At 41.4% G+C, this 230,686-nt stretch carries 199 protein-coding genes, 1 tRNA gene, 1 other RNA gene, 2 pseudogenes and 2 riboswitches (1 of these 205 cut by a window edge); of the genes and pseudogenes, 82 read left to right on the top strand and 121 right to left on the bottom strand.

Translation table 11 applies throughout. The annotated features are described in order from the left end of the window. The 9 genes from Q0465_RS12710 to Q0465_RS12670 form a co-directional block, all read right to left on the bottom strand. A protein-coding gene (locus Q0465_RS12710; RefSeq protein WP_298616740.1) for a S41 family peptidase crosses the window boundary here: on the bottom strand, positions 1-344 show its start. Its footprint begins 2,857 nt before the window's first position; only the first 344 of its 3,201 coding nucleotides appear in the window; it begins with the start codon at positions 342-344; its stop codon lies off the left edge, out of view. Positions 345-486: 142 nt separating this feature from the next. Further along, positions 487-957: a nucleoside deaminase gene (locus Q0465_RS12705; RefSeq protein ID WP_298616739.1), complete on the bottom strand. Its 471-nt coding sequence runs from the start codon at positions 955-957 to the stop codon at positions 487-489. Positions 958-983: 26 nt separating this feature from the next. Then, positions 984-1,898, bottom strand: coding sequence for a prolipoprotein diacylglyceryl transferase (gene lgt, locus Q0465_RS12700; protein WP_298616738.1), 915 nt, complete (start codon positions 1,896-1,898; stop codon positions 984-986). Positions 1,899-2,054: 156 nt separating this feature from the next. After that, entirely contained in the window at positions 2,055-5,342 is a 3,288-nt protein-coding gene (secA, locus tag Q0465_RS12695; RefSeq protein WP_298616737.1) for a preprotein translocase subunit SecA, read from the bottom strand. 94 nt (positions 5,343-5,436) lie between these two features. Beyond that, positions 5,437-5,760, bottom strand: a complete 324-nt coding sequence (locus Q0465_RS12690) for a hypothetical protein (protein WP_298616736.1) — start codon at positions 5,758-5,760, stop codon at positions 5,437-5,439. 359 nt (positions 5,761-6,119) lie between these two features. Then, on the bottom strand, positions 6,120-6,752 hold the full coding sequence (locus Q0465_RS12685; protein WP_298616735.1) for a hypothetical protein: 633 nt from the start codon (positions 6,750-6,752) through the stop codon (positions 6,120-6,122). A 166-nt stretch (positions 6,753-6,918) separates the two neighbouring features. After that, the gene (locus Q0465_RS12680) at positions 6,919-7,554 is read right to left on the bottom strand and encodes a hypothetical protein (protein WP_298616734.1); all 636 of its coding nucleotides are present in this window, start codon (positions 7,552-7,554) and stop codon (positions 6,919-6,921) included. Positions 7,555-7,563: 9 nt separating this feature from the next. Further along, complete coding sequence (locus Q0465_RS12675) at positions 7,564-11,745, bottom strand: DUF6443 domain-containing protein (protein ID WP_298616733.1); 4,182 nt, start codon at positions 11,743-11,745, stop codon at positions 7,564-7,566. A 64-nt stretch (positions 11,746-11,809) separates the two neighbouring features. Next, positions 11,810-14,923, bottom strand: coding sequence for a hypothetical protein (locus tag Q0465_RS12670; RefSeq protein WP_298616732.1), 3,114 nt, complete (start codon positions 14,921-14,923; stop codon positions 11,810-11,812). Between the two features lie 464 nt (positions 14,924-15,387). On the opposite strand from Q0465_RS12670, the gene Q0465_RS12665 reads away from it, so the two are divergent. The 3 genes from Q0465_RS12665 to Q0465_RS12655 are packed head-to-tail and all read left to right on the top strand — an operon-like array spanning position 15,388 to position 17,506. Continuing rightward, positions 15,388-15,939 carry an RNA polymerase sigma factor gene (locus tag Q0465_RS12665; RefSeq protein WP_298616731.1) on the top strand — a complete coding sequence of 184 codons (552 nt, stop codon included), beginning with the start codon at positions 15,388-15,390 and terminating at the stop codon, positions 15,937-15,939. After that, on the top strand, positions 15,920-16,435 hold the full coding sequence (locus Q0465_RS12660) for a hypothetical protein (protein WP_298616730.1): 516 nt from the start codon (positions 15,920-15,922) through the stop codon (positions 16,433-16,435). The genes Q0465_RS12665 and Q0465_RS12660 overlap by 20 nt, the downstream gene beginning before the upstream one ends. A 3-nt stretch (positions 16,436-16,438) precedes the next feature. Then, complete coding sequence (locus Q0465_RS12655) at positions 16,439-17,506, top strand: hypothetical protein (RefSeq protein ID WP_298616729.1); 1,068 nt, start codon at positions 16,439-16,441, stop codon at positions 17,504-17,506. A 122-nt stretch (positions 17,507-17,628) separates the two neighbouring features. Here the strand turns inward: Q0465_RS12655 and Q0465_RS12650 are convergent, their stop codons facing one another. From Q0465_RS12650 to Q0465_RS12630, 5 genes are all read right to left on the bottom strand, one after another. Beyond that, positions 17,629-19,551, bottom strand: coding sequence for a dihydrofolate reductase (locus Q0465_RS12650; RefSeq protein WP_298616728.1), 1,923 nt, complete (start codon positions 19,549-19,551; stop codon positions 17,629-17,631). Positions 19,552-19,647: 96 nt separating this feature from the next. Then, positions 19,648-20,337 carry an RNA methyltransferase gene (locus Q0465_RS12645; RefSeq protein WP_298616727.1) on the bottom strand — a complete coding sequence of 230 codons (690 nt, stop codon included), beginning with the start codon at positions 20,335-20,337 and terminating at the stop codon, positions 19,648-19,650. Beyond that, a complete protein-coding gene (locus Q0465_RS12640) occupies positions 20,285-20,896 on the bottom strand; it encodes an NUDIX hydrolase (protein ID WP_298616726.1) in 612 nt (203 codons plus the stop codon). The genes Q0465_RS12645 and Q0465_RS12640 overlap by 53 nt, the downstream gene beginning before the upstream one ends. Positions 20,897-21,045: 149 nt before the next feature. After that, positions 21,046-21,315, bottom strand: coding sequence for an HU family DNA-binding protein (locus Q0465_RS12635; RefSeq protein ID WP_298616725.1), 270 nt, complete (start codon positions 21,313-21,315; stop codon positions 21,046-21,048). 116 nt (positions 21,316-21,431) lie between these two features. Then, complete coding sequence (locus tag Q0465_RS12630; RefSeq protein WP_298616724.1) at positions 21,432-22,976, bottom strand: NAD(P)/FAD-dependent oxidoreductase; 1,545 nt, start codon at positions 22,974-22,976, stop codon at positions 21,432-21,434. A gap of 267 nt (positions 22,977-23,243) precedes the next feature. Between Q0465_RS12630 and Q0465_RS12625 the strand changes: the two genes are divergently transcribed. Further along, positions 23,244-24,002, top strand: coding sequence for an SDR family NAD(P)-dependent oxidoreductase (locus Q0465_RS12625; protein ID WP_298616723.1), 759 nt, complete (start codon positions 23,244-23,246; stop codon positions 24,000-24,002). A 56-nt stretch (positions 24,003-24,058) separates the two neighbouring features. Here Q0465_RS12625 and Q0465_RS12620 read toward each other — a convergent pair whose 3' ends face one another. The 16 genes and pseudogenes from Q0465_RS12620 to cmk all read right to left on the bottom strand — a co-directional run bounded on the left by Q0465_RS12620 (position 24,059) and on the right by cmk (position 41,282). After that, positions 24,059-24,643: a hypothetical protein gene (locus tag Q0465_RS12620; protein WP_298616722.1), complete on the bottom strand. Its 585-nt coding sequence runs from the start codon at positions 24,641-24,643 to the stop codon at positions 24,059-24,061. Between the two features lie 26 nt (positions 24,644-24,669). Beyond that, positions 24,670-25,773, bottom strand: a pseudogene (locus Q0465_RS12615) (DNA polymerase III subunit gamma/tau); the annotation flags it as partial. 153 nt (positions 25,774-25,926) lie between these two features. After that, complete coding sequence (locus Q0465_RS12610; protein ID WP_298616721.1) at positions 25,927-26,682, bottom strand: tetratricopeptide repeat protein; 756 nt, start codon at positions 26,680-26,682, stop codon at positions 25,927-25,929. Between the two features lie 45 nt (positions 26,683-26,727). Beyond that, complete coding sequence (locus Q0465_RS12605) at positions 26,728-28,554, bottom strand: BatD family protein (RefSeq protein ID WP_298616720.1); 1,827 nt, start codon at positions 28,552-28,554, stop codon at positions 26,728-26,730. Positions 28,555-28,599: 45 nt separating this feature from the next. After that, on the bottom strand, positions 28,600-29,418 hold the full coding sequence (locus Q0465_RS12600; protein WP_298616719.1) for a tetratricopeptide repeat protein: 819 nt from the start codon (positions 29,416-29,418) through the stop codon (positions 28,600-28,602). A 71-nt stretch (positions 29,419-29,489) separates the two neighbouring features. Further along, on the bottom strand, positions 29,490-30,536 hold the full coding sequence (locus Q0465_RS12595) for a VWA domain-containing protein (RefSeq protein WP_298616718.1): 1,047 nt from the start codon (positions 30,534-30,536) through the stop codon (positions 29,490-29,492). 93 nt (positions 30,537-30,629) lie between these two features. Beyond that, entirely contained in the window at positions 30,630-31,622 is a 993-nt protein-coding gene (locus Q0465_RS12590) for a VWA domain-containing protein (protein WP_298616717.1), read from the bottom strand. A gap of 50 nt (positions 31,623-31,672) precedes the next feature. Continuing rightward, entirely contained in the window at positions 31,673-32,674 is a 1,002-nt protein-coding gene (locus Q0465_RS12585; RefSeq protein WP_298616716.1) for an LPXTG cell wall anchor domain-containing protein, read from the bottom strand. A gap of 71 nt (positions 32,675-32,745) precedes the next feature. Continuing rightward, positions 32,746-33,615, bottom strand: a complete 870-nt coding sequence (locus Q0465_RS12580) for a DUF58 domain-containing protein (protein ID WP_298616715.1) — start codon at positions 33,613-33,615, stop codon at positions 32,746-32,748. A gap of 74 nt (positions 33,616-33,689) precedes the next feature. Next, positions 33,690-34,685, bottom strand: a complete 996-nt coding sequence (locus Q0465_RS12575) for a MoxR family ATPase (RefSeq protein WP_298616714.1) — start codon at positions 34,683-34,685, stop codon at positions 33,690-33,692. 200 nt (positions 34,686-34,885) lie between these two features. Further along, positions 34,886-35,290: a hypothetical protein gene (locus Q0465_RS12570; RefSeq protein WP_298616713.1), complete on the bottom strand. Its 405-nt coding sequence runs from the start codon at positions 35,288-35,290 to the stop codon at positions 34,886-34,888. A gap of 44 nt (positions 35,291-35,334) precedes the next feature. After that, on the bottom strand, positions 35,335-35,553 hold the full coding sequence (locus tag Q0465_RS12565; protein WP_298616712.1) for a hypothetical protein: 219 nt from the start codon (positions 35,551-35,553) through the stop codon (positions 35,335-35,337). 352 nt (positions 35,554-35,905) lie between these two features. Continuing rightward, complete coding sequence (priA, locus tag Q0465_RS12560) at positions 35,906-38,338, bottom strand: primosomal protein N' (RefSeq protein ID WP_298616711.1); 2,433 nt, start codon at positions 38,336-38,338, stop codon at positions 35,906-35,908. 304 nt (positions 38,339-38,642) lie between these two features. After that, complete coding sequence (gene pfkA / locus Q0465_RS12555; protein WP_298616710.1) at positions 38,643-39,626, bottom strand: 6-phosphofructokinase; 984 nt, start codon at positions 39,624-39,626, stop codon at positions 38,643-38,645. 48 nt (positions 39,627-39,674) lie between these two features. After that, a complete protein-coding gene (locus tag Q0465_RS12550) occupies positions 39,675-40,535 on the bottom strand; it encodes a 4-hydroxy-3-methylbut-2-enyl diphosphate reductase (protein WP_298616709.1) in 861 nt (286 codons plus the stop codon). Between the two features lie 30 nt (positions 40,536-40,565). Beyond that, a complete protein-coding gene (gene cmk / locus Q0465_RS12545) occupies positions 40,566-41,282 on the bottom strand; it encodes a (d)CMP kinase (protein ID WP_298616708.1) in 717 nt (238 codons plus the stop codon). 230 nt (positions 41,283-41,512) lie between these two features. Here cmk and Q0465_RS12540 point away from each other — a divergent pair, with 230 nt between their 5' ends. Continuing rightward, positions 41,513-43,585 carry a M3 family metallopeptidase gene (locus tag Q0465_RS12540; protein WP_298616707.1) on the top strand — a complete coding sequence of 691 codons (2,073 nt, stop codon included), beginning with the start codon at positions 41,513-41,515 and terminating at the stop codon, positions 43,583-43,585. Between the two features lie 81 nt (positions 43,586-43,666). On the opposite strand, the gene Q0465_RS12535 is transcribed toward Q0465_RS12540, so the two are convergent. Then, on the bottom strand, positions 43,667-44,446 hold the full coding sequence (locus Q0465_RS12535; RefSeq protein WP_298616706.1) for a 4Fe-4S binding protein: 780 nt from the start codon (positions 44,444-44,446) through the stop codon (positions 43,667-43,669). Positions 44,447-44,545: 99 nt separating this feature from the next. On the opposite strand from Q0465_RS12535, the gene Q0465_RS12530 reads away from it, so the two are divergent. Further along, positions 44,546-45,871: an MATE family efflux transporter gene (locus Q0465_RS12530; protein WP_298616705.1), complete on the top strand. Its 1,326-nt coding sequence runs from the start codon at positions 44,546-44,548 to the stop codon at positions 45,869-45,871. Here Q0465_RS12530 and Q0465_RS12525 read toward each other — a convergent pair. Together Q0465_RS12525 and Q0465_RS12520 are read right to left on the bottom strand one after the other, a co-directional pair. Beyond that, on the bottom strand, positions 45,855-47,084 hold the full coding sequence (locus Q0465_RS12525; protein WP_298616704.1) for an MFS transporter: 1,230 nt from the start codon (positions 47,082-47,084) through the stop codon (positions 45,855-45,857). The two genes, Q0465_RS12530 and Q0465_RS12525, sit on opposite strands and share 17 nt — an antisense overlap. 407 nt (positions 47,085-47,491) lie before the next feature. Further along, positions 47,492-48,094, bottom strand: a complete 603-nt coding sequence (locus Q0465_RS12520; protein ID WP_298616703.1) for a nitroreductase family protein — start codon at positions 48,092-48,094, stop codon at positions 47,492-47,494. A gap of 267 nt (positions 48,095-48,361) precedes the next feature. On the opposite strand from Q0465_RS12520, the gene Q0465_RS12515 reads away from it, so the two are divergent. After that, positions 48,362-49,093 (top strand): transposase, encoded by a 732-nt coding sequence (locus Q0465_RS12515; RefSeq protein ID WP_298616702.1) that lies wholly within the window; start codon positions 48,362-48,364, stop codon positions 49,091-49,093. 75 nt (positions 49,094-49,168) lie between these two features. Beyond that, complete coding sequence (locus Q0465_RS12510; RefSeq protein WP_298616701.1) at positions 49,169-50,017, top strand: bile acid:sodium symporter family protein; 849 nt, start codon at positions 49,169-49,171, stop codon at positions 50,015-50,017. Positions 50,018-50,042: 25 nt separating this feature from the next. Here Q0465_RS12510 and Q0465_RS12505 read toward each other — a convergent pair whose 3' ends face one another. Further along, the gene (locus Q0465_RS12505; protein ID WP_298616700.1) at positions 50,043-50,924 is read right to left on the bottom strand and encodes a pirin family protein; all 882 of its coding nucleotides are present in this window, start codon (positions 50,922-50,924) and stop codon (positions 50,043-50,045) included. Between the two features lie 172 nt (positions 50,925-51,096). On the opposite strand from Q0465_RS12505, the gene Q0465_RS12500 reads away from it, so the two are divergent. Beyond that, positions 51,097-51,606, top strand: a complete 510-nt coding sequence (locus tag Q0465_RS12500) for a nitroreductase family protein (RefSeq protein ID WP_298616699.1) — start codon at positions 51,097-51,099, stop codon at positions 51,604-51,606. Between the two features lie 198 nt (positions 51,607-51,804). Here Q0465_RS12500 and Q0465_RS12495 read toward each other — a convergent pair whose 3' ends face one another. The 3 genes from Q0465_RS12495 to Q0465_RS12485 are packed head-to-tail and all read right to left on the bottom strand — an operon-like array spanning position 51,805 to position 53,904. Next, positions 51,805-52,818 carry a DUF1848 domain-containing protein gene (locus Q0465_RS12495; RefSeq protein ID WP_298616698.1) on the bottom strand — a complete coding sequence of 338 codons (1,014 nt, stop codon included), beginning with the start codon at positions 52,816-52,818 and terminating at the stop codon, positions 51,805-51,807. A 3-nt stretch (positions 52,819-52,821) separates the two neighbouring features. Next, positions 52,822-53,361: an NUDIX hydrolase gene (locus Q0465_RS12490; RefSeq protein ID WP_298616697.1), complete on the bottom strand. Its 540-nt coding sequence runs from the start codon at positions 53,359-53,361 to the stop codon at positions 52,822-52,824. A 27-nt stretch (positions 53,362-53,388) separates the two neighbouring features. After that, positions 53,389-53,904, bottom strand: coding sequence for an O-acetyl-ADP-ribose deacetylase (locus tag Q0465_RS12485; protein ID WP_298616696.1), 516 nt, complete (start codon positions 53,902-53,904; stop codon positions 53,389-53,391). A 435-nt stretch (positions 53,905-54,339) separates the two neighbouring features. On the opposite strand from Q0465_RS12485, the gene Q0465_RS12480 reads away from it, so the two are divergent. The 11 genes from Q0465_RS12480 (at position 54,340) to Q0465_RS12430 (ending at position 61,903) form a co-directional block, all read left to right on the top strand. Then, positions 54,340-55,014 carry a hypothetical protein gene (locus Q0465_RS12480; RefSeq protein ID WP_298616695.1) on the top strand — a complete coding sequence of 225 codons (675 nt, stop codon included), beginning with the start codon at positions 54,340-54,342 and terminating at the stop codon, positions 55,012-55,014. Between the two features lie 88 nt (positions 55,015-55,102). Then, a complete protein-coding gene (locus tag Q0465_RS12475; protein ID WP_298616694.1) occupies positions 55,103-55,645 on the top strand; it encodes a hypothetical protein in 543 nt (180 codons plus the stop codon). A 425-nt stretch (positions 55,646-56,070) separates the two neighbouring features. Further along, a complete protein-coding gene (locus Q0465_RS12470) occupies positions 56,071-56,553 on the top strand; it encodes a LytTR family DNA-binding domain-containing protein (protein ID WP_298616693.1) in 483 nt (160 codons plus the stop codon). Positions 56,554-56,694: 141 nt separating this feature from the next. Beyond that, the gene (locus Q0465_RS12465; RefSeq protein WP_298616692.1) at positions 56,695-57,732 is read left to right on the top strand and encodes a DUF2589 domain-containing protein; all 1,038 of its coding nucleotides are present in this window, start codon (positions 56,695-56,697) and stop codon (positions 57,730-57,732) included. A 46-nt stretch (positions 57,733-57,778) separates the two neighbouring features. Beyond that, a complete protein-coding gene (locus Q0465_RS12460; protein WP_298616691.1) occupies positions 57,779-58,555 on the top strand; it encodes a hypothetical protein in 777 nt (258 codons plus the stop codon). Between the two features lie 31 nt (positions 58,556-58,586). Further along, entirely contained in the window at positions 58,587-59,276 is a 690-nt protein-coding gene (locus Q0465_RS12455) for a DUF2589 domain-containing protein (protein WP_298616690.1), read from the top strand. A gap of 11 nt (positions 59,277-59,287) precedes the next feature. Next, a complete protein-coding gene (locus Q0465_RS12450; RefSeq protein ID WP_298616689.1) occupies positions 59,288-59,506 on the top strand; it encodes a hypothetical protein in 219 nt (72 codons plus the stop codon). Positions 59,507-59,517: 11 nt separating this feature from the next. Further along, complete coding sequence (locus Q0465_RS12445; RefSeq protein WP_298616688.1) at positions 59,518-59,976, top strand: hypothetical protein; 459 nt, start codon at positions 59,518-59,520, stop codon at positions 59,974-59,976. Further along, positions 59,954-60,433, top strand: a complete 480-nt coding sequence (locus Q0465_RS12440) for a hypothetical protein (protein WP_298616687.1) — start codon at positions 59,954-59,956, stop codon at positions 60,431-60,433. The genes Q0465_RS12445 and Q0465_RS12440 overlap by 23 nt, the downstream gene beginning before the upstream one ends. 100 nt (positions 60,434-60,533) lie before the next feature. Next, positions 60,534-61,055 (top strand): glycosyl hydrolase 108 family protein, encoded by a 522-nt coding sequence (locus tag Q0465_RS12435; RefSeq protein WP_298616686.1) that lies wholly within the window; start codon positions 60,534-60,536, stop codon positions 61,053-61,055. A gap of 101 nt (positions 61,056-61,156) precedes the next feature. After that, positions 61,157-61,903, top strand: coding sequence for a hypothetical protein (locus tag Q0465_RS12430; RefSeq protein WP_298616685.1), 747 nt, complete (start codon positions 61,157-61,159; stop codon positions 61,901-61,903). A gap of 281 nt (positions 61,904-62,184) precedes the next feature. Here the strand turns inward: Q0465_RS12430 and Q0465_RS12425 are convergent, their stop codons facing one another. From Q0465_RS12425 to fumC, 3 genes are all read right to left on the bottom strand, one after another. After that, the gene (locus tag Q0465_RS12425) at positions 62,185-63,540 is read right to left on the bottom strand and encodes a FimB/Mfa2 family fimbrial subunit (RefSeq protein ID WP_298616684.1); all 1,356 of its coding nucleotides are present in this window, start codon (positions 63,538-63,540) and stop codon (positions 62,185-62,187) included. A gap of 158 nt (positions 63,541-63,698) precedes the next feature. Beyond that, positions 63,699-65,051: an MATE family efflux transporter gene (locus Q0465_RS12420; protein WP_298616683.1), complete on the bottom strand. Its 1,353-nt coding sequence runs from the start codon at positions 65,049-65,051 to the stop codon at positions 63,699-63,701. A 103-nt stretch (positions 65,052-65,154) separates the two neighbouring features. After that, positions 65,155-66,555, bottom strand: a complete 1,401-nt coding sequence (gene fumC, locus Q0465_RS12415; protein ID WP_298616682.1) for a class II fumarate hydratase — start codon at positions 66,553-66,555, stop codon at positions 65,155-65,157. A gap of 420 nt (positions 66,556-66,975) precedes the next feature. On the opposite strand from fumC, the gene Q0465_RS12410 reads away from it, so the two are divergent. Next, positions 66,976-67,446, top strand: a complete 471-nt coding sequence (locus Q0465_RS12410; RefSeq protein WP_298616681.1) for a response regulator — start codon at positions 66,976-66,978, stop codon at positions 67,444-67,446. A 65-nt stretch (positions 67,447-67,511) separates the two neighbouring features. Here the strand turns inward: Q0465_RS12410 and Q0465_RS12405 are convergent, their stop codons facing one another. From Q0465_RS12405 to Q0465_RS12375, 7 genes are all read right to left on the bottom strand, one after another. Then, a complete protein-coding gene (locus tag Q0465_RS12405) occupies positions 67,512-69,704 on the bottom strand; it encodes an alpha-galactosidase (protein ID WP_298616680.1) in 2,193 nt (730 codons plus the stop codon). A gap of 134 nt (positions 69,705-69,838) precedes the next feature. Next, positions 69,839-70,522 carry a thiamine diphosphokinase gene (locus Q0465_RS12400; RefSeq protein WP_298616759.1) on the bottom strand — a complete coding sequence of 228 codons (684 nt, stop codon included), beginning with the start codon at positions 70,520-70,522 and terminating at the stop codon, positions 69,839-69,841. Positions 70,523-70,539: 17 nt separating this feature from the next. Further along, positions 70,540-71,097, bottom strand: coding sequence for a nicotinamide riboside transporter PnuC (gene pnuC / locus Q0465_RS12395; protein ID WP_298616679.1), 558 nt, complete (start codon positions 71,095-71,097; stop codon positions 70,540-70,542). Between the two features lie 46 nt (positions 71,098-71,143). Continuing rightward, positions 71,144-73,432, bottom strand: a complete 2,289-nt coding sequence (locus tag Q0465_RS12390; RefSeq protein WP_298616678.1) for a TonB-dependent receptor — start codon at positions 73,430-73,432, stop codon at positions 71,144-71,146. Positions 73,433-73,458: 26 nt separating this feature from the next. Beyond that, positions 73,459-73,556: riboswitch (TPP riboswitch) on the bottom strand. A 162-nt stretch (positions 73,557-73,718) separates the two neighbouring features. After that, positions 73,719-74,021, bottom strand: coding sequence for a hypothetical protein (locus tag Q0465_RS12385; RefSeq protein ID WP_298616677.1), 303 nt, complete (start codon positions 74,019-74,021; stop codon positions 73,719-73,721). Positions 74,022-74,200: 179 nt separating this feature from the next. Next, on the bottom strand, positions 74,201-77,740 hold the full coding sequence (gene nifJ / locus Q0465_RS12380) for a pyruvate:ferredoxin (flavodoxin) oxidoreductase (RefSeq protein WP_298616676.1): 3,540 nt from the start codon (positions 77,738-77,740) through the stop codon (positions 74,201-74,203). A gap of 127 nt (positions 77,741-77,867) precedes the next feature. Continuing rightward, a complete protein-coding gene (locus Q0465_RS12375) occupies positions 77,868-79,046 on the bottom strand; it encodes an AAA family ATPase (protein WP_298616675.1) in 1,179 nt (392 codons plus the stop codon). A 348-nt stretch (positions 79,047-79,394) separates the two neighbouring features. Between Q0465_RS12375 and Q0465_RS12370 the strand changes: the two genes are divergently transcribed. After that, positions 79,395-80,588 carry a C1 family peptidase gene (locus Q0465_RS12370; protein WP_298616674.1) on the top strand — a complete coding sequence of 398 codons (1,194 nt, stop codon included), beginning with the start codon at positions 79,395-79,397 and terminating at the stop codon, positions 80,586-80,588. 355 nt (positions 80,589-80,943) lie between these two features. Here the strand turns inward: Q0465_RS12370 and rho are convergent, their stop codons facing one another. The 5 genes from rho to Q0465_RS12345 form a co-directional block, all read right to left on the bottom strand. Beyond that, positions 80,944-82,761, bottom strand: coding sequence for a transcription termination factor Rho (gene rho / locus Q0465_RS12365; RefSeq protein WP_298616673.1), 1,818 nt, complete (start codon positions 82,759-82,761; stop codon positions 80,944-80,946). 317 nt (positions 82,762-83,078) lie between these two features. Beyond that, a complete protein-coding gene (locus tag Q0465_RS12360; RefSeq protein WP_298616672.1) occupies positions 83,079-84,545 on the bottom strand; it encodes a glycoside hydrolase family 125 protein in 1,467 nt (488 codons plus the stop codon). A 71-nt stretch (positions 84,546-84,616) separates the two neighbouring features. Next, positions 84,617-86,893 (bottom strand): GH92 family glycosyl hydrolase, encoded by a 2,277-nt coding sequence (locus Q0465_RS12355; protein WP_298616671.1) that lies wholly within the window; start codon positions 86,891-86,893, stop codon positions 84,617-84,619. A gap of 279 nt (positions 86,894-87,172) precedes the next feature. Then, entirely contained in the window at positions 87,173-87,808 is a 636-nt protein-coding gene (gene rsmG, locus Q0465_RS12350; RefSeq protein WP_298616670.1) for a 16S rRNA (guanine(527)-N(7))-methyltransferase RsmG, read from the bottom strand. 35 nt (positions 87,809-87,843) lie between these two features. Next, a complete protein-coding gene (locus Q0465_RS12345) occupies positions 87,844-88,851 on the bottom strand; it encodes a lysylphosphatidylglycerol synthase transmembrane domain-containing protein (RefSeq protein WP_298616669.1) in 1,008 nt (335 codons plus the stop codon). Positions 88,852-89,012: 161 nt separating this feature from the next. Between Q0465_RS12345 and rsmA the strand changes: the two genes are divergently transcribed. The 6 genes from rsmA (at position 89,013) to menA (ending at position 95,490) form a co-directional block, all read left to right on the top strand. Beyond that, positions 89,013-89,795 carry a 16S rRNA (adenine(1518)-N(6)/adenine(1519)-N(6))-dimethyltransferase RsmA gene (rsmA, locus tag Q0465_RS12340; protein ID WP_298616668.1) on the top strand — a complete coding sequence of 261 codons (783 nt, stop codon included), beginning with the start codon at positions 89,013-89,015 and terminating at the stop codon, positions 89,793-89,795. Positions 89,796-89,813: 18 nt separating this feature from the next. Beyond that, positions 89,814-91,178, top strand: coding sequence for a magnesium transporter (mgtE, locus tag Q0465_RS12335; protein WP_298616667.1), 1,365 nt, complete (start codon positions 89,814-89,816; stop codon positions 91,176-91,178). A gap of 207 nt (positions 91,179-91,385) precedes the next feature. After that, positions 91,386-92,123 (top strand): AraC family transcriptional regulator, encoded by a 738-nt coding sequence (locus Q0465_RS12330; RefSeq protein ID WP_298616666.1) that lies wholly within the window; start codon positions 91,386-91,388, stop codon positions 92,121-92,123. Positions 92,124-92,152: 29 nt separating this feature from the next. Then, positions 92,153-92,932: a hypothetical protein gene (locus tag Q0465_RS12325; protein WP_298616665.1), complete on the top strand. Its 780-nt coding sequence runs from the start codon at positions 92,153-92,155 to the stop codon at positions 92,930-92,932. Between the two features lie 318 nt (positions 92,933-93,250). Then, the gene (locus Q0465_RS12320) at positions 93,251-94,540 is read left to right on the top strand and encodes an arginine deiminase family protein (RefSeq protein ID WP_298616664.1); all 1,290 of its coding nucleotides are present in this window, start codon (positions 93,251-93,253) and stop codon (positions 94,538-94,540) included. 53 nt (positions 94,541-94,593) lie between these two features. Continuing rightward, complete coding sequence (gene menA, locus Q0465_RS12315) at positions 94,594-95,490, top strand: 1,4-dihydroxy-2-naphthoate octaprenyltransferase (RefSeq protein WP_298616663.1); 897 nt, start codon at positions 94,594-94,596, stop codon at positions 95,488-95,490. A gap of 97 nt (positions 95,491-95,587) precedes the next feature. Here menA and ubiE read toward each other — a convergent pair whose 3' ends face one another. Continuing rightward, a complete protein-coding gene (gene ubiE / locus Q0465_RS12310) occupies positions 95,588-96,280 on the bottom strand; it encodes a bifunctional demethylmenaquinone methyltransferase/2-methoxy-6-polyprenyl-1,4-benzoquinol methylase UbiE (protein ID WP_298616662.1) in 693 nt (230 codons plus the stop codon). 59 nt (positions 96,281-96,339) lie between these two features. Next, positions 96,340-96,636 (bottom strand): DUF3276 family protein, encoded by a 297-nt coding sequence (locus Q0465_RS12305; protein WP_298616661.1) that lies wholly within the window; start codon positions 96,634-96,636, stop codon positions 96,340-96,342. A 259-nt stretch (positions 96,637-96,895) separates the two neighbouring features. Here Q0465_RS12305 and Q0465_RS12300 point away from each other — a divergent pair, with 259 nt between their 5' ends. Then, complete coding sequence (locus Q0465_RS12300) at positions 96,896-97,111, top strand: hypothetical protein (RefSeq protein WP_298616660.1); 216 nt, start codon at positions 96,896-96,898, stop codon at positions 97,109-97,111. Positions 97,112-97,216: 105 nt separating this feature from the next. On the opposite strand, the gene Q0465_RS12295 is transcribed toward Q0465_RS12300, so the two are convergent. From Q0465_RS12295 to trpS, 6 genes are all read right to left on the bottom strand, one after another. Beyond that, positions 97,217-98,608 carry a DUF5723 family protein gene (locus Q0465_RS12295; protein ID WP_298616659.1) on the bottom strand — a complete coding sequence of 464 codons (1,392 nt, stop codon included), beginning with the start codon at positions 98,606-98,608 and terminating at the stop codon, positions 97,217-97,219. 85 nt (positions 98,609-98,693) lie between these two features. Next, positions 98,694-99,173: an S-ribosylhomocysteine lyase gene (locus tag Q0465_RS12290; RefSeq protein WP_298616658.1), complete on the bottom strand. Its 480-nt coding sequence runs from the start codon at positions 99,171-99,173 to the stop codon at positions 98,694-98,696. A gap of 64 nt (positions 99,174-99,237) precedes the next feature. Then, positions 99,238-99,921, bottom strand: a complete 684-nt coding sequence (locus Q0465_RS12285; RefSeq protein ID WP_298616657.1) for a 5'-methylthioadenosine/adenosylhomocysteine nucleosidase — start codon at positions 99,919-99,921, stop codon at positions 99,238-99,240. A 75-nt stretch (positions 99,922-99,996) separates the two neighbouring features. Beyond that, positions 99,997-100,632 (bottom strand): MBL fold metallo-hydrolase, encoded by a 636-nt coding sequence (locus tag Q0465_RS12280; protein ID WP_298616656.1) that lies wholly within the window; start codon positions 100,630-100,632, stop codon positions 99,997-99,999. Positions 100,633-100,703: 71 nt separating this feature from the next. After that, positions 100,704-101,282 carry a Holliday junction branch migration protein RuvA gene (ruvA, locus tag Q0465_RS12275; protein WP_298616655.1) on the bottom strand — a complete coding sequence of 193 codons (579 nt, stop codon included), beginning with the start codon at positions 101,280-101,282 and terminating at the stop codon, positions 100,704-100,706. Between the two features lie 75 nt (positions 101,283-101,357). Then, a complete protein-coding gene (trpS, locus tag Q0465_RS12270; protein ID WP_298616654.1) occupies positions 101,358-102,341 on the bottom strand; it encodes a tryptophan--tRNA ligase in 984 nt (327 codons plus the stop codon). Positions 102,342-102,625: 284 nt separating this feature from the next. Between trpS and Q0465_RS12265 the strand changes: the two genes are divergently transcribed. Then, the gene (locus tag Q0465_RS12265; protein WP_298616653.1) at positions 102,626-102,970 is read left to right on the top strand and encodes a DUF3276 family protein; all 345 of its coding nucleotides are present in this window, start codon (positions 102,626-102,628) and stop codon (positions 102,968-102,970) included. A 35-nt stretch (positions 102,971-103,005) separates the two neighbouring features. On the opposite strand, the gene Q0465_RS12260 is transcribed toward Q0465_RS12265, so the two are convergent. The 3 genes from Q0465_RS12260 to Q0465_RS12250 form a co-directional block, all read right to left on the bottom strand. Beyond that, positions 103,006-103,740 (bottom strand): tRNA threonylcarbamoyladenosine dehydratase, encoded by a 735-nt coding sequence (locus Q0465_RS12260; RefSeq protein WP_298616652.1) that lies wholly within the window; start codon positions 103,738-103,740, stop codon positions 103,006-103,008. A gap of 66 nt (positions 103,741-103,806) precedes the next feature. Continuing rightward, positions 103,807-104,466: a TatD family hydrolase gene (locus Q0465_RS12255; protein ID WP_298616651.1), complete on the bottom strand. Its 660-nt coding sequence runs from the start codon at positions 104,464-104,466 to the stop codon at positions 103,807-103,809. Position 104,467: 1 nt separating this feature from the next. Continuing rightward, the gene (locus tag Q0465_RS12250) at positions 104,468-105,841 is read right to left on the bottom strand and encodes a serine dehydratase subunit alpha family protein (protein WP_298616650.1); all 1,374 of its coding nucleotides are present in this window, start codon (positions 105,839-105,841) and stop codon (positions 104,468-104,470) included. A 319-nt stretch (positions 105,842-106,160) separates the two neighbouring features. On the opposite strand from Q0465_RS12250, the gene Q0465_RS12245 reads away from it, so the two are divergent. Continuing rightward, entirely contained in the window at positions 106,161-107,459 is a 1,299-nt protein-coding gene (locus Q0465_RS12245) for a histidine-type phosphatase (protein ID WP_298616649.1), read from the top strand. A 204-nt stretch (positions 107,460-107,663) separates the two neighbouring features. On the opposite strand, the gene Q0465_RS12240 is transcribed toward Q0465_RS12245, so the two are convergent. The 3 genes from Q0465_RS12240 to Q0465_RS12230 are packed head-to-tail and all read right to left on the bottom strand — an operon-like array spanning position 107,664 to position 114,714. Continuing rightward, positions 107,664-109,346 (bottom strand): RagB/SusD family nutrient uptake outer membrane protein, encoded by a 1,683-nt coding sequence (locus tag Q0465_RS12240; RefSeq protein ID WP_298616648.1) that lies wholly within the window; start codon positions 109,344-109,346, stop codon positions 107,664-107,666. A gap of 10 nt (positions 109,347-109,356) precedes the next feature. Continuing rightward, positions 109,357-112,341 (bottom strand): TonB-dependent receptor, encoded by a 2,985-nt coding sequence (locus Q0465_RS12235; RefSeq protein ID WP_298616647.1) that lies wholly within the window; start codon positions 112,339-112,341, stop codon positions 109,357-109,359. Positions 112,342-112,395: 54 nt separating this feature from the next. Further along, positions 112,396-114,714 (bottom strand): HAMP domain-containing sensor histidine kinase, encoded by a 2,319-nt coding sequence (locus Q0465_RS12230; RefSeq protein WP_298616646.1) that lies wholly within the window; start codon positions 114,712-114,714, stop codon positions 112,396-112,398. Positions 114,715-115,610: 896 nt separating this feature from the next. Between Q0465_RS12230 and Q0465_RS12225 the strand changes: the two genes are divergently transcribed. Then, positions 115,611-116,168 (top strand): hypothetical protein, encoded by a 558-nt coding sequence (locus tag Q0465_RS12225; RefSeq protein ID WP_298616645.1) that lies wholly within the window; start codon positions 115,611-115,613, stop codon positions 116,166-116,168. On the opposite strand, the gene Q0465_RS12220 is transcribed toward Q0465_RS12225, so the two are convergent. Both Q0465_RS12220 and Q0465_RS12215 read right to left on the bottom strand, forming a co-directional pair. Further along, the gene (locus tag Q0465_RS12220) at positions 116,105-117,097 is read right to left on the bottom strand and encodes a GSCFA domain-containing protein (RefSeq protein WP_298616644.1); all 993 of its coding nucleotides are present in this window, start codon (positions 117,095-117,097) and stop codon (positions 116,105-116,107) included. The two genes, Q0465_RS12225 and Q0465_RS12220, sit on opposite strands and share 64 nt — an antisense overlap. Before the next feature lie 92 nt (positions 117,098-117,189). Continuing rightward, on the bottom strand, positions 117,190-118,680 hold the full coding sequence (locus Q0465_RS12215; protein WP_298616643.1) for an arylsulfatase: 1,491 nt from the start codon (positions 118,678-118,680) through the stop codon (positions 117,190-117,192). A 294-nt stretch (positions 118,681-118,974) separates the two neighbouring features. Here Q0465_RS12215 and Q0465_RS12210 point away from each other — a divergent pair, with 294 nt between their 5' ends. After that, the gene (locus tag Q0465_RS12210) at positions 118,975-119,529 is read left to right on the top strand and encodes a manganese efflux pump MntP family protein (protein ID WP_298616642.1); all 555 of its coding nucleotides are present in this window, start codon (positions 118,975-118,977) and stop codon (positions 119,527-119,529) included. An 8-nt stretch (positions 119,530-119,537) separates the two neighbouring features. On the opposite strand, the gene Q0465_RS12205 is transcribed toward Q0465_RS12210, so the two are convergent. Genes Q0465_RS12205 through Q0465_RS12190 form a run of 4 tightly spaced genes read right to left on the bottom strand, consistent with a single transcriptional unit; the run spans position 119,538 to position 123,167 of the window. Beyond that, a complete protein-coding gene (locus Q0465_RS12205) occupies positions 119,538-120,371 on the bottom strand; it encodes an SDR family oxidoreductase (protein ID WP_298616641.1) in 834 nt (277 codons plus the stop codon). Positions 120,372-120,377: 6 nt separating this feature from the next. Beyond that, positions 120,378-121,175 (bottom strand): SDR family oxidoreductase, encoded by a 798-nt coding sequence (locus tag Q0465_RS12200; RefSeq protein WP_298616640.1) that lies wholly within the window; start codon positions 121,173-121,175, stop codon positions 120,378-120,380. Positions 121,176-121,180: 5 nt separating this feature from the next. Next, positions 121,181-122,386, bottom strand: coding sequence for an NADH:flavin oxidoreductase (locus Q0465_RS12195; RefSeq protein ID WP_298616639.1), 1,206 nt, complete (start codon positions 122,384-122,386; stop codon positions 121,181-121,183). A gap of 19 nt (positions 122,387-122,405) precedes the next feature. Beyond that, positions 122,406-123,167: a DUF1295 domain-containing protein gene (locus Q0465_RS12190; protein WP_298616638.1), complete on the bottom strand. Its 762-nt coding sequence runs from the start codon at positions 123,165-123,167 to the stop codon at positions 122,406-122,408. Between the two features lie 141 nt (positions 123,168-123,308). Here Q0465_RS12190 and ssrA point away from each other — a divergent pair. Further along, positions 123,309-123,706: a transfer-messenger RNA gene (gene ssrA / locus Q0465_RS12185) on the top strand. A gap of 522 nt (positions 123,707-124,228) precedes the next feature. On the opposite strand, the gene Q0465_RS12180 is transcribed toward ssrA, so the two are convergent. After that, a complete protein-coding gene (locus tag Q0465_RS12180; RefSeq protein ID WP_298616637.1) occupies positions 124,229-124,525 on the bottom strand; it encodes a hypothetical protein in 297 nt (98 codons plus the stop codon). 337 nt (positions 124,526-124,862) lie between these two features. On the opposite strand from Q0465_RS12180, the gene Q0465_RS12175 reads away from it, so the two are divergent. The 9 genes from Q0465_RS12175 (at position 124,863) to gpmA (ending at position 133,157) form a co-directional block, all read left to right on the top strand. Then, positions 124,863-125,069, top strand: coding sequence for a helix-turn-helix transcriptional regulator (locus Q0465_RS12175; protein WP_298616636.1), 207 nt, complete (start codon positions 124,863-124,865; stop codon positions 125,067-125,069). A gap of 4 nt (positions 125,070-125,073) precedes the next feature. Then, positions 125,074-125,838, top strand: a complete 765-nt coding sequence (locus Q0465_RS12170) for a DUF2971 domain-containing protein (protein WP_298616635.1) — start codon at positions 125,074-125,076, stop codon at positions 125,836-125,838. A 4-nt stretch (positions 125,839-125,842) separates the two neighbouring features. Continuing rightward, positions 125,843-127,432, top strand: coding sequence for an N-6 DNA methylase (locus Q0465_RS12165; RefSeq protein ID WP_298616634.1), 1,590 nt, complete (start codon positions 125,843-125,845; stop codon positions 127,430-127,432). Then, positions 127,419-128,465, top strand: a complete 1,047-nt coding sequence (locus Q0465_RS12160) for a PDDEXK nuclease domain-containing protein (protein ID WP_298616633.1) — start codon at positions 127,419-127,421, stop codon at positions 128,463-128,465. The genes Q0465_RS12165 and Q0465_RS12160 overlap by 14 nt, the downstream gene beginning before the upstream one ends. A 1-nt stretch (position 128,466) precedes the next feature. Further along, the gene (locus Q0465_RS12155; RefSeq protein WP_298616632.1) at positions 128,467-129,249 is read left to right on the top strand and encodes a restriction endonuclease subunit S; all 783 of its coding nucleotides are present in this window, start codon (positions 128,467-128,469) and stop codon (positions 129,247-129,249) included. Positions 129,250-129,524: 275 nt separating this feature from the next. Next, complete coding sequence (locus Q0465_RS12150; protein ID WP_298616631.1) at positions 129,525-130,595, top strand: metallophosphoesterase; 1,071 nt, start codon at positions 129,525-129,527, stop codon at positions 130,593-130,595. Positions 130,596-130,632: 37 nt separating this feature from the next. Then, a complete protein-coding gene (locus tag Q0465_RS12145; protein WP_298616630.1) occupies positions 130,633-131,022 on the top strand; it encodes a VOC family protein in 390 nt (129 codons plus the stop codon). A 275-nt stretch (positions 131,023-131,297) separates the two neighbouring features. After that, entirely contained in the window at positions 131,298-132,125 is an 828-nt protein-coding gene (locus Q0465_RS12140; RefSeq protein ID WP_298616629.1) for an alpha/beta hydrolase family protein, read from the top strand. Between the two features lie 285 nt (positions 132,126-132,410). Further along, positions 132,411-133,157, top strand: coding sequence for a 2,3-diphosphoglycerate-dependent phosphoglycerate mutase (gene gpmA / locus Q0465_RS12135; protein ID WP_298616628.1), 747 nt, complete (start codon positions 132,411-132,413; stop codon positions 133,155-133,157). A 94-nt stretch (positions 133,158-133,251) separates the two neighbouring features. On the opposite strand, the gene Q0465_RS12130 is transcribed toward gpmA, so the two are convergent. Next, positions 133,252-134,304: a class I fructose-bisphosphate aldolase gene (locus Q0465_RS12130; protein WP_298616627.1), complete on the bottom strand. Its 1,053-nt coding sequence runs from the start codon at positions 134,302-134,304 to the stop codon at positions 133,252-133,254. A gap of 86 nt (positions 134,305-134,390) precedes the next feature. After that, the gene (locus Q0465_RS12125; protein ID WP_298616626.1) at positions 134,391-135,170 is read right to left on the bottom strand and encodes an SDR family oxidoreductase; all 780 of its coding nucleotides are present in this window, start codon (positions 135,168-135,170) and stop codon (positions 134,391-134,393) included. A 390-nt stretch (positions 135,171-135,560) separates the two neighbouring features. On the opposite strand from Q0465_RS12125, the pseudogene Q0465_RS12120 reads away from it, so the two are divergent. Continuing rightward, a pseudogene (locus tag Q0465_RS12120) lies at positions 135,561-135,647 on the top strand (nitroreductase family protein); the annotation flags it as partial. Between the two features lie 181 nt (positions 135,648-135,828). Here the strand turns inward: Q0465_RS12120 and Q0465_RS12115 are convergent. The 3 genes from Q0465_RS12115 to Q0465_RS12105 form a co-directional block, all read right to left on the bottom strand. Continuing rightward, the gene (locus tag Q0465_RS12115; protein ID WP_298616625.1) at positions 135,829-136,668 is read right to left on the bottom strand and encodes an AraC family transcriptional regulator; all 840 of its coding nucleotides are present in this window, start codon (positions 136,666-136,668) and stop codon (positions 135,829-135,831) included. Positions 136,669-136,861: 193 nt separating this feature from the next. Next, positions 136,862-137,791, bottom strand: a complete 930-nt coding sequence (locus tag Q0465_RS12110; RefSeq protein ID WP_298616624.1) for an alpha/beta hydrolase — start codon at positions 137,789-137,791, stop codon at positions 136,862-136,864. Between the two features lie 989 nt (positions 137,792-138,780). Next, complete coding sequence (locus tag Q0465_RS12105; protein ID WP_298616623.1) at positions 138,781-139,548, bottom strand: sulfide-dependent adenosine diphosphate thiazole synthase; 768 nt, start codon at positions 139,546-139,548, stop codon at positions 138,781-138,783. Positions 139,549-139,604: 56 nt separating this feature from the next. Then, positions 139,605-139,703: riboswitch (TPP riboswitch) on the bottom strand. Between the two features lie 160 nt (positions 139,704-139,863). Between Q0465_RS12105 and Q0465_RS12100 the strand changes: the two genes are divergently transcribed. Genes Q0465_RS12100 through Q0465_RS12090 form a run of 3 tightly spaced genes read left to right on the top strand, consistent with a single transcriptional unit; the run spans position 139,864 to position 140,923 of the window. Further along, positions 139,864-140,178: a YtxH domain-containing protein gene (locus Q0465_RS12100; protein WP_298616622.1), complete on the top strand. Its 315-nt coding sequence runs from the start codon at positions 139,864-139,866 to the stop codon at positions 140,176-140,178. Between the two features lie 6 nt (positions 140,179-140,184). Continuing rightward, positions 140,185-140,637, top strand: a complete 453-nt coding sequence (locus Q0465_RS12095; protein WP_298616621.1) for a phage holin family protein — start codon at positions 140,185-140,187, stop codon at positions 140,635-140,637. Further along, positions 140,546-140,923 (top strand): hypothetical protein, encoded by a 378-nt coding sequence (locus tag Q0465_RS12090; RefSeq protein ID WP_298616620.1) that lies wholly within the window; start codon positions 140,546-140,548, stop codon positions 140,921-140,923. The genes Q0465_RS12095 and Q0465_RS12090 overlap by 92 nt, the downstream gene beginning before the upstream one ends. 10 nt (positions 140,924-140,933) lie before the next feature. Here Q0465_RS12090 and Q0465_RS12085 read toward each other — a convergent pair whose 3' ends face one another. The 11 genes from Q0465_RS12085 to Q0465_RS12035 form a co-directional block, all read right to left on the bottom strand. Then, positions 140,934-142,355, bottom strand: a complete 1,422-nt coding sequence (locus tag Q0465_RS12085) for an NADH-quinone oxidoreductase subunit N (protein ID WP_298616619.1) — start codon at positions 142,353-142,355, stop codon at positions 140,934-140,936. A gap of 61 nt (positions 142,356-142,416) precedes the next feature. Continuing rightward, on the bottom strand, positions 142,417-143,910 hold the full coding sequence (locus Q0465_RS12080) for a NuoM family protein (RefSeq protein WP_298616618.1): 1,494 nt from the start codon (positions 143,908-143,910) through the stop codon (positions 142,417-142,419). Between the two features lie 59 nt (positions 143,911-143,969). Further along, positions 143,970-145,865: an NADH-quinone oxidoreductase subunit L gene (nuoL, locus tag Q0465_RS12075; protein WP_298616617.1), complete on the bottom strand. Its 1,896-nt coding sequence runs from the start codon at positions 145,863-145,865 to the stop codon at positions 143,970-143,972. A 25-nt stretch (positions 145,866-145,890) separates the two neighbouring features. After that, the gene (gene nuoK / locus Q0465_RS12070; protein ID WP_009136487.1) at positions 145,891-146,199 is read right to left on the bottom strand and encodes an NADH-quinone oxidoreductase subunit NuoK; all 309 of its coding nucleotides are present in this window, start codon (positions 146,197-146,199) and stop codon (positions 145,891-145,893) included. A gap of 22 nt (positions 146,200-146,221) precedes the next feature. Beyond that, on the bottom strand, positions 146,222-146,725 hold the full coding sequence (locus tag Q0465_RS12065) for an NADH-quinone oxidoreductase subunit J (RefSeq protein ID WP_298616616.1): 504 nt from the start codon (positions 146,723-146,725) through the stop codon (positions 146,222-146,224). A 44-nt stretch (positions 146,726-146,769) separates the two neighbouring features. Continuing rightward, positions 146,770-147,243: a 4Fe-4S binding protein gene (locus tag Q0465_RS12060; RefSeq protein WP_298616615.1), complete on the bottom strand. Its 474-nt coding sequence runs from the start codon at positions 147,241-147,243 to the stop codon at positions 146,770-146,772. Between the two features lies 1 nt (position 147,244). Then, positions 147,245-148,321 carry an NADH-quinone oxidoreductase subunit NuoH gene (gene nuoH / locus Q0465_RS12055; RefSeq protein ID WP_298616614.1) on the bottom strand — a complete coding sequence of 359 codons (1,077 nt, stop codon included), beginning with the start codon at positions 148,319-148,321 and terminating at the stop codon, positions 147,245-147,247. 64 nt (positions 148,322-148,385) lie between these two features. Further along, a complete protein-coding gene (locus Q0465_RS12050) occupies positions 148,386-150,008 on the bottom strand; it encodes an NADH-quinone oxidoreductase subunit D (RefSeq protein WP_298616613.1) in 1,623 nt (540 codons plus the stop codon). 54 nt (positions 150,009-150,062) lie between these two features. Next, positions 150,063-150,620, bottom strand: a complete 558-nt coding sequence (locus Q0465_RS12045; RefSeq protein ID WP_298616612.1) for an NADH-quinone oxidoreductase subunit B — start codon at positions 150,618-150,620, stop codon at positions 150,063-150,065. Next, complete coding sequence (locus Q0465_RS12040) at positions 150,611-150,961, bottom strand: NADH-quinone oxidoreductase subunit A (RefSeq protein WP_298616611.1); 351 nt, start codon at positions 150,959-150,961, stop codon at positions 150,611-150,613. The genes Q0465_RS12045 and Q0465_RS12040 overlap by 10 nt, the downstream gene beginning before the upstream one ends. Before the next feature lie 81 nt (positions 150,962-151,042). Then, the gene (locus Q0465_RS12035) at positions 151,043-151,402 is read right to left on the bottom strand and encodes a hypothetical protein (protein WP_298616610.1); all 360 of its coding nucleotides are present in this window, start codon (positions 151,400-151,402) and stop codon (positions 151,043-151,045) included. Between the two features lie 202 nt (positions 151,403-151,604). Here Q0465_RS12035 and fldA point away from each other — a divergent pair, with 202 nt between their 5' ends. Next, positions 151,605-152,114 carry a flavodoxin FldA gene (gene fldA, locus Q0465_RS12030; RefSeq protein ID WP_298616609.1) on the top strand — a complete coding sequence of 170 codons (510 nt, stop codon included), beginning with the start codon at positions 151,605-151,607 and terminating at the stop codon, positions 152,112-152,114. A gap of 75 nt (positions 152,115-152,189) precedes the next feature. Continuing rightward, positions 152,190-152,552 carry a DUF2023 family protein gene (locus Q0465_RS12025; RefSeq protein WP_298616608.1) on the top strand — a complete coding sequence of 121 codons (363 nt, stop codon included), beginning with the start codon at positions 152,190-152,192 and terminating at the stop codon, positions 152,550-152,552. Between the two features lie 452 nt (positions 152,553-153,004). Here the strand turns inward: Q0465_RS12025 and Q0465_RS12020 are convergent, their stop codons facing one another. The 24 genes from Q0465_RS12020 to Q0465_RS11905 all read right to left on the bottom strand — a co-directional run bounded on the left by Q0465_RS12020 (position 153,005) and on the right by Q0465_RS11905 (position 179,341). Then, complete coding sequence (locus Q0465_RS12020; protein ID WP_298616607.1) at positions 153,005-153,475, bottom strand: hypothetical protein; 471 nt, start codon at positions 153,473-153,475, stop codon at positions 153,005-153,007. A gap of 19 nt (positions 153,476-153,494) precedes the next feature. Further along, positions 153,495-153,707, bottom strand: a complete 213-nt coding sequence (locus Q0465_RS12015) for a hypothetical protein (protein WP_298616606.1) — start codon at positions 153,705-153,707, stop codon at positions 153,495-153,497. 408 nt (positions 153,708-154,115) lie between these two features. Beyond that, positions 154,116-155,333 (bottom strand): peptidase T, encoded by a 1,218-nt coding sequence (gene pepT / locus Q0465_RS12010; protein WP_298616605.1) that lies wholly within the window; start codon positions 155,331-155,333, stop codon positions 154,116-154,118. A gap of 157 nt (positions 155,334-155,490) precedes the next feature. Continuing rightward, positions 155,491-157,455: an OPT family oligopeptide transporter gene (locus tag Q0465_RS12005; RefSeq protein WP_298616604.1), complete on the bottom strand. Its 1,965-nt coding sequence runs from the start codon at positions 157,453-157,455 to the stop codon at positions 155,491-155,493. A 406-nt stretch (positions 157,456-157,861) separates the two neighbouring features. Then, a complete protein-coding gene (locus Q0465_RS12000) occupies positions 157,862-158,572 on the bottom strand; it encodes a LytTR family DNA-binding domain-containing protein (RefSeq protein WP_298616603.1) in 711 nt (236 codons plus the stop codon). A gap of 14 nt (positions 158,573-158,586) precedes the next feature. Continuing rightward, on the bottom strand, positions 158,587-159,627 hold the full coding sequence (locus Q0465_RS11995; protein WP_298616602.1) for a sensor histidine kinase: 1,041 nt from the start codon (positions 159,625-159,627) through the stop codon (positions 158,587-158,589). A 22-nt stretch (positions 159,628-159,649) separates the two neighbouring features. Beyond that, positions 159,650-160,870 carry an ABC transporter permease gene (locus Q0465_RS11990; RefSeq protein WP_298616601.1) on the bottom strand — a complete coding sequence of 407 codons (1,221 nt, stop codon included), beginning with the start codon at positions 160,868-160,870 and terminating at the stop codon, positions 159,650-159,652. A 50-nt stretch (positions 160,871-160,920) separates the two neighbouring features. Continuing rightward, a complete protein-coding gene (locus Q0465_RS11985; protein ID WP_298616600.1) occupies positions 160,921-161,661 on the bottom strand; it encodes an ABC transporter ATP-binding protein in 741 nt (246 codons plus the stop codon). A gap of 27 nt (positions 161,662-161,688) precedes the next feature. Beyond that, positions 161,689-162,900 (bottom strand): efflux RND transporter periplasmic adaptor subunit, encoded by a 1,212-nt coding sequence (locus Q0465_RS11980; protein ID WP_298616599.1) that lies wholly within the window; start codon positions 162,898-162,900, stop codon positions 161,689-161,691. Positions 162,901-162,911: 11 nt separating this feature from the next. Then, positions 162,912-164,249 (bottom strand): TolC family protein, encoded by a 1,338-nt coding sequence (locus Q0465_RS11975; RefSeq protein ID WP_298616598.1) that lies wholly within the window; start codon positions 164,247-164,249, stop codon positions 162,912-162,914. Between the two features lie 702 nt (positions 164,250-164,951). After that, entirely contained in the window at positions 164,952-165,836 is an 885-nt protein-coding gene (gene atpG / locus Q0465_RS11970) for an ATP synthase F1 subunit gamma (protein ID WP_298616597.1), read from the bottom strand. A 121-nt stretch (positions 165,837-165,957) separates the two neighbouring features. Beyond that, positions 165,958-167,535 carry a F0F1 ATP synthase subunit alpha gene (gene atpA / locus Q0465_RS11965; protein WP_298616596.1) on the bottom strand — a complete coding sequence of 526 codons (1,578 nt, stop codon included), beginning with the start codon at positions 167,533-167,535 and terminating at the stop codon, positions 165,958-165,960. 69 nt (positions 167,536-167,604) lie between these two features. Then, the gene (locus Q0465_RS11960) at positions 167,605-168,144 is read right to left on the bottom strand and encodes a F0F1 ATP synthase subunit delta (protein WP_298616595.1); all 540 of its coding nucleotides are present in this window, start codon (positions 168,142-168,144) and stop codon (positions 167,605-167,607) included. A gap of 76 nt (positions 168,145-168,220) precedes the next feature. Then, on the bottom strand, positions 168,221-168,718 hold the full coding sequence (atpF, locus tag Q0465_RS11955) for a F0F1 ATP synthase subunit B (RefSeq protein WP_298616594.1): 498 nt from the start codon (positions 168,716-168,718) through the stop codon (positions 168,221-168,223). Between the two features lie 54 nt (positions 168,719-168,772). After that, complete coding sequence (gene atpE, locus Q0465_RS11950) at positions 168,773-169,027, bottom strand: ATP synthase F0 subunit C (RefSeq protein WP_298616593.1); 255 nt, start codon at positions 169,025-169,027, stop codon at positions 168,773-168,775. Between the two features lie 54 nt (positions 169,028-169,081). After that, positions 169,082-170,137, bottom strand: a complete 1,056-nt coding sequence (atpB, locus tag Q0465_RS11945) for a F0F1 ATP synthase subunit A (RefSeq protein WP_298616592.1) — start codon at positions 170,135-170,137, stop codon at positions 169,082-169,084. A gap of 68 nt (positions 170,138-170,205) precedes the next feature. Next, complete coding sequence (locus tag Q0465_RS11940) at positions 170,206-170,439, bottom strand: F0F1 ATP synthase subunit epsilon (protein ID WP_298616591.1); 234 nt, start codon at positions 170,437-170,439, stop codon at positions 170,206-170,208. Positions 170,440-170,457: 18 nt separating this feature from the next. Continuing rightward, on the bottom strand, positions 170,458-171,963 hold the full coding sequence (atpD, locus tag Q0465_RS11935; protein ID WP_298616590.1) for a F0F1 ATP synthase subunit beta: 1,506 nt from the start codon (positions 171,961-171,963) through the stop codon (positions 170,458-170,460). A 210-nt stretch (positions 171,964-172,173) separates the two neighbouring features. Then, positions 172,174-172,551, bottom strand: a complete 378-nt coding sequence (locus Q0465_RS11930; protein WP_298616589.1) for a hypothetical protein — start codon at positions 172,549-172,551, stop codon at positions 172,174-172,176. Positions 172,552-172,832: 281 nt separating this feature from the next. After that, on the bottom strand, positions 172,833-173,561 hold the full coding sequence (locus Q0465_RS11925) for a nitroreductase family protein (RefSeq protein ID WP_298616588.1): 729 nt from the start codon (positions 173,559-173,561) through the stop codon (positions 172,833-172,835). 8 nt (positions 173,562-173,569) lie between these two features. Beyond that, a complete protein-coding gene (locus Q0465_RS11920; RefSeq protein ID WP_298616587.1) occupies positions 173,570-174,262 on the bottom strand; it encodes a type 1 glutamine amidotransferase domain-containing protein in 693 nt (230 codons plus the stop codon). A 231-nt stretch (positions 174,263-174,493) separates the two neighbouring features. After that, positions 174,494-174,784 (bottom strand): hypothetical protein, encoded by a 291-nt coding sequence (locus tag Q0465_RS11915; protein WP_298616586.1) that lies wholly within the window; start codon positions 174,782-174,784, stop codon positions 174,494-174,496. Between the two features lie 263 nt (positions 174,785-175,047). After that, positions 175,048-176,718 (bottom strand): putative transporter, encoded by a 1,671-nt coding sequence (locus Q0465_RS11910; protein ID WP_298616584.1) that lies wholly within the window; start codon positions 176,716-176,718, stop codon positions 175,048-175,050. A gap of 340 nt (positions 176,719-177,058) precedes the next feature. Further along, positions 177,059-179,341, bottom strand: a complete 2,283-nt coding sequence (locus Q0465_RS11905) for an FtsX-like permease family protein (RefSeq protein WP_298616582.1) — start codon at positions 179,339-179,341, stop codon at positions 177,059-177,061. Positions 179,342-179,823: 482 nt separating this feature from the next. Here Q0465_RS11905 and Q0465_RS11900 point away from each other — a divergent pair, with 482 nt between their 5' ends. The 10 genes from Q0465_RS11900 (at position 179,824) to pgl (ending at position 195,927) form a co-directional block, all read left to right on the top strand. Beyond that, entirely contained in the window at positions 179,824-181,206 is a 1,383-nt protein-coding gene (locus Q0465_RS11900; protein WP_298616580.1) for an aminopeptidase P family protein, read from the top strand. A 31-nt stretch (positions 181,207-181,237) separates the two neighbouring features. Beyond that, the gene (locus tag Q0465_RS11895) at positions 181,238-182,869 is read left to right on the top strand and encodes a C69 family dipeptidase (RefSeq protein WP_298616578.1); all 1,632 of its coding nucleotides are present in this window, start codon (positions 181,238-181,240) and stop codon (positions 182,867-182,869) included. A gap of 473 nt (positions 182,870-183,342) precedes the next feature. Further along, complete coding sequence (locus tag Q0465_RS11890; protein WP_298616576.1) at positions 183,343-186,321, top strand: ATP-binding protein; 2,979 nt, start codon at positions 183,343-183,345, stop codon at positions 186,319-186,321. 11 nt (positions 186,322-186,332) lie between these two features. Beyond that, entirely contained in the window at positions 186,333-189,176 is a 2,844-nt protein-coding gene (locus Q0465_RS11885) for a HAMP domain-containing sensor histidine kinase (protein ID WP_298616574.1), read from the top strand. 51 nt (positions 189,177-189,227) lie between these two features. Then, positions 189,228-189,887, top strand: coding sequence for a helix-turn-helix domain-containing protein (locus tag Q0465_RS11880; protein WP_298616572.1), 660 nt, complete (start codon positions 189,228-189,230; stop codon positions 189,885-189,887). Positions 189,888-190,135: 248 nt separating this feature from the next. Further along, positions 190,136-190,438, top strand: coding sequence for a Dabb family protein (locus Q0465_RS11875; RefSeq protein WP_298616570.1), 303 nt, complete (start codon positions 190,136-190,138; stop codon positions 190,436-190,438). A 178-nt stretch (positions 190,439-190,616) separates the two neighbouring features. Next, the gene (locus tag Q0465_RS11870) at positions 190,617-191,756 is read left to right on the top strand and encodes an aldose epimerase family protein (protein ID WP_298616568.1); all 1,140 of its coding nucleotides are present in this window, start codon (positions 190,617-190,619) and stop codon (positions 191,754-191,756) included. 412 nt (positions 191,757-192,168) lie between these two features. Further along, positions 192,169-193,629: an NADP-dependent phosphogluconate dehydrogenase gene (gndA, locus tag Q0465_RS11865; protein ID WP_298616566.1), complete on the top strand. Its 1,461-nt coding sequence runs from the start codon at positions 192,169-192,171 to the stop codon at positions 193,627-193,629. Between the two features lie 58 nt (positions 193,630-193,687). Further along, positions 193,688-195,211, top strand: coding sequence for a glucose-6-phosphate dehydrogenase (gene zwf, locus Q0465_RS11860; protein WP_298616758.1), 1,524 nt, complete (start codon positions 193,688-193,690; stop codon positions 195,209-195,211). Continuing rightward, positions 195,208-195,927 carry a 6-phosphogluconolactonase gene (gene pgl / locus Q0465_RS11855; RefSeq protein ID WP_298616564.1) on the top strand — a complete coding sequence of 240 codons (720 nt, stop codon included), beginning with the start codon at positions 195,208-195,210 and terminating at the stop codon, positions 195,925-195,927. Before zwf ends, pgl begins: the two co-directional genes overlap by 4 nt. A gap of 216 nt (positions 195,928-196,143) precedes the next feature. Here pgl and fbp read toward each other — a convergent pair whose 3' ends face one another. Together fbp and Q0465_RS11845 are read right to left on the bottom strand one after the other, a co-directional pair. After that, positions 196,144-197,151, bottom strand: coding sequence for a class 1 fructose-bisphosphatase (gene fbp, locus Q0465_RS11850; protein WP_298616561.1), 1,008 nt, complete (start codon positions 197,149-197,151; stop codon positions 196,144-196,146). A gap of 193 nt (positions 197,152-197,344) precedes the next feature. After that, positions 197,345-199,084, bottom strand: a complete 1,740-nt coding sequence (locus tag Q0465_RS11845; protein WP_298616559.1) for a thiamine pyrophosphate-dependent enzyme — start codon at positions 199,082-199,084, stop codon at positions 197,345-197,347. Between the two features lie 142 nt (positions 199,085-199,226). On the opposite strand from Q0465_RS11845, the gene Q0465_RS11840 reads away from it, so the two are divergent. Continuing rightward, positions 199,227-199,298: transfer RNA gene (locus Q0465_RS11840), tRNA-Glu, on the top strand. Between the two features lie 234 nt (positions 199,299-199,532). Here Q0465_RS11840 and Q0465_RS11835 read toward each other — a convergent pair. From Q0465_RS11835 to Q0465_RS11820, 4 genes are all read right to left on the bottom strand, one after another. Continuing rightward, positions 199,533-201,086: a lytic transglycosylase domain-containing protein gene (locus tag Q0465_RS11835; protein WP_298616557.1), complete on the bottom strand. Its 1,554-nt coding sequence runs from the start codon at positions 201,084-201,086 to the stop codon at positions 199,533-199,535. Positions 201,087-201,097: 11 nt separating this feature from the next. Further along, positions 201,098-201,763: a DUF5683 domain-containing protein gene (locus tag Q0465_RS11830; RefSeq protein ID WP_298616555.1), complete on the bottom strand. Its 666-nt coding sequence runs from the start codon at positions 201,761-201,763 to the stop codon at positions 201,098-201,100. Between the two features lie 9 nt (positions 201,764-201,772). After that, a complete protein-coding gene (locus Q0465_RS11825) occupies positions 201,773-202,663 on the bottom strand; it encodes a ParB/RepB/Spo0J family partition protein (protein ID WP_298616553.1) in 891 nt (296 codons plus the stop codon). 89 nt (positions 202,664-202,752) lie between these two features. Next, positions 202,753-203,526: a ParA family protein gene (locus tag Q0465_RS11820; protein WP_298616552.1), complete on the bottom strand. Its 774-nt coding sequence runs from the start codon at positions 203,524-203,526 to the stop codon at positions 202,753-202,755. A 271-nt stretch (positions 203,527-203,797) separates the two neighbouring features. Between Q0465_RS11820 and Q0465_RS11815 the strand changes: the two genes are divergently transcribed. The 6 genes from Q0465_RS11815 (at position 203,798) to meaB (ending at position 213,456) form a co-directional block, all read left to right on the top strand. Then, entirely contained in the window at positions 203,798-204,559 is a 762-nt protein-coding gene (locus Q0465_RS11815; protein ID WP_298616550.1) for a DNA alkylation repair protein, read from the top strand. A gap of 101 nt (positions 204,560-204,660) precedes the next feature. Beyond that, positions 204,661-206,538, top strand: coding sequence for an ABC-F family ATP-binding cassette domain-containing protein (locus Q0465_RS11810; protein WP_298616548.1), 1,878 nt, complete (start codon positions 204,661-204,663; stop codon positions 206,536-206,538). 46 nt (positions 206,539-206,584) lie between these two features. Beyond that, positions 206,585-207,910 (top strand): tRNA lysidine(34) synthetase TilS, encoded by a 1,326-nt coding sequence (gene tilS / locus Q0465_RS11805; RefSeq protein WP_298616546.1) that lies wholly within the window; start codon positions 206,585-206,587, stop codon positions 207,908-207,910. Between the two features lie 401 nt (positions 207,911-208,311). Then, a complete protein-coding gene (locus Q0465_RS11800) occupies positions 208,312-210,348 on the top strand; it encodes a DUF4954 family protein (protein ID WP_298616544.1) in 2,037 nt (678 codons plus the stop codon). Between the two features lie 325 nt (positions 210,349-210,673). Further along, positions 210,674-212,161 (top strand): IMP dehydrogenase, encoded by a 1,488-nt coding sequence (locus Q0465_RS11795; RefSeq protein WP_298616542.1) that lies wholly within the window; start codon positions 210,674-210,676, stop codon positions 212,159-212,161. Between the two features lie 197 nt (positions 212,162-212,358). Further along, a complete protein-coding gene (gene meaB / locus Q0465_RS11790) occupies positions 212,359-213,456 on the top strand; it encodes a methylmalonyl Co-A mutase-associated GTPase MeaB (RefSeq protein ID WP_298616757.1) in 1,098 nt (365 codons plus the stop codon). Positions 213,457-213,633: 177 nt separating this feature from the next. On the opposite strand, the gene Q0465_RS11785 is transcribed toward meaB, so the two are convergent. Then, positions 213,634-214,071 carry a type I restriction enzyme HsdR N-terminal domain-containing protein gene (locus Q0465_RS11785; protein ID WP_298616540.1) on the bottom strand — a complete coding sequence of 146 codons (438 nt, stop codon included), beginning with the start codon at positions 214,069-214,071 and terminating at the stop codon, positions 213,634-213,636. A 13-nt stretch (positions 214,072-214,084) separates the two neighbouring features. After that, positions 214,085-215,317, bottom strand: coding sequence for an S-adenosylmethionine:tRNA ribosyltransferase-isomerase (locus tag Q0465_RS11780; protein WP_298616539.1), 1,233 nt, complete (start codon positions 215,315-215,317; stop codon positions 214,085-214,087). A gap of 314 nt (positions 215,318-215,631) precedes the next feature. Between Q0465_RS11780 and Q0465_RS11775 the strand changes: the two genes are divergently transcribed. From Q0465_RS11775 to Q0465_RS11700, 16 genes are all read left to right on the top strand, one after another. Beyond that, positions 215,632-216,402, top strand: coding sequence for an AMP nucleosidase (locus Q0465_RS11775; RefSeq protein ID WP_298616536.1), 771 nt, complete (start codon positions 215,632-215,634; stop codon positions 216,400-216,402). Between the two features lie 12 nt (positions 216,403-216,414). Next, positions 216,415-216,873, top strand: coding sequence for a DUF1573 domain-containing protein (locus Q0465_RS11770; protein ID WP_298616534.1), 459 nt, complete (start codon positions 216,415-216,417; stop codon positions 216,871-216,873). Positions 216,874-217,006: 133 nt separating this feature from the next. After that, positions 217,007-217,309: a preprotein translocase subunit YajC gene (gene yajC / locus Q0465_RS11765; RefSeq protein ID WP_298616531.1), complete on the top strand. Its 303-nt coding sequence runs from the start codon at positions 217,007-217,009 to the stop codon at positions 217,307-217,309. A gap of 94 nt (positions 217,310-217,403) precedes the next feature. Beyond that, positions 217,404-218,390 carry a YbbR-like domain-containing protein gene (locus tag Q0465_RS11760; protein WP_298616529.1) on the top strand — a complete coding sequence of 329 codons (987 nt, stop codon included), beginning with the start codon at positions 217,404-217,406 and terminating at the stop codon, positions 218,388-218,390. Between the two features lie 26 nt (positions 218,391-218,416). Beyond that, positions 218,417-219,022, top strand: a complete 606-nt coding sequence (gene coaE / locus Q0465_RS11755) for a dephospho-CoA kinase (protein WP_298616526.1) — start codon at positions 218,417-218,419, stop codon at positions 219,020-219,022. 34 nt (positions 219,023-219,056) lie between these two features. Continuing rightward, positions 219,057-219,788, top strand: a complete 732-nt coding sequence (locus Q0465_RS11750) for a TerB family tellurite resistance protein (RefSeq protein ID WP_298616523.1) — start codon at positions 219,057-219,059, stop codon at positions 219,786-219,788. A gap of 149 nt (positions 219,789-219,937) precedes the next feature. Then, a complete protein-coding gene (locus Q0465_RS11745; RefSeq protein WP_298616756.1) occupies positions 219,938-220,342 on the top strand; it encodes a DUF5606 domain-containing protein in 405 nt (134 codons plus the stop codon). Positions 220,343-220,659: 317 nt separating this feature from the next. Further along, complete coding sequence (locus tag Q0465_RS11740) at positions 220,660-221,364, top strand: methyltransferase (protein WP_298616520.1); 705 nt, start codon at positions 220,660-220,662, stop codon at positions 221,362-221,364. Between the two features lie 298 nt (positions 221,365-221,662). Further along, the gene (locus tag Q0465_RS11735; RefSeq protein WP_298616517.1) at positions 221,663-222,625 is read left to right on the top strand and encodes an ROK family protein; all 963 of its coding nucleotides are present in this window, start codon (positions 221,663-221,665) and stop codon (positions 222,623-222,625) included. Between the two features lie 141 nt (positions 222,626-222,766). Continuing rightward, a complete protein-coding gene (locus Q0465_RS11730; RefSeq protein WP_298616514.1) occupies positions 222,767-224,986 on the top strand; it encodes a GH92 family glycosyl hydrolase in 2,220 nt (739 codons plus the stop codon). 69 nt (positions 224,987-225,055) lie between these two features. Continuing rightward, entirely contained in the window at positions 225,056-225,760 is a 705-nt protein-coding gene (ispD, locus tag Q0465_RS11725) for a 2-C-methyl-D-erythritol 4-phosphate cytidylyltransferase (protein ID WP_298616510.1), read from the top strand. 13 nt (positions 225,761-225,773) lie between these two features. Continuing rightward, positions 225,774-227,186: a capsule assembly Wzi family protein gene (locus Q0465_RS11720; protein WP_298616509.1), complete on the top strand. Its 1,413-nt coding sequence runs from the start codon at positions 225,774-225,776 to the stop codon at positions 227,184-227,186. Positions 227,187-227,372: 186 nt separating this feature from the next. Further along, positions 227,373-228,422: a histidinol-phosphate transaminase gene (locus Q0465_RS11715; RefSeq protein ID WP_298616507.1), complete on the top strand. Its 1,050-nt coding sequence runs from the start codon at positions 227,373-227,375 to the stop codon at positions 228,420-228,422. Beyond that, positions 228,419-229,150: a phosphocholine cytidylyltransferase family protein gene (locus Q0465_RS11710; RefSeq protein WP_298616504.1), complete on the top strand. Its 732-nt coding sequence runs from the start codon at positions 228,419-228,421 to the stop codon at positions 229,148-229,150. The genes Q0465_RS11715 and Q0465_RS11710 overlap by 4 nt, the downstream gene beginning before the upstream one ends. 2 nt (positions 229,151-229,152) lie before the next feature. Beyond that, the gene (locus Q0465_RS11705; protein ID WP_298616501.1) at positions 229,153-229,959 is read left to right on the top strand and encodes a phosphorylcholine transferase LicD; all 807 of its coding nucleotides are present in this window, start codon (positions 229,153-229,155) and stop codon (positions 229,957-229,959) included. Positions 229,960-230,033: 74 nt separating this feature from the next. Further along, a partial coding sequence (locus Q0465_RS11700; RefSeq protein WP_298616498.1) for a glycosyltransferase family 1 protein occupies positions 230,034-230,686 on the top strand: 653 nt, incomplete at its 3' end.

Raw genomic sequence — 230,686 nt, 5'->3', positions numbered from 1 at the left:
GGAGTAAAGGCATAAGGTATCTCTTTACCGGAATACGTAGTCAAACGTTTCGGTTCTCCCCCCTCTGCCGGCATTAGGAAAACATCGAAATTTCCGTTACGCGCACTCGCAAAAGCAATCTGACGGCTATCGGGCGACCATACCGGAGCAAAATCATAAGCCGGATGACTCGTAAGCCGTTTCGCCAGTCCCCCAGCTGATGATACTTTATAAATATCCCCCTTATAAGCAAAAGCTATTTCCTTCCCATCGGGAGAGATTACCGGATAACGCATCCATAACGGAACAGCAAACGCAGATACCCCTGCCAACATACTCCATAACAAAATGAAAATCGTCTTCATTCAGATTAAAATTAGATGATTAATGAATTTTCGCACACCTCTACAATTGGTTTATAAAAAAAGCGGTAGTTAAGTATTTATCAAACACAAATTACCGCAAATCAGGAAATAAATGATAAAATAGCCCGTTTTTAATTTTCTCTTAGTATTCGGTTTTCTCTTCAGTTTCTTGCCACAACCGGAATTCCTCCCCGGCCAAATTTTCCCGCCGGTTGAGAAAAGGAATGCTCCGTTCCGCTTCCGGCAAAGCAATCTCTTTATATATAAAGGAATCGTCAAAACCCGCTTTCGCAGCATCTTCTTGGGTACAAGCATAGTATACTTTCTCCGGACGGGCCCAATAAATAGCCCCCAAACACATCGGACAAGGCTCACAACTGCAATAGATTTCACAATCTTTCAACTGAAAAGTACCCAATTGCCGGCAAGCCAAACGGATGACATTTACTTCAGCATGAGCTGTCGGATCATTATCCGGAGTGACCGTATTTCCGCAAGCCGCTATTATCCGGCCCTCTTTTACAACAACAGCTCCGAAAGGTCCCCCCTTTCCCTGTTCTACATTCTCTACCGCCAAACGGATAGCCTCTTCCATAAATTTCTTTTCGTACATACCTTTATGCTTAAATTCCGGATTGCTTATCCTTTTACCTTCACCCCCTGCTGTATATCTTTGTTCTTTTTTATCACTGTCTTCTCCCTCCCCGAAGCCGGTTTTACCTCCACTTTATGCGTTCTGCTGTAAATCACCATAATAATACCTATTATCACAAAAGGTATACTCAGCCACTGACCCATATTCAATGCCATACCTGCCTCCCAGGCCTCCTGCGGTTCTTTGAGGAATTCGATAAAAAAACGGGCCGTAAAAATCAGAATCAAGAACATTCCGAAAAGAAAACCCAGGTGTTCTTTTGCCTTGGTCCTCCAATAGAAATACATCAGTAATCCGAAACTAATTAAATAGCAAATGGCTTCATACAACTGAGCTGGATGACGGGGAGTAAGCGGATCACTCAGTCCGGAAGCATGGATAAACCGGAATCCCCAAGGCAAATCCGTCACCTTCCCGACGATTTCCGAATTCATCAGATTGCCCATGCGGATAAAAAATCCCGCCAAAGCTATCGGAATAACAGCCCGGTCCAGTATCCAGAATACCGACCGTTTACTTACTTTTTTCGAATAATACCACAACCCTACAATGATTCCCACCGCAGCTCCGTGACTGGCCAATCCCTGGTATCCCGTAAATTTAAAAGCAGGATCCCAACGGAAAGGCAGGACAATCTCCAGAGGATGCTGGCTATAATAAGCCCAATCGTAAAATAAACAATGTCCCAACCGGGCTCCGATTACCGTCGTAATGGCAACATAAATCCATAATTTATCCAACCAGACCATACTCAGTCCCTCTGATTTAAACATTTTTTCTTCGATTTTGTAACCGAATACAAAAGCCAATGCAAAAAGCAAACCGTAATACCGGATAGAAATTCCACCCAGGTTAAAAATCTCGGGACTGACATCCCAGTTGATAAATAATGATAACATATTTTCCGTTTTAGTTTTCCGAAAACAGCTTTTCTACTCAGGAAGTTTCTTCCTTTCCGTTTCCCCCTTTTATATTGGAGTCATCCGGCCGCCAGGACAGATTTCTTTATCCATCCCTCCGGCCAGACGATACATTGATATCTACTGTTCCTGTCTTTACGCATTTTTTCCGTGACAGTTTTTATACTTCAACCCGCTTCCACAAGGACAGGGATCGTTCCGGCCCACCTTCGGTCCTACTTTCACCGGTTCAGGTTTCGGTTGCTGCTGATTCGGAGCTGCGACCGGCGCTTCTGAACGCCCCTCTTTCAAACGACTGAGGTCCGTACGCCTTTCCCGGGCTTCCCGCACTTCTTCCGGCTCTTGCATCGGAATCTGTCCCTTCATCAATGTCGAAACAATTCCCCGGTTAATCTTTTCAACCATCGCCTTAAACAGGTTGTACGATTCGAATTTATAAATCAATAAGGGATCCTTCTGCTCATAAGCCGCATTCTGCACGGACTGTTTCAGTTCATCCATTTCCCTCAACTGCTCTTTCCAGGCATCGTCAATCTGAGCCAGGATAATGGCTTTCTCGTAAGAACGCATTAAATCTTCCCCCTGCGAACGATATGCCTTCTCCAGATTGGTCACCACACTGTACATCCGCTGTCCGTCAGTAAAAGGCACTACAATATTTTTAAATACATCCCCCCGGTTTTCAAATACATTTTTGATGACCGGATAAGCCTGCTGAGCAATATGTTCAACTTTACGGGTATATACTTCCCTCACTTTTCCGTACAATTGCTCGGTTAGCTCTTCAGGCTTCAGTTTCTGGAATTCTTCCGGATCTACAGAGAAATCAATAGTCAATATCCGTAGTATTTCCATTCTAAAGCCTTCCAGGTCATTCTCCGGCTGATACTCATTGACAATGGCCTCGCAGACATCGTACATATCATTGGCTACAGCCACCCCGATACGCTCTCCCAATAAAGCATTTTTACGCTGTTTATAAATCACCGTACGCTGGGAATTCATGACATCGTCGTATTCCAGCAAACGCTTCCGGATCCCGAAGTTGTTCTCTTCCACTTTTTTCTGAGCCCGCTCAATGGAATGGGTAATCATAGAATGCTGAATCACATCCCCTTCTTTATGCCCCAAACGGTCCATCACCCGGATAATCCGGTCAGAACTAAACAAACGCATCAGATCATCTTCGAGCGAAACAAAAAACTGGGATGAACCCGGATCCCCCTGACGTCCGGCACGCCCCCTCAACTGACGATCCACCCGTCGGGAATCGTGACGCTCTGTACCGATAATCGCCAAACCTCCGGCATTCCTTACTTCCGGGCTCAGTTTGATGTCGGTACCACGACCGGCCATATTGGTAGCAATGGTCACAGTTTTCGATTTACCAGCCTCTGCCACAATATCAGCCTCTTTATGATGCAATTTCGCATTTAATACGTTATGAGGAATGTTCCGTAACTTTAACATACGGCTCAATAGTTCGGATACTTCCACAGAAGTCGTACCGACCAATACCGGACGTCCCAAACCGACCAAACGCGTAATTTCCTCGATTACCGCATTGTATTTTTCCCGCTTGGTTTTATATACGTAGTCATTGGCATCTATACGGATGACCGGACGATTGGTCGGAATCACAACAACATCCAGTTTATAGATATCCCAGAACTCTCCCGCTTCCGTCTCTGCGGTACCGGTCATACCGGCCAGCTTGTGGTACATGCGGAAATAATTCTGCAAGGTAATCGTCGCAAAGGTCTGGGTAGCCGCCTCTACTTTCACGCTTTCCTTCGCCTCAATCGCCTGATGCAAACCGTCAGAATAACGCCTTCCCTCCATAATACGTCCCGTTTGTTCATCTACAATTTTCACTTTGTTGTCAATCACCACATATTCTACATCCTTCTCAAACAGCGTATAAGCTTTCAATAGCTGATTCACCGTATGTACCCGCTCTGATTTTATAGCGTACCCTTGTATCAGTTCATCTTTTTTCGCCAGTTTTTCTTTTTCATCTGCTACGGTTTTTTCAATCTCTGCAATCTCTTCTCCGATATTGGGTAATATAAAAAACCGGGGATCTTCTCCGGCTGCAGTAATAGTATCGTGTCCTTTATCTGTCAAATCAATGGAATTCAGCTTCTCATCAATTACAAAATATAAAGGATCAGTGATTTCCGGCATCCTCCGATTATTCTCCTGCATGTATTCGTTCTCCGTTTTGATCAGCATAGCCTTATTGCCTTGCTCACTCAAAAATTTGATAAGCGGCTTGTATTTAGGTAACCCTTTATGAGCCCTTAGTAATAATACTCCCCCCTCTTTCCTTTTTTTCGAGTCATCGCTATTCAACAACTCTTTCGCTTCGTTGAAAATTTTAGTTATCAATTCCCGCTGCATCCGAACTAATCTTTCCACCCGGGGCTTATATTCATCAAACATCTGATCGTCTCCCTTTGGTACAGGACCGGAAATAATCAAAGGCGTACGGGCATCATCTATTAACACAGAATCGACCTCGTCGACAATAGCATAATTGTGCTTGCGCTGCACCAAATCCTCCGGATTGATCGCCATATTGTCCCTCAGGTAATCAAAACCAAATTCATTATTTGTTCCAAAAGTAATATCCGCCTGATAAGCTTTCCGCCTTTCCGGAGAATTCGGCTGATGTTTATCAATGCAGTCTACCGAAAGACCATGGAACATATACAAAGGTCCCATCCATTCGGAGTCTCGCTTTGCCAGGTAGTCGTTCACCGTCACCATATGTACTCCACGTCCGGTCAACGCATTCAGAAATACCGGTAAAGTAGCTACCAAAGTTTTTCCTTCACCCGTCGCCATTTCAGCAATTTTTCCCTGATGAAGTACAGCTCCACCAATCAACTGTACATCGTAGTGCACCATATCCCAAGTCACCTCATTTCCACCGGCAATCCAGGAATTAAACCAAATGGCTTTATCTCCCTCTATTTCTACAAAATCGTGATTTACTGCCAGATCCCGGTCAAACTGTGTAGCCGTTACGACCATTTCCTCATTTTCTTTAAACCGGCGGGCTGTGTCCTTCATAACAGCAAAAGCCACCGGTAAAAGATCATTCAAAATATCCTCTACCTTTTTGTCAATTTCTTCCTCCAGTTTATCAATCCGGTTGTAGATCTCCTCCCTTTCCTCAATCGTCGGCTTCTCTTCTTCTATTTTCCGTTTTAAATCAGTAATTTCCGATTCTTCCTCCCGGATATGTTCTTTGATTTTAACTTTTAATCCATTAGCAATCTCACGCAACTCATCGTTACTGAGATTTTTTATTTTATCCCATTCGGTATTAATTTTTCCGACAATCGGCACTAATTCTTTCATATCCCGGTCAGATTTATTTCCGAACAGTTTTTTTAATACATCATTAAATCCCATTTTATAACTGATATTATATTTAAAATAAATAAAAGGCTCCTTTTTCTTGTTCTAATAAAAAATCCACACCTTCTTCCCCATAATTCACTATAATTTAATTTTTCCCGGGAGCCCTGATTTTATGAGAAGTATAAGAAGGAAATTGTATCTGTTCTTCAATTGAATATGCTGAAGAAAAACAAATATGATCTGCAGCAATATCCGGTAACCGGAAATATTCAGGCGATACCTCCCAACCAATAGACTCTTCTTCCTGATCCGTCACATATTGGGATACCACTTTTACTGTTGCTGTAATTACCAGCCTGCATCTTTCCCCTCTCAAAGGCTCAGGACTTCCCTGCACCTTTAAGGGAACCGCCACAACACAACCGGCCATGACGTATAATGCCGCTATCAGATATCTGTTCATTTCCACAAGCAACAAAGTTAGCTAAAAAGTAAAAACTAAAAAACGAAAAGCAAAAAAAGATAGGAAAGTCCTTTAGGAATAAAATTAATTTATAAATCCCCTGGGTTATTAAAAAGATATATTGTTATGGAATTTATAGCCGAATAAACAAGGAATCAGTATAAATAAAATCAGTAGCTTTATAATGATTTATATTATTATGATATAATTTTTCGAACAGTTCGATTTCACTATACAATCCCATTTAAAATCCCGGGCAACTCTGTTGTGTAAATAGAACAAAAACCTCCCATATACTTCTTTAGGATCAAATAAATTGAATAGTGACAAAAGAACCGTCCCTTTGTCACCACTATCTGTTAGAATTACAATTCATAAAAAGTATTTAACCTATCTTCAAAATATTCTTCCGGAGTTTGAAAATTTTTCTCTATCCTTAATGTCGGCATATAGTTAAAATATAACAATTTATTATTCTGAATGATTAATATTCGAGTTAACATTGCTCTATTTTTAATATTGACATTATAATACTTAACGTAATATACATTCTTATACTTAAAATAATCCAAATAATGAAAACGGAAAAAACGATTCTCATACCCTTTGAGAATTTTTTCTATCGCATATCGTTCCATAGCCGGATCTCTTTGAAAGCCGTCGTAAACTAATATTCGCCAAATATTGTCTCCGGGCTTGCAATTTACAAAATAAGCCATAGTGTCACGGAATTCACTATCTTTAATTTTACCATTTGTAATGACGGAATTTAAATATTGGGCAAAAGTATCCGCATAACAAGTTGTATCAGCTAATAAAAAATCACTCATTACGGCTCTTTTACAATTCAGCTGATCATCCAAATCTATTAATTCTTTTATGATATCACAACTGATAAAAGAATCGGATGGGTTCTCTTCGTTTACAGGGGAAGAACTCTTAAAATTCTTACATCCCAGTATAAAAGAAAATAGGATGAATAATATTAATAATTTCATGCTCTACTATTTAAAAAGGTTTCCGAATCATTTTCTACCTAAAAATATATCGGTTTAAATCCTTTAGACATATTGGCTAATGTATAATTATAACAATAATATATTGAAAACAGTGAGTTTAAAGGTGACAAAGGAACCGTCCCTTTGTCACCACTATCTGTTAGAATTACAATTCATAAAAAGTATTTAACCTATCTTCAAAATATTCTTCCGGAGTTTGAAAATTTTTCTCTATCCTTAATGTCGGCATATAGTTAAAATATAATAACTTATTATTCTGAATGATTAATATTTGAGTTAACATTGATCCAGTTTTATTATAAACGTTATAATATTTTACGTAGTATACATTTTTATATTTAAAATAATCCAAATAATGAAAACGAAAATAACGTTGATTATACCCTTTGAGAATTTTTTCTATCGCATATCGTTCCATATCCGGATCTCTTTGAAAACCGTCGTAAACTAATATTCGCCAAGTATTGTCTCCGGGCTTGTAATTTACAAAATAAGCCATAGTGTCACGGAATTCACTATCTTTAATTTTACCATTTGTAATGACGGAATTTAAATATTGGGCAAAAGTATCCGCATAACAAGTTGTATCAGCTAATAAAAAATCACTCATTACGGCTCTTTTACAATTCAGCTGATCATCCAAATCTATTAATTCTTTTATGATATCACAACTGATAAAAGAATCGGACGGGTTCTCTTCGTTTATAGGGGAAGAACTCTTAAAATTCTTACATCCCAGTATAAAAGAAATTGATATTAACAAGAAGAATATTTTCATCATAAATGTATATTAATTAAACAAACAGTTAAAAGGAAGCCTGTAAGCAGGATGTATTCCTTTAAAATACCCAGATGTTATCTGTATTATAAATGTATTATAAGCATTTTCTATATCTCCGGCATTTAAATATGTATTAAAAGTAAAATCATAAGCTGCAGATTCACTTAAAACTTCATTAAAACTATTTCCTAAATGGAGATAATGATAGGCATGTACTAATTCATGACCGGTTGCAGCAACAAATTTTGTTAAGTTATCTGTGTTGACTATTCCTGTAGGAATATGTACAAAAATCTTCCCGCTAGATGTTCTCATCGTAGCTCCCTCAACGAAAGCGCCGGTCTTATACTTATAATAGACTCCCTCTCTCATCAGCAATCCATAGTTCTTATTCGGAGTTGTAGTTCTAAACGTAACCTTACTTCTTAATTCATTATTAAAACCGGAATCATTTAAACGATCACTTAATAACATCATATCTTTTTTTATCCTAGGTTTATCTTTACTATAAAGTTCCGCTCCCTTTTTTGCATCTTCTGTCCTTGAAACAATTGATTTCCCCTTATTAAATTCCACAACTTCCCCATGTCCATTCCAGAATTTAAAGTCCTTTTCTTTCGCCGCCAAACCGGATGTCACTCCACCGATTATACCTCCCATAAGCATTCCTTTTCCTCCGTCAAACAGGCCTTGACGAAATCCATCTCCCACATTACCGCCATTTAACATAGTATTTCCAAATCCCCCCAACAATCCGCTACTAGCACCCTCTGCTGCTCCGCTTATCGCTCCGTTGGCAAATCCCCCCGTCAAAGCTTCAACCGATTCAAGTGCTTTTGCGACGCTGCTTCCTATTGCACTACTAATACCGCCGACAATACCGCCGACAATTCCAGCCGACAAAAAGCTTTTAAAATCCGTTATCTTACCTGAACCCATCTGAGAAAGGATATTGGTAACTGCTCCTATAAATATACTCGACAATGTAATAGCAAACTTCCCATCCGGATCTACATTCACGATTGGATTATTTCCACAAAAGCCATAAGGTGAGGCTAACTGAAGAGCGGGATCGATGTTAAACCAACGACCGATTTCAGGATCATAAAAACGAGCTCCGAAATCGTACATCGATAATATACGGCCTCCTAAAGATACATCCTGAAATTCTTTACCACTGTATAGGCATTTGTTCCGGTTCAAGTTATTATTTTCAAAAGAAAGACCGAAAGGATAATAATCTGTTACCTGAACAGCCTTTAAACTATCTTCCACCGCTTCCAGCAATACCCGGGTACTTCCCAAATGATCCTTTAAAAAGTAATTATAGGTATAATACGGACCATCTTTACGGATAAGCCCCTCCGAATGTTTGATATAGGAAAGTGTATTTCCGGCATAAATCATCACTCCCCGATAATATATGTAAGAACTTCCTATCCGCTGCGCCAGTTTTTCCCCACCTGCTGTGTAAATATAGGAAATATTTTCTGGTCCCTGACTAATTGTATCAGGTAAATTTAATGAATTATATGAAATGTTAATATTCCTCCGTCCGTCATATACCATATTTCCTAAATTATCGTAACGATATAAGGAAGAACTTACTCCATTATCCGTAATCTGCGACAAAGCATTCCGATTAGAAGGATGAGAATAATGGTAGGTAAAATCATTTTTTACTGTACCATCCCCACCAAAACGTTTCAAACTCTTTAAATTACCATTGCCATCGTAAGATAAACCGGAAACATTGTATTTCCCTGAAGAATTGTTCCAAAACAACCCGTTGTTTTCTTTAAAAAAAGCCGAAGTTAAACGTCCGAAAGGATCATATTTATATAAATAAGCCCTTTCGAACCCGTTCCCGTATTTCCAACGCATAGTATTGATATTTCCATTATAACAGGCTATATTATCTATCATTTTTGTATTTTCATATTCCAGGTGATAAGAAAAATGAGGAGAAGAAACAGAAGACAACATACCCGCAATATGATAATCGTAATGAATTTTTTCTTTTTCATTGTGTAAACAGGATGAAACCAAACGTCCTAAGTCATCATATTCATTTTTGACAAGCAAAACTTCATTATTCAGGCTGTCTCCTGAAATTTTTTGACGAATCTTTACTAAACGTCCTTCCGTATCGTAATCGAAATATTTCATATATTCCGTCACCTGACCCTTTATAAGCTGTTTTACTTTAGCTGCAATTATTCCACCTCCAAAGCTATGTTTATTGGAAGTCACTTCTGTACCGGAAGGATACAATTGACTTACCATTTGAAGTAATAAATAACGGGAGTCATAATAATTGGCTTTCAGTAGCCATTGCGACAAAGAATCTCCCAATACCCGTGTTTTTGTACCGGTAATTTGCCCGATAACCCGGTCTGAATATTCTGTATCCAAAGCATCGGCAGCTGACCAGGCCACTGTTTCCTGACCAGGCCATAAATAATCATCATAATAGGTGATTTCCAGACAATCATCGGGAGAAATGTCTGTCGGACAAACTCGGTTGGTATACCCGTGTATAGCTGTTCCCCTTTTTTCATTCTGAAATTCCTGAACCATTAAAGCCTGCCGGAATTCAGCCTCCGTACCCGAACAAATTCCACTTATTAATGGCCGGTCGAAAGCATCGTATTTGGTAAAACTCCATTTACCGTTTTCCCGCTGAAGGGTGTTCTGCGAAAATGCCAGTCTACCACGGGCATCATATAAACTGATTGTATATCCCGAACCGGGAATGTATTGTTTATATATTCTTCCGTATTTATCATATTCCAGATAATAGCAATCGGACTGCAATTCTGACAATTCTTTCACTCCCATATGAAAAGAACTGTTCCGGGAAGGAGGTAAAATATATCGTTTGCGGCCTAAATCATCATATACATAATAGGTAAACAAACTTTCCCCTTCTCCCCTCGCCTCCCCGGCAATCAATCTACCATCTATATCCGTATAACTTAAAGATATATGACCATCCGGGTCGATCTTTTCTACTACGTTTAAAATCCCTTCTTCGTAAAAACCGGTACATGCTACTGAATTACCCCATAACTCATAGCGGGTTATATAATCATCACCTCTATTTTTCCGATAATTTGTCCTGGTGGTATGTTCTCCGTCTATTTTCCAGGCTTTTCCGGGAATATTACTGCGAATAACCTGTCCCTCAGCATCAAAACAGGCTTCGTTGTATGCAAAGGGATTTGTTCCGTAAAGAGTTGTATAATAGGATTCCTGTTGTTCAAAGGCATTTTCCTGAAATTTTCCCTTTCCTTTCACTGCAAACGGTAAATAATTCCGGGAATTCCGGCCAATCGAATCGTAATATACAGGAGTGACAACATCTTTTCCTTCCGGCGTAAGCGCAATATCAATTGATTGTTCTTCCCGGCCTAGCCCGTCGTAATAAGTAATGGCCATCAGATAACCACTGTTATCAGAAGTACGGCTTTTTTCCAAAACATAATTCCGGTTTGTTAAACGATAATTAACATTTAATTGTCGGTTAAATTCAGCGGTGTCATACCCGATCGTGATACGAACATGATAATGAATACGTAATGTCCCTTCTATCTCCCTATACCCTACATTTTCTTTAATAGTAAGAGTACAAAACAAAGTTCCGGGTTCTGAAGTAAATTGTACTATCTGACTTTCCGTATCCATATAATGTTCCAGGGTATATTCTACCCACATCGCCTCCATAGGCGGTTCAACCGGAGGTTCTATAGGCTGGTCCGGCTGACTGTATTCCGGATCTTCTTCCGTTAAAAGCATAATTCCTTCTTCTGATTTTTCTCCCTGATAACTTTTTCCAATGGTTCGCCAGGAAGTACTATCCGGAGTTTCCTCCGGAACATACTCTCCTCCGGTTTTTATCCATTGGATGATGCCGGGTAAATTGTCTGCCATAAAGCCCTCGGCAGTCGGAATAATTTCTAATCTAAAAGAATATTGACGCTGGCCAGCAAGTATGAGGAGTAAATTGTTGTCTTTTACTTTCAGGCATTGAGGCGGTTCAACAGGAGCCGGTGGTACAACAATTATATCCGGCATAAAATTATATGGAAGCACCCCCCTGTTTAATGTATTCATTTTTCCCGGATTCCCGCAATAAGCTGTTATACAAAATAACAACAAACTGATAATAAGAGATATAGTATTTTTCATGATTTATACTTTAAATGATCCACACTTTTGTTTATTATTTTTATTCTTTTAAACCCAAAGTATTTCAAGGGGCAATATAATATTCATATTCTTTTAAAATGACCCCGTCCCCGTTCAGCACCCGAATTATACGTCCGAAATCATCATAATCGTAATAATAAGTCAATCCATTGTGATCCGTTTCCGAAACTTTCCCTACACCTGGAATATAGTTGGCAGTCACAATTAAAGACTCTTCCGGTATAATTTGCAATTCATCAATCCATTCGCTACTGTTTCCGACAGTAATGCACGTAGAAAACGATTCAATTAAATCTGACAGATCATTGAGTTCAGAGAAAGTATTTACGCTGCTTTCCGATTCTGAAGAAGGACGCGATAGTTCCAGCGATTCATATTTTCGCGTCCAAGTCTGTCCGTTATCGGAACTGCATAAATAGGAAACTCGGTATTTACCCGGTTTTAACTGACCTATGCTGAGGACAAAACCTCCCTGTTTTACTTTTTGACGTCTCGAATCGTGCGGACATTCTATAGCAGTAGCATCATTCTCGAAATTGGAATAATAAACCTGATTTTTCCTGGCATTTTCCACGATTGCTATAATGGAATTATTTTGGTAACCATACACAATTGTCCGGTAATTCCCTTTTTCCGAATGACTGCATAACAAATTTCCCTTTGGATCATAATGGTCGTAATAGATTTCTGTATGATAGTCCGGATCACAAACAGGAGACAAATTAAAAAAATGATAAGGCTGAAAATTGTTTTTTGCGGCAGTAAGTAATAAACTTTTATTACATGCCGACACAATATGAAAATGATTTATATCCTGTTCTAGGACTTTATATTCACTTATACTTCCCTGAATGGCTTTTTTATTTTTATATACCACCACTTCTACGGGAAAACTGATCATTCCTTTTTCGTTCATACATCTTAGAGCATAGGCAGTACTGTTATCCGGACCGGCATTTGCAACCTCTGTTCTATAATTAAAAGGATAGCGATATACGACAGAATCAGTTTCATTTGTAATTTGAGTTTTGGTCACTGTAGTTAAAGGCAATAAATATTCCGGATCGTAAGTGTAGGACAGCATTTGTTTCGGCTGACTTTTACTCCAGGAAATACTTTCTTTTAACAGCACCGGTTCCGAAACCCATTCATATTTCCAGAGTAAGTTTATATTGACGACTTCATTATCTTTAAAATTATATCCCAGTTCTATACCCGGAACATATCCTTTTATCACCCGTCGTACTCCCGGATTAAATATATAAGAATGCTGTACGCAATTCAAAGTATCTCCGTTCCCATCGTACAAAATCTGAGCATTCAGTAAACCACGCTTCCAAAAACGGGAGCTATTGGGCATGGCATCAAAACGATTAGGCATCGGATCATGACCTGGCTCGTCTACCTCATACACCATAGAAGGCCTATCCTGATCGGAAGAAGAACTATACATATAATGCATCTCCTGAGAAGAACCGTCTGGCCGGTATTCCGTTACTACCCGATAATGCATAGGAGCCCCGTCTACGTCAAAAATACGACCTGCACAACGGGAAGTACACATAACCGGTAAAATAGTAACAACCGGATTCCTATCGTAATAATAAAGCAATTGTCCTGTCATAATTCCGCTCGTCCGGCCATTCCACGGAAGTGTATAACGATACCGCGTAACAATAGGAACAGCCCCGCTATGGGTATATTGTGAGATGGATTTTATACGCATCCCTCCCCCTTCTATGGAATCTGTTACGCCATCCTTTTCGTATATTCCTTTATTTAATTCATACTCATATTCCGTATATCCTCCCGTAGAAGTATAAACCCGTTTCAATATGCCCGACTGAGCATGCAGAAAATTCGCTTCCCGGTCTGCTCCGGGCAAACGCACGGATCTATATCTTCCTTTTACAAAGTTACTTTTATTATTTGCCCCGTTATAGTATCCCCAATGGTCGAAATCCAAGGTTTCCATATCCGGTATATGCCAGGCTGCATAATCAAAACGACTGATTGGCACCGTCTTCCCTTTGGAAAATTCGTAAACCTTATCGAGTTTCAATCTCTTACAGACGTTACCAAAATAAGAATAATCAAATTTTATAGATTTTAAATACCGTTCTTCCGTACCGTAAATTTTGATTTCTGACAAACGACGATTGGTTAATGTATTTGTAGGATCGTCACTGGATTCAAACTCCATCTTTTCGCCATTTGTTGTCACAATTCTCCGTAAAAATTTTGGTTTTACCTTCGTCTCTGTATAATATATCGAAGAATCTCTCGATTCATATTCCCACCCATAAGTATATTTCAAATAAACTGTTCCGTTCATTTGTTTATCTACAATATTCTGTTCCTGACCGGGAATATATTCAAAATGGATGGCGTTTTTATGGCTATCAATCATTCGGTTGAGATACCAGGTAGAAACAAAAGAAAAAGACTCACGGGCCGGATTTTTACTGTCGTAAGTGGTTACTGAAGACATTTCCTGATCCTCATCTCCAAAAATATATTCATATCCTTTTTCATCCGTTATAATAAAGTATGTTTTATCAACCCACCGGATATTCAATTTAGTATAAGGAATCGGATAAGCCTGTCCATCATAATCTACGATAAACATCCCGGCACGACCAGCGAATTCATAGTAAAATAAATCGGGTTCCCCATCAAAGTTATCGGCCTTATCTTTATCTAAATTAATTTCTTTCCATGTAGCTAAAAAAGAAGCTTGGTAACCGTCACAATTAAGGGTATCTACATTTTTACAATAGCCGTCTTCATCCGGTCGCTTCCGCACCATACGGGTAATCCTTCCTCCAGCAGATAAATTCCAACCCAACCCTGTCCAACTGGCGACATCTTTTACTTTTATTCCACTGGCCTGATAGGACAAGGAAATCGGCACACTCAGCTTTCCGCAAGCAATATTGTATAAAGGTATTTGGATTCCTACCACTCCCGTCCCGTAATTGACCGGATTACTGATACTGCGTATCAAACCACTGCTCCCAGGAGTAGGAGGAATCGTCTGAGCCCCACCCCGATAAGTTAAGCATAAAAACAAACTCAAAATAAAACAATACAATCTTACATTCTTTTTTTCGCTTCCAAAGGAAAAAACATTTATACAAAATTTTTTCTTTTTCATGTCTCACAATTTTTTAGTTTTCACTTGACTGTAAACTGCATGAGATAATGAATAAACATAGAATACCCAGGACGGAAAATACCGTCTGTCGCAATTCCTATGTTTAAAAACAATCAGCACATACAGATTACAATCTTTTCTGTTTTTTCATCCGTACTTACCGAATTCCCGGGCAGGTAAGAAGATTTCTCTATTAAAATTAAAGGGTATTTTTGGAATTTTTTTCAAAACCTGAAAAAAAAAATCTGAACAAGCCATTTTTAGGCCTTTATTTAACATTTTTTAACGTCATATTTTTGAAAAAACGGATGCATATTTTTGAGTAAAATATTGTTTTAAAAAATTAGCTGAAAGAAATAGTTTTAGGACAGAAAAACCTAATAACTAAATAATTTTTGTAAAAAACCGTTTTTTTATGCAGCAAATTTATTTCTTTTACGTCATATAGGCAGAAAGCAAAAAGAATGAGCGATTATAAAACGATATTACGACAATGCCGCAAGAGAGACAGGCGGGCTCAACTCGAATTTTATATGTTGTTTTATAAAAGCGTATACAACAGTGCCTACCGTATTCTCGGAAATTCCCAGGAAGCCGAAGAAGTGATGCAGGAAACTTTTTTAAAAGTGTTCGACCGGATAGAGGATTACAACGGAGAAGCCAGTAATATGGAGAGGATTCTGAAACGGATTGCCATAAATCAGGCTATCGACCTTTGCCGAAAAAGAAAAGTTCAGTTTCTCAGTTTGGAAGAAAATGTATATGCAATGGCAGAAGAAAATTCCGAAGACGAGACCGATATACAGTTGCAATTGATTGCTGAAAAACTGAAGCAGTTGCCGGAAGGCTACCGCTTAATGATCAACCTGCACCTGATAGAAGGACTGAAATACGAAGAAATTGCACAAATGTTGCAACTCTCCCCTTCGACCGTCCGTTCTCAGTTTGCACGGGCCAGAAATAAATTAATCCGATTAATTAAAGCACATTCGACTTATGAATCACTTAGTAGATGAAAAAATAAAAAATCAGACAGAAATTTTTGATACCGCTCTGCCTCCTTTCGGACATTTTGAACGATTCGAACAACGTCTGGAACACCATGAAAAAAGGAAGAACAGACACGCCCGCCGTTGGGTTGCGGTTACTTCAATCGCTGCGGCCCTGGCCCTGATTCTGATGTTCCAGTATTTCTATCCCTTCCGTATGCCTGCAAATGCAGCCGACTCTATTACAGAAGTAACAGCCTATTATAACCGGCAATTACAACAACAAATAATCAGTATCGAACAGAATATCAATCTGGTAAATGAACCCGAGCGGGACGAGATTTTAAAAGATATTACCGATATGGAAAAGGAATCGCGGCAACTGGACCGGAGAGTACCGGGAATTACAGAAGAAGAAGCCATCGCTTATATTATTTCCCGCTACAATACACAACTGGAATCCCTTGCCCACATCCAATCGATTTTAAAAAGATTACCAACTTCTAAAAAACAAAACTTATAAATTATGAAACACAAATCTCTTTTTTTATTAGGCAGCTTTTTACTGCTCTTCGCTACTTCCCTTTGGGCTGTGCCCACAGAAGTAAAACGGATCGTCAATAAAAATTTCAAAGTAGGCCAGAATTGCGAATTACAGGTGAATAATAAATACGGTTATATCGTCATTCAGCAATGGGATAAAAACGAAATCGATTTCTCTATTGAAATCATCGGAAAAGGAGAAAATCCCAAAGTGGCCCAGCGAATGGCCGATCAAATTTCCATCGATTTTCACAATATGAATAAATTGGTACAAGCGACCACCCTAATCGAGAGACAACGCAATAATAACTGTAGAAATTGTGGCTTTACGATCAATTATACAATAAATGTACCGGCTTCCGTTAAATTGAATCTGACCAATAAATACGGCAATATTCAGCTGGATGAAACCACACAACCTTTCCGGGCGGATATCAAATACGGAAATCTGTATGCCAGTAGCCTGAAAGGAACAAATAACGAGATCACAATCAAATACGGAAATATTGAATTATCTGAATCGGAAAAGCTTTTACTGAACATCGGATATGGCAATGTTCATCTGGACAAGATCACCCAACTGAATCTGAACAGTACTTATTCAAAATTCGATCTCGGCACAGTAGGTTCTCTGGAAATGACCTCCAAATACGACAGGTTTATAATTAAATCGATCGATTCTTTTATCATCCTGAGCTCTGCTTATACAGACTTTACGATCGATTATCTGGGAAAACGCTTTGATGCTTCCAGCCTTAGGTATTGTAAAGTAAAAATTACTGAGGTGGCCCAGAATTTCAACTCTATTTTAATAGAAGCGGGCTATACGACTATCCGGATCGGACTGGATAATCACTACAATTTTATGGCTGATTTGTATAATCGTTACGGCTCTATACGCCTCAATGGTATTAAATTATCAGACGTAACCCTGGACGACAACGACAACCGCTATTCCAAGACCATACGGGGACGGGTGGGAAACCAGACAGACCCCCAGGCAAAAGTAAAAATATCCAATTCTTATGCCGATATTATTTTTAGTAAATAAATAATCATTGGATGAAGGCCTGATATCTGATAAATATTTATCCGGAAACACGCTGATTAACGAAATAGCAAAAAGTATTTTTACTTTTTAATCCCAACCGGAGTTTCGTTAATCAGCTTTTATCAAAAGCCTTCGTCCAAGGTCCATTCCTCCCCGTATTTCAGCATCTGTTCCAAAAAATTATCCGGATAATGTACCGAAACAGCTGTTATTTTCTCTCCTTGTTTTATCAAAGCATATTCCGGATTTATGAACCCGGCATAAGGGGGAACATTCAATTTCCGGTATCTTTCCAATACTTCTTTCTGCAAAGTTGTATCTACTTTAACGCCGTAGGTCTCAACTAAATCCCGGGCAGCCGGATAATCGCCCTCCGATTTTATTCGCTGCACTTCTGCCAGGAGTTTTCCGAATAACATTCTTAAAGCCGGATAATCGCGTATAACAAAATAAGTTTTCCCTTCTCCCTGAAGTTTCTCTATAATCTTTGCCTCTTTCCCCTGTTCATATACCCAGGAAGCAATCAACTGCCGGTTACGCATATGAGCTTCTTCCAGACAATCGCCCGGTTTAATGCGGGTTAATTGTATCAGCAATGCATTCCGGATATAAGCGTCATATTCACATTCTGCCACCTCCGGACAGGAAATGATCCCCAGCTCCAACAATTTGGGATCCATAATATAATACAGGGCAAACAGATCCGCCCGGGCTTCTTCCAGAGTGGAATAGTAATTTTTCAAAGCCTCAGTAGTCACTCCCGACAACATTTTTCCCGAACCATGTCCCAGGCATTCGTGCAGGTCCGTATGTACATTTCCACCTTCATACCCATACAAATGCGCTTTCCGTTTCTCTTCTTCCGAATAAGCAAACTCACCGATAACCCCGGTCCCCTGAGAAGCCCGGTGATAAGCATAGGTTATATTATCCAATGTCACCGATTTACTTCCATAACGTTCCCGTATCCATTCGGCATTCGGTAAATTGATACCGATAGGGGTAGCCGGATGGCAATCTCCCCCCAACATCGCCACTTGCATCACACGGGCAATGATTCCCGAAACTTCTGTCTTTTTAAAACGCTCCTCAATAGGGGCATTTTTTTCAAACCACAAAGCATTTTCAGCCAGTTTTTGCGTACGCTCACAAGCCTCAGCATCTACAATTTCTACCACAGATTCCCAACTGGCCTTATAAGCCAACGGATCTCCGTATACTTCAATAAAACCGTTGATAAAATCAACGAGCGCCTCTTGCTCCTGCAACCAGGCTATCGAATAAGCGTCGAAAATAGCCAAATCTCCGCTTTTATAATATTGAATCAGCAAACGGATCACCTTTTGTTGTTGTTCCGTCAAAGCATATTTTTCCGCCTTTTCCAATGCTTTTACAATATTCCCGATCTCTTTACTGTACTTCCCTCCGATTTTCCATACCTCTTCGACCAATTTTCCATCCTTTTTCACCAAGGTAGAATTCAATCCCCGGGATACGGTCTCCCCTTCCCCTGCTGACGGCTGTTTGTAAAAATCTTCTACTTCCTGCTGGGTAACGCCGGAATAATAATTATTGGCAGAAGCTTTTATCAGATCCTTTGCCCCGTCCAGTACAACCCGCTTTGCCATATAATTCCGGTCGAACAGTATCCGTTTCAAACCGTCAAATTCCTCCCCGCTCCCGACAGCCACCAAAAGTAAACGGAAATATTCTTCCGGAAAAGCAGGAATAAATTTATCCATAGAATAATGGTGATGGATCCCGTTTGCAAAAAATACTTTTTTAGTATATAAAAGAAAAGCTTTAAATTCTTCCGCTTCCCGGTCTCCCGTATATTCCCGCAATATTTTCTCCAATAGCCGGCGGATACGCAAGTTATATTTATTATTCTGATCCCATAAAATATCCCGCCCGGCTAAAGCCGCCCGGCTTAAATAATAAATAAAAATCTTTTCCTTTAAAGACAATTCTTCAAAGGCAGGTACTTGATAACGCAATATGCGGATATCGTCGAATTGTTCTGCAATATAATTTTCAAAGTCCATTTTCTCTTTACTAAAATGTTCGTACTGATCTCAGGTTTTCTCCCTTTTTCTCTTTTCACCGTCCTTTTATCATACGTCTTCTTTTCTTCTCCGGTTTCAAATGTTTTTCCCTCTTTCCGCTTCCTCAAACCGCTCTAAAATTTCTCCCGAGGCTTTCACTGCGTGTTTGTACCATTTAAAAGCGACTTTTACTTCCTCTTCCGGCGACAAATGCCAGTCGATATCACTGACCCGCAACCGCTGCATAACACTGTACATGACCAAAGCCGCACATACGCTGACATTCAGGCTTTCCGTAAAACCGTACATCGGCACTTTCACAAATTCGTCCGCTTCCCGGATAACCTCCTCCGACAATCCGGTCAATTCCGTTCCGAAAAAAAAGGCCATCTTCCCTTTTTTTAAATCCAGATCGTCAATGTATATATCGCGGGTATGAGGGGTAGTAGCAATTATACGGTATCCCTGCTGACGAAGCCGGCATATAGCAGCCGGCGTATTGTTCTCTTCCCCCCGGTAACGGTGAAGACTAAGCCATTCCCGCGCCCCCTGGGATACAGTTGAAGTGGTATCGTATTTGTTCCGGTTTTCTATAATATGCACACTCTGCACCCCCATACAGTCGGCTGTCCGCATGATAGCACTCTGGTTATGAGACTGGTACAAATCCTCCAATACCAGAGTGATATATTCCGTTCTCTCCCGGATCAAACGGGTAAAGAGCGCATTTTTTTCATCTGTTACAAAATTTTTCAGATATTCCACTTTTTCCTGTTCCGTCTTCATAAATCCTGGTTTTCTCGTAAAAATATTTCCACAAAGCCGCTACGTGCATCGCCTGCATAATCCGGTTCTCCCTCAATAATTGCATCACTTCCTCCGGCTCCAGCAATTCGACTGCAATATCCTCCGTTACTTCCGGATGAGGCTCCCCTACCTTTTCCAAATCAGTAGCTAAAAAACAATACGTCAAATTGGTATGAGTGCCCGGATTGGCCGAAAATACCATATATTCTTCCCAATGTCCCTTTCCATAACCCGTTTCCTCCCACAATTCCCGCCGGGCCGCTTCTTTATAAGAAATATCCGAATCCTCTGCCACGCCTGCACACAACTCATAGGCAACCTGCCCCAAACCATGCCGATACTGCCTTTCCATCAATAACTTTCCCTCCCGTGTTACCCCAAGGACACAAATCCACGCAGGGTATTCCAATACATAATAAGAAGGAATTACACTCCCGTTCGGTAGTTCTACCTTATCCCTTCTGACAGTAAACCAGGGTTCTTTAAAAAGATACTCCGACTGCAATATTTTCCAGGGTTTAATTTGTTTTTCTTCCATTTTTTCACCAGTAAATCCGTATAAGATAAAGAGAAATATCCATTTAAAGCTAAACCGATACAGATCTCTGTACAAGATCTTGAGGCATAAAAAAAGGGGCCCTTAAAAATTACTTTTCAGGCGGCCCCTTTTCTTATCTTGTTTTGCTTTTAGCATTTTTCTGCCAATTCAGCCCCAGCTTTAAATTTAACCACTTTCTTAGCAGGAATTGTGATAGCTTTACCCGTCTGAGGATTTCTACCGCTTCTTGCGCTTCTTTCAGATACAGAGAAAGAACCGAATCCGATCAATGCAACTTTATCACCGCTCTTCAGTGCATCACCTACTGTTTCAATAAAAGCTTCTAAAGCTTTTTTGGAGTCTGCCTTTGTCAAACCTGCTTTTTCAGCAATAGCGTCAATCAATTGTGCTTTATTCATAATATAATTTTTTAGGGTTAGAATTTTTATAACCTTTCTCTCTAGGCAAATGTATATATTTTATCCAGGATGTCAAAGTTTTCAAAAAAAAAATCGTTTTTTTTTTAATTTTTTCACTATATAATACCCTCTGCACATTTCTCCCCATCCATAGCTGCTGAAATTATTCCCCCAGCGTATCCGGCCCCTTCTCCACAAGGATAGAGCCCTTCAATTTCCACATGCCTCAAACGGTCGGACATTCTCACAATTTTCAAAGGGGCAGAAGTCCGGGTTTCTATCCCCAATAATACAGCTTCCGAAGTCAGAAAACCTCTTGCCTTTGCTCCGAAAGAAAGAAGCCCTGCCCTCAATCGGCTGGAAATCAGTTCCGGTAACCACTCGTGTAAGGGAGAGCTGTTCACTGCCGGTTTGTACGATACCCGGGGCAAATGATTGCTGTATTTACCCGCCAAAAAATCCGTCAGAACCTGTGCCGGTGCCTGCAAGTTTCCTCCACCCTGCCGCCAAGCTTCTTTCTCTAAAGTTTCCTGCAACTCCATACCCCCAAACAATCCCGAATAATGCATTTGTTCCAGCTCTTCCCGTCCAATAGCCGTGACCATAGCCGAATTTGCCCAGGGGGTATTCCGGGCAGAAGACGACATTCCATTCACCACCTGCTGTTCCGGACCCGTAGCAGCCGGAACAATAACTCCGCCGGGACACATACAAAAAGAATATACACCCCTGCCGGCAATATTGGTGACAAAATTGTATTCCGCTGCCGGTAACCATTGTCCCCTTCCCTCATTCCGGTGATATTGTATGCGATCGATAAGCTGCTGCGGATGCTCCAACCGCAGTCCTACAGCAAAATCCTTAGGCTCCATATAGACGGAACGGGCCTGCAACATACGGTATACATCCCGGGCAGAATGCCCGGTAGCCAGTATTACCTGACCGGCATAAATCTCTTCCTGCCCGGCCCTAACTCCTTTTATCCGTTTACCTTCCAGAACAATATCCGTCACACGGGTTTGAAAACGCACCTCCCCCCCGCAGGCCTCTATCGTCTTCCGGATGTTTACAATTACTCCGGGAAGCTTATCTGTTCCGATATGGGGATGAGAATCGATCAGTATTGCAGGATCAGCCCCATGATATACCAATATTTCCAAAGCCCTTTGCACATCTCCCCTCTTTTTGGAACGGGTATATAGTTTACCATCTGAAAAAGTACCGGCTCCTCCCTCTCCAAAGCCAAAATTAGAATCCGGATTCACCTGCCCGGTTTTATAAAGTTGCCCCAAATCCCGCCGGCGTTCTTCTACCTTTTTTCCCCTTTCCAGCACCAACGGACGGTATCCCCTTTCTATCAAACGCAAAGCGGCAAACAAACCGGCCGGTCCTGCTCCTACGACAATCACCGGTCTGGCCAAAGAAACGTCCCGGTAAGCCGGTTTAAAAACCTTTTCCCGCTCTTCCATTCTGTCGATATGTACTCCCAACCCCATTTGAAACACCACCTGACGCTGCCGGGCATCCACTGCCCTCTTCAAAATATCGATATGCCGGATACGTTCCACAGCTATTCCCGCTTCCCTGGCCACACATTTCCGCAGGGTCTCTCCATCCGCCGCTTCTTCCGGTTTTATCCTGATTTGTATCTCCCTGTACATTATTACTCTATGTTTATAAATTCCACCTGTCTTTCCGGCTTACGGATGATTTATACTTTAAATTCCCTCTTTTTCTGTGTTTCCGTTTCACGACCGATAAGATTCAGCTAAAATATATATTTTAAACGGAACACCCCGCCTTTTTAACTCCTTTTAATCCGGAAGACCGGAAATCAATCCGGCAAATTTAATTTCACACAATTTTTCTTATTTTCATGAAAACCCCTAACTTCGTAACCGTTAAAACCGATTTAAAAATCAAATAACATGAAAAAAATAGCCTTAATTACCGGAGCGACTTCCGGAATCGGACAAGCGACAGCCTTGAAAGCCGCCAAAGCCGGATTTGATATCATCATCACCGGCCGCCGCGACGACCGTTTACAGCATCTGGCCGAAGCAATCCGGAAGAAAGGAAGTGAAGTTCTCACCCTTTGTTTCGATGTACGCAATGCGGAAGCTGTTAAAAAAGCCATTAATAGCCTGGAAGACAAGTGGAAAAACATAGACGTACTGGTAAATAATGCAGGACTGGCCGTAGGAGTGAGCCCCATTCAGGAAGGGATATTAGACGACTGGGAAAGGATGATTGACACCAATGTCAAAGGTTTGCTCTATATCACCCGGGCTGTAGCCCCTTTTATGATTCAAAAAAACAGCGGACACATTGTCAACATTGCTTCTATAGCAGGCAAGGAAGTATATCCCGGAGGAAATGTATATTGCGCGACCAAACACGCCGTAGACGCTCTATCCCGGGCTATGCGTACCGATATGCTGAAACATAATATCAAAGTGACAAACATCGCTCCCGGGATGGTAGAAACAGAATTTTCCCTGGTACGTTATAAGGGAGACGCCGAAGCAGCCAAAAATGTTTATAAGGGCATGATTCCTCTGAGCAACGAAGATATTGCCGATACAATTCTCTTTGCCATTACCCGCCCTGCACATGTATGCCTGAATGATATCGTCATTATGCCGACAGCGCAAGCCAATTCGAGGGATGTAAAAAGAGAAGGATAAATGATATGTTCTGCAAGACTGCCCGAAAGCTGTTTCCGGCAGTCTTCTTCCCACCCTTATTCCAGTTCCAGGCCGAACAGTTTACTCATTTCCGCTACGACAGGATTCTCCTTAATAAAATAAGCCAATTTATCCTGAGCCGTAATCAGACGACGCTCTTCCTCTCCGGAAGCATTCTCAAAAATCCGGATTTCCAAAATAACAGAACCGTTATTTAATTCCCGCATCAACATATTCTGCAAACTATGCCGGATGGCTTCCAGTTTTTCGATTTGCAACTGATTGTCTGCCCGGATAATAATCCGGTCCCCTTCTATTTCGGGACTGTGGGAGGTCAATGCAATACTCACGCTGGTTTCAGGCCGCTCCTGACGGATAAACAAATCAAATACGGCCTTCACTTTCACTTCGTCAAAAGCATCGTGAGCAGACAGCGGTACAGAAATATCCGACGTGGTTTCAGGCTTTTTCACTTCATATTGCTGAGCGGATTCAGCAAAAGCTTTTTTCAGTTTAAAAGAAGCGGTAGGTTTATTTTTTTCTTCTTCCCTTACAGCATTTTCCGGAAGAGAAGATACCGCGGGAGAACCGGCAGTTGCCGGAGTTCCGAATTTACCGTCAAAATTTTTTATTTTCAGCAAGCTACTACCTTCAGCAAAGCTCAGACTTTTTTTTTTAACTCATTTATCTGACACAGCCTGATCAGGGTAATTTCCACACAGAGCCGTTTTTCCATCCGGATTTTGTACTGCATTTCACACTGTTCGATAACCTTCAGTGCTTCAAACAAAAAATCGACTTCACAAACAGCCGCCTGTTTTAAATAACGCTCCCGTATACGGGCACTTACCTCTAACAGTTGTACCGTTGCCGGATCTTTTGCCACCAATACGTTCCGGAAATGTTTTCCTAATCCCGCCACTAAATTAGCCGCATCAAATCCTTTTTCCATAATCTCGTTAAAGAGCAAAAAAGCTCCGGATACATTTCCTTCGTTGCATAAATCCGTCAAACGGAAATAATAATCATAATCCAGTACATTCAGGTTTTCGATCACTCCGGTATAAGTCAGGTTTTTTCCGCAAAAATTCACCACCTGATCGAAAATCGAAAGGGCATCCCTCATTGCTCCGTCAGCCTTCTGGGCAATGATATCCAAGGCTTCTTCTTCCGCTTTCACCCCCTCTTTATCGGCAATATATTGCAGATGACAAACCGTGTCCTCTACCTTCATCCGGTTAAAGTCGTATATCTGACAACGGGAAAGAATGGTAGGCAGTATCTTGTGCTTTTCGGTAGTCGCCAAAATAAAAACAGCATGAGCAGGCGGTTCCTCCAAAGTCTTCAGGAAAGCATTGAAAGCGGAAGTACTCAGCATATGGACTTCGTCGATGATATAAACGCTGTATCTTCCTACCTGAGGAAGAATACGTACCTGATCCACCAATCCCCGGATGTCATCCACACTATTGTTGGATGCCGCATCCAGCTCGTGAATATTTAACGATCGCCCTGCATTAAAGGCTTTACAGGATTCACATTCATTACAGGGCTCGGCATTGGGTTGCAAATGCTGGCAATTGATGGTCTTTGCAAAAATACGGGCACAGGTCGTTTTCCCCACCCCCCGCGGTCCGCAAAACAAATATGCCTGTGCCAGCTGATGGTTTACAATTGCATTCCGTAAAGTAGAGGTGATAGAAAGTTGGCCGACTACGGTATCAAAACTGGCCGGCCTGTATTTCCGGGCTGAAACTATAAAATTGTCCATGTAATGAATTCATTGAAAGTGAAGAATAACGTATAAAACATACTTTTGTTCTCCTCCGGCATTCTTTATTGGGGTAAAGTTAATAACCTTTTGGGTCTTTACAAAACCTGTTTTTATTTTTTAAACGGAAAAAACGGCAGGACTTCCCCGGATTTATATTTTCTCTATATCTTTTTTAGCCACCCAACCTTCATTCCCATCTTCCAGACGGATATTTACCCAATCTCCCAGTGATTCGATTACTCTTACTTTTAATCCCTCATGAATCACAAACAGACTGGTACCGCTATCGTCAGGGGCTCCCTTTACAGTAACGCTGGGCGTCAGGACAATCGCATCATCCCGTTCGGTAATCCGCCTGTATTGCTTCACTGTAAAAACAACAGAACATACGGTAAAAAACAACATGAGAATACCCAGTGTAAAACCGGTTTTTTTCCATCCAGCCGATGTAGAATAAAAAAACAAAGCAACCATTCCCAGAAAAAGGATAAACAAGGCTACTGAAATATAAGCCCACTGATCGGCAGAAAAATAACTTATAAAAGATTTATACCACCTTACTATGAAAATTTCAGGTAAAACTTCTATTTTATCCACGACCTGACTTTGGGCCATCTGCAAATTATAACGGGCATCCTTATCCCCGGGATCCAATAACAAAGCCCTTTCATAATTTAAAATGGCCTGCGTATTTTCACCCAGTTTATAATAACAATTTCCCAGATTATAATACAATTGAGCCGATTCCTCTCCGCCGGCCAATATTTTTTTATACGTATCTGCCGCTTCCAGATATTTTCCTTGACGGTATTCCTGTTCTGCCTGCTGAGTCAAATCTTCACCGGCAGCAGCCAAGGTCCCGAAAGTCCACATTATAAACGGCAATATCCATACTATTCTTTTCATATCTCCTTGATCTAAATCGTCCGAATTTTTTCAGGGTTCTTCCCTTTATTTTATCGCCTTATCCAATTTGGTAATGATTGCAATTCCATTTTCGTATACCTGATCCATTTCCTGACTGGGGTTGGCTGCCGGAGCATAACGGGCAAACTCGCAGGTATCCAATACGGTGATAAAATCCTGAATCAATGTACTGTCGACGGATTTCCGTTGTAAAATATCGCTGATATTATCCCGGTTCAATTCAGCCATATCAATATTCAGTTTATAGCTTACATATCCCCACAAAGCTTTCAACACTTCTTCATAGAATTGCTCGGTATTCCGGTTTTTCATTGCTGCAGCAGCCGATTTCATTCTTTTCCGGGCCATTTTGTTAGCTGTTTTATTTTTCACTCTTACCAGATCCGCATTGGCCTCAATCCGTCTCCGGTTCAAGATGGCTCCGATAACGAAAAGCAGGAAAGGAATGATAAAGGCCAGCCAATAAATTGTTGTCCCGAAGAAATTCCCTCCTTTAGGCCGCAGTTGCAGATCGCCCGTACGGATAAAACGGATATCCTGTCCCAACTGTCGTACATCTTCCTTTTTAAAGGATTGTACAGCAGTGGTGTTGTCCCCGGAAGTATTCACATTTCCTTTCAGTACATGTATATCATAACTTTCCCCGGAAATGCTCCTGTAGGAATGGGCTGCCGGATCAAAGTAAGAGAATGTTACGGCCGGAATTCTATACTCTCCGGCATAACGCGGTATCAGTACATATTCATAAGTGACAGTCCCGCTCATACCATTTTCTCCCGTTTTAATATCTTTAGTTACCTTGGGTTCATAACTTTCAAAATCCGTCGGGAAATTTACGACAGGGGCCGAAAGCAGTTTCAGATTGCCGACCCCACTGAATGTCACTTTATACGTCAAAGCATCGTTTGCCCGTATCGTATCGGCCGACAAAGAAGTCCGCACAGAAATATTCCCAACCGTTCCGCTAAATCCGGCAGGCCTTCCTGCTACGGGTAATTCCCGCACATTAATCTTCACAGGCCGGCTTAAACGCAACGCCTTTATATCCCGGTAATTCCCGAAAAAATCATCGAAAAAACTACGGGAACTGGCCAATTGCTGACGGACAATACATTCTACTTCAAACGGTTCAATCGTTATCTCCCCGGTATGCTGGGGAAACAACAACACTTTCCGCAGTACGCCTACTTTGTATATTTCTCCGTTGTATGTTTCCCTTACTAGCTCTATTTGCTGGGGAGTAGGGATATCTTCCGCCAAAAATCCGTCGAAAGAAGGGAATTTCGTTCTTCCAAAACTGACCAGATTGACCTTTGAATAAACTTTTATCGTAGCCACCAAACTTTCACCTATATACAAATTCCGCCGGCTGACATCCACCTTTACAAACAGATTATTTTCATTGACGGCCACATTCCCTTCCGCCTGCTCTGTCGGTTCCCCTCTCCTGCCGAAACGATTTGCATTATTTCCGCTTCCTTTCACTACTTCTACCGACAGGGTATTTGAACGGTATTCTTTTCCCTCTACAGTTACCGTGGCCGGAGGAATCTGGAAAGTTCCTTCCTTTGTTCCCTCCAAAACATAAGTATAGGTATAGGATACACTCTGCGTTACCTTACCGTTAATACTGGAAAAAGAAGAAGAAGAACCCGTACTCGGTCCCATCAATAAATTGAATCCTTCCAAAGTCGGGACCTGCAGGTTCGTTCCTTTCCGATTCAGAGAATAAGTTAACCTGAATTGTTCCCCGACTTCCACAACCGAAGGTGCTGAAGCTTCAAATTCTACACCTTGACCCCAGACGGTCAGACTCGTAAAAAACAACAATATGAAACCCAATAATCTCATCTTTATCCGTTTTAAGTCCATTGACTTATATTTTAAGGCACAAAATTACCAATCTTTTTCGATTTTCTGTTTTTTAGCCTTTTGTTGTTGTACTTTTTCTTTCTGTACTTTTTCCTGAACCTTTTTCTCGTCATTCTGTAAAGCCTCTAATAAACGCTGGGCATCTTCCTTTGAGATTTTCCCAGGTTGTTGCTGAGGCTGCTGATCCTGCTGCTGCCGGTCCTTATTCTGCTGATTTTTATCCTGATCTTTCCGGTCTTTGTCCTGCTGATCTTTATTCTGGTCTTTTTGATCCTGATTTTGATCTTTCTGATCCTGGTTCTGATCTTTGTCTTTCCCTTTATTCTGATCCTGGTTCTGATCTTTATTCTGATCTTTATTCTGGTTTTTGTCCTGTTGATCTTTATTCTGATCCTGGTTTTGGTTCTGTTGCTGTTGCTGCCTCCGGCGGGCATATTCCAGATTATATTTGGTTTCCGGAGAATCCGGACGGTTTCTCAACGATTCTTTATACGCTTCAATGCTCTCTTCGGTTTTCTGCATGGATAATAAAGTGTTTCCAATATTGTGATACAACTCTCCCAACCTTTGTTTATCCGTCTCCTCCTTTGCCAAATCAGAAAACTGTTGCAAAGCTTCATCGAATTTTTTCTGCTTGAATAAAGCATCTCCCAAATTAAAGGCAGCTTCGTAAGAATCGGTCTTCTTATCCAAAGCCTTCCGGTATTCAACTTCTGCCTTTTCAAAATCCTGTTTACCATAGAGATCATTTCCTTCCCGGACAAACTTCCGTTCTTTCTGTGCACTTGCATTAAAAGCAAAACCGATCAGAAACAATATTAAAGTTACTCTTTTCATCATCATACGAACTAAATCTAAATCCAAAACAACATCAACAATTCACAATTCTCTGCACCATTACATATTCTTTTTCTTTACATATCTTTTTTCTTTTGTTCCGGATTGAAAATATGAATTTTCATGAAGTGCCGGTTCTTTCTGCCTAAAATCATAAATTCGACAAAGACAAAAAATAAACCGATCAATAAGAAATATTGATATTTTTCAGCATAATCACTATACACCCGTTCTTCCAGTATCGTTTTTTCCATGCGGTTCACTTCCTCCAAAAGGGTGTTCAACCCCACATCTGTATTACTGGCCCTTACATACAATCCTTCTCCTGCCTTTGCTATCTTTCTCAAAGTCTCCTCATCCAGTTTAGATACCACGACATTTCCCTGTCCGTCTTTCATAAACTGTCCCGGATTGCCCTTTTGGGGGATAGGTGCTCCCTGTTCCAGCCCCATTCCGATCGTATGTACGTATATTCCCTTTTTGCGGGCCTCTTTCGCGGCAGCTACAGCATCGTCCTGATGATTTTCCCCGTCGGTAATGACAATGATTGCTTTGGAGGTCTGGGTCTCCGGAGTAAAAGATTTGGCGGCCAAATCGATAGCAGTCCCGATAGCAGTCCCTTGTACAGGCACGATATCCGTATTGATACCGGATAAAAATAAGCGGGCAGAAGAATAATCCGTTGTAATGGGTAATTGCACATAGGCATCTCCGGCAAATACGATCAATCCGACCTTGTCGTCAGACAATTTTTCGATCATCCGGGAAATAGCCAGCTTGGCTTTTTCCAGACGACTGGGTTTAATATCCTGCGCCATCATGGAATTGGAAACATCCAGGACAAGCATCAGCTCCACCCCTTTCTTTTTCACCTGCTGCAATTTGGAACCGAACTGCGGACCAGCTACTCCTACAATTACAAAAAGCAAAGCCAGCAAAATCATTGTAAATTTCCAGGCTCCCCGCCTGAATGAAAGCAAAGGCATCAGAGGAGCCAATAATTCAGGATTTCCGAATTCAGCAATCGCCTTCTTTTTCCGGCTTCTCATCACCACGTAAAATACAATCAATAAAGGGATGACAAGCAAAAGATATAATAATTCCGGATGTGCAAATCTAAACATAATCTCTTTTTTTTATTGCTCTGCAACGTTCTGTTTTTCCGACTTTTTCCAAAGTCATTTTTCTATCTCATCCAATTTTCACTCAAATTACCTTTAAGGAATCTTTCTCAGCAAAGTATACCTCAATAAGGCTTCCGACAGCAGTAATAACATTCCGACTAAACCGAACCAGAAATATTGTTCTTCCCGTTTACTGAAATGCTTTACTTCCACTTTACTCTTTTCCAGCTGGTCGATTTCATTGTATATCTGTTGTAACTTATCATTATCCGTAGCCCGGAAATATTGTCCTCCCGTTACGCTGGCAATCTGTTTCAGCACCGCTTCATCAATCTCTACGGGGATATTCTGCAATTGGGTACCGAAAGGAGTCTGCACCGGGTAAGGAGCTTCTCCATAGGTCCCGACTCCAATCGTATACACCCGTATTCCATAAGTTTTAGCCAATTCGGCAGCCGTCACCGGCGCGATGCTCCCCCGGTTGTTTACTCCGTCAGTAAGCAGAATAACCACTTTTGATTTTGCCGGACTGTCTTTCAGGCGGTTAACGGCATTTGCCAATCCCAATCCGATAGCCGTTCCGTCTTCTATCATTCCGCTCTGCACCTCCCGCAACAGGTTGACTAAAACAGCCTGATCCGTAGTCAATGGACATTGCGTAAAGCTTTCTCCGGCAAATACGACCAAACCAATCCGGTCCTGGGGACGTTCCAGAATAAATTTAGTGGCCACTTCTTTGGCCGCCTCCAAACGGTCGGGCGTAAAATCCCGGGCCAGCATACTGGTAGAAATATCCAAACCCAATACAATATCAATCCCTTCACTGGAATAGGTCTGCCAACTGTTACTCGACTGCGGACGGGCTAATGCTATTATTAAAAATACAATCGCCAATACCTTGCAGGCAAAAAGCAAATGGCGTAACCATACTCTTCCTGCATGCCGGATTCCCCGGAAAGCACGTAAAGAAGAGAACTGTAAGTCCGCATGCGATTGTTTCTCTTTAAAAACATACCACAAAATCACCGGTATCAACAATACCAGTAGCCAAAAATATTTCGGGTTGGCAAATTCAAATCCAAACATAATTCGATTTTTTAAGACAATCTCATTTCTAAATCCGTTTTTCCAATTCCTTAAAGAGTACCTATTGTCTCCTGCTGCTCTTCCTCCAATTCCTCCAGTTGTTGCAACTCTTCCTTCTGCTGCAGTTCCTTCACATTCTGATTGGTGTGCTGGATAAATTCATAAGCGATATTCAAGTTCCGGGTATTCTCATCCGGCAGGGGAGTCGCCTTGGCAAATTTTACAAAATCGGCCGTCTGAAGCAAGTCCGCCAGTTTTTCCCGGTCCTCAGCATTGACCCGGGCACAATCCTTCAACGCCATCAAAGTTTCCAGAGAAGTCTGTTCCATTGCTCCTATTCCCAGCTCCCCATCCAGATACTCCCGTACGGTATCGGTCAAGCGGGTATAATACTCTTTCACTTTTCCGCTCTGCCACAATTTTTCAGTTTTCAACCCGTCCAACGCCTGAATTGCTTTCACATAGGGAGGAATAACAGGCTCTTCCCGCCGGAACAAAGGCTTTTCTTTTCTCCGGCGAACGATCAGCCAAAGGATCAGAGCCAGCACAACCAACCCCAACAGTACCAATAAAACCGAAGGCAATACTTCTAAAAAAGTAACAGGCATCGGATAAGGGGACACGATATCGTTAATTCCCTGCTGTTCATCTATTTTATAGGTATTAACAATAAAAGCAATCGGATCTGTCCGAAGCACATTATTGTAATTTTCGTCCTCTACAGTGATGGGCAGGGAAGGGATCACATATACCCCCGTATCGAAAGCCGTTATGACATACTTCTCTTCAATCAGCCATTTCCCGTCTTTTTCTTTCAGGGAATCTCTTACAGGTCCTGAGATGATCTCGACTCCTGCTGTGACCGTATCTTTTAATTGCGGAAAGACAATCCGGACAGGTGTGGCACTCTTTACCCTGAAAGTAAGGTGCTGCTGATCACCGATCAGCATATAATTGGTATCCACCCCCACCCCGTATTCGAGATTCTGGCCTTTTACCAAACCGGCTCCCGCAATCAGGGAGATTATAAATATCAGTAATTTCAATCTCATATCCCTTAATTTATCTAAAAGCTTTTGCCTTTCGGAAAAGTTCTTTTCCCGGAAGACAAGCCTTCTGTCTTCTAAGCTCTTTTCTTAAACAATGTTATCAATGCTCTCACATAATCTTCATCCGAACGGATATTCGCTACATCTACCCCCGAACGTTTGAAAGAATTAATCAGCCGCTGTTCTTCTTCCCAGGCAAATTTACGGTAATGTTCCCGTAAAGCTTTATCGGAAGTATCTACCCACATCGTTTCTCCGGTCTCTGCGTCTTTCAGATACATCAACCCGACAGCCGGCAATTCATTCTCCCTCCTATCGTATACCCTTAACGCTACTACATCGTGCTTGCGGTTAGCGATAGAAAGAGCATGTTCGAAATTGTGGGAATCAATGAAATCCGACAATACAAAGCAAGTACAACGTTTTTTAATCGAATTCGTCAGGTATTCCAAAGCAGCTGCGATATTGGTCTGTCTGTCCTCCGGATAGAAATCAATCAGTTCCCGGATAATGTGCAGGATATGAGTACGCCCTTTTTTAGGAGGAATAAATTTTTCAATCTTATCGGAAAAAAAGATCACACCGATTTTATCATTATTCTGGATAGCTGAAAAAGCAATCACTGCTGCAATTTCAGTGATCTGGTTTTTCTTCAGCTTGGACACGGTCCCGAAATTCCGGGACCCGCTCACATCGATCAGCAACATTACCGTCAACTCTCTTTCTTCTTCGAATACCTTTACATAAGGCCGGTTGTGACGTGCCGTCACGTTCCAGTCAATATTCCGGATATCATCCCCATACTGGTATTCCCGCACTTCACTAAAGGTCATACCTCTCCCTTTAAAAGCCGAATGATATTCTCCTGCAAAAATATTACTGGACAATCCCCGGGTTTTGATCTCAATCTTCCTGACTCGCTTTAATAATTCTGATGTTTCCATATTCCAAACCGAAAGGTTCAACAAGTTGAAAAATTCCGTATAGGAAAGCTTCTCTGCCTTCCGCCCTTTTTCTGCTAAGGCACCTCTACTGTATTCAACACTTCGTTTACAATATCCTCGCTTGTAATGTTATTGGCCTCAGCCTCATACGTCAAACCAATACGATGCCGCAATACGTCCGGACATACAGCCCGTACATCTTCCGGAATGACATATCCCCTGCGTTTGATGAAAGCAAAAGCTTTAGAAGCCTTTGCCAGACTGATACTGGCTCGCGGGGAACCTCCATAAGCAATCATATCTTTAAATTTTTCCAGACCGTTATCCTTTGGGGAACGGGTAGCGAATACAATATCTATAATATACTTTTCTATCTTCTCGTCCATATAGACATCTTTTACCACTTCACGGGCCTTGATAATGTCAGCGGGTTTTAAGATGGTGTTCGCCTGCGGAAAGTTCTTCTCCAGATTCTGCTGTACAATCAATTTTTCCTCTTCTTTTTTCGGATAGTCAATCACTACTTTCAGCATAAAACGGTCCACTTGTGCTTCCGGAAGCGGATAAGTACCTTCCTGCTCAATCGGGTTCTGGGTAGCCATTACAAGGAAAGGTTCAGGCAAAGGATAGGTCATATCGCCAATAGTCACCTGACGTTCCTGCATTGCTTCCAATAAAGCGGACTGTACTTTAGCCGGAGCCCGGTTGATTTCATCCGCCAAGATAAAATTTGCAAAAATAGGACCGTGCTTTACAACAAATTCTTCCCGTTTCTGAGAGTAAATCATCGTTCCGATTACATCGGCAGGCAAGAGATCGGGTGTAAACTGGATACGGCTGAATTTTGCATCTATAGTCGTAGCCAACGTATTAATAGCTAAAGTCTTTGCTAAGCCCGGAACCCCTTCCAGCAAAATATGACCGTCCGACAATAATCCGATCAAAAGTCCTTCCACCAAATGTTTCTGGCCTACGATCACCTTGTTCATTTCCATACCGATCATGTCCACGAACGAACTTTCCTGCTGTATACGATCATTCAACGCTTTAATATCAACAGTATTCATCATAAATTATTTTTATTATTAATTATAAACCTACAATTCCGATTTCTTTCCCCCTTCTCCCCCTCCCCATTTTATTTCGCTATCAAAATTACTTATATTTAAAGCAAATGTTAAATTCCTTGCCGTTAAAAAAAGTTAAGCCTTCGTTTAGATTTTTGTAAAAAAAATCAGAGGTAAACTTACCTCTGATTCAAGATTTTCCGTTATTCTTCCCGTTCTTCCTTCTTTTTCCGCTTAAAAGCTTTCAAATAGCCTAAAATAAATATGTAAATTGTGAATACAAAAATCAAACAACGTAAAAAAAAGTTAGGTACATCCATTCCCTGAGGAAGCATGAGATCCCGTACCAAAGAAGGAGCCATATAGACCATTAAGGCAAATAAAACAAATAACTGGGCAATGGTAAAAAAACGAACCCGTTTTTCCCGGCGGATACGCCGCGCCTTCACCTCCGGAGGTTCGCCCGAAGCTGCCATTTTAGGACGCTGGTTTTTATTAACCTTTCTTTCCGGAGTTTTATTCCGGTTGTTCCATCGCTGCCGGATTCGCATCCCGACCATGAGCATAAACACACAAAACGCAATAAATATATAAATATCCCAATTCATAATAGCTGATTAACGGCCACAAAGATAATAAAAGTGTTATAAAATCAGCACAATCTGCCCCGAGATGACAAAGCCCGGGTGACCGACAGATTGTCTTTTACAGCATCCGCCATCGCCTGCGCTTCCGTTTTTACAATTTCTTTCCTGAGCGGAAGAACAGCAGTTATCTTTTCCGCACGAACCGCCAGTTTCTCTAATTGCAGCTTTAAATCTCCATCATTTTTCATCATTTTTAAATTTTCTGCTTCAATTTTCTGCATCATAACATTCTAAGAATCTTCTAAAGCTTTATACTCATAAGCCATCTAAATATCAGCCTGAGCATTTTTAGCATTTTCTATGGCCGCTTTAGTAGCCTAGATACTTTCCTGCGGCATTCTACCATAAGCAGATACCAGAATTCCCATCGTCATAATGGCAAAAACCAGCAATGATCTGTCTTTCATTTTTTCTTTTAAACTTTATTTTTAAATGAATTACTTTCCTGTTAAAGATACCGGGTCCCCTCCGGTACGGTTAAGAAAAATAACGTACTTCTTTTCTTCAATAGCTGTTTACAGAAAAAGAAAAAATATATAGAAATCAGTAAAATCCCGGCTCAATGGTTTTCTCTCTTTATCCGGGATCCACATCACAGATCATCCGAAGTCCCCCACAGCCTTTTTCCTTCCGTAAACTTCCCAGTTCTTGTTTTAAAAATGCTTTGATCTTCGAATAAGAAGCACCCTGCTCAATTTTTACAATGATCTGCAAACGGTACATTCCTCCGATACGCCCCACTTCCGGTACTGCCGGTCCGCAAATCCGCCTGCCCAGTTGTTCCCTTAACCGGACAGCCAGAAGATTAGCCGCATTCCGCAAAATTATTACTTCTTTGTGCCGCATTTCTACCAAAATCAAACGATAGAACGGAGGATAAGCAAAAGCCTGCCTTTCTGCCAGTAACTCGGTATAGAAAGCAGCATAATCCTGAACGGATAACATTCCGTAAATGCGGTTCTGTAAATCAGCCGTCTGAATAATCACCTTTCCCCTCTCTCCTTTCCGTCCGCTGCGTCCGCTCACCTGCATTAGCATTTCATATGCCCGCTCTTCTGCTCGGAAATCCGGAAAGTTTACCATACTATCGGCATCCATTACCCCCACTAATTTGACATTTTCGAAATCCAGGCCCTTGGATACCATCTGAGTGCCGACCAATACATCCGTTTTCCCCTGCTCGAAGTCGTCAATGACCGACCGGTATTTTGTCCGGCTATTCATAGCTTCCATATCCATACGGGCAATCCGGATTCCCGGAAATAACCGGCCCACTTCTTCTTCTATTTTCTCCGTCCCCGGGGTGCGCAACCGATAATGCCCTCTTCCGCAATCTTTACAAAGCTCTTCTGTCTTTTTTATACTACCACAATACCGGCAACTCAGAAGATCCCTTTGTTTGTAATATGTCATACTCACATCACAATGATCACATTTCAGCGTCGCTCCACAAACATCACACTGCAGGTATGCAGAATATCCCCTTCTGTTCTGAAATAAAATCACCTGTTTCCCTTTTTCCAGCACCTTTTTCATCTCCTGGTACAAAAGCGGCGTAAAAGTCCCTTTCATCAACTTTTTTCTCCGGTATTCAGCCACATCAGCAAATTGTATTTCAGGCATTAATATATTCCCGTAACGGGAAGTAAGGGATACATGACCGTATTTCCCTGTCTTTACATTGAAATAGGTCTCAAAAGAAGGAGTTGCAGATCCCAGTAATACCCTAGCGTTGTGCAACTTCGCCAGCATAATGGCAGCATCCCGTCCCTGATAACGGGGAGAGGGTTCTTTCTGCTTATACGAGCCGTCGTGTTCCTCATCCACAATTATCAATCCTAAATGCTGAAAAGGCAAAAATACGGAAGAACGTACACCCAAAACAACTGGATAAGGATCAGGACCACACTGCTTTTTCCACAATTCAGCTCTCGCCTGATCGGGCATACCCGAATGGTAAATCCCGATCGTATTCCCGAATACACGCCTTAACCGTTTAATGATCTGCACCGTCAGCGCAATCTCGGGTAACATATATAATACCTGCTTTCCCCCTGCAATATATTCCTGTATTAAATGAATGTATACCTCCGTTTTTCCGGAAGAAGTAACCCCCTGCAACAAAACACACTCTTTTTCCCGGAAATAATGCTGTATTTGCTGTAAAGCTTCCTGCTGACTGACCGATAAGGTATGGCATTCTTGTTTTTCCTGAGGACCGGTGTCCAACCGGCTGACAATTTTTTCTTCCTGAACCAATATATTTTTTTCACACAAAGCTTTTATGATAGCCGCAGATCCTCCGAATTCCTTCAAAAAACGCTGTTTTTCCATCCTCTCTTCCCCCGCTTCTATCCATTTGCATATTAGTTGATATTGAACCCGGGACCGCTTTAAACCATCCAGGATTGCATTCAACTCCGATTCATTAAAAGCCCGGGCCCATCTGATCCATTTCTCTGTTTTATTCTTAAAAACATCATCAATACTTTCCCTTATCTGCAGATATCCCTTATTCAGCAAGGTTTTTACCAATCGCCATCCATTTTTAACCTTCAGGTATTTTTCCGCCTCCCGGAGAGACGTATACTCTCCCTTCTTCAGAAAGGAGACCAAAGCCCGCTCATTTTCTGTCAGACCGGCAAAATCAATGTCACTTTCTGTTAAAGTGATATCGGTAAAACTTTCCAAACGGAAAATAACAGGTAAAGCAGCCTTCAATACCTCTCCAGGCAAAGCCATATAATATTCGGAAATCCACCATAAAAAATGCAAATGAGCAGGAGAAAAAGAAATGTCCTCTTCTGCCAGATCTTCTATTATCTTTATCCGATGTCCAATAGGTTCCTCCGTATGTATCCGGCATACGACACCCGTGTATTTTTTATTTCCTACAAAAGGAATAACGACAAGCATCCCCTCCCTGAGCTTTTCCTCTAAAACTTCAGGTACAGCATAAGTAAATACTCCTTCTACGGCCAAAGGTATAATGATGTCTGCAAACTTCACAATTATTTTTTTTGATTTTCCTCAGAGATAATTTCCACAATGCTGTACAAAGCCGTAAGTATTCAGCTTTGATACAGCTTATTTTCTGTAAAAATAAGGATTTTTCCCGATATCTGAAAGTGAAGATTCCGATAAACACAACTTTCTTTCTCCAAAATCCGGAATTATTGACCCTCCCGTAAATACGGTTATACCTTAAAATAAAAACAGCCTGAATGCCCCGACTCTTTCCTTCTCCGGTAAGAGGAATACGGAAACAGTTCAGTTCACTTCAGGCAGCTTCGTCTGTCCAAAAAGAATTTAACTAACGGTTTGAGAGGATCTTTACTAAATTCAATAACTCAGGATTTAATCCTTTCGAATTTTTAATCGTCTTATTGAACGGAACATGTACAATCTCTTTATTCATAATCCCCACCATAATACTTTTCTGATCGTCCATCAAAGCATCTACTGCAGCTACTCCCAATTGACTGGCCAATACGCGGTCGAAAGCGGAAGGAGACCCTCCTCTCTGCATATGGCCCAATACAGATACCCGGATATCATATTCCGGATGAGTTTCCCCTACTTTCTGAGCGACACTATACGCACCTCCGGCTTTATCTCCCTCAGCCACAATTACGATGCCACTGGAATGTTTCGGATCATAATCCTTTTCAAGGAAATGTTCCAGATCGGTAATATCGGTATCTATTTCCGGTACCAATACAGCTTCTGCCCCGGTAGCTATCGCCACCCGCAGAGCAATAAAGCCGGCATCCCTTCCCATTACTTCCACAAAGAAAAGACGGTTATGAGCACTGGCCGTATCTTTTATTTTATCCACAGCCTCTACCGCCGTATTCACTGCCGTATCATACCCAATGGTAGAATCGGTTCCATACAGATCATTATCTATTGTCCCCGGAATACCAACTACCGGAATATCATGCTCCTGTATCAATAAACGAGCTCCCGAAAACGAACCATCCCCCCCGATCACTACCAACGCATCGATCTTGTACTCAGCTAATTTTTCAGCAGCTCTTACTCTTCCTTCCTCAGTCCTGAATTCTGCACTACGCGCCGATTTCAAAATAGTCCCCCCCCGCTGAATGATGTTACTTACATCCTGAGATCTCAAACGTTTAATATCTCCGTTAATCAACCCCTGATACCCTCCGTATATACCGTAAGCTTCACAACCATAATATATGGCCGAGCGCACCACTGCCCGTATAGCAGCATTCATTCCCGGAGCATCTCCTCCTGACGTAAGTACTCCAATTCTTTTAATTTTTCCCATAATATAAAATTTATTGCTTTTTCTTTATCGTAATATCTTCCAGATATCCTATCCCTTTTTATTTTTCCCTAAAATCCGGTCCCGGATTTCTTCCGTCACCCACAAAGGAGTCGACGTAGCTCCACTGATACCCACACTGTCAGCCCCTTCAAACATTTCTTCGGACAATTCTTCCGCACTTTCGACAAAATATGTCCTGGGATTAACTGCTTTACATACGGTATACAACTGCTTTCCGTTCGAACTCTTTTTCCCGCTTACAAAAATAATAACATCGTGCATTTTCGCAAAATTCCTCAATTGCGGAATCCGATTCGCTACTTTACGGCAAATCGTATCATATACAGTCACATTCTTTCTCCCCCTTTGCTGAATCAGTGCAGAAATAGCCCGGAACCCGTCCAGACTCTTTGTCGTCTGAGAAAAAACAACTACCGGCTTTGTAAAATCAATCTGCTTTACATCCTCCTCTGTCTCTACTACCAAAGCTTTTCCTTCTGTCTGCCCGACCAATCCAATTACTTCAGCATGCCCACGCTTTCCGTATATTACAATTTGCCCTCCCTCTCCTTTCACCGCCTCGTAAGCCTCCCGAATCCGGCGCTGTAAATGTAACACAACAGGACAGGAAGCATCTATAATCTCTACCTTATTTCTGCACGCAATCTCATAAGAAGAAGGAGGCTCCCCATGAGCCCGGAAAAGTACCCGGCAATTTGTTAATTCCGCAAATTCCGCATGTTCTATTGTCTGCAAACCCTTTTTCTGCAAACGCTCCATTTCCAGGTTATTGTGCACAATATCACCGATACAATAAAGATCCCCCTTCAGCAGTTCTTCCTCCGCCTTACGTATGGCATTTACGACACCCGTACAAAAACCTGAATTTTTATCAATCTCTACTTGCATACAAAACGATACGGATATGAAAATAATATTTCATGCTCCTCTGCCTTCCTCTCCCCTCTTTTTTTCCTCTATTTTCGATAACATCATCTGAATTTCTTCCTCAACTGTCATCTCACTGTTATCAATCAATACAGCATCTGCAGTCTTTACCAAAGGCCCTTCCGTACGATGTTCATCCAGATTATCCCGCCTTCTAACATTCTCTTCAACTTCGGCATAATTTACTTTTTCTCCCTTCTCCAAAAGCTCTTTATATCTGCGCATAGCCCTGACTTCAGGAGAAGCCGTCATAAAGAATTTCACTTCCGCAGCCGGAAATACCACACTACCAATATCCCGCCCATCCATTACAACTCCTCCCTTTCTTCCCATTTCCCGCTGCTGCTCTACCAAAAATTTACGTACAAACCCAATCCGGGCTATCAAACTCACTTTTTCCGATACCTGCATTGTCCGGATAAAAGGCTCAATGTATTCCCCGTTTAAATAGGTCTCATAACACCCGTTTTCCAGATTATATTTAAAATAGATATGCATTTCCGGAAGACAATCCTTCAACCGCTCTTCATCCACCTGTTCCCCTTCTATCAACCCCTTTCTCATTGCTGCAAGAGTGACAGCCCTGTACATGGCTCCCGTATCAATATAAATATAACCCAAACGCGAAGCAAGCAATTTTGCTACGGTACTTTTCCCCGTAGACGAATGACCGTCCACTGCGATAATCAATGCCTTAGATTTTTCCATAATCTCTGCAAAGATATAATATTTTTATATAAGTCGTTTCTCCTCATTTAGGATTAGGTTTAAAATTCATGCAAACGTTTTTCAGATAATTTTATACCTGAATTGTCGAAAAATATCTCCGTATGGAAAAATTCTTCTTTTTCTTTCTCGCACTAAAATGTTAAATTCGCAACCGCAGGAAATCATTTCCGTTTATTTAGAAGATTACTCAACAGGAATAGAATATTATTATGACAACACCTATATTACCCAATTTATCCGTCCCCCAACAGGAAAAGAATCCACTACTGGAAAATTTCAATACACCACACTCGACCCCACCTTTCGGCCGGATTCAGACAAAAGACTATCTCCCGGCCTTCGACCAGGCGATTGCCAGGGCACAGCAGGAAATCCGGCTTATTGCAGAATCTTCCGGCAAACCGGATTTTGAAAATACAATTGCGGCCCTGGATGCTACAGGCGAAAGATTGAACACGGTCAGTGCAATTTTCTTTAATCTCAACTCTGCCAATACGAATCCGGAAATGCAAAAGATAGCACAGGAAATCTCCCCAAAACTGACAGCATTCGGAAACAGTATTTATATGAACCCCCGACTCTTTGAACGGGTAAAACAAATATATGAGAAGCGGTCTGAACTCTCTCTGCCGGCAGAACAATCAACTTTATTGGATAAAACCTGGAAGTCCTTTATCAACGGAGGAGCCAATCTGAAAGGGGAAGCGAAAGAGCGGTTTAAAGAAATCACAATTGAACTCTCCAAATTAGGATTACAATTTGAAGAAAACTTATTGGCAGAAACCAATAACTTCGAACTCTTACTCACCGAAGAAAGGGATTTATCCGGTTTACCGGAGGGAGTCGTAGAAGCCGCCGCTTTAGCCGCTAAGGAAAAAGAGAAAACAGGCTGGCTTTTTACTTTGCATGCCCCTAGTTACGGACCGTTTATGAAATACGCCGATAACAGAGAACTGAGGGAAAAAATGTACCGTGCTTATAATTCCAGGAGTAATCATCCGAATGCTCATGATAACCGGGAAATCATCCGCCGTATCACAGCTCTCCGGCTAGAAAAAGCTCAAATCATGGGATATCCGACTTTTGCTGATTATGTACTCACAAACCGCATGGCCGAATCTCCTGAAGAAGTCAGCCATTTTCTGACCCAATTGTTTACGGCTTCTCACCCCTTCACTTTACAAGAGAAAAAAGAAGTGGAAGAGTTTGCCCGTTCCTTGGGTTTTAATGACGAATTACAACGCTGGGACTGGAGTTATTACTCCAATAAACTGAAACAAAAAAAATATGACCTGGACGACGAGATGCTCAAACCTTACTTTAAATTGGAAAATGTACAGAAAGGGATTTTCGATCTGGCAAATACCCTCTACGGCTTGCAATTTGAAGAAGTAAACAATATTCCCAAATATCATCCGGATATCAAAACTTTCGAAGTTTATGATCAGGATCGCTCGTTTCTGGCCGTACTCTATGTCGATTTTTTCCCCCGTGCCAGTAAAAGCGGCGGAGCATGGATGACCGAATTCCAAAATCAACATATTCAAAATGGGCAAGATATACGTCCGCAAGTTTCCCTGGTAATGAATTTTACCCGCCCGACGGAAAGCAAACCGTCCTTGCTCACATTCGATGAAGTCACTACTTTCCTGCATGAATTCGGTCATTCCCTACACGGCATGTTATCGCGGAATACTTATAATGCAACCGCCGGTACAAGTGTTTACCGGGATTTTGTAGAACTTCCCTCCCAAATCATGGAGAATTGGGCCCTGGAAAAAGAATGGCTGGACAAATGGGCCGTTCACTATGAAACCGGAGAAAAGATTCCAACCGAATATATTGAAAAAATACGACAGGCCGCTAATTTCCAGAGCGGGTACTTAACAGACCGCCAGCTAAGCTTCGGGATGGTGGACATGGCCTGGCACAGTATCACCCAGGCAGTAACAGGTTCCATCACAGATTTTGAAAGAAAAGCAATGCAAGCCACCGAAATTTTTCCACCTGTCGAAGGGACTTGTTTTTCCACTACTTTTGCACATATTTTCGGAGGAGGATACGCAGCCGGTTATTATAGTTATAAATGGGCGGAAGTACTGGATGCCGATGCTTTCTCTGTCTTCCAGGAAAACGGCATTTTCGACCCGGTAACCGCCAAATCCTTCCGGGAAAATATCCTTGAAAAAGGAGGCTCTGAACACCCGGTGACCCTATACATCCGTTTTCGCGGCCATAAGCCTACTGTAGATGCTTTACTCAAAAGAAACGGACTGCAATGAGAGAGATTCCCGGGACCGGCATAAAGCGGCGTCCCGGCTTTTGGTATATTTTGTATGTTTTTACAAAATATATCGGATTTATTAAATCCATATTTCCGGTTCCCGGCGGACACTGAATTTTTCGAATAACATAGCCGTATAAGGCGTATCAAAAACACGGGCTTCCACCGGGCATTCTTTTACGCAAGCACAACACTTGATACATAATTCCGCTTTACTCCGGGGGAGCTCTCCTTCAATGGCCGCCGTCGGACATACTTTCACACATATACCGCAACGGATGCAAAGTTCTTCCCGGGTGACGGGAGCCTGAAGGGTAGCGGCACCTTTTTCCTTGTAAGGGAAATTCCCCGGTAATTTTACTGTTTCTGCCTCTTCCAGCCGATTAATACGTTCCAATTTTTCTTTTATCCGCTTTCCAAATGCCAAAGCTTTCGATTTATCCGTTACATCCGGACGTCCGGCTGCCACAGGCATTTTCCTCCGGCTATACGAATGTTCACCGATAAAAGCCGCTCCTGCAACGGAAACGAAACCGGCTTTCAGCATATAATCGGATAATTCCCGTAAAGCATCTTCAAAATCCCGGTTTCCATATACCACAACCGGAACAACAGCCGACGTTTCCCCCTTGATATGCCTCAACCGCTCGACTGCTGTCTCCGCTACCCGCCCACCGTATACCGGTACCCCGATAATCACCAAAGCCTCCTTTATTTGAACCGGCTTCTCCGGAATTGAATAGGTCAGGTCGATCTCCTCTGTCACTTCAGCCCCGTACCCTTCGGCAATAGCCCGAACTACCTTTTTGGAAGTATGGGTAGGCGAAAAATAAACCGTATATATTTTCCGATATTTCATTTTTAATTCTGTTTATTCCTGTGAAATTATAAACAAAAGTAAATAAAAAACAATAAAATTTGTAAATTTGTCACATATTAGATTACCTGAAACAAGAGTATGCATAAAAAAGCCGGCCTTAAATTACTGTTATCCTATTCTGTTCCAGCAGCAATCAGCATGATGGTAGCCGCTTTTTGCAATATCACGGACCGATGGTTTATCGGCGAAAACGAAGGTATTTCTGCACTGGCAGGTTTGTCCTTAACCTTGCCCCTGATGGTGCTCCTTACTGCCATCGGCTCTATTGTAGGAACAGGTGGCGCCATTTTATTGGCAGGATGCCTTCGGAGAAAAGAGAGGCAGGTTGCCGAAAAAATATTGGGTAATACATTTTCCCTTACTTTATTGATTTCATTGTTGATCATTTTTATATTATCCGGTTTTCAAAAAGAAATTATCTTTCTGTTTGGGGGCCGTACTGAAACTCTCCCCTATGCTATCCGTTACCTGAATATCATTATTCCCGGAAGTATATTTTTAAACCTGACGGCAGGTCTTACCAATTGTATGCGGGTTTGCGGATTTGCCCGGAAAGCCACCCGTATCATTTTTTCCGGTATACTGCTCAACATTATTTTCGATTATTATTTTATCTCTGTTCTGCAGATGGGCATCGAAGGAAGCGCCATAGCTACCGTTTTATCAATGGGAATCTGCGCTATACTTATTTTCATCCATTTTCTTACCCCATCCAATCCGGTCGCTTTACGAAAAATATATTTCAAACCGGAAGGACGGCAAACCCTTAAAATCATACTGACCGGTATGACTCCATTTTTTATGAATCTGACAATCTGCACCGTCAGTATTATTATGAATAATTATCTTGTGATTTACGGAGGCACAATCGCTATCGCCGCTTACGGTATTATCAGCAGTTATACAATATTAATTATGATGACGATCTCCGGCATTTGCCAAGGAATGCAGATTCTGATCCGCAATTATTCAGGAATCGACAAAGTCCGGTTATTCCGGCTGGCCGTATATACAGGAGCCGGCATTAGCTGTACAGGCTTTATTTTCGGCGAATTTTTTACAGATCATTTTATCACTCCTTTTACTTTATCTCCAGGACTTATCCATATCACTAAAACCGGACTGCATATCGTATTCTGTACTCTTCCTATTCTGGGTTTCCAGTTGATTGTCGCCAGTTTTTTCCAATCCATCGACAAAACCCGCAAGGCTTTGTTTATCAATATGTCCCGTCAATTTGTCTTCCTGATCCCTTCCCTTTTTATTTTCTCCGGACTTTGGGGATTAAACGGGATCTGGATAGCTGTGCCTTTTTCCGACCTGCTTTCCACCTTCATTACCACTTTATTTATGAAACGGGAAAAAAATCACTTCAGCAGGGTAGAAGCTATTCCGAATTCCTGAACTTCCTTCTTCTTTCTAGTTGCATAATAGAAGGTATAAAAAACGATATTATTCCTAAACCTAAAATCAAAACTCCTCCGAGTATAAAAGACCGGCTTATCCCTATACTGTCGGCAATAAAACCCGTGGCCAGCAAACCCAACATAGAAGGTAATAAACTCAGACTTCCGAAAAGAGAAAATACTCTTCCTAAAGCAGAAGAAGGAATATGCGTCTGTAAAAGGGCCGTAAAAGGACTGTTATAAAAAGGAGCAGATATTCCCCCTATAGCCGTCAAAATTACAAATACGGCAAAATCTTCCGGCGGTAAGCATCCCGATAACAGCATATAAAGTCCCAACACCAGGTAAGAAATATTGATTAGAATCACTTTACGGGTTTTTATTTTCCAAATGCCTAATATTACTCCTCCGAGCAGCATCCCGCTCCCCCAAACAATTTCGACTAAACTCATCTGATAGGTATTCCCTCCGAAATGATTCACAGTCATCAAAGGGAAAAGGGTGGCAACGGGCATTAAGATAAAAGTAACCATAACGGATATCCCCATTAGTTCTCCTAATCCTTTATGCTGCCTCACCTCCTGTACGCCTGCCTTCATCTCCCGCAACACACTTTTTTTGACAATTTTATCCGTGACAACAGGATCCGGAATGACTACAAATAATAAAGCGGTACAGGCAATCAAAGCCCCTGCTACATCCAGTAACATCACGACTGTCATGTTGAAAGAAGTAATAAATAAAGCTCCCAAAGCCGGACCGGCAATACTACACACAGATTGTATCGCTTGATTTACTCCGGAAATACGCATCAATTCCGTCTCCGGAGCCAACAAAGGGATAGCAGCCTGCATAGCCGGGGAATGGAAAGCACTTCCCACACTTCTCAAGGCCAACAATAAATAAATATACCCTAACTCTGCCTTTCCCGCATAAAACAGTATTCCTAAAATCAAAGAACACAATGCCACAAACATATCTGCAGCTATCATGGTACGTTTACGCTTCCAACGGTCCACATATACCCCCGCAACAGGCCCTAATATTGCCTGAGGCAATAAAGTCGCCATGACAGCCAAAGACAAGACTTCTGCACTCCGGGTCTCCACACTGATCCAGAACACAACCGCATACCCGACAATGGCACTACTCAAAATAGAAAACAATTGTCCCGACCAAATGATAGCAAATTTTCTCTTCCAATTCTCCATAGTAAAAACAATCTGATCAGAGGATTCAAACGAACCCTTCAGCTTAATATATTCCTTCTGTACTTAAAAACAATACGAAAAATTTTCGGATAGTATTTCTGAAAAGACACAAAACTTCCTCCCTCAATGATTCAAATCAATCTTTTTTCAAAAAAACCGATTCATTCCAGGCAAGTATTATTCGATTATTCTCATCCTCTTCTCGTGCTCGGAAGGCAAAATTATAAAAATTCCGGAGATTTGGTAATTTTTTAATCAATAATACCCGGAAAACCATAAGGATAAGTAACAATAATTTATAAATATACATATTTCCTCCTCCGGAAGACTGAGGAAAGAAAGCATTAAAAAACCAGTTAACGGATTTCTCTTCCATTAACTGATTTTAGCAGTTTGTTTTTATATTTTTATTTAAAAATCCGCATCCGGTCTTCTAATGGCCGATTATCTTTTTTGCCGGGGACAATAAGGGGAGTTCCAAAAGGCATCTGAGCGATTAACCGCCAATGCTCCGGGAGTTTCCATTCAGCCTGTACAGCTCTGTCTATTAATGGATTGTAATGTTGTAAAGAAGCCCCGAACCCGGCATCTTCCAATAAAGCCCATACCGACAATTGATGCATAGCGGAAGTATGCTCCGACCATTCCGGAAATTTATCCTGATACAAAGGAAATGCTTTCTGTAAACTTTCCACAACAGTTTGGTCTTCATAAAAAAGTATGGTTCCGTAACCGGCTAAAAAAGATTTATTGATCTTCATTTCTGTGGCTTCAAAAGCCGCTTCTGAGATAATTTTTTTAAGCGTTTCCTTTACCAGATTCCAAAATTTCCGATGCTGTTCTCCCAATAATAAAACCAATCGAGAAGATTGTGAATTAAAAGCCGAAGGCGTATGGGCAACAGTAAACCGGACAATTTCTTCTATTTGTTCGTCTGGAATAGGCGACTGATTACTGAGGGCATAATAACTTCTTCTATGCTTCAGAGCCTCTTTTAAATTTCTTTCCATATATTATTGTTTTAGCTTGTCTGTTTTTTACTTTCCATTCCCTCTTACAACCATTTCATTTTAAAGTACGCATTCTGCCGATCCTGCCGGCTTTATAAATGTTTTCTATTTATTCCCCAAAGATATTATTTATATACGTCTTTAAAAAAAAGAAGTTAACCCCGGGGACGGGGGAAGGTGCTATATCCTCCTCCCATCTCAACCCGACACCACTTGAAATTTAAATTTATTTTTCATAAATTTGATATGTGTCTAAATTTCATCTACATGTCCAGGCAAGCCCGTCAACTGTCAATTACTGCTATCTACCATGTTATTCTGCGTGGTATAGACCGGATGATGATTTTTCACGAGGAAGATGACTATCAGATGTTCCTGAACCTGCTAAGATTGGAGATCTGTAAAACCTTCGAAATATACTGCTATTGCCTGATGAGTAATCATGTACATCTGATTGTAAAAAGTGACACACTTAGTGTACATATACGTCACATTGCTTCGATTTATGCTATGTGGTTTAACCATAAACACAAACGATGTGGTTATCTTTTTCAAGATCGTTTCCGAAGCGAACCCGTCGAGGAGGAAGGATATTTATTACGATGTTTCCGGTATATTCTGAAAAATCCGGTTAAAGCAGGATTATGTAAAAAAGCCATTAGCTATAAATGGAGCAGTTATAAAATGTATTTTAATAAGGATAATTCTTTTGTCTCTACAAGTTTCCTGTCCCTCTTTTTCGATACAGAAAAAGATTTTCAAGTTTATATAGAGGAAGAAGATGAAGAAGAATATATGGATATCTATCAAAATGAGCAATTATCCGATAATGAAGTACGGGAATTATTAATGAAACTATTACGAGGGAAAAAATTGACGGATTTTTCTCAACCGGAACAAAAACAAATACTTAAAGAAATTAAACAAAATGCCGGTATCAGAAAGAAACAACTTGCCCGGATAACGGGAATAGGCCTGAATATTATCCGGCGGTTGTGAAATAGCACCTTCCCCCGTCCCCGGGTGTTAAATTAATATTTATCTTTGCCTTGTGTTTCACAAAAGAGCAAGGAGATGAATCTGATTTTTATCGTATTACCGATCCTGACTTTACTGATGTTTGAGCTCGGTTTGGAGCTCAATATTCAGGATTTTACTTTATTCCGCCATCGTCCCCGTCCGGTAATTGCGGGACTTATCGGACAGATTGTACTTTTACCTCTCCTGGCCATTTTACTGGGTTTGCTTTTTCAACTGAATGCTCTCTTTTTTATCGGGCTTGTTCTTATAGCTTGCTCTCCCGGCGGGAGTTCATCTAATATTTTTTCCCTGCTTGCTAAAGGAGATGTTGCCCTTTCCGTCAGTCTGACAGCTCTTAGCAGTATTATCACCCTCTTTACCATTCCCCTTATTTTAAGTTGGACAACACAATTAACCGACGCCCGGGCCGATATTTTGATAAAACTTCCCCTAGGTGCTTTGATTATACAGAATCTAATCCTAACATTGCTGCCGATTGCTTTAGGCCTATTATTTAAAGCTAAATTTCCGGAAAAAGCAGAAAGAATAAAGCAGAAATTGCACAAAATTTCCTTTCCTGCTCTTCTGCTGTTAGCAGCTATCTTTTTCATTCAACATCACAAAACGATCGCTGCTCACATCGGTCAATTGGGAATCTGTATTTTTATGTTGATTGTATTAGCTATGTTTTCAGGAGTCCTTCTATCCCGCTTTCTGCATTTACAAGGAAAGGAAAAACGAACCATAGTGATTGAAATCGGGATGCAAAATGCAGCCCAAGGGATAGCTATTGCCAGTAGTCCTTTAATTTTTAACAACAGTATTATTGCTATTCCCTCTATTGTTTATGCCCTTTTTATGAATCTGATTTTGCTAACCTATATTAAAACCATAAGGAAATAAAAATTGTATTGAAAAAATCCAGGGGTCATTCCTCTTCTAAATAACCGAACTTCCCCGCACTCCAATCTTGATAAGCCTGTACAATTTCTTCTTTCGTATTCATCAAAAAAGGTCCATAAGCCATAATCGGTTCCCGGATCGGTTCACCACTCAGTAACAATAATAAGCAATCCTCCCGGGCTTCTAATGCAATTTCTACCCCTTTATTTCTGAACAATACAAACCGGTCGGTTTCTGCGGTTTGTTCTCCGTTTATGCAGACTTCTCCTTCCAAAACAAGTAAGCCGGTATTGTAGTGTTCCGGTAAACTCAATACAAGTGTTGTTCCGGAAACAAGCCGGATATTATACATTTCGATGGGGGTAAAAGTATGGGCAATCCCTTTCACACCTTCAAACTCACCGGCAATTACCTCGATACGTCCTTGTCCTTCAGGCAAACTGTAAACGGGTATCTGATCGTGAGAAATACTCTGGTAACCGGGAGGACTCATTTTATCTTTTGCCGGTAAATTAACCCAAAGTTGCACGACCTGGAAAGTACCGCCTTGACGGCTGAATTTTTTTTCATGGTATTCTTTATGCAATACGCCGGCTCCTGCTGTCATCCATTGTATATCTCCGGCTCCGATCACCCCTTTGTGCCCATAACTATCCTGATGAGCCACTTTTCCCTGGTAAACCAAAGTCACGGTTTCGAATCCCCGATGCGGATGCACGCCTACTCCCCGGGGATCTTTACGGGGGCTGAATTCTATTTTTGCATTATAATCCAGCAAATAAAAAGGACTCATCCGGTTAGGAGCCAGATGATAACCGGAAGGAAAAAAATTGTGCACCCGGAACCCGTCTCCCACCATATGAGAGGGAGGAGGCAGCAATATCTGTTGTATCTCTTTTGTCTTCATTTTCTTACTTTTCTACATTAACGTCCAGACCTTTAAAAGGTTTTGTACTACAAGAAATTTGTTCAGATACATACTGTTCCGATTAACGATTTCTAAACATTTGAACTTTTAATTAGCAGAATAAATCTCCACAATTCTTATCTTTGTATATAAACCCATAAAGTACAGATCTATGAACTTTTTAGAACTCGTTAAAACAAGACATTCGGTAAGAGCTTATAAAGACCGGCCGATCGAAAAAGAAAAAGTAGAGTATATTTTGGAATGTGCCCGTCTAGCTCCGTCAGCTGTGAATTTCCAGCCCTGGCAGTTATTATTGGTCAAAAGCGCTACAGGGAAAAAGGATCTCCAGCAATGCTATTCCCGGGAATGGCTAAGCACAGCTCCCCTTTGTATCCTTGTCTGTACCGATCTTTCCCAATCCTGGAAGCGTTCGGCTGACGGTAAAGATCACGGAGATATTGATGCGGCCATCCTTGCGGAACACATCTGTCTGGCAGCAACGGAACAAGGATTAGGGAGTTGCTGGGTATGCAATTTCGACGTAAATAAATGCAAAAAGTTATTCGGTTTACCGGATTCTTTGCAACCAGTCGTCATTCTTCCTCTTGGTTATTCCGATTCCGGAAATATCCCCGGAACTTCCCGGAAAAATTTAAGGGAAATTATACGGGAAGTCTGATCCCAAAGAGATCTTTCCGGAATGGATTGGAAAACTTCCGTTTCCTTTTCTCTCCTCAGCCGGCCGGCATGGCTGATGGATGGAACAAAAGCCTGAGAATCCCTTTCTGCCGCTATAACTTCCATTCATCAGCACACAATAGATAAATACGGTCCCATTTCACAAATACAATCCTTCTGTATACAGTCATTTCTTCCCTTATATCAAACTTTCAGCCGTAGGATTTTCCAGGTGATGCCGATAATTTTCCATTACCTTGTCCGGATGGCGGTTTGCATAACAATATTTACATAAATGAGGGCATGTATTATACTCTCCAACCGACTGGGCAGGGATACAGTAACAGAGGGGACGTTGTCCCTTGTCCCGCAGGGCAGTTCCTGAAATCGCAGGTGTAAAATCACCGAACAAGCCGGATGGCTGCTGCCCTCCTCCTATAACCTTCATCAATTGCTTATCTTCCGGAAAAATCCGGCGGATCAATCCATCATCTATACACTTATTCGGTACTATTCCGTAGGATTCTAAATGGATGGCCTCCGCACAAGTTGCTAACTCATATCCCCACGACCGGTTTAAAGATTGCAAACCCGCAGCCCATTCTATCATTTCCGGTTCGGAAAATTCCCGGAAAGCGATTCCGCTACGAAGTAAACGGGCGGAAACATGACGGTAGCGGGCAATATCGGCATAACTGAAAACCATTTTCCGGGTATATTCATTCAATTGATTTCCGATATACTCCGCCCTTTTCAATAAATCGTCAACATCCAGTTGATCCGTTAAAAACAGAGGATCATACCGCCAGATTATTCTTTCTTTTCCCAAACGGGCAGAAAGAGAACGAAAACTTTGGATTCGTTTTTCCAAAACGTCCAGGTGAGGCTCTAAGGCCTCCTTTTCATAATCATTTAAAGTAAAATGAAGGTAACAATGAATTCCCTCTTCTTCCAGAAAATCCAACCACGGCAAAAGTGGTACCGGATTTTTAGAAAAGAAAACAATCAGCCGCACCGCTTCAAAAGAGATATAAGATTTATGACGATTATAGGGATTATACCACACAAAATACCCTTCCTGTAACCGGTTAAAAAACCAATCAGCATAAAAAGCCGGAATATCTGTCGACCGGCTGACAGATAAAATAACCGGAGCCAAAGCCTTTACCCATTCCCCTTCTTTTGTCCGGAGAAGTACTTCTCTGTGTTTCATTTTCTACCGTCCGTTTCCCACAGCTTCATAAAGGCGTTGCAATTCCGGTACAGAAAAAGAAGTAGCAGGTTGAATTTGATCGTTTGCGATCTGTTTCAGGCGTTCTTTTAATTTGCTGAGGGCAAACTGCAATATTTTATTGTGATCAAAAGCCAAAGGAGGCAATTCGTCTATTCTGAACCAGCTTACGACAGCGGCGTCATCAGCAGCTTCCGGAGAGAAATCCTGTATTTTCACCAAAGAATAAAAAGCGACGGTAACGACTCTTCCGCGGGGATCCCGGTCTACCGCTGAAAACGTACGGATTTGATCCATAAAAGACGGCAGAATGCCTGTCTCCTCCCTTAATTCCCGGAATGCACACTCTTCAATTGTCTCCTCCATCTCCATAAATCCGCCCGGAAAAGCCCAGTATCCTTTAAAAGGATCATTTTTCCTCTGTATCAATAACAGACTCAGGTCGGCACCATCAAAACCAAATACCACACAATCTGCTGTCAATGCAGGACGCGGATATTTATAACAATACTGCTTCTCTATCATTTCACGTCATTTTTAAAATTGAAACTTTTATCCTTTTTCTTCCTCAAGTAAACCCCGATAAAGACGTTCATCTTCCCTTCCAAAACAAGCCACAATTACTTTTTCAAACCCCGGATTTGAATCCAGAAAAGTCCTGATCTCCTTCAAAGCAATCCGTGCAGCAGCCTCTTTCGGATAACCGTATACCCCTGTACTAATACAAGGAAAAGCTATCGTCTTCAGCCCATACTCTACAGCCAAACGCAAACTATTCCGATAACAGGAAGCCAATAATTCCGGTTCCCCTTGTCTTCCATTCCGATATACAGGACCTACCGTATGAATCACATAAGAGGCCGGTAGACGATACCCTTTTGTAATCTTCGCTTCCCCCGTATTACAACCGTGCAATTTCCGGCATTCTTCCAGCAATTCCGGTCCGGCAGCCCTGTGAATAGCTCCGTCTACACCGCCTCCGCCAAGCAGCGTTTTATTGGCAGCATTTACGATGGCATCGGCTTTTATCGTTGTAATATCTTTTTGAATAACTTCTAAACGTCCCATACATTTTACTTTTTAAGAAATGAACCGATGGAATTTCTACAAATATAAGAAACTCATTTTAGGAAACCAACGGAAAAGGAAGTTCTTTCTTTGTAAAGAAAAACAAACAAATCCTTCGGCAAGCACCTGCAGAAGTCAGGTAATTCTTCCGTTTTCCCTCTCTGTTCAACCCTTACTACCTGCCCAGTCTCAAAAATCTAAAAAACCGATCTTTGTCAACTTATTCATTTAACAAAAGACAAAAACTTCTCCGGGACAAACAAATTAAAATGTTAACTACAATTTTTGTTATTCAAAAAACATTTCTTCCGTTTGGAAAACAGATGCTGCCCTATAAATCAGACACTTTAATTTAGCCGTGTAGATCTACAAAAACAAATACGGGCAGTCTCCGAAAAGCCTTAGAAAGAGTAGGAAAATTAATAAATACAAATTATGTATCAGATCAAATCCAGTCTACAGGACCCAACTAAAGTAAAAGTATTGATGAGTTTTGGAGCCGTTAACGGAGGTTTCGAACTTGCATGGGACATTCACAATGAAATAGAAAAAAAATTAGGAAAAAATTCTGTTTATTTAGATGCAATCTCTCTGAAAGACACGGCCGGAACTGAATACAATTGGGATAGTAACCTGGGCATATACAAAATGTCTAATCCCGATTGGCATACATTTTACGAAAAAGCGATGAAAAATTCCGTTTGCATGATTTTTTTAATCACAAATGTCTGGTTGAAATCCTTTTATTGTTGGCATGAATACGAAATGTTAAAAAAACAAATTATAGATCCCATCCGGCCCATTATCAAACCTATTTTTATTTTATTTCCGGAAGCTATTGAAACCATTAATACAAAAGAAATTATAACAGTCCGCAATCCGGATAAATCATCCGAAAGAATAATCAAGGTCGACGAATACTGTGAAGATTTGGGAAAATTTTTCAACTTCTATGATAACAAGGATCATTTTGAAGTCGTCAATTCTCGTCTTTCTGCCCCCGGGCGTGTCACTGTAGAAAGGGAAACATACAGTTATAATTACCAATACACTCTGACCGAAAGCGAAATGGACCGTCTGAAAATTGCAGTCGTTTCCAGCACCCGGTGACGGAAGTAAGGGTTTATTTGAACAAAAAAACAGAATTCATTCCCAGGGAATTAAAAAGGAAAAAATTAACCATTAAATTAGAATAAAAATGATTTTATCCATACAACATGGGGAAGTAGATCTGAGAAACCCCGAAAAGGAATGTCACGAAACAGTTTTTGACTACTGTGTAAGCAGGTATAAAAAACTAGGCCAGACTATCCCACGGGCGGAAAATCACGACGAACGGGTAAATATACTTTGGAAAGCAGTAGCGGGCCAAAACAGATTGACCCCTCAAAATTTAAACACTGTGCAACCCGGGTATATTATCGGTTTTTTTAAAGCGGACGGAAACTGCTATCATTCCATGATCGCCCTGGACCAGGATATCTGGGTCGGTACCAATAATTACCAAACGTTTGATATCGATCAATTGGCCGTTGTCTTTTACGACATACCGGATTTTACAGAAAAAGGACAAAGACGTGTATCTCTTTCCAACGACTCAAAAATTAAAAATATATATTGCGGAGCGCATTGGGATAAAGACAAAAATACATGGAAAAGTCCTTATGAAGAATATATCGTAAGGTATCGGGATATTATCACTATGCCAATTACCAATTGCGATATTTGTTCTTATAAATAACTTATTACTGACAACAATCTATAAAAAATAATACTCCCCAAAACGGATTATTCTTTTTCAGAAAGTTGTTACCGGAGAAGTGAAACGGCCAAGACAAGGAAATCCACTTGTCGTTGCCGGGAATACTTCTCCGGTTTTATTGCTTTATCCTATTTACTTTTCTTATTATAATCGTTATAAATGGGCAGCTAGTATTTCCTCAAATCCGGAATATCTTCCCATTCTGTTTTCTTTCTCAAAAAGGTAATTCATTTATAAATTTCACAGCAAACATTAGTTTACATTATTGAATATATCCTATAAATACATTAAACTAATATTTTTTTTGTAAATCATACATTCAAAAGAAATTTTCGGTGTTCCTAAAACAAATTCGTCTTTATAAGTGCGCTTCTCCTTGATTTGTATTTACATAACATACTCCTATGAAAAAGAAACAGTGTCTGATCATTATACTGCCTCCCCATTTGGCTGAATTACCCATACAAATCATCAGAGGTTCAGGTTTTAAAGAACTCATTTGTGGTATACAATCTTCAGAAAACAATTTAAATTATTCCAATCAAACAGATTCTAAATATGTTTTTGTATGGCATCAGAATGATTATCTCAAACTGACACCGGACGAAATTTTATGGATTGAAGCTGACGGAAGTTACAGCAAATTACATTTGACGAACAACAGGAATATGGTTTTATCCTTCCATTTGGCCATAATTGAAAAAGAATTGCCTGTTTCCGATTTTATACGTATTCACCGTTCTTACATAGTAAATCTGAAACATGTGGTTTCCCTGATAGGAAACAGTTTGAGCATCAACGGAAAATTATTGACAATCGGGAGAGAGTATCGTGAACATCTTCTGGAACGTTTCATTTTTCTAGGAGTGCGCAGAAGGCCCCAATAAACTTGTAAATGGAAACATCAGGTCGTTTGTAAAAGATTTGAGTCCTTCAAACAACGGATTATGAAACCTTTTTTATATGCACCATTTTTACCTCTGTAAACATACAAAATAACCAGAGTATTAACTTAAAAATTTACAAGTATGCCTATTGATTCATCTCCGTCGCAAATTGCGACCAGTGCATTACAATCGTTACCTTTTGGTAATATTATCGGAGGACCGCTCAAAGCGTGTATAGAAGCCCAAGCTATGGCTGCTAAAACCTCCTGGAATTTTATTCAGGAAGTTGGTCTTAACATTGATCCTAAAACGAGAGAGAAAAAAGCTGTTACAGTTTCGTTCCAATTTGTCAAAGATGGCCGGGTTGCTCAACTCAACATTCCATTATTGACAATTGTTCCGATCCCTTACATTGCGATCCAGTCCATCGACATCAGTTTTAAAGCCAATATTAATGCATCGGCTTCAAATTCGAAAGTAGAAAATGAAAGCACTTCCATTGATGCCGGTTTGGCAGGATCGACTTCCCTCAATTTAGGCCTTTTCAAAATAAATGCCGATTTCCATGCCAATTATTCGAGTAAAAAGGATTCTACTGCCACGCAAGATTCAAAGTATAGTGTAGAATATACCATGGATGTAGCCGTAAAAGCCGGTCAGGACAGTATGCCTGCGGGGCTGGCCAAAGTGCTCGAACTTCTCGGGAACAGTCTGGATGTCTGTGATCCATCCGGGACTTTGGATGTAAATTCTCTTGAATTCAAGGGAACACCCGGAGAAAAAGCTATGCTGATCGCAACCTATAAAAACCGGGAAGGAGTATTTGAACCGGCCAAGATTCAAATCCCCGGACAAAAGGGTACGGTTGACGGAGACAATATGATCTTCCAGCTTGCCATTGAGGAAGGCAAAACGACTTCGTATATGGTCGGTGTATCCGGCATCGACAAAAAAGTCATTGTCAAAACAATTGATACCTATACGGATCAGAAAAACCGGGAATTAGCGCGTATCGAGAGGGAAGAGAAAGACAAAAAGCGGTTAGATGCAATGCAGGAAGCCATTACAACCCGCCGTAATGAGATCGATGCTCAGCACAGCCAAGAGTTAAAAGCTTCGCAGGACAGGGTTCGTCAATTAGAAGAACAACAAAAAGAGGAAGAAAAAAATAAAAAATAGCAACCTCACCACATTAAATGTAATAATTTGATTAATCAGTAAGTCTATGGCCCAGTTAAGCAAAATTTTAGGTTCGATTCTCCGCGATATGGTATCGGCTCAGCACAAAGCTAATATGTATGCACTTAAACTCTCCAATACTTATCGCAACCAGAATCAGGCAACCACACTAAGGCCTCCTGCGGTGTATCTGGGGGAAGTGGAATTAATACTTCATTGCGGTTTTACCGGAGAATCTGTCTCAGGAGAAGACTATGAGATAGACCATACGGCAGTGCTCCGGACGATAAAAGAATTATCGTCACAGTTATCCGAAGTGATTGTATCCGGCATTCTTTCGACTATCACTCAGAATGCCGCTCATGAAAATAAAGAAGAAGGTCCCATTGCCAGATTAAACCGGGAAAAAAAAGTGCGTCAAAATTTCATTACTTATCTGGGTCGTAAACTTACTCTTCACTTACAAAGACATAGGGCAGAATTCATTGCCCCGGACGGTTCTATCGATGCAGATACATTATTGGAAAACATTTTATTCATAAGTGATGGAGAATTTCTTTCTCATTCGGACCTGGAAGATCTTTTTTCAAGCGATACGACAGGACAGTTACGCTCCAAGGTACAAATCAATCTGAACACAGACATAAAAATGATTTTGCCCCGCTTACTGAAAGAAGTCAACCTGAAACGTCAGAGCAAATATTCTTCCATGGAAGTAATCGTTTCTTCAGAAGAACTTTCTAAACTCCCGGATGAATGCATACAGACATTCCGGTTAAAGATTTCTTCCCGGGATCTCCCGTCAGAAACAGAAGAAGAATAGTTTTTTATCATCTAATTAAAAGCAATGAACCATGAGTAAGAATAAAAAGGAACGGGTAAGCAGTCAAGTAATGGAACTGAAAGAACTAATTGCCGGTCCTCTGCTGGCAACAATCGATGCTGACTCACTTTCTGCACAGCGCTATCTGGATTATCTGTTTAAAATAACGTTCGAATCGTATGACCCGGTCTCCGGAAAAGTAGGGGCATTACGTATGCTGACGTTTAATTATACAGGCCATGATATAAACGGAAACCGCAAACAGTCCGTCAGTATTCCTTTACTGACCCTTGTCCCCTTACCCTTATTACAAGTACAGGAAGCCGACTTCGATTTCGACATTCAGGTATTGGATGCATTCAGTAAACAACAACAGTCGTCCTTTTCCTTTAAAGATGGACAGGCCAGTGAACCTGATGTTTCCAAGAAAGAAGATACCCGTTTACGGGTCACTTTGGCTCCGGTTTCCGGTTCTCACGGATCCAAATCGGAAAACCGCCAGAGCAGCCTTACAGCCAATATGAAAATACATGTGAAAATGAGACAGTCAGACATGCCTGGAGGCTTGTCTGCTTTGCTCAACAAAGCAGTTAACAATATGGTAACGGACATATCCCAACCTCCTGAAAAAGCAATCCCTTTTCAGGAGAATGGTGAAGATCAGGGGGAAACAGAAGAACGGGATAATTCACAAATACAGAAAGAAGTAGAAAAAGAATAATAAAACAAATCATGCAAACAGAAAAAATGAATGGAATGGAATGTCCCGGATGTGCGGGCTTCATTCCGATAGATATCAGGCAATTGTTATACGAGGGGGCAATCGTATGCCCTCATTGTAACCTCCGTCTGACCGTTAATCGTCCGCAATCACAAGCGGCACTAAAAGCCCTGAAAAAAGTGGACGAAGCAGTAAAATGTGTCGAAAAATCCAGTCACTTTAATCGTTAAAAAAAATCATTATGAAACAAATTTTATCTGTTTTGTTGTGTCTTTTCTTAGGTATAGCCTGTATGAACACAACATGTAGCAATACTTCCGGAATAAAAACAAGAGAAGAAACAAAATCCTCCGTTGAGGACAAAGAGGCAATTGAAATAGAAAAAGCTGCCCGGGATATCCTTCAGGAATTATCTTATGGGAAACCGAAAGGTTCAACCGTATTTTATAAAAATGTTAAAAATAACATTGCAGCTTTGGTATTTGTACACCAAATGATTTTGCTGCATACGAAAAATTTTTTACTTGTCGACGAACAAACAAACAGCTATAAGTATGAATCAAAATTAGTGAAAGTTTATTATACAGAGAATCCGGAACATTTAAAAGATATCGCTAAAGTGAGCATCATTTTCAATAACAGTAAACAAAGTTACACCTTAATTTTTAGGAAATCCAATGTTCTTGATACGGTTGATTAAAAAACTTGCCGGCCTTATTTTTCCGGCTTTCGCCTCAGAACAGAAACAGGACTGCATACAGCCAAACGCCACAGAGACAGTATTTCTGCAAAAATGGAGTAAAAGGCTGGAGGAATATATGGTCCGTCAAGTTGCTGCTGATATGAAAATAAGAAAGCAAGAAGGAAAAAATAAATGGATTGTTCATGCCAAAAAAAATCTGGATGCCTACCTGCTTTTCAACGCAATACGGCCTACAGACAATACAAGCGTGAGAAATACAGCAAAATACCTCATCACTTCCTCCCCGGTATCTGAAGGAAAATGTTTTCTGAAACTCATTGAATGCAAATATCCTTTCAGGACAAAAATAGGGACAACAATGAAAAACGAAATTTTGTTCGCCCGTCTCTGTATAGAAACTTCCAACGGAACATCCGGGGAATTCAAAGTGGATTTTTATAAAGAAACAGAATAAAATATCAAATTCAGATAAGAAAATTCTTTCGTTTACATGGATGTAAAACCATCATTACTCAGTTAAATCACTCTAATATAAATGATTAAAATTATTTATTATGGCAGATGTAAAGTTATTAGTACCTTTTATTCTCCGTTGGGAAGGAGGATTCGTCAATGACCCAAACGATTTGGGAGGAGCAACCAACAGGGGGGTGACTTTTGCTACTTATGAAAAATATTGTCAAAAAAAAGCCCTTCCCCAGCCCAGTTTAACCGATTTAAAACAACTTACACAAGAAAAATGGTTTGAAATCATGAAAAGTATGTATTGGGACAGATGGAGAGGTGATGAAATAAAAAACCAGCCGGTCGCCAATATTCTGGTGGATTGGGTCTGGACCTCCGGAGTATATGGTATTCGTATTCCACAGAAAATTTTAGGGGTTACCGCTGACGGCATTGTCGGTAGCCGTACCATAACGGCTCTAAACACCTATTATTCTGCAGCGGAACTCTTTGGCCGGTTCAAACAAGCACGTTTGGACTATATTGACGCTATTTGTGAGAAACGTCCGGAAAATACTAAATTTCTGAAAGGATGGAAAAACCGGATTAATGCTCTTATTTTTTCAAGTTGAACTCTAATTTTTCTTTTCCAAAAGAGTAAGGCCGTCCGGAGAGAAATTAAATTACTCATCGTCATAGATCTTATTTATATAAATTTAAAAAAGAGAACATCATGGATTTTAAGGATTTAAACAATAAACCGCATCCCATAGACAGAAATTTCGTCCCTGCAGGAGAAACACAACCGGCAAATGCACTCCTGCAAAATATCAGAAATAAATTTGCAGGCAGTACCTCAGGAATCTCCGAAAAAGAATTCCATGAAATAAAGGAATGTGCCCGGATGCTGGAAAAATATGTATCTTATTTCCCCAAAGAAAAAGGATGCAGGACACTTGAAGGCGAAGACATGAAGCGCTGGATCAATAACTATTATCCGAACCTGGTCCGGAAAGGTCCTCAACTACCGGATGACCGTTTTTACAGCGGGAATAACACCGCAACCCCTTTAGGGATAGGCATAGACGGAACATTTAACGGAGAAGAACTATTTCAATTTTTGTATCGTCTGTTTAAAGCGATGGTAGAGTATCGCTTGCAAAACTTCAATAAGACAAATATAAAAATACTAACAGAAAATATTGAATTACTGAATTGTGCCCAAATACTGGAAAAGTACGTTTCCCGATTCCCCTCTACCAAAGGAAGTGTTACCTTTGACGCCAAAGATAGGAATTACTGGGTCAGCACTTTCTATCCTCATTTTATTCAAAAGGGCCAACAGCTGACAGACGATAAATTTTTCAGCTCCTGTGATACAACATTAGGAATGGGTACAGACGGAAAATTTACCGGATATGAATTATTCCAGTTTTTATATCGTTTGTATAAAGAAACTGTCCAAAAATTAAGTGAATAAAAAATTCCTAAGAATCTCCCTGCTGTAACAGATTATAGCTGTTCAGCAGGGAATTTTATACATCATTATATTTAACATGCTATTCAGTGATAATCCGTAAATCAAATTGCCGGTTTGACGACATTAAAATCAAATCTTCATATTCTACTTATTCCCCACCCGGTAAATTCTTCAGAAAATGCCGGCAAACCAGCAACTTCCCCTCCTGCAATACACAGAACACTACACTTTTACAATAGTTTTTCTTTCCCTATTATTTTTTCATTTCCCTTTTTCTTTTTCTATTCTACTAATTCCACACTGACGCCGTCAACATACAATCCGATTCCGGACACCAGAGTAGGGGTATAAGTCCGGATTTCCACCCTTAATTTATTGGCTGTAGCCGGAGACCGGAAAACCTGTTTACGGAATACGTCTACATAACCCTGGGTCTGATAATAATAGTCGGAAGTACGGATATCTTCCGAAGGCAGACTGGTCGTACCCGACATCCAAGTACACCACCAGCGCCATTTTACTTCTTCCGACACGCTATTGGCATACATCTGAAACTGATAACAGGCATCCCCCCTTACGGGAACATCCTGATAAAGATAAGTTTTACCTTCCAAACAAACGGCTTTTTTACCTTCCAAGACGGGAGAATTAACACGGATGGCCTGGCGATCGGTACCGCCTGCCCCCAGACTCCATCCCAAAGGTAAGCCTGCCCATTTCCCTTCTTCAAATCCGCCGTTTTTCACCAGATTTACGCCGTTCCCTTCTCCTTTACAAGCTGCAGGAATATCAATATACCAGTCTTTATCATAGATGACGTCTTCATCCCAACCTTTTATATTCACCTGAAAATCGGAGAAATCCCCTTCTCCGGGTTGTCCCAGAACAGCCCTGATTTCGGTAATCCGGTTTGCCTGCAAAGCACTCAATTGATGCACGCTTGTCGTATAAGAAGTAGCTCCCATTTTATAAGAGAAAAAAAGCCCGCAACTTTCCCGGGCCGGAAATAATAATACGGAAGTAGTAGATATACCGTTCTGAGCCGGTTCTGCTCTTTTTACCACTGTTTGTTCACTTTCGGTATATTCCCCGTACAAATTCATTTTTTCCGGAATAGAAGAAATATGTAACATCAAATTATTCATTTCCGGAGGAACATTTTCTACAATTACCCTCAATCGGGCCACCTTTCTTTCCAGATCGAACACTACGGCTTCCTGCTGATCTTCCAGTATGGTAAAATCCGTTTGTCCCAATAAATAATCTTTCGTCTCGCAGTAGCCTTCTTCTGTTTTTTTCAATTTAATAAAAATCTGAAGAGGCGTTTTGGTTTTACTATATTCCCGTACAGCTTTATCGTCAACGTTAACCATACAAAAGCCGGTATACATTCCGGCAGGAAGTTCCAGATTAAACTGGTCACCGGCCGTACCAACCGGATTACATTCATAAAAACCGGTTTCCCGGCTTTTTTCATCATACACAAACACCTGATAGCCCGTAACGGGCGGTAATTCGTTCATTCCATCTCCGGCCCGAACAAATACAGGAATTCCTTTTCCTTCATCCGTCCAGGGTTCGGGTTCATGCTGACAGCCCCAGGCTATGCACATGAAAATGACAATACCCCATTTCATATACTGAAAAATTAAAATGTAAGACAGAGATATAAACAATCCTCCTCTTAACAGGAGTCTGGAAGGAAACAACACGCAACGAAGTGCTTTATAAAATTAAACTAATTTCGGTAAAAAACAAGGGCTAATAAATATTTCGTATAAAATATGATTTTTTATCACATTTGTTGATCGGGGGATTTTAGTTCTGAAAATACCTTATTCTTTATTTTCTGCAGGTATGCAGTCGAAAATATAATCCGTCCCCAAACGGTTTGCATCACCCCCCTGAGGGAAAGATATATCAGAAAAGCAAGCCAGAGAATATGATTATCCGTTCTCCCCGAAAACCCATAATAAATCATAAAAAAGGCCCCGGCAGCGACTGCCATAGCCCACAGCATTTGCCGGGTTGCCGTGGCACCGATTAAGATACCATCCCATAGAAAAGCAGCAAAACCAGCAAAAGGAATCGCCAGCACCCAATAAAAATAGTTTGCAGAAGTCCGGATAACTTCCGCATCATTGGTCAATAAACCCAAAAAATTCTGTCCTCCTATCCCGTACAGCAAAGTAAAACAAGCCGATAAACCGATGCCCCAACCGAACAAATTGCGGACAGCCTGCCGGAGTTTGGATAAATCACAAGCTCCCACATATCTTCCCGTCAATGCCTCTGCAGCATAGGCGAACCCATCCATAATATAGGAAAATAAAGTAAACAGCTGCATTAACAATGTATTGACGGCCAGGATAATATTTCCTTGTCTCGCCCCGCTGGAAGTAAAAAAGGTAGTGACTGCGATCAAACAAACGGTACGAAGAAAAATATCCCGGTTGACAGCAAAAAAACGTTTCATCGCCTTCCATTGAAGGCTTGACCGTATGGTTATAAAAGGACGGAGAACCTTATACTGTCTCAGCCATAAAAACAGTGCGATGAGCAAACCCGAATATTCGGCCACCACAGTTCCCAAAGCGACCCCTTCCACCTTCATTCCCAATACAAAAACAAAACAAAGGCTGCACAGAATATTGATAATATTCACAGCGATGGCAATATACATAGGGAAACGGGAATTCTGCATACCGATAAACCAGCCTTTAAACCCGTACATCATCAAAACGGCAGGTGCTCCCCACACACAAACCCTGAAATAAGTAACCGCATAATGTTCCACTTCTGCACTGGTATCCAGTAAATAAAATGCCAAACGTTCTACAGGATATTGTAAAATCAATATAGCCAAAGCGGATATCAGTCCGACCCCTACAGCCTGTACCAATACCCGCATTTCTCCGGCAGCATCTTTCCTGCCATAAGCCTGGGAGGTCAAACCGCTGGTACCCATCCGCAGAAAACCGAAATTCCAGTATAAAATATTAAAGAGTAAGCCCCCCACTGCAATAGCTCCTATATAAGCGGTTGCACCCAGATGGCCGACGATTGTCACATCTACCAATCCCAACAAAGGAACGGTGATATTGGACACAATGGAAGGTAAAGCCAGACGTAATATTTTACGGTTCATACCCGGAATTTTCAGCAAAGATACTGAATCTACTCCAAAGCAGGAACGAAATAAACATTCACTCCTGAAAAGAAAATAACCTTTTATTCCGTTTCCCTTACCTTCAGGAAATTTTACCGACCATATCGGCAGGATTCACCCAACGGTCAAATTCTTCCGCCGTGACATATTTCAGTTCGACAGCTGCTGCTTTTAGCGTTTTATTTTCCAGATAAGCTTTCCGAGCAATTTCAGCTGCTTTATAATAACCGATATGAGGATTCAGCGCTGTTACCAGCATCAGGGAATCGTTTAAATGTTTATGGATGGTATCGTATACCGGTACAATTCCGATGGCACAACGCCCGGTAAAATTAAAACATCCTTCTCCGATCAGACGGGCACTGTGCAGAAAATTATAAATGATCACCGGTTTAAATACATTTAATTCAAAATGCCCGGTTGCTCCGCCCACATTAATGGCAACGTCATTTCCCAAAACCTGGGCAGCAATCATTGTCAGGGCTTCACACTGTGTAGGATTCACCTTTCCCGGCATAATAGAAGAACCGGGTTCATTTTCAGGAATGCGGATTTCGCCTATTCCCGCACGGGGTCCCGAACTAAGCATCCGGATATCATTCGCAATTTTCATTAAACTGACGGCAACTGTTTTCAATGCTCCGTGTGCCTCAACCAAAGCATCCTGAGTAGCCAGTGCTTCAAACTTATTAGAAGCCGATACAAATGGTAAACCTGTCAATTCGGCAATTTTAGCAGCCACATGTTCTGCATATTCCGGAGGGGTATTCAGACCGGTCCCGACGGCCGTTCCTCCCAATGCCAATTCTGCCAAATGAGGCAATGTATTTTTTATAGCCTGTATTCCATGTTCCAGTTGAGAGACATAACCGCTGAATTCCTGCCCCAGAGTAAGCGGGGTAGCATCCATAAAATGAGTTCTTCCAATCTTCACAACAGTTTTAAATTCATCCTTTTTCTGAGCCAGAGTATCCCGCAGTTTCTCCAATCCCGGAATCGTCTTTTCCACCAATACCTTATAAGCTGCAATATGCATAGCTGTCGGGAAAGTATCGTTGGAAGATTGCGACTTATTGACATCGTCATTAGCACTCAAAATTTTGTTTGTATCCGTCAATTTCCCTCCATTCAATACATGTCCCCGGTTAGCGATTACTTCATTCACATTCATATTGGTCTGAGTTCCGCTCCCTGTCTGCCAGACGACCAGTGGAAACTGATCTTCCCATTTCCCCGCTAATATCTCATCACAAACCTTAGCAATCAAATCTGTTTTTTCCGGAGATAAAACGCCTGATGCCCGGTTTGTCAAAGCTGCAGCTTTCTTTAGCCAGGCAAAAGCCCGGATCATTTCTGACGGCATCCGATCCCGGTCAACCACAATATTAAAATTATCAATACTTCTCTGTGTCTGGGCACCGTAATAAGCATCTTCAGGTACCCTTACTTCTCCCATCGTATCTCTCTCATATCTATATCGCATAATCTTTACTTTTAATTCTCTCTTGTCTTCTATAAAACGAAGGTAAAACAGAAAAGTTCTTAAAGCACTACCGAGCCATTCATCCAACCTTTCTTATAGGCAATTTCCTTCCGGAATCAACAGATCCCGCCACCATTTTATGGTACGTTTTTTTTGTTAAAATTCAAAAATGTTTTTTTATTTGTATGAAGACGGGAAAATAATTTAAAATGAATACAAATAATTGATTGTAAATACGATAAATATTTTTTGTTGCTCTCCACAAAAAAATTTTGTATTTGTTTTCCGCTCATCAAAAAACGTACCTTTGTCTTCCCTTTTAACGTAATAATACTTATTACTTTAAAAGATTTATATGTGTGTGAATAAATTTGAATTCCTGGGCCTTTCCATTCCTAAAATATTTCAATGGTAATCCAAATGAACGACAACGAAAAAACTCCTTCTGTTCTTTCCTCCGGACAAAATAACATAGAAACCCCAACTGCATCTAATACTTTGTCTGAAGAAAAAGAAACGCTCTCTTTTAAACCCATGATTCTGATTGCCGAAGACAATTCCGATAACTACTTATTACTAAAATGTATTTTGCAGTCCAATTACACTTTGCTCCATGCCTGGAACGGAAAAGAAGCCATAGAACTTTACAAACAACAGCATCCTCAACTCGTGTTGATGGATATTCGTATGCCTGGGATTGACGGATTTGAAGCCACTGCTGAAATTCGTAAAATTTCAACCACAGTTCCCATCATCGCAATCACTGCTTACGCTTATGCCCAAGACATTGAACAGATATTGAAAAGCGGATTTAATAACTATATCTCAAAACCTATAGATGTCATTAATCTGAAAGAAAAAGTACGCGAAATATTCGAAATAAATGAATAAAGATTCAGGTCTGCCGGAATAGGGTCAGTTCCGGTAAACCTAAAACGAAAACAGTCTTTATAATTTTATTCTGACGTAATCTCTATGATATGGCTAGTCGTTGACTGAGTTGTAAAAACAGGCAATCCGACTTTCATCAGATAATCTCCGGAAAAAACTTTTCCATTTTCTGAAAATTTAGATTTCTGTCCCGGCATAAGATTGATTTCTTCCACCTTATACCGACAGCCGGGATCTAAGCCCTGTAAGCGGACCGGAAAAAGTTTTTCCCCAAAACGGGGATGAATAGTATAAGCATAAAGCACTGCTTTTTTCTTCTCTTTACTCACATACATCAAAGCGGCATGTTCAGCTTCATAAGGAGAAACCAAGCGGAACAGATCCCCACCTAAAATAACCGGTTTCAAGCGGTTAAAATTTACAACGGCTCCCCGGCAAAATGCCTGTTCTGCATCATTCAGATCTGTAATATTGATATCAAATCCCAGCTTTCCCATCATAGCCACATCAGTCCGGAACTTCAAGGGTTGTTTTCCCCAGCCCGTCACATGTGCGCATAGGGTCTTGGACGGGAAAAACTGAGAAAATCCCCACTGAATAAACAAACGCTCTACGGGATCAGTATTATCACTGGGCCAGAATTCCGTAAAATATTTTAACGCTTCATAATCGCAACGCCCGCCTCCGCCTGCACACAGCATCATCGGCAGATGCGGATATTTCACTTGAATACGTTCCAAAACACGGTAAATTCCCCGCACATGATCGACATACAACTGAGATTGCTTCTCTTTCAGGTAGGGAGAATAAATATTCGTAATCGGGCTATTACAATCCCATTTAAAAAAAGCAATCTCTGGGTGCTCCGTCATCAGTTTATCGACAATTCCATACACATAATCCTGTACCTTCGGATTACTTAAATCCAATACCAGTTGATTCCGGAAATAATAAGCCTCCCGGTCCGGCTGATGAATCACCCAATCCGGATGCTTTTGAAAAAGATCACTTTTCGGGTTGACCATTTCCGGTTCTATCCAGATCCCAAATTTTACACCGGCCTTTTCAGCTCCATTTACCAATGCTCCTATTCCATCCGGCAGTTTATCGTGCATAGGCTCCCAATCTCCTAAACCGGCTTTATCATTATTACGGGGATAATTATTTCCAAACCAGCCGTCGTCCAGTAAAAATAAATCCACACCTAAATGTTTAGCTTGCTGCATCAAGGCGAGCAATTTCTCTTCATTAAAATCAAAACCGGTACTCTCCCAATTATTCAGTAAAGTCAACCGGTCCGCCATTCCATCCTTTATCTGATAGCAACGGGCCCAATCGTGCAAATTACGGCTGGCTTCCCCACAACCCTTTTCACTCAGGGTAAAAATAAACTCAGGTGTTTTAAATAACTCTCCAGGCTTTAATTCATAGTGAGAAGCATACGGATTAATACCGGAGATCACCCTCAAATTTCCAGCGTTATCCACTTCAAAAGTAAACCGGAAATTTCCGGTCCATCCCAATGTTCCCAATAAAACCGTTCCTTGGGTTTCCGTCACCGGCTGTCCGAACCCCAATTGGAAAAACGGGGAAACATGCATAGCTGCCCGGGATCCTAGTTTCGTATCTATAATTTTCTTTCCGAATTGTAATTCCTGAACACTCATGCCCACCTCTTTTGCCCAGTCACCACTGAATTCTGTCAGGTAATAATGCGGGCTTTCAAAATAAAGCATAGCCGAAGCATACCGGAACAATGTCACCGGTTTTTTCTCTTTATGGCTGATTTCCGTCCACGTTTTAATGACATTTTCTTTATGAAAAGCCCTGTAATATAATTTGACTTCCACCGGATAAACCTCATCCCGTAACTGTACCCATGTCTCCGAAACATTCTCATTTATTTCCCGGGTACCGGAAGATATATATTTCAGCAGCGTCGTCATATTTCCGTCGTGATGAATCACGCCCAAAGCCGGCTCAAAATAATCCTCCATACCCGAAGCCGGATAAGCCTCCCAACCCTGTTTGGAAATACTTTCTCCCGAACCGGACCGGGTAGAAGCAGGAAAATGCTGCATATCGGATTCGTTAAGCAAACGGGGGCCTAAATAAGACTGATAAAGCCGCCCGTTAGCGGCAACCCGCAAGATTAAGTCTGTGGCATCCGTGGATATTCTCAAGACACCTTTGTCCACTGCATACAATTTCAATAATCCTCCGCAAAGAAATAAAAATAGTACCAACTGTCTTTTCATGAAGCAACACATTAAATTTACAATTTCAACAGGCAATAAAAAACACCCCTTCCCAACGAGAACAAATATAGTAATAAAGAAAGAAGCGGACCGGTCCTCTGCTGAAATCCCCCAACAATTTTTTAACTACCGGATTACAGGGGCCGGCTCCTCCCGGCCCCAGGCATATTTCCTCTATTATTATCATATACCCGGTATACCCACAGCCTTCCATCAGCATAAATTTTAAATGTATCCCCTATAGCTTCATTTAACGTTCCCTCCCACCAATTGGTAAACGCAGAAAGCGGATAAACCAAGCCTTCTCCGGCAAGCAGATGGCAATCCCGGTTGAACACAGACACCTGCTGTCCCGGAAAACATTCAAATCCGGCATTCCCGCAAACCGGCGTAAATACCCCGTAATCCGTCAGCATCTGTACTTCTGCCTGTTCCTGATAATCGGACAAAAGACTGATATTTCCGATCGTATGGTCTTCCCGTTTCCCCGTAGCTCCTAAAATAAAAAGCTTTTTCCACCCCTTTTTCAAGCAATACCGAAAAGCTTTACTCAAATCATTGGTCTCCTGCTCTGTTTCCCGATGAATCAAAGCAGCATACCGGTCCTGTACAGCAGGATTTAAAGAATCCCCGTCTCCCACAATGGCTTCAGGTATACGTCCCCGTTGTATCAAAGCTTCTGCTGCTCCGTCACAGCAAACAATCCGCCGGCAGCTACCTAAAAAAGACAAAGGTAAGGGATGAAGCGGGAAACTCCCGTCTGCCAATATAACCGCTTCCGGTTCATCTATCGTTTTCACCAAAGGGTAATAATTCATCATAAGTACTTTAATCACTAACGGACAATCATTTTCCGCCACTTTAAATAACCAAAGAAAGCAATAATTGTATAAAATCCATATAAACCGGCATAAAAAGGTAATCCTTTGTAGATATACAGGCCGCAACTCACCATATCGACAACCATCCAGACCAGCCATTGCTCCGCCTGTTTATACGCCAGCATCCACATAGCCGTTATGCTCAAGGCTGTTGTCAGACTATCCAGCCAGGGAACAGTACTATCCGTAAACCGGATCAGTATCCAGGCGATACCCAGCAACAAGAAAACAGAAATAACACTTAACGGGAGAATCTCTCTTAAAGGCGTATGTATTACCGGTCGTTCTTTTTTTTCACCTGTCCCCTTCAGCCATACCAGCCACCCATAAATACCCGCTAATAAATAATAGATGTTTATCCCGAAATCAGCATATAATCCGGCCCTGTAATAGACCATCAGGCTTAAAGCCGGCATAATAATTCCCGCTGCCCAAAGCCAGATACTGGCTTTGTATTCGAACCAGAGATAAAATAATCCGACAATCGTTCCTATTATTTCTAACCCATTCATTAACTGCAATTAAATAAGAAAACCAACATAACTTGACTCAGTATTACTAAAAGCGGAATGTCAAATAAGCCAATGCATTGATTCCGGCATTGGGATAATAGGCTGCATAAGAAATGATTTCCGGTTTTACGCCTGCAGGTTTTGTACCGTCTGTTGACGGATAGACAGCCGTACAGCTGGCATAACCATTACTTTCATATTCTTCGTCAAATAAATTATATACCGATATCCCTAATGTAACAGCTTGTGTCAAAGGCAATTTAAAAGTATAACTCAAATTCAGATTATTTACGAAATAAGCATCCAATGTACATGTTTTATCCCCTGAATTATTCAGATATTGTTTGCTCACATATTGGGATTGAAAAGAAGCATTCCATCCTTTATGTTGAAAAGAGAACAGACTATTCAGCATAAAATCGGGAGAAAATGAGATCGGGCTGGATCCCAGATAACGGGTTGTCTGCGAAATTTTACCTTCTTCTGTATATAAATCATTCCAGTTAAGATCGACATCGTTCATATATTCCGTATAATGTTTTATCCGGTTACGGCTATAAGTGGCATTTACATCCCAATGCAACCAATCGGCAAACCGAACCCCTGCCGAAAATTCCGCACCCGTCCGGTAACTCTCTTTAACATTTGCCGACACAGCCTCCCCAATTTCATTTAACTGACCGGTCAGCACCAGCTGATCCCGGTAATCCATATAATACAAATTTATACCAACAGAAAAACGGGACGAACGGAAATTATATCCGAATTCATAATCCGACAGGCATTCGGCCTTCGGCAATTCGGTAAAAAAACCGTCTGTATAATTATTCCGGGTCGGTTCTTTTTGTGCAACAGCAAAGGAAATATACATACTGTTTTTTTCATTTATTTGGTAAAATAAACCGGTTTTCGGATTAAAAAAACGAAACGTTTCATTCAAATCCAAAGGCTGCATATGCCCGGCATTCCAATCCCATTTGTCATTTATTCCCCGGATGGTATAACGGATATAACGATACTGCAAATCGGCATAAAAATATAAACTGCGGACCAACTCATAATTTATACGTCCATAGACATTGGCATCTAATTTTCTGCCCGTATTGTCGTAAAAGCGATGGTCCGGATCCACATCGCCTATATAATTTTTCACCCAAATGACATTTCCATCGTGATTATTTACGTATTTATGAACACCTCCTCCCCAAGTCATTTGTAATTTGTCCGAATGATAATTTAAAGAAAATACCATTCCACCGAAATCACTTGCTACATTTTTCTTCCGGATCAAATCACTCCTTTTTACAGGTTCCGGCAAACCGGGTATTTCATAGGGTTTTAGTCCGTATTCCACTAACGAACGCTTGTTTTTATATTCCTGATAATAGCCTTTTCCGTTCGTATAATGAAAAGCGATATTCAAATTCCACTCCGGATTAAAAATATGATTAAAAAGGAGTTGATAATGTGTCTGACGGTATACATCCAACTGATCTTTGTAAAAACCGATTACCTCTCCTTTTTCATTTTCAATTTTGCCATTCGGGTTATAAGTACGGTTTGTATCCAAAGTCTGCCGCGGGATACCATCCCATGCGTGGTAAGTTTCCTCTCTTCCGCTGAAAGTAATTAACTTAACAATTGTGCGTTCTCCATAATAACCGGCCTGCGCGAAATAAGATTTCAACTTTGCAGAAGCCCTGTCCCGGTAGCCATCACTCGCAATATGTGACAACCGCAAATCAAAAGCCCAGCGATTGTGCAACAAACCGGTTCCGGTTTTTACCGTTTCCCTCTGCGTATTGAAAGAACCATACGAACCGTTCAACTCTGCATAGGGAACGGGAGCAGCATTTTCCGTTTGCATATTGATACTGCCTCCAAAAGCCCCGGCTCCGTTTGTAGAAGTCCCGGCCCCCCTTTGTATCTGAATATCCTGCAAGGAGGAAGCCAAGTCCGGAGTATTTACCCAAAAGATCGAATGACTTTCTGCATCATTCATAGGTATCCCGTTGGCTGTAACATTAATACGGGTCGCATCTGTACCCCGGATCCGGACGCCGGTATACCCAATACCCGAGCCGGCATCTGTAGTCGTCAGTACAGAAGGTGTCATCGTCAAAAGAAAAGGTAAATCCAATCCGACATTCTGTTTCTTTATGTTCTCCTTATTCAAATTGACAAAGGCTATGGGAGTCCGGGTTGTAGCCCGCGTTGCCAATACCTGCACTTCTTCCAACTGGATATGTCGCAATGTATCCGCCGCTTCATTTTCCGCAACGGCCCAATAGCTCACTCCCAGCAAAGCTATCGTTAATCCGATTTTTTTATTCATTTTTTTGCTTAATGATAACAGAAAGGCGCACATCTGTTACATCTTCCCTTCGCCGGCATTACCCGGAACAGGTTCAATGGGTATAATCTCAGCCCGTCATTTTCAGGCACCCCTTCTGGTGGTTAATAATGATTACAAAGGTAACCTATTTTTACAGGATTACAATACCCTCCTGCTGATATCCCGGTTATCCCAAAAAATATCCAAAGCCAGCCTTGACTTTGGATACCCTGAATGATTCATAAAATATTGTATTCGCAGTCTCCGGTTTCATTTTCCCTTTCGCTCAAAGCGTCACAAATGCTGCCAATGCCCCGAATACTACTAATAAAAAGACAATTCCAATCAAAGAAATAACCAAACCTGCTATAGCTAATCCCTTGGGAGACCTGAACATGCCACAAACAGAAAAAATAAGTCCCAACAACCAGATAACCCAGCCTAAAAAAGGAATCCAGCCTAAAAATAAAGCAATTAAAGCCAGTACAAAACCAGCCGTACCCAATCCATTGGAACGGGAAACAGCCTGCTGGTTAATTATAATTGTTTGTTTAGGCTGTTCTTGATTTTTTACCTCTAATTCTTCCATAAAATTTCTTTTAATTCATAAATTCTATTTTCCCAATACAACTTTGGATTTAAAATCAAATGTAATAAAAAAACCTATCAGATGTATTTTTATGTAAATATTTTTCTGCGATCTGTCAAAAAGAAGCCTGCCACATCACAAGCAGGATCGTGGCAGGCCTTTCATTTTCTATAGAAAGATTATTGTTCGCCGTATTTCATTTCAGCATGACGTTTATACCCTTCGTATCTCCACCTTGCATTCTCTTCTGTCATCTGGAACAGCTTTTCTGCATCCTCCGGAGCGGCTTTCACCAATGAATTAAAGCGGACTTCTCCCATCAGGAAGTCACGGAATTTAGAATAATCCGGAGCTTTGGAATCCAACTGGAAAGGGTTCTTTCCTTCCGCTTCAAGTAACGGATTGTAACGGTACAATTGCCAGTAACCGCATTCGACAGCTTTCTTCTCCTCCGCCTGTGATTTACCCATGCTGGCTTTTAAACCATGATTAATACAAGGAGCATAAGCAATTATCAGAGAAGGACCGGGATAAGCTTCAGCTTCCTTAATGGCTTTCATATACTGGGCCTGGTTAGCTCCCATTGCGACCTGAGCTACATATACATAGCCATAGGACATAGCCATCATTCCCAAATCTTTCTTGCGTACACGCTTACCACTGGCAGCAAATTTAGCTACCGCTCCTGTAGGGGTAGCTTTTGAAGACTGACCTCCTGTATTCGAATAAACTTCCGTATCCATAACCAGTATGTTTACATCGTGTCCGCTAGCCAATACATGGTCAACTCCACCGTAACCGATATCGTATGCCCATCCGTCTCCACCAAAGATCCATTGGGATTTTTTAGTAAAATATTGTTTTAAATCCAATATTTCATTAGCAACAGGAGTATTCTCTTTTTCCAAAGCGACAGCCAAAGCATCACTGGCAGCCACGGTTTTATCTCCATCCTCATAAGCGGCTATCCAATCATTTACGGCATTCTGCGTCTCGGAAGAGAAAGAATTGATGTTTTCATCCAACAATCTCTTTACTCTCTCCCTCAGGCGGTTGGCTCCCTCTGCCATACCGAAACCATATTCAGCATTATCTTCAAACAAAGAGTTAGCCCAAGCGGGTCCGCGTCCCGTCTTATAATTCGTACAATAAGGAGTAGAAGGAGCAGAAGCTCCGTATATGGAAGAACAACCTGTCGCATTGGCGACCATCATTCTTTCCCCGAACAACTGAGTGATCAATTTGATATAAGGTGTTTCCCCACAACCAGCACAGGCTCCGGAAAATTCGAACAAAGGCTGAACAAACTGAGAATTTTTTACATTATTCGGTTCAACCACTTTTTTATAACCTACCTTTTTATCCATGTATTCCCAACGTTCAATCTCGGCCGCCTGACTTTCCAGAGATTTCATAATCAAGGCCTTGTTCTTAGCCGGACAAACATCTGCACAGTTTCCGCAGCCGGTACAATCGAGCGGAGATACCTGAATCTTGAATTTATAACCGGCTAATTCCTTCCCTACAGCTGGTTTAGCCACTGTTCCGGCAGGTGCTGCCGCCAATTCTTCATCAGTCATCAGGAAAGGACGGATAGAAGCATGAGGACATACATAAGCGCATTGATTACATTGTATACAATTCTCAACCTGCCATTCCGGCACATTCACGGCAATTCCCCGTTTTTCAAATTTGGAAGTTCCGTTAGGGAAAGTCCCATCTTCTCTTCCGACAAAAGCACTTACAGGCAAATCGTCCCCTTTCTGTGCGTTCATTACGTCTACTACATTACGGATGAATTCAGGGCGTGCTTCATTTTGTGCCGGCATTTCATCGGGTAAATTCTTCCATTCAGACGGGATTTCTACTTTTACCAGATTTCCTTCTTTTCCTCCGGCATCTACCGCAGCAAAGTTCATACTGACAATAGCTTCCCCTTTCTTACCATAAGTCTTCACAATTGCAGATTTCATCTCCTGAACTGCCAGTTCATAAGGAATTACATTGGTAATCTTAAAGAAAGCACTCTGCATAATGGTATTGGTCCGGTTGCCCAGTCCTAATTCCTGTCCAATCTTCGTACCGTTAATGATATAAAAATTAATATCATTTTCAGCCATATATTTTTTCATATGGTTCGGCAAATGTTTTTTCGTTTCCTCTTCATCCCAAAGTGAATTCAAGAGGAAGGAACCTCCTTTTTTCAATCCCTTCAATACATCGTACTGATTGATATATGCCGGTACATGGCAAGCCACAAAGTCAGGAGTCGTAATCAAATAAGTGGAACGTATCGGTTCATCCCCGAAACGCAGGTGAGAAGCCGTAAAACCTCCCGATTTTTTGGAATCATAAGCAAAATAAGCCTGACAATATTTATCCGTTGCACCACCGATGATTTTGATGGAATTTTTGTTTGCTCCCACCGTACCATCAGAACCTAAACCATAAAATTTAGCCTCGTAGGTCGTATCATGTGTCACTTTTACTTCTGCTTCCAAAGGCAGGGATTTAAAAGTAACGTCATCTACTATTCCAACAGTAAACTGATTTTTAGGCTCGTTGAAAGTCATATTCTTATAGATAGCAATGATCTGGGCCGGAGTCACATCCTTAGAGCCCATTCCGTAACGTCCACCAACGATCAGGGGAGCATTGGGCTGCCCATAGAATATATCCTTTACATCCAGGTAAAGGGGATCTCCATTCGCACCCGGTTCTTTGGTCCGGTCGAGTACCGTAATCCGCTTTACAGAAGCCGGTACAGCTTCCATAAAATACTTAGCAGAGAAAGGACGGTACAAATGTACGGCAATCAAACCCACTTTTTCACCTTTAGCCATCTTATAGTCTATCACTTCCCGTATGGTATCGGTGATAGACCCCATAGCAATAATAATATTTTCAGCATCCGGAGCTCCGTAATAATCAAAAGGACGATATTTTCTTCCGGTAATTTCAGACATTTTGTCCATATAATAAGCAACAATATCCGGAACGACGTCATAAAACTTATTTGCAGCTTCTCTGCCCTGAAAATAGATATCCGGATTCTGAGCCGTTCCGCGGGTAACCGGGGTCTCGGAATTCAAAGAACGTTTACGGAAAGCCTGTAAAGCTTCCATATCGACCAGGTCCCTGAGATCTTCCATATCGATTGCCTCGATTTTCTGAATTTCATGGGAAGTACGGAAACCATCGAAGAAATTTACAAACGGCACACGGGATTTAATGGCCGTCAAATGAGATACAGCTGATAAGTCCATCACTTCCTGAACCGAACCGGAAGCCAACATGGCAAAACCAGTTTGACGAGCAGCATAAACGTCAGCATGATCCCCGAAAATATTTAAAGCATGAGCAGCTAGTGCACGCGCACTCACATGGAATACACAAGGCAGTAACTCTCCGGCTATTTTATACATATTGGGGATCATTAACAATAACCCCTGAGAAGCGGTATAGGTAGTTGTCAGCGCTCCAGCCTGCAATGAACCATGAACGGCACCGGCAGCACCGGCTTCCGATTGCATTTCAATAACCCGAACAGTTTCCCCGAACATGTTCTTACGTCCTTTTGCGGCCCATTCATCCACGTTCTCTGCCATAGGCGAAGACGGAGTAATGGGATAGATGCACGATACTTCACTGAACATATAAGCAATATGCGCAGCTGCAGCGTTACCATCACAAGTTAAAAATTGTTTTTCTTTTGCCATCTTTATAAAATTAAATGAATTTTATTGCAACTGAAAATCAGCAATTAAAATGATTGATTCTACCTTTTTTGATTGCTAATATCCGTTTTCCTAGTTTATTATTTAATATGTAATTTCATTTTTCCCTTCAATATACAAATCCTGCTAACCACAAAGGAATGATATTTCCTTTTCCCCTTTCTGCCATATCTTCCATGACAATACCTTCTCCCTGATTCCTCACTCTTTCTCCTTCCCGGCAAACATTTACATTATAAATTCCATCAATCAGGAAGTCTGCATTTTCTGTATAATTAATCCGGTGTACAGGACATAATTGACTCAATAAAAATGTCTTATGCATTACCCCTGTATCTACTTCATCTAAACATACGGCATTCAACAGATTTGGGTTATGAATATATAATTTATTTGGTTTCCGCCCACTGTCCTCTCCATCTTCCTCCGGGAGGAGCAAGGTGAGTAAACGGGCATTTTTCATATAATAAAGATAATTCAGTACTGTTGCCCGGGAAACACCTATCTCATTGCTTAGTTTACTGATATTCACAGTACAACTGTTATCCTTCGCCACAATATACAATAATTTTTTAAGTTTGGTCAGATACTTCAGTTCGATCTGATTATTATAAGGAATATCAAACTCTAAAGTCAAATTGATATTTTTTAAAAGATAATCAATATGCGATTTTTCTCCCAGATATATAGGGTAATAACCATAACGGAGATAATTCCCAAAATAAGCCAGCGGCCGTATCCGGCATAAAATATCGTTTACAATTTTCTCGTGGTTTTCTACAATTTCCGGAAAAGAAAATACCGGAAAATGAATACCGGTTTCCAACTCCAGAAATTCCCGGAAAGACAAACCACTCAGATTGTACATATCCACTATCCCTTTTAAATATTCATTCGATTTCACCCGTACAATAGAAGAAATGGTAAATACAATTTGTAAATCCGGAAAAGACCGGTAACAAGCCAGTAGTTCTATATCCCAACCCGGATATTTATGTACCTGATCCAATAATATTACTTTTCCCCCCAATTTATAAAAATGCTCTACAAAATGATACAGCCCCTCATCTGCAAAAAAAAGATTATTCAAATTTACATATAAACAAGAATTGTCTTCAGCATAATAGTTCCGGCAATATTCCAGCAAAAAATTGGTTTTCCCTACTCCCCGGCTTCCCTTCACTGCAATTAAGCGGCTGTTCCGGTTAATTTTATCTGAAAGTCCCCGGCGTATAACTGATGTACGCTCTTTTAAAAGTGTAATATGTGTACTGCGTAAACTATCCATTTCTTTCCTTCTGACATGCAAATATAAAAGAAAAATAAGCAAATTGCAATCTCGATATTGCAATTTTTGATAAAAATTACTATTTAGACTTATTACAAATAGGTTTTAAACTAAAAATAAAAGTTGATAAGGAAAATTTTACAATCACAATAAGGAAAGACAGCGAAAACGTTTACAAAAACACGATCCAATCACTGTTTCTTTTTTTATAAATCGTGTAAAAAATTACCCTTAAAGCGAGGTAGCTTACTTATACATCAAGTACAATAATTAAAATATCATACGATTTGCTAAAGTTATCCAATAAAGTTAGTACCTTGTCCTTGTTAAAATTCAAATCTTACATCTATGATAAAATCTGTATTTTTCAGTTTAGGGATTATCCTGTCTTTAGGGATATCCACTCTTTGGGCACAAAAAAATGCTCCTCGTTCGGGTTATCAGTTTAAAGAAATAGCCGATTTAAAAGCGACCCCTGTTAAGAATCAGGCTAATAGCGGTACCTGTTGGTGTTATGCAACCATTTCTTTTCTGGAATCCGAATTACTACGGATGGGGAAACCGGCTTATGATTTATCAGAAATGTATGTGGTCCGGAATACTTATTTCGAAAAAGGAAAGCGTTATTTCCGTTTTTACGGTAAAAATAACCTCAACGAAGGAGGACAAGCCCATGACGTAATGGAAATGATTGTTAAATACGGACTTGTTCCGGAAGAGGTATACTCCGGCTTGGAATACGGCACAACAAGTCACGACCACCGGGAGATGGTCAGCGGTTTAATCGGTTTTATGTCCGGCATTACGAAAGCCAGAAATATCACAACAGCCTGGCCCAAAGCCTTGATGTCTATTATAGAAAGTTATTTGGGAGAAGCCCCGGAAAAATTCAGTTTTCAGGGACAGGAATATACTCCTAAAAGTTTTGCCAATGAATTGGGAATTCATCCGGAAGACTATATTGAGCTGACTTCCTACCAGGCTTATCCCTTTTATGAAGCCGTAGAACTGGAAATTCCGGATAACTGGATGCACGGTCGTTATTATAATGTACCGCTAGCGGATTTGATTGCCGTTATGCACAACGCCTTGGAAAACGGTTACACCATAGCCTGGGACGGGGATGTCAGCGAACAAGGTTTTAATCACAGTAAAGGGCTGGCCATACTTCCCACCGATGAACCGAATAATATGAGCAGCAGCGACCGGGCCCGCTTTGAAAAACTGCCGGAAGCAGAAAAAAGTAATCTTTATTCGTTTGTTTCCCCTGTACCCGAATTGCAGGTAAATGACCAGAACCGTCAGGAAACTTTCGATAAACGGAAAACGACGGACGATCATCTCATGCATTTGACGGGATTATTGCAGGACCAAAACGGAACTTATTATTATAAAACCAAAAATTCCTGGGGTACAGAGAGAAATCCTTTCGGAGGCTATTTGTATATGTCTGAACCTTACGTAAAAATGAAAACAACAGCCATTCTTATTCACAAAGACGCCATTCCCCAAGATATAAAAGAAAAGCTAAAGCTGAATTGAGTACCTACTCGGAATAACAAGGGCTAACACATTTATTGCTTCGGGATATTTACGGAATACCCCGAAGCAATTTGTTTAAAATCAGGTGGTTAGAATCTCCTGCAATCAGAAATCTGTAAGTGTTTTATCTTACAACTGCTTATTACGAAAACTGAAGGGACAGACTCACAACAAATGAATAAAAGAAGGGGCCTGATTTCGATTCAGGGTATCTTGTACAGGATTATTATCTATCTGAAAATCCGAACAGAAACGAACCTCAGTTTCTAAAAGGATGTAATCCAGAATTTTAGTCCGGTTTATCTGCGCACATTCATTCCCTAACCCCAACGGGCCTCTTCTTTCTGTGAGTATTCTATTGATCGTTCATCGAAACGAGAAATTCTTCATTGGATTTTGTTTTTTCCAAACGGTCTTTTACAAATTCCATTGCTTCAATAGAATTCATATCGGTCAAGTAATTCCGGAGGATCCAAATCCGGTTTAATACATTGGCATCCAACAAAAGGTCTTCACGGCGTGTACTGGAAGCCGTAATATCGACAGCCGGATAAATACGTTTATTCGACAATTTCCGGTCGAGCTGCAATTCCATATTACCTGTTCCTTTGAATTCTTCAAAGATTACGTCGTCCATCTTGGAACCGGTCTCAGTCAAAGCTGTCGCTAAAATGGTCAGAGAACCGCCGTCCTCTATATTCCGGGCTGCTCCGAAGAAACGTTTCGGTTTGTGCAGAGCATTCGCATCGACACCTCCGGAAAGTACTTTCCCGGATGCCGGTGATACAGTATTGTAGGCCCGCGCCAAACGGGTTATGGAATCCAGCAGTATCACGACATCATGCCCGCACTCAACCATTCGTTTGGCTTTTTCCAGAACAATATTAGCGACTTTCACATGGCGTTCCGCCGGTTCGTCAAAAGTAGAAGAGATCACTTCAGCGTTTACACTGCGGGCCATATCAGTTACTTCCTCCGGACGCTCATCTATCAGCAATATGATCAGATATACTTCAGGATGATTGGCAGCAATAGCATTGGCAATCTCTTTCAACAAAACAGTCTTACCGGTTTTCGGCTGAGCTACAATCAATCCCCTCTGTCCTTTTCCGATAGGGGCAAACATATCTACAACCCGGGTAGAAATAGTGGCTTTTCCATTCCCTGTAATATTGAATTTCTCGTTCGGGAACAGTGGTACCAAATGATCGAAAGGAATACGGTCCCGCACAGCTTCCGGAGATTTTCCATTAATTTTCTCCACTTTAATTAAAGGAAAATATTTTTCTCCTTCTTTCGGAGGACGTACCGTACCTTCTACTGTATCTCCTGTCTGCAAACCGAAAAGCTTGATCTGGCTCTGAGAAACATAAATATCATCCGGTGAATTCAGATAATTATAATCCGAAGAACGTAAAAATCCATAACCATCCGGCATTATTTCCAAAACTCCGGCATTATTGATAATACCTTCAAATTCATAGTATTTATCTCTCTTATCAAATTTCATTTTACCGGGATTCGCATTTCCGTTCCCGTTAGGATTTCCGTTATTCGCATTCCCATTCTCTTTTTCCCTATGATCTTCATAATGCTCTTCTCCCTCCTCAACCTGTAACTGAGGTTCCGGTTGCATATCCCCGTTATCCATCGGATAATCGTAATCACTCTTTGTATATTCTTCTTCCGGCTCAATTCCGCTGAAGTCCAAATCTTTCTCTATAATATCCCTGTGATTTAAATGTACGTTTTTTTCCTTTACCGGACGTTCCTGATAACGGGTACGCTTCTGTTCCTTACGTTCCTGAGGACGTTCCGTCTGTACAGTTTCCTCTGCAACAGCAGCTTGCTGTTCCGTACGAACGTCTTCCCGTTTCACCTCTTCCCGCTTGGCAAATTTAGGTACACCTCCTTTGGAATCCCCTACTTTTTCGACTGAACGGACAACGCGCACCCGGGGTTTACGTCCTCTTTTCCCAGCCCCTTCCTGCTGATTAGCTGCAGCCTCTGTTACTACGGTACGTATCTCAGCTGCCGCAATAGCCTGCTGATCCAAAATTTTATAAATAAGTTCCTGTTTTTTATAAGCTTCTATACGCTTAATGTTTAAATCCTTCGCAATTTGCCGCAACTCGGTCAGCAATTTGTCATTCAATTCTAAAATGTCGTACATATAACGATTTAAAGGGTATTTAATTTTGTAGAAATATCACCTGGCATGAACCAGATGGAAATGAATATGCTACAAAATTAAGAATAAAAATTTTTATAACAAAATTGTTAATATGAATTCTTTAAGAAGAGAGAAGAAAATGTGTAAACGGTTATATGATTAAGGATAATTCGTACCTGATGAAGACTTATCTTACGACTCGCCGATGAACGAACCTTCGGTCCGGATGAATTCCTTAACCCCTAATGACAATTCCGTCAATCAGCGAAATGTAAATCAAATTCCCCCAGAAGCATTTATCCAAGACTTAAACCCCTCTATAAATTATTCAAAAGCGTTATTTTTTTGTTTTCGATTAATTTCAATATTAATTCACCGAATAAAGTATTGGCCCAGGCAAACCAGTGACGGGTAAATTTTGCAGGATCATCCTTGTGGAAAGATTCATGCATAAAACCTGTATCCCCGTCTGTATCTCTCAACATTTTTACACATTCCCGTATTTCCTCATCCTCATTACTCGTCATTGCCTTCATAATGATACTCATGGGCCAGATCATATCGTATCCGATATGAGGTCCCCCTATTCCTTCCCCCGCTATACCCTTGAAAAAATAAGGGTTATCTTTGCTCCAGATCCTTCGGCGGGTATTCTGATATACGGGGTCTTTCCGGGATATTATTCCCAGATAAGGCATCGCCAATAAACTCGGAACATTTGCATCGTCCATAAAATAATAATTTCCGAATCCATCGGTTTCAAAAGCATAGATTTTTCCGTATTTCGGATGCCGGACAATAGCATAACGCTGAACAGCTGCCCGGACTTCCTCGCTCAGTTGCCGGCATTCTGCAGCCAACCGTCCGTTCCCCTTTACTTTTTCCAGCATTTCCCCCATCTGTCGTAAAGAAAGCACAGCAAACAGATTGGAAGGTATCAGAAAGCCAAAAGTAGTAGCATCATCCGAAGGACGGAAACAGGAAACGATTAACCCGACAGGACGAACCGGATTTCCCCAGCCGTCATTGCTCAACGTATCCAATTGCCGCTCTGTCCTCCGCTGAAATTTATAAGGACCGCGCCCTGTTTTCCGCTGTTGTTCTTTAAACGTCTGTACAATAAGCGTCATTGCCCTTTCCCAATCCGAATCAAAAACAGTGGTATCCCCGGTCGTTCTCCAGTAATGATAAGCCAAACGTACCGGATAGCAAAGGGAATCGATCTCCCATTTCCGTTCGTGTATATAAGGTTTCATTTCTGTCAGATCAGAAGCCCATTCGCTGGACTCACTCCCATGTGTAAAGCTGTTTGCATAACGGTCCAAAAGGATACATTGAGTCTGCCGACGGATAACGCCGGCAATCAGTAAACGCAGGGATTCATCTTTTTTACACAAAGGCAGATACGGCCAGACCTGAGCTCCAGAATCCCGCAACCACATTGCATTTATATCCCCGGTAATTACAAAGGTATCGGGCTTTTCTCCTTTCATCTTAAAATCGACAGTGGTATCCAATGTATTCGGAAAGCAATTCTCAAACATCCGACTTAGCTTCGGATCCTTCAATTGTTTTTTCACTTCCGAAATTGTCTCTTCCACAGCTTCTGAAGTAAAATGACGCTCACCCGTCGCCACACGTGTGGTTTTATAATCTTTTGCAGCAGCCAGGCTGATGCCTGCCGGCAGTTCCTTACCCATCAAGCGTCCCAGAGGTGTTCCGGCCAAAGCCGTTGCTGCAAGGGCCATTCCCCCCTGCCTGATAAAATCCCGTCTTGTAACCATATCACATCTTTCTTCTGTTTAAGCCAAACGACTACCTTTCCCGTACACCGGGAAAAGCTGCCCCCGTTTATCTATTTACTATAAGAATAAGGGTAAGCCTGTAAAGCGGTTCCCCTTTTCTGATTCGGTTTACCGTCCATACGGAAATCCAAAGCCGCTCCCCTCATTAAGTCTCCGTAACTCAAATAATTTTTGTCATACGGTTTTCCGTTTATTTTCAATTCTTTTATATAAGGTGTATCTCCTTTATTATTTGGAGCCGTAATGACAATTTCTTTCCCCTTTTCCAAATGAATCCGGGCTTTCCGGACCAAAGGCGATCCCAGTACATACTGATCGCTTCCCGGACAAACCGGATAAAACCCTAAGCTGGAAAACACGTACCAGGCGGAAGTCTGTCCGTTATCCTCATCCCCGCAATACCCATCGGGCGTAGGCCGGTACATCCGGTCCATAGTCTGTCTTACCCAATACTGGGCTTTCCAGGGTTCCCCTGCATAATTATATAAATAAATCATATGCTGAATCGGTTGGTTTCCATGCGCATAGTTTCCCATATTCATAATCTGCATTTCCCGGATTTCGTGAATAACCCCTCCGTAATAACTATCGTCAAAGAGAGGAGGTACCTTAAATACGGAATCCAACATACCGATGAAATGCGGGTAACCTCCCATTAAATCAGCCAAACCTTGTACATCATGGAAAACACTCCAGGTATAATGCCAGCTATTCCCTTCCGTAAATGCATCCCCCCATTTCAGCGGATTGAAAGGAGACTGAAAAGTTCCGTCTTCATTTTTCCCCCGCATTAAATTGTGCTCCGGGTCAAAAAGATGACGGTAATTCTGGCTCCGTTTCAGGTAAAGGTCTATCTCTGCCTGAGGACGTCCCAGCTTTTTTCCGACCTGGGCAATACACCAATCGTCGTAAGCATACTCCAGCGTACGGGCAGCACTTTCTTTAATTCCGACATTATAAGGGACATACCCCAACTGATTGTAATATTCATACCCGCAACGGCCGGTAGATTTTATTTTGGGATGACAACTGTTGGCAGTGGCCAGCATGGCTTCATACAAAGGCAAATGATATTCCCGGGGAGTGATATTTTTTAATATTGCATCCGATACAACGGAAGCCGAATTATTCCCTACCATACATCCCCTATGGCCGGGAGAAGCCCATTCCGGGAGGAAACCGCTTTCTTTATAGGTATTCAGCAATCCCTCCTGAATTTTTGCATTCATAGCCGGATAGGCAAAATTCAGCAAAGGAAAAAGACAACGGAAGGTATCCCAAAAACCGGTGTCCGTGAACATATACCCCGGTAATACTTGTCCATTGTATGGGCTGTAATGGACAGGCTTACCATCTGCTCCGTATTCGTAAAACATCCTCGGGAATAAAACCGAACGGTATAAACAGGTATAGAAAGTCCGCATCTGATCCAGATCCGCCTCAATTTCAAAGACACCCAATACCCTGTTCCACGCCTGTTCGCCCTCCGATTTAACTTCTTCAAAATTTTTCTCACCCAATTCTCCTAAATTCCGTTCTGCCTGTTCAAAGCTGATAAAAGAGGAAGCAACCCGGGCATGGACCTTTTCCCCCCGGCGGGTTTTAAATCCCACAACAGCCCCTACATGATTGTCTTTCAATTCCTTCCCTTCACAAACTTTACCGTCTTTCCATACAGCAAAATACTCCAAAGGCTTATCCAGCAAAATGACAAAATAATTTTTGAAATCCGGAGGCACTCCCCCGCTGTTTCGCGTAGTATAACCTACGATTTTGTTCTCTTCAGGAATAATATGAATATAGGATCCCCGGTCGAATGCATCTATCACAATCCGGCTCTCCCCGGATTCCGGAAAAGTCATCCGGAAAAAAGCAGCCCGTTCCGTAGGCGTTATCTCCGTCAAAATATCGTGCTCTGCTAAATAAACACTGTAGTAATAAGGTTTCGCCACTTCAGCTTTATGGGAAAACCAACTGGCTCTTTCCTCTTCCGTAATTTTATTCCCCACTACCGGCATGATGGAAAACTGCCCGTAATCGTTAATCCAAGGACTGGGCTGATGAGTTTGTTTAAACCCTTTCAAACGGTAATGATCGTACACATAAGCCCATCCGTTTCCCATCTTACCGGTTTGAGGCATCCAGAAATTCATACCCCAGGGACGCGCTATTGCAGGGTAAGTGTTACCTGTGGATAACTGAATTTCAGAAAGTGTACCCATTAAAGGATTTACATAATCCACATAATTTTTCCCGTACGGAACAGCCTTTACGGTTCCGCTCAATAGCCCGGCTAAGGCTAAACATACGAACAATTGTTTTCTCATTTGCCTGAAGATTCATTAAAATATTACCTGACACCTTTCCCATCAAACGTCTTTAAATTTATATTTTTAAACGTTTCTTATCGTTTGGTGAAGATAATGTCCTCCCCCTAAATCACCAAATTTTCTTTCCTTTTTTTACTCCGCTCTTCCGTGTCCTTCCTCGGATTCCGGCATTTCCATTAATTTTCCTTCCCCCTGTTCAATACGAACATCTCCAAAAGTGAGCCCCTACAATCTCCTCTCTTTTACCCTTTGAACATTCGAATAACTAAACCTTATTTAAAATTTGGTCAGGTTTAAATAAATCACTTTTTTCGTTTCAAAAAAAGGCTCTTCAAAAAAGGCTGGAATCGGAAAAACTTTTAAATCGGAGACAAAAGGCCGGATTTCTTCTTCAAAGTCCCCTCCTTTGAGATACAAAATTCCATTGGGTAAATCATTCCGGCATGGGCGGGCAATCTTATTTTTTACCAAATCGACAAAAGCCGGGAAAGCAGTCACAGCGCGGCTTACAACAAAATCGAATTTTTCTTTTACAGGTTCTACCCGGGTCTGGGCAGCTTTTACATTTTTCAATCCCAAAGCCTTCACCACCTCTTCCACCACCTTTATCTTTTTCCCGATAGAATCCACCAGATAAAATTGTGTACCGGGAAACAATATTGCCAGCGGTATCCCCGGGAATCCCCCGCCCGTCCCTACATCCATCACCCGGCTAGCGGGAGCAAAGCGTATGACCTTAGCTATAGCTAAAGAATGCAGAACATGATGAACATACAAATCGTCTATGTCTTTCCGGGAAATTACATTTATCTTTTCATTCCACTCCCGGTACAGAGGTCCCAGTTGTGCAAATTGTTCTTTTTGCCCCGCTGTGAGCTCCCGAAAATATTTTTCTATAATCTCTACTCCCATAATACAAATCATTTATTGCGGTCCAGAAGCTGTTTTTACCTACTCTTTTTTAACCCGGTATTATACAAAGGCATAATTAACAAACACAAAGCTCCTACTACAATATAAAGCAAAGTCATCGTTCCATGCGTCAGGAGGGCAAATGTTTTACTCATACTTTCTATTCCGGGAGTATGGGGAAGGTAAATCAATAAAGCGGCAATTACCATAAAATGCCAGGCCCCGATCCCGCCTTGTACCGGTGCAACCATACCGTAACTGCTCAAAACAAAGATTGTCAAAGCAACTAAAGGCCCTAAACCGGAAGTGAATTCAAAACAAAAAAAACAGACGTAAAACATGAGATAATAAAGCAACCAGATAAAGAGGGAATAAAAGATAAACAACCCTTTGTGCTTCACTTTTTTTACTGTCAATATCCCTTCCTTTAACCCCTTCCCAAATCCTTTTAATCTATTATAAAGTGAAGAATGCCTTCCGATTCTCCATATCAGGTAAAAAGCAATCAGAAAACCGGCTATTGCCACTATAATCCATCCGGAATGAAAAATAGACAGGAATTTTCCTTCTATTTCTTTATTTTCCTCCAGAAAAACGACAATCTGTTTGAATTGAGTCAAAATCACGACCAAAGTTAAACCCAGTAATATCAACATATCAATCACCCGCTCGGTTACTACAGTTCCCAGCAGTTTTGCAAAAGGAACCCCTTCGTATTTACTAACGACTCCGCAACGGGTAAATTCTCCCATACGGGGTAAAGCGATATTAGCAAAATAACCGATCATCACTCCCATAAAGCTGTTTGCTAAACGAATCCGGTACCCCATAGAAGCAGTCAGTAACTGCCACCTCAAAGCCCGGCAGACATGACTCACCAATCCCATAGCAATAGCAACCCAAATCCAGGTATAATCGACATCTTCCTTCAGCACCTTTACCAGATCATTCCAGTTCTGATCCCGGTAAACCAACCAAAACAAAAAAGAAGTTACTCCCAGAAAAAGAAAAAACTTTACAATTCTTTTGTAAATAAGAGGCATAAATACTGGTTTTTATTCAGAAAAACTCTCTGTTGCAAAGTGTCACTACCGATTTTCTCTGCTTTCCGGAACAAGCCGGAACATACTTTTTCTAACGCAAAAGTATATAAATTAATTGAGCGGCTTCACAATTTTCGACCTATTTTATGTACTTTTGTCCCATGAGCATCGTAAAAGCAAAAAAAAGCCTGGGCCAACATTTCCTCAAAGATCAAAATATTGCCCGTAAGATAACAGACAGTTTATTGCCGGTTACTCCCGATGTACTGGAAATAGGTCCCGGTATGGGAGTGCTGACCCGCCACCTGCTGGAACAGGGAAATTTTTCCGTAAAAGCGATTGATATCGATCGGGAATCCATAGATTACCTGCACGGGGAATTACCCCAGTACCGCGACAGAATCATCTTCGGAGATTTTTTGAAAGCCAATCTGACGGAATGGTATACCGCTCCTTTCTCGGTAATCGGAAATTTACCCTACAATATATCTTCCCAGATTTTTTTCCGTATTATTGAAAATCGCCAACTGGTCAGGCAAGCCGTTTGCATGATACAAAAAGAAGTAGCGGAAAGAATTACAGCTGCTCACGGAAATAAAACGTATGGAATACTGAGTGTCTTTTTGCAGACCTTTTACCATATTGAATACCTGTTTACAGTAAGTGAAAAAGTTTTCGATCCGCCTCCCAAAGTAAAATCGGCTGTCATCCGGCTGACCCGTAATTCCAGAGAAAGTCTGGAATGCGATGAAAATTTATTCTTCCGGATTGTAAAAACCGGATTCAATCAGAGGCGGAAAACACTGCGGAATTCTCTGCGGCAAATCCTCCCCCCTGAGTTTGTATCAGACGATCTGAATTTACGTCCGGAACAACTGAGCGTAACGGATTTTATCCGGCTGACCCAGGAAATAGAAAAATACCAGCAAAAAACGCAATTTTAAACCTTAATTGTTCTTTATATGCATCAGTTTGAATTAACCCATGAATTTTTAAGTCGGCTGGAAGAATTAATAGACGCCGGCAACAAGGAACAGGTAAAGGAAATGTTGCAGAACCTGCATCCGGCAGATGTTGCTGAAATTCTGGAAGAACTCAATAACGAAAGGGCCCAGTTCGTATTTCTTTTACTGGATAACGAAAAAGGAAGCGACGTGCTGGCCGAAATTGATGAAGAAGAACGAAACCGCTTTCTGGCTTCCTTTCCGCCGGAAACCATTGCCAAACGCTTCATCGACAATATGGAGTCGGACGACGCTGCTGATATTGTAGGAAGCCTTTCCGACGAACAACAGCATGAAGTATTGTCCCATATGGACGACCTGGAACAGGCAGGAGATATTGTCGACCTTTTGCATTACGACGAAGATACTGCCGGAGGTTTAATGGCTAAGGAACTGGTTGTCGTAAACGAAAACTGGACCGTTTTGACTTGCCTGAGAGAACTGAGCCGTCAGGCAGAAAATATTGATGAAATTTACAATGTCTATGTAGTGGACGACGATAACAAGCTCAAAGGACGACTTTCTTTGAAAAAAATGATCCTCTCTCCTACTTCTGCCAAAATCAGTAACCTGTACTACGAGGATATCATCTCTGTCAAAACAGACGAACCCGCAGAATCCGTTGCCCGTATCATGCAGAAATACGACCTGGTAGCCATTCCTGTCGTCGATTCCCTCGGACGGCTGGTCGGGCGAATTACAATCGACGACGTCGTAGATGTCATCCGGGAAGAAGCCGAAAAAGACTATCAGATGATGTCCGGTATTACCCAGGATGTGGAAACGTCCGACAGTATCTGGTCGCAGACCAAAGCCCGGCTCCCCTGGCTGATTATTGCCCTTTTCGGAGGTATGGTCTCTGCCTATATGATCTCCCGCTATGAAGCCGAAATTGCCCTGTTTCCGGTGACAGCCATGTTTATTCCCGTTATCACTGCGATGGGGGGAAACGTAGGCATACAATCTTCTGCCATCGTCGTCCAGGGACTGGCTTCCCATTCATTAAGCCTGAAAAACGGATTTCAAAATATACTGAAAGAAATCGGAGGGGCTTTGATTAATGCGACTATTTGTTCTTCCATTATCTTTGTACTCACCTTGTTTTTCGACCTCAATTCTCTGGCCATGCCTATTACTGTAACCCTCTCCCTTTTTATTGTGATCCTGTTTGCCTCCGTTTTCGGGACAGCCTTTCCGTTATTACTCAATAAAATGCATATTGATCCGGCTCTGGCAACAGGCCCCTTCATTACATTGACAAACGACATCATCGGCCTCAATATTTATTTGCTTACGGGAAATGCTATTTTATCCTGTTTTTAAAAATAAAATATTCCCCAAACAGGACAATAGAGGTAATACCGGAGCAGATGGATAATAATACCCTAAATGTACGCCTGGAAAATTAAAAAAACGGACAGGGCAGTAAAATCCTTTTCCGTAAATGGAAAAGCCAAAACACAGAAAAGCGCTGAATACAGTCCTTCTTTCTTATTTATTCACTATATTCGCTAGTCAAGCAATCAATTTATGGAATATACTGAAATATCTCCTTCAACTGAAATATCCCCCTTTGTAAAATGCTTCTGGGAATACGAAAACAAAGACAATGATATTCAGCATACCATTTTTCCCAACGGATACTTTGAACTTTTTACGGTATTTGAGCAGGGAAAATTGATTTCTGTTTTTTTATCCGGATTGAGAACAAAGCCTTTTGACGTCCACATTCCCAAAGGAATTGCTGTTTCAGCCATACGTTTTATGCTTTCAGCTTCCGAATATATCTTTAACCGGGAAATCGGTTCTGTTTTAGATACAATCTTACCCTTAACAACTGATTTTTGGAATTTTAAAAAAATAGAATCGTTATCGTTCAGAGAGAGAACCCTCACAATTGACAGGGAATTAGCTGTTCTCATCAGGGGAAAAGAGATTTCTCCGGAGAAATTATCCTTACTAAATACGGTATATATCCCTGATTTAAGTGTGAAAGCTGTCGCTGATCTCACTCAATGGAGCAGCAGGCGGATAAACAGGTATTTCAACAGACAATTCGGAATCCCCTTAAAAACGTTCCTGAGTATAATCCGGTTGAGAAGCTCCTTTGAATCTGTAAAGAATGGTAATTTATATCCGGAATTAAATTATTACGATCAATCCCATTATATAAAAGAGGTAAAAAAATTTACGGGAGAATCTCCTAAAAAACTGCTGAAAAATGAAAATGACCGTTTTTTACAATTTTCTGTCAAGAAGAAGCCATAGTTTTGTCAGGAATTCAAACGAATAATAAAATGAGAACGTTAGGTTATATTTCAAGGAAATGGTGGTTTTTCTTGCTTTTATTGGTTTCACAATTCTTACTGATCCCTTATGCAAGCAGGAATTTTCAAATGGAAAATATCAACGATATCATTTCCACTACCCTTCAAAATTCATTCCAAATGACAATCAGTCATTACAGCGTGTATTTCCAGGCTTTATCCCTTTCCCTGTTTATCCTACTGGTTATTTTAAAAAATAAGATGAAACTTGCCTTCAATATTTATGTTGCCGTCAGTTACGTCTTTTTTGCTTTCATTCAAAATATAGCTGTAACGGAAAAATACGGACTCAGTACGGTTACCGTAAATGTCGTCCTGTTTCTTTTGGTTGCCTATGTCTGGATATCGGAAATATTTCAAGCAAAAAACGACTATTCATTTTCAAATTGGAAATGGAAATACAGCTGGATGATACTTTTCTCCTTATTTGCTTACCTATGTCCGCTCTCCCCGGATGGACTGGATTTTAACCCTTTGCATTTTTTCCGGAGCAACTCGGCAACTGCTTTCTGTCTGACAACACCCTTGTTTTTAACAATCATGACCCTGAATTTACCTAAAATAAATTGTATTACCTACCGGATTACAGCTATTATCGGAGTTATTATGGGACTTTATAATATGCTTTCCTTTCTCAATCCTTACACTGTATTCTTAGGAATCCTGCATATACCTCTCCTCACAATTTCGCTTTATTGTACCCTATTGAGCTATAAAATCACTCAACGGCCTGAGAACATTTCGGAATAACTATTCTCCCCGCCCGTTCCTGTCCATTAAAAATGGGCTTTTCTCTACCGAGCGGTTTATTTACGGAGTAATAATAGGGGAATAGCCTACAATTCCCTGAATCAGGCAGGGTTATCTTTTTTTATTCGGGAAAATAGTGGTGATTAAAATTGAAAAGACAGGCTTTTTATTCGTATTCCGGACAACGGTTTCAAAGGGTTTTACAGTGCATAATTATTTTTGTCGTTTGCATAATTATAAGGTGTAATTATAAGGTTATTAGTGTATTATACATTAATTTTGCCATATTGATTTGAAAAGACAATATAAAATAATTATATGGAAAAAGTAATTGAAGTTAATGTTCAATCGGAAATCGGAAAGTTAAACGGAGTGATTATTCATACTCCAGGCGAAGAGGTGGAAAATATGACACCGGAAAATGCCGAGAGAGCCCTATATAGTGATATAATCAACCTTTCTATTGCCAGAGAGGAATATAAACAAATCAAAGGAGTTTTGTCGAAACTGACCAGGACGTTTGAAGTAAAGGATTTACTTTGTAATATTCTGAAGGACGAAAATGTAAAAGCGGAAGTCCTCAACCGGATTGAAAAAATAGAACCTTTTATCGGGGAAGAAGCCCCGAAAGGAAGTCTGAAAGAACAGTTGATGGATGAAAACGCAGAAAATCTGTCCCGCATGCTCATTGAAGGGGTAGAGATGGTAAAGGATAATCTCACGAAGTATCTGAGCAAAGACTGGTTTGCTATGCGGCCGATGCATAATTTACTCTTCACCCGGGACGCTTCTATGAGTATCAATAACGAGGTTTTGATCGGCCGTATGGCCAATGCTATCCGCGACCGGGAATCAGTAGTTATGCGTTCGATTTTCGATTTTACTCCGGAATTTAAAACCTCTACTCTTTCGATTCCTTCCACACCGGGAGCAACTTCCCGTATACGGACTATAGAAGGAGGAGACGTACTGGTAGCCAGGGAAGATATACTGGTGATCGGTAACGGAGCCCGTACGAGTACTCAGGCTATCGATGCACTGATGTACGAATTTATTCACCGTAAGAGTGAAAAAATACAACATATTATTGTGCAGCAATTGCCTCATAATCCGGAATCCTTTATTCATCTGGATATGGTGTTTACCCTGCTGGACCGGGATAAATGTATGGTCTTCGAACCCCTGATTATGAATCCCGGAAATTATCAAACGGTACATATCAAAATTCAAAACGGGAAATTGCTCAGTATACGGAGTGAAAAAAATTTATTGAGTGCTTTGAAAAAACTAGGGATGGACCTGGAACCTGTTTTATGCGGAGGAAATGACGAGTGGAATCAGGAACGGGAACAATGGCATAGCGGAGCCAACTTTTTCTGCGTTGGTCCCGGACAAGTACTGGGTTATGCCCGGAACAACTATACCATGGAAGCCATGAACAATGCCGGTTTTGAAATTCTTAAAGCAAACGACATTATAGACGGTACAACCGACATTTCTCAATATCAGAAATATGTCATCACTATAGACGGCTCAGAACTTCCCCGGGGAGGTGGCGGAGCCCGTTGCATGACAATGCCGATTAACCGGACAAATATTGAGTGGTAAAATAGTGTTGAACTTCAGGATTTACTTTAATTTTGCAGCCATAAATCCAAGCGATGAAAAAATTAAAGTTTTATATCCGTAGTTTTCGTTTAAGAACACTTCCGTTGTCTGTAGCCGGCATTTTCCTAGGTTCTATGCTGGCTGCAGCAGATGGATTTTTTGATCCCTCCGTTTTCTGCCTGGCTCTTCTCACCACTTTATGCCTGCAAATTTTAAGTAATATCTCCAACGATTTGGGAGATGCCCTAAAAGGAACAGATAATGCCGAACGGTTAGGCCCCATACGGGCCCTGCAGGCGGGAGTACTCACCTCCCGCGACTACAGGCGTATGATCTTTATTTTTGCTTTACTCTCTGTGCTTTCCGGAGGGATATTGGTATTTATCGCTTTCCGCTCATTGGAGTATAAAAGCATCCTCATGCTGGTAGCAGGAGGGGCAGCCATTATAGCCGCCCTGAAATATACAATGGGAAAAAATCCATACGGTTACCGGGGACTAGGAGATTTGTTTGTATTTTTATTCTTCGGTCTTCTGAGTACGCTAGGAGCTTATTTTTTAATGCGGCATTCTATCAGAGGGACATTGTTATTACCGGCTATTTCCCTGGGATTCCTGACAACAGCCGTATTAAATGTCAATAACATCCGGGACAGGGAGAATGATGCCCGTTGCGGTAAAAATACAATCCCTGTAAAGATAGGGGAAAAAAAAGCCCGGATTTACCATTTCCTACTTATCAGCGGCGCTTTTATCGGTATGACCCTATACGCCCTCCTGTGTTCCAACGGAATATGGGGCTTTTTATTTTTCCTCCCGCTTCCCCTTTTTATCGTACATCTGCATAAAATGTTTACCTTATCCGGAAAGCAGCTGGACCCCCAACTCAGATTTTTATCCGTAAGTACTTTGCTATTCGCCATCCTCTCGGGACTGGGACAAATGATATAAAAATAAAATGCAGCGTTATATAAAAGAGAAAAGGAAGGGTCCTTTGTTTAATTTTAAAATTCTCACTTTTCCGAATCCCTTCCTTTTAAAGAAGTAATTATTTGTAAGCCGTGTATAAACTGGCTATACCGAAAGTCAATTTTTTTTGAGCAGCCTGCTGAAATCCGCAACGGGATAAAATCTGTAAAAATTCGTTCCCTTGAGGGAAACGGGAAACCGATTCCGGTAGATAAGTATAAGCACCTTTATTCCCGGAAACCCAACCGCCGAGAACAGGTAAAATACGCCTGAAATAAAAACGATACAATTGCTTCATGGGGAAATGTTCAGGCATCGAAAATTCCAGAATAATGACTTTCCCTTCCTTTTTTAATACCCTGTACATCTCTTTTAATCCCTCTTCCAAATGCTCAAAATTCCGGACACCGAAAGCAACCGTCACTGCATCAAAACCTCCATCGGGGAACTCCATCCGCTCACTGTCACCGTATTGCAAAGCAATTTTCTCCTGCAGCCCCAGATTCATTACCTTCTGACGCCCGATTTCCAGCATTTTTTCCGAAATATCAATCCCTACAACCTGTCGTACCCCAGCCCTTACAGCTGTTATCGAAAAGTCACCTGTTCCGCAGGCTACATCCAATAACCGCCCTTTCTCTTTCTCTGCAATGTGTTTTATAGCCACACGCCTCCACCTCTTATCTATATTCATAGATAAAAAGTGATTCAACCGATCGTAACTCGGAGCAATGTCATTAAAAATTCCCTTAACTGCTTCTTTTTTCGCCATGCCTTCACAATTGAGCCCGGGACAGAAACGGAAACAATCCGGTCTCCCTATTGTTCCTATCAATCCGGTAACTTTCCTTCCAGCGCATTTTTCACCACCTTTACCGCTTCCTCCAGTCCCTCTTTAAACTTTTCAAAATCTTCCTTGTATAAGAAGAGCTTATGCTTGGAATAACTGACATTTCCCGCATCATCATATTTTTTCTTACTCTCGGTGATGGTCAGGTAATAATCCTGATTGCGGGTAGCTCTTACGTCCAGGAAATAAGTCCTTTTCCCGGCTTTTACCACTTTTGAATACACTTCTTCCCGATCCTCTGCCGTACCGGAAAGTTCATCCTTTTCATATACTCCCATAAATACAGTCCATTAAATTTCATGATTCAAATGTAGAAAAAAGCTAATAAACATATTTGTTTTTTAAGTTTTTTTTTCAGAAAAACCGTTCCGTCCTATTCAGAATAGCTGTATTTTTGTATAAAGAGATTTCTGAAACTTACTTTTATTTTCAGGAATCACAAATATTCAGGTAAACTCCAAAAGGAACCGTCAACAAGGGTTAACCGGTCCCTGTCCGGAAAACAGATTTTGAATAATACTCTAAATTGAAAAACAGATGCTTGTTAAAGTTTTTATCATCGTCCTTATCCTGATAGGTTTGGCTCTGGTCGCCCTGAGTGTAGGTATACTGTTGAAAAAAGGAGGACGGTTCCCGGAAATACATATTGGCCGGAACCAACGCCTGAAAGATAAAGGCATCCATTGCGCCAACACAACTGATGCCCTGGAACGCGAAAACTACAAAGCAGTAGAAAATAAATCCAACGAATAAACGATATACCCTGTGAGGTATTCTCTCTTTTTTCTCTTCCACATCTATATAAAAAAACTGACCAGGAATCCTTCCGGTCAGTTTTTATTTTTATCTCCTCTTTTTTCAATCATACCAATAATTCGTGCGCCCTCTTCCCAAAGGAATACTTATCCCCAGGTAACCGTTTACCCGTTTCACTTCTTTAGGAGCTTTTGTCATCAAATAATCGGAACCAATAAATACGGGCCCCAATTTTAAGCCGATCCCCAAGGTTTTAAATTCGCTGTGTAAAAAAGAATAGCTTAAAGTAGTCCCCAACCAATTATTCGGATGATAGTTTCCCGACAAGGTTAACTCTGTATAGGCTTCCGGAAGCAAAAACTGAGTAGAAGAAAGCAAACCTATCCCTAATTTCCCTTTCAAAAAAGTATACTCGGCCCCAACATTTAAAGTAGAGCGGAGAGTTGTACTTCTGGACTCCGGTTCCATTTCCTCAAATTGCATCAAATCCCAGTCGAATACATCGGAAGGCTGAGTGGTATAATCCGGAGAGGATCCGATATCAGCAGACTGGGAAGAAGCGGAATAAGAATGCTCACTATCCGTAACAGCAATTGTTGTTGAAGACTTTGACCACTTGATAAAGCCCACATCCAGAATAGCAGCCGACAGGGTCAAATTGGGTATAATTTTATAAGTGGCTCCGAAATCCAAACTAGCCCCGTAACCTGAAATATTAGGCTTATCGTAATCCACATCACTGATATATTTCTTTCCTTCATTATCTCCCGCTGAAACCACTTCTAGCCCCTTGGCAGAAGCTTTCAGTTTTCCCCTGGTCTTTACGTCCCAATCCCTATTCCCGGCATTAATGTACATTTCATTAATTTCTGCATCCATATTCCCCAGTCCTGCCAAAAATTTGATACGTCCCCCCAATGTCAAACGCTCATTTACCGGACGGGAATAGCCTATCCCAACCTCCCCGAAGATATCGGCATGTAGCTCCATGTCCCGGATATCGTATACTTTCCCCAATTCTAATTCACCGGAATTACGGGCAAATTCAAACATCTGGCGTGGAATTGTAGTCGTCGCTATAGCCCTGGCCCCTACATTTATCGTCCAGAATCCCTTTCCGCTATAAAAACCAAAAGAAAGAATGTCCGTAGTGACATCCAAATCGATCCGGTTTTTATTATCCAATTGACGAATGAATTTTTCACTGGTCAAAAAGTCATTGTCATTCTCAATAATATCGATAAAATTTTCTATACTTATTGTATTGGACGAAGCAGATATACCCAAAGCTCCTACAGCCGGAATATTGAAAAAACCCCGAGTCGGCTGCAAAGCCGGATTCATCTTTAAACGGAAAGGAACATTGTCCATAAAATAGGAAGTCCGCACCCCCTGCGCAAAAGCATTTGAAAAACTCCCCGACAAAATAATAACCGCAAAACTCACTATCAGGTAAAGTCCTACCCTTTTTCGAATACAATTTTTATATTTCATCTCTCAGTAAATTTTATTGAGAGACAAAATTGGCACATTATTTCAGAATATACAACAGATTTTATATTTTTTTACCAAATTAGGTTCAACAGGGGTAAATTCTGTTTTTCTCTTCCATAACCTCTAATACTTCTTTCAGGTATTTGGCAGCTTCGTACCGGGCCATAGGCAAATCATGCAGCAGATAATTTCCGCAGTCTTTGGGGGCTGCTCCAGGCATTTCGCCTCCGAAATCCCTGACGAACCGGAAAGTTTCCCGCATTAATTCCTCTATATCCCGGGGAGATAAATCTCCTTTTAACAATAAATAATTCCCGGTAGCACATCCCATAGGTCCCCAATAGACAATCCGGTCTCCCCACAACGGATGATTACGTAAAAAAGTAGCAGCCAAATGTTCCATCGTATGCAAAGCCCCTGCTCCCATGGCCGGTTCCCGGTTGGGTTCCTTCATGCGAATATCAAAAGTGGTGACAACCTCATCCCCTATCCTATCTTTGCGGGAAACATAAATTCCACGGAGTAGATGTTCGTGGTCGATTGTAAAACTTGGAATTTTTTTCATATCTGGTTTGTTGATTTTTCAATTTAAAAAGGACAAAGGAAGGATTATATAATACAGCTTTTTTTTACAATATATTCAAAAACTCCCGGAAAATTTCAAAAGATTCCTGAGGAGCTGCCGTCCAAAAATTCCGGTATTGCAATGCGTGTTTGTCCACCCCGGGAGTATCACTGATTATCCGGAAACTGAGAAAAGGAACCTTTTCCATATAACAAACCTGAGCCATAGAACAAGATTCCATATCTACAGCCAATCCTTCCGGAAATTTGTCTTTAATGGCATTTAATTCCCCACGGTCTGTAATAAACCGGTCTCCGGTACAAATCAACCCACCGATCAGGCTGACACGGGTCTGCAGCCCTAAAGCCACCTGGTATAAATGAGGGTCAGCTTCGTAATAAGCCGGCATTCCCTGAATTTGCCCGTAAGCATTTCCTTCCCCGCACCATACATCATGATAGACAGTTTTTTCTCCCACGACAATGTCCATTACCCCCAAACGCTTATCAATCCCTCCGGCCACTCCTGTATTGAGGATACAGTCCGGAGAAAAATTCCGGATCAGCTCAGAAGTTCCCAAAGCAGAACACACCTTCCCGATTCCACTTTTCGAGAGCACTACGGTTTTTCCGCCTGATTTCCCCTCTACAAAAATCCGTTCCCCCACAGAGGTTTCTTTACGATCTTCCAATAAATCGTGGATTAACTTAAATTCCGAATCCATCGCCACGATTACACCTATTTTCATATTGTTCTGATTTATTTGACAATACTCCCGCAGGGGAGAACCGGACAAGCCCTGTTTTGAATCTTTGCTCCGGAATTAAAAAAACGGATTATGTCTTTTTTCCTCTCCGATCGTAGTCACGGGACCATGTCCCGGAATGACTTTTACCCGATCGTCCAGGGTGAATAATTTAGTCCGGATAGCGGACAAGAGTTGCCGCTGATCCCCTCCCGGCAGGTCCGTACGTCCAATACTCCCGGCAAACAGAGAATCTCCGCTAATCAATAGTTGATCCGGATCGCTGTAAAAACTAAGCCCTCCCGGAGAATGTCCGGGTATTGCGATTACTTTCAATTCCGAATTTCCGAAATGAACGAGATCTCCGTCTTTCAGGTAATGAGCCGTAACAGGCGGCTGGGCAATCCCCGATATACCTAAATAAGCAGCATACTGCACCGCATTTTCGATCAGGAAGTCGTCCTCACGACTGGCCTGAGGTGCTAATCCGTATACTTCCTGAATGAAATTATTCCCCAATACATGATCGATATGTAAATGGGTATTGAGTAAACCCACCAATTTCAGTTGGTTTTCCCGGACAAAATTCTTGAATTCTTCCCTTTCTTCCGAATCAAAACAGCCACAGTCAATGACAACGGCCTCCTTCGTTTCATCATACAGCAAAATGGTATTTTCCTGAAACGGATTATTGACGAATATTTTTACATTCATAATTTTCTCTTGTTGATGGAGAACAAAGTTACAAAAATAACCCGGCTTTCGAAAGCGGGTCCCCCTTCTCCCTAAAGCTGTTTCAACGCTAATTTAATCAATTCTTCAACAGTAGTTACTTTTCCTGCGGCAAGTATTTTATCAATGACTTTTGCAGCCTGATTTTTCACAAATCCCAACATCACCAGGGCGGCTAAAGCCTCTTCCTTCATAGTCCCTGAAGCAAACAGAAATTCCTCCGCACCTCCTCCGCTTCCGACTTTATCTTTCAATTCGATAATCACCCGCTGGGCGGTTTTCAAACCGATTCCCTTTACGCTTTTTATGGCATTTACATTCTCCGTCAGAATAGCACTGACAATTTCCTCCGTAGTCATGGAACTCAACATAACTCCGGCCGTATTCGCCCCGATACCCGACACAGCTATCAATTGCCGGAACAACCTCCGTTCTTCACGGGTATAAAAACCATACAATAAATGAGCATCCTCCCGGACGATTAAATGCACATACAGACAAACTGTTTTTTCGGCAGCAATCTTCGAATATGTATTTACCGAAATATTGACGTAGTATCCCACTCCTCCGCAATCCACCACCGCATATGTCGGAGTAGCTTCTGCCAAATTACCTTTCAGATATTCATACATCTTCCGTCATTTTCAGGTACTCACTTCAACTCATCCGCCCCTTTGCTTCTCCGTATCCGTCAGTACAATTCATTTTTATCTAAAACCAATAATACGTCTCACTTCCAGCATTGTATCCCGGGCACTGCTCCTGGCTTTCTCCGCTCCCTCAGCAGCCACCCTGTCCATATAATCCACATCTTCCGAAATAGCCAGTATCCTTTCCCGTATAGGAGCTGTAAATTGAATAATATCCTCTGCCAATTGTTTCTTCAAATCCCCGTACCGGATTTCACAGGTATTGTATTTTTCATTGAAATAAGTATAGGTATCCGGAGAAGACACGATCTGCAACATCCGGAACAAATTATCAATCGCTTCCGGTTTCACGCTATTGGGAACAGTCGGACCACTATCGGTCACAGCTTTCATTACTTTCTTGCGGATGGTGGCTGCATCGTCAATCAGGTAAATGGCATTCCCTTCTGATTTTCCCATCTTTCCGGATCCATCCAGGCCCGGGACTTTTACAGCTTCCCCTCCAAAAGAATACGACTGAGGCTCCTTAAAAAACTCTACTCCGTAAATGGTATTAAAACGACGGGCGAATTTCCGGGCCATTTCCATATTCTGTTCCTGATCCTTTCCTACCGGCACCTTATCTGCATTGTGTATAAGGATATCTGCCGCCATCAAAGCCGGATAAGTCAATAAACCTGCATTCACATTATCGGGTTGTTTCCGGGCCTTCTCTTTAAAAGAAGTCACCCTTTCCAATTCCCCCAAATAAGCATTCATATTGAGATACAGATACAATTCCGCAATTTCTTTCACGTCACTTTGCAAATAAATAGCCGCTTTTCCGGGATCTATACCACAGGCCAGATATTCTGCCAGTATTTTACGCACATTAGCCATCACATCCCCGGGATGAGGGTGGGTAGTCAAGGAATGCCAATCGGCAATAAAGAAAAAACACTTATACTCGTCCTGCAACCTTAAAAAATTCTTAACTGCTCCGAAATAATTTCCCAAATGTAAATTTCCTGTGGGTCGGATTCCACTTACTACGATCTCCATTTTAACATTTTTATATTAACCGGTTACAAAGATAGTCATTTTTTAAAATGTTTGGTCATCATTTTCCGTATCCGGATTCAATGCATCCCTTTTTACCGCTTTTTCTTTCAATTTATATCTTGTTTCACCGTATATTTTCCTTCTTCTAAGAAAAAATAATAAAAATTCTATATGTTTTTCACATTTGCACCCCCTAACATTAAAAAAAATTAAAAAAATGTTAGGGTTATAGTCTTTTTTTCCTACATTTGAAGCGCGAAAGTCTAATTAAAATTTGTGCAATAATGGAAGGATACGAAAAGAAAGAAGGAATGGAAACGAATGATCGGGAAGAAATCTATTCCAAAGCAGTGAGAGCAGGGAAAAGAACTTATTTTTTCGATGTAAAAGCTACTCGTAACAATGATTATTATCTGACAATTACGGAAAGTAAAAAGAAATTCGACGACAACGGAACCCAAAATTTTGAAAAACATAAGATTTTCCTCTACAAGGAAGACTTTGACAAATTCAGCGAAGGGTTGGATGAAGTAGTGAACTATATTAAAGCTGCCATCGGCGGAGAAATTCCTTCGAAAAGTGCAGAAGCTCCCAAAAGCGAATTCGACGTAGATTTCGATCAGATTTAATAAAAGAAACAGCCATAGGAAGATGTCTGTAAATTTCAGACATCTTTTTTCTTGTCCCCTCCCAATAAGTCCCGGATAACAACCGAAGCCATAAAACATCCGAATAAGGGAGGCATGTAAGAGATTGTACCGACATTGGATTTTTTATTCTGTCCCTCTGTCAAAACAATAGCCGAAGGATCGGTAATTTCAGAAGAGAATACGACTTTTACTCCTTTATAAATTCCTAATTTGTGCAAACGCTTCCGGAGCATACGTGCCAGGTTGCAGTTATAACTTTCTGAAATATCCGCTACTCCGATACGGGACGGATCCAGCTTTCCTCCCGATCCCATGGAACTCACTACAGAAAGTCCCAAATGTACACTGTGATAAATCAGGAAAATTTTAGGGGCCAGCGTATCTATCGCATCGACTATATAATGGTAAGAAGCAGCTTTCAATACATCTATCATCTGTTCATCCCGGATAAAATCATTGAGAATATGTAGTTTAATCTCCGGATTTATATCCCGGAAACGGGAAGCCATTAATTCGGCTTTCGGTTGCCCTAAAGTACTATCTAAAGCCAGTAATTGTCTGTTTTTATTCGTAAACTCCGTGACATCCCCGTCAATAAGCGTCATCTCTCCTATTCCCGCCCGGCATAATTGTTCCGCAGCATAAGCTCCGACCCCTCCCAAACCAGCTACCAATACATGTGCATTTGTCAATTTTTTCAATCCTTCCTTTCCCACTAATAACTCCGTCCGACTCAGCCATTCATTCATGAATTCAGCATTTAATGTTTGATATTTCTAATTTCCGTTTCCCGAAGTACTCCGTTCTCCCTCTTATCAGGCATTCCGTTCTCCGAATAATTTCTGAAAATTTCCATATACTCCTTCCTTTAATGCCTCTAACGGCAGACCTAGGATCCGCGCTGTCTCCGTATATACGCTTTCCAGCGGAAAATCCGAATCGTCTGTTTCCAGAAAAAGCCGGTTTAAAGGAATAAACGAAAGATAGCGGGAAATATTCGACTGTCCGATAAATACTTTCTTCCCTACGGAAATATAAAATCCGCGTTCCAGAAGTTGTTCCAGAATTTCTCTGTTATTATTATATCCATGAATAATCCACGCTTGACGGGGACGACATTTTTTATACAAAGCCAATAATTCGGGATAAGCCCTTACGCAATGGATAATGAGCGGCAGATGGTATTTTTCCGAGAGCAATACCTCCTGTTCCAGCAAGGCCAGCTGAAACGGCATAACAGCCTCTGAGTTCCGGTCCAAACCGGCTTCCCCAATTGCCACAATCTTTCCTTCACGGGCCATAACTTCCAGCTGTCCAATCTGCTTTTCCCCCCGAATGTATAAAGGATGAATCCCCCAGGAACACAATTCTCCTTCCCTGCTGTCTTTTCCGTCACTTATATCCAGTATATAGATTTCCCCTTCCCGGAGATGAGTATGTATATTTACATAAAATGTACCCCCCTCTTTCAACATCTCAATTCTTCCCTTCTTTCTGCGTCATAATCTCAAGAATCGTACGGTCAGTTTGCTCCATACCTGCCGTCCCTATCAAACCGACATTCCGGATGGTTTTTTCAATATCGTCCTCTACAATACCGTCGTTATTGGTCTTTATTCCCCGCATAGACAATAAAGCTGCCTGGACAGCCGCCGAAACGCCGGAATATACTTTTAAAGCACAGCCCTGTTTGGCTCCGTCACACATCATTCCTGTCAGGTTCGAACACATGGTCTTAATGGTATTAACGACCTGCCCGTAATTTCCTCCCATCAGATATGTAATAGCCGAAGCAGAACCGGTACCGGCAATTAAAATTCCGCAAAGGGCGGATAAATGCCCTAAATAATAGTGTATATGAGCAGCTATCAGATTACTTAAAGCCAAAGCCCTTGCCAATTGCTCGCGGGTAGAACCAAAACGCTCGGCAGCTACGACTACAGGTAAGATAACGGTTATCCCCTGATTTCCGCTTCCGGAATTGGTCATAACCGGTTTTTCACAGCCGTCCATCCGGGCATCTGAAGCAGCCGTAGCCCATATAAGTGCATTATTCAGCAAATCATCCTCCAGCAAACCTTTCTCTATACTTTCTTTCAGCGTCCTTCCGATCTGTAAACCATAAGCCGTTTTTAAACCTTCCGCCGAAATAGCTTTATTCATTTCAGCTCCCTGCAGTACAAATTCAATTTTTTCCAAACCGACTTCGTGGACAAATTTCCAAATACGGGCAATACTCAATTCAGGACGGTCTTTTTTGTCCTGAGACAACACAGAATATTCTTTCTGAAATAAAATCTCACCGTTTTTCTCTACCCAAACAATATTGGTATGAGCATGTATAATCACTGTCCGGACCTGCTCTTTCCCCCTCCGGGCAATCGCTTCAGCATATAATTTATCCGGAGCATCCGGCTTCATTTTCACACTGATCTTCTGAGCTTCTACCAACCGACGGGCTTCCTCCAGATTATTCCCTTCCGACACATCTTTCAAAACCTCCAGACCATATTCGCACCTCCCGCATACCGCTCCCAAAGCAGCTGCAATCGGAAGCCCCGTCATCCCAGTACCGGGAATCCCTACCCCCATCCCATTTTTGTAAATATTTCCACTCACCCACACCTCCAACTCTTCCGGTATTCCACCCAATTCCTCCCGGCAACGGGCACAAGCCAATGCACAGGCTACGGGCTCAGTGCATCCTAAAGCAGGAACAGCTTCCTGTCTTAAAATTTCAATTATCTGTTCATCTGTAACCTGACACATCTCATTTACAATTTTGATATTAGATGTAACAAATTTATTCGTTTTTGTCAGAATTCTATTCAACCCGTTCAATATTAACATTTTTTTACACATATTGAGAAAAAGAAGAAACGGATTCCGTTCAAACACCACTGTATCCTCATACAAATCAATTGTCAGAAAATAAAAGAATACGCCACAATCTTTTCGTTTTTCACTGCTGATTTGTCTGATATGCGACCCATACCGGGACGCTGATCTGCGATTATCTTTATTTCAGAAAGTCGCCTTTATCTCCTATCGTTCCGCTTTGTTCAGAACCTGTAGTATTTTACCGGAAAAAATCATTGTAATAACAAAGAATAGTTGTTAATTTTGATTGATTTTGTCAACGAAATATTTCCTTAATTAAATAAGATCTATGAAACGTTTTATGTTATTAGTCATTATTTGCTGTTTTACCTTAGGGCTATTTGCACAAACAGCAAAAGAAGAGATTTTTGCCGATATCCACCGTTCGGCCAGTAATTATTATGCTTATCCCACACCAGCAGGTCAGCTGACCGCACCTCCGAAAGGATATAAGCCTTTCTACCTGAGCCATTATGCACGTCACGGCTCCCGTTTTCTGATTAATCCTGAGGATTACGAAAAACCGTTAAGCATCATGCGGGAAGCAGATCAAAACGGCGTCCTCACTCCATTGGGAAAACAGGTTTTAGGAGTTCTTGACAGTATGGCCGGTATGGCGGTAAAAAGATACGGTGAACTTACCCCGCTGGGCGCCCGCCAACACAGAGGCATAGCCGGAAGAATGTATCAGAATTATCCGGAAGTATTTCGTGGAGAAGCAGCGATAGACGCACGCTCCACAGTCGTTATCCGTTGTATTTTATCCATGATGTCGGAATGTCTGGAACTGCAATCCTTAAATCCGGATTTAAAGATCAAGAATGACGCCAGTCACTACGATATGGAGTATTTAAATTATCAGGGTAAGGCATTCAAGGAAATGCGTAAGTCAGACGAGATTGCCGAAGCGAAAGCTAAATTCCAGCGGGAGCACCTTCATCCGGACCGTTTAATGGCTGCTCTTTTCAATAATCAGGAATATGTAAAATGGAAAATAGACAGTGGCAAATTGATGAACGCCTTATTTAAACTAGCCAGTAATATGCAAAGCCATGATACGGATTTAGAGCTTTATTCCATTTTTACAAAAGAGGAATGTTACGATTTGTGGTTGATTGAAAATTACGACTGGTACCTGACTTTCGGGCCTTCTCCCCTAAACGGCGGAAAGATCCCCTATGTAGAAGCAAATTTACTGAAGAATATATTAGAAACAGCGGATACTTGTATTGTAAAAAAAGAAAACAGTGCCACCTTACGTTTCGGGCATGAAGTTTGCGTACTTCCTTTAGCTTGCCTTTTAGAACTGGACGATTGCGGTTATCAGACAGACAATGCGGATCAGGTTGCAGAAGTATGGCGCAATTACCGGATTTTTCCGATGGCAAGTAATATCCAGTTCGTTTTCTTCCGTAAAAAAGGGAGTGACGATATTTTGGTAAAAGTGATGTTAAATGAACAGGAAATGCAACTTCCGGTGAAAAGTGATCTGGCCCCCTATTATCATTGGAAAGATGTAGAAGCTTATTACAAGAATAAACTGGCCGCTTTTGAAAAAGAATCCTCATTTACCGGCTGCAGAAAATAAAAAAGGAATAGGCAGACGGATGAAATGCTTTAAAATTGGCGGATAGGCAAAACTGCCTGTAAAGTAATGTGAAAGAATGGAAACAAAAGCAGTTTTTTCCTGCTTTTGTTTTCTCCCTTTCAATTAAATATATTTATAAGATTTTCTCTTTATCTACAAGCCCGGTTGTACGGAGGGGGGTAAAAGAATAAGAATTATTTATCATTACCATCCCGGATTATTTTTTGTGATATATGGATTACCTTCCACCTCATCGATCGGAATAGGCAACCATTCATCACGTCCTTCACGAAATCCCAGATACTCAGACATACCATATTGCTTAAAATTCGGATCGGAAGCTTCCAGTTCGCGGAAACGCTGTACGACTTTTCCCCACCGCAACAAATCGAAAAAGCGGTGTCCTTCACCTGTTAACTCCAGAATCCGTTCATTTTCGATCACTTCCATATCGACAGCCGCTAAGGCCGGTAAATTTACACTTTTACGAGCCCTTACCCGGCTTACGGCTTCCAAAGGGGTCAATGTCCCCTGCTTGCCTCCGCTTACGACAGCCTCCGCATACATCAGCAATACATCAGCATAACGAATGTAGCGATAGTTCACTCCATGCGCCCGCTGATAGTAGAAATACATCCTATTGCCAGGATCTACCGTCGATAAGGTCCAATCGAGCCATTTCCGCCCGGCACATTTATATCTTGCCGCTTTTACATTTGACAAACCGAAACCTTTATCCCCGTATGTTTCCAGATAACTTTTTCCGTCAAAAACAGTCACGGCATCACCGGATTTTGCCGATATATCGTCTGAACCATCGTCGAAGATCAAGGTAGCAAACATACGCGAATCGGTATGTCCGTCAACATCTTTCGAACGGACAAAAGCCTGATAAACCCAATCGTGCATTACCTGATCCTGGGCCGTATTGCCTTTGTCGGTGTTCGGAGGATAGAAACCACGCGGATCTTTCCATACGCCACTTTCAGGAAGACCGGGATTGAAAGAAGTATTTACTGCATCGCCCAGAAACTGAAACTCAAAAATGGATTCGTCATTGTTTTCATGAGCAACGTCAAAATTCCAGTTATAATTATCTGTCAATGTATAAAAACCATCCTCCCCGCGGATAATTTCATCAAAACAGGCAGCAGCCTCATCGTAATAGGTAGCAGACGACTGACCGTAATATTTTTCAATTCCTGAACGGTAAAGATAGACTTTACCCAGTAAAGCGGCTGCCGAAGCCCGGGTAACACGTCCTTGATCATCCGCTCCCCAATATCCTTTTAACGGCAATAACTGACGTGCTTTTTCCAGATCTTGGCAAATAAATTCCCAAACTTCTTCAGGAGCAGCCTGCGGTTTGTAATCTTTAAGCGATTTCGGAAATTCTTTCATCAAAGGAATATTCCGGAAATGGGTGAGCAGAAAAAAATGGCAGAAAGCACGCAGGAAATAAGCTTCTCCCAGATAAGCATTTTTCTGTTTCTCACGGGTGAAATTCACACCAGGAATAACCTCAATCATCTGGCAAGCCTGTGATGCTGCCGTATAAAACAGTTGATAAGGTTGTACAACAGTATAATAGGAGGGAGTAAGTGCAGCGGTATATTGCCCCGGTGAAGCATAATCAGAACGTGCACTTCCTTCATCTCCCCGGTTACAAAGTAATCCCATACCGGAAGCCCCCATGGCCCGGGGCACGGTAATATACGAATAAATACCGATAATGCCCTCATTAATATTTTCCGGAGTTTTATAAAATTGGTTGACATCCTGCTGATTGGGATGGACGGATAAATCATCGAAAACACCATTACAGGCAAGAAACAAGGGTTCCGTAACCAGGCAGATAACCATTATTATTTTAGGAAACGTTTTCATCTTTACAGGATTAAAAAGTTAAACTAAAGCCGGCAGTATAAGTACGGGTATTTACTGTCGGTCCTTGTCTGTGCAGCCCGTCTACGCCACGGTCGAACAGCGTATTGTTACTAACTTCCGGATCATACATGGGATAACCGGTTATTGTAAACAAATTCTGTACCCCGGCATAAAGACGCGCACTCCGGATAAATGTATTCCTCAATAAGCGATCGCTGAATGTATATCCCAGCTGTAGATTTTTACATCTGAAATAAGAACCGTCTTCAACATAAAACGTACTGGGCAAAGAATTACCTCCTGCAAAATTATCTGTTTTGGCAACAGGCAAACCAGTAGCAGTATTACCGGGAGTCCAGGAATTCAGAGCATCTACAGGTTTATTACAAGAATAGTTGAAATAAGCATAGTACTTGGCAGCGCAAAAGATTTCATTTCCCTGAGAACCCTGGAAAAAGGCAGTCAGATCCCACTGCCTGTAACCTAATGTCAGATTCAGACCATACGTAAAATCAGGAACGGGATTCCCGATGACAGTTTTATCATTATCATCCACGGTTCCATTGGGTCTGCCTGTCAAATGTCCCTGGCCATCCAATCCGTTATTATCCTCAAAAATGAAATTTCCCTGAGTATCGATGCCCTTTACGACATAGCCCCAGAAAGAGCCGATAGGTAATCCCGGTTTGGTAATCGTAGCTCTGTCATTAAATTTCGAACTGAATTGTTGTCCACGAATCGGTTGCACCCCATCCCCCAATGCTTTCACCTTATTTTTCAAAAAAGAAATGTTAGCAGTGGTATTCAAGCGGAAAGAATTCCATTCTTTACGGTAAGCTGCTGTCAGTTCAAGTCCTTTATTCTCTACAGATGCCGTATTGAAATAAGGTAAGTCACCTTCATTCAGCGTTAAGGTCTGCCCAGAAGAAGGCAAAGCCTGCAAGGGTGCCAGCAAATCATTATTGCGCTTACGGTACAAGTCCGCCGTAAAAGTCAACTCATTCTGAAAGAAACCTAATTCAATCCCGGCATTGACCGTAACACTGGTTTCCCATGTCAGGTTTTCCTGTGCCAAACGGGTAACATATCCTATGGTGCGTTTATTTCCAAAAATAGCAGGAACAGGACCGTGTGCCAAAGAAAGGAAAGCATAAGGATCGATGAAGTTTGCACCCAGTTCACCATAACTTCCCCTGATTTTCAGTTTACTGATCCAGGGTACACTGAAAAATTTTTCCTGATGAATATTCCAACCGACAGAAACAGACGGAAAGTATCCTACCCTGTGCCCCCGGGCAAATTTAGAGGATTTATCGCTACGTATACTCACCGACAACAGATATCTGTTCCGGTAATCATAATTGACACGCGCAAAAAAAGATAGCAGAGCAGCATTCATTTCCTTTGCTCCGACAGTACCCGGTCCCTTGTACCCGGTAATCTCCGAAGCCCCCAAATCGTTATTATCACTACTGACAGACATCGTCCGGTTATATTCACGCATCCAACTGGTACCCAGCAAAACGTCAACTGTATGACCGTTAAATTTACCGTTATATGTAACTAAATTGTCAACGGTATAATTGAAATTTTCGCCACGGGCTTCATTCAAGGAAGTATAAAGTTGTCCAAAACCGGAAACAGGAGTTCCGTCTTCATTCCAGAGAGTACTATAAGCAGGTATATGAATATAATCGTGACTATTCAGATAACTTCCGGCCAGATTTAATTTATACGTGAGTCCTTCGACTATTTTCATTCCTATACTCAGACTGCCCGTTACATCTGTCGCTTTATTCCTGACCTCCTGATTATAAAAGAGAGCAATAGGATTCTCAACAGCCTCAGATAAAATACTATACTCCGGTCCTGCCGACACATAACGTCCGTATTCGTCTTTTTCCGGAACAGTAGGCAATCCCATCAACCATTCGCTGGGAATTGGTTTCTTCACAGTATGGGCAATAGCAAGATTTTCAGTGACACTCAACCTACCTTTTTTGAAACTACCGTTTACCCGGGCATTGTATTTTTCATAACCCGAGCGAACGAATATACCATCCTGTTTAAAATATCCCAAACCGAAATTGAAAGTGGTATGCTCACGGCCTCCGGAAATCGATGCATTTAAATTATACATGGGAGCCGGACCGAAATACAGATCCTGCCAGTCTGTATCTATCTCCGGACAAGTCGGATTAACATTTTCAGCCGCACGTTCCAGACCACTGTTATCGGCCACCTGATTAGCAAAGCGACGCCACTGTTCTGCATTCATATAATCCAGTTTTTTAGATAAGGTCTGGTAAGCATAAGAACCTGATACTTCAACAATAGTCTTGCCGGATCGCCCCTGACGAGTAGTCACCAATACCACCCCATTAGCCGCTCTCGATCCGTAAATGGCAGCAGCAGAAGCATCTTTCAGTATTTCTATGGAAGCAATATCATACGAATTCAAAGCATTCAATCCATTGTTACTGATCGCTCCGTCGATAACGTACAATGGTTCCGTCGAACCGAAACTACCGGCTCCCCGTATCAATATTTTAACATCCGCTCCGGCTTCCCCACCTTTTTGTATGATCTCAATCCCAGGCATACGTCCCTGTAAAGCAGAAGCTACATTTCCACTCAACTGTTTCTGTATTTCTTCTACCGGAACCGACGCGACAGCAGCAGTCAAACTGGATTTTTTCTGTACACCATACCCAATTACAACAATTTCATCCAGCAGCTCTGCCTCTTCCTGTAAATAAATAACGTAATGATCCTGATGGGATACCGGTATTTCCCTGGACTGATACCCTACATAGGTAATCAGTAATACAGCATCCGTATGCACTTCAAATACAAAATTTCCTTCAGTATCAGAGATCACCCCATTGGAAGTACCTTTTTCCAGAATATTTGCACCTGCAACCGGCTGTCCCCGTTCACTGAATAGAGTTCCGGACACTTTTTTCATACTTTGTGCATAGCAGGGAAATGCCATACTTATAAGCACTAGGAATAGAAATTCCTGTTTTAAGATTTTTTTTAACATAAATTATATAGCTAAATGGCAAGACAATATAACCGCAAAGCGGCTGCCTTTACCAGGCTCCGATTGCAAAACAATATGACCCTCTAATTTTTCAACAATTGCCTGACAGATAGCGAGCCCCAGTCCTGTACCCTGTGCAAATTCATCCTGTTTATAAAAGCGGTCGAATATCATTTTTTGCTGTTCCGGAGATATACCCTTTCCGGTATCTTCCACAAAAATAGCAACCTCTCCACTTTCTTTTAAAACATCGTATCCCAGTTTTATATAACCGTTTTCTGTAAATTTACAGGCATTTGTCAGAAAATTGGTGATTACCTGCGTAAGTCTTCCCTTATCGGCCCAGATAACCGGAGATTCCTCCGCCGTTTCTTTCAAAAATTGCAATTGTTTTGGAATCAACATACGATGAGTAGCATACAGTTCATCTATCAGTTCTCTGACAGAACATTCTCCCATTTCGAAAACCATCTGACCCGATTCGAGCCGCGAAAGTTCCAGAATATCATTAATTAATAAGAGTAATAAATCACTATTCCGGTTAATTGTCCGGATAAATTCCACTTTATCGGTTTCTTCCAAATCTTCTTCTGTAGCCAGAATATTAGAAAAACCGACGATCGCATTGAGCGGTGTTCTGATTTCATGACTCATGTTTGCCAGAAAGGACTGTTTTAATTCTGCTTTTTCCGCTAATTTTTTTGCTAAAATCAACTCTTCTTCCTTATCTTTTACATTCTGTATATTGATGAGCAGGCCGCTGATTTCAGTTTTTCCTCCTTGCTTCATCTCCATGGAACTAAAACGGAATTCCCACCATTCATACTGTGGACCCGTCAGTTTGCAACGATATTGCTGAATAGCTTTCCTCCCTACTTTTATCGAAATTCTGTTCATATCGAACAACGGAAGATCTTCCGGATGAATCAGCTGCTTAAATTCTTCCAAAGTAAGCTGACCCGGCAATTCCCCAATGGGATGCTCAAAATAGAAATAATTGTCCTGAAACCGCCACACATACGTATCTCCCCCCTGTATGGCCAGTTCCAGAGAAGTATTCTTCCGAGATACATTCTGTAAAGCCTCTCTGGTACGCTTTTGTTCACGTATATAGAGATAAATCATACCGGCAATAAACGAAAGTAAAATGAATGTAAGCAAAGAAATTACGATAATAAGTTCTGTCTTATAACGTTCATAAAAAGGCATATTTATAAAACGTACTCCGGCAGGAAGAATATCCTTCTCCAATTTAAACCGATCGAGAGTCTGCCAATCGATCATATACTCTTTTGCACTCTCCGTAATAGGAAGATCAGCGGGCGAAATGCCAGAAAATATTTGAACTGCAAGTTCCGCACCTTCGGTAATCTGCTGTTCGCAGGATGTGAAATACCCTCCAAAATAAGCATTCCAAAACCCGAAAGGTTCATTAATCACAGTAAAGGTCGGACTAATATGACTAAGCCCTAACGGGACCGTAATAATCCCATACAGGTCGTTAAGAAAATATTCCTGAGTAAAAATATCCCCGGACTGACCGATAATAGCAACCCCTTTCATATCCCGGTAAGGGCGGAAAGTTATTACGGAAAAAGGATAGGGACTATTGTTCCGTCCCCATATTTGCAAAGTTTCGAAAAGCGCTGTATCTGCAGGAAAATGCGGATCATCAGGATACATTTGATGCAAATAATAATGATTAAAATGAATATCCGGACATCCTTTCAGCTGTTCGTGAATTTCCCGGTGTGCATATTGTGCCATATAAGTCAATTCGTAATAGGCCGTAATGGCAACATGCTTTTGAAATATTTTTTCTATAAAACGTACATTGGACTCATAATCAACACATTCCCATTTCCCGGTAATATTCCGGTACTTCTCTAACAGTTCCTGCATCGGCTGCAATTGATATACTCCTGTAAATACCACTGGTATTTCACCTATCGACGGATGACCGGACTTCAGGAAAAAACTGAGGGCATAATCATCATTAATGAAAATAAGATCGGGAGGTTTTACAGAAAAACTGTCCAATAATTGATTAAACCATTCTATACGTAAATCAAAATTTTTTCGTTCGGTATCCAAATAATGATAAGAAATCTCAGCGCGGATTCTTCGCTTTTTGAATTCCTTCTCCAACAATTTGTTCATATATAAACAACGCGGATTATCAGAAGCATAAGAATGAATCATCGCAACCCTTTTGAGCGGAAGCTGTTGAAAAGAGAAATAACGGTACCCCTTAAACAGTAATCCACAAAACAAGATTACTCCTGCTATAAGGCAGATACGATTTTTGATTTTCAGTGACATATATTTCTTTATCCAATGTTGCACAAAAATCATCCGGATTCTAAATTAAATTTAGAAACCAAAATCTAACTTCCCATCGTTCCAGTAACCACTTTTACAACCCAGGTGTTCGAAAAACTTAATAAGTCATTCATAATAAAAATCCACATCATTTATATTTTTTTCAAAAAATCTTCTTTTACTTTTTGAAATATTATTCCTGATAAATTTAAAGTACTTCCCTGCTTATCCGATTCGCTAATTCAGTATGCACAACTGTGAAACAACAACTATGGAAATATGACAGACAAATATACATTATTAGATTATTATCTCTCAAAAATTCAATCACAATTTTACAGCATAAAAATTCTTAAACAAAAGTCTATTTTTAAACTTCTACTAACAAAAATGAATACTAAAGATCAAGAGAAGGAATATCCACTTCTTGTCTTCACGGCATCCAAAAACAAACAGAATTACCGGAAAAGCGGAGAATAGGATTTTTGCAATTCGTAAAATACTCCCACTATTTAAAATAATCAGAAAAGTTATACTTAACTGAGAGTATTTAAATATATTAAAAATAAATTATTTATACAAATATTAAATTTATTTTAGTCCATCGAATTCTTTACTATTTCCGTAAACTCTTAAAAAAGAAGATCATAATCCTGAAACATCCAATTTATTTTGAACGCTTACCTTTCGAAAATAAGACGTATTTCAACAGTTATAAACAAAAATGATTCCGGTGAAAAACTATACAATATCTGTTGCAGTTACTATTTACAAGCTGTATTTTGTAAAACTGATCTTTATACTTTTATTTCTGGTAATACATTTCTTCGCATTGTCAGACACTTTTGGACATTTTACTTAAATTTTTTATCTTCGCACCAAATTAGCCGATACCTATGTATAAATTTATCTTTATCCTTTTTCTTTTTTCCGGCAGTCTGACTGCTCAAACCCTTGACTCCGAAATAACCGATACCCTTCAGGTGGAAATGCTACCTGATATTTTTGAGAAATTGGCTGTTATTGAAGGGAACGGGGGCAGGATAGATATAAAAGAAAATGCTCCCGTCAACGATCTGGTACGGATCCATATCCAACAAAACCGGGAACAAAAAACAGTGCCCGGCTACAGGATCCAGATATTTTCAGGAAGTTCCTACGATTACACCGTAGAGCGCCTACAACAAATGAAGACAGACTTTGAAACGGAATTTCCGGATATACCTGTATATTTGAACTATTTCGATCCCGATTTTAAAATCCGGGCCGGTAATTTCCGTTCCCGCCTGGAATGTATTCCGGTTTTAAAACGAATCCGTGCCCGATACCCTGCCTGTTATCCGGTAAAAACAGATATTCCGGTTCAGGATCTGAAAAAACTTTCCCAGTCTCAAACCGAAGAAACCGAAGAAATGGAAGAAGACAGTTCATCCGGACTGAATACAATGTTTTGATTTATTTTTTTCAAAACCTGTATTTCTTCAACCAACCGCTTTTTAAAATTCAAATAGTCGGCAGAGGTGGCAGAGAAAGGACGATGAGCCAAACCTTTATTCAATTTGTCCACCCGAAGCATTAAATCGTAAATCCGGGGAGAAATCCAGGTGTCCCGGAACTTTTCCCAAATATATTCTATTGCTAAAGCAGAAGGATGCAACATATCGTCTGCATAAAACCGATAATCCCGCAATTCATCCATGAGTATCTCATAGGCAGGGAAATAATAAGTCTGAGGTATAGTTCTGCACAGTTCTTCCGCCGACAGTAACAAAACAGCTTTACTGGTCTGATTGGCGTGTGCGCCGTCTTTCCAATGCCGTATCGGACTGACAGTAAAGATTACTTTTAAACGGGGATTTTTCTCTCTAAGCTCAGCCAGCAAAGCCTGATAGACGTTTACAATTTCCTCCACCGACAACCGGAACCGTTCAAAATCTGATCCGGGAAATCTATGGCAATTGGATACGATTATACCACTCTTCCGATACCGGTATACCCAAGCCGTTCCAAAAGTAATCAAAAGGAAATCTGTTTTTTTTAAAAAATCTGCCGCCCGCTCTAAACGCGTATTTATAGAATGCAAACAATCCTCTTTCTTTTCCGATGAAAAACGCCCATGATGGTAGAGACTCACCCACTTCCCCTGGTTTTCCCATAAATCCTCTTCCGTAAAACGGCGTCTTTCCGCTAACATTCTCAGTACATTCGCTGCCGACAAAGGATTATAGACAATCCCGCAGGGATTCACTTCCGTCCTGAAACGGAAATAATCTAATTTTTGTCCGATATTTTCAGTGAAACACGACCCGACAGACAGTATAGAACTGTCGTAATCCATTTGATAAACAGAGGGTTCACATGCTACAAAAGTCCGGAATTCCATATCTTTTCATTTAAAATAAAAAACCGGGAAAGCACCTTTCTCCAGCACTTCCCCGGCTTTCGTATGCCAAAGATACAAAAAACCTCACAATCTCAATCCTGTCCTTTTATCAATTGGAGTTTTTCCGTCATTTCTTTCACTTTTTCCGGATATTCAGCGGCCAGATTATGCTGTTGTGCCACATCCTCTTTCAGGTTGTAAAGCCTTGCTTCTACAGTCTCTCCCCTTCGGGTAGTATATTCCGGTATACAGGCCCAATCTCCCTCTTTCAGCCACAAATCAATTCCATATCCTTCCAGCACCAGATTCTCTCTCCCCTGCTGAGATTTTCCAAGCAATGCGTCAATCTGATTTTCTCCGTCCTTCACTTCGTAGGAAGTGTTCAACAATGCAGCAAAAGAAGGACAAAAATCAACCTGACAAATTAAAGCATCGGAAGAAGTACCGGCCTGTACTTTACCCGGCCAACGCACAATCATCGGAATACGGGCTCCTCCTTCATAGGGATCACATTTCCACCCCCGGAAAGGGCCAGCCGGTTTGTGATCACCATTCATTTCTTCTGCCCTGTCCTGATAACCGTCGTCCAAAACCGGTCCGTTATCACTCGTAAAAATAACAATCGTATTTTCGGTCAGATTCAATTCATCCAGGTATTTTAAAAACTCATTTACACAATAATCGGCTTCCAGAATAACATCCCCGCGGGGGCCCAGTTTGGACTTTCCTGCAAACATCGCATTCGGTAAACGGGGCACATGCGGCTGGTGCAAAGCATAATATAAAAAGAAAGGCTCCTCCTGATGCGCCTTTACATAACCTTTCGCTTCATCCAGAAATACTTTATACATCTCTTCATCCACCCAAAGAGCCGATTTTCCGCCTTTCATGTAACCGATACGGGGAATCCCGTTGGTTATCGACATATTATGTCCCAGACTTGGGTGCATCCGCAATAATTCAGGATTATCTTTGCCTGTAGGCTCTCCGGGAAAATTGTGTTTGTAACTCACTTCAATCGGATCGTTGGGATCCAAATGGACCACCTTTCCATTGCTGACATATACCGTCGGCACCCGGTCGTTCGTAGCCGCCATAATATACGAATAATCAAATCCGATCTCATTCGGAGAAGGAGTAATAAGTTCATTCCAGTTTACATTTCCATTTCCCAAACCCAAATGCCATTTTCCAACAACCCCCGTAACATAACCAGCCTGCTTTAACATTTTAGGCAATGTAGGCATGTCTTCTTTGATCAGCATCGGAGCATCCCCCGGTAATATGGCTGCCCCTACCCGCCAGGGATACATACCTGTCAACATAGCAAAACGGCTCGGGGTACTCGTAGCAGAAGTACAATGCCCATTCAGTTGCCTCAACCCTTCCCTTGCCAAACGGTCTATCCCCGGAGTCTGAATTTCCGTCGCCCCATAACAACTGATATCTCCGTATCCCAGGTCATCAGCCATGATCACAACAATATTAGGTAGCTTTTCCGTCTTTTTGACATGCCCCCCACAGCCAGCCACCAAGGCTGCCAAAGGCAATGTCCCGAATTTCAATAAATCGGCATTCTTCATATTTTTTCCACTTTAAAGTAAATCTAAATATTTTTAATTTAGTCGCAATTGATTCGTAAAAATAATGATATAGCCCGCCATTTGCAAATGATTTACTAATTTTTATTCAAGGATCTAAAAGTTTGTTATCTAACTTTTCCAATGAGATTACGAACAGTATATTTTAAAACTTCTCTTCTATTTATCACCCTGACTGCAGGATTATTTTAAATCCCAAAATTCATTCTCCTCCCTTAGCTTCTTTCTTTTGGAATTCAGCATTTTTAATTATTTTTGTGCAATCAATTGTCTGTAATGGGGTACGCTACTATTATTTTGATTGCATTGGGTCTTTCCATGGACAGTCTGGCTGTCAGTATCAGTGGAGGAATTTTCATGAAGAAGTTCTGTATCCGGAAATCTTTGAAAATGGCACTGATTATGGGAGTATTCCAGGGAGGAATGACTTTAACGGGATGGGGCCTAGGAATCAACTTCAGCAAATATATTTCCGACTACGATCACTGGATTGCCTTTCTGCTGCTTTCTTATTTAGGAGGTAAAATGATATATGAATCTTTTAAAGCCGAAAAATCTTCCCTGGCTTCTTTATCGAATAAAACCTTATTTGCATTGGGGATTGCCACCAGTATCGATGCATTGGCCGTCGGTATCAGTTTCGCTTTTTTGAAAGCCGGTATTTTTATTCCGGTGCTGATCATTGCTTTCGTCACTTTTCTTTTATCCCTGTCCGGAGTATGTTGTGGTTTTCATTTCGGAAAAATCAAATGGATTAATGTAGAATTTGTAGGTGGTATTATTTTAATTGGGATCGGCTTGAAAATTTTATTGGAGCATACGCTGGGATAATTCGTTTGTCAATCTTTTAAATAGTTTGCCAATTTATTTTCTGTCATTTCCCAAAGTTTTTTCCGCTGCTCCTGCTTTTTTACTGCTTCAGGCATTTCCCGCAGCCGCTTGTTTATCCAGAAACCACCGTTTACCGTTTTTCCGGCTTCCGACAATATCAGGTGTAAAGCAGTCGCTGCTCCTTTTTGCGGACTTTTTATAAAAGGGCGGAAAAAAAGATCTGTTAAAGGATCGAACCAGCGGTGCATCGTAATCATACCTGTATCTACAACCCCCGGATCTATAGCATTAACCGTTATTTCTCTTCCTTCCAACCGGTTTGCAAGTTCGGCAGTGAACAGTAATACCCCTAATTTAGAACGACCGTATATTTTAAAAAGGCTGTAATTTTCTGCCGTAATATCAAAAAAATGTTCGTCTATTTTCCCCAAACGGTAGGTACAGGAAGAAGTATTGAGGATACGGCAACCTGGAGAAAAGGCCGGCAGTAATAAACGGGTCAGTAACCAGGGAGAGGCATAATTGACTTGCAGCATCCGCTCCATACCGTCCTCTGTCAGCCCGAATTGCTGACACATCACTCCGGCATTATTGATCAAAGCATCTATCTTTACTCCCTGCCGTAACAGCTGAGCGGCAAATCGCTTTACCGACGCAAAAGAAGCCAAATCCAGTTCCTTTACTTCTATTTTTAAATTACCGGTCAAACCGGCGATTTGTCCCCTGACCTGCTCTGCTTTTTGCCTGTTCCGGCAAGCCATTATCACTCTATATCCGGATCTTGCCAGTGTTTCCGTAATCGCCCGGCCTATGCCCCCGTTAGCACCTGTAACAATATACATACACGTTTATCTCTGATTCGTTGCGGGTAAAAGCCCGCTTTTCCGCATGATCCACCCCGCAAAACCCGACGGTAAAAGTAAAAGCAAAGGCAGGAATAAATGATTCACCAAACCGGGCATACGCATGGCCTTTTTCCGGAACATCGCCCGGATTCCCTTCCGGGCCAACTTTTCCGGACGCATCATAAACCCCAGACGGATAGCCAGTTTTTGCAGATGCTCACTCAGATGATACAAATTGGTGGCTACCCCTCCCGGACATAAGACCGTGACACTTACCCCATATCCGTATAATTCCGACCGGAAAGCCCGCGAAAAGCTTTTCAGATAACGTTTGGTTGAAGCGTACAAGGCGATCCCCGGATAAGGCAACCAGGCAGACAGAGAAGACATATTCAAAATATAACCCCGCCCCCGTTTCTTCATATCTTCCCCAAACAAACGACAAAGCATAGTAGGAGTCAATAAATGAAGCAATACCATTTTCTCCACCTGAATGGCTGGCTGCTCCAGCACTTCCCCAAAATAAAACATTCCCGCATTATTGATCAAAACATCCACCTCTACCGATTTTTCCCGGCAATAAGCGTAGAGCTGAGGGGCTGCTTCCGGTAAGGACAAGTCCATATAAACCGGCACAACCTCTACGCCATACATCTCCCTCAGCAACTCCCCTTTTTCTTCGATTGCCTGTTGTTCATTACTTACAATCAACAAATTGTAGTTCCGCTCTCCCAATACCCTCGCATATTCAAAACCAATTCCGGAACTTGCACCAGTGATCAGTGCCCATCGATTTTGCATAGCCTTTACTTTTTCAGTTCTTTCAATATCCTGGACGGCAAACCGGAAAGATGCTGATGGCAAGCCATCTCCCGCGAATACATCCGGGCAATACAATAATTAGTATGCTCACAGGCACAACGGGCATTTTCCTCCCGTTGCATCCGGTTTACAAAATCCGGTTCGTTCAACAAAGCACGCGCCATGGATACAAATTCAAATCCTTTATCCAGCACTTCGTCTATTTTCTCCCGGGAAACCAAACCACCTACATATACTAAGGGTAATTTCAAATTTTCCCGGAATTTCAAAGCATCCGGTAAAAAATAAGCCTCTTCGAAAGGAGCATCCGGAATCATAAACCGTCCCACAGCCCTTACTCCCCATTTTAACCACCAGCATTTCATATAGTGAGTCATCGTATACAAAGGCATCTTTCCCCGCATCACATACATCGGAGCCTTGCTCACAAATCCTCCACTCAGAATTAAAGCATGAACACCCTCTTTTTCCAAAGTACGCCCTACTTCCAGGGTCTCTTCCAACTCCATTCCTCCCTTAAACCCATCCCGCATATTCATTTTCACCAATACAGCCAAGTCTCCTCCGGCAGTTTGCATCACTTCCCCCATCACCATTTTCATAAAACGCATGCGGTTTTCCAAAGTCCCTCCAAACTCATCTTTGCGATGATTGGTATAAGGAGATAAAAACTGACTGATTAAATAACCGTGGCCGGCATGAACTTCTACTGCATCAAAACCCGCTTCTTTTACGAAACGAACGGCTTCCCCGAAAGAGCGGGCCATATCGTATACCTCTCCTTTCCGCATTCCCCGTACTAAGGTGGGGGAATAAATATTTATTCCTCCCGAAGCGGACAGGGGACGGCAACCGGCCTGATTCCGGTGGGACATATTCCCGCAATGTCCGATCTGAATAGAAGCCGCAGCTCCTTCTTTGTGAATGGCATCCGTAATTTTCCGTAAACCGGGAATAATTTCAGGCCGCAGCCACAATTGATGCGGAAAAGATAACCCACTCCGTACGACTGCAGCATAAGCCAAAGTGGTCATACCTATTCCACCGGCAGCCACCGACCGATGATAATCAAATAACATATCCGAAGGTGCATTTCCGGGACACATTCCCTCAAATGCAGCAGCACGTATCGTCCGGTTACGCAAAGTCAACGGGCCGATTTTAGCCGGCGTAAATAATTTTGAATCCATATATTTTTGTATCGTTTTATCAATATATAAAAGGGATAACCCGCTTCTTTTTTCCCACTTCTTCCCCAAACATTTCCTTATACCTCTGGTAAATCCGATCGGCCCGGGGTATCAGATTAGCTGCAGTCCACCAGGCAAAAACCGCCCCGGCCCACGACCAGGTTAATAGGGCAAATCCACACCATTCCACTATCTCTCCAAAATAATTGGCCGAAGTTATATAACGGAAAAAACCACCCTGAGGCAAATAATGGCCCGTATCCCCAGGCTTCCTCAAATGCCGGATAATATAGTCAGAATGTATATTGATGGCCATCCCTGCAAAAAACAACAGACTACCCATTATAAACTGAGGGGTCGCCAACCAGCCGGGAGTATACCGATCTAAAGGAGAAAGATAAAAAATCCATTCTCCCTGCATGGTCCCATTTAAAACATTGAAAAAAATCCCCATGCTCATAATGCCAACCGGCATTTTGCTCTTTCCCTTCAGTAAAAAAGGATAAATAAAAGAACGCTGAAAATAATGCATTTCAAAAAACAGAAAAAATATCAGCGGCACACATTCAAAACGCCGGTCAGAAAAATACCAATACCCCAGCATTACTAAAAATACAGGAGCCTCCATCAACAGCCAACCTACTTTATTGTTAACAGCTATACCCCATTTTTTATCAAAAAATATACCGTAACCTGCTTTTACATAATAGAGGGCAATAAAGACTACCACAGCTATTCCGGCCATGACGATCAAAAACCAATGAAAAGTCTCCAGATTCATTTTCAAAAATTTGTCCTAAATTACAAAAAATAACATATCCTTCTGCTTCTTTCCCGAAAATCTTACTATTTCCTTTTGTTTTTTAATAAAAACCTTTCCTTTCTCTTTCCGAATAGTTATCTTTGCAGTCCATACCATAGAGGGGCAGACATGGCTTTGACAGCATGAAGAATAGGTATGTAAGCATGTCGGGAGCAGTGAAACGGCCCGTAAATCCCGGACACAAAATTTTAATTGGCGAAGAAAATTACGCTCTTGCTGCCTAATCGAAGCATAGTAGAGGTGGCTTAATCTCTGTTCAAGGAACGGAGACAAGACATCCCGCCGGTGGTTTCACCTTATTCCGGCCGGCATACGGGGTGCAGTCAATATAAGGTTAGTCTGAGCCGGCTTCGGGCGAAAGGCGAAAATTCAGAAGCTAAGCGATGGCTTGGGTGCTTTTTTCCGGACCATCGTCGAAAACCAATAAAAAGCTAAGCATGTAGAAAGCATATGGATTCCGTGTTTGGACCAGGGTTCGATTCCCTGCTGCTCCACAATAAATATTGATAATCGATATTTAAAAAATTACACCCAATTTCTCATACCGCTTTGTGAAACGGGGTGTTTTATTTTTATAATTTAATCAACTGAGCTTTACAGCGGATTACCGAAACTTTCTTTGATCTTCTTCATCGTATATGTTCTGTTGTTTTATATGTATTTTAATCATTCTTGTATATTTTATAAAATTGTTTTGTCCGCCAAATATTCATCACGGGAAAGGTCTTTAAGCCAGAGTCTGTAAGATTCAAGTATTCAGCAAGCTCTTTTGAAATACCAGCTCAAAAAGTAGCAGATTTCTTTTGTCATCTTTTCCCTCCGGTCTGTTGTATTTGCCGGTTTGATGCTCCACTCGCTTTTTCGTAATTCATCCTGCGTTAAAACGCCGATACTTCCTCCTTTTAGTCAGGCTTTGCCTGCCTAACGTCGGCAAACAACCCGGCGTTTTTTAACACTCCGGACTTCAAACGAAAAGACGCTCGTTCCCGCAAGGACCGGCAAATACAACAGACCTCCGGTTATACACAGCCGAACTGGTACCGGAGTTTAGGAGAAAACGTCCAATAAATCCACTTGCCTTTATTCCGGATTTTATATTCCGGGACGGGTAAATTTCTTTCCACCGCCATAAAAAAAGGATCTTCTGTATATTGCCCGGAAGGACTCCATTCCATCCGGACAACGCCATCGGTAAGTACTGTAAAACGAACGTCTTTTTCCTGATAAGCAACAGCTTCCCGGAAGGGCGTTGCTAACGTAAAATTTTTTCCTACGGAAAGGACTGACAGTATGAAAAACAAAAATAGATTTTTCATGTTTTAAGGTTTTATCCGAAGAGCACACTTTCACGCTTGAACCACAATAGTTTATATAAACATTTATATTACAGTATATTTACTTTTCACTTATTGATAAATGATACCGCAAAGTTCTCCCGAAGGGTACGATATTAAAAAAATAATCGCCCGTACTTACAGTGTGAAAAAATGGTGATTGGTATCTTCTAAAGAGCAGGCGTCGTAAAATCATATCATTAAAATTGATGTTTTGCTCACTTTTTTGCAGTTTGGTGCAATATATAACCTATTCAATCAAATATATACCTAAATAATTCGCATCTTTGCAATCATGTTGGGTAGACACATATTAAATATGAAGTGCAAATTACTAAACCGCATCAAAGTCGTTCTCGCAGAGAAAAATAAGAGCAATAAAGGACTCTTCGGACAATTGGATAAAGATCCTGCTATAATCTCCAAATGGGTTACCAATACAACACAGCCCAATGGGGAGACGCTAATTCAAATATCCAAAGTTTTAGGTATAACTGTGGATGACTTATTGAGACCGGAACAATAGACTTATGGGAACAGTCAAATTATATAAATATCTGGATTATAATGGTGGATTGATGATGTTATCTTATAGTAATCTTCAATTTACCAATGCTACGCAGTTGAATGATCCGTTTGATTGCCACCCATCGTTAATTGATTTCTCTAATGTCCCGAAAGAAGCATGTGGGAGCTGTCCTCCGGAAATAATTGAAGAATCAAGAAGGGCTCCATTTCGTAGAAACAGAGAACAGGTGTGGATATGTAGCCTTTCCAAAATACATGATTCAATCTTGATGTGGAGCTATTACAGTAAACATAAAGGTACCTGTATTGGTTTGGATATGGAAAAAGCTAAAAAGTATCTTTCGAGAATGCATGGAAGAATCATGATTAGCTGTGTGGAAGTGGAAGTACAATATAAGGATATGGTAGAAAAACCAGATTATTTTAGGGATACAAAAGACTTTTTCCATTATCAATTATCCACAAAAGCAAAGGCTTGGGAGCATGAACAAGAGGTCAGGTTATTTATTTTAGCCCCTTCCCCTACGTATAGGATATTATTGCCACACCAGAATGATAAAAATGGTCCGATTGATTGGAAAGAAGTTCGGGCTTTTCCTAAAATCGGAGGAGAGTGCTTTGAGTCTGTCTATCTGGGAATCAATATGCATACAGATGAGAAATCAAAAATAATAAGCGCTGCCCGAAAACTGAATCCAGACATGAAGATTTACCAAATGGGGATTGATACAAATGCCTTTAGATTAAATACAGAACTGATAAAATAATAAAATGGCTAAGAAACAAAATAGACCGATAAAGGAGGAAGCTCTTGAAACGATACTTTTCAATTGTCGTAACAGTCTGCGTGGACGCGCAGCCATGACAGACAAACGCGACTTATTGCTAACTCTTGTATTCCTGAAGTTCATAGGAGAACGGTTCAAGCAGCAAAAGGAAAAAATCAGGCATGAAATAGTGGAAGTGCAGGGCATTAATGATAGGGATTTCATTGAGCTGCAACTATCACGTCCCAACCAATATATGCAGGATGGAGTATTCTTCCTGACAGATGAGACATTCTGGGACAAACTGATTCTTACTTCGCCTACTGGTATGTCCATCGCTTTTGATACGGCTATAAAAACTTTGGATGACAACGAGCCTAAGTTGAAAAATGCCCTTCCGCAGCAAATTTTCACCAAAACGGCCCTTGAACCGGGAGTTTTGAAAAGCGTAGTGGATGAAATTAACAAGATAGATCTGCAGAAATTTAATGACCATGACCTCATAGGGCGTGTTTATGAGTATTTCTTACAGGCTTTTTCCATCAACGCAGACAAAGAGGAAGGAGAATTTTACACGCCGCATTCTATCGTGGAGCTTATAGCCTCTCTCATCGAACCTTTTGACGGAACAGTCTATGACCCTTGCTGCGGTTCCGGCGGCATGTTCGTTCAAGCGGCAAAGTTCATAGAAGCGCATGGTGGAAACACCAAAGCTGTCAATGTGTATGGGCAGGAATCAGAACCGGCAACCTATCGTCTTGCAAAGATGAATCTGGCTATCCGAGGCATCTCTTACCATTTGGGAGACAGAGCCGTGTCCACTTTCTCCGATGACCAGCATAAAGATCTCAAGTTTAATTACATCATGGCGAACCCGCCGTTCAATTTGAAGAAATATGCCGAATATGGAGGTTTTGAGACTGATCCCCGATGGCAAGGCTATGGAGTTCCTCCTACCAGCAATGCCAATTATGCGTGGATTCTGCATATCCTTAACAAATTAAATGTCAGCCGTGGAATCGCAGGATTTCTACTTGCCAACGGTGCATTGGACGACAGTGATACGCTTGAAATACGCAAACAGCTAATTGAAAACGATAAAGTAGAGGCCATTATCATTTTGCCACGAAACATGTTCTATTCTACCGACATATCCGTTACCCTCTGGATATTGAACAACAACAAGAAAGGCGGTCCGTGGCACGGAAGGCAACTTCGTAACCGCACAGGTGAAATTCTGTTCATCGACTTGCGGACTTGGAACAGGAATATATACGAAAAGAAATATGTCCGTCTGTCGAAAACGGAAATAGACAGAGTGAGTCAAATATATTTCAACTGGCAAACCGAGAATTTTGCTGAGTATGCCGAGCCGGAATTATACTATGCTGCGCATCGTGACGAAATTCAAGAAAAGGGATATTCTCTCGTGCCTTCCAGATATATTGAGTTTATTGATCGCGATACAGAAATAGACTATAAATCTGCTCTTTCTGAAATGAGTTATAAATTTGATGCGCTGAAGAAAAGATGGGATGCAAACGAAACGGAACTCGTAAACGCTTTCAAAATTTTAGGGTATGGAAAAGAATAAGCTACAACATCATGATATAACAACCGATAAACTGATTGATGACATTCGGAGTATCATAGAACAAGGCCGGAGACAGGCATATGTGGCAGCCAATCAAATTGCGGTACTTACCTATTGGCACATCGGGCGGCGGATAGTGGAGGAAGAACAGCATGGAGAAGCCCGTGCGCAATATGGCACCCGGTTGATTAAAACATTGGCAGAACAACTGATACCTAAATACGGCAGTACGTTCAGCAAACGAAATCTGGATTACTTTCGTCAATTCTATTTGTGCTTCAACAACTTAGAGATTGTGAACACGCGTGTTCACAATTTGACCTGGTCACACTTCCGCTCGATTATACAGGTTGCAGACCCTAAGGCCAGAGAGTGGTATGTGAAAGAAGCCTCGGAACAGATGTGGAGTGTGAGAACACTCAATCGTAACATCGGTACACAGTACTATGGTCGCCGTATGGCTTGCGTAAGGGAAGGTCTGGCATTGCCAGCCCCAGACATCGAAGCCAATGATCCCCTGGAGTATATAAAGAGTCCGGTGGTTGCCGAGTTTTTGGGCTTCCGCAAGGACAGTAAATATGACGAGAGCCAGTTGGAGCAAGCCTTAATAGATCATCTGCAACAATTTATCATGGAATTGGGGCGTGGTTTTGCCTTTGTTGACCGGCAGAAACACATTTCAACGGACACCGGTGATTTTTACATTGACCTCGTGTTCTATAACATCAAACTCAAGCGTTACGTGCTGTTTGAATTGAAAATACATCCTCTGACACATGCGGACGTGGGACAATTGGATATGTATGTTCGGATGTACGATGACCTTGTAAAAGATGAGAATGACGATCCCACAATAGGCATATTGCTTTGCACCGAAACCGACAAAGTAATGGCAAAATACTCAGTACTTAACGGTAGCGAGCAACTTTTTGCAGCTAAATATATGGCATATATGCCGACGGAGGAAGAATTGAGCAGGGAGATAGAACAGCAAAAACGGTTCTTCTTGGAACAATACGGAAAAGAGGAATGATATGGGAGAAAGTCATGTGAAATGGGTTAGGTTGGGAGATTGTATTTCCCAAAGACGTGAAAACAACAATAACTATGATGTACCTATATATGGAGTAACACGTGATGGATTTATTCCTCCCAAACAAAAAGAGGCAGATACTAGTATGTATAATACTTTCTACCTTAATGATTTTGTTTTTAATCCAGCACGAATGGAAATAAATTCTATATACCTAAACGATTTTTGTGAAAAGGCAATATGTTCTTCTCTTTACGAAATATTCTATATTAACAACACTGATGTATTACTACCTCATTTTTTTCATATATTCTTAAAAAGAAGTGAGTTTGCAAGGCAATGTGAATATATTGGTTGGGGATCTGCAAGAGAATATTGTAGAACAACAAACATTTCAGATATTGAAATTCCGTTGCCATCTCCTGCCGAACAGCAGAAAGTTGTAAATGCATGGAAAGCATTTCGGGAAATCAAAGAACAAAACGAGGCGAAGGCTGCTCCACTTATGCAGGTCTGCCAAAGTTATATACAAAAGGCTAAAAAGAATAATGTAGATAAGTATCGTATTAGTAATGCGATAAAAGTTGTAGATACGATAAATAAAGAAGGGTATTCCTATGAGGTTTTGGGATTGAATAATAAAAATAGCAAGTTAAAATTTCTATCAATCTCTTTGGCAACACTTGATGCCGCAAAAGAGTATGAGAAATCCAACTCAAATAATCAGGATATTTCCTCAGATAAAATATACATTGCAGTTTCACGCTTTTTTCTTCTGCTTTAGCTTTCTTTTTCCTGTAAAAAAACAATTCCGGATATAAAATCAAATCGTCTCCCTAAAAAATATTCAATTTATAAAGGAATAAAAAAGTAATACCCCTTCATTTTCAGGTGTTTCAGTATACGATTCTTCCCTGATTCATTTTTAAGATCAAACCTTTTTCTGAAATAATCTTTCCAGCGCCCCGGAAACTTCCGGGAATTAGAATTTAAATGATCTGATTTAATTAAAAATTCCTGCTAACTTTGAAAAATTCAAAGGAAATACAATAGCATACGATGAAAAACTTTCTTTTATTAAGTCTACTGTGCCTTTCCGGAATAGTACAGGCACAAATTTATCCGGTTACTCCGGCACTTGAGAATCAAAAATCGTTTTCCATGATTCTATTACCTGACCCTCAGTCTTACACAAAATTCGAAGCAAATCAGCCCTTGTTCGAACTCATGACCCGCTGGTGCGCCCTTAACCGGAAAAAGTTGGCGGTAAAAGCTGTCCTTTGCACGGGTGACCTAGTTGAACAAAATGAATGGCCCGTACCCGACAATATAAACGGCGATCAAACCAGTACCCAGCAATGGGAAGCAGCCGCCCGTTCATTCAATTGCCTGGATAACCGTATTCCCTATATTATCTGTACAGGCAATCACGATTACGGTTATGAAAAAGCTGAAAACCGGCTTTGTCATTTCCCGGAATATTTTCCGGCAGAAAAAAATGCCTGTTGGAAAGAATGTCTGGTGAGTACAACTAAAAATGCTTTTGGGATCCCGACCCTTGAAAATGCAGCTTACGAATTCGATACCGATACCTGGGGAAAAATTTTAGTGATTTCTTTGGAATTTGCTCCCCGGGAGGAGGCTCTAAGCTGGGCTAAAAAACTGGCAGATTCTCCCCAATACAAAACCCACAAAATCATTGTCCTTACTCATTCTTATATGGAAATCGACGGAAGTATATTTGAAAAAGAGAATTACAAAATCACTCCTGCCAATTACGGAAAAGCCATCTGGGAAAAACTGATCTATCCGACTCCTAATATCGATCTTCTGATCTGCGGCCATGCCTGTGAAATAACCGACCTGGAAGGTACGGTAAGTTACCGGGAGGACAAAAACAGCCGGGGAGAATATGTACCTCAAATGATGTTTAATGCACAGACAGCCGACAAACAATGGTTTGGAAACGGAGGAGACGGTTGGCTGAGAATACTGGAGTTTATGCCGGACGGGAAAACAATCAAAGTAAGAACGTTCTCTCCTTTATTTGCAGTCTCTCCCACTACAGCTGAATTTGCCTGGCGTACGGCTAAATTCGACCAGTTCGATATCGTCCTGAACAAAAAGTAATTACCATAAACATTCCCCTTAACTATTCTGAACAAAAATGAAACTGGAACACATTGCTATCTGGGTTGACGATCTGGAAAAGATGCGGCAATTTTATATGACTTATTTCGATGTAAGTTGCGGAGAAAAATATGTAAATCCGAAAAAACAATATACCTCCTACTTCCTTTCTTTCGGTCCGGATCAATGCCGGATCGAGTTGATGAACAGGCCGGATATAGACGAAAAGAAGGGGAAAAGAGGTTTTACAAAAGGTTTGGCGCATTTATCCGTCTCCCTGGGAAGTAAAGAAGCCGTAAACGAACTGACAGAACGTTTACGAAAATCGGATTATTCCATTGCCAGCGAACCCCGCACCACCGGAGACGGCTATTACGAAAGTGCCGTTCTGGATCCGGAAGGCAATTACATTGAGTTACTGGCATAAAGAAAAATGTGAAAATGTTTAAGAGCTCTATTGTTTATTGGCTGATTTTTGGTTGACGGTCCGGTTGTAACTAATTTTTCGCTCCGGATGAAAGAAACAAACCAGGGATTTACTCCTGTAGAACAGTTTTTGAAAAAGCATATATCGAAAATCAGGAATATACAAACAAACCTGTATTTTAACGTTTTCACACTTGAACAATTAAACTCTATACACTTAAACATTTGAACTTTTTTACACTTGCACAATTCTACTTTTTATAAAATGCATAATCCATGAAAATCAGATTTTTTTTACTTGCTTTCTTACTGTGTGCGTTTTTCTTTTCTCTTTCAGCACAGACGGTCGATACGATTCTTATTTTCTCTCCTTCCATGAAAAAAGAAATTAAAAACGTCATCATTCTCCCCGAGGGGTACAAAAAAGACAAAAAACAGCTGTATCCGGTCGTCTATTTACTTCACGGACATGGGGGCCGATATGACAGTTGGATAAAGGAAACCCAACCGCGCCTTCCGGAATTAGCCACAGAACTGGGGATGATCTTTGTCTGTCCCGATGGATCCAACAGTTGGTACTGGGACAGTCCTGTAGATTCCAATAGCCGTTACGAAACTTATGTGAGCCAGGAATTAATCAACTATATCGATAAAAATTACCGCAGCCTAGCTTCTTCAAAAGGACGCGCCATTACCGGTTATAGTATGGGAGGTCACGGTGCCCTCTGGCTGGCTTTCCGTCATCCGGACATTTATGGAGCTGCCGGGTCTATGAGCGGAGGAGTAGACATCCGCCCCTTTCCTCATAGCTGGCATATGAAAGACTATCTGGGCAGCTATGAAAAAAATCCGGAGATATGGGAAAAACATACCGTTATCAATCAATTGCCCTACAAAGCTCCCGCCGGACAGCTAGCCCTTATTATCGACTGCGGTTCCAGTGATTTTTTCTATGAAGTAAACCAAAAATTACACGAAAAACTGCTTTATTACCGCATTCCGCACGATTATATTATTCGGCCCGGATCACATACTTACAGCTATTGGAGAAATGCTGTTGATTACCAATTACTCTATTTCAATAAATATTTTAAATCCTTGTAAACAAGGATTTTTTTATTTCCAGGAATAACAAATTTTGCGCACAAAACCGGGATAATCTTTCCGGTCAGCCTGGCCGGATATTTCAAGCAAAACGAAAAGGCAGTGTCCGGGAAAAGTAAACAAATTGACTTCGGAACCGTATCTATTCTGGAGGACAATGTAAATACAAACATTTAAAATATAAAATGTCCGTAAATTCAGAGCGAAAAGCGGAATACAAAGTTCAAACAAGACGTTCGTGAATCCAGAACAAAAGATAGAATATAAACTTTTAAAATAAAAAAAATGAAAAAACTAGTATTACTCCGTCACGGGGAAAGTACCTGGAATAAGGAAAACCGGTTTACGGGCTGGACCGATGTAGATCTGACGGAAAAAGGCATTGAAGAAGCAATCAAAGCCGGAGACTTGCTGAAAGAAAAAGGGTTTGTTTTTGAAAAAGCCTATACTTCCTACCTAAAGAGGGCGATAAAAACATTAAATGTAGCATTGGACCGGATGGATCTGGATTGGATACCGGTAGAAAAAACCTGGCGTTTAAATGAAAAACATTACGGGGCTTTACAAGGATTGAATAAAAGTGAAACAGCAGAAAAATACGGAGAGGAACAAGTAAAAATCTGGCGCCGTAGTTATGATGTGGCACCTCCGGCTTTACGGGAAGATGATCCGCGGAATCCCCGTCTGGACATTCGCTATATGGGAATTCAGGGAGATCATTTGCCCCTGACTGAAGCCTTAAAAGATACAGTAGAACGTATCTTACCCTATTGGAAAGAAGTAATTGCCCCGACTTTACAACATTTCGGACAAATTCTGATCGTTGCCCACGGAAACAGTCTGAGAGGAATTATCAAGTACTTAAAAAATATTTCCGAGGAAGAAATCGTAAAATTGAATTTGCCCACAGCTGTGCCCTATGTATTCGAATTTGACGATGAATTAAATTTAAAACAGGATTACTTTTTAGGAGATCCGGAAGAGATCCGGAAAATGATGGAGGCCGTTGCCAACCAGGGAAAGAAAAAATAGTCCGTTTATTTTCAGCATAAAGATTGAGAGTTATTGATGGCTTGTGAAAATCCGTTTTTCAATACCAAAGACTCTCAATCTTTTTACAATCCAGCTACGCCAGTTTTATACTGTTATCCAAATATACATCCTGTATAGCATTCAAAAGCCGGATCCCTTCGCTGACCGGTTTCTGAAAAGCTTTCCGTCCGCTGATCAGCCCCATACCCCCGGCTCTTTTATTGATGACTGCTGTGATGACCGCTTCCTGCAAATCGGTTTCCCCATGGGATTCCCCTCCTGAATTAATCAAACCTGCCCGGCCCATATAACAATTGGCTACCTGATAACGGCACATATCAATGGGATGCTCGCTGCTCAGTAAAGAATACATCCGGGGATCGGATTTCGAAAAATGCAAAGCTGTAAAGCCCCCGTTATTTTCGGGTAATTTTTGCTTGATAATATCTGCCTCTATCGTAACCCCCAGATGATTTGCCTGTCCTGTCAGATCGGCGGATACATGGTAATCTTTATCCTCCTTTTTAAAAGCCGGATTCCGTAAATAACACCACAAAATAGTTGCCATTCCCTTTTTATGAGCATATTCAAAAGCCTTGGCTATTTCTATAATCTGCCGCCGGCTTTCCGGAGAACCGAAATAGATGGTCGCCCCGACAGCCACTGCCCCCAAATTCCAGGCTTCGTCTATCGTTCCGAACAAAATCTGGTCGTAAGCAGTCGGATAACTTAGTAATTCGTTATGGTTGATCTTGACAATAAAAGGTATTTTATGAGCATATTTACGGGCGACGGCTCCCAACACACCGAAAGTAGAAGCCACAGCATTGCAACCTCCCTCAATCGCCAGGCGGACAATATTTTCCGGATCGAAATACAACGAATTCGGGGCAAAAGAAGCCCCCGCTGTATGCTCAATTCCCTGATCCACAGGTAAAATAGAAAGATATCCGGTACCGGCTAAACGACCGTGATTATAAAGAGTCTGAAGACTATTCAATACGGGAATACTCCGGTCAGAAGGTACCCACACTTCGTCTATAAAATGAGGAGAAGGCGCATGAATCAAATGTTTATCAATAGTTGTACACACATGATTCAGGTAATATTCCTGTTGATCTCCCAATAATTCCGTAATTTTACTCATACTGTTTCCGTTTATATCATTTTATTAAAATTCGATATAAACATTTTACGGAAAGTGTCCCGGAATAGTTTAAAACAAATAATTTGCTATGCTTCCTTTCTTTTTAACAGACGTGCGGCTATTATCACCCACCATTTACGGGGAGACAAACGGGTCAGAAAGACCACTAAACGGTTTGTAAATCCATAAATAGCTATTTCTTTCCCTTTCAATAAAGCGTCATACCCGAAAGCGGCCACTTCTTCAGGAGTAGCGTGGGAAAGGAAACGGGTCATACCGGTATGATGACTCCGGGCCACCTCGTGAAATTTGGTATCCGTAACTCCCGGACAAAGGGTAACGACACTCACCCCGCTTTTTTTCAATTCGTAATTAACGGCCTGAGAAAGACTGAGGACAAAAGCTTTGGTAGCACAGTAACCGGCCATCCAGGGACCAGGCTGGAAAGCTCCTGTCGAAGCGACATTCAAAATCCGTCCGTTTCCGGCTCTTTTCATATCTGCAGCAAAATGACGGGTAAAAAAAGCCACGGTCTGCATATTGAGTTGAAACATCCGTTCCAGATCCTCCCAAGGCGTTTCCGTGAAAGCATCATCTATTCCGAAACCCGCATTATTAATAACATAATCGACGTTCAACGCATGCCGCCGGATATCCTCATACACTTCCCGTACATTTTCCGGTATACTCAGATCCCGGGCATACGTAATAACCGAAACCGGATAGACGACCAATTCCTTGACAATCTGCTCCAAACGGGCTTGATTACGGGCTACCAAAATCAGATTATGCCCTTTCGATGCACAGAGATAAGCGAATGCCCGTCCGATCCCCTCTGTAGCCCCACTGATAAAAACCGTTTTCATTTTTGTTGTTGTTTGCGACAAAGATAAAAAGAAAAATTGAAAGGTTGGGAAAAACGGGGTAAGGTAATTGGGAATAAAGGTTTTAAGAAAAATGTGGTTCTTTTATGCAAAGCCAACTGTAACCACATAAAAGCCAAGTCGAACCAAATTTGCGTTATTATCTCGTTACTTTTATTTTTGTGGTATGTTTTAAAGTAATAATCTGAATAACAATCTATGACAAGGATTTACTCCGCAAAAACAGCTTGTTTACGATGCAAAACAAAATTTCATGCAAAAAAAATTTGTCGGTTTTGATTGCGCTGTTCAGCTACGGTTTGCATATCATCCGATAACTCTACAACGAATAATTTTGTACCATTAAAAAATTGTAGAGTATGAGATCAACCTTTAAAGTGTGGAATACGGGATGGAAATAAAGGCATTTGGGGAGAACGTTGCAGAGTACCTTTTGAAGATGTTTATCGTAAAATTTAAAGCATCCTTTTTTAAGGCTGGAATTTTCACTTACAAATAAAACTCCTAAGGAAGAATGTCTTATCCATTAAAATTAGGACCTTCATCAGTAAGATCAGAATAAATCACATAAATGCGGATTTATCATCTTCAGTCTACTGTTTGTTCATGCCAATACCTGTACTTAATGATGAAGCCTCAATTAAGCCTGCTGCCTTGGGTTAACAGAAGGCGAATACCCGAATTTTTTCTTGTAGGCAGTAGAGAAGTGTGAAATGTTTTTAAATCCGACTTCCAGATAAACATCCGAAACTTTCTTCTTCTCATTCTCCAACTTATCCCGTGCAACGCTGAGCCTTTTCTCCATCAGCCATTTTTGTGGAGGAAGGTCGCTCAGTTTCTTAAAATCACGTTTAAAAGCAGCCAGACTACGCCCGGTATAATGTGCTATCTCTTCTATTGACAAATCATAGGTGTAATTTTTTTCCATGAAGTCAACGATATCAATCTTCCAGGGATCGGTGAAATCGAACAAGCTCGGATAAAATTGTTCGTCTATATCCAACAATGCATAAATGCCTTCTTGCAATTTCATCTTGATAATTCTGTCAGTGGGTTGGGTTGATGTATCGAAATAAGGCAACATTGACTGGAACAGGCTTGCAATTGCGGGGGTTTGAGGAAGTTTCACAATACTCGGACTTTGCTTTCGTACTTGTAAAGGCAGATTATTTTTATCAACAGTTTGATAAAATTCTCTTAGAAAAGCTCTGCTAAAGACCAATGATATACCGATAAATTGTTCTTTTCCTTTAGGTTGTTTGATTATGCTGATCCGGTTATCCTTTCTCACAAAGACGCATTCTCCCATGCGGATTTTTATTTTAGTCTGCCTTGTCTGCAAGATCATTTCACCCGAACAGACATATATAAGCATGTGGTCCTGTGCCATATCGTAGCAGCCCCGTTCATTGCCGGTATAACAACTAAAAAATATATTGGAATAATTAAACACTTTTGGTTCGTCGATTTCAAGTTCCATATCTCTATTTTTGGTTTCTGCGAAATTAATCTAATTATTAGGAAACCGGACTACTTATAAATACTTTTCTATCTGAAAGTTAATCCCGTTCTTTTTCATCGGCGATACCACTCCCGGTTGTAAATAACAGTATTCCCCATTTTCAGGGGAATACCATTGGAATGACATCCATGTAACGGATATCGTTTTTATTTTATAGGTTTTCTTTAAAGAACGGAATGATATGTTCCAATGCTTCTCCGGTTGCTTGGGGCTGGTCATACAGATCATAGTGGCTCGCTCCCTTAACAACATGCAGGTATTTCTTTGTAGAAGCCGCTTTGTTGAACAGCTCATATCCGTCCCGGTAAGAGCCGAAAGCGCCTACTTTATCGCCAATAATAATCATCAAAGGTTGTGTCAGGAGATGATCTGCCAAATGGAAAGCATCAAAAGCCATTGCTTTATCCAGGCTGTCAAAGCGTAAACGGTTGGGGGAGTTGGGATTTTCCCCTCTTGGCGTTCTGTAATATTCTACGGCTTCTTCAACATCAATATCTGTCATTCCTGCCGCCAAACGTTCCTCATGGGAATTGGGTGCATAGACCGTTATGAGAGGCTCCGCTCCACGAGCTTGTGCCGTGCGTTGGGCGGCTACCGCCTCTAATGTCCTGATTGCAGCACCGGCGGTGTAGTCCCCTTCGCGCATAAGTCTGCCATAATTTGCTCCTACAACCGTAACTACGGCTTTAAATCTACGCTCGGTCATCGCTGCGTTCGCAGCATACCCGCCGCCACCGCAGACACCTAATACACCAATGCGGTTCTCATCCACATAATCCAGTGTAGTCAGGTAATCAGCAGCACAACGGAAATCCTCAACCCGCAAGGCAGGGTCTTCAAGATACCGGGGTTCTCCGCCGCTTTCCCCCTGACAGGATGCATCGAAAGCTAACGTGATAAAACCGGCCTCAGCAAGTTTTTTTCCATAAATATGCCCAGAAGTCTGTTCTTTACAACTACTGATAGGGTGTGCACAAACAATTACAGGATATTTTTTACTTGCATCAAAATTCTCAGGGAATTGGAGAATAGCTGATACTTCCCAGTTCCTGTTCTTAAAAGTTACTTTTTGTTCTGACATAATTCAACCTGTTTAGTGGTTTATACTATGGCTTGTTCCTTTCTCGGAGCTTCCAAGTACAAATTTAGCCGAAAACGGAACAGGTCGTTTTTCTCTATAGCTCAAATGTTATTTTCTCAAAAGCTCACTTTTGTTCTATAAATTAAAACTTTATATCATATATAAAAGATGAACCGTATTGCTCGCTATAGGGAACATAATCGGTTTGGAGAAGCTAAATTTGAATAAAGCCTCAAATATATGGAAAGGTATGCTTAATGAGCAAAAGACAAAGAGCATCAGCAAGGAGTTAGAGACTGATAAATACAGCAAAGCATTAACAACGGCATTACTACAAACCAACCATCCGACCTTGTATAAAAATCTAATACGAAAAGAAAAACATCTTTGTTGTGTTCTAAATATCCAATATATTTGCACAAGAGTTGTTTGAATGAATACAAAGTGCAGAACTTCGCAGAAGTTGTATTGTCGCTAAATAGCTACCAACAATTATCTACTATTCTTAGATATCCTATCCTTCAATGAATTACAAAACTTTATCTTATCCCAAACAAAGATAAGGATAAAAAATAATAAATGTACGATATCGAAATTCAGATGTACAGGCGGGAACATCTCTGACATTATCTAACCACAAGAATTTCCTTAAAAGAGCAGGTGAAGTTTCCAACAGCTATTTTAGTTTTTCAAAAGGCAAATTCATTTCAGCAGAACAGAAAAATGTACATTTGAATTTTGGAGACAGCGGAGTGTGCTTCCCGCTCATCAAAATGGAAATCAGTGATTTTCCAGAAAATCATATTCCTGTTTCCCGTGTACGTTTCAATTTCAGTTTCGTAGAAGAGTTATTTACCCTCATTCTTTTAAAAGAAGAAAAGCTCCGGAAAGGGTAACCGACAACCTTCCCGGAGCTTTCTATGCACCTTTTACAAAAGTAACTTGTGCCAACCGAAAGGAAAAGCTTTTATTCTATTCCGATAATAAGTTTATTTTAATGCTTCGATAATCAGTTCGGCTGTTTTTTTACCGGACATCAGCATACCTCCGAAGATCGGTCCCATTCGGAAACTCCCGCTTACGCCGTTGGCAGCCATTCCGGAAACATACAAACCGGGATAAACTTCTTTGGTGTTTTCGACGGTTGTCCGCTCTCCTTCTTCTACAGCTAAGGACCTTTCTCCGATCACGCTTCCGGTAGGTGTATTCAAACGGATTCCGTTTTTACGGGCGACGGTACGGGATATCTCGCAATCGTGCCCCGTACCGTCCAATACAGCCTTCGCCATAATAGTCAGCGGATCCACATGCATTCCTTCCCGTTGTACCGGAGCCCAGTTGACTACGACTCCGGCCACCCGTTCGTTTTTAAATACCACATCTTCTACAGTATAGCAATTGAAAAGGGTAGCCCCGGCTTTAGTGGCATGATAGATCAGGGCAGAAGTCGTATGTACGGAATCCATCACATAGGTTCCCTGTTCATACGCCTGGTAAGAAACGCCAAATTCCCGTACAATCGGCATAGCTTCCTCCTGTACAACAATATCGTTAAACATCATAGCCCCGCCCCACATTCCGCCTCCGGGAGCCAGTTTCCGGTCGAACAAAGCCACCTTCTTACCGGCTTTCGCCAAATAATAAGCAGCTACCAATCCGGAAGGTCCTCCCCCTACAATGGCCACATCTATATCCAAATTATTTTTCAATTTGGCAAAATAGGAATCAATAATTCCTCGGGATACAATTTTTTCCATGTAAAAGAATTTTGTGATTAACTAAAATTGTGCACAGAAGCAGCTTTGCTTTCAACAAGCTCTTTACCTGCATTCCCTACGCCGGCATTATCCGTCTCAGGTTTGATGGGTATAATCTCAGCCTGTCCCGAGTACAAGCACCCCTCTATGCTAAAGTAGCGCAAAGTTAATATTATCCTCCCAAGAACAAAAGTTTGAAAGGAAATATCTATGCAAATCCTAATATGTCTCTAATCTTCCTAAAATTATATTAAAAGCTAAACTTTTCTGTTCTTCGTATCGTTGATAGGGTATCAAACTTAAAACAACAAAGTCATGAGAAACGAAGGTTCACATTTAGTATCAGGAATGGTATTCGGTGCTCTTATCGGAGCATTTGCCACTTATTTGATTATCAAAAACAAAGGGACAATCAAAAGAGAATTTGAGGAAGTAAGCGAAAGAGTAAAAGACGGTGTTCACGAATTCGGTCACAAAGCCAGAGAAAAAGCTGAAGAATTTGGAGCAAAAGCCAAAGAAAAAGCAAATGAATTCGCAGAAACAGCTTATGAAAAAGGAAACAAAACTGCAGCCGCTTCCGATTACAAAAGCCAGAACTTAAACAATCCGTCAACTGGAAAAACCTATTAAAAAGGTATGGGAAGAGAACCCGAAAAAATCCTAAATGAATTTAAAGAACGACTTTCTTCCTTTATCGGATTGAAAATCGAACTCTTTAAATTAAATGCTTACGAAAGGGTCGCGAGGATTATCGCGATCCTTTCGCACAGCCTCATCCTGATGCTACTGGCGTTGTTTGCCATTCTGTTTCTTTTCTTTACCCTGGCTTTTTTCTTAGGGTATTTACTAAACAGTACCGCATTGGGATTTCTGATAGTAGCAGGGATTTATATCCTCCTGTTTATCATCACCTACTACAGTAAAAAAAGTATTCAGATCGGTATTATGAATATCGTGATCGGTGCAATACAAGAGAAAGAAGAAGAAGATAAAGACGATGGAGACGACACAAAAACAACCGACAACAGTACCTCCGGTAACACCCCTTCAGAAACACCTGACTCCGCTGCAGGAACTGATCGCCACTAAACTGGAATTACGCCGTCAAAGCCGCCGGGAAGAAACCCAAATCCGGGAACAATGGCAAGCAATACGACAAAATTCCGGGCACCTTATCTTTAGTGGAATAACGGATTTACTTTTCCCGCACCGGAAAGTGCAGGCCGAAAAACTGAATGAGGAAAAACCTCATTTCTGGCAACATGTCACAGATAATCTTCCCTATTACCTGGCTATCGTCCGGGAAGGTCTCTCCGTAACCTGGTATATCGCCCGCCCCTTCTATCTTAAATGGCTGATGAAACGCAAAAAATAATTTCCGTACATTATAATCCGAAAGCCAAAAATGAAATCCGGTCGTATACGACACTGCAAATGCCCAGTACCAATACCCCCAACAAGCATACGACTAAACTGATCCGGGTGTAATTATCGGAATGAAAAGCCTCTATCGGGGAATCATTTGTATTGATAAACATCGCCTTCACAATGAGCAGGTAATAATAAAGGGAGATAATCGTATTGACCAAAGCCAGTAAAACCAGCAGATAAAATCCTTCTCCCGCTGCTGACATAAAAATAAAAAACTTACTGAAAAAGCCGGCGAAAGGAGGTATTCCTGCCAAAGAGAACAAAGACAGCATCATGACAATACTCAATCGGGGATTGGTCCGGTATAAGCCGTTATAATCCTCCATGCGCACCTTGCCGCTCCGTTGTTCAATAATGGAAATGACCCCGAATACCCCCAGATTGGAAAAGAGGTATACCAATACATAATATACTAGTGCACTCATGCCCTGTGCCGAACCGGCAATCACTCCCAGCATCAGATACCCCGCCTGGGAAATAGAAGAAAATGCCATAAACCGCTTTAAATTCTGCTGGCGGATAGCAAAAAGGTTGGCAACAGTAATCGTAAGAATGATAATTGCATATAGCATCATTTGCCATTGTTCCACAATCGGAGCAAATACCTTTACCAAAATCATCATCAATACAAAAACAGCCGATCCTTTTGAGATTACCGACAGATAAGAAGTGACACTGGTCGGTGCTCCTTCATATACATCAGCTGTCCACAAATGAAACGGTACCAAAGAGATTTTAAAACCCATACCGGCAAAGAAAAAGACAAAAGCCATGATCTGCAAAGGACAACCACTGATGCCCGCGGGAATATCCTCAAAATACAAGGTCCCGGCGGTTCCGTATATCAGAGAAATCCCATACAACATCAGTCCGGAAGCAAAAACGGCTGAAAGTATATATTTGGCTCCGGCTTCAGCAGAGTGATGCCGGTATTTGTCGAAAGCCACCAATGCAGCCATCGGCACAGAAGCCGTTTCTAATCCGATAAAGAACAATAAAAAATTACCCGACGATATCATAAAATACATCCCCAGCAGGGTTGAAAGCGTCAGCACATAAAATTCCCCCCTTTTGATTGAAGTGCTCTCCCGGCTCAACCAATTCCGGGCTTGCATAAAAATAAGCAAAGTCCCTGTATTCAGAATTGTCTTCACCACAGACAGCAGGGGAGAATTGATATACATCCCGCCAAAAGCCTGACCGTCGGGCATAGGGACCAGATGAATCAACGTATGCACCCCCATCAGCACACAGGCCGTAAGTTGAAAATAACGGCGGATTTTGCCCGTACAAAACAAATCAAAAAGCAATAAAAGCACCATCACTCCGATCAGTGATATTTCTTCCTGCAAATGCAATAAATTTCCGAAATCCATAACCTTAATCCTTCCAAATATTCATAACCTTCTTTCCCCGCATTTTCCTTCTGTTTTATCTTTATTTTGACAACTGTTCCACAACAGGAACCACGCTTCCGTTTATCATACCGGAGATCCACAAAGGAGCCAGTCCGATGGCAGCAACGGCCACAATCAATCCGATAACAGTCAGACGTTCGTCCCAGCTGGCATCTTTCAACTGCTGATGTGCCGGGTTGACCACATTTCCATACAATAATTTCCCGATCACCCTCAATATATAAACCGCCGTAATGACAATGGAAGTAGCTGCAAGAACAGTCATCACCCGGTGAAAAGTATCGGCTTCTTCAAAAGCGCCGACAAAAACAGTCATTTCTGCCACAAAACCGCTCAAGCCCGGCAATCCCAGGGAAGCCAATCCCGCTATTACATACCCCACTCCTAAAAAGGGAATAATCCGCATCAATCCTCCCATCTCCGTAATTAAACGCGTATGGGTACGGGAATAAATCATTCCGATTAATGCAAAGAATAAAGCCGTCATTAATCCGTGCGACAACATTTGTAATACAGCTCCCGTCATAGCCGTCTGATTCAGCATCAGGATAGCAAACAATACCAAACCACAATGGCTCACAGAGGAATAAGCATTTATATATTTTAAATCCTTCTGTACAATAGCACTATAAGCACCGTATACCACACTGATACCCGTCAGGAGGATAAAAATCCAGGACAATTCTTTTGCGGCTTCCGGCATCAGATAAATAGCCACCCGGAAACAACCGTATCCTCCGAGTTTCATTAAAACCCCGGCATGTAACATAGAAACAGCCGTAGGAGCGGAAGCGTGTCCGTCAGGCGACCAGGTATGAAAGGGGAATAAAGCCCCCAATACGCCGAATCCGACAAAAGTCAGGGGGAAAAACAAACGCTGAGCCTCAAGGGGAATGGTATATTGCGCAATTTCCAGTAAATTCATGGTATAAATTCCTCCGGCCGGAGCGGAATGGAAATAAATACCCAAAATTCCGACCAGCAGGAAAGCTGATCCTCCCATTAACATCAGGGTCAGTTTCATAGCCGCATACTCCTTCCGGCCGCTTCCCCAAACGCCTATCAGCAAATACATCGGTATTAAGGCTACCTCATAAAACATAAACATCGTAAATAAATCGATGGAAATAAAAAAACCGAATACTCCCGTTGACAGTAAGCAAAACCATAGGAAATATTCCCGCTGCTGCAGGGCCATCCGCCAGGAAGCAAATGTACCGGTAAACACAATAATGGCTGAAAGTAAAAGCATAACCACAGAAATACCGTCTACCCCCACTGCATAATGAATATTTAAAGGAGCAAACCACAAAAGATCCGCCCGGAACAACATTTCAGCCGTATTTCCGTTATTTCTTTCTCCCAGATACAAGATTGTCAAAGCCACAGCCAAAACCAATAAAGCGCTGGCTCCCGCCACCATTACTGTCCGGATTTGCTTTAAATTTCCGGCCAACATCAAACCCAGCATCATCGCTACCGGTATTCCTACAAATAAAGATAAAAAATTCATCTCCTTACAATTTTAATATATATCCGTCACTTCTCTTTCCGCTATTTCTAGCTTTTCTTTTATAAAAAGACCAGCCACACCACAATCAATAATGTTCCGATCAGGAAAACAAAAGCATACTGCTGTATTTGTCCCGATTGCAACCGCCGTATATGATAAGCGGCTTTCTGAGTTACCGTCGCTGTCAAATTTACGGTCCCATCTACAATATGCCGGTCAAACCAGGCAATTCCCTGCGAAATACCGGCAAAAATAATCCGCTTCGTAATAAATAAATACACTTCATCTATATAAAAACGATGGATGGCAGTCCGGTAAAAACCTCCGAAATTCTTTGCCAGTTTTTCCGGTACAGACGAATATTTCCGGTAAAACACCGAAGCGATTCCAATAGCTATACAGGCGACAGTCACACTGGACAAAGCCACCTTCCAATCCAAATGTATCGTATAAGGGGCGCCATTGCTGCTCACAAATTTTCCAAAGGGGATAAATCCCGCAAAGCAAGTAACAAAAGCCAGGAACACCAGCGGAGCGGTCATACTAAACGGGGCTTCGTGAGGTGTATGTTCGTATTCTGCCTCTGTTCCCCAGAAAATAGAGTAATACAAACGGAACATATAAAAGGCTGTCAGCCCGGCAATCCCACTCATTAATACACCCATCCAGGGGCTAAACAAAAAAGCCGCTGTCAGGATCTCATCCTTACTAAAGAAACCGGAAAACGGAGGAATACCGGAAATCGCCAGACAAGCCACCAAGAATGTGAGGTGAGTAACCGGCATATATTTTCTCAAACCTCCCATAGCCGACATCTCATTGCTACCGATTGCATGTATAATCGCCCCGGCACACAGGAAAAGCAATGCCTTAAACAGGGCATGGGTAAAAAGATGGAACATTCCGGCAACATATCCCAGGCCGGCATGTCCGCCCATTCCGCTCACTCCCAGCGCCACCATCATAAATCCGATCTGGGAAATGGTAGAAAACGCCAATACCCTCTTTATATCGGTTTGTACACAGGCAACGACAGCCGCATACAGGGAAGTAAAAGCCCCCACAACAGCAATTACCTCCAGAAGTTCCGGAGCCGCTTCTATGTATAACGGGAACAAACGGGCCACCAGATACACTCCGGCTACGACCATGGTCGCCGCATGTATCAATGCCGACACCGGTGTCGGGCCTTCCATGGCATCCGGCAACCAGATATGAAGCGGGAACATAGCCGATTTCCCGGCCCCGCCGATAAATATAAGTCCCAGGGCCCAGGCAATGACAGATCCCCCTAAAAAAGTCGCCCCCGATGCAGTCCCGCAGGCCTGCCCGGACATCAATTCCGCAAAAGCAAAAGTATGCGTATAAAACGAAAGTAAAAGTATGCCTAGCAAAAAGCCCAGATCAGCAAAACGGGTCACGATAAAAGCTTTTTTAGAAGCCGCAATGGCAGCAGGTTTTGTATAATAAAAACCAATGAGCAGATAAGAAGATACACCTACCAGTTCCCAGAAAATATACATCTGGAAAATATTAGGAGCAACGACCAAACCCAACATAGAAAAAGTAAAGAGGGAAAGAAAAGCATAATACCGCTGAAATCCCCTTTCCCCTTTCATATAACCCAGACTATAAATGTGAACCATCAGCGAGACAGTCGTAATGACTACCAACATCATAACTGAAATGGGATCGAGTAGAATTCCCAGATCAATATGCAAATTTTCTGTAAACCGCAACCATTCCAAATGAAATACCGTCTGAGGCTGCCAAAGTCCTTCCGTCCTTCCTGCCCCGAAATACCGGAAAGCAGTCAGATAAGCCCAAAAAGTAATCATAACCAGTCCCAAAGTGCCCAAACTCCCGGCCAACCGATGACTCATATATTTTCCGCCTATCCCCAACAGGATAAACATTAACATCGGCAATAATAATATCAATATAGCATTTTCCATAATATCCAGGTTCCAAAACAATAGTTCAGTGTTTCATCTTATCCAATTTACTTACCTGAATATTCCGGATATTCCGGTAAATATTGATAATAATAGCAATAGCAACAGCCGTCTCAGCTGCCGAAATTCCAATTGCAAAAAGAGTAAAAAAGAACCCTTCCAACTGCCCCGGAAACAGATAACGATTAAAAACAGCAAAATTGATATCCACCGAATTGAGTATCAATTCGATTGAAATCAGAATCGCCAGTAAATTACGCCGGTAGAAAAAACCGAAAATTCCGGCGAAAAACATAATGGTGCTTACCACCAAATAATACTCCATATGTATCATAATCCCTGCTTTAAATTTCGATTTAACCTCTTTTCCGGGCAATCATAATTCCCCCGATTATACAAGCCAGCAACAACACACTAATCGCCTCAAAGGGAAGCATATATTGGTACTTTTCCGTCCCCAATAATGCAAAACCGATGGTTTTCATATCGATTTCCCCCGGTGTAAAACGGGAAGAAGGAAAAGTATGGCTCAATGTGATAAAAATACATAAGGCGGCCCCGGCAACGGAAGCGACCAAACCGGCAAATAACTTGCTTTTCGGTAATTTTCCGGCAATTTTATCTCCGTCCGGACTGGTCAACAAGATGGAAAATACGTACAGCACAATGATCCCCCCGGCATATATCGTCAGTTGTACTGCCCCTAAAAAAGAATAATTCAACTGAAAATAGACACCTGCCGTTCCGAATAACACGAACAACAAATAGGTAGCCGATCTCAATATCCGCTGAGTAGTGACCGCCATTATGGAGAATACAATAATAATGGCAGCTAAAATATAAAACACGACAATTTCCATCTTTTCATCCTTTAAATTTTACGACTTCTGTCCGGCATACTGCTTTAAATTTTCTTTTTTTCCAGTACAGATCCCTCCCGGTTCAATTGCTTTACTAATTTCTCCCGGGTAAATACGGCATTCTCAAATTCTGTTCCGAAGCAGAGAGCCCCGTGGGGACAATTGACGACGCACAACTGGCAAAAAATACAACTCCCCAAATCGTATTTATAAGCCTTTAAAACTTTACGCTTTTTTCCTTCCGCATCTGTCACGATTTCCGACACTACCTCTATTGTTCCGTTCGGGCAATTCATTTCACAAATCCCGCAAGCTACACATTTATGTTCATTATTTTCATTGTGAATCAATTCCAGACTGCCGCGGAAACGGTCGTACATCTTCAAAGCAGCCCGGTTTTCCGGATAACATTCCGTCGTCTTTCTGGTAAAAAATTCCCGTAAAGTGACTTTCATGCCGGTCAATAAAGATCCCAAACCACCGAATAAACCACTGAAATAATTATTTTTCTGAGCCATATTAAAAATGTAAATCAAAAACCACAACAATCACCATCAAAAACATATTTACCAAATTGACCGGAAGCAGGTATTTCCATTCCAACGTCAGCAACTGATCTACCCTCAACCGCGGAAATGTCCACTTAAACCACATCATGATAAAAATCAATACCCCGGTTTTTCCGAAAAACCAGATAACAGGAGGGATATAATCCATCACAGCATTAAACCCGTCCCATCCTCCGATATGTAAAGGCATCCATCCTCCCAAAAACAAAGTAGCCGCCATACCCGCTACAATAAACATATTGAGATATTCAGCCAGATAAAAAAATCCGAAATGCATACCTGAATATTCCGTATGATAACCGGCTGTCAATTCAGAATCTGCTTCCGGCAGGTCAAAAGGTCCCCGGTTGGTCTCTGCCGTCCCTGCAATCAAATAGATAACAAAAGCAATAAAAGCAGGAATATGCCCCTTGAAAATAAACCACCCGTCTGCCTGATTCGCTACAATCTGCGATAACTGCATGGTATCGGTAAATACAATAATCGTCAAAATCGACAAGCCGACAGACAATTCATAGCTGATCATCTGTGCTCCGCTCCGCATCGCCCCGATCAGGGAATATTTATTATTACTCGACCAGCCGGCCAGCAAAATGCCCACAATTCCCATAGAAGAAACGGCCATGACAAAAAAGGCCCCCACATTAAAATCGATAATCTCCAACCCCTTGGCAAAAGGCAAACAGCTAAAGGCAATGACAGAAGCAATAATGACAATATAAGGAGCCAGGTTAAATAAAAATTTATCGACATGGTTGATGGTGATCAGCTCTTTCGTCAACATCTTGATCATATCGGCTACGCTCTGTACCAAGCCGTACGGCCCTACCCGGTTCGGCCCAATCCGGCATTGAAAAAAAGCACACACCTTTCTCTCCACATAGATCAATACCAAAGCGACTACAGCATAACTGACCAGCAAACACAAACCGATGAGCATGAATTCCGTCAGTATTGCCCAGCCTTCCGGGAGAAACGACCGCAATAACTGATCTACCCAATGAGTAACCACTGAAAAATCAAACATATTTTTCTTTTTTAGAAAGTTTTCTCTTTACTTTTTTCTCTTTATTCCTGCTGAATCCTGCCATTCAACGGTCAATATCCGGAACAACATAATCCAACGATCCGCCTATAGCAATGAGATCCGCAATTTTATTGCCTGTAGCCAATGTATCTACAACCGACACCAAAGGCAAACCCGGAGAGCGGAATTTTAAACGGTACGGGTACTTCTCTCCGCGACTTTCAATAAATACCCCGAACTCCCCGCGACTGGCTTCTACACTGGTAAAATAACTGCCCTCCGGCAATTTAAGAATCGGTTTGGTTTTTAAGGCGTAGGCCCCTTCCGGAATATTATCGATTAATTGTTCCAGTATGCGGAGGGATTCGGTTATTTCCTCCAGCCGCACTTTATACCGGCCGAAAACATCTCCGTCTTCCCGGAGTATTTCTTTAAAATTCACCTTTTCGTATATCCCATACGGGAGTTTTTTCCTTACATCACAGGCCCAGCCGGAAGCCCTTCCGGAAGGCCCCGTCACACCAAATGAAATTGCCTGTTCCCTTGTCAATACCCCTATCCCTTTCATCCGCTGCCGGGCAATCACATTTCCGGTAAAAACTTCATCGTACTCTTTCATCATAGGAGGCAAATAACGGATAAAATCCTTCACCCCTTTCACAAAATCCGGATGTATATCAGCCATCACACCCCCGATTACATTGTAATTCATAATCAGACGGCCCCCGCACGTTTCTTCCAACAGATTCAGTATCTTCTCCCGGTCCCGGAATCCATAGAAAAAAGCTGTCAAAGCCCCTAAATCCATACAGAAAGTAGACCAAAACAACAAATGTGAAGCTACCCGGGTCAATTCGTCCATAACGACCCGTATATAAACAGCCCTTTCGGGAACTTCCAGTCCCAAAGCCTTTTCGATACACATACATAAGGCATGGCGGTTCTGATGAGCCGACAAATAATCCAGCCGGTCGGTTAAAGCCAGTGTTTGGGGATAGGTCATACTTTCACACATTTTCTCTATTCCCCGGTGGATATAACCGCAATTGACGTCGACTTTTTTCACAATCTCCCCCTCCAGCGATACCCGGAAACGCAGTACCCCATGAGTCGCCGGATGCTGAGGACCTATGTTGACTACATATTCCGAATCTTCGAATACGACATTTTCCTTTTCTTCTACAATTCCATCCTCCTGAGCTTCCAGCACCGGAGTCACGTCCAGGGTCTCATCGCTCTCCAAACGCACCGGATTCAACACTTCACCGGCATCGTAATCTTTCCGTAAAGGATATCCCACCCAATCATTCCGTAAAAATAAACGACGCATATCCGGATGATTGATAAAACGGATACCGAAAAAATCAAAAATTTCCCGTTCATTCAAACCGGCAGCAGCCCATAAATCGCAAACTGTAAACAATTCCGGTTTTTCCCGGTCGGCAGCTTCCGTTTTTACCACTAAATTCTCCCCGGAAAGCGTGGAACGGAAATGATAGATTACGCCTAATTTTTCTCCCCAGTCCATCCCGGTCATACAGACCAGATAATCGAATTCAAGATCATTCCGCAAATGAACAGCCAGTTCCCGGAAATCCCCGGGTTCTACCCTTACTGTTAAGACTTCCCCTTTTTCTTCTACAGCTTCCGGCGCCCATCCTGCTATATATTCTTTTAAATTCTCCATATTTTACTCTAATTATTATCGTATTCCCTGAAGGAAACGAATACGCTTCGGGGCTCACTCCTTTCTCTCTTTCCGGTTTACATCGCCCAGAAATTTTTGTACTTTAATCTTACGTTGTAATTGCATCATCCCATACAACAAAGCTTCCGGACGGGGAGGGCATCCCGGCACATACACATCCACCGGCAATATAGTATTCACTCCCTGTACTACGTGATAGGATTTGCGGAATGGCCCTCCGGAAATGGCGCATCCTCCCATAGCAATGACGTATTTCGGCTCTGCCATCTGATCGTATAAACGCCTCAATACCGGAGCCATCTTATGTACGATCGTACCGGCTACCACAATGACATCCGCCTGACGCGGGCTCGCCCGGGTTACTTCAAAGCCAAAACGGGCAAAATCATAACGGGCGGCTCCCACCGCCATAAATTCGATACCGCAGCAACTTGTAGCAAATGTAAGCGGCCACACCGAATTCGAGCGTCCCCAATTGATGAGTTCGTCCAGACACCCCACGATAACATTCGTTCCGGATGCCCACAGTTGTTCCAAATACTCATTGTCTTCGAAGTCTTCATACTTCATCGATTTTACGGTTACTTCCATTCCAACGCTCCTTTCTTCCAGGCATACGCCAATCCCAATATCAATACTATCATAAAAAACAATATACAATACAACCCGTCTATCCCTGTTTCCTTCACAATTACAGCCCAGGGGAACAAAAAGACCGTCTCTACATCAAACATCAGAAACAAAATGGCAAACAGATAATATCCTACTTTAAACTGCATCCAGGATTTTCCCCGGGTCGGAATTCCGCATTCGTAAGCTTCCCCTTTCTGACCATTAAAAGAACGGGGTGAAATCAAACGGGCTACCCCCAAAGCAATCGCAACCAAAGCAATTGCTGTAATCAATACAACTACTAATAAAGTAAAATTCATAAAAATAAATTTAAGTCCGCAGCATAACTTAACTACAGAGAATCATTGCAACTTCCGGAAAGAAAAAATATGAAGCAAAAACTAGATTACAATTTTACGGAGCCTATATATATAGTAAGCCGTAGGATCGGCATAAAAAGCAACGGGCAAAGACTCCTTAAATAAACATAAGACTAAAGCAGTACTCCGGAAATCCTTCCTATTTGCATTCAACCATATATAAGACTTATAATTCGAAGTAAAATGATTGATATCTAAGACAAGTTCCCCGTATGCATTTTCAAAAAGAGAAGGAGAAGCATTATACCCTTCCGTCCCTTCTGACAACTCTAGAGCTGTATTTCCTGTCCCCTGAGCGGAATCTGCGACGATTCCTGCCTCTGCTACGCCCAGTAACAGGGGAAATAAAACGAACAGTCCATATAGGATAATTTGCTTCATAAAAACAATTGAAGACGCAAATATAAATTTAATTTATAAATTAAAAAATAATTTATCCGAATCAATTTGAACAAACGAATGCATACAAAAGAAAACTTTCCCCTATTCTCAGTGAATTTCTACCCCGCAAATCACAACATTAAGGGATTTTTTCACGTACCTTCTGCTAGTAATTTTGTCATATAATCAAAACAAATAACAAATGAAAAAAACCGGAATATTTTATGGTTCCACTACCGGAACAACCGAAACCATAGCCAGACAGATTGCCACTTTACTGGATGTGTCTGATGCAGATATTTATGATGTAGCAAATGCAGAAGTTTCTTCGGTCGATGCTTATGAAGTATTGATTCTGGGCAGTTCTACCTGGGGATTGGGAGAACTACAGGACGACTGGTACAGTTTCCTCGACAAGTTGAAAAAAACGAACCTTAGCGGTAAGACAGTTGCCCTGTTCGGCTGCGGAGATTCCTCCTCCTATGATACCACCTTCTGTGATGCCATCGGAATTATTTATGAAGAGCTACAGAACAGCGGTTGTTCCTTCTGCGGAGATTGCGACACAGAGGGTTATACCTTCAGTGATTCCAAAGCCGTTGTAAACGACCGCTTTGTCGGTTTGGCACTCGACGAAATGAATGAATCCGATCGCACGGAAGAACGTTTAAATAAATGGATCAACCAATTAAAACAAAGCTGTTTAGAATAGGTCAGCCCTTATTGATTAATAATTGTAAACCGGATGTCTTTGCCATCAGACATCCGGTCCCAAAAATAGAATATTATGCCCGCCACCTGTGCTACTTCCGGAGAAATAAAAATTTTTCTGCATCATATTTATGAATTACAAAAAGGGGTCAGAAATATGGCTCTTTGCACTTTAAATGCTGCTGATACAGAATTCGCAATAAAACGCCTGCAACGGCTGAATATCTCCTTTTTTAAGCAGGAACTCGGCAACCACAATATCAACCTCTTTTTCGGAAAGGAAGAATGCATCCAAACTGTACAACTGATCATCAACCGTCCCCTTAACTGCCTTACTCCGGAAGAAGATTTTATCATCGGAGCCCTTCTCGGTTACGGTATCAGCCAGCAATGCAAACGCTATACCGCCCGCAAAACTGCCGTATTGAAGACAGCCTGACTTTAAAATGTCCGGATATATAAACGTAAAAATGTACAAAAAATCAAGGGGCATTTATACCGGATCAAACAGATTCATGTTTGCTCACGAAAGATAAAAATATCCCGAACACTACTTTTTCAATCCGTCCGGCTTCCCAAAACGAAAGTTTTCTTTTTGAAAATTCGTCCTTTCTAATTATACATTGACGGATACGCTACAATCAGCAGAACTGATATATGGATGCATATTCATTTACCAAAATCATGTGTTCGCAAACCAAAAAGCCGGAAAGCCTTGCTGATTAAGCTCCCAAAGTTGTACCTCTGTTGATTTTTTTTGGATATCTCTCCCGCAGAGAAACAAACACAATTAAATAAGGCCGACCGAAAAAGTTTATTTTTCAGTCAGCCACTTCCCGTTATTTAAAAACAATTTTAAAAACGACCGCATTAACTCCTGTAATAAAATAATTATTCATCCTTTACATAGTAATCTACAGAAACCTCCTGTATTTCTGTCGTAACTAAAGTAAAATCCGGAGTTTTATAATATACTTTTAAAGTTGGTAATATTTCCAGTAAAATACGCGTGTAATCATCATTAGCTGAAAGATTGGGAATAGATGTCAAAAATTGGGGATAGGTCCATACTTCTATTGACTGATGAGGTAAAATAGAAATACTGGAAGGCAATACGTCTAAAGTGTCCTTGCCTACTACTCCAGAAAATATCTCAAACATTACTCCAGAAAATTTTGCATATTGTTTCCCACGATAATTAAAATCATACCAAAATTCCCCGCTATGAACCCATTGATGAGGATCTTCCGATATCGGAAAACTAAAAGTAGTGTCGGACTGGTTTTTTATTTGAAAAATAAACTTAAATTCAGGACCATGCTCATAAAAATCCCAATTCTTTACTCCGGGTTCTTGAATCACATTTTTTACATATCATACCCTATCGTGCTGATAAAAAATCAGGTTCACGGGAAGCTTTTATAATGGTTTCTCCGTAATCAGTGTTTCTCATACTGGAAATAATATTATTTTCCTTATTATTCAAATATCTTTCATGATCCATTTTAAAAGTACCGGTATTGGGGTAATATTTTTCTAAATCGTAATAATCCATAAAATAAGTCCCCTTACCCTCTAATTCTACCTTTTCCAAAAATAATTTAAAATGCCTGCTACCGGATAAAGTAAAATCTGAACAAGCCTTATTCTGGCATTTTTCAGGCTTTTTTGAAACCCTAAAAACGTCAGATTTTGGAAGAAAAAAGAAAATGGATAATTATAGTATTTAAAAATAAAAAAATGGCCTGGAAATGAAGCAGTACAGGGGGAAGTATACAAACAGAAAAGTTACATTATTAAATCTTTACCATTACTGAAACATCAAAGCATCAGTTATTTGCCAAAGAGAAAGACATTAAATCCCCTCACAGTATAAAAATGACTAAAACGGGCAAATAAAGAAATCAGAGACTTTGTAAGGATAAAGAATATCCAAACAAAATCTCCGAATAAATAGATTAAAGTCCGGAGGCTGGACGAATTCCAAAGCGGAACAAAAAATTTATTTTGCCCAAAGGCCGGCCAGATTCAGTATGGTCTGCATGGCTTTTTGCATGGTATTTAAGGAACAGTACTCATATTTGCCGTGGAAATTCATGCCACCGGTAAAAAGGTTCGGACAAGGCAATCCCATATAAGAAAGCCGGGCGCCGTCGGTACCGCCGCGGATAGGACGTACGACAGGAGTAACTCCGGCTTCTTTCATAGCTTCGAGGGCCTTGTCGATTACTTCCGGATAAGGTTCTACCATTTCCTGCATGTTATAATACTGATCTTTTAAATTCAAGGTAATTACACCTTCTCCGTATTTTTGAGTTAAATAATCCGTTACCCGAATGAGGTATTGTTTCTTTGCTTCAAATTTCTCCCGGGAATGGTCCCGGATGATATATTCGATTACTGCACTTTCAACTCCGCCGCTGATAGCGGTCAGATGATAGAATCCTTCATACCCTTCGGTATGTTCAGGCCGCTCCCATGCCGGGAGCATGCCATTTATTTCAGTAGCCAGCTGTAAAGCATTCAACATCTTATCCTTGGCATATCCCGGATGAATATTACGTCCCTGTATAACAATTTTAGCACCGGCAGCATTGAAGTTTTCATATTCCAGTTCCCCTTCGAATCCTCCGTCCATTGTATAGGCAAACTTAGCCCCGAAACGGGAAACATCAAAAAAGTCGACTCCCCGGCCGATTTCTTCATCCGGCGTAAACCCAATCCGTATTTTTCCATGCGGAATTTCAGGATGCCCGATCAGGTATTCTGCAGCCGTCATAATTTCTGCCACCCCGGCCTTATCATCTGCCCCCAATAAAGAAGTTCCGTCCGTTGTGATCAAAGTATGCCCTTTAAAAAACGTCAATTCAGGGAAATCTGCTACCGTCATGCTCAGGTTTTCATTCAGACGGATATCTTTTCCGTCATAATCTTCTATGATCTGAGGATGAATATTCGCTCCGTTCATATCCGGACTCGTATCCACATGAGAAATAAAACCGATGACAGGACGATCTTCATATCCTTTTGTTGCCGGCAAAGTACCCATGACATACCCATACCGATCCATCTCGACTTCAGTCAACCCAAGCGATTTCATTTCCTCAGCCAGGTATCTGAGCAATACAAGTTGTTTATCCGTAGATGGAAATTTTTCACTCTCCGGATCACTCTGCGTATCAAATCCTACATATTTTAAAAAACGTTCTTTTAATTCCATATCTTCATTTTTTATTTATTTATCCTCCAAAAGCCGAATAATTTATACGAAAATCCATCAGTCTAGTGTTTAAGTTTCTCCTCTCTCATGTCCGCATTTAAACCCTTATACACTTGAACATTTTCACATTTAAACAAACCCCTCCTTCCGTTTCGTTCTATTCCTTTTTTCCGCGCATAGCGTCCCAGATAAAGTAACCGATAATCACGATATACATCACTACTGCCAGCCATTCTGCTCCACTCCAAACCGTATACCAGTCGGCTCCGGCATATTTCAATATAGCACTGATTACTCCCATCAGGGCACCTCCGGCAATAAATCCGGAAGCAATCAGGGTTCCCCTGTCCCGTCTGGCCTTATTTATCCCCTCGTCCTTACTGCGGGTAGATACGAACCAACTCACCAAACCACCGATTAATAAAGGCGTATTCAGTTCCAGCGGAATAAACATTCCCAAGGCAAAAGCCAATGCCGGTACTCCGATCATTGTCAGAATCAGCGCCAATGCTGCTCCGGCAAAATACAACATCCAGGGAGTAGCGCCCCCTTCCATCAAGGGTTTGATTACCGCTGCCATCGCATTGGCCTGGGGAGCCACCAAAGCCCCTTCTCCGGTAAACCCGTAGGTTTTATTCAGAATAATCATTACTCCGGCAACTGTAGCAGCTGAAACAGCCGTACCCAAAAATTTCCAGGTTTCCTGTTTTGCCGGAGTCGTCCCCAGCCAGTAACCGATTTTCAAATCGGTAATAAAACCTCCGGCCATAGATAAAGCCGTACAAACCACTCCGCCGATTACCATAGCGGCCATCATACCATTGGTTCCGCTCAATCCTGCACTGACTAATACCAAAGAAGCCAGTATCAGCGTCATCAACGTCATCCCGGAAACCGGATTCGTCCCGACAATAGCAATGGCATTCGCCGCTACCGTAGTGAATAAGAACGAAATGACAAAAACAATCAAAATAGCAACTATGGTCTGAAACCAATTTCCCAATACACCGAACTGGAAAAACAGGAAAGTAGTGACCAAAGTAGCCAGAATACCGATCATGATAAACTTCATCGTCAGGTCTTTCTGGGTCCGTTCAACGGTTTCTTCGGCAGTCTTTTTCCCTTTCAATTCATTGACAGCCAAACCTACAGCCTGGCGGATAATTTTGGACGAGCGGATGATTCCGATAATACCGGCCATTGCGATACCGCCAATTCCGATATGACGGGCATAATTCCGGAATATTTCTTCCGGACTCATATCTCTTAATAGTGTAGTAATTCCTTCCCCTACCGCTATCGTCTGCCCATCTCCGAAATAACTGATAAAAGGAATCAATACAAACCATACGGCAAATGAACCGGCACAAATAATTGCAGCATATTTCAATCCGATAATATATCCTAACCCCAGCACGGCTGCACCCGTATTCACTTTAAATACCAATTTCAATTTCTCGGCCAATACTTCTCCGCAACCGACAATACGGGTAGAAATATTTTCTGTCCACCAGCCAAACGTACTGATAAAGAAATCGTACAAACCGCCGACCAATCCGCTAACAGCCAGCAACTTCGCCTGATTTCCCTTCTTTTCCCCCGACACCAGTACTTCAGTAGTCGCCGTAGCTTCCGGGAAAGGATATTTCCCATGCATATCCTTGACAAAATATTTCCGGAAAGGAATCAACATCAAAATACCCAATAAACCACCTAAAAGCGAAGAGAGAAAAATTTGATAGAACTCTGCTTCCAAGCCCAGGATATACAAAGCAGGTAAAGTAAAAATTGCCCCGGCTACGATTACCCCCGAGCTGGCTCCGATGGACTGAATGATCACATTCTGCCCCAGCATATTATTCTTTTTCGCTAAATTCCCCACTCCGACAGCAATAATAGCGATCGGGATAGCCGCTTCAAATACCTGACCAACTTTCAACCCCAGATATGCCGCCGCCGCAGAAAATATCACGGCCATAATGATACCGAAAACCACAGAATACAGGGTTACCTCCTTCGGCTTACTATTTGCCGGCATCATTGGTTTATATACCTCTCCCGGCTTCAGTTCCCGATATGCATTCTCGGGCAATGAGTTCAATTTCTGTTCCTCTTGTTCCATGCTATGTTTTGTTTTTGATTTTTTACACGCTTCCAAAGATAAATATTTTTAACAAAAATTCAAATGTATAATCAAAACCCGAAAAAGTTGCAGAAGTTAAAATCTCCTGAAGAATATTCAAGTTTCTCAAACACTTCTTTCCTGACAAAACCTGTACAGCACAAAACAGCAAAAACTTTTATTCTGAAAAATACAGAGAAAATGAAAGATACTTTCCGGTACGAAAAAATAGTTCATTTTACAGCATATAAAAGGCTACAGTTTTGATTGTACTGTAGCCTTTTTAAAAATGACTTTTTAACTTTGTTCATTTGTCCGGACCGGTATAATGCTTATACCAATCCTTGTATTTTTATCCCTGAGTATCTGCCCATTTTGAGAAATCGGGATATCATAAAACTCTTTCCTATCGGACTCCCCTTTCACTTAAAAAAGCGGCAAATTTATCTTTATAAGAATCCGAGACAGGAATATATTGTTTACCAAAAATGATACGGTTCCGTTCAATGACCTTAATTTTATCTCCCTGTACAATATAAGAACGATGTACACGGATAAAGTCCTCAGCCGGCAGTAATTCTTCCAGCGTTTTCATACTCATCAAGGAAACAAGAGGCTGCGGTTCATCTTCCAGGTAGATCTTTACGTAATCTTTCAGTCCTTCGATATAAAGAATTTTTTCCAGTTCGATCTGAACCAGCTTATACTCCGTCTTTACAAAGATATGTCTTAATTTAATCCTGTTTCCTTGTCTTGTCCGTTCATACCATTGCAAGGCCTTGTTGGCGGCCTGTAAGAAATCGGTATACGAAACCGGCTTTACCAGATAATCCAGGGCATTTACCTTATAGCTGTCCAGGGCATATTGTTCGAAAGCTGTAGTAAAGACAATCCGTGTCCGGTCTCCGACCATCCTGGAAAATTCCATTCCGTCCAATTCTGGCATCTGGATATCCAAAAAAAGCAGGTCCACATTTTCAAACGGCATCTCCTGCATCGCTGCCAGGGCACTGTTGTATTTTCCGCACAAAGTCAGAAAGGGTGTTTTTTGCACATAGCTCTCCAACAATCCCAGAGCCAGTGGCTCGTCATCAATGATACAACAATTCAAATTCATCTGCGCCTCCTTCTTTAAATTCTGATTCTCAATTCTGCTACAAATGTTTCTCCCTGTTTCTCCGCCACCAGAATAAAATGTCCCGGATAGAGGAGAGCCAACCGTTTCCGCAAATTTTCCAATCCGATCCCGGACCCGCTTCTATCCCCTTGTTTTTTAGGAAAATAACTGTTTTCCACCCGGCACAACACTTCCCTTTCTCCTACCGTATGCAAATCTATTGAAATAAAAGAAGGGGCCGTCGGGCTTACCCCGTGTTTGAACGCATTTTCCACCAGCGTAATGAAAAGCAACGGAGCAATTTCGACATTTCTCTCTGAATAAATATCCGTTTCAACGACAACCTCTTGCGGCAAACGGATTTTCATCAGAGCAATATAATTGTCGATAAACTCGATTTCTTTTGCCAAGGGGACTAAATTCTGATTGTTTTCATAAAGAATATACCTCAGTAAACGGCTTAAATCGTGTACTGCATGCTGGGCTGTCTCCGGATTAAAAGCAATCAAGGAATAAATATTATTGAGCGTATTGAATAAAAAATGGGGATTTAACTGATTTTTTAAACTCTTTAATTCAGCTTCGGCCCTTCCTTTTTCCAACTCCTTCCGTTCGGTTTCCATTTTATACCAATTTCCGGTTACCCGTATCGCTACACTCAATCCGGCAGTCAGTCCCATCAGCATAAAATCGCGGGAAATAACCATTACTTTCGGAGGTCCGGGATGAGCTGTAAAAGTATCCTTGAGAAAATTCTGGAAATAAAAATGCATCCAGGCATCCAGACAAAAACAAACAGCACTGATCAGCAGAATATTCAATACAATAAACTGAAACAGTTTTTTCCGGAAAAGAATACGGTCAATCCACCAGAAGTAGTTTATATAAAAAACGAGCATAAAGGCGACCGGCACAAATACATATCCCAGGTACCAGCGGAAGGTTATCGGATTCCCTTCCCGGCTGGCGAAAAAAAACGGAAAACCGAACATAATTCCCCAGCCGATCAGGTGAATTAACCACAATAGGGTTTGTCTTTTATCTGCTTGTTTCATAAAGCAAAGTTAAAGATTTTTTTTATTCATAACGAATGGCTTCAATCGGATCTAAATTGGAAGCTTTCTGTGCCGGATACCATCCGAAAAATATTCCTGTAACCGTACATACGATAAAAGAGAGAATGACCGAATACAATTGGACATAGACAGGCCAGCCGGCTATGGCTTTTACAATCCAGGAAGCACCGATACCCAGAACGACCCCTATAATTCCCCCTGTTACGCTGATCAATATTGCTTCAATCAGGAACTGGGCCAAAATATCCCGCCCTTTGGCTCCGATAGACATGCGTAAACCGATTTCCCGGGTCCGTTCTGTGACAGAAACATACATAATATTCATAATCCCAATCCCTCCTACTAATAAAGAGATTCCGGCAATACAGGCCAGAAGCATGGTCATCATGTCGGTTGTAGAATTCATCATCGTACTCAACTCCTGCTGGGAACGGATATTGAAATCATCCTCGTCCGTATCTTTCAGTTTATGGTTCCGGCGTAAAATATCGGAAATTTCTGCCTCGGCTTCCTCCGTTCGGTCCTCGGTGACTGCCGAACAGAATATACTTTGTAAATGAGTTATTGCCAAAACCCTTTTTTGTATCGTCGTATAAGGAGCCAGAATAAGGTCGTCCTGGTCCATCCCCATAGTGTTATATCCCTTGGAAGTCAGTACCCCTATCACCCGGAAAGGAATCTTCCCGAAACGTATAATCTTTCCGACAGGTTCTTCCCCGTTGGTAAAAAGGTTATCTACTATTGTCTTTCCGATTACACAAACCTTAGCCGAGCTCAGTATATCCTGATCGGAAAACATTTCGCCTCCGGCTACGGAATATTTCCGGATTTCCAGGTAATCCGGATTCACCCCATAGACAGTAGTCGGATAGTTATTGGCTCCGTAGATCGTCTGTCCTCCGCTGCTTACGGAAGGAGAACAGGCTGATACGAAACGGGCTTCCTCCACAATGGAATGATAATCCTCCAGTTTCAGACTTTGCATAGCGGAAGCATCCAGACGGACTCCTCCACGCATATCGGCTCCCGGATGAATCATAATCATATTCGATCCCATCTCTGCAATCTGAGCCCGGATACTCCGCTTGGATCCCTGTCCGATAGCCAGCATCGTAATCACAGAAGCCACCCCGATAATAATTCCCAGCATTGTCAGAAATCCCCTCATCTTATTGTTTCCCAAAGCCCGTAAAGCTATTCTGAATAAATTCGTAAAGTTCATTCTCTTTCATTTTAAATTTGGACAAAAAGCGGATTCTTTCTGTCTTTCCATCAATCCTCCGCCTTCGGCATAGCTGCCAGAGCTTCTTTAACAGAAGCAATATGCTCATTTTCTGTATCCTGTATTATTCTTCCGTCTTTCAGTATAATCGTACGGCTGCTATAAGCCGAAATCTCAGGATTATGCGTTACAAATACAATGGTCCGCCCCCGGGCGTATAAATCCTGAAACAAACTCAGGATCTCAAAGGAAGTCCGGGTGTCCAGATTTCCCGTTGCTTCATCAGCCAGTATCAATACAGGGTCGTTCACTAACGCCCGGGCAATGGCCACCCGCTGCTGCTGCCCTCCGGACATCTGATTGGATTTATGATAAAGCCGGTCGTGCAATCCTACAGCCTCTAAGGCCGCTATTGCCCGTCGTTCTCTCTCCTTAGCAGACACTGCCGGATTGTACATTAACGGCAATTCCACATTCTCAATAGCAGTTGTCTTGGGTAACAAATTATACGACTGAAATACAAACCCGATTTTGTGGTTTCTCAATTCCGCCCGTTCATTTTTCCCCATTTGCCGTACAGAATATCCATCCAGCCAGTAATCCCCGGCAGTGGGAGTATCCAAACAGCCTAAAATATTCAGAAGAGTTGATTTCCCGGACCCGCTGGTTCCCATGATGGTTACAAATTCTCCGGGACGGATGACAAAAGACACCTCCCTCAAAGCGTGCACCTTCTCATTTCCGACCCAAAAATCCCGCTTTAAATTTTTCAATTCAATAATTGCATTCATTTTCCGAAAACATTTAAACCTGAAATTTTAGTTTTTTGCCTTATTTTTCTTTTGGCCGGGAGGTTTAGGCATAAAAGGACTCGTTTCGCCTTCGCCGGGTGCAGGCTTTCCGATAGTTCCCTTCCTGACCCCCACCATTTCTACTACAACTTCCTCATTTTCCCCCACACCCTCTACAATTTCAACCAGGGAATTGACGGTCGTTCCGGTCGTAACCTCTTTTTCCTGTAAAGTGAATCCTTCCTTTACCCATACGGTTTTTTGCAAAGCAGTATTCTCCACATCAATAGCATATACCCTGTATCCGTTTGCCTGTGCAATCTGCTCATCCGGCACAAACTTCAGCGCTTTGGCAGGGATTACGGGTACATTTTCTTTTTCCAAAGTATAAATAGACACCGTAGCAGTCAAGCCGGGTTTCAGCTTCAGGTCGGGATTCGGAGCACTGATTACCACCTCATAAGTTACGACATTGGATTCGACGGTAGCTTCCAAACGAACCTGAGTTACTTCTCCTTCAAACAGGTCATTGGGATAAGCATCGACAGAAAAAGTTACCCGCTGCCCTTCCCCGACCTGACCGATATCGGCCTCATCTACATCGGCTACCACCTGCATTTCAGTCAGATCCCTAGCTATTGTAAACAGCGTAGGGGTTTCAAAACCGGCAGCCACCGTCTGCCCTTCCTCTACTTCCCGGCTGATCACCACTCCGTCTATCGGACTGGTGATAACGGCATATCCCAGATTTCTCCGTACTTTTATGATATCTGCCCTTGACTTTTCATAAGAACTTTTCGCCTTTTCGTAATCATAAGTAGCCGTTTCATAATCGCTATCGCTGATCAGCTTTTTTTCAAACAGCACCTTTTTACGGGCATAATTTTTCTGCTGATAGTCGAATTCCGCCTTCGCATTGGCAAGGACTGCCTCCTGGGATTCGAGTTCTGCCTGTAAGGTTACTTTATCCATCTCAGCGATCAGCTGTCCCTTTTTTACGACACTGTTGTAATCCACATAAATCTTATCGATAATGCCGGAGACCTGTGTACCGACATCCACTTTCGTCACCGGCTCCACAGTACCGGTAGCCGAAACCATATTCGACATAGAACCACGCCTTACCTTTACCGTTTCCCAGTCCACTTTTCCCTTATCAGAAGCTCCCAGGAAAAAATAGCCGCACAATCCGATAACGACAATAGCGCCTCCGATTGTTATCAGTTTACTCTTTTTCATGCTATATTGATTTAAATATTATCTGTATTATTCTGCCGACGGCCCAATTGAATTCCTTTCCCCTGGTAAAAACCCAATAATTGCTGGCTCAAAATAGCCATATATTTAGCCTGAACAATCTCCTGTTGAGCTATCAGTAAATTATTCTTTTCCGTAAGCATTTCCAGCGTATTTTTCATTCCCAGATTAAATTGTTCCTGTACCAGTGTAAAACTCTGGCGGGCAGCATTCACACTTTCCATAGCCGAGCGATAACGATCCTGGGAAGAAACGGCGTCCAGATAGACGGTCTCCACCGTTTTCAGTAAATCTTTCTGGGTATTCAGATAATCCAAATCTGCATCTTCTACTTTTAAACGGGCAATCTTCAGGGCAGACTTATTTTTCCGGTTACTGTAAATCGGAATACTCAGTGTCACCCCTATGCTCTCATTAAAATTATTTTTCATCTGGTTTGAAAAGGAATAACCGGATCCGGAAAGATGACTGCTTCCTATTCCGGCCGTCAGATCTAAGGAAGGCAAATACCCGGAACGGGCAATCGCCACATCATATTCCGCAGCACTTACAGCCAGCCGGCCATTTTTAATCTCCGGCATAAAATCAAGGGCTGCAGCATAGATAACTTCTTTGGAAGGTAAAACTTGCAATACTTCATTTTCTTGAATTTCAGGAATATCCAATTCTATAACAGCGGATATATCCAGTTCCAATAATTGCTTCAGTTCCAACTTCTTTTCATCCAATGCTGTCTGAGCCACTACCAACTGATACTTATCTGCACTGTATTGGGATAGCAGTTGAGCCAGATCACTCTGCGCGATATCCCCGGCAGCATACAACTCCCGGGCTCTTTCACACTGAGCTTCAGAAATCTCTACCGTTTTTTTGTTGATTTCTACTGACTCAGCAGCATATAAAACCTGCAAATAACCCTCTGTAATAGCAATTTCAATATTATTTTCGGCTTCCTGAATATACAATTCCTGTATTTTATTCTGCAATTCCTGTTGCCGGATGTTCAAACGCAATTCTCCTCCCCGGTAAAGACTTACAGAGGAATTGAAACCATAAGTACCCGTATAGCTATTTTTATCTGTATCCGTCGTTTTGGGGTGATTGACCAAACTTTGTCCGGAAGAAAAGGACAGGGAAGGGAAAAGCTGCGCCCGGGATTGTAAGGTGTTCTCCTTGCTTTCTTCCCATGCAATTTTACTCTTTCTCACCTGGATATTCTGTTCCAGGGCATAGTCGATGCAATCCTGTAAACTCCACGTTTTCTCCTGAGCTTTCCCCGGTGAAATCATTCCCAGGATAAAAAGTATAACCGAAATAATAACCCTCTTCATAATCGTCTTATTTTTGTTTTAATAAGTTTGATTTCGGCCTTGCCATGAGGCCTTACAAACATTTTATATAAACAAAAATAAAAGATGTAGCTGCAAGGGACAATTTTATTAGACATACCCCTTGTTTCTGTCGACGAATCCGCCGTTTAAACCGATAAATACATGGCTTAAAATACCGATACAAACCGGAACATAAAGTCTGTTTTCTACGACCGGTCAGATTTTCCGGGAGCAATACCCCAGAGGGTCCCGCTCTGATAGAATTACTGAAGCCGCCCTTTGGGCGGCTTCACACAAACCTAATCACTCTAAACTAACTAAACCTGTATTACTTTGTATGTTTTCTACTTATTTCACTCAGCAATCGTTTCACAAAATCCCGTTGAGAGAATTAATAATAAACGATTGGTGCTTTTCCAATCAGATTTTACAAACACTTTTCACTTCACTCACACAAAAATAAAAAAAGAGCAGTTAAAGAACAATTTTATTATACGAATTCCCTATTTATACTGATTAATCCTTTATTTATACCGACCAACACCCATAAAGTACCTATCAACTGAAACGTAAAATCAATTTCTGCTGCAGGAAAGATCCAAACGAACGAAAGTTTTATAACAAAAAAGAATGCATACACCACAATTACTTCCTGGACAATCCCTTATACTGAGAATCAAGCTTAAACAACCGGCTCTGCTTTTACTCCTGTACGTTTCCTCCGGCCATATCCAGTAATTCTGTGGTAATTCCCTGCTGCCGCAGCTTATTGTATTCCAATTGTAAATTACCCAGCAATTTATAGGCATTGTCACTGGCCATCTGCATAGCCACTATTCGTACAGCCTGCTCTGAAGTTTGATTTTCCAATAACACCTTATAAAACATTGTCCGGACAATTAAAGGATATAAAATTTCAAAAATTTCCCGGCATCCGGGTTCATAAATATAAATCAATTGCTTTTCCTGACGGTCGGGACCAGCCTGTTCATCCTGTTTATGAGGCCTCAGTGGCAACAAATGTAAGCGTTCTACCGTCTGGGTTCCCATACTTTTAAAATGCGTATAAATCACTTCCACCCGGTCGATCTCCCCCGTTTGAAAGCGGCCGATCAGTTCGTCCGACAAGGCTTTGACCCCCTCCGCATACTGAGCGGCAGCAAATAAATCCGGCACTTCCCTGAAGCTGATATTCTTCATCCGCTTCACATCCCCTACGATCTTCTTTCCCACAGCATACACATCCGGTTGCATAATTCCCTGCGAACGGTATTCTTCTACTGCCTGGACTAACTTTTTATATATATTGATATTAAAAGCTCCGCACAGTCCTTCATCCGATCCCAGCACCACCAAGGCAACCTGATGTATGTCCCGTTCCTGCCGTAAAGGGGAAATAAAATCGCAATCCCTCTCATTCACATGATTCAATATAGACCGCAATTGTTCTTCATAAGGCATGGCCCGGTTCAACGCAATCTCTGCTTTCCGTAGCCGGGCAGATGAAATCATCTTCATCGCCCCGGTAATTTTCTGAGAAGATTGGACAGACCCAATCCTTCGCTTCAATTCACGCATTGTTGCCATAAATACCTTCTTTTATTTCCCTTGTACTAAAAGAAATTCCTTTCATTTCAGTCTTCTACCCTTTTATTTGTCCATTATACTTTTGAAAACGTCTTTTTACCTCTCCCCCTTTTACAAACGCTTAAATTTTAAAACGTTCTGTTACCTCCGCTGCGACAGCCGTCATCAGTTCCTCCACTTTCTCATCCAGAATTCCTTCTTTCAAGCGATCCAATACTTCTTCACGGTAGCGGGCATGCAAGAGTTCCAGATACAATTTTTCAAAATCCGACACATGGTGTAAAGGCACCTCTTTCAACAATCCCTGCGTACCACAATAAATGACCGCCACCTCTTCTTCTACCGGCATAGGGGAATACTGCGGCTGTATCAGTAATCTTGCATTTTTACGTCCTTTATCAATTACCATAGCCGTCACGGGGTCCATATCTCCTCCGAATTTAGAAAATGCCTCCAGTTCCCGGTACTGGGCCTGATCGATTTTTAACGTTCCCGCTATTTTTTTCATTGATTTCAACTGTGCGTTTCCTCCCACACGGGATACGGATATTCCTACGTTTATGGCCGGTCGTGTTCCTTCGTTAAACAAGGCTGTATCCAAAAAAATCTGTCCGTCGGTAATAGAAATCACATTGGTCGGAATATATGCCGAAACATCGCCTGCCTGAGTCTCAATGATCGGTAAAGCCGTCAAAGACCCGCCTCCTTTTATGACAGGCCTCAGCACTTCCGGCAAATCGTTCATCTGAGCAGCGACTTCATCGTTGGAAATAATACGGGCTGCCCTCTCCAACAAACGGGAATGCAGATAAAATATATCTCCCGGGTAAGCTTCCCTTCCGGAAGGACGCCTCAGAATCAGGGAAATCTCCCGGTAAGCTACTGCCTGTTTGGAGAGATCGTCGTATACCACCAGGGCATTTCGCCCGCTATCCCGAAAATATTCTCCGATAGATGCCCCCGCAAACGGTGCATAATAACGCATAGCTGCCGAATCGGATGCGTTGGCAGCTACGATAATACAATATTCCAAAGCTCCTTTTTCCCGCAACGTATTCACTAAAGTAGCTACAGACGAAGCCTTTTGTCCGATAGCGACATAGATACAATATACCGGATCTCCCTTCCGGAAATTTTCCCTTTGGTTGAGTATCGTATCGACAGCAATGGCCGTTTTTCCGGTCTGACGGTCACCGATAATCAACTCCCGTTGTCCCCGGCCGATAGGGACCATCGAATCGACAGCCTTGATCCCGGTCTGCAAAGGTTCCTTCACCGGTTGCCGGAAAATAACCCCCGGTGCTTTCCGTTCCAATGGCAACTCCAGTGTTTCCCCTTCAATCGGTCCGGCCCCGTCAATAGGGTCCCCCAAGGTATTTACTACCCTTCCCAACAAACCTTCCCCAACTTTTATGGAAGCAATATGTCCGGTCCGTTTCACCGTAAAATTTTCTTTTACCCGGTCACCTGCATTCATCAGAATAACTCCTACATTATCCTGTTCCAGATTCATCGCTACCCCCCTCACTCCATTTTCGAATTCCACCAATTCGCTAGAACGTACATTGTCCAATCCAAACACGTGAGCCACCCCGTCGCCTACTTCCAAAACGGTTCCAACTTCCTCAAAAACGGTCTTCGTATCTATTCCTTTAAGCTGCATTTCGAGTATATTCGAAACTTCATCCACTTTACTCATAACATTTTTCTTTTAATTCCCTTACATAACTCATTTTCCCGGAATTTTTCTTTCCCTTTTATCCGTTTCTCACACTTTCAACATTTCCGAACGAATCTGTTTCAATTCTTTTCTCACAGAAGCATCCAACTCTTCCGAACCGATTTTCAAAATAAAGCCACCGATGATCTGAGGATCTACGGAACTGTAAAATTCTACCCGCCTGGAGGTATGTTCAGTCACCAATTTTTTGATCTTTTCCATTACGGCCGGCTCCAATTCCCGGGCCGTGATAATATTCACCCGGATAATACCGTTTGCTTTGCGATAAATATCCTCATATATCAACGCAATAGTTCTCATATAACTCTCCCGGTGATTCCTGATCAGTAACCGGATAGCCCGTATATATGCCTCTCCCGGTTCAATTCCGATAGCCGTCGAAAGCAATAATTCCTTATCCTTCGGAGACAGCACAGGATTCAACAAAGCTTTCTGCAAATCCGGATAAGCTCCGTAATTATCCAAAAATAACTTCATTTTCTCATAGACCAATTCCTCTACTCCCAGTTCTTTCGCGTACCGGAACAAAGCTTTTGCATACCGCTGTGAGATTAATCCTTCGTTCATGTGTTATCCTTTCTACTGAAATTTACGGCTATTCTCTTCCGGAGTTTACGAAAAAAACGTAAACTACTCCTTTTCATCAATTTTTATTCTCCAGTTCATCCAGAAATTTTTCCACCATTTTCTCCTGAGCTTCCTTTCCGGATAAATCTTCCCGAATCACTTTCCCGGCAATCTCCAGTGACAATTTGCTCACTCTCCGGCGCATCTGTACTTCTGCTTCTCTTTTTGTCTGTTCAGCTGCCAAACGGGCTGCTTCCAATACTTTCTGAGCTTCCTGCGACGCTGCTTTCCGGGCCTCCCTGACAATATTCTCTTTCAACCGCTGGGCTTCCTGTAAGATCTCCAGCTGCCGCCGCTGAGCCTCTGAATATAAAGCTTTTGCATCCTTTTCCGCCTGTCTCTTTTCTTCTATCGCCTGCTGGGCATACTGCACCCCTTTGTCGATAAAATCGGCCCGTTCGTCCACACTTTTGATAATCATTGGCCAGGCAAACTTTGCCAATATTCCCAAAAGAATCAGAAAAACGACCAACATCCAGAATACCAGTCCGAATTCCGGCTCAAATAATGCCATAATCTTATTTTTTATTGAAAAAGGACGATTCCATTTCCTCTTCCGGAGTTAATCCTATACAAACAAGGCGATAATACAAACAATAATCGCAAACAATGCCACTCCCTCTATCAAAGCAGCTATTACAATCATATTTGTCCGGATACTGTTCGTTTCTTCCGGCTGACGCGCAATCGCATCCATGGCATTTGCACCGATTTTACCGATACCGATCCCGGCCCCGATAGCAGCTAAACCCGCTCCGATACAAGCACCTATTTTTGCCAGACTCAATCCGGCCGCCATTTGTAATGCAATAAAACTTAACATACTTCTCAATTTTAAATCGTTATCAATATTTCATTATTTCTTCTCCGATACAGTTCAGGAAGCAGATTTACTTCCTACCCTTGCCAAACTAATAAATATAGTCGACAGCATCATAAATACATACGCCTGTATAAAACAAATCAAAAAATCGATCAGATTCATAAATACGGCAAACAGTACAGCAATCACCGTGGAACCAGCCATGGCAGCTGTTCCCAACGCTCCGAAAACAAATATCAGTGCAATCAATACCAAGGTAATCAAATGACCGGCCATCATATTGGCAAACAAACGGATCATCAAAGCGACCGGCTTCGTAAATACGCCAAAGATTTCTATCAAAGGCAAAATCGGTAACGGAAATTTTAACCATGCCGGGACATCCGGCCATACAATCTCTTTCCAATATTTTTTGGTTCCCGATACATTCACTACCACAAATGTGCACAAAGCCAATACCAAGGTAACCGATATATTCCCCATTACATTTGCCCCTCCCGGAAAAACGACAATCATGCCGAGCCAGTTGGAAAATAAAATGAAGAAAAACAATGTCAGTAAATACGGGGCAAACCGCCGGGCTTCCCCTTCCAATACAGCTACGATTACCTCCTTATACACCATATCAATAATCATTTCTATCAAGCCTAAGCCCCGGCGGGGCGCTACAAGCGGATTCCGACGGTACCAACGTTTCAGGGGGAAAAGTACCCACATGACAACGATAGCTGTAATGAATAAAGCCAATACATTTTTCGTTACGGACAAATCCAGAGGCCTGTATAGCTTTCCCTCCTTCTCCCCAACCACTTTCCCATCATACTCTCCACCGGAAGCAATGTAAAATCCCTCATACGACTTTCCCTCCCGTAAACGGGAAGAACTGAAAATATACCACCCTTCTTCCCCATGCACAATAACCGGTAAGGGAATCTGAATACTCCTTCCATGCGGTAAAGTAATATTCCATCCGTATTCATCCCCCAAATGACTGAAAATGGCATCCTTCGGATTGAAAGTATTTTTCTCCTTTCCCTGCTCCGCTGCAAAAGCTCCAGCAGTAAACAGAAAAAGAAACAAAACAGACAAACATATAATTATTTTTCTCATATTCAGTATTTTGAACAAAAGCCTTCCCTATCCCTCGTTCCGTAGGAGCCATACTGCCTGTACCCCTTTTAATTCAGACATACGGCAATCCGGTTGGCTCTTACCTCTACAATTCCACCCGTTACAGCAATCTTTGCCTCCTTACCTTCAGTGAAATACACAATCTCTCCCGGTAGAAGGGTCGAAATCAAAGGAGCATGATTCTCCAATACGGTAAAAGGACCGCAACTTCCGGGCAAAGTCACCCGGTCGACTGCCCCGTCAAAAAGAATCTTCTCTGTAGATATGACTCTTAATATCATAATTTCCATTTATTATTCTTACTTTCCGGCCTTTGCCATCATTTCCTTACCCTTCTGAATCACCTCATCTATCGTCCCAACATTCATAAAAGCTTGTTCCGGATATTCATCCATTTCCCCGTTCAGAATCATTCGAAAACCCCGGATCGTCTCTTCCAAAGGCACCATAACCCCCGGAATACCGGTATATTGCTCAGCTACATGAAAAGGCTGGGATAAAAAACGCTGAGCCCGTCTTGCCCTTCCCACCACTGTTTTATCAGCATCCGACAATTCATCCACTCCCAGAATGGCAATGATATCCTGCAGCTCATTATAATGCTGTAACAATTCAATAACTTGCTGGGCCGTATTGTAATGTTCCTCTCCCACAATATTCGGATCCAGTATCCTGGAGGAAGATTCCAAGGGATCCACAGCCGGATAAATACCTAACTCCGTAATCTTACGGCTTAATACAGTAGTTGCATCAAGAAAGCTGAAAGTCGTCGCCGGTGCAGGATCGGTTAAATCGTCTGCCGGTACGTAAATAGCTTGTACAGAAGTAATGGAACCGTATTTTGTAGAAGCTATTCTCTCCTGCAATTTTCCCATTTCAGAAGCCAAAGTGGGCTGATACCCCACAGCTGAAGGCATACGCCCCAACAAGGCCGACACTTCCGAACCGGCTTGCGTAAAACGGAAAATATTGTCGATAAAAAGCAATATTTCATTTCCGCCTTCATTGGAATCCCGGAACATTTCTGCCACCGTCAACCCTGACAATGCAACCCTCAAGCGGGCTCCGGGTGGTTCGTTCATTTGGCCGAATACCAACGTAGCCTGGGACTGATTTACTTTCTCCATATCCACACGCTTCACATCCCAATCACCCTTTTTCATCTCTTCTAAAAAAGTCTCCCCATAATTAATTACCCCGGATTCTATCATCTCCCGCAACAGATCGTTCCCTTCCCTCGTCCGTTCCCCCACTCCGGTAAATACAGAATAACCGTTATGTCCCTTGGCTATATTATTGATCAGTTCCATAATCAAAACCGTCTTCCCGACTCCCGCACCCCCGAACAATCCGATTTTTCCCCCTTTTGAATAAGGTTCCAGTAAATCGATCACCTTTATTCCCGTAAACATAAATTCCTCGGTGATCGATAAATCCTTAAACTTCGGAGCTTCCTGATGTATAGAACGGGTCTCGGAATAATCCAAAGGAGCCAGATGGTCGATGGCATCTCCTGTGACATTCATCAATCTCCCCTTAATTTGCCGGCCCACCGGCATCGTCAGCGTATGTCCCAGATCCCGGGCTTTCATCCCCCGGTGAAGGCCATCGGTAGTATCCATGGCCACGCAGCGCACCGTATCTTCCCCAATATGTTGCTCTACTTCTATAATCAATTTCTCCCCCGTATCTCTTTCTATCTCCAGGGCTTCGTAAATCGGCGGTAAACTTTCTCCGCCCTCCTCAAATATTACGTCTACCACAGGTCCGATTACCTGGGTAACATATCCGAATTTCTCTGCCATAATTTTAATTTATGCTTTCAATATCTCCATACCACAACCTTTTAACGAAAATTCATTTAAAAAAGTTGTCGTATAGATTAATTCAAAAAATATACCATTTCTTCAGAAAACAAGTCTGAGTAGTAAAATTTACACTACGGTAACATAAATAAACAACCCTCTTCCCATTGAAGAGAAACCCCAAACCGTAGCTACCGATGAAAAAAGAATCTAAATAAGAATCCTCTGTAGAAAATAAACGTAAAAACCATGCAGATAACGCACAGACAACATATCACTATATTTTTCCGTCTTCAGAGCAGAAAGTAAAGCAGCCCCCACATTCCGCACGGAAGTTGCCATACCTCCCGGCACAGAAGAGACTCCTTTATATTGACCGGACAAATCCACCGTATAAGCCAGCAGTTCGTCCCAATTTTTATAAGGGTGAAAGAAATTTTTTCCGCAGCTCTGACCGGCAACCCCCCATTCCGCATTTGTCTCAGAAAGGACAGATACAGGATTTTCTCCCCTTCCGCTCTTTTCTTCCCTCATTTCTGAAGCAAGAAACAGGAACAACGTCAATATGCCACACAAAAGTAGCTTCATTTCTTTTACATTTGACACAAATATAATAAGAATTCTCCTAAAATGGATAAAATGCGGAGGAATAGAGTAGAAAACAAGTATTATTTTACTATTCTTCTTACAGCAAAAAGCAGGATACCAATAGGTAAATAAAAGGATCACAACCTATCCGTTATCTTTTTTAAGTCGTTAAAAGTAGCGGAAAAAGAATACCCCTTATTTCATTCCACCCAAAAGAGCCGGACACAGAGTTTGTTCTCCCCAACCGGAAGCCTCAGGTAGATAAGAAGCCCCAAGCGATATTAAGTGCGATGATAGATCGAATCGAAGGGCAGTCTGCAACGCTCTCCCCAGATCCCTTTCTCCCCGTTTCGTATACCGCAAGGAATAACCATATTGATTCCGGCTCCGGAGGGTAATTTCAGCAATTTTTTAATCCGTTTACTATCAAAGCCTTCCAACGGGCAAGTGTCATACTTTTCGTTAGCCATTGCAATCATGAATGTCTGAGCGGCAAGTGCACAGGACTTGTTCACTGTGACACGCATATCGCATTCCGAAACTTCGCGCACGATAGGACGGAAAAGACCGATAACTTTGGCTAACAGCACCCTGAACAGGCCTAAGATTCCGAAAAACCGGGCATAGAGGAAAGGCATCAATTTTCCATAGTACAACTCCCGGTCTTTGATACGTTTGGCCTGTCGTTCTTCCGGACTGTTCCGGCGGACGTTTCCCCTTTCGAAATCGAGGACAAATTTTGCCCGTTTCCGGTACAGGTCCTGACGGGTTACGAATACAACGATTTCCGCTGCCGTTGCCGTAGCAGTCTGCCCCAGGCAGGCCTCGGAAATTCCGGCCATTTTTTCAGGCTGTGTGATGTGATAAAACTCCCACAACTGCATATTCGAACTGCTGGGAGCTAATGCGGCTAATTCCAGACAATGCTTTACCTTTTCAGGATCTATCGGTTTGTCCTTATCGAATACCCGTACTGCACGACGAAAATTCAAAGTTTCTTCCAAATTCATACTTTCTGTTATTTATTGAATTGCCGCATAACGACCTCAGCCATTTTTCGGGAACTAAACGGATCCTGCCCCGTAATCAGATTTCCGTCTGTTACGACTTCAGGTATCATCGGAATAAATGCCTTTCTGTAATCCGCCTCCCGTTCTTTCAACGCAGCTTCGAGATTGAAAGGCACGACTTTTTTCCTCCTGGCAAGGCTTTCTTCAAACCAGCTAAATCCCGTGATCTTTTTACCTTTTACCAGGTACCGGCCATCCGATAGTTTCACGTTTAATAATCCGCATACTCCGTGGCAAATAGCGCTAACTATCTTATGGTGTTCATAGTGTTTTCTGACGAGCGTTTGCAAAACGGCATTATCCGGGAAATCAAACATCGAGCCGTGTCCTCCGGCTAAATAAATGCAGTCGAACAGCTGTACGGACACTTCCTCCAGACTTTTCGTATGCCGTAACATATCCCGGAACTTCGCATTGTTCCAATAGCCTTTGGATAGTTTGTCCAGGTACAACGGTTTCAGACTCAGAGGATCGACGGGAATATCGCCTCCTTTCGGACTTGCAACCACAACGTCATAAGCTCTCTTTTTTGAGCTATCGTAAAGGTGAGTGAGCTCGCTGAGCCATAATCCTGTTCTCAGTTTTCCGTCCGGGTATATACCGGTTCCGGTTCCGACAATCAGTAACTTCCGACTTTCCATTTTCTATTTTTTTCTGCTTGTATAATAAAATCCAGTATAAATAAACCCTTAAACTGCTTCCGTACAAAGTCGCTTCAAATTTCCGGCCGTCCTAATTCCGTTCCGGCAGGGTAGTCACCGATCCGGAATGTTACCGGACCCGGATCCGGACAGATATCGTACGTCTGCTTAAACAATTCCGCTCTTTTCGTACAAAACGTTTCAGAGATGTTTCCGGAAAAAAGAAATCAGTCACCCGGATGCTCCGCCCTTCGCTTTGAGCTGGCCGTATAAATCGTAACGGTTTGCCCCCTGAACAATATGGATATCCCTGCCCCGGGAAGCAGCTTTGCGGAACAATTCGCAACCGTCACGGTAAGAACCGAAAGTTCCGATCTTATTCCCTACGATAACCCGTAAAGGCTGGAGCTGCAGGCAATCAGCCAGCAGGAATACATCGAAAGCCAGCTTTACAAATTCCGCTTCAGCCAGCTGTTTTCCATAAACAGGCCCGGAAGTCTGTTTCTTACAACTGCTGACCATATATACGAACAATATTTTGAACAGTTACAAGGCCAACATATTGCATTCAGAGTCATGGCCCTGTCAACAAACAAAATCAGAACTGAAAGAAAGCCGGATGCTAAAACGAGCCGGATGAAACCAACCGGAACCCTCTGTCCGATCATATCTAAAACAACAGTAGGAATGAAAAGGAAAAACAATAAAAATTTTCCTCTTTTCAAAAGGATTTATCCGGGCAAAAAAGGTGTTGGCCCCCCATTAACTCAAGTCTCCTTGGATTTTCAAACAAAGCTCAGAATCAAGGCTTGTGCTGTCAATACCCTTAAAAACATTGTCAAGGGATATACGGTAGCATACCCCACAGAAGGCATGTCATTTCCGGCAGTTGCATTGGAATAAGCCAAAGCAGGGGGATCGGTCATACTGCCCGCGATCAGTCCCATTAACGTAAAATAATTCACCTTATAAATCCAGCGGGCTATAATACCGATAATCATCAAAGGAATAAAAGTAATAACAAAACCATAACCAATCCAGGAGAAGCCACCTCCATCCACCACTGTTTCTACAAATCCGCCCCCGGCATCCAGCCCCACGCAAGCCAGGAAAAGGGCTATCCCGATCTCTCTCAGCATCAGGTTCGCACTCATCGTCGTATACGTTACTATTTTATAATGCGGACCAAAACGGCTGATCAGTATGGCTACAACTAAAGGTCCTCCGGCCAGTCCCAATTTAACAGGCTGGGGTATACCGGGGAAAGTAAAAGGAATGCTCCCCAGAAAAATACCCAAAGCAATTCCCAGAAATAAAGGGATAAGATTGGGTTCCCGTAAACGGCGTAAAGAATTTCCCAATACTTTTTCCACACCCGCAACATCTGTTTCCGCTCCGACCACAGTCACGCGGTCTCCGATTTGCAACTGCAAACCGGGATGAGCCACCAAATCCAATCCGGAACGGTTCACCCTCGTAATATTTATCCCGAATCCGCCTCTCAAATGCAACTGTCCCAAAGTTTTTCCGTTAATCTCTGCCCTTGTAATGACAATACGACGGGAGATCAGATGAGCGTCCAGTTTTTCCCATTCAGCCCTGTGCATTTGTATCTTTTCTCCAATAAAAGCCGTAATCGCATTCATATCCTGGGTAGCCGCAATTACAAATAATTTGTCTCCCTCTTCCAGAGGAGTATCGGACTTAGCAATTTTCAACCCCTCATTTCCATGCAAAATACGGGAAATGACAAATTTCTTGTCAATCAGGGAAGCTACTTCCGCTATATCTTTTCCAAACAAAGCCGGATTTCTGACCACCAAAGAAACATGCGTAGCCTGAGAGGCTTTCTCTTCTGCCACATTCTGCGCATCCAGATTCTCTTTTTCAAAAGAAATCCTGAAGAGATAACGGATCAGGACTATCGCCAGTATAATTCCAATTACCCCTAAAGGATAGGCGACTGCATATCCCATAGCAATAGCAGGAAGTTCGGTGCCGCTCATATCGAAATAAGCCTGTTGGGCAGCTCCCAGTCCCGGCGTATTTGTCACAGCCCCGGAAAGAATACCCACCATAGTGGTAATCGGGATACCTGTAATGAAATGAATAATACAGGTAATACCCACACCCAAAACAACGACTCCGGTTGCCAAAAGATTCAGGGTAATACCGCCCTTTTTAAAAGAAGAAAAAAATCCGGGCCCTACCTGCAATCCGATAGAATACACAAAAAGAATCAAACCGAATTCTTTTAAAAAATGGAGGGCGTGAGGATCCATACGCAAACCGAAATGACTGAAAATAATACCAACAAAGAGAATCCAGGTAATCCCTAAAGAGATGCCTGCTATTTTAATTTTACCTAAAAAAATGCCGACAAAAATCACAACGGCAATCAATAAGATCGAATGCCCGATACTCGTCCCAAACATCAAACTATTTACCCATTCCATAAAAATACATCTTTCGAAAGGAAGTACATAAACTATTTTTTACCGGCCCCATGCTCTCTCTGCACAAGCTTTACCTGAAACTTCACTGACAATCAAAATGAGAATTCTGATGAAATCAGCAGCCGAAACTTTAATTCTTTTTATCAAAAACTTTCGAACCCGTAACTTGAAGAAACAAACTTTCTGAACCTCCCTCCTCTGTTTTAAAGAAAATAATTTTCGATTTTTAACCCCACAAAATTATATATTAAAATGGTAGGAAAAAGTTTTAACAGACATAAAAATGTGGTAATTATACACACTTATTCTATAAAAATGGCATGGCATTGCCTTACATCATTTATTCTGCTTTCAGTACATCAACGGGATTTATACAGGCAGTTTTCCAGCTATGCCAACTAATTGTCAGAAAAGTAACAAATAAAATAAATAAACCGGAAAAGAAAAATATACTCATTGAGAGGGGTATTTTATAAGCAAAATTCCTTAACCAAAGCGAAATTAAACACCAGGCCACAGGGGCAGCAATAAAAAATGCAATCGTAATCAATTTCAAATATCCTTTATTGAGCAAAATCAGAATTTTAATAACTGTTGCTCCCTGTACTTTCCGGATACCTATTTCCTTTATTCTGAATCTAAAATTAAAAAGTACTAAGCTAAAAGTACCCATTAAGGATAATAAAACAGAAATTATACAAAACAAGGATATAAGTGTCCCAAAATTAGACTCCCGACTATATTTGGAATTTAGATAATCATTCACCCTATTTATTTCTCCCTCATAAAACGGTGATAACGTTTTTGCTTTATTATTGATAAAAGACATTAACTCATGAGTAGGGGAAACCGATGTTTTTATAAAACAATACTCTAAAGAATAAGATTCATTTACGTATAAAATAAGAGGCTTTACAGCACTCTTCAAAGATTTGAAATTAAAATCCGAACAAATAGACTGAATGGGAATCCGTCCCAAACGTTTATCTAACGTCTGTTCTCTTCCTGTTATTTTTACAAAAGTTTCGTTCGCTATAGCACAAGTATCCGTAGGTATAAACCGGGATTGTCCTTCCTCAATTTTTATTCCCCAGAAATCTGCATAATTGGGGGTTACAGAATTAGCATAATACCAAAGTCTCTTTTTTGCTCCTCCTATGAAGATGTCCGTACCTTCCATACTAAAATCTCCTAACATTTCAGATGAAAAGGTTACATCCACAATTTGCGGGTGACTCCTCAATTCTCCGGCAAAAACATCCCTGTGTTTTTCTATGTCTTTGTTAATCTGCATATAAAGGACCTTATCTTTCTGTATACCCCAAGATCGATCCCTCAGCATTCCTAACTGTTTATAGGTAAAAACTGTCAGAATAATCAAGACAATAGAGGTAATAAACTGAAATACAACTAAAATACTCCTCAGATTTTTTCCTTTATTCAGAGTACTGTTTTTCCCGCCTAAAACCACTGCCGGAGGAAAATTGGTCGTATAATATGCCGGATAAATACCTATAATTACACCTATAATTATACTCAAAAATACATATTCAAATGCTAAAAAAGAATGTGAGAAAGGATTGGCGGAAGAAAAAAGTAAGGTCTGAACAGGACTTTCTGCTATAAACATACACACTATAAATCCCAGAAGACAGGAAATAAATGAAAAAAAAACAGTTTCGCTAATCAGACATAAACGAAGAAATAAAACCGGCATTCCATAAATTTTCTGAATATTAAACCATCTTAATCGTGTTGGTGCCAATGAATTAATATAGTTTATAAAATTTATAAATGCAACGATCAGAATCAATATTCCGATAAATAATAAAACCGAAGAAGTCATTTTATTCCCCTCTGAAGCATAATATACTTCCTGCAACGGACGTAATTTCTTCAAACTGGAAAAAATAATCCGGTCATTCAATTTACCCGTTTCATTGATCCTCTCTTCCAGAGCTTTTATATTAACAGCCGGAACAATATGATAATAATTACAAAACACCCAACTATTCCAATCATCAAAGGACGGCAAACAAGTATAAATTAAATTTTTCAAAGATGAATTTGGTGGTAAGTCTTTATATAAGGCGGCTACTGTGAACTGTTCCTTTTCGTTTATCAACAAAGATTGCCCGATAGGATTTTTATCCTGAAAAATTTTTCGGGCGAAGCTTTGCGGAAGCATAACATTATTTTTTACAGACAATGCACTTCGGTAATCTCCTGTAATAATATCCAAATTAAATACAGAAACAATACCCGTATCAGCATATCCGACAGAAGTAGTGAAATGTGAATCTTCAAACATTATCCTGACCTTTCCCCCTTCACCATAAATACAGGAATGAGTAAGTTCCGGCAATTGAGAAGACAGGTAATCCGAATATCCTTTGGGAAAAAAAGGAGAAAAGCCGTCAGTTGCCGTATCATAATATTCCAATTGATAGATGTGTCTGTAATCTGAGAATGTTTTATTATAATTATTTTCAAAATCCAACTGAATCAATATGATAAAAAAAGCAGAATAAGCGACAGCTAATCCTATGAGCATCATAGCACTCGGTACCTTAAAATGGAATAAAGTATGAAATAAATTTTTAAAAAATATTTTTATCCACATCCTATACTAAATTTATGATCTTCTTTGTAAAAGTAAAAATAAAATTTAATTAATTTTAGTTCATAGGAGATCATTTACTATTTTAAGTACCGGCAAAGTTAAAAATGAAACCAAAATTTATCGGTAGCAAATCCTTAGTTATCCTTTCTGACCTATTATTTTCAATTTATGTCCTCCAACCTTATATTTTTGTAAAAATTTTCAATTACAGACATAATTCTCAAATGTTTACGTTCTTTTACAATCTTTATTTTTTAAGATTAAATATAATTGCCAAAATTATGACGAATAATTTATATCTTTGAAAATCTAAAAATTTGCAAATGGTATTATTCAACCGTTTTATATTAAAGTACAATACCGATTACAAGGGACTTTACGAATGCCAGATTTGTTAGCTTTCTGAAGCCTTTATTCTTTCATTTTGCAAGAGTCGCAAAATTCTTTTCGATTATTATCCTGAAACTGTAATTTTATTCATCATGTTTTCAAAAGAAATTTATATCCACAGACGTAATCTTCTGAAAAAAGAAGTGGGAAAGGGTATTTTACTTTTCCTGGGGAATTCCGAAAGTAGTATGAATTATGCCGATAATACTTATCCTTTCCGTCAGGATTCAACTTTCCTGTATTTTTTCGGTTCGGATTATGCCGGATTATCAGCTATTATTGATATCGAAGAAGATAAAGAAATTATTTTCGGGGATGAACTGACCATTGACGATATTGTCTGGATGGGTACCCAACCAAGTATACGGGAAAAAAGCGAAAGAGTAGGAATTTCTGAAACCCGGCCTGTTGCTCAACTAGCGGAATACCTGAAAAAAGCAATGACCCAGGGACGCCGGATACATTATCTGCCTCCTTACCGGGGAGAGCATAGGATCCGGCTTTATGAACTGCTACACATCGTTCCCGATCAGCAAGAGAAAGGAAGTTCGGTTGATTTTATCCGTGCCGTGGTAAACCAGCGGAATTATAAATCAGCAGAAGAGATTGAACAAATCGAAGAAGCGGTTACCATTTCAGCCCATATGCACATCAAAGCTATGCAAATGATCCGTCCGGGAATGAAGGAATCGGAAGTGGCTGCTGCAGTCACGGAAATTGCACTCCGGGACGAAGGGAATCTCTCTTTCCCGGTAATTGCCACCGTACACGGGCAAACTTTACACAACCATTACCACGGACATATTGCCCAGGAAGGACAGATGTTCCTGCTGGATGCAGGGGCAGAAAACCGTATGCACTATGCGGGAGACCTTTCTTCTACTTTCCCGGTAGGCAAACGATTTACGGAACGTCAAAAAGAAATTTACAACATAGCTCTTCATGCACATCAAACAGCAGTGGCCGCTCTTCAACCGGGAGTTGCTTTTAAGGATATCCATCTGAAAACCGCAGCCACCCTCGCAGAAGGACTGAAAAGCATCGGACTGATGAAGGGCGATCCTTGGGAAGCAGCACAAGCCGGTGCCCATGCTCTCTTTTTTCAATGCGGATTAGGTCATATGATGGGTTTGGATGTACACGATATGGAAAACCTGGGCGAAGTATGGGTCGGATACGACGGTCTGCCTAAAAGCACCCTTTTCGGCCTGAAATCCCTCCGCCTCGGCCGTAAATTGGAGCCCGGTTTTGTATTGACGATTGAACCCGGTATCTACTTTATTCCCGAATTGATCGACCGCTGGAGAGCAGAAAAACGTTTTACGGAATTTATCTGCTACGAAGCGGTAGAAAAATACAAAGATTTCGGGGGATTACGCAATGAGGAGGATTACCTTATCACACCGGAAGGCAAAAGAAGACTCGGAAAATATGTACCTACCACCATTGAGGAGGTAGAAGCAATGCGATCCTGAAAACCATTTATAACGCTGAAAATTCAAGAACATGAAAATTGTAACAATCATCTTTTTAATCCTGCTGACAGCCTTTTTCCAAAGTAAGGGATGCACAGTACTCGTCGCAGGTAAAAAAGCGACCGTGGACGGAAGCGTACTCAACTCCCATACAGATGCCGGAGCAGACTGCCGGATCCGGGTCGTCCCGGGACAAAAGTTTCCCAAAGGCAGTACGACCCCGGTTTATTACGGTATACAACGGGTAGACCTTCCCCTGGAAGAAAACGGAGAAATTTTAGGTTATATCCCGCAAGCGGAACAAACTTACACTTATTTTCAGTCGGCTTATTCCCATATCAATGAATATCAATTGTGCATAGGAGAAAGTACACTGAGTCAACGCCCGGAATTACAGGTAAACAAAGGAGAAGGGAAACAGATTATGACTGTTGAGCAAGCCATGATCTTTGCACTGCAACGTTGTAAAACGGCCGATGAAGCCCTTGGCCTGATTACTTCCCTTATGGAAAAATACGGTTTTTTGCCTTCTTGCGGACCGGAATCGGAATGTCTGACGATTGCCGACCCTGAAAAAATATGGATACTGGAATTATTCAGCGTGGGTAAAAACTGGACCCCTGAAAGTGGGAAACCCGGTGTTATCTGGGCGGCACAGCGGGTCCCGGACGACCATATTACTATGATTCCGAATTGGAGTATTATCAAAGAAATTGATCTCTCCCAACCGGAATACTTTAAGGCTTCCTCCAATTACCAGCAAGTTGCAATGGAAAACGGATGGTATTCCCCCGAAAGCGGAAAACCTTTTGTCTGGCAGGAAATATATGCGCCCACCCCGCGGGAATGGGCCACGAATCGTCTCTGGCTGTTTGCCACCACCTTCGCCCCCACTTCGGCGCCGATATCCGATAGGAAAACAACAAATCCATTCGACAATCTGAACCAATACATTCAGTATGTCGAGCCTTTAAACCTGTATCCTTTTTCTTTTAAACCGGAACATCCGGTTTCTGTCCAGGATTTCATGGACTTCCAACGGTCTACCTTTACCGGTACCATCTACGACAAGGAAAACGACGCCGCCTGGTACTATCCCGGAAAGAACGGAGAAATGATAAAAAGCAAATTAGCCACCCCTTTCCCTTCTGCTGAAACTCAAAAATTACTGAAAACCACCCGTAGGCGGGCTGTCGCACGGGCGGACGGAGAATACGGTATGGTAGCTCAGCTCCGTTCCGGTATGCCCCGGGAAATAGGTGGTATTTACTGGATATTCCAAGACAATGCCTACACCTCCCCATATCTTCCTGTATTTACCGGAGTTACCCGAATCCCTGAAGTTTATTCTACTTACGATCCACAACAATACACGGACAACTCTGCCCGCTGGGCGATCGATTTTGTAGATAACCTGCTCTACCTGAACTGGCAGGACGGGAAAAAAGATTTGGAAACAGCCCGGAAACCGCTGGAAGACGGATTTTTTCAACAAAATAAAGAGATAGAAAAACAATATACAGAACTGCAGAAAAAAAATCCGAAAAAAGCCCGGGAATTATTGAACAATTATACTCAGGAATGTGCAGATAAAATTATGGATACTTATACTCAATTGAAAAATACACTCCTCACTAAATATACCAATAATAAAATGAGATAAGTATCCTCCAGCCTAATGATTTAAAAAGTGCAAATGCATAAATAAGGAAACAGACAACTTTCAAATTTATACCTTAGAAACAGACAGGAGCAAAATCCCTGAAAAAAGATTTACAATTACCGGTAAATCATTTAACAAGGAACTACCTGAAACAAGTATTAAGCAGATTGTCAACTCTTTGAATAATTAAATCCTTGTACATTTGCACTTTTTATTCCCTTACTTCAATTGACCTCCGGACAGGAAAAGATTACTGGAATCGCGGACGGAACAATTTTGGAAATCAAGATTTAAATGAAATTTTAATTAATTGAAAAATTATATTTATTTTTACCAAATAAATTTTATGCGTGATTGCTATGTTAAAGCTTGTTTTTTCTATCTTGTTGTGCTTGATAGTATCGGCAAACGCAGTTGGCATACAGTCCTCTCCTCCGGATACAAAACTGAGTCGTGAAAATTTCATTCTTATAATGAATTCTTATCATTATGAAAATCCATGGGGCACGGCTTTAACGAAGCAACTTCAGAAAGAAATCAAAGCAATCGACCCGGAGCTCATTCCGAACGTAGTTTATGCCCGGTTAGACAGGCAGCAGTCACTACTGAGTTCCCGCTTACAAATGCAGGGCGCCTTTACCAAAGGACGACTCTCTCCTCAAATTATCCGTCCCCGGATCTTAATCTTGGTAGGTGAAGAAAGCTGGATGTTATACCGGATTATGAATCTGCGAGGATTATGGGAACAAATACCGGTAATCCTGTGTGGGGTACATTCCCGGATCCTGAAAGATTATGCTGATTTTTTCCAATCAGAACCTCTAAATGACAGCTGTTATATTTCCACCCCGCTTTCAATTAAGCAGCTTCCCGTAAGCGGGATTATGAAAGACGATATGAGTTTACAAAATTTGCAACTCATATCCCGTTTATACCCGGGTCTTCAGGAAATCAACTACCTGTCAACGGGTAGCTTCAATGATGAATTTGAATTCCGGCAACTCCGCTCCACAGCCTGTCAATTTTTTCCGGATTTACGAATTTCAGTATATCACAGCGACCAAATTCATCCGGACACCATTTGCCGGATAATTAATAACTTACCTCCTCACAGAAATGTCGTACTTTTCAATACAGTTCCTTCTTTTTTAAGTTCTTTGTCCGTTCCTCTCTTCTCTTTACAGGATCAGGATTCCGATTCCAGACATATCCTAGGCGGATATTATCCTTCCCTGGGCCAATATGTGCAGCAAACAGCCAAATTGTTTAAACAGGTATATAATGGAGAAATACCCCCCTATCCTTTTACTTCTATACAAAACGGACAAAATCACTTAAACCGTCAATTACTCGACCAATGGGGAATCCACCGGGATTTCGACAAAACAGAAAATGTGAGCCTGTATAATATCCCTTCTCCGTTCATTGTCCGGCACCAGCGTCTTTTGCTCCTGAGTTTGCTTGGCATACTCATTATCGGTCTGCTTTACAGATATTATATACGTACCCGGATTTATAACCTGCACATTCGGGAATCTCTAAACCGTTATAAGACATTATATGACGAATATAATTTGATTTTCAAGCACATGCCTGTCTCAATGCTGATTTTCGACGAAAACGGAAATTTATTACAATACAATGCTTCTACAAAGTTACGACATATCTTTCCGTCTCTCAGTCCTACATCCGCTATTTCTCAAACGATCAATTTATTTGAGCAGATTCCGGAATCTTCCCTGCAGACCCAAATACGGAACAAAGAAACCATAAACTCTCTTATCGTCCTGAGCCCTCCATCCGATAGAGTAGACCCGGCACCCCAGAAAAACAAATATTATTTTCGTTTTCTGGTACGTTACCTGCCCGGTGACACTCCTGACAGCAAACAGATCCTGTTCATTCTCATTGATAATCAGGAAATATATGAAGCTAAAAGTATTCGCAAAAAATTGACGCAAGCCCTTGATTTTGCCATGAACAAAGCTTGCATCGGTGTAGCGAATTACGATTTGAGCAGGCAAAAATACCATTTTACCTCTAATTGGTTAAAGAACCTCGATTTAGATAAAATTCCTGCTCCCATAACCGATGCTTACCAGCATCTCTCCCGGGAAGACCGGCAGTCTTTGACCGACTTCTTGCAAGACAATTCTTCCGGCAGGCCTCACCATTATCACAAAGAATTCCCCATTATACACAGAGACGGAAGTAAACATTGGTTACGCTACCAAATCGGTATTACAGGTTATCAGCAGGAAACTGGCAGCTATATATTCACGGAAATATCTCAGAATATTGATCCCTATAAAGCAATGGAAGAGGCATTATACACTGCCATGTTAAAAGCACAGCGTTCTGAAAAACTCAAAAATGCCTTTATTGCCAATATGGGACACGAAATCCGTACTCCCCTAAACGCTATTGTTGGTTTTTCGAACTTACTGAATGAAACGGACAATACAGAAAAGCGTCAGGAAATGGTCCACCAAATTGAAGAAAACAATGAAATACTGTTACGCCTGATCCACGATATCATCGATTTGTCCAAAATCGAAAGCGGAACAATGGATTTCAGTTTCTCTCCCACCGACCTGACGGATTTATTTAATGATATGGCTATCCTCGCCAGAATGAAAACAACGCAAGGAAATATAGAAATCAAATGCGAATTTCCGGAAAGCCGTTTTTGTATTCTAACGGACAAAATCCGTCTTAAACAAGTATTGACTAACTTTATCAGCAATGCCGTTAAATTCACGGGCCAGGGCAGTATTACCATCGGCTACCGGTTTGAGGACAATATTTTATACGGATACGTATCGGATACGGGAATCGGTATCTCTTCAGAAAAGCAGCAGCAGATATTCGAACGTTTCTATAGGGGAAATAAGAATTATAATGGCTTCGGCCTGGGTTTATCCATTTCCCGTTCGATTATTGATGAATTAAAAGGAGAAATAGGGGTAGAATCAAAAGAAGGGGCCGGAGCAAAGTTCTGGTTCCGGTTGCCTGTCCGGGAAGTTTCCCTGACTCCTCCGGTTCAGGAAGTATCTCCCATCCAACAAACAAATAATGCAAAAGGAAAACAGAATATTTTAATTGTTGAAGATAATGAGAGCAATTATCTCTTACTCCAATTTATTCTGCAAAATAAATACAATCTTGTACACGCCTGGGATGGGAAAGAAGCGATTGAGTTATTTCATAGTCAGGCACCCGATTTAATCCTTATGGATATTAAAATGCCTAAGAAAAACGGTTATGAAGCGACCTGTGAAATACGGAAGTATTCTGCTACAATCCCGATCATAGCCACTACCGCTTATGCATTGTCGAAAGATGAAGAAAAGGCTTTATATCATGGTTTCAACGGGTATCTGGCAAAGCCGTTACAAAAACAAGCATTGCTTGATCTGTTAAATTATTGGCTATTGCGCCAGACGAATTAAACTGTTCCGGAATGAAGATTTTTACTATTATACTTTTATGCTGTCTCAACAGTTATTTGGTTCTCGCCGACCCCGTTTCTCCCGGGCAAATGAATCCCCGGAGAGTCCTTATTCTCAATTCCTATACTGAAAATACCATCTGGAGTGCGCAAATAATCCAGCAAATTGACTCATTATTCTCAGAAAAATATCCCGGTATACAGATCTACGCCGGCAATTTAGGTTGTAATGATCCTTCTACTCTTTCTTCTTTATTACTGAACCTACGTGCCATCCTCTGGCAAATGGCAGAACAGGAAGGGGAAACATTTGATGCCAAGACAAATCTCAAAACAACGTCTATTTTCCCCCGGAAAATCAGGCCTGACATAATTATCTTACTAGGAGATGAAGCCGAAGCCGTCTACAAAATGGTACATCTGGTAATAGGGAAATGGAAATACGTACCTACCGTTTCCTGCGCCGTCTGGGAAGAACAACCTCTTAGAGTATGGATTCCGGATATGAAATCAGATTTCAGCCAAATGGGACCCAACATCGATTTAACAGCCGCAAGCATCGCAGCCAATTCCCTTAAACAACGGGAAGAATACCGTCAATACGCAGGGCAGGATATAGTCCCCCAGGATTGTGTATGCCTGGAAGGGATATGGCGTTATGTCACCCGGATACCCAATACGAAAATATATTCCCACTTGTTTATAAAGGAGAACCTGGAACTGATGAAGCAATTAATGCCGGAAACCAAAGAGATTGTGTGGGTTGATGACAGCTATTATAAAGCCGACTATACTTTGTTCAAATTACAGAAGCATATCGGGGAAGTTTTCCCCGAAGCCAGTTTTACCGCCATTACTCATAATAAATTAAATACGGATTCCATTTTCGACCTGATGATGGAACCTGTTAAAGACCGCTTTTTTATTACTTATGCCTGGAATATAAACGGCTTATATAGTTTACGTCCGGAAAAAATACTCGATTCACTTTTCAGAAACGTATTGAGCAGTCCGATACTGACTCTTACAGAACAAAATTTACAACATAACAACTATTGGCTGGGAGGTATTCATTTTAAACCTGAAGAATATGCTCTCAGGACCTTTCAAACTGTAAATCAGATATGGAACGGAGTCCCGGCTGATTCCATTCTCCCCCAGGTTATCCTTCATGCTGAAACCCACTTAAACATGACTGCTCTCAAACGGTTCGGACTGGAAAACCGGGTTAAAGAACTGACAGATAATATCGTTTTCTTAAATATACCTCCCACCTTTTATGAAGAATACGAAAGGCAAATTCTGGGAACAATAATTGTCATTGTTTTTCTTTTGGGAATTTTTGTATTCTTCATTTGCAAACGGCGGTTTACCAGAATAATGCAGAAGGAATCGGAAAATTATCAAAGATTGTATGACAAGCTTCAGACAATCTATCAAACCAGTTCCCTTAATTTTGCGTTATATAACGAGACCGGACAATTACTCTTCCGGATCATAAACGGACAAAAAAATATATTGCAGCCGGATAAAAATGAATTATTTACAGAAAATCTATTTTCTAATCCGTACTTAAACCAAGAACAGAAACAACAGGTGAAAGCCCGTCAAAACGTTAGTTGCGAACTGGAAACGACCTTTAATCACCCGAAAAAACAGTTTTTTCAGCTGGCAATTAAGCCAATGGAAGCCGATGTCTACGGTAAGGCCTGCTACATCGTTATCGCCACTGATTTGACAGCCGTCATGCAGGAAAAGCAAGCGAAAAGAGAAGCCGAGCACATGTTTAATTTTATTTCCGAATCTGCTCAAATGGGAGTAGCTATTTACAATATACTCGACGGGGAAGGATTTGCCACTTCCAAATGGTATGAAAACCTGAACGAAGAACCCCGGAAAGGAGAACTTCCGCTTTATTTACATACGTCTTCCGAAGACCGGAAGCGACTGATCGCCTATCAAAATAAAATAAAACAGGAATATACCGAACAGCCTTTTACACAGGATATACAAGTTACCGACAAAAAAGGAATTTTACATTGGATCCGGGAATATATTTTCATCAAAAGTTTTGTCCCGGAAAAAGGTGAAATTCTGGTTGTGGAATTGAATATGAACGTAGACGCAGAAAAACAAAAAGAAGAAAAATTAGAACATTTAAAAGAACAAGCTGAACTGTCCAATCAGGAGACACAACAATTCCTGACCAATATCAGTCACGAAATCCGTACTCCTTTAAATGCTATCGTGGGATTTTCGTCTTTACTGGGAAGTTGCGATGACCCGGAAGAAATAAACGCCCTCATGCCCATTATCAAGCAAAACAATCAGCTTTTGGTAGCTTTAATCGATAATATTCTCCATCTGTCAAAAATTGATTCAGGCACCTTCACATTTCAATATACACCTATAAAGTTATATTCATTATTTAAATCCTGGGAAAACTATGCTTTAAATAATTTAAATAACAAACCGCTTTCCATTTCTTTAGAGCTGCCAGCTGCAACCGACCTCATCTATACAGATGAAATACAATTGGATACCGTAATGAAGAACTTAATCAGCAATGCTATTAAATTCTCAGAAAAGGGAACTATCACCATCGGCTATCGTCCTGGACAAGAAAAACATTATTTCTTTGTGAAAGATTGCGGAATTGGTATTCCTCTTGCAGAACAAAAACGAATCTTCAAACGTTTTGAAAAATTGAACTCCTTTACTCAGGGGACGGGTTTGGGATTAGCCCTCTGTCGTAGCATTACTCTCCATCTGGGGGGAGACATTGGTGTCGAATCTGAAACAGGGCAAGGGAGCTTATTCTGGATTACTTTACCAGACAGAAAGGAAAGAAGATGAACGGTTCCCCAAACGCTTTCCTTATTCCCAATTTATACTTATCTTTACCTTATGAAAACGCAGAGGGGTGCAGATTATATTTACCGGCTGATCCGTCAGGGAGAACATCAGCAACAGGATTTCAAATTCGAAATCTCAGATGTCCGGAAAATTGCAAAAAGTTTATCTGCATTTTCCAATACAGACGGAGGACGACTGCTCGTCGGGGTCAAAGATAACGGTAAGATAGCTGGAGTACGTTCAGAAGAAGAAATTTACATGATAGAAGCTGCTGCTAAACTTTATTGTAAACCCCAGATTCACTGCGAAATGCATATTTATGAAATAGAGGGACTGCAGGTGCTGGAAGTCGTTATTCCAAAAGGAGATTGTGCTCCTTATTATGCAAAAGACGATAATCAGCACTACCGGGCTTATATCCGGATAAAGGATGAAAATATCTTGGCTTCCCCTGTACACCTCCGGCTCTGGCAAACCCAATCTGCCCCGAAAGGAGTTTTTATACGCTATTCTGCACAGGAACAATCCTTGCTCGATTATTTAAATCAAAATGAAAAAATATCCCTTTCCCAATGCAGTAAACTGATCGGTATTCCCCGCCCCAGAGCCATCAGCATGCTCGCGAAATTTATCCGCTTCGGACTGATTGAGTCAATTTATACGGAAAAAAGTTTTTTTTACCGCCTATGCCCGCAATCCTCAGCTATATAATTTTCCCCAAAGCCAGCATTCTTTCCTCTATTTTAGCAGAAACAATACCTTTTTCCTTTCCTCCGCATTCAAGCAAATGAATATTTAAATATTTCCACACTTTAATATTCAAACTTCTAAATATTTAAATAAAAAGAAAACAAAACATCCCTTAATTTTTACAACTTAATTTTTATATTTATCAATCTCAAGAAAAGACTGTAAAATCAGGTATAAAAATTGATAATCAAATATATAAAAAGACCGTTATGCTTAAACATGTCGTTATGTGGAAACTAAAAGAATCAGCGGAAGGGAAGACCAAAGCTGAAAATGCCCGATTTATGAAAACCCGTTTAGAAGCACTGATAGGTGTCGTCCCAGAATTGAAATCAGTAGAAGTAGGAATTAATGTAAAGGAATCCGATATGGCCTATGATGCAGTTCTGATAGCAGAATTTGAAAACGAAGAAGCTTTAGCCACTTACAAAATACATCCGGAGCATGTAAAAATAAGTTCATATTGTAAAAAAATCCGGGAAAGCCGTGTGGTGGTAGATTATTATAGCTAAAATCCAAGAATTAAAAAACACATACATGTTTTGGATCAAAAGTTTTATTTTCTGAAACGATTCTGGTATTTTAAATCAGAATTTGTTTGTTCTTTTGAAAAAGAAAGGGGAAGCGGGCAGAACTAGAAATAATCAGAAGGAATTGCCCTTTTTATATTGTCCATTTAACACTTTGAATATGAGAAATACACTACTAACACTCAGTTGCGGGTTGTTATTATTTACAGCCTGCAACTCTAAACCTGCTGCCGATACCACTTTATCCGGATTGAAAAAAGCCAATTTTGATACATTGGTATCCGGTCAGCAAATTAACTTGTACCAATTAAAGAACAAAAACAACGTAGAAGTTACTATTACAAACTATGGAGGAAGGATCGTTTCCATTTGGGTGCCGGACCGCAAAGGGAATTTTGGCGATATTGTGCTGGCCCACGAATCAATCCCGGACTATATAGCCGATAAGGGAGGAAATTTCGGAGCTCTGATCGGGCGTTATGGTAACCGGATCAATCAGGGACAGTTTACACTGGACGGCAATACGTATCAACTTCCCCGGAACAATTACGGGCATTGCCTGCATGGAGGAGATACCGGTTTTCATCACCGGATTTGGGAAGCCACACAGCCCGACGCCCGGACATTAGTCCTAAGTTGTATCTCCCCGGACGGTGAGTACGGATTTCCAGGCACTTTAAAAACCCGGGTAACCTATAGTTTATCCGACGATAATGCTCTGAAAATAAATTACGAAGCAGAAACAGATAAACCGACAATTGTCAATTTAACCAATCACGCTTATTTCAATTTATCTGCCAATCCTTCTACCCCTATCCTCCATCAGCAATTAATGCTGAATGCCGACTACTATACCCCCATTGACAGTACTTTTATGACCACAGGAGAAATTGCTCCGGTAGAAGGTACCCCTATGGATTTCCGGACATTAAAAACAATTGGAAAAGAAATCGACAATGACGATTTTATTCAATTGAAAAACGGACACGGCTATGACCACAATTATGTTTTAAATACGAAAGGGGAACTCTCCCAAATAGCAGCTAAAGCTTACGATCCGGAAAGCGGCCGTACCCTGGAAGTTTATACCAGCGAACCGGGCATACAATTTTACGCCGGAAATTTTCTGGACGGAACTGTAAAAGGTAAAAAAGGAATTTACTATCCTTTCCGTTCTGCCTTTTGTCTGGAAACCCAGCACTTCCCGGATTCTCCTAATAAAGCGGCCTGGCCTTCAGTTGTGATCCGGCCGGGAGAAACCTATAAAAGTATCTGTATTTATAAATTCGGCATAGAATAATTTTCAGAACCATTTTCCGTTCATCAAAAATAAACTGTATATCTATTGTTAATCGCAGCAAACCCAAAAGAGGAGAGACTGTTTTTTTAATTCAGAATCTGTTTTCTAAGCTGCTATTAAAAGGATATACAGTTTATCGTTTTTTTATTTTCTACCGATCCGGAACGGCAGTTTTCCCCCTCTTCCGGTAAATAAATCCATTTCGGAATTTTTATACTTTCATCGCGGAATTTCTTTTTTTTATCTTTTTCCCTTATTTATTTTCAGGAATAACAATAACGTAAGATAGGTCCCCTTTTCAGGATCATTTAAACTCCCTCCCTCCTTTCTTTTATAAACCTTCCTTTTTATTCTGCGTATATCTTTCCAGAATATATCTTCCGGAACATACATCCGGCAAAAAAAATCACTTATGGAGAAATCTGATATTGGAGTAATCGGACTGGCCGTTATGGGAGAAGGCCTGGCTCTTAATCTGGCCGAAAAAGGGTATCGCGTATCTGTATACAATCGTCCGCACCGGGAAAAAGATGCCGTAAAACATTTTATGCAGGAATATGGAGAGCAGGGGGATTTTAAAGGTTTTGACAATCTTGCTGCCTTCGTCCAATCCCTTTCCACTCCCCGGAAAATACTGATGATGGTTAAAGCCGGTCCTCCGGTAGATGAAGTTATGGAGCAGCTATTTTCCTTATTGCAGCCCGGAGACATCCTGATAGATGGAGGAAACTCTAATTTTGAAGATACAGAGAGGAGAGTCAGTTATGCCGAATCCCAGGGATTTTATTTTATTGGTGCCGGTGTTTCCGGTGGACAGGAAGGTGCCCTTCACGGTGCCTCCATCATGCCCGGAGGTTCGGAAAAAGCCTGGCCGGAAGTAAAAGAAATTTTGCAAAGTATCGCAGCAAAAGCCGAAGACGGGAGTCCCTGTTGTGAATGGATCGGCAAAGGAGGAGCCGGACATTTTGTAAAAATGGTACATAACGGGATCGAATATGCCGACATGCAACTGATATCCGAAGCCTATTTCGTTATGAAACGTATGCTGGGGACCGGGAATGCAGGTATGGCAGACTGTTTTGAAAAGTGGAATACCGGAAAACTGAAAAGTTATCTGATTGAAATTACAGCCGCTATCCTCCGGCGTACAGAAAAAGACGGACATTTTCTTATCGACCGGATTTTAGACGTAGCCGGTCAAAAAGGCACCGGCCGCTGGTCGGTCATCAATGCTATGGAATTAGGAGTTCCCTTAAACTTAATCGCCACTGCCGTATTCCAAAGAGATCTTTCTGCAGAAAAAGAATTACGGGTTAAGCTTGCTGCAAAATACGAAACAGACAGTCCGGTATTTACCCACAAACCGGGAGTAATGATACAGGAAATACACGATGCCCTCTATGCTTCTAAAATTATTTCCTATACTCAGGGTTTTGCTCTTATGCAACAAGCTTCAATTCGTTTTGACTGGCACCTCAACCAGGCAGCTATCGCCAGAATCTGGCGGGCCGGTTGTATTATCCGGGCAGCTCTCCTCAATCCGATTGCAGCGACATTCGATGAGGCACCTCACTTGCCCAACTTACTTTTATCATCCTGGTTCAGCACCCAAATTACGGAAGCGCTTCCGGCCTGGAAATCCTTACTCCTGAAGACTACACGGGAAAATACAGCCGTGCCTGCTTTCGCTGCCGCCCTGAATTATTTTTATTCCATCACCGCTTCACATTTACCAGCAAATTTAATACAAGCCCAAAGGGATTATTTCGGAGCCCATACCTTCGAACGAACAGATACTCCCCGGGGAACATTTTTCCACGAAGACTGGACCGGCGAAGGAAAGGATACACATGCAGGTATCTATAATGCCTGAAAAAGAATACAATACCATCCATCGTATATACAACTAATCCGATACGGATATGAAACAAATGAAATCATTGATTATGGTCATCTTCGGTGGCTCAGGTGACCTGACAAAACGGAAGCTGATGCCTTCTCTTTATTTGTTGTTTTCCCGGAAACAAATGCCCCAACATTTTGCAATATTAGGGGCTGCCCGTACCCACTATTCCGACGAGAGCTACCGAAAACACATTAAAGAAAATCTAAAAAAGTATATCAAGGCTCAGGAGTTTGATTCCCACAGTGCTGATCTGTTTTTAAATTCTGTCTTTTACGAAACGATGGACCCTTCCCTTGCCGACCATTATCCCTGTCTGAAACAACGCCTTTATCAATTAGACAAACTTATCGGAAATCCCGGCAACTATTTATATTACCTGGCAACGCCTCCTGTTCTGTATGAAACGATCCCTTTGCTCTTACAAAGTGTCAACCTGCACAAACCGGGTCCAGGGCATGAAGGTTTCAAACGTATCATCGTAGAAAAACCGTTTGGCCATAACCTGGAATCTGCAAAACAATTAGACAGTATTTATACCTCAATTTTCGAAGAAAATCAAATCTACCGGATCGACCACTTTTTAGGGAAAGAAACCGTACAGAACATGCTGGCCTTACGATTTGCCAATGTTGTACTGGAACCGCTGTGGAACCGGAATTATATACATCACATTGAAATTACAGCCGTTGAAAACATGGGAATAGAACAAAGAGGCGGATTTTACGATCATACCGGAGCCCTACGGGACATGGTTCAGAGTCATTTATTACAACTGCTGGCCGTATGTGCAATGGAACCTCCTGTATCCTTCGATGCCGACAGCTTCCGCAATGAAGTGGTAAAAGTATATCAATCCCTGAAACCCCTGAGTGCGGCTGAAATCCGGAATCAGATCGTAAGAGGGCAATATACGGCATCTGAAAACGGGAAACGGCATCAACTTGCTTACCGGGAAGAAGAAAAAGTAGATCCGCACTCCCGTACAGAAACCTATGTTGCGATGAAAGTGAACATTGCCAATTGGAGATGGGATGGAGTGCCCTTTTATATCCGCACCGGCAAACAAATGCCTACCTTAGTATCGGAAATTGTAATTCATTTTAAACCTACTCCCCATATCATGTTCAGCAGGCTAACCCATTGTCCGCTTCCAAACCGGATGATTATCCGCCTTAACCCGAACGAAGGGGTTGTATTTACACTGAGCATGAAAATTCCCGGTACCGGTTTTAAAATGGGACAAGTACCGGTTGAATTTACCTACGACAGTCTCGGAGGTGTACCCAGCGGAGACGCTTATGCTCGCTTACTGGAAGATTGTATGCAAGGGGAAAACACATTATTTACCCGAAGCGATGCCGTCGAAGCCAGCTGGCGTTTTTTAGAACCGGTTTTAAAGCTCTGGGAAAAGGATTCCAGGATTCCCTTGCATAATTATGCCGCCGGTAGCTGGGGCCCGGCTGCCGCCGAACGGATTATTAAAGCCGACGGTAGCTGGACAAATCCATGTAAAAATTTAACCCATACAAATTTATATTGCGAACTATGAAAATCCACACTTTTGATACCCCCAAAGAAACAGCGAGAGCTGTTACTCATCAATTATTAAAACAATTGAACACTGTAAGAAAGGATGCATTCAACCTCGCTATCTCAGGAGGACAAACGTCTAAATTACTGTTCCAACTGTGGGCGGAACTTTACCCCCAAAGCTTACCCTGGCAACGCGTACATCTCTATTGGGTAGACGAACGTTGCGTTCCCCCCACTGAGGGCGACAGTAATTACGGACTGGCAAAACGGATCTTTTTGAACCGTATTAAAATTCCACATGATCAAATACACCGGATCATGGGAGAAGCCAACCCGGACCATGAAGCACAACGGTATTCCGAACTGGTAAAAAAGAATGTAACAGATAACGACGGTTTTCCCCAATTCGACATGTTGATTCTGGGAATAGGAACGGACGGACATACGTCGTCGGTATTCCCCGGACAAAAAGATTTGCTTTCTTACCCCGCTCCCTATGCCGTATCCGCTCATCCCGAAACGCATCAATACCGGATTGCGCTTACCGGCCAGCCCATGATTCGGGCCTCCCTCACCCTGTTTCACGTCATCGGGGCCGAAAAAGCAGAGATTTTAGCAGCTGTTACCGATCCCTCGGCAACAGCAGACCAATATCCCGCCGGCTATGTGACCCGCAATGCCGATAATGTCGTCTATTTTATCGACAAAGCAGCTGCTAAATTTTTAAAATAGAACAATTTTCTAAAAGGAGAAAAAACGAAACGGAAATAGTCTTTGCCCGGATTCTTCTTCCGGGTTAACGGCATTCCCTACCGGATTAAAACCCTTATACTGTTTTATGAAGGAAAGAAACTTCATTTCTGAGCGGCCGAATTGGATCAGGAATTTTTATTTCTTTCCTCCATACTACACGAATCAATTTCCGACAGGCAAAAGTTGGGCGGTAACTCAGTTATTTTCCAGAAACCAACAGATCTTATCGATCATATTTTTAGAACCGGTATAAAAAGGAGTCCGCTGATGAATATTTTCCGGTTCAATATCCATTATCCGTGTTTTTCCGTCCGTAGCAATTCCTCCGGCTTGCTCTGCTATAAACGCCATCGGATTACATTCATACATCAGCCGTAATTTTCCGTTCGGATGAGAAGAAGTCTGAGGATAAATAAAAATACCCCCTTTCAAGAGGTTGCGGTGAACATCTGCCACCAAAGAACCGATATAACGAGAAGTAAAAGGCCGTTTTGTACCCTCATCTTTTTCCTGGCAATATTTGATAAATTTCTTTACCCCATTTGGAAAATTTACATAGTATCCTTCGTTTACGGAATATATTTTCCCCTGGGAAGGCGTAGAAATAAGCGGATGGGAAAGGCAAAATTCCCCAATCGAAGGATCGAGCGTAAAACCATTTACTCCATTTCCCGAAGTGTATACCAACATGGTAGATGAACCATAAATAACATATCCGGCCGCTACTTGTTCAGCTCCTTTCTGAAGAAAATCCTGTAATTTCACCTCTTCTCCGGGTGCAGATTTTCTCCGGTATACAGAAAAAATCGTACCAATAGACACATTTACATCGATATTGGAAGAACCGTCCAGCGGGTCCATACAAAATATGTATTTCGCATTCCGGCACATTCCTTCCTTAAATACGATGATATCCTGGTTTTCTTCGGACAATACGGCACAACATTCTCCACTTGCCCTTAACTCATTTATAAATGTCGTATCGGCATAAACATCTAGCTTCTGCTGATCCTCTCCCTGTACGTTTTCTGTTCCGGCCTGCCCTAAAATATCAACCAGACCGGCCTTATTCACTTCCCTGTTTACTTTTTTTGCAGCAATTCCGACATGATGTAACAAACGGGAAAAATCTCCGGTCGCATTGGGGAAAGCCGCTTGCTGCTCAATGATAAATTGATTAAGAGTGGTAACTTTCTGTATCATTTCAATTGGTTTTCATAAGTTTGCAACAAAATTATAATTAACAATCTGTAAATGCAAACGTTTGAGAAAGAAATCTCATCCTTAAAATAATACGCAACTTCAAATTCTCTGCCTATTTTTAACAATACCACCCCTTTCTTTACAGATTTCCCCCACCTAAACAATCCCAAAGGGCCGTCCCTCAGAGGGAATTTTAGAGGACTTCCCGGATATGTTTGAAATTGGAATGTATGGTATCTATAATTTCCTGACTTTTACCATTAATCAATAATTTATACATCGCCCGTACAAAACCGGTCATTTGAGCCCATTCCACTTTCGGGGGCATAGCCAAAGCGTCGGGATCGGTCATCATATCGACTAATACAGGACCTTCTCTTTTCAATGCCTCTTTTAAAACGGGCAAGACCTCCCCCGGCGTTTGTATGATATATCCCGGAATCCCCATAGCTTCTGCCACACGGCTATAATCCGGATTCAGCATATCGGTCTGCCAATCCGGCAGTCCGGCTACTTCCATTTCCAGCTTTACCATTCCCAACGCCCGGTTATTGAATACCAGGATTTTTATGGGAAGATGATATTGTACAATCGTACTTAAATCCCCCAGCAACATCGATAACCCCCCGTCTCCGCACAGGGCTACGACCTGCCGGCCCGGGTAAGCCAGTGCCGCCCCAATCGCCTGCGGCATCGCGTTGGCCATAGAACCGTGATTAAAAGATCCTAACATTTTCCGCTTTCCGGTAGCTTGCAGATACCGGGCGCCCCACACACAAGTCATGCCCGTATCCACTGTAAAAATAGCCTCTTCATCGGCTATTCCATTGATAACAGACATCACATATTCGGGATGGATACGTTCCTCACTTCCCCTTTCCTCCACATAAGTATTCAAGCGTTTCTTTACTTTTGCATAATTTTCCAGTTGACTTTTCAGGAATGAATCATCGGAATGAGGTTCTATCAAAGGAATAAGGGCCCGTAAAGTAGTCTTGATATCCCCGCAAAGCCCCATTTGTATTTTAGCTCTTCTCCCTAACCGCTCCGGCCGGACATCCACTTGCACAATGGTATTGTGTTCCGGCATAAAAGAAGCATACGGAAAATCTGTACCCAATAAAAGCAGGACTTCCGCTTTATGCATGCTTTCATAACCGGATGGCATTCCCAATAATCCGGTCATTCCGACCTCATAAGGATTGTCGTACTGGATTTCCATCTTACTTTTGAACGAGTAAGCTACAGGCGCATTTAAAAGTCCTGCTAATTCCAGTAATTCATCGTGGGCATCTTTCGCCCCTATCCCGCAAAACAAAGTTACTTTCACAGAATGATTCAAAAGAGAAGCTAATTGCTGTAATTCTGACGGAGAAGGGCAGATCTCGGCAGGAGCAGGAAAAACACAGGGAGAAGTCAGCCCTTTGTCAGCAACAGCCGATGCCAAATCGCCTGGAACCCCAAGCACGGCAACCCCTTTATGTGTCACAGCTTTTTGCATGGCAGCCTGTAACATCCGCGGAGCCTGCTCCGGAGTTACCGCCAACTCATTGTAAAAACTGCAGTCATTGAATAATTGAAGCGTATTGGTCTCCTGAAAATAACGGGTACCAAACTCCTCAGAAACAATTGTCGAAGCAATAGCTATCACCGAAGCACCTGAACGGTGTGCATCGTATAAACCATTGATCAGATGCACATGCCCCGGTCCGCTACTTCCGGCACAACAAGCCAATCCTCCGTGCAGCTGCGCTTCTGCCCCGGCCGCAAATGCCCCCGTCTCTTCATTCCGTACATGTATCCATTCAATTTTTCCGTTCCGTCTGACAGCATCGTTAATCTGGTTTAAACTGTCACCTGTTACCGCATATATCCGTTTTACGCCGGCTTCGGCTAACATTTCTACAATTTGTTCGGCTACTTTCTTCTCCATATTCATCGTTTTATTTCTCTTTAAAACGCAATAAACCGGAAAATGTTGGAGAAACAGAAATTTTCACATTTTCAACCTTTCATTTGGACAATTCAAAAAACAATCCTATTTTTGTCCCGCTTATTTAAAGCAGATTCTTAAAGGCGGTATCGTCTAGGGGTCAGGACGCAAGATTCTCATTCTTGAAACCCGGGTTCGATTCCCGGTACCGCTACTCCGCTCAGGTTCGTATATACGGACCTTTTCTATTTATACAGATAAAAACCATTTGAAAAGATCAGGCGCTTAAACGGAAGATTACCGGATCGACACTACCGTACAGCCGGAAAAAGTACACGGCCAGTTTAAAACCGACTGAAGATCTGCTTAATGATAAGTCCTCAGCCTTTCCGCTAGCTGGCATATTATCCCTGTAAATAACTTTCGTATTTGAACTTTCAGAAAAGACTTAAATCTTTATTTTTAATTTCTGACCGGGGCGGATATCTTTTACTTTACTTTCACTGATACCATTCCAGCGCATAATATCTTTATTGGAAACGCCCGGATATTTTTTAGCGATAGACCAGAGATTTTCTCCCCTTTTAACCGTATAATAGATAAATTCCCCCTCTATTGTTTCCACTTTCGGAGCATCTGTTTCATTTGTCACCTTACCGGCATAAGTAGCCTTATTTCTATACTGGCTGGCCTTCTTATCCGATACATAAATCACCAGTTTCTGTCCCACCCGTATCGTCATTTTCCGGTTCAGATTATTCCAATACTTCAAGTCGGCCAGCCGTACATTAAATTTTGCGGCAATTGCGCCCGGTACATCCCCGCTCCTCACCGTATAGACAAGACGGGCTTTGTCCCCTGAAATCCCGCTCACATGAGCATACCGCTTAAAACGTTCGTTGGGATTGGCTGTACGATCACTGTCGTCAAAGTATACCTTTCTCTTATAGGCAAAGATAGAATCCTGATTGTCGATAAATCCGGCCACATAATTATAAGGCATTTTCAGGACATAAGCTTTCCCGAAACCAGCCGGTATAATATCTTTAATATATTGGGGATTAATGTCCCTCAATTCCTCCACAGATACGTCCATATTCTTACATATCTGGTCAAAATGCAATGCTTTCTCAATAATAACGGTATCGCATAAACGGGGTAAAGCACTCTCTATCGGATAAATATTGTGTTCTTTATAGTAATTAAAAGAATACATAGCAGCAATAAAAGCCGGTACATATCCACGCGTTTCCCGGGGCAAATGGTAATAAATATCCCAGTAATTTTTTTTACCTCCCGAACGCCGGATGGCTTTATTCACGTTTCCGGGACCGCAATTATAGGCAGCAATCACTAATATCCAATCCCCGTATATATTATAGAGATCTTTCAGATAACAGATAGCCGCTTCCGTTGCCCTGACCGGATCATAGCGTTCGTCAATATAGGAATTGATTTCTAATTTATACATTTTCCCGGTGGGATACATAAATTGCCACAATCCGCAAGCCCTGGCCCTGGAACGGGCGACCGGGTTCAAAGCACTCTCAATAACGGGCAGATATTTCAATTCCAAAGGCATGGAATTCGCCGACAGCACTTCTTCAAACAAAGGAAAATAAAATTCACTCAGTCCCAACATCGTCGCTAGTTGCTGCCGTTTTTTCACCGTATAAAGTTCTATAAAATTCCGGACAATACCGTTATACGACAATGTAACAGCAGAATTCAGCGAATCCAAACGGTATAAATAAACAGAATCCGGAAAAAACGGAACCTGCCCGGCGTTCTCCAGCATAAAAGTCGAATCAACATACTCCATTTCCCGCTGGAATTCCAGAGACCATTGGGTATAGGATTCATCAATAGTACGGATAAACGATTCAGCAATACTATCCCGAAGAGGTTGTCCAATAATCAATGTATCGCCCGGTATATTTCCCTGAGCCTTTCCTACCAAGCTGATTCCTGCCAACACCCATACAACAAATAAACGCACCATTATCTTTCAGATTAAAAATTTAAAGTTAAAGTCAGACCGACCGAATTTCCGTTTGCAGGACTATAAAATGCATTGGGCTGAACATTAAAACTCAGATCTTCATTGATCTCAAAATCGTAAAAATGAGCAGACACGCAAGCTTCTATTACCTGTATTGCATATATACCCCCCATTACAATATATAACAAATCCCTGTTCCGTTTGAAACTGTCTTTTTTATTTTTTAGCTGGGTTTGAAAATTCAACTGTTGCTGAGGGGTAAAATTCTCTACCCCGCCTCCTACATATACTTTATCCCAGGAGGGATTTTCCGGATAAGGCAAATCCGGATCTTCAGCTTTTTTCTGAATATAGTGTGTATAATCAATATAAGCTGTTTTATATTTTTTGAACTGTTTGCTGTTCCAGCTCACCCCATACACAGTAGCTCCTATTCCACCGTATAAAATGGGTAATTTCCACCACCAGCCTTTTTTATTGTAAATCTGACCGGCTCCAGGCAATGCCAAAGCCAGAATAGTCGCTTTATGGGGAGAATGAGGTTTTTTCTCGATAACCTCCTGGATAGAAAGAGTATCCGCCACCACGAACAGCGTATCCGGTTCTACGGGAACATATTGGGCCCGCACCCCGATTCCGACTACACTTATGACTAATATCAACAATAACTTCTTCACGATCTCCTGTTATCCTCCGACTTTATCCAATAGGCTAATTATTTTTTCCAATTCGTCGTCTGATTTAAAGCTGATAACAATTTTTCCTTTTCCTGCCTCATTCCGCTTCAGCTCCACTTTTGTATCAAATCGCTGGGCCAGGTGTTTCTGTAAAGCAATATAATCTCCGATCTCATTTTTTTTGCGGGAAAGTGTTCCTTCTTCCTCTTCCGGTTTCGGATTTGACAATTCCCGGACAATTTCCTCCACTTTCCGGACAGAAAAATCATATTTCAGAATTTGCTCGAAAATCATAAACTGGGTATCCGGATCTTCAATGTTGATAATCGCCCTGGCATGTCCCATACTGATTTTTCTATCCCGGATAGCCAATTGTATTTGTGCCGGCAATTTCAACAGCCTCAGATAATTGGCAATAGTAGCCCTCTTTTTACCCACCCGTTCACTCAATCCATCCTGTGTCAATTTACATTCATCCAGTAAACGCTGGTAACTGATAGCTACTTCTATAGCATTCAGGTCTTCCCGCTGAATATTTTCAATCAGTGCCAGTTCCAACAAACTCTCATCTTCCGTTTTACGGATATAGGCAGGAATCGTTTCTGCTCCCGCAATTTTAGAAGCGCGGAAACGCCGTTCTCCGGCAATGATCTCATACTTACCCTCTTCCACAGCCCGGACCGTAATGGGTTGTACAATCCCGATCGACTTTATGGAAGCGGCCAATTCATTCAAAGCTTCTTCGTCAAACTCCGTTCTGGGTTGAAAAGGATTCGGACGGATATCTTCCAGTTTTAATTCCTGAATAGCCGCGACAGCTTCAGAACGCTGCTTGGAATCCTCAGCCGCATCTGTGATTAATGCTCCTAAACCTCTGCCCAATGCACTTCTTTTTACCATATTTCCCAAATTACAACTGCTTTACAGTATTTCCTATTTTTGAAATTCCTTTTCCGGCAAACGCCACTCCCGAGCCCCTCCTCCCCCGCTTATTCTTCACTGTTTTTCCGCAATAATTCCTTAGCCAGATTCAGATAATTTACCGTTCCCCTGCATTCCGCATCATACAGGATAACAGGTTGTCCGTAACTGGGAGCTTCCGCCAATTTCGTATTCCGCTGAATAATGGTTTCAAAAACCATATCTTCAAAATGCTTCTTTACTTCAGCAGCTACCTGATTCGACAACCTCAAACGGGCATCATACATTGTCAAAACAAATCCTTCGATTTCTAATTCCGTATTCAAGCGTTTTTGAATAATCTTAATCGTATTGAGCAATTTTCCCAATCCTTCCAAAGCCAGATATTCGCACTGAACCGGAATAATAACCGAATTAGCAGCAGTAAGAGAATTAACTGTAATCAATCCCAGAGAAGGCGAACAATCAATAATGATATAATCGTAATTATCCCGTATAGAATTCAATATGCTGGATAAAACTTTTTCCCGGTTTTCAAAATTAAGCATCTCCAATTCTGCACCGACCAGATCAATATTCGAAGGCAATAAAAATAACCCTTCAATCTCCGTATTTAAAATAGCCTTCTCCGGCTCCAATCCGTCGACAATACATTCATATATAGTCGCATTCTCCAGCTCCTTTAATTCATATCCCAAACCGGAAGTAGCATTTCCCTGAGGATCAGCATCTACCAATAAAACTTTCTTCTCCAGTACCGCCAAACTAGCAGCCAAATTAACTGAAGTTGTCGTTTTCCCCACACCACCCTTCTGATTGGCAACAGCAATAATTTTAGACATAAATACCCATTTTAATTATGTGGTAAAAATACATATAAAAAATAAACCTTCCCTTTTTTCAGGTCATTTTTTAATAACAATAAAATGTTTTTTACTAACAACCATTTAAAGGCCATATTTCCTTTCTGCTACACTTGAATTTTAACCCGAATGACCTGAATTGTCTGCAAATTTAAAATTGTTTATTATTTTTATTCTTTAAAAAAGAAATAAAGAAAAAGAAAAAAGCTTATTTTGGAAATTTATCTTACAAAACCAGTAGAAATTTTTTATGAACTCAACCGATATTATTCATGATTTAGAACTTGCAGGTAATCCGGAAAAAGCCCGTCACCTCTCCCGTTTTTTCAAAACCGGTAAAGGAGAATACGGAGAAGGGGATCTTTTTCTGGGTGTCACCGTACCGGAACAGAGAAATATTGCCCGGAAATATCAACAGGCCAGCCCTGAAATCCTGAAAGAGCTGATCACTTCGCCCTGGCACGAATGCCGTCTGACGGCCTTATTCATTCTGGTCTACCAATTTGAACACCGGAAAACAAAAGAAGAACAGAAAAGATGTATTGACTTTTATATTTCCCATACCGACTATATCAACAATTGGGATCTGGTGGATCTTTCCTGCTATAAAATTCTGGGGAAATGGCTGGCAGACAAAGACCGTTCTCTTTTATATGACTGGGCCCGTTGCGGGCATCTTTGGAAGCAGCGAATTGCCATGGTCAGCTGTATGTATTTTATCCGGCAGGGTGACTTCTGCGACGGACTGTCGATAGCAGACATCTTATTGCAACATCCCCACGATCTGATTCAAAAAGCAGTAGGCTGGCTGCTCCGGGAAATCGGGAAAAAAGATAAACAAACACTTACCGCTTTTTTGGCAAATCGGTATACTTCTATGCCCCGGACCACACTCCGTTATGCTATCGAACATTTTCCCGGAGAGGAAAGGAAAAATTACCTGAGCCGGACATCTGTAAAATCAAAGGAATCCTTACATAAAAAGTGTAAAAGAGGGAATAGCAAGGAATAGCCTTTTTTCTGATTACAAATGTCCCGCCCGTAAATTTCGGGGGAATTGGGAACAAACCTATAAATTTAATACCTTTGCCTTATATTTTGTAATTCAAATCTATGGTCAGTTATTTACAAGTAGAGAATCTCAGTAAACGTTTCGGCGAACAATTATTATTTGAAAACATCTCGTTTGGCATAGGTAAAAACCAAAAGGTAGCCTTGATTGCTAAAAACGGAATGGGTAAATCCACTCTTTTACAAATTATCGCCGGAAAAGACACTCCGGAATCGGGAAGCGTCATTTTCCGTAACGATATCACGATCGGCTATCTCGAACAGGACCCTGTCCTCAAAGACGAAAATACAGTATTTGAAGAAGTTTTCAGTTCAGATTCCCCCCTGTTATATCTGATCAAAGCTTATGAAAATGCCGTAAGCCGGAATGATATCCGCCAACTGGAAGAATTACTTCCTCAAATGGATACTCAAAATGCCTGGGATTACGATAATACAGTCAAGCAGATTCTGTCTGAACTCAAAATCGATACCTACGAAAAAAAGATTGCCCATTTGTCCGGGGGACAACGTAAGAGAATCGGCCTGGCAAAAGTTCTGATCAGTAACCCGGATTTTCTGATCCTGGACGAGCCGACGAATCATCTCGACATTGAAATGACAGAGTGGCTGGAAGAATATCTGGAAAAATCGAATACAACTTTACTAATGGTCACTCACGATCGTTATTTTCTGGACCGGGTGTGTTCCCATATTATCGAAATCGACGACTTCGGTCTGTTTACCTATGATGGAAATTATTCTTACTACCTGGAAAAACGGGCCCAGCGGATTGAGGCCCGCAATGCAAGTATAGATAAAGCCAAAAACCTGCTTCGGACAGAACAGGAATGGATGCGACGGATGCCGCAAGCCCGCAGTCATAAAGCCCGCTACCGTATCGATAATTTCTATAAGATCAAAGAAATTGCTTCACAAAAAAACGACGAAAAAAAATTAGAACTGGACATCAAAGGACAGCGCCTGGGAAATAAAATCCTGGAACTGGGACATATCAGTAAACGCTTTGATAATCATCTATTAATTCAGGATTTTTCCTACAAATTTGTGAAGGGGGAAAAAATCGGGATTGTTGGAAAAAACGGAGTTGGTAAATCGACCTTTCTCAATATTATCACCCGGAATTTAGAACCTGACAGCGGAACTATTGAGATCGGAGAAACCGTAGCATACGGTTACTATACACAATCCGGTATCCAATTCCGGGAAACAGACCGGGTAATCGATATTGTAAAAAATATAGCAGAACGCATTGATTTGGGAAACGGACGTATTCTTTCCGCCTCCCAATTCCTGGAATACTTTCTGTTTACCGATAAACAACAATATTCCCTGGTGGAAAAATTAAGCGGAGGAGAACGCAGACGGCTTTATCTCCTTACCGTCCTGATGCGTAATCCGAATTTTTTAATTCTGGATGAACCTACGAATGACCTGGATATTGTCACTTTAAACGTATTGGAAGAATACCTGAAAAGCTTTAAAGGTTGTCTGCTGATTGTCTCTCACGACCGTTTTTTTATGGATAAAGTTTCCGACCGGATCTTTGCTTTCGAAGGTAATGGCGTGATTAAAGACTTTCCCGGAAATTATACTCAATATAAAAATAAAAAGGAAGAGGAAGAAGAACAACGACAGAAAGAACAAAAAAAACAAATAGCCCCGCAAGTTACAGCACGTCCTCCGGCAAAATCAAACGAAACGCAAAAACGGAAACTCAGTTTTAAAGAAAAACAGGAAATGCTCCAACTGGAACAGGAAATGGAAGAGCTGAATACCGAAAAGACCCGTATTGAAGCAGCTCTCAGTTCCGGTACCCTATCCAATGAACAATTAGTACAACAATCCGAACGTATAGCAGTAATTATTCAATTATTGGATGAAAAAGAAATGCGATGGCTCGAATTAAGCGAGATTTGAATGATATATACCGTTTAATTTATACTTCTGAACTGATAAAAATAAGATGCAACAAATTATTCAAGATTTTTTTGAGACCTACCATATTCCGCAAAGTGCAGGATTCATAATTGCTGTCAGCGGTGGAGCAGATTCCATTACCCTCTTGCATCTGTTCAAATACCTCAATCTGAATATTATTGCCCTGCATTGTAATTTTGGCCTCAGGGGTAAAGAATCCAATATGGATGAGCAATTCGTAAAACGGTTTTGTGATCTCTACGGTATTCCCCTCAGCGTCAGGAAATTCCAAACGACACTTTATGCCGAAGAAAAAGGCATCAGTATCGAAATGGCCGCCCGGGAATTGCGTTATGAATGGTTTCGGGAAATGAAAAATAAAAAAAAGATGGATTATATCGTAACGGCTCACCATGCCGACGATCTGGCTGAAACGATTTTTATTAATCTCTGCCGGGGCACTGGCCTGAAAGGACTTACCGGCATCAAACCCGTCAACGGCGATCTTTTACGTCCTCTTTTAAGCTGTTCCCGTACTGAAATACTGACTTACATCGAACAACAACAGCTAGGATTCCGTACAGACTCTACCAACAGCTCCCTGAAATTTGTCCGGAATAAAATCAGACATAAAATTATTCCCGTATGTAAAGAAATTAACCCCGCTTTTCTGAACATTATCAGGGAGAATTGTGAAACCCTGAAGGAAACAGAAGAAATTTATACATACGGTATCGAAAAACTGAAAAAGGAAGTATGCGAATACAAAAACGGAGAAACATTGATCCATATTCAAAAAACGTTGGAAACTCCGGCCCCCTATACTTTGCTGTATGAAATCTTAAAACCGGCCGGATTCAACAAAACCCAGATCCGGGATATTCTGAACAGCAGTCGTTCAACCCCCGGGAAAAAATTTATGTCCGGAATGTTCACGCTTACGAAAGAAAGGAATTACTGGAGACTTTCCGACTCCGGCCCGGTCCCTTTTACTTCTTTTGAAATAGAACAGGAAGGAGACTATGAAATCAATGGAATTCTCTACCGCTTTGAGCTTATTTCATCTTCAGCCGGTTTTCAGATTCCTGCTGATCCTGCTATCGCTTGCCTGGATGCAGATAAAGCTCCTTTTCCCCTTCGTATACGCTCCTGGGAAAAAGGAGACCGTTTCTGTCCGCTGGGAATGAAAAAACTTCAAAAAAAATTGAGCGATTTCTTTACAGACTTAAAATTCAGTACCAAACAAAAAAAAGAATGCCTGCTTTTAACTTCCGCAAACCAAATTGCCTGGGTAATCGGTTACCGCATCGACGATCGCTTTAAAACGAATCCGTTTACACAACGCATTCTAAAAATTTATCCTCTACTTTGACGATAAACTATTTTTTATTTTACCGGGGTATTCCTGACATTTTACCTCTTTTATTCCAATTTCGGCCAAGGCCGTTTTGCTTCCTCTGCTCTTCTGTCCCGTATAGCTGTGAATGCTGGTCTATCAATGAATAGAATCTTCCCTGCAAAAATCAAACAGACAAGCTTCAGACGCTTCCTACAATTCTGCTACCATAAAATTATCCCGATCTTTTTCTCTTTAATTTTTATCCTTTATTTTATCCGGGATACTTTATTAAATAACATACGAAGTATTACTATATTCTTTAAAATAATATATAACAACTTCATTATCAAACGTTAGTATTTTAAAATTTCCAAAAATAGCAACAAAAAACGAACAAAATATTATCTTTGCTTTTCCTAACTAAACTTACGGCAATGAAAAAAACAAATCTGTACAGAAATCTGACAAAAGAAGAAATTCATAAATTACAGGACCGGCACTGCATTTCTGACGATTGGAACCGGATAAAAGTAGCGGAAGATTTTACACCCGAACACATTCACCACGTTCGTTTTTCCGGAGACATTTTCCTGGGAAAATTTCAGGAATCCTTTACTTTAGCAGGAGGCTTGGTAAAGCATTCCGGTCTTTTTCATGTAACTTTACACAATTGCCGTATCGGAAACGATGTATTGATTGAAAATATTCAAAACTACATAGCAAATTACGAAATCGGAGATAATAGTTTCATTCAGGATGTCAACTTAATCGTTACAGAAGGTAAGAGTTCATTCGGAAACGGGCTCCTTGTTTCTGTACTCAATGAAACGGGCGGACGGGAAGTCCCGATCTTCAATGATCTTTCTGCGCATTTAGCTTATATTATAGCTTTATACCGTCATTATACAGGGCTTACTGAAAAACTGATACAACTTATCGACCGCTATACGGAAGCCCATCGTTCGGAAATGGGAAGTATCGGAAGAAATGTAAGTATTGTAAGTACGGGAAGTATCCGGAACGTTATGATTGGGGATCATTCTGCCATTGACGGGGCATCCCGTTTAAAAAACGGAAGTATCAACAGTAATGTTTCAGCTCCGGTACGAATCGGACACAATGTAGTGGCTGAGGATTTCATTATTTCTTCCGGTTCCAGCGTTACCGACGGGGTAACCCTTATGCGTTGTTTTATCGGTCAGGCCTGTCATCTGAGTCATCTGTTCTCGGCTCACGATTCTTTATTTTTCAGTAATTGTCAGGGAGAAAACGGAGAAGCCTGCGCTGTATTTGCCGGTCCTTACACTGTAACCATGCACAAATCCAGTCTTCTGATTGCCGGAATGTTTTCATTCTTAAATGCCGGAAGCGGTTCAAACCAAAGTAACCATCTGTACAAATTAGGTCCTATCCACCAGGGAATTGTCGAGAGGGGTTCCAAGACAACCAGTGATTCCTATATTTTATGGCCCGCTAAAATCGGAGCATTTTCCTTGATTATGGGAAGGCATGTCAATCATCCGGACACTTCGGATCTTCCTTTTTCCTACCTGATTGAAAAAAACAACCAGACTTATCTGGTCCCGGGAGTCAATCTCAAAAGTGTAGGAACCATCCGGGATGCATTAAACTGGCCGAAACGGGATAAACGGACAGATCCCCATCAACTGGATTGCATCAACTTCAATTTACTTAGCCCCTACTCTATTCAGAAAATGTTGACAGGAGTAGAAGTTTTGAATTCTTTGCGGCAAGTCTCGGGTGAAACTTCCGAAGAATACGCTTATCAAAGTGCCCGTATAAAAAACAGTTCTCTGGAAAAAGGACTCATATTGTACACCAAAGCCATTCATAAATTTCTGGGAAACTCCCTGATCAAGCGCCTGGAAAACATCTCTTTTACGACGGATGAAGAAATTCGAACCCGCTTACACCCCACTAGTCAGAAAGGCTCGGGAGAATGGATAGATTTATCGGGTTTAATTGCTCCCCAAAAAGAAATTGAAGAATTGATCCATCAGATCGAAACAGGTACCATTACGTCAGTAGAACAGATTAATAAAACTTTTGAAACACTGCATCAGCAATATTACGAACTGGAATGGACCTGGGCCTGGGAAACCATCTGTAAATGGTACAAGGTATCTCTGGATACCATCACTTCCTCCGACATTATTCGTATTGTCAATACCTGGAAAGAAGCTGTAATATCTCTGGATGAAATGCTCTATGCCGATGCCCAGAAAGAATTTTCCTTAACTGCCCAGACCGGATTCGGAATAGACGGAAACATCCGGCAAAAACAAAAAGATTTTGAACAAGTCAGGGGAGGATTTGAAAGCAATCCTTTTGTAGAAACCTTACGCCTTCATATTTCCGATAAGCAGGCATTGGGAGAAGAACTCATTGCAAGAATGGAAAAAGTAAAAATGACCCTTTCCCCCGCCACTCCTCTTCCTCCCCCTTTCTAATACTTAAACAATTATATATTTGAACATTAAACTGTCATGTACTGAAAAACGTTACAGATTTTACTCATGAAAGCCTGAACAGGCTTTACGGAAAGCAGGAAACAAACTTTTATAATAAAGTCGTGAATAAATCGAGGCTTTTTCCTTTATTTGTTTAATTTTGCATAAATTTTTTTGAATCAGAAAAATGCGACGCAGGTTTACGGTCAACCCGGCAAAGTGTGGTCCTACGGATACCAATACTTGTTATGAGGGTCTTAGTTTACTGAGGCATTGGCACAACATAACCTGAGCATAGTGATACAACTTTTCACCCGAACATACTATGGCTATATTTACAGACGAAGTATCTAGAACATTTGGGGAATACCTCCTTATTCCCGGTTTAACGACAAAACAGTGTATTGCGGAGAATGTTTCCCTGAAAACACCGCTAGTAAAATTCGAAAAAGGACAAAAACCCTCCCTCGAATTAAACATACCTTTTGTATCGGCTATCATGCAGTCCGTATCCGACTCGGGCTTGGCAATTGAACTGGCCCGAAACGGGGGATTATCGTTTATTTTCGGTTCTCAGCCTATCGGTTCTCAGGCGGATATGGTCAGAAAAGTAAAAAATTTCAAGGCCGGTTTTGTGACCAGTGATTCCAATCTAACCCCGGAACATACACTTGGAAACGTCCTGGATCTCATCAAACTCACCGGACATTCAACAATCGGAGTTACGGAAGACGGTACTTCTAACGGCAAACTTTTAGGCATAGTAACCAGCAGAGATTACCGCATCAGTCACGACAGCAGAGATACAAAAATAAAGGATTTTATGACGCCCTTTTCCAAACTCACGGTGGGAAAAGTAGGAATGACTTTATCGGAAGCCAACCAATTGATTTGGGAACACAAACTAAATGCTTTGCCGATCATCGATCCGGATCAAAAATTAGCCTACTTTGTCTTCCGTAAAGATTACGACAGCCACAAAGAAAATCCTTATGAATTATCCGATGTGCATAAAAAACTCTTAGTGGGTGCTGGCATTAACACCCGCGACTACAAAGAACGGGTACCTGCTTTAGTAGAAGCCGGTGCGGACATCCTTTGTATTGATTCTTCCGATGGTTATTCTGAATGGCAGAAGGAAACCCTGACCTGGATCAAGCAGGAATATAACGGCAGGGTATTGGTCGGTGCCGGAAATGTTGTAGACAAAGAGGGATTCTATTATTTAGCCGAAGCCGGTGCAGATTTTATAAAAGTAGGTATTGGAGGAGGTTCTATATGTATTACCCGTGAGCAAAAAGGCATCGGCCGGGGACAGGCAACGGCTCTGATAGATGTTGCAGCTGCCCGCAACGAATACGCTCAAAAAACAAATACTTATATTCCCATATGCAGTGACGGCGGTTTGGTACAGGACTATCACATGGTATTGGCTTTAGCAATGGGTGCAGATTTTTTGATGATGGGACGTTATTTTGCCCGTTTTGACGAATCGCCCACCCGGAAACTGACAGTTGGAAACCGTTTTGTAAAAGAATACTGGGGAGAAGGATCAAACCGGGCAAAAAACTGGCAACGGTATGATATGGGAGGATCCGAATCTCTCAAATTTGAAGAGGGAGTTGACAGTTATGTTCCGTATGCAGGAAAGATGAAAGACAATCTCAATATTACACTTGGAAAAATAAAAGCTACCATGTGCAGTTGCGGGGCCATTTCCATTCCGGAATTACAAAACACGGCAAAAGTCACGCTTGTTTCTTCCACCTCCATTATAGAAGGCGGCCCTCACGATGTAATTCTGAAAGAATAGCATAAACAGGGAGAGGAAACAAAACATTCGGAACATTTAAACGACATTTTAAATTGGAGTAAAACATTTTTCCTATCTTTGCGGAAATTTCGCAGAGATAGGAAAAACTTTAGTATGCCCTCAAGTAAACCGGGGGGGGACGCCGGGTTTAAATCCCCTTTGCAAAAAATAAAAAAAGGTATATCATGGAGGAATGTATGGAACATCCGGAAAATTCACCGGAATACGAAGGATTAAAAGTAAATAAAGGGATAGAGCAACCAGATCCGATGAATCCGAACCTGGCAGCCCGTTTAAAAAATATACGTAAAAAAGACCTGAGTATAGACGATTATGTAGAAGGGATATTGAAAGGAAATATCAATATACTCAGTCAAGCCATTACTTTAGTGGAAAGTTCCAGAACAGAACACCAGACAATTGCCCAGGAAGTAATAAAACGCTGCCTTCCTTCTTCCGGGAGTTCGATTCGCATCGGTATTACAGGGGTACCCGGGGCAGGCAAAAGTACGTTTATCGAAAGCTTCGGTAAATTCCTTACCGGTCAGGGGCATAAAATAGCCGTATTGGCAATTGATCCCAGTAGTGAACGTTCAAAAGGAAGTATTTTGGGGGACAAAACCCGTATGGAAGAATTGTCCTGCGATCCGCATGCTTATATCCGTCCTTCCCCTTCAGCCGGTTCCTTGGGAGGAGTAGCCCGGAAAACACGGGAAGCTATGATTTTATGTGAAGTAGCAGGATTTGATATTATTCTAATTGAAACAGTGGGCGTAGGGCAAAGTGAAACAGCTGTTCATTCCATGGTGGATTTTTTCCTGTTAATTCAGATTGCAGGTGCAGGAGATGAACTACAGGGAATAAAGAGAGGTATCATGGAAATGGCAGACGGCATCATCATCAACAAAGCAGACGGAAATAACATCAATAAAGCTCAGCTTGCCAAAGCCCAGTTACAATCAGCCCTTCACCTGTTTCCCCCCCACGAATCCGGAATTGAACCTCAGGTTTTGACTTGTTCTGCCTACGAAAAAACAGGAATCAAAGAAATCTGGGATAACATTCTGAATTATTGCAGCACTACCCAACAAAACCGGTATTTCGACAGAAGGCGGCGGGAACAATCCAAATACTGGATGTATGAAACCATTAACGAACAATTAAAAAATCGTTTTTATAACAGTCAAAAAGAAAACCTCAAAATAGCAGAAGAAAAAGTCCTGAAAAACGAAATGAGCTCGTTCACAGCTGCCTTTGAACTGCTGAAAAAATATTTTTCCAGTTGTCAAAGATAAACCAGAATGGTTTTGCTGGAGATTAAAGGGTTAAGGGGATTAAGGCAGAAGTAAAGTTTAGGTAAGGATCTGCCGGGTAAGGGAAACAGTCCCGGATTAATCCTTTAATCAGAACAGAGATTCATTTATCAGCGAAACGTTAATCCGTTTCCGCAAGAAAACATCCATCCGGCACATTTATTTAAAACCGGGAATCTCTTCCAAAAAACAAAAATGCCGTTCTGTATCCGTATAGCCACAAAAATGTATTATTCCATTTGTGATGACAACATAACGAGCTGCCATTGTCAGGTTATATCCAAATACCTGATCAAATACCTGCTGGGAAAGCGGGACGGAAGCAGCCTTACATTCCACTATCAGATAAGGCATGCCCTGACGGTCGTAACAGATGATGTCAAAACGCTTTTTCAAGCCATAAAGGTCGATTTCTTTCTCGACTGCAATCAAAGCAGGAGGATAATTTTTACAACGAATCAAGTAATGAATAAAATGTTGACGGACCCATTCTTCCGACGTTAAAAGCACATACTTTTTACGGATTATATCGTATATATACAATCCTTTTTCTTGCTTTTTAACCTTGTATTCAAAAGCCGGTAAAGACAGATGCATATTTTCCACTGCTTTATTTATGCTTATTTATCCTCAACAAACTCGTATCCCCATAGCTCAGGAATCTGAAACTGTTCCGGAGGGCATAATCGTAAATCCGTTTCCAATCTTCTCCTACAGCAGCAGCTACCAACAATAAAAGTGTACTTTGAGGCTGATGGAAATTTGTAAACAAAGCATCGATAACCCGGTAGGAATAACCCGGAACAATGATTATGGTCGTCCGGGCCTTTAAAAGCTCTTCCCGGGTTTCGTCGAACCACCCTTGTAAAGCTTCCATTGCCTGTTGTAATGAATAATGTGCAGGCAAGGTATAAGCTTCCCATTGGGATAAATCATAAAAACAGCTGTCCCCTTGCAGTCTTTTTACTCCCATCCAATAAAGGCTTTCCAGCGTTCTCACGGATGTGGTACCGACAGCGATCACCTCCCCGGTTTTTTGGGCCAGATCGTCAATCAATTGCCTCGATACAATCAAATGTTCCGTATGCATATCGTGCTCCCCGATTCTTTCAGCTTTTACAGGGCGAAAAGTTCCCGCTCCGACATGTAACGTCAATTCCTCAATTTTTACTCCCTTATCTACCAATGCCTTCAAAATTTCCTCCGTAAAATGCAGTCCGGCAGTAGGAGCAGCGACAGATCCTTCTTCCCGGGAATACACCGTCTGATAACGAATCTTATCCGAATCTTCCGAATCCCGGTTTAAATAAGGAGGAATGGGAATCCTTCCGCAAGCTTCCAATACTTCACTGAACGAAAGGTCCCGGTTCCAGGAAAAACGGATTTGTACCTCCCCACCTTTTTGAACTAATTTTTCCGCTGTCAAAATGACCTCCTGTCCCACATGAAAAAAACGGCAATAAATTTTCCCTTCATGCCATTTTTTCAGATTCCCTACCATGCAAATCCAGGTACAAGTCCTGCGGGCTGCAAAATTCAAAGCGTAATCTGCCGGTTCTGCCGGTTCCAGACAAAACACCTCAATATGTCCACCCGTTTTTTTCTGAAAAAAAATACGGGCAAAAATAACCTTTGTATTATTGAAAATAAGCGTCTGCCCCGGAATCAGTATCTCCTTTACAGCAGCGAAGGCGTTTTCTGTAATCTTCCCATTTTGATATATCAGCAACTTGGAAGATTCGCGCTGAGGTAAAGGGAATTTAGCAATCCTCTCTTCCGGTAAATCATACGTATAATCTTCTATCTTTATATCCTTGAGACGATCGAGTAAAAGTGTATCCATTCCCATTTTTTTAGAAAAACAAAGGTAATAAAAAGTTCGGATGTTGGAAGACCTCTCTGTTTAAGTGACCTCTACCTCTTTATACCGGACTAGACCTTCCTGAGAGTCCCCGCTAAGCAAAACTTCACTTCCGGGAACCAGCAAAACAGTAATCCTTTCCCGCCATGAAACATTCTCCTTTCTTCCATCCCCTTACTTAAACATTTGAACACTTAAACATTTGTACATTCTAACATTTAAACCTTTCTCCACCCAACCATTTGTTTTCGGATTCCATATTTTTTTTAACTTTGTAAATCCGGAAGGAATGAATTATGAAGACAAAAAAAGAAATAGTGGAAAATTGGTTACCCCGTTATACGGGACGGGAACTAAAAGATTTTCCAAAATACATTTTACTGACAAACTTCGAATATTATCTGGATTTATTTTCAGAAATGTATCATGAACCCATTATTGGTATCGACAAAACGATGCCGAATGTTTCTCATGAAGAAGTCATTTTGATCAATTTTGGTATGGGAAGTGCTAATGCAGCCACCGTTCTGGATTTACTGACAGCCATAGAAGTGGAAGCCACTTTATTTCTGGGGAAATGCGGCGGACTCAAAAATAAAACTTCTGTAGGAGACTATATTCTGCCCATTGCCGCCATCAAAGGAGAAGGTACTTCTGACGACTATATGCCCCATGAAGTCCCCGCATTACCGGCTTTCAGCATACAAAAAACCTGTTCCAAAATCATTGTCAACCACAACCGCTATTATTATACCGGAGTTGTATATACCACCAACCGCAGGGTATGGGAATACGACGACCATTTCAAAGAATACCTGGTAAAAACCCGTGCCATGGCAGTAGATATGGAAACAGCCACAATTTTCACGGTAGGCTTTGCCAACCGTATTCCTACAGGAGCTTTATTATTGGTCTCCGACCGGCCTATGATTTCAGAGGGGATAAAAACAGCCGAATCAGATAAACACGTGACTCAAAAATTCGTAAAACAACATTTAGAAATCGGTATAGAAACCATGAATAATATCAAAAATAAAGATTATTCTGTCAAACATCTTATATTTTAATACTTATATACTATGAAAATTTTTCCATGTACAAAAAGAAATTTCGGACGTTATATCTGCAAAATATCTGTTTTCTGTCTTTTATCTGTTTTATCTTTCGGATCCTGTCAAAATAAATCAAAACAGTCCACTGATCCCCAGGAAAATACTCAAATTGAATTTGTACAGCCAGCATTCAACTTTGGAAAAATCACTTCAGGCGAAACAGTCACCCACACCTACTATTTTAAAAATACAGGCAATCAGCCTCTCATCATCAAAAATATACAAACCAGCTGCGGATGTACAACGGCTGATTATCCGAAAGAGCCGATAGCCCCCGGAAAAGAAGGAAAATTAGAAATAGCTTTTAACTCTTCCGGCAGATACGGTAAACAATACAAAGAAATCCGTATATTTGCAAATGTTCCGGAAAAAGTAATTACCTTAAAATTTACAGCCGATATACAGGACAGCCGTTCCGGACAGTGAGAAGATTCCGCAAATAAACCGGAACATATAAGGGAGAAATAGAGATAAATTAAAAGCAAAACGATTTGTAATCGAATCATATACAGTAGATTACGATAATTTAAAACAAACCAAGATTATGAACACATTTTTTATGATTGTACTAGAAACACAGCCCCAAGGCAGTGGTTTAATGAGTTTTTTACCCCTGATTTTAATAATCGTGGTATTCTGGCTTTTTATGATCAGACCGCAAATGAAAAGGCAAAAAGAATTGAAAAAGTTCAGAGAGGCTTTGCAAAAGGGAGATAAAATTGTAACAACTGGAGGAATTTACGGAAAAGTTGCTGAAATTCAGGAATATGCTATTATCATGGAAGTAGAAGGCGGAGTCCGTTTGAAAGTAGACAAATCAGCTGTTATTAAAGATATGACAGATGCTACTCCTGCCAAATAAAAGGAGACATTTTTGACATATCTATTCTTCGGATTTATAATTTTGACTTTGAATTTCAGAATCAAAATCGTAAATCCGAGACTTTATTTTGCACATGAAAATGAAATGGTCTTATTTTAAAAACCGGAATATCCGTATCGACCGGAATATTCTCAGTTACACAATATGTGTAATTATTGCAGCTATTTTATGGTTTTTAAATGCGCTGAATAAAGAATACACAAGTGAGATTTCTTATCCTGTCCGCTATACGGACCTTCCAAAAGGGAAGTATCTGGTGTCCGAATTACCTTCCGATATTACTTTGGAAGTAAAAGCCAAAGGGTTTACACTGGTCGGATACCGTATCAGTACGTCTTTTTTACCCATCAATCTGGACATTAATTCTTACAGCAATTATATGCTGGAAAAAGACAATATCCTGGAATATACTTTAAAACTGAGTACAATTAAAGACAGAATTAATAATCAGCTTAACTCGGATATCAAATTATTAAATATTAAACCAGAAGAAATCTATTTTAAATTTTCCCATGCAGTAACAAAGATGATCCCGGTAAAACCTCTAGTGGATTATTCATTGAAAAAACAATACATACTCAAAGATGAAATTACCGCCGTTCCGGATAGTATCCTGGTCAGCGGTCCTGCTTCCATGATGGATACATTAAGCTATATTCCTACTGAAATATGGAAAGCCGGGGAAATCAGTAAAAATCTTTCCCGTACAATCGATCTCGATTTTCCCCCAAACTTTTCTGCAGAAGAAAAAAGTGTGAAAATAAACATCGAATTAGAACGGTTCACCGAAGCCAAACGCAATATTCCGATTTCTGTTTGGAATTTACCGGATTCTCTCAACATTAAATTATTTCCGAACACAGTTGACATTAGCTATGAAATAGGTTTAAGCCGATATGATAAAGTCACGGATAAAGATTTTGAATTTATCGTAAATTATTCCCAAACTCCAAATTCCTCTTATTTACCGGTAGAAATTGTAAAAATACCCTCATTTATAAAAAATCTGAGTTATACTCCTCAAAAAGTCGAATATATTCTGGAAAAAAAGAATCGCTAATCCGGTTCATTAATTACGGACAATAAATGTTACGAATAGGTATTACAGGAGGTATTGGTTCAGGCAAGACGACCATCGCTGCAATTCTCGGAAATAAGGGTTATCCGGTCTATATAGCCGATACCCGGGCTTCCACTTTAATCAATTCCCATCCCTTTATCCGCAAAGCCCTTACAGACAAATTCGGAGATTCTATTTACGAACAGGGGATATTGAATAAAAAAAAACTCTCCGATATCATCTTTCAGGACAAAAGTGCACTCTCTTTTGTCAATCATATTGTGCATCCCGTCGTATTAGCAGATTTTGCTTCCTGGAGCAAACAACAGCATAAAAGGTTGGTATTTTTCGAATCCGCCATACTTTTTGAAGCGGATTTAATCCCTTATTTTGACATTATTATCTGTATTTATGCCTCTCTGGAAACCCGGATAAAAAGGGTTACCCAACGGGACGGAACTACCCCGGAAAAAGTAATGGAAAGAATAAAAAACCAATGGGAGGACGAAGAAAAATGCCGACGATCCGATTATGTTATTTATACCGACCGGAATCTGGATATTACCCGGCAAACAATAGAAATCGTTAAAAGAATAGAATCAAAATACCTCAGATCTCCCGAAAGTATATAACTTTGTAACAAAGAAAATCAATAAAACAAACACAATGGCAAAATATGGTAAATGGATTGGCGCAGGATTAGGCTTTGTACTGGGAGGTCCTTTGGGAGCCCTGTTCGGTCTTTTTATGGGATCTGTACTGGATAATGTAAATATAACAGTACAAAATACAGGCGGACACCCCCCTTACTCTACGGGCAGGGGTGATTTTATGTTCAGTCTGACGGTGTTAGCAACGGCCATCATGAAAGCCGATGGCAAAATCACCCGCAATGAACTGAATTATGTAAAGAGTTTTCTAAAAAACAATTTCGGAGAAGAAGCCACTCTGGAAGCCCTGGGAATGATCAAAAAACTGAGCACCCAAGAGATCCCCTTAGCAGAAGTTTGCCAACAAATCCGCATGAATATGGATCATCCTTCCCGTATTCAGCTTTTGTATTTCCTTTTCGGCTTAGCGCAATCGGACGGTCAGGTCTGCAATAATGAAATCCGTTTATTGGAAAACATTTCATCCTTATTGGGAATCGACCGCACCACGTTTAATTCCCTTAAATCCATGTACTATAACGACCTCGATTCCGCTTATCAAACGCTGGGAATAAATTCAAATGCCACTGACGAGGAAGTGAAAAAGGCATACCGGAAAATGGCTTTTGAAAACCACCCGGATAAGGTTGGACATCTGGGCGAAGATATCCGGAAAGCAGCGGAAGATAAATTTACAATGATTAATCTGGCTTACGAAAAAATCAAAAAACAAAGGGGGCTCAATTAAGCACTTCTCTTTACAACAGGTTTCAAAGAAAAACAGACACAAGGAATTCCGATAGAAAAAGTAAAATTCAGACTTAAAAATCACGAAACAAATAAATTCTTTCTTATTTTTGCAAACTGTTTTAACAAACGAATAAATTTTGTACCATGATGTTAAAAGAAATTTTATCCATTTCAGGGAAACCGGGACTTTACAAGCTCATCAACAATACTTCTAACGCTATTATTGTAGAATCGCTTCTAGACGGAAAACGTTTTGCAGCTTATTCCAATTCTAAAATCATCGCTTTAGAAGATATTTCCATTTATACAGAAAATGAAGATATGCCTCTTAAAGAAGTATTAAAAAGGATCTTCGAAAAAGAAAACGGAGCCCAAACATTACCCCATAAATCAGATACAGAAAAAATTTTGGCTTACTTCGAAGAAGTCCTGCCTGAATATGATCACGACAGAGTGTACGTATCGGATATGAAAAAAATTATCCAGTGGTACAATCTGTTGGCAGAAAAGAAAATGTTAAATTTTGAAGAAGAAACTCCCAAAGCAGAGTAATATACCCAAGCTGATTACCGATGTATACATAACGGAAGCTTTTTGAAAAATTCTGTTTATTTATACATCGGTTTTTTTTGGAAAGCATAAAACGATAATTTAGAGTCAGGTTTAAAGTTTAAATGTGAAAATGTTCTTATCATCGGTTACCTGGTTTTTCCCGGAAGCTGATGGAAGGAAAAGAGGTCTTCAACACATTCCTGAATCAAAAAATAAAGATCAGACAATCCATTCTTTACCGAAAAGAGGAACGAAATATTTTCAGCATGCGTCCGGAGAGATGAATTCCAGTTTATTATTCAGGATATTTCCGCCTTATGAACGATTATTTCCAGTTTAAAAAATTTACGATCCAACAATCTCAAACGGCTATGAAGGTCGGAACCGACGGAGTATTATTGGGGGCTTGGGCCGAACTGAAAACGGCTTCTTCTATTCTGGATATAGGAACAGGTACAGGACTCATAGCTTTAATGGCAGCTCAGCGAAATCCCCATGCGCATATCGATGCCGTCGAAATCGACCCCCTGGCTTGTCAGCAAGCCATAGAAAATGTCCTGCAAAGTCCCTGGCGGAATAGTGTTTCTATCTTTCACCTTTCTATTTTTGACTTTTTCCCTTCCCGACTTTACGAACACATTCTGTGTAACCCTCCTTTCTTCGTCCGCTCCACCCCTACTCCTTCTCCGAATAGGACTTTGGCCAGACATTGTCAGGATTTTACCCACGAAGATTTACTAAAAGCAGCAGACCGGTTATTACACCCCCAAGGTAAATTCAGTTTAATCCTCCCTTGCCAGGAAGCCGATGCATTAATTTCAAAAGCAGAATCACTGCATTTCCATCTATCACGCATCACCCGAGTACTTCCCACTCCGGCAAAAGCTCCCAAAAGAAAACTCCTTGAATTCAGCCGCACCGGAAAAACAGTTGTAACAAACGATATTCTTCTGGAACTGAGCCGCCACCAATATAGTCCGGAATATACAGAGCTAACCCGTGAATTTTATCTGAACCTGTAAGCTATAAAATTAAAAGTCAACTATCTTTGATTTTAATTAAGTAATTTATATATTTTTACTTCTTACTATCTTAAATATTTAACTTTCCATTAACCTTTTCTTTTATTTCTTTCCTCTATATTTGTTCCTATAAAAACAGTCATCTAACAAAGACGTTTTTTTTTCATAAGTTTGTATGTTTAGGTTAGTAGTTAGTAATTAATAAGAGATCGTTTACGGTCTCTTATTTTTTTTCTATATTTACAGCGTGAAAACGTTATCGTCTAAACACAACAACATTAAATAAAGATAAATAATTATGAAAAAACAAGTAGCATTAGGTATTGACATTGGTGGAACGAATACAACTTTCGGGTTTATCGACAGAGAAGGAAATTATCTTGCAGACGGCAATATTGAAACGCAAAAACACGAAGATATCAACGATTATTTAAAAGAATTATATCTGGAAATAGAAAAAGTTTTAGATCCGTTGCGGGATGAATTAGAGATGGTGGGAATCGGGATCGGTGCTCCGAACGGAAACTACTACAAAGGTTCCATCGAATTTGCTCCCAACCTGAGATGGCACGATGTCATTCCTTTATGCGACATGATGAAAGAATATTACCCGGCTCTTCCCATTTATCTGACTAACGATGCCAATGCAGCGGCCATAGGAGAAATGATTTACGGCGGGGCCAAGGGTATGAAAAATTTCATTATGGTTACCTTAGGCACGGGTTTAGGCAGCGGTTTTGTTGCGAACGGAGAATTGATATACGGACATGACGGTTTCGCAGGAGAATTAGGGCATATTATTGTTTCCCCCAACGGCAGGCAATGCGGTTGCGGTCGTCAAGGCTGTCTGGAAACCTATGTTTCTGCCACAGGAGTAAAGAGAACTGCCTATAAAATGATGGCAAAATATAATTATCCAAGTGAATTGCGTACGATACCCTTCAATGAAATGACAGCCAAAATTGTTGCAGAAGCAGCGGAAAAAGGAGATATGATCGCTATCAATACGTTTAAATACACGGGAAAAATGCTGGGAGAAGCATTAGCAAATGCAGTAGCCATTACCAGTCCGGAAGCCATCTTTTTATTCGGCGGATTAGCCAAAGCAGGTGCTCTGCTTTTCGAACCCACCAAAGATCATATGGAAATCAATTTATTGAAAATATTCTCCCATAAAGTTAAAATACTACCTTCCCAACTGGATAAGAATGCGGCCATTTATGGAGCAGCCGCTCTGGTATGGAATGAATTAAAAAAATAACTTCTATAAGGAAGCCGGCGGAAGAATGAACGAAACCGGCTTCCCCTATACTGAATTTCGTTCCTTTCTTTTTTACCCGGACGATTATGCTATCGGTTACTTGTTTTGTTTACAAGCTATTTTAACTGAAAGATATATAAGATGAGAAATTATATTGCTGTTTTTTTCTGTTTTTTCCTTTTCCTTTTCGGGTGTAAGAGCCACGAAAAAGAACTTAAAATCACAGAGTATGTAAACCCCTTTATCGGCACCGGCGGGCATGGGCATTGTTTTCCGGGGGCAGCATACCCTTTTGGGGGAATTCAGTTAAGTCCGGATAATCCCCGCAGCGGCTGGGACTGGAGTTCAGGATATCATTATAGTGACAGCATTATCTCTTCTTTTTCACACACCCATCTGAGCGGCACCGGCATTGGGGATTTACAGGACATCCGTTTTTTACCGGTACTGAATAAACCGGATAGCAACCAAAATACAGTCCGGTACCTTACATCTAATTATGCCCTTTTTTCACACGATAATGAACAGGCAGAACCTGGCTATTACAAAGTAAAATTCGATAACGGTATCATTACAGAATTGTCTGTCACCCCCAGGTGCGGGTTTCATTATTACCAGTATCCGTCGAATACAACCCACGGTATGGTTATTGACTTGACAACAGCCCGCAATTGGGACAAGGCCGTGGAATGCTGTATTAAAAAGGTCAATAACCGGGCTTTGGAAGGTTATCGCAAATCCAAAGGCTGGGCACCGGATCAAAGGGTATATTTTTATATTGAATTCTCTCAGGATGTAGAAGTACTGGCAGGCAAAAACAAATTCGAACCTCTGCAAAACGGACAAAAACTCATCAGCGATTCCTGTTATGTCTGGGTAGATTTCGGCTATAAAACGGATAAAATTCTTTCTAAAATAAGTATTTCTTCTGCTAACTTTGAAGGGGCAGAAGCCAATTTACAGAAAGAATTACCCCATTGGAGTTTCGATAAAGTAAAACGGGATGCCAAACAGGCCTGGAAAAGGGAATTATCGAAAATTAAAGCGGAAGGACCGGACGACTACCAGCTGAGTACTTTTTATACGGCCCTTTATCACGCTTATCTTACGCCCAATTTGTTTTCCGATGTCAATGGTAATTTTAAGGGGCCCGACCGGGAAATCCACAGTGTAGACAACCGGCAAAAACAATATACGGTATTTTCTTTTTGGGATACTTTCCGTGCCGCTCATCCTCTTTTTACGATAACCCAGAAAAAGAGAGTGAGTGATATGGTCAACTCTATTCTAAAACACTACGATGCATATGGATTATTACCGGTATGGGAATTAGCCGGTAATGAGACCAATTGTATGATCGGTTACCATTCTATTCCGGTAATTGCAGAAGCTTATCTGAAAGGGATAAGGGACTTTGATGCTGAAAAAGCTTATGAAGCGATGAAAAAAACAGCCGCTTCAGACCGGGCCGGAATGAAATATTTCCGGGAATTGGGATATATACCTTGTGATAAAGAAAACGAATCGGTATCCAAAACCCTGGAATACGCCTATGATTACTGGTGTATCGCCCAAATGGCCAAAGCCTTGAACAAAGAAGACGATTATCTCTATTTTCTAAGAAAATCCAGAAATTATATTTATTTATTCGATAAATCCACCGGCTTCATGAGAGGCAAAACAGCAGCAGGCCAATGGAAAATACCTTTTTCTCCTCTTTACTCCAATCACCGGGACGACGAATATACAGAAGGGAATGCCTGGCAATATTCCTGGTTTGTCCCCCAGGACATTGAAGGACTCATTGGCCTATACGGGGGTAAAGAAGCATTCTGTATCAAACTGGACAGTTTGTTTACTATCCCTTCCCAACTGGAAGGAGAAAATGCCTCTCCGGATATCAGCGGGCTTATCGGACAATATGCGCAGGGAAATGAACCTTCCCATCATGTAGCTTATCTTTTCAATTACGCAGACCAACCCCATAAAAGCCAATATTACCTGAATAAGATTATGACCGAATTATACAGGGACACTCCCGACGGTTTGTGCGGAAATGAAGATTGCGGGCAAATGTCGGCCTGGTATATTTTTTCTGCTATGGGATTCTATCCTGTCAACCCTGTAGAAGGCAAGTATCAGTTGGGGACCCCTTTATTCCCCAAAGTTACGTTAAAAGTCGGGCCGGAAAAACGCTTTGTTATCACAGCCAATAAAGAAAACGACAAGTTCATTTATTCGGAAAAGGTACTGTTGAATGGCAAAAAACTCGACCGCAGTTGGATAACCCACGAAGAAATCATGGAAGGAGGAGAGTTGGAATTCATCTTGACGGATAAGATTGAAAAAAAGAAAAACTAATATTTAAAAGAAAAAAGAAAATGATCTTTCATTTTCCACTTTCTTCAGATGCCAGTTAACGAAAATAGGATGAAAAAGAATATAGGAGTAATTTTAGCCGGCGGAAGCGGGAAACGGATGGGGAATATTATTCCGAAACAATTCCTGATCATTGCCGGCAAAACAGTACTCGAGCATACACTGGGTGTTTTCGAAAACCACCCCCTGATCGACGAGATCGCCTTAGTCATTGCCCCTGCTCATACAGAAATGTCAAACAGGATTCTCCAGGACCATCCTTTTAAAAAACTAGTTCATATTTTACACGGGGGACAGGAACGTTATCATTCAACCCTCTCCGCTTTAAAAGCATACGCACAAACAGATTGCAATATATTAATACACGATGCCGTTCGTCCGTTAGTGGACCCAAGGATTATCAGTGATGTCGTCGGTGCTTTGCAGGAGGTAAATGCTGTCAACGTTGCAGTACCTGCAACCGATACGATCATTGAAGTAGACGAAAAACAGGAATATATCGTACAAATTCCGGATCGTTCCCGGTTATTTAATGTCCAGACACCTCAGGGTTTTGACAGGGAAACACTGCAACGGGCTTTTGAAAAAGCTTTAAAAGATCCGCTTTTTCAGACTACGGACGATTGCGGAGTGATAAAAAAATATTTGCCGGAAGAAAAGATCAGACTGGTGCACGGAAATCCCCGGAACATAAAATTGACCTGGCCGGAAGATATCGCTTTTGCGGAAAAATGGCTAAGTATGGATAAAATATAACATTCTGTTATCAATGAAAAAGTTTCTCGGATTTCTATTTCTCTTTTGGTGTACCGTCCCCGTTTTTTCTCAGACGCGCGAATTTCAATATTTCTCCTCCCTTTCCGGTTTTCTATCCTATGGTAAAAATTTACCATTCTGGGCTGTCTCTAACCGCTACGGACTCGTTCCTGACGGTCGCGGAGGATTATTGGAAGCAGGCCTTTTCTCTGATTTTAATCCCAAACATACCTTCCAACTGGCCTATGGTATCTCCGCAGCGGCTTATGTTTCCAATTACGACAATGCTGTTCTGCTGGATCAATTGTATGTCAGCGGGAAATGGAAAAAACTACGGTTGGATTTAGGTATGATTCACAGGGAAATCGAATACAACGGAATTTCCTTTACAAACGGAAATATCATTTATTCCGGCAATGCCCGGACGATGCCGGGATATAATCTGTATTCCGATTACATTACAATCCCCCGGACCAATAAAATTCTTTCTTTTAAATTCAATTGGAGCGACTACCTGATGCCGGACGACCGTTACGTCCGTCATACCCGCTTACACAACAAATCCCTTTTCGTAAAAATCGTCCCTGTTGCCCGTCTGGAAATTATTCTGGGTCTGGAACACTGGGTACAATGGGGCGGAACTTCTTCCCGTTACGGCAAGCAACCTTCTTCTCTGAAAGATTATATCCGGATAGTATGCGGAAAAGAAGGAGGCAAAGGCGCTACTGAGAGTGATATCATAAATGCCCTGGGAAATCATTTGGGACGGGAACACATACGGATCAATTACCGGGGAGATGAATACCTCATTTCTTTCTACCACGACATTCCCTTTGATGACGGTTCCGGAACAGACTTCCGTTCTTTCCCGGATGGAGTATATGCCCTTTATGTGGGCAGTAAAGAAAAAAAACGCTGGATAAGCGATATTATTTACGAGTTCAATTACACGAAATACCAATCCGGCCGCTACCATAACCCGCCGGGACATCCCGAAAAGGTATCGGGAGGGAATGACAATTATTTCAACAATGGCGAATATAAAAGTGGATGGACACTGTATGGAAGGACGATCGGTTCCCCTCTTATAACCCCCTATGCTCCCAATGCCCAAGGCATTACATTAGGGGTCTGTAATAACCGTATCATCGGACACCATATTGGTCTAAGAGGGCAAGCGTGGAAAAAAATTCCCTATAAAATAATGCTGACCTATACCTTAAATTACGGCTTATATATAAAACCACTTCCCCATTCTCCCCAAAAGCAATTCTCTTTTGCTGTGGAAACGGCTCTTCCGCATTTACATAAACTTCCTTTCCAAATTGACATGGGAATATACGGTGATGTAGGAGAATTTTTGCCTAAAAATATCGGTTTCAGCCTAAAATTGAGCCGGAAAGAGATAATTAAACGGAAAAAATAAAACAGACTGTTCCTCTATATCTTTGCCCTTCAAAAGAATCATAAAATCAGATACTGATATTTCTGTCAATCCCGTTTTATAACTAATAATTTTATTATTTTTGTAATAAAATTTTAATCAGGTGTTTGTAATAAAATCCTGAAAGATAAATTTCAATAACATCAAACCATACGGAATAGAACGAATATGACACAGAAAACCACCTATCTCGATAGAAACGAATATAATTATGGGCCAGCTCCGGAAGTAGCTGAAGTATTAAAAAATTTCGACCCCAACAAACTTTGTTTTTATACCCGGATTTACGACGAAGGGAAAAAGAGTATCTTTTCAGACTTTCTTTCTTCTTTGTACCAGATACCGGAAAAACAAATTATCCTGGGTTATGGAGGAGAAGATATCTTAAAACAAGTGGTTCACTGCTTTCTGGCAGGTAAAGAAAAACAAAAAACGCTGTTAATTCCCAAATTCTCCTGGTGGTATTATAAATCTATTGCGGATGAAGTGGAAGGCAGAAGTGTTCTCTATCCTCTCTACGAAGATGGAAATACTTTTAAATACGATTTTAAAGCACTGAAAGAAACTATCGAACGCGAAAAACCGGAAATGGTATTGATCGCTTCTCCCAATAATCCGACGGGGAATGCACTGACAGCAGAGGAACTGGATAAAATCCTCTCTTTTATCGGTAAGGACACAGTAGTTGTCATCGACGAAGCTTATGCCTCTTTTGCCAATAAAGACACGAGTTACATCAAGCCGCTTCTGGAAAAATTCCCGAATGTCTTGATTGTACGGACTCTCTCCAAATTTTACGGCTTACCGGGATTAAGACTGGGATTTGCATTTATGGGAACAGCTTTAAGCCGTTTCTTGAATTATAGTACGAAATATCTGGGTTATAACCGTTTATCGGAAGAGTTGGGAATAGCTGTGTTAAAAGCAACCGATTACTACCAAAAAGTAGCCGACCAAATGGCTTACGACCGGGAAATGTATATACGGGAACTCCGTCCGCTGACGGGATTTAAAGTTTACGATTCCAACGCTAATTTCATGCTTGTCAAATATCCTATTGAATTAAAGGAAAAATTACAGACGGCACTGAAAGCCAAAGGATATCTGATTAAATTCATGAACGAACCCGATATCAATACCCATATGCGTATTACCTTGGGTACACATCCTCAAAATTGTATGGTTGTCGAAACCATTAAAGAAGTTGCAGGAGCATGAAAGCTGTAATACTGGCCGCAGGCATCGCTTCCCGCCTGCGTCCTCTCACCGACCATACGCCCAAATGTCTGCTGGAAATCGGAGGAAAAAGTCTGCTGGAAAGGGCAATACAAGGATTATTGGCCAATAATATCCGGGAACTGATTTTGGTAACCGGATATCTACAGGAGCAAATCGTAACTTTTGTCCAAAAAAAATTTCCGGAACTGGAGGTAAAATTTATCCACAATGAAAAATACGCCTCCACGAACAATATCTATTCGCTCTGGTTGGTGAAAAACAGTATAAAAGAAGAAAATATCGTACTCCTCGACAGTGATATTCTGTTTGATCCGGGTTTGGTGAAAGCCGTGATTGATTCCCCTTATCCGGATACATTGGCCCTGAATTCACATCCGCTTTGTGAAGAGGAAATGAAAGTCATTGCCGATTCAACGGGAAAAGTCACCGAAATCAGTAAAACCTGTCCTCCCACCCAGGCCATAGGTGAATCCATCGGAATAGAAAAAATATCCAATGCTTACCTGAAACTTTTATTTCAGGAGCTGGATCAAATGATCGTGGATGAAAAGTTAGGGAATGTATTTTATGAAGCAGCATTCCAGCGTTTGATAGCAAAGGGAAAGAGTTTTCACATCGTCGATACTTCAGCCCTGTTCTCTATGGAATTGGATACACAGGAAGACTTTCAGGCAGCTACAGAAAAATTACCCGCTAATTTATTGTAAATATGGGGAATAAATACGATATCAGAGCACTACAATTAAAAGTACTGGACATTCTCCTGGCAGTAGATAAAGTGTGCCGGGAACACCAGCTGCGGTATTACATCATGGCCGGTACTCTGATCGGAGCCGTCAGGCACAAAGGTTTCATTCCCTGGGACGACGATTTGGATATTGGAATGCCCCGTAAGGATTACGAAATTTTTATGGAGAAATCGAAAACACTATTGCCGGATTATTTAGAAGCAATCTACTGGAAAAACGATCCGGATTATCCTCTCTCCTTTGCCAAAATACAGGATGCCCGGACAACTTTAATTGAAAGAAAACACTTGAAATACAAAGGCGGTATTTATATCGACGTATTTCCCTTAGACGGAGCACCCGGCGGAAAATTAACCCGGCTCTGGCATTTCGGGAAATTTGCTTTCTACAATAAGACCCTATACTTCCTTTTCCGCGATCCTTACAAGCACGGTAGAGGAATCAGTTCCTGGCCCTGCCGCATAGCCCGGACTTTATTTACCCGTCAGGGCGTTCAGTCAAAACTGGAAAAACTGATGAGGAAATATGATTTTGATGCATCTCCCTGGGTTTGCGATTACGATGACGGCCGGAAGGGTATTCTTCCTCATGCTGTTATAGGTAATCCTACTCTCATTTCTTTCGAAGGAAAAGAAGTATTCGGCTTGGAAAATTACCATGCCTACCTGAGTAATAAATATGGAGACTATATGCAAATTCCGCCGGCCGAAAAGCAAAGGCAGCATAATTTCTATTTTCTGGATCTTGATAAACCCTACCGGGAATAGATAAACCGGTAAAGCCGGCAGAATTTAAGCGGCATGCAAAACATTAAAAGTTAATTCACTCAATTACCTTCCGTATGAAAATAGGATACGATGCTAAAAGACTTTACAAAAATTTCACGGGATTGGGAAACTACAGCCGGACATTAGCCGGGAATTTACAGCTTTACTATCCGGAAAATGAGTACTACTTATATACGCCGGCTATCCGTCGCAACGAAATTACAGCGGCTTTTCTGAATAATACAGCTTTTCATACCGTTATCCCCCAAGGAAAATTTAAAGGATGGTGGCGGACTTCCGGTATAAAGAAAGATCTAAAAAGGGACCAGATCGACATCTTTCACGGTTTAAGCCATGAAATTCCCCTTCATATACAACATACAGGCATACGGTCGGTCGTAACGATACACGATATCATTTACCGTACATTTCCGGATATGTATTCGCTTATCGACCGGAAAATATATGATTTCAAATTCAAATATGCTTGCCGGCATGCGGATAAAATTATCGCCATCAGTGAATGTACGAAAAACGACATCATCCGTTTTTTTGGCATCCCGGAAAGTAAAATAGCCGTTATTTATCAGTCTATACAGCCTATTTTTTATAAAATGCAGGAAGCTGGAGAATCCCGGAAAAAAATAGATCACTTTAATATTCCTCAGGACTATTTATTATATGTAGGTTCGGTAAATACCCGGAAAAATTTATTGGGCAGTGTCAA

The sequence above is a fragment of the uncultured Odoribacter sp. genome (genome assembly GCF_937966165.1).
In the GTDB taxonomy this organism is placed as follows: domain Bacteria; phylum Bacteroidota; class Bacteroidia; order Bacteroidales; family Marinifilaceae; genus Culturomica.
Note: the sequence above shows the minus strand (reverse complement) of the source record. Positions and strands in the feature narration are given on the sequence as shown.

Excerpts from the sequence above, each read along its gene's own strand:
- Q0465_RS12705 (WP_298616739.1), bottom strand. The coding sequence starts at position 957 with ATGTACGAAAAGAAATTTATGGAAGAGGCTATCCGTTTGGCGGTAGAG.
- lgt (WP_298616738.1), bottom strand. The coding sequence starts at position 1,898 with ATGTTATCATTATTTATCAACTGGGATGTCAGTCCCGAGATTTTTAAC.
- secA (WP_298616737.1), bottom strand. The coding sequence starts at position 5,342 with ATGGGATTTAATGATGTATTAAAAAAACTGTTCGGAAATAAATCTGAC.
- Q0465_RS12685 (WP_298616735.1), bottom strand. The coding sequence starts at position 6,752 with ATGAAATTATTAATATTATTCATCCTATTTTCTTTTATACTGGGATGT.
- Q0465_RS12680 (WP_298616734.1), bottom strand. The coding sequence starts at position 7,554 with ATGATGAAAATATTCTTCTTGTTAATATCAATTTCTTTTATACTGGGA.
- Q0465_RS12675 (WP_298616733.1), bottom strand. The coding sequence starts at position 11,745 with ATGAAAAATACTATATCTCTTATTATCAGTTTGTTGTTATTTTGTATA.
- Q0465_RS12670 (WP_298616732.1), bottom strand. The coding sequence starts at position 14,923 with ATGAAAAAGAAAAAATTTTGTATAAATGTTTTTTCCTTTGGAAGCGAA.
- Q0465_RS12665 (WP_298616731.1), top strand. The coding sequence starts at position 15,388 with ATGAGCGATTATAAAACGATATTACGACAATGCCGCAAGAGAGACAGG.
- Q0465_RS12660 (WP_298616730.1), top strand. The coding sequence starts at position 15,920 with ATGAATCACTTAGTAGATGAAAAAATAAAAAATCAGACAGAAATTTTT.
- Q0465_RS12655 (WP_298616729.1), top strand. The coding sequence starts at position 16,439 with ATGAAACACAAATCTCTTTTTTTATTAGGCAGCTTTTTACTGCTCTTC.
- Q0465_RS12650 (WP_298616728.1), bottom strand. The coding sequence starts at position 19,551 with ATGGACTTTGAAAATTATATTGCAGAACAATTCGACGATATCCGCATA.
- Q0465_RS12645 (WP_298616727.1), bottom strand. The coding sequence starts at position 20,337 with ATGAAGACGGAACAGGAAAAAGTGGAATATCTGAAAAATTTTGTAACA.
- Q0465_RS12640 (WP_298616726.1), bottom strand. The coding sequence starts at position 20,896 with ATGGAAGAAAAACAAATTAAACCCTGGAAAATATTGCAGTCGGAGTAT.
- Q0465_RS12635 (WP_298616725.1), bottom strand. The coding sequence starts at position 21,315 with ATGAATAAAGCACAATTGATTGACGCTATTGCTGAAAAAGCAGGTTTG.
- Q0465_RS12630 (WP_298616724.1), bottom strand. The coding sequence starts at position 22,976 with ATGTACAGGGAGATACAAATCAGGATAAAACCGGAAGAAGCGGCGGAT.
- Q0465_RS12625 (WP_298616723.1), top strand. The coding sequence starts at position 23,244 with ATGAAAAAAATAGCCTTAATTACCGGAGCGACTTCCGGAATCGGACAA.
- Q0465_RS12610 (WP_298616721.1), bottom strand. The coding sequence starts at position 26,682 with ATGAAAAGAATAGTATGGATATTGCCGTTTATAATGTGGACTTTCGGG.
- Q0465_RS12605 (WP_298616720.1), bottom strand. The coding sequence starts at position 28,554 with ATGAGATTATTGGGTTTCATATTGTTGTTTTTTACGAGTCTGACCGTC.
- Q0465_RS12600 (WP_298616719.1), bottom strand. The coding sequence starts at position 29,418 with ATGATGATGAAAAGAGTAACTTTAATATTGTTTCTGATCGGTTTTGCT.
- Q0465_RS12595 (WP_298616718.1), bottom strand. The coding sequence starts at position 30,536 with ATGTTTAGATTTGCACATCCGGAATTATTATATCTTTTGCTTGTCATC.
- Q0465_RS12590 (WP_298616717.1), bottom strand. The coding sequence starts at position 31,622 with ATGTTTGGATTTGAATTTGCCAACCCGAAATATTTTTGGCTACTGGTA.
- Q0465_RS12585 (WP_298616716.1), bottom strand. The coding sequence starts at position 32,674 with ATGAGATTGAAATTACTGATATTTATAATCTCCCTGATTGCGGGAGCC.
- Q0465_RS12580 (WP_298616715.1), bottom strand. The coding sequence starts at position 33,615 with ATGGAAACATCAGAATTATTAAAGCGAGTCAGGAAGATTGAGATCAAA.
- Q0465_RS12575 (WP_298616714.1), bottom strand. The coding sequence starts at position 34,685 with ATGATGAATACTGTTGATATTAAAGCGTTGAATGATCGTATACAGCAG.
- Q0465_RS12570 (WP_298616713.1), bottom strand. The coding sequence starts at position 35,290 with ATGAATTGGGATATTTATATATTTATTGCGTTTTGTGTGTTTATGCTC.
- Q0465_RS12565 (WP_298616712.1), bottom strand. The coding sequence starts at position 35,553 with ATGATGCAGAAAATTGAAGCAGAAAATTTAAAAATGATGAAAAATGAT.
- pfkA (WP_298616710.1), bottom strand. The coding sequence starts at position 39,626 with ATGGGAAAAATTAAAAGAATTGGAGTACTTACGTCAGGAGGAGATGCT.
- Q0465_RS12550 (WP_298616709.1), bottom strand. The coding sequence starts at position 40,535 with ATGCAAGTAGAGATTGATAAAAATTCAGGTTTTTGTACGGGTGTCGTA.
- cmk (WP_298616708.1), bottom strand. The coding sequence starts at position 41,282 with ATGGAAAAATCTAAGGCATTGATTATCGCAGTGGACGGTCATTCGTCT.
- Q0465_RS12540 (WP_298616707.1), top strand. The coding sequence starts at position 41,513 with ATGACAACACCTATATTACCCAATTTATCCGTCCCCCAACAGGAAAAG.
- Q0465_RS12535 (WP_298616706.1), bottom strand. The coding sequence starts at position 44,446 with ATGAAATATCGGAAAATATATACGGTTTATTTTTCGCCTACCCATACT.
- Q0465_RS12530 (WP_298616705.1), top strand. The coding sequence starts at position 44,546 with ATGCATAAAAAAGCCGGCCTTAAATTACTGTTATCCTATTCTGTTCCA.
- Q0465_RS12525 (WP_298616704.1), bottom strand. The coding sequence starts at position 47,084 with ATGGAGAATTGGAAGAGAAAATTTGCTATCATTTGGTCGGGACAATTG.
- Q0465_RS12520 (WP_298616703.1), bottom strand. The coding sequence starts at position 48,094 with ATGGAAAGAAATTTAAAAGAGGCTCTGAAGCATAGAAGAAGTTATTAT.
- Q0465_RS12515 (WP_298616702.1), top strand. The coding sequence starts at position 48,362 with ATGTCCAGGCAAGCCCGTCAACTGTCAATTACTGCTATCTACCATGTT.
- Q0465_RS12510 (WP_298616701.1), top strand. The coding sequence starts at position 49,169 with ATGAATCTGATTTTTATCGTATTACCGATCCTGACTTTACTGATGTTT.
- Q0465_RS12505 (WP_298616700.1), bottom strand. The coding sequence starts at position 50,924 with ATGAAGACAAAAGAGATACAACAGATATTGCTGCCTCCTCCCTCTCAT.
- Q0465_RS12500 (WP_298616699.1), top strand. The coding sequence starts at position 51,097 with ATGAACTTTTTAGAACTCGTTAAAACAAGACATTCGGTAAGAGCTTAT.
- Q0465_RS12495 (WP_298616698.1), bottom strand. The coding sequence starts at position 52,818 with ATGAAACACAGAGAAGTACTTCTCCGGACAAAAGAAGGGGAATGGGTA.
- Q0465_RS12490 (WP_298616697.1), bottom strand. The coding sequence starts at position 53,361 with ATGATAGAGAAGCAGTATTGTTATAAATATCCGCGTCCTGCATTGACA.
- Q0465_RS12485 (WP_298616696.1), bottom strand. The coding sequence starts at position 53,904 with ATGGGACGTTTAGAAGTTATTCAAAAAGATATTACAACGATAAAAGCC.
- Q0465_RS12480 (WP_298616695.1), top strand. The coding sequence starts at position 54,340 with ATGTATCAGATCAAATCCAGTCTACAGGACCCAACTAAAGTAAAAGTA.
- Q0465_RS12475 (WP_298616694.1), top strand. The coding sequence starts at position 55,103 with ATGATTTTATCCATACAACATGGGGAAGTAGATCTGAGAAACCCCGAA.
- Q0465_RS12470 (WP_298616693.1), top strand. The coding sequence starts at position 56,071 with ATGAAAAAGAAACAGTGTCTGATCATTATACTGCCTCCCCATTTGGCT.
- Q0465_RS12465 (WP_298616692.1), top strand. The coding sequence starts at position 56,695 with ATGCCTATTGATTCATCTCCGTCGCAAATTGCGACCAGTGCATTACAA.
- Q0465_RS12460 (WP_298616691.1), top strand. The coding sequence starts at position 57,779 with ATGGCCCAGTTAAGCAAAATTTTAGGTTCGATTCTCCGCGATATGGTA.
- Q0465_RS12455 (WP_298616690.1), top strand. The coding sequence starts at position 58,587 with ATGAGTAAGAATAAAAAGGAACGGGTAAGCAGTCAAGTAATGGAACTG.
- Q0465_RS12450 (WP_298616689.1), top strand. The coding sequence starts at position 59,288 with ATGCAAACAGAAAAAATGAATGGAATGGAATGTCCCGGATGTGCGGGC.
- Q0465_RS12445 (WP_298616688.1), top strand. The coding sequence starts at position 59,518 with ATGAAACAAATTTTATCTGTTTTGTTGTGTCTTTTCTTAGGTATAGCC.
- Q0465_RS12440 (WP_298616687.1), top strand. The coding sequence starts at position 59,954 with ATGTTCTTGATACGGTTGATTAAAAAACTTGCCGGCCTTATTTTTCCG.
- Q0465_RS12435 (WP_298616686.1), top strand. The coding sequence starts at position 60,534 with ATGGCAGATGTAAAGTTATTAGTACCTTTTATTCTCCGTTGGGAAGGA.
- Q0465_RS12430 (WP_298616685.1), top strand. The coding sequence starts at position 61,157 with ATGGATTTTAAGGATTTAAACAATAAACCGCATCCCATAGACAGAAAT.
- Q0465_RS12425 (WP_298616684.1), bottom strand. The coding sequence starts at position 63,540 with ATGAAATGGGGTATTGTCATTTTCATGTGCATAGCCTGGGGCTGTCAG.
- Q0465_RS12420 (WP_298616683.1), bottom strand. The coding sequence starts at position 65,051 with ATGAACCGTAAAATATTACGTCTGGCTTTACCTTCCATTGTGTCCAAT.
- fumC (WP_298616682.1), bottom strand. The coding sequence starts at position 66,555 with ATGCGATATAGATATGAGAGAGATACGATGGGAGAAGTAAGGGTACCT.
- Q0465_RS12410 (WP_298616681.1), top strand. The coding sequence starts at position 66,976 with ATGAACGACAACGAAAAAACTCCTTCTGTTCTTTCCTCCGGACAAAAT.
- Q0465_RS12405 (WP_298616680.1), bottom strand. The coding sequence starts at position 69,704 with ATGAAAAGACAGTTGGTACTATTTTTATTTCTTTGCGGAGGATTATTG.
- Q0465_RS12400 (WP_298616759.1), bottom strand. The coding sequence starts at position 70,522 with ATGAATTATTACCCTTTGGTGAAAACGATAGATGAACCGGAAGCGGTT.
- pnuC (WP_298616679.1), bottom strand. The coding sequence starts at position 71,097 with ATGAATGGGTTAGAAATAATAGGAACGATTGTCGGATTATTTTATCTC.
- Q0465_RS12390 (WP_298616678.1), bottom strand. The coding sequence starts at position 73,432 with ATGAATAAAAAAATCGGATTAACGATAGCTTTGCTGGGAGTGAGCTAT.
- Q0465_RS12385 (WP_298616677.1), bottom strand. The coding sequence starts at position 74,021 with ATGGAAGAATTAGAGGTAAAAAATCAAGAACAGCCTAAACAAACAATT.
- nifJ (WP_298616676.1), bottom strand. The coding sequence starts at position 77,740 with ATGGCAAAAGAAAAACAATTTTTAACTTGTGATGGTAACGCTGCAGCT.
- Q0465_RS12375 (WP_298616675.1), bottom strand. The coding sequence starts at position 79,046 with ATGGATAGTTTACGCAGTACACATATTACACTTTTAAAAGAGCGTACA.
- Q0465_RS12370 (WP_298616674.1), top strand. The coding sequence starts at position 79,395 with ATGATAAAATCTGTATTTTTCAGTTTAGGGATTATCCTGTCTTTAGGG.
- rho (WP_298616673.1), bottom strand. The coding sequence starts at position 82,761 with ATGTACGACATTTTAGAATTGAATGACAAATTGCTGACCGAGTTGCGG.
- Q0465_RS12360 (WP_298616672.1), bottom strand. The coding sequence starts at position 84,545 with ATGGTTACAAGACGGGATTTTATCAGGCAGGGGGGAATGGCCCTTGCA.
- Q0465_RS12355 (WP_298616671.1), bottom strand. The coding sequence starts at position 86,893 with ATGAGAAAACAATTGTTCGTATGTTTAGCCTTAGCCGGGCTATTGAGC.
- rsmG (WP_298616670.1), bottom strand. The coding sequence starts at position 87,808 with ATGGGAGTAGAGATTATAGAAAAATATTTTCGGGAGCTCACAGCGGGG.
- Q0465_RS12345 (WP_298616669.1), bottom strand. The coding sequence starts at position 88,851 with ATGCCTCTTATTTACAAAAGAATTGTAAAGTTTTTTCTTTTTCTGGGA.
- rsmA (WP_298616668.1), top strand. The coding sequence starts at position 89,013 with ATGAGCATCGTAAAAGCAAAAAAAAGCCTGGGCCAACATTTCCTCAAA.
- mgtE (WP_298616667.1), top strand. The coding sequence starts at position 89,814 with ATGCATCAGTTTGAATTAACCCATGAATTTTTAAGTCGGCTGGAAGAA.
- Q0465_RS12330 (WP_298616666.1), top strand. The coding sequence starts at position 91,386 with ATGGAATATACTGAAATATCTCCTTCAACTGAAATATCCCCCTTTGTA.
- Q0465_RS12325 (WP_298616665.1), top strand. The coding sequence starts at position 92,153 with ATGAGAACGTTAGGTTATATTTCAAGGAAATGGTGGTTTTTCTTGCTT.
- Q0465_RS12320 (WP_298616664.1), top strand. The coding sequence starts at position 93,251 with ATGGAAAAAGTAATTGAAGTTAATGTTCAATCGGAAATCGGAAAGTTA.
- menA (WP_298616663.1), top strand. The coding sequence starts at position 94,594 with ATGAAAAAATTAAAGTTTTATATCCGTAGTTTTCGTTTAAGAACACTT.
- ubiE (WP_298616662.1), bottom strand. The coding sequence starts at position 96,280 with ATGGCGAAAAAAGAAGCAGTTAAGGGAATTTTTAATGACATTGCTCCG.
- Q0465_RS12305 (WP_298616661.1), bottom strand. The coding sequence starts at position 96,636 with ATGGGAGTATATGAAAAGGATGAACTTTCCGGTACGGCAGAGGATCGG.
- Q0465_RS12300 (WP_298616660.1), top strand. The coding sequence starts at position 96,896 with ATGCTTGTTAAAGTTTTTATCATCGTCCTTATCCTGATAGGTTTGGCT.
- Q0465_RS12295 (WP_298616659.1), bottom strand. The coding sequence starts at position 98,608 with ATGAAATATAAAAATTGTATTCGAAAAAGGGTAGGACTTTACCTGATA.
- Q0465_RS12290 (WP_298616658.1), bottom strand. The coding sequence starts at position 99,173 with ATGAAAAAAATTCCAAGTTTTACAATCGACCACGAACATCTACTCCGT.
- Q0465_RS12285 (WP_298616657.1), bottom strand. The coding sequence starts at position 99,921 with ATGAAAATAGGTGTAATCGTGGCGATGGATTCGGAATTTAAGTTAATC.
- Q0465_RS12280 (WP_298616656.1), bottom strand. The coding sequence starts at position 100,632 with ATGAATGTAAAAATATTCGTCAATAATCCGTTTCAGGAAAATACCATT.
- ruvA (WP_298616655.1), bottom strand. The coding sequence starts at position 101,282 with ATGTATGAATATCTGAAAGGTAATTTGGCAGAAGCTACTCCGACATAT.
- trpS (WP_298616654.1), bottom strand. The coding sequence starts at position 102,341 with ATGGAGATCGTAGTAAGTGGAATCCGACCCACAGGAAATTTACATTTG.
- Q0465_RS12265 (WP_298616653.1), top strand. The coding sequence starts at position 102,626 with ATGGAAGGATACGAAAAGAAAGAAGGAATGGAAACGAATGATCGGGAA.
- Q0465_RS12260 (WP_298616652.1), bottom strand. The coding sequence starts at position 103,740 with ATGAATGAATGGCTGAGTCGGACGGAGTTATTAGTGGGAAAGGAAGGA.
- Q0465_RS12255 (WP_298616651.1), bottom strand. The coding sequence starts at position 104,466 with ATGTTGAAAGAGGGGGGTACATTTTATGTAAATATACATACTCATCTC.
- Q0465_RS12250 (WP_298616650.1), bottom strand. The coding sequence starts at position 105,841 with ATGTTAATATTGAACGGGTTGAATAGAATTCTGACAAAAACGAATAAA.
- Q0465_RS12245 (WP_298616649.1), top strand. The coding sequence starts at position 106,161 with ATGAAACGTTTTATGTTATTAGTCATTATTTGCTGTTTTACCTTAGGG.
- Q0465_RS12240 (WP_298616648.1), bottom strand. The coding sequence starts at position 109,346 with ATGAAAACGTTTCCTAAAATAATAATGGTTATCTGCCTGGTTACGGAA.
- Q0465_RS12235 (WP_298616647.1), bottom strand. The coding sequence starts at position 112,341 with ATGGCATTTCCCTGCTATGCACAAAGTATGAAAAAAGTGTCCGGAACT.
- Q0465_RS12230 (WP_298616646.1), bottom strand. The coding sequence starts at position 114,714 with ATGTCACTGAAAATCAAAAATCGTATCTGCCTTATAGCAGGAGTAATC.
- Q0465_RS12225 (WP_298616645.1), top strand. The coding sequence starts at position 115,611 with ATGTATAAATTTATCTTTATCCTTTTTCTTTTTTCCGGCAGTCTGACT.
- Q0465_RS12220 (WP_298616644.1), bottom strand. The coding sequence starts at position 117,097 with ATGGAATTCCGGACTTTTGTAGCATGTGAACCCTCTGTTTATCAAATG.
- Q0465_RS12215 (WP_298616643.1), bottom strand. The coding sequence starts at position 118,680 with ATGAAGAATGCCGATTTATTGAAATTCGGGACATTGCCTTTGGCAGCC.
- Q0465_RS12210 (WP_298616642.1), top strand. The coding sequence starts at position 118,975 with ATGGGGTACGCTACTATTATTTTGATTGCATTGGGTCTTTCCATGGAC.
- Q0465_RS12205 (WP_298616641.1), bottom strand. The coding sequence starts at position 120,371 with ATGTATATTGTTACAGGTGCTAACGGGGGCATAGGCCGGGCGATTACG.
- Q0465_RS12200 (WP_298616640.1), bottom strand. The coding sequence starts at position 121,175 with ATGCAAAATCGATGGGCACTGATCACTGGTGCAAGTTCCGGAATTGGT.
- Q0465_RS12195 (WP_298616639.1), bottom strand. The coding sequence starts at position 122,386 with ATGGATTCAAAATTATTTACGCCGGCTAAAATCGGCCCGTTGACTTTG.
- Q0465_RS12190 (WP_298616638.1), bottom strand. The coding sequence starts at position 123,167 with ATGAATCTGGAGACTTTTCATTGGTTTTTGATCGTCATGGCCGGAATA.
- Q0465_RS12180 (WP_298616637.1), bottom strand. The coding sequence starts at position 124,525 with ATGAAAAATCTATTTTTGTTTTTCATACTGTCAGTCCTTTCCGTAGGA.
- Q0465_RS12175 (WP_298616636.1), top strand. The coding sequence starts at position 124,863 with ATGAAGTGCAAATTACTAAACCGCATCAAAGTCGTTCTCGCAGAGAAA.
- Q0465_RS12170 (WP_298616635.1), top strand. The coding sequence starts at position 125,074 with ATGGGAACAGTCAAATTATATAAATATCTGGATTATAATGGTGGATTG.
- Q0465_RS12165 (WP_298616634.1), top strand. The coding sequence starts at position 125,843 with ATGGCTAAGAAACAAAATAGACCGATAAAGGAGGAAGCTCTTGAAACG.
- Q0465_RS12160 (WP_298616633.1), top strand. The coding sequence starts at position 127,419 with ATGGAAAAGAATAAGCTACAACATCATGATATAACAACCGATAAACTG.
- Q0465_RS12155 (WP_298616632.1), top strand. The coding sequence starts at position 128,467 with ATGGGAGAAAGTCATGTGAAATGGGTTAGGTTGGGAGATTGTATTTCC.
- Q0465_RS12150 (WP_298616631.1), top strand. The coding sequence starts at position 129,525 with ATGAAAAACTTTCTTTTATTAAGTCTACTGTGCCTTTCCGGAATAGTA.
- Q0465_RS12145 (WP_298616630.1), top strand. The coding sequence starts at position 130,633 with ATGAAACTGGAACACATTGCTATCTGGGTTGACGATCTGGAAAAGATG.
- Q0465_RS12140 (WP_298616629.1), top strand. The coding sequence starts at position 131,298 with ATGAAAATCAGATTTTTTTTACTTGCTTTCTTACTGTGTGCGTTTTTC.
- gpmA (WP_298616628.1), top strand. The coding sequence starts at position 132,411 with ATGAAAAAACTAGTATTACTCCGTCACGGGGAAAGTACCTGGAATAAG.
- Q0465_RS12130 (WP_298616627.1), bottom strand. The coding sequence starts at position 134,304 with ATGAGTAAAATTACGGAATTATTGGGAGATCAACAGGAATATTACCTG.
- Q0465_RS12125 (WP_298616626.1), bottom strand. The coding sequence starts at position 135,170 with ATGAAAACGGTTTTTATCAGTGGGGCTACAGAGGGGATCGGACGGGCA.
- Q0465_RS12115 (WP_298616625.1), bottom strand. The coding sequence starts at position 136,668 with ATGGAACTTGAAATCGACGAACCAAAAGTGTTTAATTATTCCAATATA.
- Q0465_RS12110 (WP_298616624.1), bottom strand. The coding sequence starts at position 137,791 with ATGTCAGAACAAAAAGTAACTTTTAAGAACAGGAACTGGGAAGTATCA.
- Q0465_RS12105 (WP_298616623.1), bottom strand. The coding sequence starts at position 139,548 with ATGGAAAAAATTGTATCCCGAGGAATTATTGATTCCTATTTTGCCAAA.
- Q0465_RS12100 (WP_298616622.1), top strand. The coding sequence starts at position 139,864 with ATGAGAAACGAAGGTTCACATTTAGTATCAGGAATGGTATTCGGTGCT.
- Q0465_RS12095 (WP_298616621.1), top strand. The coding sequence starts at position 140,185 with ATGGGAAGAGAACCCGAAAAAATCCTAAATGAATTTAAAGAACGACTT.
- Q0465_RS12090 (WP_298616620.1), top strand. The coding sequence starts at position 140,546 with ATGGAGACGACACAAAAACAACCGACAACAGTACCTCCGGTAACACCC.
- Q0465_RS12085 (WP_298616619.1), bottom strand. The coding sequence starts at position 142,355 with ATGGATTTCGGAAATTTATTGCATTTGCAGGAAGAAATATCACTGATC.
- Q0465_RS12080 (WP_298616618.1), bottom strand. The coding sequence starts at position 143,910 with ATGAATTTTTTATCTTTATTTGTAGGAATACCGGTAGCGATGATGCTG.
- nuoL (WP_298616617.1), bottom strand. The coding sequence starts at position 145,865 with ATGGAAAATGCTATATTGATATTATTATTGCCGATGTTAATGTTTATC.
- nuoK (WP_009136487.1), bottom strand. The coding sequence starts at position 146,199 with ATGATACATATGGAGTATTATTTGGTGGTAAGCACCATTATGTTTTTC.
- Q0465_RS12065 (WP_298616616.1), bottom strand. The coding sequence starts at position 146,725 with ATGGAAATTGTCGTGTTTTATATTTTAGCTGCCATTATTATTGTATTC.
- Q0465_RS12060 (WP_298616615.1), bottom strand. The coding sequence starts at position 147,243 with ATGGCTCAGAAAAATAATTATTTCAGTGGTTTATTCGGTGGTTTGGGA.
- nuoH (WP_298616614.1), bottom strand. The coding sequence starts at position 148,321 with ATGTTTGATTTTTCAGTGGTTACTCATTGGGTAGATCAGTTATTGCGG.
- Q0465_RS12050 (WP_298616613.1), bottom strand. The coding sequence starts at position 150,008 with ATGGAGAATTTAAAAGAATATATAGCAGGATGGGCGCCGGAAGCTGTA.
- Q0465_RS12045 (WP_298616612.1), bottom strand. The coding sequence starts at position 150,620 with ATGGAAGTAACCGTAAAATCGATGAAGTATGAAGACTTCGAAGACAAT.
- Q0465_RS12040 (WP_298616611.1), bottom strand. The coding sequence starts at position 150,961 with ATGAATTTTACTTTATTAGTAGTTGTATTGATTACAGCAATTGCTTTG.
- Q0465_RS12035 (WP_298616610.1), bottom strand. The coding sequence starts at position 151,402 with ATGAAGCAAATTATCCTATATGGACTGTTCGTTTTATTTCCCCTGTTA.
- fldA (WP_298616609.1), top strand. The coding sequence starts at position 151,605 with ATGAAAAAAACCGGAATATTTTATGGTTCCACTACCGGAACAACCGAA.
- Q0465_RS12025 (WP_298616608.1), top strand. The coding sequence starts at position 152,190 with ATGCCCGCCACCTGTGCTACTTCCGGAGAAATAAAAATTTTTCTGCAT.
- pepT (WP_298616605.1), bottom strand. The coding sequence starts at position 155,333 with ATGGAATTAAAAGAACGTTTTTTAAAATATGTAGGATTTGATACGCAG.
- Q0465_RS12005 (WP_298616604.1), bottom strand. The coding sequence starts at position 157,455 with ATGGAACAAGAGGAACAGAAATTGAACTCATTGCCCGAGAATGCATAT.
- Q0465_RS12000 (WP_298616603.1), bottom strand. The coding sequence starts at position 158,572 with ATGAATTTGAATTGTTGTATCATTGATGACGAGCCACTGGCTCTGGGA.
- Q0465_RS11995 (WP_298616602.1), bottom strand. The coding sequence starts at position 159,627 with ATGAAACAAGCAGATAAAAGACAAACCCTATTGTGGTTAATTCACCTG.
- Q0465_RS11990 (WP_298616601.1), bottom strand. The coding sequence starts at position 160,870 with ATGAACTTTACGAATTTATTCAGAATAGCTTTACGGGCTTTGGGAAAC.
- Q0465_RS11985 (WP_298616600.1), bottom strand. The coding sequence starts at position 161,661 with ATGAATGCAATTATTGAATTGAAAAATTTAAAGCGGGATTTTTGGGTC.
- Q0465_RS11980 (WP_298616599.1), bottom strand. The coding sequence starts at position 162,900 with ATGAAAAAGAGTAAACTGATAACAATCGGAGGCGCTATTGTCGTTATC.
- Q0465_RS11975 (WP_298616598.1), bottom strand. The coding sequence starts at position 164,249 with ATGAAGAGGGTTATTATTTCGGTTATACTTTTTATCCTGGGAATGATT.
- atpG (WP_298616597.1), bottom strand. The coding sequence starts at position 165,836 with ATGGCAACAATGCGTGAATTGAAGCGAAGGATTGGGTCTGTCCAATCT.
- atpA (WP_298616596.1), bottom strand. The coding sequence starts at position 167,535 with ATGAGTAAAGTGGATGAAGTTTCGAATATACTCGAAATGCAGCTTAAA.
- Q0465_RS11960 (WP_298616595.1), bottom strand. The coding sequence starts at position 168,144 with ATGAACGAAGGATTAATCTCACAGCGGTATGCAAAAGCTTTGTTCCGG.
- atpF (WP_298616594.1), bottom strand. The coding sequence starts at position 168,718 with ATGGCATTATTTGAGCCGGAATTCGGACTGGTATTCTGGATGTTGGTC.
- atpE (WP_298616593.1), bottom strand. The coding sequence starts at position 169,027 with ATGTTAAGTTTTATTGCATTACAAATGGCGGCCGGATTGAGTCTGGCA.
- atpB (WP_298616592.1), bottom strand. The coding sequence starts at position 170,137 with ATGAGAAAAATAATTATATGTTTGTCTGTTTTGTTTCTTTTTCTGTTT.
- Q0465_RS11940 (WP_298616591.1), bottom strand. The coding sequence starts at position 170,439 with ATGATATTAAGAGTCATATCTACAGAGAAGATTCTTTTTGACGGGGCA.
- atpD (WP_298616590.1), bottom strand. The coding sequence starts at position 171,963 with ATGGCAGAGAAATTCGGATATGTTACCCAGGTAATCGGACCTGTGGTA.
- Q0465_RS11930 (WP_298616589.1), bottom strand. The coding sequence starts at position 172,551 with ATGAAGCTACTTTTGTGTGGCATATTGACGTTGTTCCTGTTTCTTGCT.
- Q0465_RS11925 (WP_298616588.1), bottom strand. The coding sequence starts at position 173,561 with ATGAATTTGGAAGAAACTTTGAATTTTCGTCGTGCAGTACGGGTATTC.
- Q0465_RS11920 (WP_298616587.1), bottom strand. The coding sequence starts at position 174,262 with ATGGAAAGTCGGAAGTTACTGATTGTCGGAACCGGAACCGGTATATAC.
- Q0465_RS11915 (WP_298616586.1), bottom strand. The coding sequence starts at position 174,784 with ATGGTCAGCAGTTGTAAGAAACAGACTTCCGGGCCTGTTTATGGAAAA.
- Q0465_RS11910 (WP_298616584.1), bottom strand. The coding sequence starts at position 176,718 with ATGGAATGGGTAAATAGTTTGATGTTTGGGACGAGTATCGGGCATTCG.
- Q0465_RS11905 (WP_298616582.1), bottom strand. The coding sequence starts at position 179,341 with ATGTGGATAAAAATATTTTTTAAAAATTTATTTCATACTTTATTCCAT.
- Q0465_RS11900 (WP_298616580.1), top strand. The coding sequence starts at position 179,824 with ATGTTTTCAAAAGAAATTTATATCCACAGACGTAATCTTCTGAAAAAA.
- Q0465_RS11895 (WP_298616578.1), top strand. The coding sequence starts at position 181,238 with ATGAAAATTGTAACAATCATCTTTTTAATCCTGCTGACAGCCTTTTTC.
- Q0465_RS11890 (WP_298616576.1), top strand. The coding sequence starts at position 183,343 with ATGAATTCTTATCATTATGAAAATCCATGGGGCACGGCTTTAACGAAG.
- Q0465_RS11885 (WP_298616574.1), top strand. The coding sequence starts at position 186,333 with ATGAAGATTTTTACTATTATACTTTTATGCTGTCTCAACAGTTATTTG.
- Q0465_RS11880 (WP_298616572.1), top strand. The coding sequence starts at position 189,228 with ATGAAAACGCAGAGGGGTGCAGATTATATTTACCGGCTGATCCGTCAG.
- Q0465_RS11875 (WP_298616570.1), top strand. The coding sequence starts at position 190,136 with ATGCTTAAACATGTCGTTATGTGGAAACTAAAAGAATCAGCGGAAGGG.
- Q0465_RS11870 (WP_298616568.1), top strand. The coding sequence starts at position 190,617 with ATGAGAAATACACTACTAACACTCAGTTGCGGGTTGTTATTATTTACA.
- gndA (WP_298616566.1), top strand. The coding sequence starts at position 192,169 with ATGGAGAAATCTGATATTGGAGTAATCGGACTGGCCGTTATGGGAGAA.
- zwf (WP_298616758.1), top strand. The coding sequence starts at position 193,688 with ATGAAATCATTGATTATGGTCATCTTCGGTGGCTCAGGTGACCTGACA.
- pgl (WP_298616564.1), top strand. The coding sequence starts at position 195,208 with ATGAAAATCCACACTTTTGATACCCCCAAAGAAACAGCGAGAGCTGTT.
- fbp (WP_298616561.1), bottom strand. The coding sequence starts at position 197,151 with ATGATACAGAAAGTTACCACTCTTAATCAATTTATCATTGAGCAGCAA.
- Q0465_RS11845 (WP_298616559.1), bottom strand. The coding sequence starts at position 199,084 with ATGGAGAAGAAAGTAGCCGAACAAATTGTAGAAATGTTAGCCGAAGCC.
- Q0465_RS11835 (WP_298616557.1), bottom strand. The coding sequence starts at position 201,086 with ATGGTGCGTTTATTTGTTGTATGGGTGTTGGCAGGAATCAGCTTGGTA.
- Q0465_RS11825 (WP_298616553.1), bottom strand. The coding sequence starts at position 202,663 with ATGGTAAAAAGAAGTGCATTGGGCAGAGGTTTAGGAGCATTAATCACA.
- Q0465_RS11820 (WP_298616552.1), bottom strand. The coding sequence starts at position 203,526 with ATGTCTAAAATTATTGCTGTTGCCAATCAGAAGGGTGGTGTGGGGAAA.
- Q0465_RS11815 (WP_298616550.1), top strand. The coding sequence starts at position 203,798 with ATGAACTCAACCGATATTATTCATGATTTAGAACTTGCAGGTAATCCG.
- Q0465_RS11810 (WP_298616548.1), top strand. The coding sequence starts at position 204,661 with ATGGTCAGTTATTTACAAGTAGAGAATCTCAGTAAACGTTTCGGCGAA.
- tilS (WP_298616546.1), top strand. The coding sequence starts at position 206,585 with ATGCAACAAATTATTCAAGATTTTTTTGAGACCTACCATATTCCGCAA.
- Q0465_RS11800 (WP_298616544.1), top strand. The coding sequence starts at position 208,312 with ATGAAAAAAACAAATCTGTACAGAAATCTGACAAAAGAAGAAATTCAT.
- Q0465_RS11795 (WP_298616542.1), top strand. The coding sequence starts at position 210,674 with ATGGCTATATTTACAGACGAAGTATCTAGAACATTTGGGGAATACCTC.
- meaB (WP_298616757.1), top strand. The coding sequence starts at position 212,359 with ATGGAACATCCGGAAAATTCACCGGAATACGAAGGATTAAAAGTAAAT.
- Q0465_RS11785 (WP_298616540.1), bottom strand. The coding sequence starts at position 214,071 with ATGCATCTGTCTTTACCGGCTTTTGAATACAAGGTTAAAAAGCAAGAA.
- Q0465_RS11780 (WP_298616539.1), bottom strand. The coding sequence starts at position 215,317 with ATGGATACACTTTTACTCGATCGTCTCAAGGATATAAAGATAGAAGAT.
- Q0465_RS11775 (WP_298616536.1), top strand. The coding sequence starts at position 215,632 with ATGAAGACAAAAAAAGAAATAGTGGAAAATTGGTTACCCCGTTATACG.
- Q0465_RS11770 (WP_298616534.1), top strand. The coding sequence starts at position 216,415 with ATGAAAATTTTTCCATGTACAAAAAGAAATTTCGGACGTTATATCTGC.
- yajC (WP_298616531.1), top strand. The coding sequence starts at position 217,007 with ATGATTGTACTAGAAACACAGCCCCAAGGCAGTGGTTTAATGAGTTTT.
- Q0465_RS11760 (WP_298616529.1), top strand. The coding sequence starts at position 217,404 with ATGAAAATGAAATGGTCTTATTTTAAAAACCGGAATATCCGTATCGAC.
- coaE (WP_298616526.1), top strand. The coding sequence starts at position 218,417 with ATGTTACGAATAGGTATTACAGGAGGTATTGGTTCAGGCAAGACGACC.
- Q0465_RS11750 (WP_298616523.1), top strand. The coding sequence starts at position 219,057 with ATGGCAAAATATGGTAAATGGATTGGCGCAGGATTAGGCTTTGTACTG.
- Q0465_RS11745 (WP_298616756.1), top strand. The coding sequence starts at position 219,938 with ATGTTAAAAGAAATTTTATCCATTTCAGGGAAACCGGGACTTTACAAG.
- Q0465_RS11740 (WP_298616520.1), top strand. The coding sequence starts at position 220,660 with ATGAACGATTATTTCCAGTTTAAAAAATTTACGATCCAACAATCTCAA.
- Q0465_RS11735 (WP_298616517.1), top strand. The coding sequence starts at position 221,663 with ATGAAAAAACAAGTAGCATTAGGTATTGACATTGGTGGAACGAATACA.
- Q0465_RS11730 (WP_298616514.1), top strand. The coding sequence starts at position 222,767 with ATGAGAAATTATATTGCTGTTTTTTTCTGTTTTTTCCTTTTCCTTTTC.
- ispD (WP_298616510.1), top strand. The coding sequence starts at position 225,056 with ATGAAAAAGAATATAGGAGTAATTTTAGCCGGCGGAAGCGGGAAACGG.
- Q0465_RS11720 (WP_298616509.1), top strand. The coding sequence starts at position 225,774 with ATGAAAAAGTTTCTCGGATTTCTATTTCTCTTTTGGTGTACCGTCCCC.
- Q0465_RS11715 (WP_298616507.1), top strand. The coding sequence starts at position 227,373 with ATGACACAGAAAACCACCTATCTCGATAGAAACGAATATAATTATGGG.
- Q0465_RS11710 (WP_298616504.1), top strand. The coding sequence starts at position 228,419 with ATGAAAGCTGTAATACTGGCCGCAGGCATCGCTTCCCGCCTGCGTCCT.
- Q0465_RS11705 (WP_298616501.1), top strand. The coding sequence starts at position 229,153 with ATGGGGAATAAATACGATATCAGAGCACTACAATTAAAAGTACTGGAC.